We start from the raw sequence: 227,980 nt of genomic DNA, 5'->3' as shown, positions 1-227,980 counted from the left end.
TGGCTGATATAGAGGATCGCAGTGCCCTCGGCGGAGAGCTTGCGCAGGGTGTGGAACAGGATCTCCACCTCCTGCGGCGTCAGCACCGAGGTCGGCTCGTCCATGATCAGAAGCTTCGGGTCCTGCAGCAGGCAGCGCACGATCTCGACGCGTTGACGCTCGCCCGCGGAGAGGTCGCCCACAAGTCGCGCGGGGTCCAGCGGCAGGCCATAGGCGGTGGAAATCTCGCGGATACGCTTGGCAAGCTGGCGCATCGGCGGCGGGTTTTCCATGCCAAGCGCCACGTTCTCGGCGACGTTGAGCGCCTCGAATAGCGAGAAATGCTGGAACACCATCGCGACACCCGCGGCGCGTGCGGCGCGCGGATCGGCAGGCGCGAAGGATTGGCCCGCGAAGTGCATCGTGCCGGAATCGGGCTTCACCAGCCCGTAGATCATCTTCACCAGCGTCGATTTGCCGGCGCCGTTTTCGCCCAGCAGGGCGTGGACCTCGCCCGGACGCACCGAGAAGCCGACGCCGTCATTGGCCACGACCCCAGGATAGGCTTTCGTCAGCCCGTCGATCTTGAGCAGCTCCGTCACCCGGCGCGTTTCCCTTTCCCCGTTGCCGCCCCCGCGGCATTCAGCTCTTTCACTAGCCCGGTCGCTACCCCAAGGGCAATGGCTTGAGGATGCTTCCCCAAGGTCGGATCGCCTATCGGGCAGGCAATGCGCGAAATTTGTGCATCCGAATGACCGAGCGCGGCGAGACGCTTGCGGAAGCGAACCCATTTGCTGTCCGACCCGATCAGGCCGAGCCCGCCGAAACCATGGGCGAGCAGCCGGTGGCAAAGCTCCAGATCGAGAGAATGTGAATAGGTCAGCACGAAGTGGCGGGCATCGGTGGGCGCGAGGGAGACCAGATCGGCCGGGTTCTCGGCGATCAGCGGTGTGACGCCTTCGGGGATTGCGTCGGGAAACCGCTCCGCCCCGCTATCGGCCCAGGACAGGGCAAGGCCGGGCAGGGGGCTCAGCGCCCCGATCAGCGCGCGCCCGACATGGCCTGCGCCCCAGACCCAGATCGGGGCGGGCGGTGGCGCGACGCGTTCGATCAGCCAGGTGTCGACCAGAAGCGGCGGTGTCTCGCCGCGATCGCGGGCGCGGGCCAGCGCGCGGGTGACGGCCAGCGGCTCGGGCGTGCCCGGCGTCAGTGGGCGTGCGTGCCAGTCGCCTATGATCTGGGCAACGGTGGTCCGGTCCATCCGCTCGTAGCCCAGCACCACGGCCCCGCCGCAGCACTGGTTCATCGCCGGGCCCAGCGGGATTTTCTCGATCCCCGTCAGCCCGCCCCGCGCCTTCGCTATGGCGGAGAATTCCAGCGCGCCGCCGCCGATCGTGCCTTCGACATGATCCGCCCAGACCAGCATCTCCGCCCCGTCTTCGCGCGGGGTGGAGCCTTGGGCGCGCGCGACCACGACACGGGTGAAGGGGCCGCGGTCTGCCGCGCGGGCAAGGGCTGCGGGATCGAGGCTCATGCGTCCCCCCTTGCCCGGTGCACGGCAGCCAGAACCGCCTCGGGCGTGGCGGGCGCTTGCAGATCGGGCCAGTTCGGGCCGCAGGATTTGCAGGCGTCCTGCAGCGCGAGGAAGGCCGAGATCGCCAACATGAAGGGCGGCTCGCCCACCGCCTTGGAACGATAGATCGTGTCCTCCCGGTTCGGCTCGTCCCAGAGCGCCACGTTGAACACACGCGGGCGGTCCGAGCAGGCGGGGATCTTGTAGGTCGAAGGGGCATGGGTGCGCAGACGCCCCTTGTCGTCCCAGACCAGTTCCTCGGTCGTCAGCCAACCAGCACCCTGCACGTAGCCGCCCTCGATCTGGCCTATGTCGATCGCCGGGTTCAGCGAGGCGCCGGCATCATGCAGGATGTCGGTGCGCAAGATGCGGTTTTCGCCGGTCAGCGTGTCGATCACCACCTCGGTCACCGCCGCGCCATAGGCGAAGTAGAAGAACGGGCGGCCCTGACCCTTGATCCGGTCCCAGCTGATCTTCGGCGTGGCGTAGAAGCCCGTCGACGACAGCGACACCCGCGCCTCATAGGCCAGCTTCACCAGCTTCGCGAAGGGCAGGGCGTGATCGCCCGCGCGCACCTCGCCATTGGCAAACGTCACGTCTTCCACCGCAGCGCCCGCGCTTTCGGCCATGAAATCCGCCAGCCGCGCCTTGATCGTCTCGCAGGCGGCCTTCACCGCCATGCCGTTCAGATCGGCCCCGGATGAGGCCGCCGTGGCAGAGGTGTTGGGCACCTTGTCGGTGGCCGTCGCGGTGATACGCACATCCTCATCCGTCACGCCGAAGACCGAGGCCGCGACCTGACAGACCTTGCGATGCAGGCCCTGACCCATCTCGGTCCCGCCGTGGTTCAGCTGGATCGAGCCGTCGGCATAGACATGCACCAGCGCGCCCGCTTGGTTCAACTGGGTCAGCGTGAAGGAGATGCCGAACTTCACCGGCGTCAGCGAGATGCCGCGCTTCAGGGTCGTATTGGCGGCGTTCCACTCGGCCACGCGGGCCTTGCGGGCCGCGAACTCGGCGGATTGCTCCAATCGCTCGGTGATCTCGGGCAGGATGAAATCCTCGACCGGCTGGCCGTAATGCGTGCTCTGCCCGCCCGCGGGGTCGTAATAATTGCGCTTGCGCAGATCGAGCGGGTCGAGCCCCATCACATGGGCGAGGTGATCGAGCGCCGCTTCCGTGCCGATCATGCCCTGCGGCCCGCCGAAGCCCCGGAAGGCCGTCGCGCTTTGGGTGTTGGTGCGCAGCCGGTGGCTCTCGATCTTCACATTCGGCAGGTAATAGGAACTGTCGGTATGCAGCATCGCGCGGTCGCAGACCGGCAGGCTCAGGTCCGGCGACCAGCCGCAGCGGGCGAGATGGGTGAACTCGGCCGCGACGATCTTGCCCTCGGCATCCGCGCCGAGGCGGTATTTGATCCGGAAATCATGGCGCTTGCCGGTGATGACCATGTCGTCGTCGCGGTCATAGCGCATCTTGCAGGGCCGCCCGGTGGCACGCGCAACGACGGCGCAGGCGATGGCGAGCGCGTTGCCTTGGCTCTCCTTGCCGCCGAAGCCGCCGCCCATCCGGCGCATCTCGACGCGGACGTCATGCATCGCGCAGCCAAGCGCGTCGGCCACCTTGTGCTGGACCTCGGACGGGTGCTGCGAGGAGCAGCGGATCACCATCCCCTGATCGTCGGGCAGCGCCAGCGCCGCCTGACCTTCGAGGTAGAAATGCTCCTGCCCGCCCATCTCGAAACTGCCTTCGACGATATGCTCGGCCTGCGCGAAGCCTTCGCCGGTATCGCCGCGCGCCCAGGTGACCGGGCCGCCTTCGAAATGGCTGTTCGCGCTGAGCGCCTCATCGACTGTCAGGATCGCGGGGCGGGGCGTGTAGTCGACCTTCGCCAGCCGTGCGGCCTTGCGCGCGGCAAGATGGCTGGTTGCCGCGACGACGAAGATCGGCTGGCCGACGAAATGCACGATGCCCTCGGCCAGAACCGGTTCGGGCTCGGGCGCGGGAGAGGCATTGTTGGCGAACGGCATGTCTTCGGCGGTGAGCACCGCGACGACACCGGGCGCGGCGCGCACCGCGCTCAGATCGAGCGAGGCGATCTCGGCATGAGCCTCGGTCGAGAGGCCGAAGGCGAGGTGCAACGTGTTGCCGGGGCAGGGGCTGTCATCGACGTAGCGCGCCGCGCCGGTGACGTGCAATTGCGCGGAATCGTGGGGCTTCTTGGTACCGACGCTCATGGTTGCACCTCCAGAATGGAGAGGGCGCCTTGGGCATTGCGGACGTATCGGATCAGCATCGCCTTGGCCGCCTCCATCCGGTAGGCATCCGAGGCGCGCATGTCGGTGAGCGGCGTGAAGTCCTGCTCCAGCGCGGGCAGGGCGGCCGTGATCGCCTCTTCGGTGAACGGCTGACCTTCCAGCGCGGCCTCCAGCGCCGGGGCGCGTTTCGGGATTCCCGCCATGCCGCCGAAAGCGATGCGCGGCGCGCCGATCTTGTCGCCATCGCGCGGGATATTCAGCGCGCCGCAGACGGCGGAAATGTCCTGATCGAAGCGTTTCGACAGTTTGTAGCAGGCCAGATCGGGTGCGGATTTCGGGAAGCTGACGCTTTCGACGAATTCGCCGGGTGCACGGTCCTGTTTGCCATAATCGAGGAAGAACTCCTCCAGCGGGATAGTGCGGCGCGCCTCGCCCTTGCGCAGCGTCAGCTGCGCGCCCATCGCGATCAGCACGGGCGGGCTGTCGCCGATGGGCGAGCCGTTGGCGATATTGCCGCCGATGGTCGCCGCCTGTCTCACCTGTTCGGAGGCGAAACGGCGCAGCAATTCGGCAAAGCTCGGGAGCGTGTCGCGGATCGCTTCACGCAACGCGGCCAAGGTGACGCCCGCGCCGACGATGTAGCGGTCGTCGGTTTCCTCGATGCTCTGCAGGTCCGTGCAGTTGTTGAGGAAGGCGACCTCTTTCAGCTCGCGCAGCTGTTTCGTGACCCAGAGACCCACATCGGTCGCGCCCGCGATCAGCGTGGCCTCGGGATGGGCGAGATACCACTCCGCCAGCGTATCCGCACTGTCGGGCAGGAAGACGTTATCGGCCTTCGGCGCGATCTCCGCGAGATCAGGAACCGTGTCGTTCATCCACGCGGGCACGGGCGCATCCTGCGCGGCCTCGGCGGCGCGGATGATCGGCGCGTAGCCGGTGCAGCGGCACAGGTTGCCTGCGAGCAGATCGTCGTGATCGCGGCGCCCGTTCAGATGCCCCGCCGCCATCGTGGCGATGAAACCGGGCGTACAGAAGCCGCATTGCGAGCCGTGATGATCGACCATCGCCTGCTGGACCGGGTGCAACTCGCCCTTCGGCCCGGCGACGCCCTCGACGGTGCGCAGCGCGCGCCGGTGAAGATGGGGCATCATCATCAGGCAGGCATTGAGCGGTTTGGCGCCCTCCGCATCGGTCACGATGACCGAGCAGGCTCCGCAATCGCCCTCATTGCAGCCCTCCTTGGTGCCGGTCAGCCCCTCGGCGCGCAGCCAATCGAGCACAGATTGCGTCGGATCGGTAAGTGCCACCGTCCGGGTTTCTCCATTGAGAAGAAACGTGATCTCCATACGAAAAATCCGCCGCCTTACCAGTCGTCCCTGCGGTCCCCCTCGATGCGGCGTAGAACGGGACCGGCCCAGCAAAGCCGATGCAGACAGGCTTTGGCAAGGGATTCGCGGCGGTGCGTTGCCTGAAACTTGATCCGGTGATCAAGAATTGGGCGCCAAGCTGCGCCGTGTGGTCGAGCGCGAAGCGTCGGGAGGACGCGGCGAGAGGCTGGCGCGGGGCGCTGCTACCCGCTAAATCTGGTGGCATGACCAGCCCCCGATTCATTCATCTGCGCGTCCATACCGAGTATTCGCTGCTCGAAGGCGCCGTGCCCGCCAAGAAACTCGTGAAGATGTGCGAGTCGGCGAAGATGCCCGCCGTCGCCGTGACCGACACGAACAACATGTTCGCGGCGCTCGAGTTTTCCGTGACCGCGACGGGGGCGGGGTTGCAGCCGATCGTCGGCTGTCAGGTCTCGCTGGAATTCGATCCGGCCAAGCCGGGCGAGCGTCCGCGGCTGCCCGCACCGATCGTTCTGCTGGCCCAGACCGAGCGCGGTTACGAGAACCTGATGAAGCTGAACTCGTGCCTCTATCTCGACAAGCACGGGGCGCTGATTCAGGTCACGCTGGAAGAGCTGGAGCGGTATTCCGAGGGGCTGATCTGTCTTTCGGGCGGCCCCGACGGTCCGGTCGGGCGGCTGATCCGGAACGGCGCGAAGGACCGCGCCAAGGCGCTGCTGCAACAGCTGGCCGGGATCTACCCGAACCGCCTCTATGTCGAGTTGCAGCGCCACCCGGGCGAGGGCGGCACGCTGACCGAGGCCGAGATCGCGACCGAGCGGCCCTTCGTCGAATGGGCCTATGAGCTGGGCCTGCCGCTGGTCGCCACGAACGACGTCTATTTCCCTAAGCCCGCGATTTACGAGGCCCATGACGCGATGATCTGTATCGCTGAAGGCGCCTATGTCGATCAGATCGAACCGCGCCGGCGTCTGACCCCGCAGCACTATTTCAAATCCGAAGGCGAAATGGTCGCGCTTTTCGCCGATCTGCCCGAAGCGGTGGAGAACACCGTCGAGATCGCGAAACGCTGCGCTTTCTCGACCTACAAGCGCGCGCCGATCCTGCCGAAATTCGCCGATGACGAGGTGGTGGAACTGCGGCGTCAGGCTTGGGACGGGTTGCGCAACCGCCTTGACGTGATCCCGCATGCAGCACCGGTCGAGGATTACGAGAAACGCCTGCAATTCGAGCTCGACATCATCGAGCAGATGGGGTTCCCGGGCTACTTCCTGATCGTTGCGGACTTCATCAAATGGGCCAAGGATCACGACATTCCGGTCGGGCCGGGGCGGGGCTCGGGCGCGGGCTCGCTCGTGGCTTACGCGCTGACCATCACCGACCTTGATCCGCTGCGCTATTCGCTGCTGTTCGAACGCTTCCTCAATCCCGAACGTGTCTCGATGCCGGACTTCGACATCGACTTCTGCATGGATCGCCGCGAGGAGGTGATCCAATACGTTCAGAACAAATACGGGCGCGAGAAGGTGGGCCAGATCATCACCTTCGGCGCGCTTCTGTCCAAGGCCGCCGTGCGCGACGTTGGCCGGGTCTTGCAGATGTCCTACGGGCAGGTCGACAAGCTCTCGAAGCTGATCCCGGTCGAAGGCGTGAAGCCCGTCAGCATCGAGAAGGCGCTGGCCGACGAGCCGCGTCTGCGCGAAGCGGCCCGCAACGAGGAGGTGGTCGCCCGGCTTCTCGATTATGCGAAAGCGATCGAAGGTCTGCTGCGCAACGCCTCGACCCACGCGGCGGGCGTCGTGATCGGCGACCGTCCGATCGACGAGCTGGTGCCGCTCTATCAGGATCCGCGCTCGGACATGCCTGCGACCCAGTTCAACATGAAATGGGTCGAGCAGGCGGGGCTGGTGAAGTTCGACTTCCTCGGCCTGAAGACGCTGACGGTGATCCGCTCTGCGATGGAGCTGATCTTCAAATCGGGCCGTCCACTGCATGTCGATGCCGCCGGCAACCAGCTCTACGAGCCTGCCGAGGGCGCGGAGAACCATATCAACGCGATCCCGCTGGATGACGAGAAGACCTACAAGCTCTACGCCGATGCGAAGACGGTCGCCGTGTTCCAGGTGGAATCGGAGGGCATGAAATCGGCCCTGCGCCAGATGAAGCCCACCTGTATCGAGGATATCGTCGCGCTCGTGGCACTCTATCGTCCCGGCCCGATGGAGAACATCCCGACCTATTGCGAGGTGAAGAACGGGCTCAAGAAGATCACCTCGGTCCACCCGACCATCGACCATATCCTCGAAGAGACTCAGGGCATCATCGTCTATCAGGAGCAGGTGATGCAGATCGCGCAGGTCATGGGGGGCTACTCGCTTGGCGGCGCAGACCTTCTTCGCCGCGCGATGGGTAAGAAGATCAAGGAGGCGATGGACGCCGAGCGCCCGAAATTCGAGGCGGGCGCCGCCAAGAACGGGGTCGACAAGAAGAAGGCCTCCGAGGTGTTCGACCTTCTGGAGAAATTCGCCAATTACGGCTTCAACAAATCCCACGCGGCGGCCTACGCGGTGGTGTCCTATTATACCGGCTGGCTGAAGGCGAACCACGCGGTCGAGTTCATGGGCGGTGTGATGAATTGCGATATTCATCTGACCGACAAGCTCGCGATCTATGCCGACGAGGTGCAGAAGAAGCTCGGGATCGAGATCATTCCGCCCTGCGTGAACCGCTCGCTTTCGACCTTCGACGTGGTCGATCAGAAGCTGGTCTATGCGCTGGGCGCGCTGAAGAATGTGGGCGTGGATGCGATGCAGATGATCGTGACCGCGCGCGGCGACGAGCCGTTCAAGGACCTCTTTGATTTCGCGCGGCGCGTGGACATGAAGCGCGTGGGCAAGCGCCCGCTGGAGATGCTGGCGCGAGCCGGGGCCTTCGATCTTCTGGACCCGAACCGCAAGCGCGTCTTCGAGTCGCTGGAATCGCTGATGGCGTGGTCGGGCGCGGTGATCGAGGCGCGCGAGTCGGCGCAGGTGTCGCTGTTCGGCGAGGCGGGCGACGATCTGCCGCCGCCGCGTCTGGCCGATACCGACGACTGGCTGCCGGGCGAGCGTCTGGCCGAGGAACACAAGGCCATCGGCTTCTACCTCTCGGGCCACCCGATCGAGGATTACCTGCCCGCGCTCAAGCGCAAGAAGGTGCTGAGCTGGGAAGAGGTGCAGCAAAAGGCCGTGGGCGGTCCTTTCGTGACCAAGATCGCAGGCGAGGTCGCCTCGGTGCGCGAGAAGAAATCCGCCAAGGGCAATCGCTTCGCCTTCGTGGCGCTTTCGGATGCGTCCGGGCCCTATGAGGTCGCCTTCTGGTCGGAGGCGCTGGAAGCCTGTCGCGACGTGCTCGAGACCGGCAACCTTCTGGTGCTGACCGTGAAGGTCGAGGTCGATGGCGAGTCGGTGCGCATGGTCGCCAACGCCGCGCAGACCGTCGACAAGGCGACGGCCGATGCGGGGTCGTCCGGGCTTCTGGTGCATATCGACAACAATGACGCGGTCGCCTCGGTCGCGAGCCTCGTCGAGCGTGTCGCCCGCGAAGGGAAGGTCCATTCGCGCGGTCCGATCAGCTTCATGGTCTATGACACCGAGCGCGGCTGCCGCTACCAGATCACAGCGATGCGCGAGGCGCCGGTCAATGCTCAGGTGAAAGGCGCGCTGCGCTCCTTGCGCGGGGTGAGCGAGGTCGAAGAGGTCTGAGCCTCACAGGCTGCGCGCCACCCATGCCAGCCGCAGCGCGATCGCGGCGGCAAGGGCGGTGGCGAACTCGCCCCAGCGCAGCAGTGCCAAGCCGCGCAACAGGTCGCGCTCGTTCACCGCATCGCGCACCGCGCCCGAGATCATGCCCATCTCCAGCCACGCCGCCGCGCCCAGCACGGCGGTCGCCAGAAAACTCAACGAGATCAGAATCATGGTCTGCCGATGCACGTGCGTGCGCCAGATCAGCGCGCTCATAAGCGGCACGGCGAAGAACACCTGCATCGCGAGGATGCCGCTGCCCTGCCACAGCTCGAACCGGTCGATCGTCGAACGAAGGTCGATGCCCGGGGGCCAGATCAGCAAAGCGGAGTAGATGAGCAGCTGAGCGCTCACGAAAACCCCGTTCAGCCCCCAGAGCGCCGCATCCATTACCAGTGCGGCGGTTTCTGGTCGGCCAGAGGGATCGTGCTGCCGCTGTCATATTCGCGCTCGGCCTCGCGCTCCATCAGCAGGCCCAGATGGCGCTCCAGCCGCTCGATCTGACGGGCCTGCGCGGCCGCGACATCGGACAGTTCGTCCACCGTTTGCGTCAGATAGGCGATCTGTTCCTCCGCCCGTTCCAGCCGTTCCTGCATCTGCCGTTCCTATTGCTTGCCGGGGCCAGCCCCTTGGGCTACACCCTCGCGCGAGATAAGATCAGGTGCAAGCCGATGGCGAAACAGAAAAAGCAGCCCCGTCCCAAGGCAGAGGCCCCGAAGGGCTTCCGCGATTATTTCGGGACGGAGGTGACCGAGCGGGCCGATATGCTGGCGAAGATCGCAGAGGTCTATCGCACGCATGGCTTCGAGGCGCTGGAAACTTCGGCCATCGAGACGGTCGAGGCACTGGGCAAATACCTCCCCGATGTGGACCGCCCGAATGCGGGCGTCTTCGCGTGGCAGGAGGAAGATGACGGCAAGTGGCTGGCGCTGCGCTACGACATGACGGCGCCGCTGGCCCGGGTCGCTGCGCAATATCGCAACGACCTGCCGACGCCCTATCGCCGCTTCACGATGGGCCCCGTCTGGCGCAACGAAAAGCCCGGTCCGGGCCGGTTCCGCCAGTTCTATCAATGCGATGCCGATACCGTGGGCGCGCCGTCCGTGGCCGCCGACGCCGAGATCTGCGGCATGCTGTCGGACGCGCTGGAGGCGGTCGGCATTCCGCGCGGCGATTACGTCGTGCGGGTGAACAACCGCAAGGTGCTGAACGGCGTGATGGAAGTCGCGGGCGTTCTCGACCCGGCCGATCCGGCCAAGTTCGAGGAAGAGCGCGGCATCGTCCTGCGCGCCATCGACAAGTTCGACAAGTTCGGTGAGGAAGGCGTGCGCCTTCTGATGGGCGAGGGGCGTCTGGACGACTCCGGCGACTTCACCAAGGGCGCGGGGCTGTCCGAGGCACAGGCCGATACGGTCATGGGCTTCATGGAGGCCAAGCGCGAAGACAACGCCGCCACCGTCGCACGACTGCGCGAGCTGGTCGAAGGCTCGGCGCTGGGTGCGGAAGGCGTGGATGAACTGGAGCAGATCGCCTCGCTTCTCGACGCGCAGGGCTACGGTCCCGACCGCATCGTGATCGACCCCTCGGTCGTGCGGGGCTTGGGCTATTACACCGGCCCGGTTTTCGAGGCCGAGCTGACCTTCGAGATCACCGACGAGAAGGGCCGGCCGCGCCAATTCGGCTCGGTCGCAGGTGGCGGGCGCTATGACGATCTGGTCAAGCGCTTCACCGGTCAGGTCGTCCCGGCCACCGGCGTCTCCATCGGTGTCGACCGCCTGCTGGCCGCGTTGCGCGCCAAGGGCCGCATCGGTGGCTCCGCACAGGGCCCGGTCGTCGTGACCGTGATGGATCGCGACCGGATGGCGGAATACATGGCGCTGGCCTCCACGCTGCGCGGGGCAGGGCTGCGCGCCGAGGTCTATCTGGGCAACCCGAAGAACTTCGGCAACCAGTTGAAATACGCCGACAAACGCGAAAGCCCCGTGGCGATCATCCAGGGCTCGGACGAGGCCGAACGCGGCGTTGTCCAGATCAAGGATCTGATCCTCGGCGCGAAGATCGCGCAGGACGCGACGGTTGAAGAATGGAAATCCCAACCGGCGCAATTCGAGGTTCCGACCGGGGAAATGGTCGCAAAAGTGCAAGAAATCCTTGCACGCTACGAGGCCGAGTAATGGCGGACAAGGCGCAAGCGCGGGCGCAGGCAAGCCGCCTGCTGGAGCAATTCCTCAAAGCGGGTGCGGTCGAGGTCACGCCCGACATCCTGCAACCCGCCGAAGCGCTTCTCGACCTTTACGGCGAGGATATCCGCGCCCGCGCCTATGTCACCGCCGACCCGCTGCGCGGCGAGATGATGCTGCGCCCGGATTTCACCGTGCCGGTCGTGCAGGAGCATATGGCCAACGGCGCCGAACCTGCGCGCTACGCCTATGCGGGCGAGGTCTTCCGCCGTCAGGATCATCGCGGCGCCGCGCGCGCCAATGAATATTTTCAGGCCGGGTTCGAAATCTTCGACCGCGCCGACCCGGAAGCCGCCGACGCCGAGGTCTTCGCGCTGTTCGCGGGGCTTCTCGCCAAGCTGACCCTGTCCGCCACGATCGGCGACATGGGCCTGCTGCGCGCCGCCGTCGACGGGCTCGACACGCTGCCCGAACGCAAGGCCGCGCTTGCCCGTCACATCTGGCGCCCCAAGCGCTTCCAGCATCTGCTCGCGCGCTATTCGGGGCAGGTCGAGGTGCCGAAAGCCCGCGCCGATCTGTTGACCGGCCAGCGCTCCGGCGCGCCGTGGATCGGGCTGCGCTCGCGCGAGGAGATGGAGGCGCGGATCGCCACGCTCGCCGCCGATGCCGCCGCTGCGCCGATCCCGACCGATGCGGTCGCCGCGATGGGTAAACTGGCGGAACTGCGCTGTGCTGCGGATCAGGCGCCTGCCGCCCTGCGCGCGCTGAACATTGCTGCCATCGAACCGGCCATCGCGCGGCTCGAAAAGCGCCTCGACGCGCTCGCGACGCGCGGCATCGACCTCGCCGCGATCACCTTCGACGCGAGCCACGGGCGCTCGACGATGGAATATTACGACGGCTTCGTCTTCACCTTCACCGCCACCGATCCGGCGCTGCCGCCGGTCGCCTCCGGCGGGCGCTACGACGCGCTGACCCGGCAACTGGGGCAGGGGCGCGAAATCCCCGCCGTGGGCGGTGTGATCCGTGCTGGGCTGATGGCCGATCTGGAGGCGCAAGCATGAGTGAGGCCATGATCAAACTCGGCGTGCCCTCCAAAGGGCGTCTGATGGAGAAGACCTTCGACTGGTTTGCGCAAGCGGGCATCACGCTCAAGCGCACCGGGTCGGAGCGCGAATATGCAGGCGCGGTCGAAGGGGCCGAGGGCGTGCAGCTCGTGCTGCTGTCGGCCGGAGAAATCCCGCGCGAACTGGCGGCTGGACGTATCCATCTGGGCGTCACCGGCTCCGATCTCGTGCGCGAAAAGCTCGCCGACTGGGAAAGCCAGGTCGCCGATCTCGCGCCGATGGGCTTCGGCCATGCCGATCTGATCATCGCGGTGCCGGCCTGCTGGTCGGATGTGGACAGCCTCGAAGACCTCGACGCCGCCGCGCACCGCTTCCGCGCAACGCATGGCTTCCGCTTGCGGATCGCCACGAAATACCACCGGCTGGTGCGCGAATTCCTGACCCGCGAGGGCGTGGCCGATTGGCAGCTTGTCGATAGCCAAGGCGCGACCGAGGGCACGATCGCGAACCTCACCGCGGAGGCCGTGGCCGACATCACCTCGAGCGGCGAGACGCTGCGCGCGAACCACCTGAAGATCCTCTCCGACGGGCTGATCCACCAGTCTCAGGCGACGCTGTTCGCGTCGCGCGCCGCCGACTGGTCGGGGCAGGAAAGCCGCCTTGCGGGTCTCGCGCGGCAGCTCGGACTGCCCGCGCCGACGCTCTGATCTTCCTCTTGGTCGAAATATCCCACGGGGGTCCGGGGGTGTGAAACCCCCGGCCTGCGCCGCTCAATAGCCCCGCGAGCGATCCACGAGATAGAGGAACGGCTCGCCGGCCTCACCGCGCCGGATATTCTCCGCAATCACCTCCGAGGCGGTCTCTGCCCGGCTCTCGGCGGCGATATGGGGCGTCACCGTCACGTGGGGATGCGCCCAATAGGGGTGCTCGGGGGGCAGAGGCTCGACGCGGAAGACGTCGAGCGTCGCATGGCCGATCTGGCCGCGATCGAGCGCCGTCAGCAGCGCGTCATCGTCGATCAGCGTGCCACGGCCCGGATTGATGATCCGCGCGCCTTTCGGCATCTGCGCCAGTGTGTTCGCGTTCAGAAGATTGGTGGTCTCGGGGGTGTCGGGCAGGATCGAGACGAGGATCTCCGCCTTCGACAGCGCTTCCGCAAGACCGTCCTCGCCGCTCAGGCAGGTGATCCCGGCGATGTCCTTAGGGCTGCGGCTCCAGCCGGTGACTTTGAAGCCCAGACCTGCGAGTGCCTCGGCACAGGCCTTGCCCAACGCACCCAATCCCAGCATCACCACCGAGCGGTCGCGCGCCAGGGGCGGGACGCCCCCGTCATGGCGCCAGACACCGTCTTGCTGCGCCAAGGTCGCGTCGATCCCGAGGTGATAGCGCAGCACATGGCCGGTCACGTAATCGACCATGCCGCGCTCCAGCCCCGCATCCACCATCCGGCACAGCGGCTGGGTGAGGGTCGCGTTGCCCACGACGCGCTCCACCCCGGCCCAGAGGTTCAGCACGGCCTTCGCGCCGGTATAGGCGGTGAAATCCTGCACCGGGCCCTGCGGTGAATAGACGACATAGTCGATCTGCGCGGGGTCGATCTCGCCCGGTTGAACGATCCGGGCCTCGACACCGGTTGCGGCGATCGCCTCGGTGAGCGGGCGTTCGTAACGAGCCCAGTTCTCGGGCTTGTCGGCGAAAAGGACGCGGATCATCTTTGCCTCGGTCTATGGATATGAGCGCTTTGCACCAGCCCGAAGGCCGCGAGCAGGATCATCATGGCGGTGCCCCCGTAACTCACTAGCGGCAGGGGAACGCCCACGACAGGCATCAGCCCCATCACCATCGCCATGTTGATCGCGAAGAAGAAGAAGAACGTCCCCGCGACCCCGAAACTGAGGAGTGAGGCGAAGCGGTCCTTCGTCGCCATCGCGGTATAAAGCGCGAAGCCGATGATGCCGGTGTAAAGCATCAGCAAGCCGAAGGCGCCGACGAAGCCGAACTCTTCGGCGAGCGTCGTGAAGATGAAGTCCGTGTGCTTCTCGGGCAGGAAGTTCAGCCGACTTTGCGTGCCCTGCATGAAGCCGCGCCCCGACCAGCCGCCCGAGCCGAGCGCGATCTGCGCCTGCATGATGTTGTAGCCCGCACCAAGCGGGTCCGAGCCCGGATCGAGGAACGTGTCGATCCGCTTGTACTGGTAGTCGTGCAGCAACTGATAGTCCGTCCCGCGGCTTTCCATCACGCCGAAGACGAGCCCGACGACCAGCGCGATGACGGTGCCGAAATACCAAAACGACACCCCGGCCGCGAACATCACGAAGGCCCCGCCCAGCACCAGCATCACGGCGGTGCCGAGGTCGGGCTGGGCCAGCACGAGGAAGGTCGGCGCGAGAATGATCACCGCAGGGATGAACACCCAAAGCGGGCGCGAAACCTTCTCGACGGGCAGCCAGTCGTAATAGGCGGCCAGCAGCATCACGAGGGTGATCTTCATCAGCTCGGAGGGCTGGATACGCAGCGGGCCGATCTCGAGCCAGCGCTGTGCGCCCATGCCGATCGCGCCGAAGAACTCCACCGCCACAAGCAGCAAAAGCGCCACGAAATAGGCCAGCGCCGAGACATTGCGCCAGAACCAGACCGGGATGAAAGCCACGGTGAACATCGCGATCATCCCGAGCGCGAAACGCTTCATCTGCGGTTCGGCCCAGGTGTGGATATTGCCGCCCGCGACCGAGTAGAGCATCAGGAAGCCCGCGCAGGCCACCGCCGTCAGCAAGATCACCAGCGGCCAGTTCAGATAGAAAATCTTGCGCCATCCCGTCGGGACGGTCTTGAGATTGCTCTCGAGATAGCTCATGCGCGCGACCTCGATTGCGGCTTCTGCACGGTGTCGGGGTCAACCAGATCGAGCGTTTCGTTCAGTTCCTTGGCCTTCGCGCGGGCGAAGGACGGGTAGGCATCGTCCGGGGGCAGGCCGCCCGCCAGCGCGAACAGCAACACGTCGCGCGCGATCGGGGCGGCGGCCGTCGAGCCGCCCGAGCCGTGTTCGACCACGACCGAGACCGCGTAGCGCGGATTGTCGATGGGGGCGAAGGCCACGAAGAGCGCGTGGTCGCGGCGGTTCCAGGGAAGCTGCTCGTTGCGGATCACGCCGCGGGCACGTTCGGCCTTGGTGATGTTGCGGACCTGGGAGGTGCCGGTCTTGCCCGCCATCTTCCATTCCTTCATCGCGATGCGCGAGCCGCGCGCGGTGCCGCGCGAGGAGTTCACCACCGCGGTCATCCCCTTGCGGACGCTATCGAGATAGGTCTTCTCGACGCCCAGATCGTCGGTGACGCGGATCGGTTGTTCGACCCCGTCACGGGCGCGGATCAGACGCGGCTCGACCTTCTTGCCGCTGGCGATGCGCGCTGCCATGATCGCGAGATGCATCGGCGAGGCCAGCACATAGCCCTGACCGATGGCCGCGTTCGCGGTGTCGCCGATCAGCCAGTCCTTGCCGTAGCGCTCCCGCTTCCACTCCTTGGTGGGGGCCACGCCCTCCTTCACCGCCGACATCGGCAGGTCGGGCCGGACGCCCACGCCCAGACGCTTGGCCATGTCGCTCATCTTGTCGATGCCAACGCGCTGCGACAGCTCGTAGTAATAGACGTCGCAGGACTGCTCCATGCTCTTGGTCATGTTCACATGGCCATGGCCCGCGCCCTTCCAGCAGTGGAAGCGGCGGCCCGCGATCTCGACATAGCCGGGGCACCAGATGGTTTCCTCGGGCGTGACCAGCCCCGCCTCCAGCGCGGCGAGCGCGGTGACCATCTTGTAGGTCGAGCCCGGCGGGTAGAGACCCTGCACGGTCTTGTCGGCCAGCGGGCGGTGATCGTCCTGCGTGAGGCGCTGATAATCGGCGACCGAGATCCCGCGCACGAACAGGTTGGGATCGAAGCTCGGTGCGGAGGCGCAGGCGAGCACGTCGCCATTGGTCACATCCATCACCACGGTCGCTGCGGATTCCTCCTCCAGCCGCTGCAGCGCATAGTTCTGGAGACGATAATCGAGCGTCAGCTGTAGGTTCTCGCCGGGCTGGCCGGGTTCGCGCGACAGCTCGCGCATCTCGCGCCCGGCGGAGTTCACCTCGACGCGCCGCTGACCGGCCGAACCGCGCAGCACGCTTTCCTCCTTGGCCTCGATCCCGGTTTTGCCCAGCTGGAATTTCGGGATCAGCAGCAGCGGATCGGGATCTTCCATCTTGCTCAGATCGTAATCCGAGACCGGGCCGACATAGCCGATCACATGGCCGAAATCCTCGCGGCGGGGATAGAGGCGCGACAGGCCGACATCGGGGCTGACACCGGGTAGCGAGGGGCCGTTCACCGCGACGCGCGAGAACTCGTCCCATGTCAGGCGGTCGGCCACCGTGACCGGCGTCGTCGGCGGGCGGCGGCGGATGTCGTGCAGGATGTCTTTCGTATCGCCATCGGTAATCGGGATCAGACGGCGCAACGCGGCCAGCGTCGCATCGACGTCGTCGGTATCCTCGCGGGTGATCGTGACACGGTAATTCTGCTCGTTGCCCGCAAGCATGACCCCGTTGCGATCGAAGATCAGACCGCGCGCTGGCGGGATCAGCCGGATCTTCACCGAGTTGCCCTCGGCCAGCAGCCGGTATTGCTTGGCGTCTTCGAGCTGCATCTTGCGCATCCGCGCCGCCAGCACGGCCACGACCGCCGCCTGCGCGCCGCCCAAGAGCAAGCCGCGTCGCGTGATGCGGCGGGTGCTGACTTCGGTCTCTTTCGGGGATCGTCTCATTCTGGGCCCCCTCACATTCGATGTCCGTAGGCGTCGACCTCGCCCGGTGCCGCGCGGCGCAGGCCGAAGGCCACCCGCGACACCAGCACTACCACCGGATAGGCGGCCAGCGTCACCAGCATCTGGAACAGCTCCAGCCCGAGGCTCGGCTGATCGACCATCGTGACCAGCAGGACGATGCGCTTCACCGCCACCATAGCGATCAGCAGGCCTGCGACCAATGCCCATTCCAGCGCGAAGGGCAGATCGCGCAGGCTTTGCTCGCGGCGGCGCAGGAATTCGGTCGCGCCGAGGACGATCAGTGCCCAAAGCCCGATGGGCCGCCAGAACATGATGTCTTCAAGCAGGAAGACCAGAACGATCAGCAGGGCCGGGGCGTATTCGGGGCGCCGCAGCACCCAGGCGAGCGTCAGGGCCAAGGTCAGGTCGGGGCCGGGCAGGCCGCCCGGCGAATGGTTGACCGGCATCAGGCGCACGAAGATCAGCACGAGGCCGATCACGACGAAGAGCGTACGGTAGCTGAGGCGGCGGCGGGTGATGGGGTCGATCATTGGTTGCCCCCGTTGCCGTCCTCCGACCCGTCATCGGGTTCGAGCGCGCCCTCGGCGGCCTCCGAGCGCGCCTTCTCGGCGGCTTCCTGTTCGATGACCTTCGGGTCGGGCGCGATCAGCCCGCCGGCATTCTCGATCCGCTCGGCCGGGTGCGAGCGCAGCACGCGCAGGAAGTCGAGCCGCTCGTAATCGGCCGCGAGGCGCACGCGCAGCCGCTTGTCGCGGCCCTGGAAGACCTGACCGACCAGCAGCCCCGCCGGGAAGACCCCGCCATCGCCCGAGGAGATCACGCGGTCGCCCGGGCGCACGCGGTCGGGATGTTCGAGGAAATCCACGAACGGGTAGGGGGAGTTGTCGCCCGCGAGGATCGCGTTCTGTCCCGAGGCCGGGATCGAGACCGGGATGCGGCTCGAGGCGTCGGTCAGCAGCAGCACCCGCGAAGTCGAGGAGCCCACGCCCGAGATCCGGCCCACAAGGCCCAGCCCGTCCATCGTGGCCCAGCCATCGACGATGCCGTCGCGCTTGCCGACATTCAGCAGCACCGATTTGCGGAAGGGCGAGCCGCTATCGGCCAGCACGCGCCCCGACACGGAGGTCAGCTTCGGATCGAGCCGCACCTTGTTCTGCGCCAGAAGCTTCGCGTTTTGCTGCTCCAGCTGAACGGCGGCTTCCTTCCACGCCTTCATCTGCTGCAGCTCGCGGCGCAACTCCTGGTTCTGCTCGTAGATGCGCGAATAGGATTGGAAGCCCTCGACCATGTCGGTCAGCTTCGTGACCGGGGCCATCGCCCAATCGAAGCTGGGCACGAAGCGATCCACGAGGGCAGAGCGGAACCGCTCCATCCGCGGGCTGTCGATGCGCCAGATGAGGAAGAGGGCGAGCAATATGACGACAAGAACCGCAACGCCCAGTCGGCGCAGCGGTCCGATATAGTCTTGGTCGTCGCGATTTCTGGCCAATTCCGTCTCCGGTCAGATCACTGGCCGGGCGTGGTGCGATCCCGGTCCCGGCTCAGCTGTCGTAATCAATGACGTGGCGAAGCTGTTTCTCATATTCAAGCGCCTTGCCGGTGCCGAGCGCAACACAGTTGAGCGACTGATCGGCGATCGAGATCGACAGGCCCGTCTGCTCGCGCAGAGCCAGATCCAGCTCGCCCAGCAGCGCACCGCCACCCGTGAGCATCACGCCACGGTCAACGATGTCGGCGGCGAGGTCCGGCGGGGTGGTCTCCAGCGCCTGCATCACCGCGTCGCAGATCGACTGGACCGGCTCGGACAGCGCCTCGGCGACTTGCGCCTGGGTGATTTCGGTTTCTTTCGGCACGCCGTTGAGCAGGTCGCGGCCACGCACGTGGAGCGACATGCCGCGCCCGTCATCGGGCATCCGCGCGGTGCCGATCGTGGTCTTGATCCGCTCTGCGGTGGATTCGCCCACGAGAAGGTTCTGGTTGCGGCGCAGGTAGGAGATGATCGCCTCGTCCATGCGGTCGCCGCCCACGCGCACCGAGCGCGCATAGACGATGTCGCCCAGCGAGAGGACGGCCACCTCGGTCGTGCCGCCGCCGATATCGACCACCATCGAACCCGTGGGGTCGGTGATCGGCATGCCGGCACCGATGGCTGCTGCGATCGGCTCTGCGATCAGGCCGGCGCGGCGCGCACCTGCCGAGAGAACCGACTGACGGATCGCGCGCTTTTCCACCGGGGTCGCGCCATGCGGGACGCAGACGATGATCTTCGGTTTCGAGAAGGTCGAGCGCTTATGCACCTTGCGGATGAAATGCTTGATCATTTCCTCGGCGCTGTCGAAATCCGCGATGACGCCGTCGCGCATCGGGCGGATCGCTTCGATCGAGCCGGGGGTCCGGCCGAGCATCAGCTTGGCGTCTTCACCGACTGCCAGCACCTGCTTCTTGCCGTCCTTGACGTGATAGGCGACCACCGAGGGTTCGTTCAGCACGATCCCCTTGCCTTTGACATAGACCAGCGTGTTCGCCGTCCCGAGGTCGATCGCCATGTCCGAGGAGAAGATCCCACCAACCATATTACGCCTGTCCCATCCCAAATTTCTTAGAAACACCGCGACTCGCGCCAAGCCACGGCCCGCGCCTCGTATAGTCAAAGCGGCCCTTACGGGGAAGCGGATTTGCGCCACAGGCAAGGCCCCCCTGCGGTTATCCGCTGAGGCTAGGCCAAGGGATTGACCTTTTTCAACATTTTGGGCGGATCTTGCTCGGAAAAAGCGCTTGAAATTACAGATATGCGATACGTCACGAAATCGTGCTGAAATCGGCGATTTCGCGCGGTGTCGAAATGAAAATGGGCAGCCCTTCGCGGGCTGCCCGAAACCTGTGCAACTTGTGGTCGGCTCAGAGCTTGTAGCTCACCGTTTTCACATCCGCGTCGGGCGCGGTTTTCTGGCTGCGGAAGCGCAGACGGTTGAGCGCGCCGACATAGGCTTTCACGCTCGCGAGGATCGTGTCGGTATCCGACGCGGCCCCGGTGCCGATCCGCCCGTCTTCCTCGAGGCGCACCGAAACGGTCGCCTGTGCGTCAGTGCCCTCGGTCACGGCATGCACCTGATAGAGCTTCAGCTTCGCTTGCGTCGGGTAGATTTCCTTGACGCAGTTGAAGACCGCGTCGACCGGACCGTCGCCTTGGCACTTGCTGGATTTCTCCTCGCCATCGACGAGCATCTTCAGCTCGGCTTCCTGCCCGTCCGAGCCGCAGACGACGCGCAGCCATTTCACCTGCAGGTAGTCATCGGCGGTGTTCGCGGCGCTGTCGGTCATCAGCGCGATCAGGTCCTCGTCGTAGATTTCCTTCTTGCGGTCGGCCAGCGCCTTGAAGCGGACGAAGACGTCCTTGAGCTGGTTGTCGCCCAGCTCGTAGCCCAGATCCTTGAGCTTCGCGCGCAGGGCGGCGCGGCCCGAGTGCTTGCCCATTGCGATATTCGCCTCGTTGAGGCCGATATCGGCGGGCTTCATGATCTCGAAGGTCTCGACGTTCTTCAGCACGCCATCCTGGTGGATGCCGCTTTCGTGCAGGAAGGCGTTCTTGCCGACGATCGCCTTGTTGAACTGCACCGGGAAGCCCGAAACCTGCGCCACGCGGCGCGAGATGTTCATGATCTTCGTCGTGTCGATATGGGTCTGGTAGGGCATGATGTCCTGACGGACCTTCATCGCCATCACCACCTCTTCGAGCGCGGTGTTGCCCGCGCGCTCGCCCAGACCGTTTATCGTGCATTCGATCTGGCGCGCGCCCGCATCGACCGCGGCCAGCGCGTTCGCCGTCGCCATGCCCAGATCGTTGTGGCAGTGGGTCGCGAAGATGATCTCGTCGGCGCCCGGCACCCGCTCGAGCAGCATCCGGATCAGATCGGCGGATTCGACCGGCGCGGTATAGCCCACCGTGTCGGGGATGTTGATCGTGGTGGCGCCCGCCTTGATCGCGATCTCGACGACGCGGCAGAGATAGTCATGCTCGGTCCGGGTCGCATCCATCGGCGACCACTGCACGTTGTCGCACAGGTTGCGCGCGTGGCTGACGGTTTCGTGGATGACGTCGGCCATCTCGTCCATCGTCAGGTTCGGGATCGCGCGGTGCAGCGGCGAGGTGCCGATGAAGGTGTGGATGCGCGGCGATTTCGCGTGCTGCACGGCCTCCCAGCAGCGGTCGATATCGGGCAGCTTCGCGCGGGCCAGCCCGCAAATCGTCGAGAACTTGGCGCGTTTCGCTATATCGCTGACGGCTTCGAAATCGCCCTCGGAAGCGATGGGGAAGCCGGCCTCGATGATGTCGACGCCCATTTCGTCGAGCAGATCGGCGATCTCGAGCTTCTCGTCATGGGTCATCGTCGCACCCGGCGATTGCTCGCCATCGCGCAGGGTCGTGTCGAAAATCAGAACGCGGTTTTTGTCGATCATGGTCTGGGCCATCTGCTAGTCTCTTTCGTCTTGGCTCTTAGCGTTACTTGGTCCCGAAGGCCAGCATTGCGCGGTGGCTTTCGGAAGTTGTCCGGGCGCTGGTTACCCCTGAGCGTTCGCGCCCGAAGGCACGCTCAGAGGCTGCTAAGAAGAAGGAGACCACGGGGCATCGCGCCTTGGGCGAGAGCCCCGGCTGCGGTGAGTTGAATATGCTTAACCCGTGTCATGAGGGGCACTATAGGCGCCAAGTGATAAATGAAAAGCAAAAAAGGAACCGCTCGCGGCGGGGGCGCGTAGCCTTTGGGCGCATATGACGGAGGACAAGGTGGCGGGTCAGGCAATCGTGATCGGAGATACGGGCGGGATCGGTTCGGCGGTCCGCGCCGAATTGGAAGCGCGCGGCTTCGCGGTGATGGGGATGTCGCGGTCGCGCGATGGATTCGATGCGACGGATGAGCGTTCGGTCGCGGCGGGTCTGCGCGGGATCGACGGGCCGGTCGATCTGATCTTCGTGGCCTCCGGCGCGCTTGGCACGCCCGAAAAGGCGCTGTCGCAGCTGACGCCCGAGGAAATGCAGAACCAGTTCGCGGTGAATGCGATGGGCCCGGCGCTGGTGCTGAAACATGCCGCCCGCCTGTTGCCCCGCGACCGGCCCGCGCGGTTTGCGGCGCTCTCGGCGCGGGTTGGCTCGATCGGGGATAACGGCTTGGGCGGCTGGTATAGCTATCGAACCTCGAAAGCGGCGCTGAACCAGCTGCTGCACGGCGCGGCGATCGAGCTGGGGCGCTCTCACAAGCAGCTCGTTATCGCGGCGCTGCATCCCGGCACGGTCGACACCCCCTTTACCGCCGATTACCCGCGCGACAAGCTCGCCCCGGAACACGCCGCGCGCCGGTTGTTGGATGTGCTAGGCGCGCTGACGCCCGCGCAATCGGGCGGTTTCTACGACTACGCAGGCAAGGAGATCCCATGGTAACCCGAAACGCCATCGTCACCGGCGCCGCGCGCGGGATCGGCCGCGCCATCACCGAAGCGCTGCTGGATCGCGGCTGGCAGGTCGCGGCGCTCGATCTGGATATCGGCCCGCTGGAGCCGCGCGAAGCCTTACAGGCGATCCGCTGCGATCTGGGGCGCGAAGACGATATTCGGTCTGCGGTCGCGGAGGCCGGGTTTGAGACGCTCGATCTCTTGGTGAACAATGGCGGTCCGGCTAATCCCGAATGCGGACCGCTGGAGGATCTGACGCTGGAGGCGTGGCACAGGTGGATCGATCCGCATCTGACGGGCACGTTCCTGATGACCCGAGAGGCTCTGCCCGCCTTGCGCAAGGGGCAGGGGGCGGTGGTCAACATGGCCTCGACCCGCGCGCTGCAATCCGAGCCCGATACCTTCGCCTATGCGGCAGCGAAGGGCGGCGTCACGTCGCTGACCCATGCGATGGCGGTGAGCCTCGGGCCGGAAGTGCGGGTGAACGCGATCGCGCCCGGCTGGATCAATTCGAGCGGTGAGGCCTTGAGCGAAGACGATCACGCGCAGCCTCCCGTGGGCCGCGTGGGCGCGCCGAAGGACATTGCCGAGGCCGTCCTCTACCTCGCGGGCGCGGGCTTCGTGACTGGACAGGTGCTGGTCGTCGACGGCGGTATGACCCGGAAGATGATCTATGACTAAGCTGATCGCGGTGCTGGGCGACCAGCTGAGCCATGATGGCGCGGCTTTGCGCTGCGGCGACAAGGACGCGGATGTGGTGGTCATGGCCGAGGTGCGCGAGGAAGCGACCTATACCGGCCATCACAAGCAGAAGCTGGCCCTGACCTTCGCCGCCATGCGCCGCTTCGCCGACGAGTTGGAGCGCGACGGCTGGCAGGTTCGCTACACGAAGCTGACCGACGACGACAATGCGGGCTCGCTGGTGGGCGAATTCGCGCGCCGCGCCGAGGAAGAGGGGGCCGAGGAGGTGGTGACGCTCGCGCCCGGCGAATGGCGCTTGCGTCAGGCCTTCGAGAGCGCGCCGCTCAAGATCCGGCAACTGCCCGACGACCGCTTCATCTGCTCCGAGAGACGCTTCGCCGACTGGGCCGAGGGGCGCAAGGAATTGCGCATGGAGTGGTTCTACCGCGAGATGCGCCGCGAGACGGGGCTCTTGATGGAAGGCGACGATCCGGCGGGTGGTGAGTGGAATTTCGACAAGGAAAACCGCAAGCCCGCCCAGCCCGACCTGTTCCGCGAGCCCGCGCCGACCTTCCGCAAGGATGCGCTGGTGCAGGAGGTGCTCGATTTGGTCGAGGCGGAATTCCCGGACAATTTCGGATCGCTCGAGGCGTTCAACTGGCCGGTCAGCCGTGCGCAGGCCGAACGCGCGCTGGAGCATTTCATCGCCCATAATCTGCACGACTTCGGGACTTATCAGGATGCGATGCTGGCCGAGGATCGGCTGCTGCATCACTCGATCCTGTCGTCGTGCATCAATCTCGGGCTGCTCTCGCCGCTGGAGGTCTGCAAGGCCGCGGAAGAGGCCTTCAAGGCGGGCGATGCGCCGATCAATTCGGTGGAAGGGTTCATCCGGCAGATCCTCGGCTGGCGCGAATATATGCGTGGGATCTATTTCCGCGAGGGGCCCGATTACACCTCGCGCAACGCCTTGAACCACAAGCGCGATCTGCCGTGGTTCTACTGGTCGGGCGAGACGGAAATGGCGTGTATGAAAGCCGCGATCGGGCAGACCCGCGATCTGGCCTATGCCCATCACATCCAGCGTCTGATGGTCACGGGCAATTTCGCGCTGCTCGCGGGGATCGACCCGCGCCAAGTGCAGGATTGGTATCTCGCGGTCTATATCGACGCCTATGAGTGGGTGGAGGCGCCGAACACGGCGGGGATGAGCCAGTTCGCCGATGGCGGGGTGGTGGCCTCGAAGCCCTACATTTCCTCGGGCGCCTATATCGACAAGATGTCGGATTACTGCGCGGGCTGCGCCTATGACGTGAAGGCGAAGGAGGGCGAGAAAGCGTGCCCGTTCAACAGTCTCTATTGGCATTTCCTAGACCGGCATCGCGACCGCTTCGAGGGCAATCCGCGTATGGGGCTCGTCTATCGTAACTGGGACAAGCAGAAGAAAGAGACGCGCGACGCCAAGCTGAAGACCGCGGAGGCGGTGCTCGCAAAGCTCGACAAGGGCGAGGCGTTGTAACGCGCTCGGCCCAGTAAAGCAGATCAGTTCGCGGAAGGCTCCGCCGTGGCCGGTTCGTTCGCCGGGGCTGGCGGGGTCTCGGCGCTGGCATCGGGCGTGGGCTGGGTCGCGGGGGCGCTGGTGTCCTGCAGCTTGTCGTTCGACCATTCGCCGCTCGCCACCGTGCCGGAGGCGTAGGTCATCGTGCCTTGCCCCTCGCGCTTGCCATTCGAGAAGCTACCCACATAGGTGTCGCCATTGGCATAGGTCGCGCGGCCTTGCCCGTCGATCGCGCCGTTGCGCCACTCGCCCTCATAGGTGAAGCCATCGGGCATGGTCAGCTTGCCGGTCCCGTCGCGCTGGCCGTTCTTGAAGGCGCCCTCATAGGTCGTGCCATCGGCATAGCGCGCGGTGCCTTGGCCCTCGCGCTGCCCGTTCACCCAGTCGCCCTCGTAGCTGTAGCCGTCCGGGTAGGTCATCTTGCCCTTCCCGTCATTGCGCGCGTTCTTGAACTCGCCCTCATAGACGAGCCCGTTCGCGTAGCGCGCGGTGCCGGTGCCCTGAATGACGCCATGCGCCCAGCCGCCCTCGTAGCTGGAGCCGTCGGGATAGGTGATCTTGCCCTGACCGTCGGGCAGGTCATTCTTGAAGCTGCCCTCGTAGACCGAGCCGTCGGGGTACTGCACCTTGCCTTGACCCTCTATCCGGCCCTCTTTCCACTGGCCTGTATAGACATAGCCGTCCTTGCCGCGGAACGTGCCGGTGCCGTGGCGCTTGTCGAGCAGGAACTCTCCCTCGTAGGTGTCGCCATTGGCATAGGTGACCTTGCCGTTCCCGTGGCGCTTGCCGTTGACCATCTGGCCTTCATAGACATCGCCATTAGGTTGGGTCAGCTTGCCGCGGCCGTTCATCTGGCCGGCCTTCCAGTCGCCGACATAGGTCAGCCCGTCCGCCATCGTCAGCGTGCCGGTGCCGTCGCGCTGGCCATGCGCCATCTGGCCCTCATAGGTGGAGCCGTCGGGATAGGTGATCTTGCCGTTGCCCTGCTTGACGCCGCCCAGCCAGTCGCCCTCGTAGCGATAGCCGTTCGCGCTCTCCAGCGTGCCCTTGCCATCATGCATCGCGTTGCGGAACTGGCCCTCGTAGACCGAGCCGTTGGCGTAATGCGCGGTGCCGGTGCCGGTGATCTGACCGTTGAGCCAGTCGCCCTCATAGGTGCCGCCGTCGGCGAAGGTGATCTTGCCCTTGCCGTTGGGTTTGCCGTGGTCAAACTCGCCCTCGTAGATCGAGCCGTTGGGGAAGCGCGCGCGGCCCTTGCCCTTGATCTCGCCCATCACCCATTGGCCTTCGTATTCATAGCCCGAGGGCAGCTTGTAGCTGCCATAGCCGTCCTGCTTGCCATCGGTGAAGGTGCCCTCATAGAGGCCGCCGTCATCGTATTGCTTGGTGATGACCTCTTGCGCCGGAGCGATCTGCGCGGTCCAGCCGATCAGAACTGCCAATGTCGCGATGCGAAGCTGCGCGCCTGCCATGCGTGCCCCCTGATGGTGCTGCCTGTGCTCCGGTCTCGCGAGCGCGTGGATTCGCGCTCTGCCGTGCTTGAGGAAAGGTTAATTGCGCGGGGGTAGCCTGACAAGCGGGCAGGGGAGCGTGTCGGGGCGGTCGCGTCGGAGAGGGGCGGCAAATGCAGGGCAGCCATCCCCTTTTCACCCCAGCGTTTTCTGCTAAATGAGAGGGCGATAACAGCCCCGAGGACGCTTATGGCCGATCGTTTCCGCCTCACCATGGCCCAGCTCAACCCCACCGTGGGCGCGCTGGAGGCCAATGCCGAGAAGGCCTTCGCCGCCTGGGAAGAGGGCAAGCGCGCGGGCGCCGACATGGTCGTGCTGCCCGAGATGTTCCTGACCGGCTACCAGACGCAGGACCTGATCGCGAAGCCCGCTTTCGTGCGCGACGCGGTCGCCGCGATGGAGGCGCTGGGTGCGCGGATCACCGATGGTCCGGCGCTGGGCATCGGCGGGCCCTACTGGACCGAGCAGGGGCAGTATAACGCCTATTGGGTCTGGAAAGACGGCGCGCTGGTCGCACGGATGCTCAAGCACGATCTGCCGCATCACGGGATTTTCGACGAGTATCGCATCTACGATACCGGTCAGATCTCCGGGCCCTATGCGATCAACGGCGTGCGGGTCGGCACCCCGATCTGCGAGGATGCGTGGCACCCCGACGTGGCCGAGACGCTGGCCGAGACCGGGGCAGAGATCCTGATCGTGCCGAACGGTTCGCCCTATCATCGGGGCAAGCTCGACGTGCGGATGACCCATATGGTTGCGCGCGTGGTCGAGACCGGGCTGCCGCTCGCCTATCTCAATTCGGTCGGTGGGCAGGACGATCAGGTCTTCGACGGGGCGAGCTTCGTGTTGAACCGTCACGGGCAACTGGCCGCGCAATTCGCACCCTTCGACGAGATCATCGACCATGTCGATTTCGAGCGTGACGACGAGGGCTGGGCCTGCGTTGCGGGCCGTGACGATCCGCAGTCCTCGGAATGGGAGCAGGATTACCGCGCCATGGTCGAAAGCTTGGGCGATTACCTGCGCAAGTCGGGCTTCTCCAAGGTCGTGCTCGGCCTGTCGGGCGGGATCGACTCCGCGCTGGTCGCGACGATCGCGGCGGATGCGCTGGGGCCGGAGGCGGTGCATTGCGTGATGCTGCCCTCAGAATATACCTCGCAGGGCTCGCTCGATCACGCGGCCGACCTGGCAAAGCGGCAGGGGATGCGGCTCGATACGGTGCGGATCGACGGGGCGCGCGATGCGGTCTCGGATGCGCTCGCGCATCTGATGGAGGGCACCGAGCCTGACGTGACCGAGGAAAACATCCAGTCGCGCCTGCGCGGCGTGATGCTTATGGCGCTGTCGAACAAGTTCGGCGAGATGCTTCTGACCACCGGCAACAAATCCGAGATGGCTGTGGGCTATGCCACGATCTATGGCGACATGGCGGGCGGCTACAATCCGATCAAGGATCTCTACAAGACCCGCGTCTTCGAGACCTGCCGCTGGCGCAATGCGAACTACCGCGACTGGATGAAGGGCCCGGAAGGCGAGGTGATCCCGCGCGAGATCATCGACAAACCGCCGTCTGCGGAGCTACGTCCCGACCAGAAGGACGAGGACAGTCTGCCGCCCTATCCGGTGCTCGATGGCATCCTCGAAGGTCTGGTGGAGCGCGACGCCTCGGTCGCCGATCTCGTGGCCGAGGGCTACGAGCGCGAGACGATCAAGAAGGTCGAGCATCTGCTCTATATCTCGGAATGGAAGCGCCACCAATCCGCGCCGGGCACGCGCCTGTCGAGCAAGGCGTTCTGGCTGGATCGCCGTTATCCGATCGTCAATCGCTGGCGCGACCACGGCTGAGAGCGGCGCTCTCGCCGCGTCTCAGTGATCGTCGAGCCATGTCAGCCGTCCGACGCGCGGGCGGGTGACGATGAAGTTGTCGAACGAGATCGCGTTGTGGAAACCCACGAAATGCTTCGTCGGATCTTTGCCGATTGATGTGAGATAGGCCTTGTAAGCCTCGGACAGCTTGAAGGGCAGGTCATAGGCGTAGGAGGTCTCCACGATCAGAGCCTGATCGCCCGCCGCGAGGATCGGAATGCGGTCCGCCTCCAGATCGAGCGCCTCCTGCGTATATTTTTCCGCCAGCCCCGTTGCGTAGGAGTCGGTCAGCTTCACTTTCTTCGCGTCGCTGCCTTCCGTGGGGTCGTTGCAGGCGTGGCCGAGATCTTGCGGATCGTCCCAGCAACTCACCAGCGTGACGCGCATCCAGCTGCGCGAGGGGTCATGATTGCCGGTCGTGAAATCGTACACCTGCTTGATGCCCGCGACGTATTTCGGGCCGATCGGGTCTTTCTCGCGCGAGATCAGGTCCGAGACCGTCACATTGGCGCGGGTCGCAGCGCCACGGATCTTGAACACGTCATAAATTTCGATCGACAGCATCAGCCAGCCCGACAGCATGATGAAGGCCAGAAGCCCTTCGATCGGGATGGAGCCGGTCTCGTCATCGCGGACGCGGCGGAGCAAGCTGCGCATCTTCTCCATGATCATGGCTCAGGTCCCTCCCGTCGCGGAGGCCACCGCCGGTTCGATCACGATCGCGGTCGTCGCGACCAGGGCGTAATCGCCATCCTGGCCCACCGGCGATTGTCTGAGGAACGCCTGTGCGATGAAATCTTCCAGCAGCATCGGTTTCTCGCGCAGGCAGACGCGCACGAGGATCAGCTGATCGGCTGCTGCGGTTTCCAGCGTGCCTGCGGGTGGTGGCTTGGTCACGTCCGAGAAATCCTCGCAGCGCACCGGGTGGTTCGCGATGGAGGAGGTCCAGTCGGTCTTGTCCACCTGGAACATCTCGACAGAGACCCGGTTCATGCAGGTGTTCCCGAAGAAGCCTGCCTGTTTGCAGATTTCGTGGCGCAGGATCTTTTCGTCGATGCTGGCATAGTTGCCGATGCGGACGATGCGACCCGTGGCTTCGGTCGCGCGGGTCAGCAGGGTCTGCTTGATGAAGATCACGCCCAGCTCGATCCCGGCGAACATGAAGAAGATCAGGAACACGATCCAGAGCAGGGCCGGGATCGTCACCGCCCCGTCTTCCGCCTTCACGAAGGCACGTTTATGTTTCAGCCTCAGCTTCATACGCCACGCCCTCTCATCAATTGGTCAGGCGCAGGGTCGAGATCTGCGTCGCGATCGAGGAGAACGCATCCGCGAGATTGGCGGAGTCGACGTCGTATTGGTAGCTCGGACCCGAACTGCAATCCGCGAGTGCCGTCTTGCCGCTCTGGGGCGCATCCACGGCCACGGTGAAGACCGTGATCTCCTTGTCCTTCGCGGCTTTGCAGACGTCGTGCAGGTTCTTGTCTTTCTCCGAGAACATCGAGGAGATCGCCATCTCGTCATAGATCGAAGCCACGGATTCCTGCGGGTCGAGGCGTTGGCGCGGCGGCAGGAGGAAGGTCTGGATCACGTATTGCAGCGACCAGCCCTTGCTCCAGACGGTGCTCCAGTCGATCGCATACAGGTCCCGCGGCACGAATTGGTATTCGTAATGCGAATCCTGGTAGCAGCGCTCGCGCCCCCGCCAGTCCGTGTAACACTTGGTTTCATAGACCTTCGTGGCGATCGTCTCGCCAATTTCCTCGGGCGCATACCAGTTGCGGTCGGCGAAGGAGTAATAGGGCTTCTGCCCCGCATCGTCGCGCTGTTGCGAGAACCAGTACATTTTCGACATGGTCGTGCTGTCGTCATTGAACGCCGCCGAATTTTCTATCGAATACAGGCCTGATTTTCCGGTCCGGTACTGCATCCGCGTCGAGAAGGTGCGCGTATTCTGACCGTCGGTCATCAGGATCATCACCTTCATCGAGCGTTCGTCGACGCTCAAACCGGTCGTAGGATAGGGCAAGGGGCGATCGGCCACATCAGAGGAGATCGTTCCCTTCTCGACCAGCGCAGTGGCGGCCGGTTTGGCCGAAGGGTCGAGCAGCGCGAAGCCCCAGCGCGCGCCGATGTCGATCGCGGTGTCGCCACCTGCACGCAGTGTCGAGATCTTGTTGAGGACATCAGTCTCGTTGTCCTCGAACGCCATGACCTGGGAATAGCTGTGCTCGTAGCAGTTCTCGGCGGATTCCGAGAGCGACTTATAGACCGAATAGCCCTGGCCGACGAAGTCGTAGCTCCAGCCGTACATGGTGCGCTGCAGGCCGGAGGTCGGCAGGCTCACGCTGTTGAACCCCTGAAGCTGCACGTCGGCGCAGGTGTTCCAGGTGTGATCGGTCGACAGGTTGTACGCCGCGGCCAGATCGGAGCCGAGCGAGACCTGCTGGTTATAGGGCACGATCGAGATCGAAAGGCGTCCGGGAGGCGCGTCCGGGGGCTGCACGTTCTCGAACATCTTTTTGGTGAAATTCGTCGCGGCATCGCGCAGCGAGGCGATCTTCGTTTCGCCGTAATAGGAGCCGGAATCCGTCTGTCCCATCGAGCCGGAGACGTCGAGCACCATCGAGATCTCGACATTGCCGATCGATTCCTCGGCCTTGGCGGCTGTGTTGGAGCGGAAGGATTTGACGCCGAAGCCGATGAGGTCGCCGAAGATCGTCGGCATGTCATCCGTCGCCGTCATCGCGACGCGGCGATATTCCTTCTGCGCGCCCTCTTCGACCTGGGGTTCGATGTTGAGATAATCGAGGCCGCTCGTGGAGAGGTAATCTTTCGCCACCGTCGCGGGGTCGAGCGACTGATCAAGATTGGCCGCAGCCAGCGCGGCTCGGTCGAGCGAGCTTTGGATGAGCGTACGGCGTTCGTCCTGGCGCGCGAAATCAATCGCGATGCCGCCAATCACCATCAGCACGATCAAAACCTGCAGGCTGAAGATGAAGACCGCCCCATCTTCCTCCTGCGCGAACCGCCCCGTTCGGGCGCGCGCGGCTTCGATACGGCGTGCCAAGCCGTTTTGTTCGGTTTTGTCCCTCATCCCCGACCTCCTTCTCCATTTCAGATGGCATCGCCGCCAGCGAAGAAAACTCGCAAAAATCACCGTGTGAAACTGCATAATTCCTGCGGCGAAATTAAGGCAAAAGAGTGGCTAACTTCATGGAATTGTTGTGCTTTAAATGTGGAATGCCGCGGTGGGTGCGCGATAGTTTCCCAAATGGTCGCCAATCTGAGGGGCTTCCGGGGCTGGGCGCCGTCTTAGAGGCTGAGTCGTTTAAACTAGGTTAACTCGCCTCAAGAGGTGGATTTCTCGCCTTCGGCTGACGCGAAGTTTTCGCCACCCGAGGGGCCGAAAGCTGTGGGTAGCTCGGCGGGTCCTCTCGACTCTGCCGCACATGGAGACAATATAGAGAGCATGAGCCTGCCACCCGGATTTCTCGACGAATTGCGCAGCCGTTCCTCGATCGCTCAGGTCGTGGGGCGCAAGGTCATTTGGGACATGCGCAAGTCGAACCAGGCCAAGGGCGACATGTGGGCGCCGTGCCCCTTCCATCAGGAAAAATCGGCCTCGTTCCATGTCGATGACCGCAAGGGCTACTACTACTGCTTCGGCTGTCACGCGAAGGGCGACGCGCTGAGCTTCGTGCGCGAGACCGAGAATGTGAGCTTCATGGAGGCGGTGGAAATCCTCGCCCGTGAGGCCGGGATGCAGATGCCTGCGCGCGATCCGATGGCGCAGGAGAAAGCTGATCTGCGCACTGAGCTGGCCAATGTGATGGAAGAGGCGGTGAAGTATTTCCGCCTCCATCTGAACACGCAGGCTGGAAGTGCCGCGCGCGACTATTTGGCCGGGCGCAGCCTGAACAAACCCGCCGTGGACCGCTTCGAGATCGGCTTTGCGCCGCCCGGCTGGCAGGGGCTGCGCGATGCGCTCAAGGCGAAGGGGATTTCCGACGAACTGATCAAGGGCGCGGGGCTTGCGAAAGAGAGCCAGAAGGGGCGCGAACCTTTCGACGTTTTCCGCAACCGTATCATCTTCCCGATCCGCGATCCGCGCGGGCGCTGCATCGCCTTCGGCGGGCGGGCGATGGATCCGAACGATCCGGCGAAATATCTCAACTCGCCCGAGACCGCGCTCTTCGATAAGGGACGCTCGCTCTACAATCATGGTCCCGCGCGCGAAGCCTGTGGCAAGGGCGCGCCGCTTGTGGTCTGCGAAGGCTATATGGATGTGATCGCCATGGTCGAGGGCGGCTTCGGCGGGGCGGTCGCGCCGCTCGGGACCGCGATCACCGAAGATCAGCTGCGCCTGATGTGGCGCATCCATGACGAGCCGATCATCGCACTCGATGGCGATACGGCGGGCCTGCGCGCGGCGCTGCGGGTGATCGATCTGGCGCTGCCGCTGCTGGAGGCGGGGAAGGGCGTGCGGTTCGCGATCATGCCGCCGGGGCTCGACCCGGATGACGTGATCCGCAAGCAGGGCCGCGAGGCGATGGAGACGATCCTCGCCGAGGCGAAGCCGATGGTCTCGCTGCTGTGGCAACGCGAGACCGAGGGGAAAGTCTTCGACAGTCCCGAGCGCCGGGCGGCCTTGGACAAGAGCCTGCGCGCCGCGATTGCGCGCATTCAGGATCCCTCGATTCGCGGCCATTACGGGGACGAGATCAAACGCCTGCGCTGGGAGCTGTTCGGCACCGGCCCGCAGGCTGGCCCACAGGGCGGTGCGCAGGCGTCGCGCGGGGGCTTCACGCCCGGTGGCTTCGGCCCCGGCGGCAAGCGCGGCAAGGGCCGCTTCGGTGCGCCGCCGCCGGCCTTGCCGGAGACGCGCTCCTCGCTTCTGGCGACCGCGCCGAGCGACGTGGCCGAGCATCTGCGCGAGGCGATGATCCTTGGCATCTGCGTCACGCACCCGGCGCTGATCGCGGAATTCGAGGCGGAACTGGAAGCCGTGCCGCTGCGCGACGCGACGCATGATCAGCTGCGGCACCGGATGCTCGCGCATGTCGCCGCGCCCGCCCCGGAAATCGCGAAAAACCTTTACGCGGAAATGGCGGCCGACCTTGAAAAACTGTTGAACCTGCCCCATTTGCGCTCTGCCCCTCCGGTTCGTAACGCTGAGAACCTCGATTTGGCGCGGATGTGCCTGACCGAGGAGCTGGCCAAGCTGGACGCCGCTCGCGCCGTGCGCGAAGAGGTCGCCGATGCGATGGAGGATCTGGCGGGGCTTGCCGACGAAGGCGTGACATGGCGTCTGGCGCAAGCAGCATCGCTTCGCCATCGCGCAGAGAGATCGAAACTGGAGGACTCCTCCGATATGGGCGAAGATCAAGCGGCGCTGTCCGCAACGCTTCAGGCCATGATCGACGGGGAAATCTGGCGTAAGAAACATTGAGCTGGATGGCAGCGGACCATCGGATTGCAGGAAAGCGAATTGTTGTGGACACATTCCGTATCAACTTTATGTCCACAGCCCTCGCGCCCCTGTGATTCGCCGCTGCGATTCGATACACAGACGAGATATGATTCGCTTTCGTCATAGCTTGAGCCCAACCAAGCCCTGACCGAGGAGCCCACATGGCCGCCAAAGACATCGACGACAATAAATCCGACACCCCGAGCGACGACGCGACGTCCTTCGACATGAGTCAGGCCGCCGTGAAGCGGATGATCGCCGAGGCGAAGGAACGCGGGTTCATCACCTATGACCAGCTCAACAAGGTGATGCCGCAAGATCAGGTCTCCGGGGACCAGATCGAGGATGTCATGTCGATGCTCTCCGAAATGGGCATCAACGTCATCGAAGCCGAAGAGGCCGATGAGGAAGAAAGCAGCAGTCAGGGCGGCGAAGTCGCGACGACGGCTTCGGGGTCGCGCGAAGTCGCGGTCTCGACCACCAGCTCGGAAACGCTCGATCGTACCGATGACCCGGTGCGGATGTATCTGCGCGAGATGGGCTCGGTCGAGCTGCTGTCGCGCGAGGGCGAAATCGCGATCGCCAAGCGCATCGAGGCTGGCCGCAACACGATGATCGCGGGCCTCTGCGAGAGCCCGCTGACCTTCCAGGCCATCACGATCTGGCGCGACGAACTTCTCAACGAAGAAATTCTGCTGCGCGACGTGATCGACCTCGAGACCACCTTCGGCAACTCGCTCGAAGGGGTCGAAGGCGAAGAAGAGGAAATCCAACCGCCCACCGTCGGAGCCGAGGCGACGACCGAGGGCAGCAAGAAGTCCGAAGAGAGCGGCAAATCGGAGCCCGAACTCGACGCGGACGGCAACCCGATCCAATCCGACGATGACGACGAGGACGAAGGCGCGAACCTTTCGCTTGCCGCGATGGAAGCCGCGCTGAAGCCGCGTGTTCTCGAAACGCTCGAACTGATCGCGCGCGACTATGCTCAGCTTGCCGAAATGCAGGACCTGCGGATGTCGGCGACGCTGAACGAGGATGGCTCTTTCTCGGTCACCGAGGAAGCCGCCTATCAGAAGCTGCGCTCCGAGATCGTCGAGCTGGTGAACTCGCTTCACCTGCACAACAACCGGATCGAAGCGCTGATCGACCAGCTCTACGGCATCAACCGCAAGATCATGTCGATCGACAGCGGCATGGTGAAGCTCGCAGATCAGGCGCGCATCAACCGTCGCGAGTTCATCGAAGAATATCGCGGCTACGAACTGGACCCCAGCTGGTCCGAGCGGATGCAGGCGAAGTCGGGCCGCGCCTGGCAGTCCCTGTTCGAGCGCTCCGCCGACAAGGTCGAGGACCTGCGCGCGGAGATGGCTCAGGTCGGTCAGTATGTCGGCGTCGACATTTCCGAATTCCGCCGCATCGTCCAGCAGGTGCAGAAGGGCGAGAAAGAAGCCCGTCAGGCCAAGAAAGAGATGGTCGAGGCGAACCTGCGTCTCGTGATCTCGATCGCGAAGAAATACACCAACCGCGGCCTGCAATTCCTCGATCTCATTCAGGAAGGCAATATAGGCCTCATGAAGGCCGTGGATAAGTTCGAATATCGCCGCGGCTACAAGTTCTCGACCTATGCGACGTGGTGGATCCGTCAGGCGATCACCCGCTCGATCGCGGATCAGGCGCGCACCATCCGTATACCGGTCCACATGATCGAGACGATCAACAAGCTGGTCCGCACCGGTCGCCAGATGCTCCACGAGATCGGCCGCGAGCCGACGCCCGAGGAACTGGCCGACAAGCTGCAGATGCCGCTCGAGAAGGTTCGCAAGGTGATGAAGATCGCCAAGGAGCCGATCTCGCTCGAGACGCCGATCGGCGACGAGGAGGACAGCCAGCTTGGCGATTTCATCGAGGACAAGAACGCCGTTCTGCCGCTCGACTCCGCCATTCAGGAGAACCTGAAGGAAACCACGACGCGGGTTCTGGCCTCGCTCACCCCGCGCGAGGAGCGGGTTCTGCGGATGCGCTTCGGCATCGGCATGAATACCGACCACACGCTCGAAGAGGTCGGCCAGCAGTTCTCGGTCACCCGCGAACGTATCCGTCAGATCGAGGCGAAGGCGCTGCGCAAGCTCAAGCACCCGAGCCGGTCGCGCAAGATGCGTTCGTTCCTCGACCAGTAATAGCTTTCGATCAGGACGCCCCCGGTTTCGGGGGCGTTTTCATGTCATCCGGGGGAGGGGAGCATGAAAGTCTTCACTACGTTTATGGCTGTAGCCCTTCTGGTCGCTGGGTCCGCCAGCGCCGCCGAGCGCGCGCAATTCTACATTCCCGACAAGCCCGCCAAGCTGGTCTATCTCTTCACCTGCGAAGGAGAGAGCCAGGAGGCGATCGCCGCGAATTGGGAGAAGGCCAAGGCCGTCTTCGCCAGCGATCATCAGGCCGAGGCCGCGCGTCTGGAGGCGAAAACGACGGCGCAGCGCGAGTCCGGCCATGCCCCGAGCCAAGAGGCGATCGACGCCCATAACGTCGAATTCAACGCGCATAAAGCCGCGGTCGAAGCCGATCTTGCGCCGCTGGGCTGCAAGATGAACGGTCTCGTGCATGTGCCCTGAGCCGGACTGGGCAGGGGATCGTCACTTTCGCCCTGCCCAAGCTCTTGCTAACCTTCGTAAAACTTCGACGGAGCCGCCCATGACCCGCCTTCTTCTGCTCGCCCCTCTCATTCTCGCCGCCTGTCAGGTCGGCACGATGCAATCGGGCACACCGCGCATGGATCAGGCGGGCACCTGTTTCCTTTATGTGCAGGAAGAGGCAGGCGGCACCTATTCGGTGATCTCCGGGGTCGGCGATGGCACGCCCGCGCCCAAGGCCATGGTCAAGCGCGGTCTCAGCGGCGCGCAGGCCGATGCGGTTTGGGCGAAAGAGCGCAAGATCATGGATATCAACCCCGAATGCCTCGCGATTGTCGCCACTGATCGGTCCGAGGCGCGTCCCGCGCCGAAAAGCTGATGCATCGCCGGTTCGAAGTCGCGACATCTGGCCCCGGTCTTTACGAATTCACCCGCGACGTGGCGGCTTGGGTCGCGGACGCCGATGCGGAAGAGGCGTTGCTCACGCTGTTCATCCGCCACACCTCGGCGAGCCTCGCGATCCAGGAAAATGCCGACCCGGAAGTGCGCAGCGATCTGACCGCGTTCTTCCATCGGCTCGTGCCGCCTACGACCGATCCCAGCATGTCCTACCTGACCCATACCTATGAGGGGCCGGACGATATGCCAGCCCATATCAAATCGGCGCTTCTGCCGGTCAGCTTGCAGATTCCTGTCATTTCGGGGCGTATGGCGCTCGGAACGTGGCAAGGAATTTACCTTTTCGAACATCGCAGCCGGGCGCATCGCCGCGAGGTCATGGCGCTCCTGCGCTGAGTCTCATTCGCCACAGGCAACCGCCACATCTGGGGTCGAAAGATTTTTCCTACCCAAACCATCGACGCTAGGCTAAGGTCTTGTGGATAAGAGGGGCATGCAGACCCTATCGTGAGGCGGGACAACGAACGGGGGAAAGCGAATGCGCTGCCCATTTTGCGGAAATGTCGATACTCAGGTGAAAGATAGCCGTCCGGCGGAAGATCACGTCGCGATCCGGCGACGTCGGTTCTGCCCGGCCTGCGGCGGCCGTTTCACCACTTACGAACGCGTCCAGCTGCGCGACCTCGTGGTGATCAAGACCTCCGGCAAGCGTGAGGATTTCGATCGCGACAAGCTCGAACGCTCGATCCGGATCGCGATGCAGAAACGCCCGGTCGAACCCGAGCGGATCGACCAGATGATCTCCGGCATCGTGCGGCGTCTGGAAAGCATGGGCGAGACCGACATCTCCTCGAAGGTGATCGGGGAGATCGTGATGGAGACGCTCGCGCGGATCGACACGGTCGGCTACGTCCGGTTCGCCAGCGTTTACAAGAACTTCCAGGAAGCGGACGACTTCGACAAGTTCGTCTCCGAATTGCGTCCGCCGGGGGCGGGCGATCCCGAGTGACCGAAGAAGACCGGCGGTTCATGTCGATGGCCCTGACGCTTGCGCGCCGGGGCCTTGGCAATGTCTGGCCGAACCCGGCCGTCGGCTGCGTGATCGTGAATGAGGGCCGCGTCGTCGGGCGCGGCTGGACCCAGCCGGGCGGGCGGCCCCATGCCGAGGTGCGTGCGCTCGCGCAGGCGGGGGAGGCGGCGCGTGGCGCGACGGCCTATGTGACGCTGGAGCCTTGCGCCCATTACGGCAAGACGCCGCCCTGCGCGATGGCGCTGCACGAGGCCGGGGTGGCGCGGGTCGTCTCGGCGATGGAAGACCCCGATCCGCGGGTCTCGGGCGGCGGTCATGCGATGCTGCGCGACGCGGGGATCGAGGTGGAGACCGGGCTTGTGGAGACGGAGGCGCGCGATCTGCAGGCCGGGTTCCTGAGCCGCGTGACCCGCGCGCGGCCGTGGCTCGCGCTGAAGCTTGCGAGCAGTTTCGACGGGCGCATCGCGACCTCCACGGGTGAAAGCCAATGGATCACCGGGCCGCAGGCGCGCGCGCTGGTCCATGCGATGCGCGCCGAGTTCGACGCGGTGATGGTGGGCGGCGGGACCGCACGGGCCGACGATCCGCTGCTGACCGTGCGCAGCTTCACGCCCTTGCGTCAGCCGCTGCGGATCGTGGCCTCGGCGCGGCTGGAGCTACCGCGCAATCGGCTTGGCGGGTCGCTGGATACCGCGCCGCTCTGGCTGATCCATGGGGCTGCCGCGCCCGAGGAAGCGAAGGACTACTGGCGCGATGCAGGCGCGGAGCTGATCGAGGTGGCCGAGACAGTTGGCGGCGGTCTCGATCCGCTGGCGCTGATGGAGGCTCTGGCCGGGTTCGGCCTGACCCGCGTGTTCTGCGAAGGCGGCGGCAAGTTCGCGGCCTCTCTGATCAATGCCGGGCTGGTGGACGAGCTGATCGGCTTCACGGCGGGCATGGTGCTGGGTGCGGATGGTCGCGCCGGGGTCGGCGATATGGGGCTGAGTGCGCTGGCCTCTGCGCCGCGCTACACGCTGGTCGAAAGCCGCCCCATCGGCGACGACCTGCTTCACCGCTGGCGGCGCCAGAGCCACGCGTAGGACGCGAACACGCCTTGGAGCTTCGCGCCGATCCGGTTGAGCGGGCCCCGGGGCAGGGTGCGGCCTTCGCTCAGACGATCCAGCGCGACCTCGACCGGGCAGGACAGCCCGCTGACCGGGTCGAGATAGCGCGGATAGGCGATCAGTGCGGCATGGGTGAGCTGCAGTAGATCGGGGCGCGCCGTTCTGCGCGCTGGCACAGGCCCGAGATCGCGGGTGAGCCCCCAGCCTGCATAGAAGGGCGCCCCGAGGGTGGTGACGGCTTTGCCACGTAGCAACGCCTCGAAACCGAGGCCGGAGGTCATCGTCCAGACCTCGTCCACCGCTTCGATCAGTGCGGCTGTGTTGGCCTCGGGCAAGATGAGATCGGCATATGTCTTCGCGACTTCATCGGGTACGACGCCGGGACGCAGACCCGCGACGACATCGGGGTGAGGTTTGAAAATGATAACTGCATCGGGGTTTTCGGCCCGGGTTCTCTCCAGAAGCATCGCATTTGTGCAAGTCTCGCCCGCGCCGAGCCGGATCGAGGCATCGTCTTCGACCTGTCCGGGCACGAGGATCTTATGGCCTTGGGGCAGTTCGGGAAGCGCGCCGCCGAGATTGTATTTCGTCAGGCCCTCAGCCGTGATCCGTTGGATGAGCTTGCGCGCCCGCACCTCGCCGCCCGGCGGTAGGGGCTGCGCGATCAATGCCTCCAGATCGCTGGGCCGGGTCGAGTCGTAGAAGATGCCTGTGCGATCCGCGATCAGCGAGAGCGGCGGGACGAGTTCGGCGCCGAGCCCCCGCGAGCGGAGAAACCCGTCTTCGACGCGGATTGGGTTGCGGTCGTCATCTGGGGCCGCGCGGGTGGCCCAGTAAAGGAAGGGACGTGCAGGGTCGGGTGTCTCGCTGAACCGCAGCGATCCGTGACGCCCGAAGAACTTGCGCAGATGCGGGCGTTTCCACAGGGACATGCCGCCCGCGACGTAGCCCTGCCGATCCTCGCGATAGGCGCGGGTTTCGGCTTCGAGCTGATCCACCGCCTCCTCGAAGCTGCACAGGCGCTTGCGGCAGGGATCGAACCAGATCGGCGCGAGGATATGCGATACCGCGAAAATCTGCGCGCGGGTCAGGCTGCGCGATCTGCGGGGTACGGGGCTTTCGTCCTGCGTGAGCCCCCAGCCCCCGTAGAACGGTTGGCCGAAGACGCGCGGCTTGTGGCCTGCGAGGATCGCCTCGTAGCCCATGAGCGACGACACGGTATAGACCGCGATCGCGCCTTCGAGCAGGGTCCACGGCGAGACCGGCGCGTCGTAAATCTCGGCATTCGCGTCGCAGTCTTCCGGCCCGTAATGGCCGCCCCGCAGCCCGGCGCGGGTTTCGGGATGGGTCTTGATCAGGATGCGCGCACCGGGGTTTTCGATCCGCGCATAGGCCAGCATTTCGCGGAACGTGGCCGCCGTCGCCCCGCCATGGGTGATCGAGGCATCGTCCCGCGTCTGGTCGATTACCAGAACATAGCCCGGATCGGGGACGGGCAGGTCCGGGTCGAAATCGTTGTATTTCGAGAGTTCCGAGGCTTTCAGCCGGGCGATCCCGTCGCGGGCCCGCTGCAAGACGGCGCTATCGTCGAGCGGCTCGGTCGCAAGCAGATGTTCGAGCCGCGAGGGCTGCGCGCTGTCGAAATGCACGCCCATCGGGTCGAGGATCAGGCCCAAAGGCGGCGCGCCCGTCCGGCCCGGATGGATCGAGCGCAGAAACGCGTCCTCGACCCGGATCAGCGGCACGCCGCGATCGGCGGCCACCGCCTCGCCACGCGCCGCATAGGGCGAGCGACCCCAGACCATCACGCCATCGTCGGGGCCGGGCAGGCCGAGGCGCGGCGCATGACCCGCTGCTCGCAAAATCTCGCGCAGGCGCTTCTGGCGCAGCACGCCGCCATTGTAGAAAAAAAGCCGCCGGGGGATCGCCCCGGCGGCCTTGTTGTCACTGTCGCGGGGCATCAGTTCCCGGCGAGCGTATTGAGCGTGTTCACCGTGCCCAGCGGCTGGGTCAGCGCCGAGAGCGTCTTCTGCCACTGCACGAAGGGCGCCTCAGTGACATAGACCGTGTCGCCGTCGCGGATCGCGAAATCGCGCGCCATAAACATGCCGTTGGGCTGGGTCAGGTCGAGCACGTAGATCATGCGCTGATCGCCGACCAGATCGGTGCGGCCAAGCACCTTCATCGCGATATCGGCCGGCTCGTTGCGCAGCACGAAGACGCCGGTCGGATCGGCGAGGTTCGACTGCAAGCCGCCCACCGTCGCGATGGCCTCCAGCGCCGAAAGCGTCTGGGTCTCGAAGGGCACGCGGGCCTGCTTGCCGGTCGCGCCGAGCGAGGTGAAGGCGCGCTGGTCCTTCTCGACGAGGATCACGTCGCCATTGCGCAGCGCGATGTCCATCTTGGGGTTCTCGTAGAGATCCTTGAGCCAGATCGAGCCCGACATGCCGCCGCGCGTCACGGTGATCTTGGCGACCTCGGGCGGGATCGACACGCCGCCCGCCTTGGCGATCATTGCCGAAAGCGTCCGGGTCGGTCGCTCGATCGGGTAGACGCCCTGACCGTTGATCGCGCCCATGACCGAAACCGTCGCGCCATCGCCTGCCACGCGGGTCACGAGAACCTGCGGGTCCGGCGTTTGCGCGTCGAGCTTGGTGGTGATGATGCGGCGCAGCCCGTCGGGCGTGTTGCCAGCGGCTTTGATGCGGCCCGCATAGGGAACGAAGATGAAGCCCGCGCCATCGACCTGCACCTCTTGCAGCTGGGTCGCGTTGGCGCCTTTGCTGGCGAGCAGCCCGTCATCGACGTTCTCCCAGATCGTCAGCGAAAGCGTGTCGCCCGGGCGGATCGTATCGGAGCCGATCTGGCCGGCATTGATGAAAGCGGAGGTGAAACCGAGCGCCGGTTGCACGGCGGTTGCGCGGGTGACGAAGTCGTTCACCTTGACGACGAACGCATCGCCCTGGCGCATCACGGAGCCCGCGAAGAGTTCGCGCTTGTTGGGGCCGGAGCGCGGAAGACCACAAGATGCGGTCAAAAGCGTAGCGGAAAGGCCCGTCAAAACGGCCCTGCGGGAAGGGGTCATGGTCACTGCTCGAGCTCCTCGTTCGGGATGCTGCTTATCGTTTTGCGATTAAGCTACCGAAGCCTCGGGAAAAAAACGAGAAAAATTATCGCACCACCTGCAACTGTTGCCGTGGGGCCGCGTTGCCTGTGACCAGTGCGTCATAGGGATCTTCGACGGCCAGCATCATGTCGACCACCTGTCGCAGCAGGGCGCGGCGTCCGCGCGCGGAGTAGAAACCGCCCGGAACCTGGCTCGTTTCCAGAAGGTAGTGACGGTAGTCGCGATAGGCGCGGCTGTCGGGGCGGGCCGGGCTTGCGAAGAAGGCCTCGAGCGGTTGTGCGGAGGTGAATTCCGGCTTGTCGAAGATCGCGCGACCCAGCGATTTCAGCGGCAGTCCGCGCCAGAGCGCCTGCTGCGCGGCGGTCGAATTGACCGTGACGGCGGAGCGCGCCTGCGCCAGAAGCCCGGCCAGCTTGCCGCCGCGCACGAAATGCACGCGCGACGCCAGCCCATGCGCGCGGGCCGCTTTGCGGATCGTCTCGCGGATCGGCGCGCGCCCGTCTTCGAGCGGATGGGCCTTGAAGACGAGGTGGTGATGGGGCGGGGCGCCTTTCGCGAAATTCTCCATCACCAGATCGATGAACTCGGTCTGGCTGGCGAAGGGTGAATGCATCCGGAAGCTGGAATCGTGTTCGAGCTGCAGCAGTACCAGATGATAGGGGAAGCCGCCATGCCGGATGCGCCGCGTCGCGCGTCTGCGCTCCAGCATATGCAGCGGCATCAGCAGCAGGCGGCGCAGCCAGAGGCGGAATTCCTGAAACACGGTGATGTCGCGATGCGGGCGGAAGCGGCGATAGGGGCCGGGGCGAAGCATCACGAAGAAATGGTAGAGCGCGCCGTAGAAAACGTGGTGGCGCATATCGCCCCAGCGGGGCGGGGCGTCGGGAAACTCGATCTCGGACTGGGCGAGCGCCGTGCGCATCTGCGCCACCGACATCTCCATCAGCCGGGAATGCCCGTTCGAGCCGCCGCGCTCGTAAGTGACCCAGTAGGGGCGGACGTAGCCTTCTTCGAAGACATGTACGCAGAGGCCCATCGCCTTCGCGACCTCGACAGCCTGCGCATGGATCGGGCGGGTGTCGCCATAGAGCACGAGATCGGTGATGCCTTTCTCGGCGATCAGGTCGCGCAGGTAATCGGCCCAATCCTCCGGCGGGGCGTCGAAACGCAGATAGGAGGCGCGGTCGAACCAGAACACCTCGTCTCCGCGATTGAACCCCACGCGCCAGACCGTCGCCCCCGCCTGTCGCAGCATCGCGCCAAGCTGATGAAAGAAGGGGCCGTGGGGCCCCTGCAGCATCAGGAAGTGGCGATTTTCGAAACGGTTCATCCAGTCGTGGGTCCTTGGCCTGCCTCCGTGATTGCGCAGGACGCGCGCGAAGTCACGGAGTTTGTGGGGTAATCCCTTAAATATTGGACAATTTTAGGGCAGGCACTGTGCGGGGCCGCGCAGCTCGTGACGGGACGGCGGGGCGCTCGTCTCTTGCGAAGGCGCGCCCTGCGGGCTAGCTAAGGTCCGAAATCTGAGGGGATATGCCATGTTCACCGGGATCGTGACCGATATCGGAGAAATTCTGGAGCTGGAGCAGCGCGGCGATCTGCGCGCGCGGATCGGCACAAGCTATGACGTGGGCAGCATCGAGCTGGGCGCGTCGATTGCCTGCGACGGCTGCTGCCTGACCGTGATCGCAACCGGCTCTGAGCCGAAAAACTGGTTCGATGTCGAGATCTCTGCCGAGAGCCAGACCAAGACCAATATCGGCGGCCGCGGCAACGATGCCAGCGGCGGCTGGCAGGTCGGCAAGAAGATCAACCTCGAACGCGCGCTGAAAGTGGGCGACGAGCTGGGCGGACACATCGTGTCAGGCCATGTCGATGGCGTGGCCGAGATCGTGGCGATGGTGGATGAGGGCGACAGCACGCGCTTCACCTTCCGCGCGCCCGAAGCGCTGGCGAAATACATCGCGCCGAAAGGCTCTGTCGCGCTGAACGGCACCTCGCTGACCGTGAACGAGGTCGAGGGCGCGACGTTCGGCGTCAACATCATCCCGCATACCAAGCAGGTCACCAACTGGGGCCATGCCAAGGCGGGCGACCGGATCAATCTCGAGATCGACACGCTCGCGCGCTACGTCGCGCGGCTGCAGGAGTGGAACACATGACCTCCGACGGAAAGACCCTGACCCCGGTCGACAAATCCGGCACGCATGACGTGCCCGGCGAGGTCGAGGAAAGCCTGCGTCACGTGATCTCGCCCGCCGAGGAGATCATCAAGGAGGCGCGCGAAGGCCGGATGGTGATCCTCGTCGATCACGAGGATCGCGAGAACGAGGGCGATCTGTATATTCCGGCCGAGAAATGCACCCCCGAGGCGGTGAACTTCATGGCGACTTACGGGCGCGGGCTGATCTGCCTGCCGCTCACCTCCGATCGCGTCGATCAGCTGGGGCTTGCGCCGATGGTGCGCGCCAATTCGATGCGCCACGAGACCGCCTTCACCGTCTCGATCGAGGCGCGCGAGAACATCACCACCGGGATTTCCGCCCATGACCGGGCGCAGACGATCAAGGTGGCGATCGACCCGAGCAAAGGCCCGCAGGATATCGCCTCGCCCGGCCACATCTTCCCGCTGCGGGCGCGTGATGGCGGGGTGCTCGTGCGCGCGGGCCATACCGAGGCCGCCGTAGACGTGGCGCGCCTTGCGGGGCTCAAGCCCGCCGGCGTGATCTGCGAGATCATGGGCGATGACGGCCACATGCTGCGCCTGCCGGGGCTGATCGAGTTCGGCAAGAAACACGGGCTGAAGATCGGCACGATCTCGGACCTGATCGCCTATCGCCGCCGCCACGACAATCTCGTGCGCGAGGGCCTGCGCCAGATGGTCACGTCCAGCCATGGCGGCGAGTGGGAGATGCGCGTCTTCACGGACATGGCCGAAGGTGTCGACCACATCGTTCTGGTGAAGGGCGACATTTCCACGCCCGAGCCGGTTCTGGTGCGCACCCATTCGCTCAACATTCTCGACGACGTACTGGGCATCGGCCCCGGTCCCGCCGACGAGGTGCGCCGCGCGATGGAGATCGTGGCTGCGGAAGGCCGTGGCCTCGTCTGCCTGTTCCGCGACCCGTCGAACCGCCTTCTGCGCGAAGAGGATCAGGGGCCGCGCACGATCAAGCAGATCGGTCTCGGCTCGCAGATCCTGTCCTCGATGGGGCTGCATGACATGATCCTTCTCACCGACAATCCGCAGACGAAATATGTGGGCCTCGACGCTTATGGCCTGCGCATCGTCGGCACACGCCCCATCACGGAGTAAGACATGGCTGGAATCTCGCATTACACGCTCGACCTGCCGAAATTCGACAGCGCGCCGCGGCTGCTGATCGTGGTCGCACCCTATTACAAGGATATCGCGGACAACCTGATCGCGGGCGCGAAAGCCACGGCTGAAGAGGCGGGCGCCTATGTCGACGTGATCGAGGTGCCCGGTGCATTGGAAATCCCGACCGCAATCGCGATGGCCGCGCGCATGGCCGATTACGACGGGTTCGTCGCCCTTGGCTGCGTGATCCGCGGCGAGACCACTCATTACGAGACCGTCTGCAACGACAGCTCGCGCGGGCTGACGCTGATGGGGCTCGAAGGGATTTGCATCGGCAACGGCATTCTGACGGTCGAAAATTACGAGCAGGCGGCCGTGCGCGCCGACCCTGCCGATCAAAACAAAGGTGGCGGCGCTGCGGCTGCGGCCTTGCATCTCATCTCATTGTCGCGCAAATGGGCGCGCCGGACGAAGGGTATCGGGTTCAAGCCCGCCGAATCCTTCCGTATCGCCGGCGACACTGACGGATCGAACAACGCATGACCGACGACGCCTCCTCCGACGCGCCCCAAGACGCCCCGAAACCGCGCAAGCTCACCCAAGAGGAGAAGCGCCAGATGAAATCCGCCTCGCGTCTTTACGCGGTTCAGGCGCTGTTTCAGATGGAAGCGGCCGGGCAGGGCGCCGACAAGGTGCGCCGCGAGTTCGAGAATTTCCGCTTTGGCGCCGTGGATGAGGACGGCACCGAAATGGCCGAGGGCAATCTCGACCTGTTCCGCCGTCTGATCGACGATGCGGTGACCTGGCAGGCGAAGATCGACCAGGCGACCGACCGTGCGCTGGTGGCGAAATGGCCGATCGACCGGATCGACCCGGTGCTGCGCGCGTTGTTCCGCGCGGCCGGGGCCGAGCTGATCACCCCCGCGACGCCGCCGCGCGTCGTCATCACCGAGTTCGTCGACGTGGCCCGGGCCTTCTTCCCCGAAGGCAAGGAGCCGAAATTCGTCAACGCGGTGCTCGATCACATGGCGCGCGCGCTGCAGCCCGAGGCGTTCTGAGCGCGCTCACTCGCGACACCATGCCACGGGCGAACACCCGCTTATCTCGCATTTGCCGCCCGTTTCCCTGTTTGAAACTTGGGAATATGCACTAGATTGTGAGGTAAGCAGGAGGATTTTTCATGCCCGAACTGGTCCGGCTCTACATCAAGAACGTCGTCATCGGCTTCTTCATCGCGCTCGCCTTCGTTGGCCTTCTTCTCGGCTTCAATGTCGGCAATCTCCGCCACCTGATTTTCACGTCCGATATCGGCTATATCGCGATGGCGCTTCTGGTCGTGTTCAACACGATCGTCTTCTCCGGCGTCCAATTCGCGATTGCGGTGATGCGCATGGCCGAAGATGACGACAGTTCCGGCGGCGGCAAACGCGACGGCATCCCCACCGATATGGCGGCCGAGCATCTGGCGATCCCGGTTCCGGTCGATACGCCCAAGTCGCGCCAGCAGATGCAGCTGCGCCGCTGAGCGCATCCACGTCCCAAGACGACAAAAGCCCCGACCGATCCGGCGGGGCTTTTTGCTGTCTTGCGATGGGTGGAGTGACGGAAACCGCAGCAGACGTGTAGACGAGAGTTCCCGGAGACCTGAAAAGTCAGGTGGGCGCCAGATACCGAGGCCAGGACCCCGGCAGAGCCAGCTCCCTCAGGAATGGTATAGGCCACTGGAAAAGGGTCTTTCACAGAAAGAGCAGTAACCGTCAGCCCCCCAGATAGGGGTGAAACCGCGCTCCGGCAAGAGGGGGAGAGGGAGGGTTTTCCGGGTGGCGAGGCTCTGCCACTGCGACACCTTGGCGCTTGGGTTTGCCCTGCAAGGCTCTACCCTTGGCGGCAGGAATTCGCGGACAGGAGTTTTCATGAGCGATTTGAACGGGCCCGCCGCAGGCGGCGGGAGTGGCAGCATCGGAATCGGAGCGGTGCTGGAGCGGCTCTGGGCGGACAACACCTTGCGCACCGAGGTCGGTGCCGGGGCGCTGTTGCTGCCGGTGATGGTGGCCGGTCATGCGCGGATGATCGACTACCTGCTCTATCTGCTGCTGGCGCTGGCGCTGTTTGCGGGCGAGGCGTTCCGGGTCAGCGCTGCGGGGCTTCTTGGCCAGATCAAACCCGAAGGGCTGGCCGAGGCCGCCACGCTGCTGCGGGTGGCCGAGTTCGGCGTCTGGGTGCTGCGCGCGGCGCTGATCGTTCTGGTGCTCTCGGTGCTGGTCTTCTGATCCGACCTTTTGATCCGGCGCTTCGCTTCGGTGCTGCGGGCTGAGTCTGGACTTTTGTTCACACTTCGTTCATGTTTTCCCGCATGACGCAGATTCCGCTTTCCGAACTTCAGCCGGGGCAGGTGCTCGCACGCGGCATGGCCCGCGCGCTGTCCGAGCTGGGGCTCGATAGTTTGCCGGAAATGGTGCTGCGCCCAAGGTTGCGCGCCGATCTGATGGCGATCGACCGGAAGGGCGAAATCTGGATCGTGGAGTGCAAGTCGAGCCGCGCCGATTTCACCTCGGATCGGAAATGGGACGGCTATCTGGACTGGTGCGACCGCTATTTCTGGGCGGTGGACCAGGATTTCCCCACGGATCTTCTGCCCGAGGGAACGGGGCTGTTCATCGCGGATGGCTACGGGGCCGAGATGATCCGCGAGGCACCGCTGTCCAAGCTTGCGCCTGCGCGGCGCAAAGCGCTGACGCTCGATTTCGCGCGCGCGGCGGCGCGGCGGTTGCAGCGGCTGTGCGATCCGGGCGCGATACCGCCCGGATTTTGAAGCTCAGCGCTTCTTGCCCTTGCCTCCCTTGCTCATTTCGCGCGCGGCTTCGGCGGCTGCCTGCAGTTCTTCGGCGATTTCCATCGCCTCGTCGGGATCGAAATCGAGCGGCAGCTCGACGCCTTCGCCCTCGACATAGATCCGCACCATCCCGAGCGAGGTCGGGCCGATTTGCAGATTCGCGGAGATGTCGCTTTCCTTGTCGATGCTCATCGAAAACTCCTGAGAGGTTGGATGGAAAATGCACCTAACCCCCGCGACGTGCGCAGGCAAGACTTGGTGCGAATTTCTCGTCATCGGACACTTGCATTCCGCGCGCGAGGGGTCTAAATCCCGCGCCAGTGCCGCCTTAGCTCAGTTGGTTAGAGCGCTGGATTGTGGATCCAGAGGTCCCCCGTTCAAGCCGGGGAGGCGGTACCATTCCCCCCCCTTCAGATTCGTTAATCGGTGGTATTTCGCCGCGCGCGCTGGACTTTTCCGTGCAATGATCAATCTTGTTTTCTTAAACGCAGCGGAGGCTTCATGCCTGTTTACACTGATTACGAACTGCCGGAGACACTGGTAAGCTATTGCGACAAGTCGAATGTCGCGCTGACCATTGCCGCGGCCGATCGTGAGGATGTGCCGCTTGTCTACGTGAATCAGGCGTTTCTCAATCTGACCGGCTATTCCGCTAAAGAGGTGCTGGGGCAGAACTGCCGTTTCCTGCAGGCGGGTGCCGCGACCGAGGAAGAACGCGGTGCGATGCGGGAATTCATCGATGACGAGGAAATTTCCGCCGGCCGTTTTCGCGTCACCAACAGCCGCGCGAATGGCGAGACCTTCCAGAATTTCGTGTTCATGACGCGTCTGCGCGAACCCAATGGAGAGACGCGCTTGTTTCTCGGGTCGCAGTTCGACCTGACCTCCGCGGCGGAACGTCAGAACGTGAAGGTCGATATCGCCGCGCATGACGAGAGCCTGCTGCGCAATGCCGACGATCTCGCCGCGATGTCGCGCGGATTCGGTCTCGCGATGATCGGCTCTGCCAAGGTGCTGTCGGAGAGCCTCTCCACAATGGCCACGATTATCTACCGCGAGGGCTAAGAATGGCTGCGGCCACGTTTATGTGTTCAGTACTATGTCAAATGTTATTGCGGGGCCCTGAGGCTAGTGACACCGATCTGCGGATGAAAAACGCAGAGATGCATAGAGAAGGGCGCGCTCGCCGCGCCCTTTTGGTCGCGCGCTGCGCGGATCGGCGGGCGACACGGTGAGCGCCCCTGAGGATCTATACGTTGTCGGCATCGGCGCCTCCGCTGGTGGGCTGGAAGCGCTTCGCGATCTGCTGGAGCCTGCGCGGGTGGACGACCCCAGCGCCTATGTCGTCGTTCAGCATCTCGATCCGAACCACGAGTCGCTTCTGGCGGAATTGCTCGGCCGGTCGACCTCGCTCGAAGTGCTGCAGGCCGAAGATGGCGCGAAGCTGGAGGCCGGGCATGTCTACACGATCCCGCCGGGCTACGGGCTGGAGGTCGAAAACGGGCGCCTGAAGCTTTCGGAATTCGCCCAGCCCCGCGGGCTGCGCCGTCCGATCGACGACTTCTTCGTATCGCTGGGGCAGGACCTCGGACGCCGCTCGGTCTGCGTGATCCTGTCGGGCACCGGCACGGATGGCTCTGTCGGGCTGCGCGCGGTGAAGGAACATGGTGGCTTCTGCATCGCACAGGATGCCACGGCGCGTTACGATTCCATGCCGAATTCGGCTGTCGCGACCGGGATGGTCGACGTGGTCAGCGCGCCTTCCGACGTGATCGCGCGGATCACCGAGTTCCGCAATGTCGATCCGGATCAGGTGAACACGGCGCCGCCGGTTTCCGGAACGCTGGATGAGATCTGCGCGGCGCTGAACCGTCTGACGGGGCATGACTTCTCGCAATACAAGCGCTCGACCCTAGAGCGTCGGATCCAGCGCCGGATGCAGGTCGTCGGCATTCTGCACCCGCGCGAATATCTCGAACGGCTCGAACGCGAGGAAGACGAGCCTCTGGCTCTGTTGGGCGATCTGCTGATCAACGTCACCCGCTTCTTCCGGGACAGCGCGCATTTCGAGGCGCTGAACGAGACGGCGATCAAGCCGATGGTCGAGAAAGCCGAAGATGGCGGCGCGCTGCGCATCTGGGTGCCGGGTTGTTCGAGCGGCGAGGAAGCCTACACGCTGGCGATGCTCATCGACCGGGCGATCCATGCGAGCGGCAAGGAGATCGATTTCCAGATCTTCGCCACCGATATCGACGAGCGGATGCTCGCGATCGCGCGCGAGGGGCGCTATCCGGTCTCGGTCCTGCTCGATCTGCCAGAGGTGTATCGCGATTTCTATACGATCGGGCGCGAGGGCAATTTCCAGATCACCGCCGCGCTGCGTGACCGGGTGCGCTTCTCGCCGCACTCGCTGATCAAGGACCCGCCGTTTTCGCGGCTCGACCTGGTGTCCTGCCGCAACCTGCTGATCTATTTCGGAGAGAAGTTGCAGGCACGGGCGCTGCCGATCTTCCACTATGCGCTCAATCCGGGCGGGGTGCTTTTCCTCGGCCCATCCGAGACGATCGGGCGGCATGAGGAACTTTTCGATCCCATAGACGGCGCGATGCGCATCTTCCGCAGCATAGGACCCCGGTCTCCTTATCCGACCGAACTGCCGATGCGCTCTGACCCTCATGCGCGACTTGCGCCAATCCGACCTAAGACGACCGATAGAAGAACCAAAGACTGGAACACGACCTTGGCCAGTAATCGAATCCTCGATCTTTATGCGCCCGCGACGCTGAACGTCGATCGCGATGGGGCGATCCTCGCCGCGACGGGGCGCTTGGGCAAGTATCTTGAGATCGACCCGTCCGAGACCGGGCAGGGCTATGCGCAATCGCTCGCGCGCGCGGGCCTGCGCGAGGCGCTCTCCGCGGTGATCCGCGAGTCGGCGGAGCTTGGTACGCGCAAAATCGTGCGCGATGTCGAGGTGATCTCGGAAACCGGGCGGCAGCATGTCGATGTGCTGGCCGATCCGCTCTCCGACGATACGCTGCTGATCATCTTCCGCGACCGGGGCCCGTTCGAAGCGCTGGACGAATATGATTTCGACGAGATCGCGCCGTCGGAAAGCCATGTGCAGGTTCTGGAAGCCGAGTTGCGCGCAACCCGCAACCGCCTGCGCACGACGGTCGAAGAGCTGGAGACCGCCAACGAAGAGCTGAAATCCTCGAATGAGGAAATGATGTCGATGAACGAGGAGTTGCAATCGACGAACGAAGAGCTCGCGACGGTCAATGACGAACTCAAGACCAAGGTCGAAGAGCTTTCGACTGCGAATGCCGATCTGCGCAACATCTTCGATTCCAAGCTGCATGCGCTGGTGACGGTCGATCGCAAACTGCGCCTGCGCAACTTCACCGATGGTGCGAGCGAGATGATCCGGCTGCGCGGCAGTGATCGTGGACGCCCGCTCGATGACATTCAGAACCTGCTCGACACGCCCGAGGTGATGATCGAATTGATCAATGTGGTCCTCGAGGGCGAGTTGCCGCGACCGCGCCGGGTCAAGTCCACCGAACTCGGCAAGGTCTGGTCGCTCTCCGCGACGCCGTATCTGAATTCGCGCGGCGACGTGGAAGGCGCGACGCTCGTCTTCACCGACATTACCGAGGCGCTGCGCCTCGAGACGGAACTGACGCTGAAGGGCGAGCGGTTGCAACTCGCACTGGAAATCGCGCAGATCGGAATCTGGTCGATCATCGAACCGAACGGAGAGGTCGAGGTCGACGAGGCCGTGGCGGCGTTCTTCGAACTCGAAGCGGCCGGCACCTATCCGATCGCGCGTTTCTTCGAACGTGTCGCAGAGCATGACCGTGCCCGCGTCGAACAGGCGGTGCGTGAGGCCCGCGAGGCTGGGTCCGAACTGGAAGTCGACTACGAGCTCAACCTCCCCTCCGGCACGAAGCGCCATCTGCGCGCGACCGGTCGGATGATGGGGGAAGGCAAGGGGCACCGCCTGCTGGGGCTCAGCGTCGACATCACCGCCGACGAAGAGGCGGCGCAGATGCGCGAGCTGATGCTGCGCGAGATGAACCACCGGGTGAAGAACCTGTTCTCCATCGTCTCGGGCATGCTGCGGATCGCAGGACGTACGGCGGCCAGCCCGCGCGAGCTGGTCGAGGATGTCGGTCAGCGGATCAACGCGCTTGCGCGCTCGCACGATCTGGCCCGCACCCGAACCTCTGGCGCGGCGATCCCGCTGCGCGAGGTGATCGAGACGACCTTGGCCCCTTATGACGACCCGTCGAAATTCCTGATCGACGGGCCGGAGGTCGATGTTCCGACGCATCACCTGACCGCGCTGGCGCTGATTTTCCACGAATGGAGCACGAATGCCGCGAAATATGGGGTTTTGGGGCAACGGGAGGGTGATCTTGAGATCACATGGTCGAAGGAAACTGACGACACCGTGATACTATCGTGGAACGAGCGGTACCGTGAAGCGTTACAGCTCGACACGAACAAACAGGGCTTCGGCTCGACGTTGGTCGATATTTCCGCCAGCCAGATCTCGGCGCGGGTCGACACGCGTCAGACACCGGAAAGCCGTTGCAACAGGATTATCTTCGCGCATGAAATCGATGGCGACGCTGACTAAGAAAGCACCGAGCGAGGTGCTCCTTGTGGAAGATGAAGCCGTCGTCGCGCTTGATCTACAGTTCATGCTTGAGGATCTCGGGATGGAGGTCTGGGGCCCCTGCGCCACCGTGCGCGCGGGTCTGGATCTGGTCCGCGAGCGTCTGCCGGGCGCTGCGATCCTCGACGTGATGCTGGCCGATGGCGAGGTCTACGAACTGGCCGATCGGCTCCATGAGGCGGGCGTGCCGCTCCTGTTCCATTCCGGCCATGCCGAGGCTTCGCAGCTGCGCGAGCGGTATCCCGGCGCGGCGGTCTGCCCGAAGCCCGCGCTTCCCTCGGAGATCGAGTCGAAGCTCGCGAATTGGTTCATTCCGTCTGAGTGAGGTCGTCCAGCTGGGACTGATCGATCCGTGCCAGCAGGTCGCGCGTGGCGTGGCTGACATGGTGGTCGCGGTGACGCAGCGCATAGAAGGGCCGCGGCGCGAGGTGCAAATCCCAGTCCTGAACCGTTCCAAGGCTCAGTGACCGCGCGACGACATGGGCCGAGAGAATGGTGATCCCGGCCCCTGCCTCGACCGCGCTCAGCACCGCCTCGTTCGAGGGCAGGACCAGCGCCTTTGAGAGCGCGTGCGGCGCAACGCCAAGATCGGCAAGGGCCGCTTCCGCGGTAGAGCGCGTGCCAGAGCCCGGCTCGCGCAGCACCCAGCTCGCCGCGCTCAGTGCGCGCGCATCCAGCTTGCCGGGGGGCGGCGCGGCGCTGACCAGCATGAGCCGATCCGCCCCGATCTGGACCCGCTCCAGTTTCGCATCCTCGACATCGCCCTCGACCAGCGCAAGATCGTGCAGGCCGGCGCGCAGACGCTCTGCCGCCTCCTGCGTGTTGCCGATTTCCAGCGTCACCTCGATCCCCGGGCGGGTTTGCCGGAAAGCGGCGAGGTAGGGCGGCAGCCAGTAGCCCGCGATGGTCTGGCTGGCGATCAGGCGGATATGCCCGCGTTCGAGTCCGCGGGTCTCGGCAAGCATCGCCTCCGCCTCGGCAAACCGTGCCAGCACCGCGCGCGCCTCTGGCAGAAAGGCGCGGCCTTCCTCGGTCAGCGAAATCCCCCGCCCGATCCGGTCGAACAGCGCGATCTCATGCCGCGCCTCGAGCGCCGCGATGGCGGCGGAGGCCGTCGATTGCGTCATGTTCAGCCGGGCCGCGGCGCGGGTCATGTGCTGCTCTTCCGCCACCGCGATGAAAACGCGGAGTTGTTCGGGGGTCATGCGTGTCTCCGGCTCAATTGATCGACAAAAACGATCATATCGACAAAAACATTTCGTTTGAAGAATGAATTGGCGCGGGCAATTACAGGACAAGACCAGACCGAGAGGAGGCCACCGTGCCGCACCATTCGACCCTTGCCTGCAGCCTTTCCCGCCCGCGGCTTGCGCTTCGCGCCTTCGCGCCGGGGCTTGCGCTAAGCGCCGCTGTCGCCGCGCTCGCGGCCTTGGGGGGCGCGGCGGAGCGCGCGCTGTTCGGGGCGGAATGGCTGGAGCCGCTGGTGCTGGCGATCCTCATCGGTGCGGTGGTGCGCTCCCTCTGGACACCGCCTGCGCGCTTCGATGCCGGTATCCGATTTTCCGCCAAGACGGTGCTGGAGATCGCGATCGTCTTGCTTGGCGCCTCGGTGAGCGCCCAGACGCTTCTGTCGGTCGGGCCGGGCCTTCTGGGCGGCATCGTCGCGGTGGTCGCGCTGATGGTGCCCGCGGCCTACCTGCTGGGGCGGGCCCTGCGCCTGCCAGCCCGCATGGCGCTTCTGATCGCTTGCGGCAACGGCATCTGCGGCAATTCCGCCATCGCCGCCGTCGCGCCGGTGATCGACGCCGATAGCGACGATGTCAGCGCCGCAATCGCCTTTACCGCCGTGTTGGGCGTCGCGGTGGTTCTGCTGCTGCCGGTGGTCGGCCACGTGGCGGGGATGAGCGTGCATGGCTATGGCATCCTGTCGGGGATCACGGTCTACGCGGTGCCGCAGGTTCTGGCCGCCGCAGCGCCGATGGGGGGCGCGGCGATCCAGCTTGGCACGCTTGTGAAGCTGGTGCGCGTCTTGATGCTGGGGCCGATCACGGTGGTTCTGTCGCTTCTCGCGCCGCATCTGCCGACCGATGGGCGCTCTGCCGGGCCGGAAGGGCGGTTGCGGCGCGGGCTGATGCCGCCGCTCTTCATTCTCGGGTTCCTCGGGATGATCGTGCTGCGCTCTGCCGGGGCGCTGCCGGAGGCTGCGCTTGCGCCGATGGGGCAGGGGGCGTCCATCCTGACGGTGATCGCGATGGCGGCGCTGGGGCTTGGCGTCGATGCGCGGGCGGTGGCGGCCGCCGGGCCGCGTGTGATCGCGACGGTGACGCTGTCGCTGGTCATGCTGGTGGGCGCAGGTCTCGGTCTTGTGACCTTGCTCGCCGCCTGAGCGTCAACGCTGAATGCGCGGCGCGATCCGGGGCCTTTCGCAATTTCGCACGGCCCCCTGTGCGGGCTGCCTGTGTTGATCCTCGCGACCCAGAGGATATGTGGGATGGGACGAAAACGTTAGCAGGCTAACTTTATTCCCGAGGCCCCCATGTCCGACCGTGCCGCCGTTAAATCCGCTCCCACCGAAGCCGCCCGCCGCGACCGTGCCGAGTTGACCCGCACGATGATGCTGACGGCGCGGTCTGTGCGCGCGATGTTCGACGCGCAGGCACGCGATATGGGCCTGACCTTTGCGCGTGCGCAGGCGATACTGGCGATCTCGCGCGACGAGGGACTGAAGCAGACTCAACTGGCCGAGACATTGGCGATCGAGACGCCGACGCTGAACCGGACTCTCGACGGGCTGGAGAAGCTCGGTTTCGTGGAGCGTCGCGCCGATCCCGACGACAAACGCGTCCGCCAGATTTTCCTCACCGAACATGCCCGCGCAAATGCCTCCGAGATCGAGACCTTCGTCGAGGCGCTGCGCGCGAAACTCTACGACGGTATCGACGCTGACGAGGTCGCCCGCGCCCGCAAGGCGATGGAGCGGATGCAGGCCAATCTCGAGAGGATGCGCGGCCAATGAATTTCCAGATTCGCGACATCAACGGCCCGGATGCGCGTCCGACGGCCGCCGAACCGGTATCGCCGCGCGAGCGCGTGCGGCCCGAGGCGGCTCCGGTCAAAGTGGCCGAGGTCACGCAAAACGAGGTCACAGAGGCAGAGCCTCCCGAGACAGAGGTCACGCCCCAGCCCGCCGCGCCTGCGGAGCCTGACCATTCCACGCCCAAGCGGCTCGTCTATGCCAGCGCCGCCGTCTTCGTGGCACTGTCGCAATCGCTGGCCACCGGCTTTGTCTCGGCCAACCTGCCGCAGCTTGCGGGGGATCTTCACGCCACCACGAACCACACCTATTGGGTGATGGCGGCTTTCATGGCGCCGCGCGCGTCGATGCCACTGATGCTGATCCGCATCCGCGACCAGTTCGGCCTGCGCCGCTTCGCCGAGGTCGGGATCGTCTGCTTCGTGCTGGCGATGGTGCTGAACCTCTGGGTCGACGATCTGCATTCCGCGGTCATCGTGGCCTTCCTGAGCGGGTGCGCCGCGGCTCCGCTGTCGAGCTTGGGCTTTCTCTACATGCTGGAGGCGGTGCCGGTCGCGCAGCGCATGAAGATCGCGATTCCCGGTGTTTTGACGATGATCATGGTGGGTCGTCCCTTGGCGCGAGTGCTGCTGCCCGACCTCACCGCGAATGCCAGCTGGCACGCGGTGAGCCTGTTCCAGATGGGCATGGCGCTGGTGGCCCTTGCGCTCATTTTTGCGCTGCCGCTGACGCCGCGCCCTCTGCAAAAGGTGCTCAAGCCGCTCGATTCTGTCTCTTTCACGCTGCTCGCGGTTGGTTTTGGCGCGTTCACCAGCGTCTTCATGTTCGGCGCGCTCGATTACTGGACGCAGGCCGAGTGGCTTGGCGTGGCGCTTGCGGCGGCGATCGTGATGGTCGCGGGCGCGGTGCTGATCGAGATGCAGCGGCCCAATCCGCTGATCGATTTTCACTGGCTGCTGAGCCCGCAGATCCTGCATCTGGCCGGCACGCTGCTGGTCTTCCGCATCTTGCTGGCCGAGCAGAACGCGGGCGCGGTCGGTTTCCTGCGCACGATGGGGCTGCAGCCCGGGCAAGAGCAGCTGCTGTTCGGGATCATCGCGCTGTCGATGCTGGCCGCGACGGGCGTGCTGATGCTGACCAATAGCGGGGCGCGTGCGCCGCTGTTCCACGGCATCGCGCTGGTTCTGATCGCGGCCGGGGCGTGGATGGATTCGCAATCGACCGCGCTCACCCGGCCCGAGCAGATGTATCTCAGCCAGGCGATGATCGGCTTCGCGGGGATCCTGTTCCTGCCGCCTGCGATGGCGAAAGGGTTGGGAGCCGCCTTCGCGAAGGGCCCGCATTACCTGCTGAGCTTCGTCGTGCTGTTTCTGGCCACGCAATCCATTGGTGGGGTCATCGGGTCGGGGCTGTTCCGCTCGTTGGTGGTCGACCGCACCGCCTATCATATGGCGCAGCTTTCGCCGCAGATCTCGCCCGACAACCCCATTTTGAGCCAGACCCTCGCGCGAAGCGCCGCATCGCTTGGCAGCCAGACCGCAGATGCGGGCGCAAGGGCCGGGGCCGCGCTGTCCTCGGTTGCCGCCACGGTGCGGCAGCAGGCGGCCATCCTCGCCTATGACGACGCGTTCCGCGCGGTGTTCTGGCTCGCGCTGGCGGCGCTCGCCGGGCTGATCGCCCATGTCGCCCTGCGCCAAAGCTGGCCCCTCCCGCACCTGCGCCTCACGCCCTCCACCCCTGTTTCCACGAGTTGATCCGATGTCCCAGACCCGTCGCTATATCGCTTCTGCCCTGATCCTTCTCATCGCGCTCGCCGGTGTCGCGACCGTGCTCTACGCATGGCGCCTGCCGCCGTTCCGCTCTGACGTGGCCTGGACCGACAATGCCTATCTGCAGGGCAAGGTCACGCCGATCTCCGCGCAGGTCGCGGCCGAGGTCACGGCGGTCCCGGTCAGCGATTTTGAGGAGGTCAAGAAAGGCGATGTGCTTGTGCGTCTCGACGATCGCGCGCTGAAAGCGGCGGTGGAGCAGGCGCAGGCCGCGCTGGAGACGGCGAAGGCAGCGCAGTCGAACGGGGCGCAGGCGGTGAATTCGGCGAAGGCCACGTTGGAGGCGAAACAGGCGGCGCTGGCCTCGGCGAAAGCGGCGCAGGCCACGGCGCAGACCGCGCGCGACCGGGCGTCGAAGCTGACGAAGAAAAGCTATGTCTCGCAATCGGATGCCGATCAGGCGCAGCTTGCGCTCGATCAGGCGAAGGCGGGCGTGCAGGAGGCGCAAAGCGCGATCGACGTGGCCGAGCAAGCGGTGCAGACGGCGGAATTGAACAAACGCTCGCTCGCCGCGAAAACCGATGCAGCCCAAGCCGCGCTGGATGCGGCACAGGTGGCGCTCGACCATGCGGTGATCCGTGCGCCCGAGGATGGGCGGCTGGGCCAAGTCTCGGCGCGAGTCGGAAAATTCGTCAGCGCCGGGAGCACGCTCGTCTCGCTCGTGCCCTCCGATCTCTGGCTGATCGCGAATTACAAGGAGACCCAGCTTGCGGGTCTGCGGATGGGCGAGCCGGTGACCTTCACCGTCGACGCGCTGGGCAAGACGCAATTCAAAGGCCATATCGAGCGATTCTCGCCCGCGACGGCAGGGCAGTTCAGCCTGCTGTCGGGGTCGAATGCGACGGGCAATTTCACCAAGATCGCACAGCGCGTGCCGGTACGGATCGCGATCGACCCCGATCAGCCGCAGGCCAAACGGCTTGCTCCGGGCCTGTCTGCCGAGGTCAGCGCCCCGCAGCAGGGATCGTGACCCACCGGCAGCTATGCGGAAGGCGCAGCGCGGCTATGTCGAATAAGCTGTTTCTGCGGCGCAGCATTTGTGCGAAAAATATTTCAACGCAGCGAACACATCGTTGCAACAGTTCCTGAGGCTCTCTCCTCCTCCCTGAGCCTTGGAAATTGGCGGTGGCCTCTCTCCTCCTCCCTGAGGTCACCGCCTCCTCCTCCCCTTAGATGACCGACATGTGCCGCCAAACGGCGCCGTTTTCATGCGCGAAGACGCGTTGAGGTGATCCGATCGCTGCGCGGGCCGCGTTGCGATGGAGATAGACGGCGGTCATGTGCTCGCCCGAGATCGACAGCGTATCGGCCAGGCCGTTGATCGGATCGGTGAAACCGCCCGTGATGATCGCTTAATCGCAAGGCCCTTGCCGGGGCGGTGGGGCTGCTCCTGATCGTCAAAGCAATCGCAAAGAATGAAGTCCGACTTTGCTTCATGGAACAACGGCGGCTTGCCCGGGCTTGTCGTGATAGCCCATATTATCGGAGTGGCATCAAAGCCTGCGCCCATCGCCGCGCCATCGCTTTTCCCGTCACCGTTGGAGTTGGCCCATGACAGCACGCCATATCGTTTATCATATTCCCGTCTGTCCGTTTTCGCAGCGGCTCGAGATTCTGCTGGCCCTTCGCGGCCGCCGAGATGAGGTCGAGTTCCGGGTCGTCGACATCACCAAACCGCGCGACCCGGAGCTGCTCGCCAAGACCCGAGGCACCACCGCGCTTCCCGTGCTCGAGACGCCGGATGGTCAGATCATCAAGGAGAGCCTCGTCATTCTGCGCTACCTCGACGAGGTGGTCGACGGCCCTTCGCTTCGCAGGAAGGACCCGATTGAGCATGCGATCGAATCGATGCTGGTTGCGCGTGAGGGGCCGTTCACGATGACCGGGTATCAGTTCGTCCTGAATCAGGATCGGGACCGGCGCGGCGAATGGGCCGAGAAGCTTCTGTCCCTTTATCGCGACATCAACGGGTTCCTGCTCGAACATAGCCCCGAGGGCCCCTACCTGTTCGATGAGTTCGGGCTCGCCGAGGCGGTATTCACGCCGATGTTCAAACGATTCTGGTTCCTCGACTATTACGAGGATTTCCAGCTGCCCGAGGGCCCCGACTATGACCGGGTCAGTGCCTGGCGGGAAGCCTGCATGTCCCACGAGGCGACGGAGCAGGTGAGCCGGGAAGAGATCGTCAAACTTTACTATGACTACGCGCTTGGCGCAGGGAACGGTGCGCTCGTCGAGGGGCGGTCGGTTTCCAGCTTCGTCTTTACGCCGCATTGGAAAGACAGGCCGTGGCCGCCCCGCGACAAGTATGCGGGCACCGCGAGCGACGAGGCGCTTGGCCTCGTTGCGTGACCGCACCCGTCTGGTTTGAATTATACAGCCCGACCATTGCTGGCCGGGCTGAGTCGTCGCTTCCGGGAGGTGCGTGGGCTCAGTCGAGCCCGTTCGCGCGTGCTACGAAATCCGCGAGATGGGGCACGTAATCTTCAGAGCCGTCGCCGCCGGTCGCCATCGCCATCGCGAAGGCGTTCTTGGCGGTGCTGGCGAGCGGGGTCGCGACGGTGGCGGCATTGGCCATCGTCTCGACGTAGCGCAGGTCCTTGTAGGCATTGGCGAGCGTGAACTTGTGCGCCTCGCGGTTGCCTTCGAGCGCGTAGCCCATGAAGGTCTGGTAGAAGCCGCAATCCATCCGGCCGCCCCGGATCACCTTGTCGAACTGCTCGATCGGAATGCCCACCTTGCGCGAAAGCGCGAGGGCTTCGGAATAAAGCGCGGCATAGCCCAGCGAGATGAAGTTGTTGAGAAGCTTCATGCGGTGGCCGTCGCCCAGGCTGCCCACGCGCACGATCTTGCCCGCCCAGGTGTCGATGACCGGTTCGATGCGCGCGAACAGCTCTTCATCGGCACCGACCATGCAATCGAGCGTGCCTTCCCAGGCCTCTTTCGGGGTGCGGCTGAGGGGCGCATCGGCATAGGCGACGCCGATCGCCTCCATGTCCTGTGCGAGCTTCATCGTCACGGTCGGCTCGCCGGTGGAGCAATCCACGATCACGCTGCCCTCTTTCAGGCCCGGCGTCAGTTTCGCGACTGCCTCGGCGGCCTCGGGCGCGCCGGTGAGGCACAGGAAGATGATCGACGAACGGGCGGCGAGGTCTTCATAGGACGATGCCTCGGTCGCCCCGCGCGAGACCAGGTCCTCGATCGGCTTGCGGTTGCGGTGGGCGATCACGGTCAGCGGATAGCCTTTCTCGACGATGTTCTTGGCCATGCCGTGGCCCATCAGGCCGGTGCCGATGAAGCCGATGGTTTCCTGGGTCTTAGTCATTGGGTACTCCGCTTGGGTCGGTAGGTCGTGAAATTCGGGTCAGAGATTGAAACGCTTGCGCAGGTCCGCGACCTGCGACTGGGTGAGCGGGCGGATCGCGTGGCCTTGCAGCGCGAGGAACAGCTTGGAGGTCTCCTCCAGCTCTTCGGCGGCGTATTGCGCGTTCGACAGGCTGGTGCCAGCGACGACGGGGCCGTGATTGGCGAGCAGCACCGAGTGATGCGCGCTGGCCAGCGAGCGCACGGCCTCGGCCAGTTCGGGATCGCCCGGCGCGTAGTAGGGGACCAGCGGCAGCTTGCCCACGCGCATCACGTGATAGGCGGTCAGCGGCGGCAGCACGTCCTCGGGGTCGATGTCGCGCAGGATCGAGACGGCCGTCGAATGCGTCGAGTGCAGGTGGATCACCGCGCCTGCCTCCTGACGCTCGTCATACATCGCGAAATGCAGGAAGGATTCCTTGGTCGGCTTGTCGCCCGAGACGAAATTTCCATCCCGGTCGAAGAGCGAGATCCGGGCCGGGTCGAGCGTGCCGAGCGAGGCATTGGTGGGCGTCATCAACCAGCCGCCATCGGGCAGCCGCGCCGAGATATTGCCCGAAGACCCGGCGGTCAGGCCGCGATCGAAGAGCGAGCGCCCGATGGTGCAGATCTGGTCGCGCAGACGCGTTTCGTCAGACATGTTCGGCCTCCGGCTCCAGCAGGTCCCACGCTTTGAGGAAGAAATCCTCGGCGCCGAAATTGCCCGATTTGAGCGCGAGCGCGAGGCGAGGGCCGGACAGGCTCATCGTCCACGGCACGCCGGGGTCGATCTCGGGACCGATGTCGAGCAGGCGCACACCGAGCGCCGTCGTCACCGCACCCGACGTCTCGCCGCCCGCGATCAGCATCCGGGTGAACCCGGCGTCGCGCAGGCGTTCGGCGACCGCAGCCAGCGTGTCTTCGACCAGCGCGCCGGAGGCGTCACGGCCCAGACGGGACTGGATTTTGCTGAGCTGCGCGGGATCGGCGCTGGAATAGATCAGGGGCGTGCTGTCGGCGGGTTGTGCGATGGCCCAGTCGGCGATCTCATCCGCGCTCTGTCTGCCTTCGGTCAGCGCGTCCACGTCGAGCGCGCGGCTCGGCAGGCCCGCCGCTTGCGCCGCCGCGATCTGGCCACGGGTCGCGACCGAGCAGGAGCCCGCGAGGATCGCGCAGCGGCCCTCCGGGGCTGGCATCCGATCCGGGGCGCTGTGCGCGTCGCTCTGGTCGCGAAGTGCTGCGGCCAGACCCAGACCGATACCCGAGCCGCCCGTGATCAGCGGCATTTCCGCGCAGGCTGCGCCAAGCGTCATCAGGTCCGATTCGTCGATCGTGTCGGTGACGACGATGCGGGTGCCAGCGGCACGTGCGGCCTCAAGCGCCTTGCGCAGCGCGGCCTCTCCCTGCCGGATCGTGTTGATGTCGATGGAGCCCACTTTCAGCGCCGTCTGCCGCCCCAGAACCCGCACCAGATCGGGGTCGCGCATCGGGGTGAGCGGGTGGTCCTTGAGCGGGCTTTCCGACAGCAGGCGATCGCCCACGAAAAGGTGGCCCTTGTAGACCGTACGCCCGGTCGCCGGGAAGGCGGGGCAGGCGATGGTCAGCGACGCGCCGGTGAACTCCATCAGGGCCTCGGTGACGGGCCCGATATTGCCTTCGTCGGTGGAGTCGAAGGTCGAGCAATACTTGAACATCAGGCGCTGCGCCCCGGCTGCGCGCAGGGCCTTCGCGGCCTGCAGCGACATCTCGACCGCGTCGGCTGCCGGAATGGTGCGCGACTTCAGCGCGACCACCACCGCATCTGCCCCCGACAGGTCCATTTGCGGCCCCGGCAGGCCGATGACCTGCCGCGTCTTCAACCCGCTGCGTGACAGCATCAGGCACAGGTCAGTGGCGCCGGTAATATCGTCGGCGACCGCTCCGATCAGCATGGAAATTCCTCCCTCGGTCCACAGATCGCCGATCGCCCCGACGGCTCGGGGCGGCGATTTCACATAGCCCTTGCCAAGCCGTTGCGGCTCGGGCTAACGATGTAATGACAACGCTATCATTCCAGCAATGCAAGCGCAAGATGGACGCTGGGAGGGGGCGGAGTGAGACTAGAAATCGGCGATTGAGAGGTATTCCGCATGAAGTCACCCCAAGAGACGAAGGTCTGTGTCATCGGTCTGGGATCGATGGGCTTCGGCATGGCCGAGAGCTTGCTGCGAGACGGGTTCGCGGTGACGGGCGTCGATGTGAATGCCGATGCGATGGAGCGCTTCGCGGCGCTTGGCGGCGCGGTTGCGGCCGAGCCTGCGACGGGTGCGCAAGATGCGGATCTGGTGATCGCCGTGGTCGTCAATGCCGACCAGACAGAGCAGGTGCTTTTCGGACCGGGCGGCGCCGTCGCGACCATGTCCAAAGGCGGCGTCGTGATGTCCTGCGCCACGATGGCGCCCGATCTGGCGCGCGTCTTCGCCAAGCGCTGCGCCGAGGTGGGCGTGGAGTATCTCGACACGCCGATCAGCGGCGGTGCGGTGCGTGCCGCCAGCGGTGAATTGACGATCATGGGCTCCGGCCCGTCTGCGACTTTTGCGCGCATCCGCCCGGCGCTCGATAGCGTCGCGGCCAAGGTCTACGAGCTGGGCGAGGAGGCGGGCACGGGCGCGGCTTTCAAGGTGGTCAATCAGCTTCTGGCCGGGGTGCATATCGCGGCGGCCTGCGAGGCGATCACCTTCGCAAAGGCGATGGATCTGGATCTGGAGAAGGTCTACGAGGTGATCACTGCCTCGGCGGGCAATTCCTGGATGTTCGAGAACCGGGTGCCGCATGTGCTCGAGGGTGATTACAGCCCGCGCAGTGCGGTGGATATCTTCACCAAGGACCTCGGGATCGTGGCGGATATCGGGCGGGACATGAAATTTCCGACCCCGATTGCAAGCACAGCGATGCAGATGTTCGTCATGACGGCGGCGGCAGGCATGGGGCGCGATGACGATGCCTCGGTGGCGCGGATGCTGGCAGATATCGCAGGGCTCGAACTGCCCACCGCCACCCCTGCAAGTGAGGGCTGAACGATGCCCAGATTTGCCGCCAACCTGACGATGATGTTCACCGAGCACGATTTTCTCGACCGCTTCGCCGCGGCGAAAAAGGCGGGCTTCGATGCGGTCGAATATCTCTTTCCCTATGACCACCCGCCCGAGGCGATCGCGGAGCGGCTGCATGAGAACGGGCTGACTCAGGCGCTCTTCAATCTGCCGCCCGGCAATTGGGCGGCGGGTGATCGCGGGCTGGCGGCTCTGCCGGAACGCGGAGAGGAATTTCGGGCCTCGATCGACACCGCTCTGCGCTACGCAGAGGCGACCGGGGTCGGGCGGGTCCATGTGATGAGCGGGCTGGCCTCACGCCAAGATACGGCAGCGCGGCAAGCCTATCGCGACTCGCTGCGGCGGGTCTGTGATGCGGCCGGGGCCCAGGGGCGCGACGTGGTGATCGAGCCGATCAACACGCGCGACATGCCGGGGTATTTTCTGGATGATTTCAGCTTCGCCGCCGATCTGATCGCGGCGTTGGGGCTGCCCAATCTCAAGCTGCAATTCGACATCTATCACCGCCAGATCCTGCACGGTGACGTGCTGATGGGGCTGCGGGAGATGGCGCCGATCATCGGGCATGTGCAGATCGCTGCGGTGCCGGATCGGCATGAGCCCGGCACCGGTGAGCTCGACGATACGCGCATCCTGAATGAGCTGGACGCGCTGGGCTATGACGGGTTCGTGGGCTGCGAATATCGCCCGGCGGGCCGGACAGAGGACGGCCTCGGGTGGATGCGCGCCTTCGCCTGAGACGAAGGCGCGCCCCTGATCAGCTTTCGATGTAATCGCGATGCAGCGCCCAGTCGCCCGGGCTGAACCGGTCCGAGGCGAATTGCTGCTGGTGCCAGTAGGGGTAGATCACGGGCAGCTTGCTGACCTCGTGCAGGCGCTTCAGCTCGTCCTCGCTCAACTCCAGATCCACGGCGCGGAAATTGTCGCGGAACTGCTGCTCGTTACGTCCGCCGATGACGAGCGAGCTGACTGCAGGACGCGTCAGCAGCCATGCCAGCGCGACCTGCGCGGCCGAGACCCCATGCGCGTCGCCGATCTCGACCAACGTGTCGACGATGTTCCACAGCTTCTCCTCGTCGCGGATCGGCGGCTCGGTCCAGCCTGCGAACTGACGCGAGCCTTCCGGCGTGTCCTTGCCGCGGCGATGCTTGCCCGACAGGAGGCCAGCGGCGAGCGGGCTCCAGACCAGCACGCCCAGCCCCTGATCGACCGAGATCGGGAGCAATTCGTATTCCGCCTCGCGGGCCTCGAGCGTGTAGTGGATCTGCTGCGCCACGAAGCGCTCGCGGAGGCTCCGGTCGCTGACGCCGAGCGCTTTCATGATGTGCCAGCCCGAGAAGTTCGAGCAGGCGATGTAGCGGACCTTGCCCTGTTGCACGAGCGTGTCGAGCGCCGAGACCATCTCCTCCATCGGGGTCACGCCGTCCCATTCATGCATGTGGTAGATGTCGATATGGTCGGTGCGCAGCCGCTTGAGTGAGCGTTCGCATTCGCGGATCAGGTGATAGCGCGAGAACCCCTCGTCGTTGGGGCCGTCGGCGATCCGCATCCGCGCCTTGGAGGAGATCAGCACGTCATCGCGCCGGCCGTCGAGCACTTCGCCAAGGATCTCTTCCGACAGGCCGGTCGAGTACATGTTCGCGGTGTCATAGAGGTTGATGCCGGCGTCGATGCAGGTGTCGACCAGCTTGCGCGCTTCGCTGACGCCTTGCGCGCCGACGGCCTTGAAGGCGCCTGCGCCGCCGAAGGTGAACGTGCCCATCGTGAGCACCGAGACCTTGAGCCCTGATCGTCCTAGGGTTCTGTATTTCATGGATATCTCCTCCTCTTGAGTATCGTTTCCTCAGGCGCGATCAGCGCGCCAGATGTCTTGCTGCATGGGCGATGCCCAGCGTCGGGCTGGTCAGAACCGGCGGGTCATCCGCGCTCGGTTCGAGCTGTTCGAGCGCGCGCGCCATCGAGGCCTGCGCCAGAACCACCACGTCGTTTTCGCGGGAGAGCCGGGCGATGCCTTCGGCCACCCGAGCGTCATGTCCCTCCCGGTCGCCCGATTGCAGTGTCTCGAAGGCGCCTTCGACGACCTCGCTTGTGATGGTGCTGTCCGCCCCAGCCTCGCGGCTGACGCGTTCGACCAGTTCGACGGTGGGTGTCAGGGTCGATTGCAGGGTCGCGAGCACGCCGATGCGGCGGCCTTTCGCGACCGCCTCCTGTGCCATCCCCTCGTCGATACGGATCAGCGGGAAGGGGCAGAGCGGTGCGATACGTTCGACCGCGCCGCCGAGGCTGGAGCAGGTCACGAGCACGGCTTCGGCCCCCGCATCGACCGCCGACCAGATCATGCCCGTCAGGCGTCGCGCCGTCATCGGGCTGACCGACCCCTCGCGGATCGTCAGGCGCAAAAGGCTCTCGTCGAGCATGTTGAAAACTTTCCAGTCGGGCAGGTGCTCCTGCGCCAGACCTTCGAGTTCCGGGATCAGCCCGGCGACGGTGTGGATCATCGCCAGAGGGCGGGGTGATTCGTGTCTTCCATCGGTCATCGGCGGGCTCCTTTGTTGCGGTCGGGGCGCTGTCGCCCCGTTGTCTATGACAGCGCTGTCATATTTTGCGAGTATCACCACGGACCCGGCTCGATGACAAGCCGGAATGTCTCAAGGCCCTTGTTTGAAACGCTTTGGCGGGGCTCGGAACTACGTTCCGCAGGTGAGGGGGCGTCGTTCCGACGCGTGGCCAAGGACAAGTTTTTGTTATTTGCTGATTGACAAGTCGTCTTTGCCGTTCGCAATATGACAGCGCTGTCACAGGAGGAATGGCAGCGCTAGCATTTCGGGCGTATCCCCGTCCGACCCGCCAGCCCCTCACCGACGAGATCGGTTCCGGGATGAGCGTGTGGAACGTCGGGGATGCGGAGAAGGGAGGGGCGTTTTGGCACTGTCAGAAAATTCGGTCACGCCATCGGAAAGGAAATCCATGCGAGTCCTGCATCAATTGCTTCAACTGCGTCACATGCGTGAATTCAACGTTCTGATCGCGTTGATCCTGATGGGGCTGCTGATCAGCCTGTTCACACCGTATTTCCTGACCGTGTCGAACCTGATGGGCGTGTCGCGGGCATTCTCGCTGACGGCCATCATGAGCATCGGCATGGTGATGGTCATCATCACCGGCGGGATCGACCTGTCGGTTGGCTCCGCGATGGGGCTTGCCGGTCTGATCACGGCGCTCTGTTTCGACGCGGGCTATTCGCAATATGCGGCGGTGGCTGCGGGGCTCGGTGTCGGGCTTGCCTTCGGGCTGACCAACGGGCTGCTGATCACCGCGATCGGTCTGCCGCCGTTCATCGCCACGCTCGGCACGCTGAGCATCGGGCGCGGCCTTATGTACATGATCACCCACGGCGTGCCGCTGACCCCGGAGACGCCCGAGAGCTTCAGCTTTCTGGGGCAGGGCTATGTCGGCCCGGTGCCGGTGCCGGTGGTCATTCTGCTCGTGCTGACGCTCATCTTCACGGTCATCATGACCCGGACCCGCTTCGGTCGGCACGTCTATGCCACGGGCGGCAACGAGAACGCGGCGCGTCTGAGCGGGGTGAAGGTCCAGCGCGTCAAGCTCGCGGTCTATGTTCTGTCCTCGACGATTTCCGCGCTGGCCGGCGTCATCGCCTTCTCGCGCTATCTCTCGGCAGAGCCGGCTTCCGGCTTCGGTTCGGAACTTGAAGTGATCGCCGCGGCTGCAATCGGCGGGGCGAGCCTCGCGGGCGGTATCGGCTCGGTACTCGGCGCGGTCATCGGGGCTGCCCTGATTGGCGAGATCGCCAACGGCGTCGTCCTGCTCAACATCAACACCTATGCCCAGCAGGCCATTACCGGCGGCGTGATCCTGATCGCGGTTAGCCTGGACGTGCTGCGCAATCGGATGGGCGGGCGCGGCTGAGCCGCGCCGTCCGGGAAGGAACAAGATCAAGAAGCCGGACCGCGTCTCGAAGAGGAGAGAGCGGCGCGAGATCCGGACGAAGAATGCCCCGGTGCGGGGCGTGAAACCGAAACTGCATCAACAACAGGGGCCCGCCGCGGTTGGTTGGGTCCGGAGGAGGAGACAAGATGCGTATTGCAATGAAAGCCGCCGCTGCGGTTCTGGCCCTGGCAACCGGTATGGGGACGGCAGCGTCCTATGCTCAGGACATCACCGTGGCGCTCGTGCCGAAAGTGGCCGTTCCGTTCTTCGACGACTGCAACACCGGTGGCGCGGAAGCGGCCAATGAACTGGGCGTGAAGTATCAGTGGGTTGTGCCCGCGAACACGCAAGGTTCGACGCAGGTCAAGATCATCGAGGACCTGATGGCACGCCATGTCGACGGGATCGGGATCTCGGTCAACGAGCCGAAATCGGTCGAAGGCATCATCAAGCAGGCCACCGATGCGGGCATCAAGGTCGTCACCTTCGACAGTGACAGCGCCAACAGCTCGCGCAGCATGTATATCGGCACGATCAACAAGCAGGCTGGCGTGACCATGGGCAAATCCATGGCGGAAGCGCTCGGCGGCAAGGGTGAAGTGGCGATCGTCACCGGTCAGCTCGGCGCGTCGAACCTGAACGAGCGGATCGACGGCGTGAAGGAAGCGCTGGCCGAATATCCCGACATCAAGTTGGTTGCGACCGAAGGCACCGAGGATGACCTCGCGCGCGCCGTGTCGGTGACCGAGGCGCTCCTGCGCGCCAACCCGAACCTCTCGGGTATCTTCGGCATCAGCCAGGTCGGTGGCCCGGCCGTGGCGAAGGTTCTCGCGCAGCAGGAATTCGCGGATAAGAAAGGCCAGCTGAAGGTCTTTGCCTTCGACGATCTGCCCGACACGATCAAAGGCGTGAAGGAAGGCTTCATCGACGGCATCATGGTGCAGCGCCCGATCACGATGGGCAAGCTGGCGGTCGAGCATCTCGTGGCCCAGATCAAGGGTGAAGAGACCGACCCGCAGAACATCGACACCGGTGTGACCGTTGTGACTGCCGACAACCTCGACAGCTACACCAAGTAATCTCCGACAAGACCTGGGCGGGGCCAAACGCGGCCCCGCCCGACATTCTTCAGCCTGAGGCCGTGATGAAACCGTTTCTCGAAATGATCAGCATTTCCAAGACCTTTCCCGGGGTGAAGGCGCTAGACCACGTCGACCTGCATCTCAATTCCGGAGAGGTGCATGTGCTGGCGGGTGAGAATGGCGCCGGCAAGAGCACCCTGATGAAGATCATGACCGGCGTGCTGCGCGCCGATCCGGGCGGCGAGATCCGGGTCGAGGGCGAACCCGTCGTCATCAAGAACCCGGTCCATGCCCGGTCGCTCGGCATCTCGATCATCTACCAGGAACTCGCGGTGGTGAATAACCTCACCGTCGCCGAGAACGTCTTTCTCGCGCGCGAGCCGCTGTTGCCCACGGGCCTGATCGACCGCACCAAGATGAATGCGGACACCCGCGCGGTGCTGCACGAGCTTGGCGTGGAAATCGACCCAGAAGCGATGGTTGGCACGCTTTCGATCGGCCAGAGACAGCTGATCGAGATCGCCCGCGCCATCTCCTACAATTCCAAACTCATCATCATGGACGAGCCGACCGCGTCGCTCAGCCACCACGAAGCATCGACGCTGTTGCGCATGTCGCGCAAGCTGGCCGCGCAGGGTGTCGGCATCGTCTTCATCTCGCACAAGCTCGAAGAGATCTTCGAGATCGCCGACCGCGTCACCGTGCTGCGCGACGGGCGCACCGTGGATACTCGTCCGGTGTCCGAAATGACGAGCGACCTTCTGGTGCGCCTGATGGTGGATCGCGAACTCGACCAGCTGTTCGGCCATCACATCTCCCACGCGACCGACGAGGTTCTGATGTCGGTGCGCAATCTCACCGAGAAACGCGTGAAGGACGAAGGCGTCTTCGTGCGCGACGTCGATTTCGACCTGCGTCGCGGCGAGGTGCTGGGCTTCTTCGGTCTGGTCGGCGCCGGGCGGACCGAAGTGATGGAGATGATCTTCGGCAGCCGCCCCCATAGCGGCGAGATTTCGATCAATGGCAAACCGGCGCGGATTTCCTCGCCCTCAGACGCGATCGAACATGGGCTCGGATTTGTGACCGAGGATCGACAGTCGCGCGGGCTTGTCCTCGGCATGTCGGTGCGCGAGAATTTCTCGCTGACGCATCTGAGTGACTATTGCAGCCTCGACTTCGTGAACCGTCGCAAGGAAACCGCGGCCTGTGCGGATTACATCCGCGCGCTGGGCATCAAGACGCCGTCGCCCGAGCAGAAGGTGCTCAACCTGTCGGGCGGCAACCAGCAGAAGGTCGTGTTGGCGAAATGGGCCGCGCGCCGCCCGCAGATCTTGATCGTCGACGAACCGACGCGCGGGATCGATATCGGCGCCAAGGCAGAGGTCCACACGTTGCTGGGCAAGATGGCCGAGGAGGGAATGTCGATCATTGTCGTCTCTTCGGATCTGCCGGAGATCCTCGCGATCAGCGACCGTGTGATCGTGCTGAAGGAGGGGAAGATCAGCGGCGAACTGACCCGAGAGAACGCCACGCAGGAAAGCGTGATGCTGGCGGCGACCGGCTGAGGCCGTCCCGTCGAACCAAATGTGAATGAACGAAACGGAGACTGAAATGACCAAGCGCGTAGTATTTACAGGCGGAACCGGCAAGGCTGGGCGTCATGCGGTGCCGCATCTGCTGAGCAAGGGCTACGATGTGCTCAACGTCGACCTCAAGCCGCTCGACGTGCCGGGCGTCAACACGCTGATCACCGACGTGACCGACAGCGGCGCCGTGTTCAACGCGCTCACCACCCACCACGATTTCGGCGGGTTCGAGAAAGGCGCGCCGCCGTCGCCGCCCGATGCGATCGTGCATTTCGCCGCGATCCCGCGCGTGCTGATCGAGCCCGACAACGTGACCTACCAAGCCAACGTCATGAGCACCTACAACGTGATCGAGGCGGCGATGAAGCTCGGCGTGCGCAAGGTGATCATCGCTTCGTCCGAGACGACCTATGGCGTCTGTTTCGCCGAGGGTGACAAGGACTTCCATTCCTTCCCGCTCGAGGAAGATTACGACAGCGATCCGATGGACAGCTACGGGCTCTCCAAGGTCTGCAACGAAAAGACCGCCCGCGCCTTCGCCGCCCGTTACGGCGCGGATATCTACGCGCTGCGCATCGGCAACGTGATCGAGCCGGATGAATACGGCATGTTCAAGGGCTTCCTCGAGGACCCGATGAGCCGCAAGCGCAACGCCTGGAGCTATATCGACGCCCGCGATCTGGGTGAGATCGTGCATCTGTGCATCGAGAAGGACGGGCTGGGCTATCAGGTGTTCAACGCGGTCAACGACACGATCACCGCCGATATGCCGACCACCGAGTTCTTGAAGAAATACTGCCCGAACACGCCGATCACCCGCGAGATGGGCCCCGACGAGGCGCCGATCTCGAACCGCAAGGCGCGCGAGGTTCTGGGCTTCAAGGAAGCGCATCCGTGGCGCAAATACGTGGAGGTATGATCGCCACGGTCCCCGCGATGTTTTCGCACTCATGCATCGATGGCCTATGAAAACGCTGCCGCACGGTGCATTGCTGGGTCATTGACTCGGGCTCGCCCGAAAGGAATTGGAGGAAAGCGTCATGGGGACCAAGCAGCGATTGCCTGACCGCAAAAGCAAGATCACGGTGCGCGAGGTCGCGCGCCGTGCCAATGTCAGCGAGTCGACGGTATCGCGGATCATGCGCAACAAGGGGCTCGTTGCCGAGTCCACCCGCGAGAAGGTCATGGAGACGGTCCGCGCGATGGGCTACGTCCCCAACCGCATCGCGGGCTCTCTGGCCTCGCTTGACTCCTTCCTCGTGGGCGTCGTCATCCCGTCGCTCTCCAACATCGTGTTTCCGGAGGTCCTGCAGGGCGTCCATGCCGGGCTCGACGGAAGCGATCTGCAGCCGGTGATCTCGACCACGGACTACAATGTCGACCGCGAAGAGGCCGTCGTGCGCGGCATTCTCAGCTGGAAACCCGCCGCGATCCTGCTGGCCGGGTTCGACCACACCGACGCCACCCGCAAGATGCTCGAGCAAAGCGACATCCGCGTCGTCGAGATGATGGATATCGACAGCACGCCGATCGACATCGCGGTGGGCACCTCGCATCGCCGCGCGGGCCACGCGATCGGTCGCCACCTGATCTCGCGCGGTTACCGCCATTTCGGCTATGTCGGCCATGACTGGAACGCCGACCGCCGGGCGCGGCTGCGCTATGACGGGCTGTGCGAGGCGCTCGCGGAATCCGGTCTGTCGGTCGAGGCGCATGCGATCGACGACGGACCCAGCTCGGTCGGGACGGGCCGGGAGCAGACCGCGCGCCTGCGTGCGTCGACCCCGCAGATCGACGTCGCGGTCTATTCCAACGACGACATGGCCGTGGGCGGCGTCTTCCACTGCCTTGCCGAAGGCATCAGCCTGCCCGACCAATTCGCCATATTCGGCTTCAACGGTCTTGATATCGGCAAGGAGCTGCCCCAGCCGCTCTCGACCGTCCGCTCGAACCGCTATCTCATCGGCAAGAAGGCGATCGAGGAGGTTCTGGCCTCGCCCGAGCGCCCCTCTACACCCACCATCATCGATACTGATTTCGAGGTCTTCGCCGGCGCAACCGCCTGAGGCGTGCGGATCTCGGACACCGAACGAAAAAAGGAGAAATCCCATGCATCCCGCTCTCGCCAAAGGCAATGTCGCAGTCGTCACCGGAGGGGCCTCGGGTATCGGCCTCGCCGCCGCCCGCCACCTCGCCGGGTTGGGGATGCGTGTCTGCATCGCCGATCTGCCGGGGGCGGCCCTCGAAGCCGCCTACGACGCCCTGATCGCTGCGGGCGCGGCGGCGGCTGACGTAATGACGCAGGCCACCGATGTCTCGGACCGCGCGCAGCTCACGGCGCTCGCCGATGAGGTCTGGGCGCATTTCGGGCCGGTCAACCTGCTGATGAACAATGCGGGCATGCAGCCCGGCAGCTCGATTTTCGATGCGGAAGGCAACTGGGACCGCATCCTCGACGTGAATATGGGTGGCATCATCCGCGGCAGCCAGATTTTCGCGCCGCGCATGATCGCCTCGGGCGCGCCGGGGCTGATCGTCAATACCGGCTCCAAGCAGGGGATTACGACGCCCCCGGGCGATCCGGCCTATAACGTGTCGAAAGCCGGCGTGAAGGCCTTTACCGAAGCGCTGCAGCACGAGCTGCGCAACCGCGAGGACTGCAAGGTCGAGGCGCGGCTGTTCATCCCGGGCTTCGTCTACACGCCGCTCACCGCAGGCGGGCGCACCGAGAAACCCGCCGATGCATGGACGCCCGAGCAGGTCGTGGAGTTCCTCTTCGACTCGATCGAGCGCGGCGATTTCTACATTCTGTGCCCCGACAACGACGTGGATCGCGCAACCGACGTGAAGCGCATCCTCTGGGCGGCGGGCGACATCACCGAGAACCGCCCGCCCTTGTCGCGCTGGCATCCCGATTACGGTGACGCCTTCAAAGCGTGGCTGAAGAAGTGATGCGGCTATGACGACCCGTGTGCATCGTATCGCGGCCATCCCCGGCGACGGGATCGGGCCGGAGGTGGTCGACGCCGCACTGACGGCGCTTGACCACCTGAGCCGCCAGACCAACGCGTTCCGGCTGGAGGTCGACCGCTTCGACTGGGGCTCGAAACGCTTTCAGCGCGAGGGCACTTTCATGCCCGCAGACGGGGTCGATGCGCTGCGAGCCTATGACTCGATCCTTTTCGGCGCGGTCGGCGCCCCGGACGTGCCCGATCACCTGACGCTCTGGGGCCTGCGCCTCGCGATCTGTCAGGGGCTTGATCAATATGCGAACCTGCGGCCCACCCGGATCCTGCCGGGCCTGTCGAGCCCGCTTGCGGGTGTCGGTCCGGACGATCTGGACTGGCTGATCGTGCGCGAGAATTCCGAGGGCGAATATGCGGGGCAGGGCGGCCGCAGCCATCGCGGCCAGCCGCACGAGGTCGCCACCGAGACCGCCATCTTCACCCGCACGGGTGTGGAGCGCATCATGCGCGTGGCCTTCTCGCAGGCTCAGGCGCGCCCGCGTAAGCGTCTGACGGTGGTGACCAAATCCAACGCGCAACGCTATGGGCTGGTGCTGTGGGATGAGATCGCCGCCGAGGTCGCGCGCGAGTTTCCCGACGTGACATGGGATCGGATGCTGGTCGACGCGATGACCGTGCGCATGACGCTCGATCCGCGTTCGCTCGACACGATCGTCGCCACGAACCTTCACGCCGACATCCTCTCGGATCTGGCGGCGGCGCTCGCTGGGTCGATCGGCATCGCCCCCACGGCCAACCTCAACCCCGAGCGCGCCGCCCCGTCGATGTTCGAGCCGATCCATGGCTCGGCCTTCGATATCACCGGCAAGGGCGTCGCCAATCCCATTGGCACCTTCTGGAGCGCTGCAATGATGCTGGGGCATCTGGGAGAGACCGAGGCCGAGGCCCGCTTGATGCGCGCGATCGAAGTCGTGACCGCCGATCCCGAGAGCCGGCCGCGCGACCTTGGTGGCGCAGCCAGCACCGAGCAGGTGACGGAAAGGCTCTGCCGCGCGCTCGACACGGAGGCCCCGCGCTGAAGAACGCGGCGAGCCTCTAGGCGTTATCTCGCGGCGACCTTTGCCTGATAGCTCTCGAGTTCCGAGATGAGCGACAGCCCATCGGGCACGTCGTGACGCGCGCAGAACTCCTGCCAGACCGCGCCGACAGGAAGGTCCTTCACCTCTTCGGTGACCATCAGTCGCGCGCTGAAGTCCAGCGCCTCTTCCGCCGCTTTCAGCCGCTTTTGGGGCAGCAGCAGCGCGCGCAGGAGTGCCTTTTGCATGTTGCGCGTGCCGATCACCCAAGCGGCGGTCCGCGAGATCGTGGCGTCGAAGAAATCGAGCCCGATATGGGTGCGCTTCAGCAGATCGGCGAAGACCAGTTCCTGCGCCATTTGAAGAATGGAATCGTCGAGCAGGATCACGTGGTCGCTGTCCCAGCGCACGGGGCGCGACACATGCAGCAGGAGTTCCGGCACCGACAGCGAGACCGAGCTGAGCTTGTCGGCGACGTTCTCGGTCGGGTGGAAATGGCCCATGTCGAGGCACAGCGCAATCTCGCGACGGATCGCATAGCCGAGGTAGAATTCATGGCTGCCGACGGTCATCGACTCGACGCCGATCCCGAAGAGCTTGGATTCCACCGCATCGAGCAATTGCGCCCGGTCGAAACCAGTCGCCATCATCGCATCGAGCGAGGCCTCCAGCCGCTGCCGCGCCGCCATCCGGTCGACCGGCGTGTCCTTCGAGCCGTCGGGCACCCAGATATTGTTGACCGAGGCCGACCCGAGCGCCTTGCCGATCCCTGCCGCGATCTCGCGCGAGCGCTTGCCGTGCTCGATCCAGAAGTCGCGGATACCTTTATCCGGGTGGCTGAGCGTCAGATTGTCGTCGGCCTTGGAGTGGGCGAAGAAGGTCGGGTTGAAATCGATCCCGTGGTTTTTCTCCTTGGCCCAATCGATCCAGCTCTGGAAATGCTTCAGCTCGATCGCGTCACGATCCGGGCTTTCATCCGTGTCGAGGTAGAAGGCGTGCAGGTTCAGCCGGTGCGTGCCGGGGATCTGCCCGTAGGCGAAGTCCAGATCGGCGCGCAGCTCCGCGGGGGTGCGGGCGCGGCCGGGGTGGTTGCCGGTCGCCTGAATGCCGCCGCCCGAGGCACCTGTTCGGTTCTCGAACCCCACGACATCGTCGCCCTGCCAGCAATGCAGCGAGATCGGAATCTCGGCCAGCGTGTTCAGCGCAGCCTCGGTGTCGATCTCCCAGTCGGCGAATTGGGCGCGCGCGTCCTCATATCTGCTCATAGTCAGTCCTCCCGTCTTCTTATCGTGGCTGGGGCCTTCACGCTCAGCGCGTGAAGGCCTGCACGTTGCCGGCGTCGACATTGATGATGTTGCCGGTCGATTTTGCCGATTGCTCGGAGGCGAAGAAATAGGCGGCCTCGGCGATATCCTCGGGCAGCACGTTGCGCTTGAGCATCGAGCGCTGGCGATACATCTCCTCCAGCCCCTCCTTGTCGGTGCCGTAGGTCGAAGCGCGCTGATCGAGCCATTCGCCCGACCAGATCTTCGAGCCACGCAGCACTGCATCCGGGTTCACCACGTTGACGCGGATACCCGCTTCCGCCCCTTCGAGCGCGAGGCAGCGGGCGAGATGAATCTCGGAGGCTTTCGCGGTGCAATAGGCCGACGCGTTGGGCGAGGCGGCGAGGCCGTTCTTCGAGGCCACGAAGATGATCGAGCCGCCGATATCCTGCGCGCGCATCACCTTGAAGGCTTCGCGCGAGACGAGGAAATAGCCCGTCGACAGGATCGACATGTTCTTGTTCCACAGATCGAGAGTGGTGTCCTCGACCGGGGCGGAGGAGGCGATCCCGGCGTTCGAGACCAGAATGTCCACGCCGCCGAATTCTACCGCGATATCCGCATAGGCGGCGGTAACGGCGTCCTCGGAGGTCACGTTCATCTCGACCGTGCGCACCATGTCGGCGCCGAACGCGCCAGCGAGCTGGTCGCGGGTCTTCGCCAGCGCATCGGTATCGATATCGGCGAGCATCACGCAGGCGCCCTCGGTCAGGTAGCGCTGCGCCGTGGCCGCGCCAATCCCGCCCGCGCCGCCGGTGACCAGCGCCACGCGGCCAGCCAGCGATTTCGGTTTCGGCATCCGCTGCAGCTTCGCCTCTTCGAGAAGCCAGTATTCGATGTCGAAGGCTTCCTGTTCAGGCAGGCCGACATATTCGCTGACCGTCGAGGCACCGCGCATCACGTTGATCGCGTTGACATAGAACTCGCCCGAGATCCGGGCCGTGGCCTTGTTCTTGGCAAAGGTGAGCATACCCACGCCCGGGATCAGATAGACGACCGCGTTCGGGTCACGCAGAGCCGGGCTGTCGTCATGTTTGCAGCGCTCGTAATAGGCGGCGTAGTCGTCGCGATACTCGGCCACCTGTTGCGGCAGCCCTTCGAGCACCGCGTCGAGATTGCCTTTGGCCGGGTCGAACGCCACGACGAGCGGGCGAATTTTCGTGCGTAGGAAGTGGTCGGGGCAGGAGGTGCCAAGCGCCGCCAGCTCTTCCATCCGGTTCGAATTGACGAATTCCAGCACCGCGTCGTTATCGGTGAAATGCCCGACCATGTGCTGTTTGCCCGAGACCATGCCGCGGATCGCGGGCATCAGGCGGGCGGCGACGGCGCGGCGTGCGTCGGGGGCGAGGCTTTCGTGCTTGGCACCGCCGAAGATAGCCTTGCCGGCGGTCTGTTCTTCGAACCAGCCCATCGCCTTGTTGATGATCTCGAGCGTGAGCTCGTAGCACTCTTTCGCGTCATCGGCCCAGGTGAACAGCCCGTGGCTTTCGAGCACGACACCCTTCGCGTCGGGGTTCTTCTTGCAGAAATCTTCCAGCCACAGGCCCAACTCGTAGCCGGGCTTCTTCCACGGCAGCCAGCCGATCTCGTCGCCGAAGATCTCCTGCGTCAGCTCCTTGGAGTTCTTCGATGCCGCGATCGCGATGATTGCATCGGGGTGCATGTGATCGACGTGCTTCTTGGGCACATAGGCATGCAGCGGTGTGTCGATCGAAGCTGCGCGCGGGTTCAGGTTGAAGGTGCAATGGGGCAGGTAGCCGACCATTTCGTCCTCGAACTCCACACCGCGATAGAGGCCTTTGAGCGCCTCGAGCTTCGGCATGTAAAGCGTCGCGAACCCGTCCATCTTGATCGAGCCGACATCGCCGCCCGAACCTTTCACCCAAAGCACCTCGACCATATCGCCCGAGAGCGGATCGCGCTCCATCACCTTCGCGGAAGTGTTGCCGCCGCCGTAATTGGTGATCCGCTTGTCGGACCCCAGCAGGTTCGAGCGATAGAGCAGTTTCTCGGCTTCGGACATGTCCTTGGCCTTGGCTTCGTCCCACTTGGACTGAAGCCGCGCGGACGCGGTGTTCATGGTGGTCTCCTCCCGATCGCCCTATGAAAAAGGACGTGATCAATCTGGCTGGAGGCTGGCAGGGCTGCGACGGATTGTCAATCATAAACGATCACAAATGATCATGCTTCGGCTGCATTATGATTTTAATGATCGAAAATGATTGACAATGCCCGTAACCCTGCGCAGTCTTCCGAAACGAGGGAGGACTCGATGCACGAGAAAGAACGCCACAGGATCATTCTGTCTGCGGTTCAGGACAGGCCCGTCGTGACGGTGCCTGACATGTGTGCGCTCACCGGCGCGTCGGAGGCAACGATCCGGCGCGATATCGCGTCTTTGCACGTGGCGAAGAAGCTGCGTCGTGTGCGCGGTGGGGCCGAGGCCCTTAACCCCACGAAGTTCCCGGGGCTTGCCGGGCGTCCCTTCACGCTGAACGAAACGCTCAGGATCGCTCAGAAGCAAGCAATTGCCCGCGCGGCGGTCGAGCTGTGCGACGATGGCGATCCGATCATCATCAATGGCGGCACCACCACCTTCCAGATGGTGCACCCGCTGGCCACGCGCCAGATGCAAATCTTCACCAACAGCTTCCCGATCGCGGAGCACCTGCTGAAGAATTCGAAGAACGCGATCCTGCTGTCGGGCGGTGTCATCTACCGCGAACAGAATATCGTCCTCAGCCCGTTCGAGAATGACGTGACGCGTAACTTCTACGCGAAGCGGATGTTCATGGGCGCGCAGGGCGTCGGGCCGCTGGGGCTGATGGAGGCGGACCCGCTGCTGATCCAGGCCGAGCACAAGCTGATCGGACAAGCCGATGAGCTGGTCGTGCTCGTCGATTCGACGAAATTCCAGAAACGCTCGTCTCTGGTTCTGTGCCCGCTCGACCGGGCGCATACCATCATCACCGATGACGAGATCACCGATCGTGCGGCAGCCATGCTTGAGGCTGCCGGCGTCAACCTGATCGTGGCGCATCCGACCGCCGCGAAGCAGCAAGAAGCCGGAGCCTGAAGCCCCGGCCGCGTCGGAAAACAGGGAGGAGACCTGAAATGAAACTGACCAAACTTGTCACCACTGCTGCTGTGGCGCTGGCCATGATGGCGGGCACGGCGTCGGCGAAGGAGATGCGGATCGCGCTCGTCGTCAAGGCGCTCGGCATCGGCTTCTTCGAGGCGGCCCACAAGGGCGCGGAAGAGGCTGCGAAGGATCTGGGCGACGTGAAGGTGATCTACACCGGTCCGACCGACACCACCGCCGAAGGCCAGATCGAAGTGCTCAACTCACTGATCGCGCAGAACGTCGACGCGATCGCAGTGACCGCGAACGACACCGACGCGCTCGTGCCGACGCTGAAGAAAGCGATGCAGCGCGGGATCACCGTGATCTCGTGGGATTCCGGTGTCGCAGCCGGTGGCCGCGAGATGCAGCTTAACCCGTCCTCGACCGAGCTGATCGGCAAGATGCTGATCAAGATGGCTGCCGACAACATGCCCGATGGCGGCGATGTTGCGGTGCTTTCGGCCAGCTCGACCGCGACGAACCAGAATAACTGGATCGCGGCGATGAAGTCGGACATGGGCAACTATCCCAACATCAACCTCGTCGCGACCGTCTATGGTGACGACCTCGCCGATAAATCCTATCGCGAGGCGAAAGGCCTGATCGAGAAATACCCGAACCTCAAGGCGATCATCGCACCGACCTCGGTGGGCATCGTGGCGGCGGCCAAAGCCGTGACCGATGCGGGCAAGATCGGTGAGATCAACGTGACCGGTCTGGGGCTGCCCTCGGAGATGGCGGCCTATGTCGAGAACGGCGCGTCGAAGAGCTTCGCGATCTGGAACCCGATCGATCTGGGCTATGCCGCGACCGAGATCGCCTACAACCTCGCCAAGGGGAATGCGAAGGCGGAACCCGGCGCGAAGATCCCGATGGGTCGTCTGGGTGAAGTGACGCTCGACGACAATACCGAGGGCGCGATGGCCGATCCCTTCGTCTACGACAAATCGAACATCGAGCAGTTCAAAGACATCTTCTGATCTTTGAACCGCACGAGCGGCAGGCGCGGGGCCTCGCGCCTGCCCGACACACCCGGCCCCGCGTGGGCCCTATGAATTCAGGCTGATCATGACACAGACAGATCAGAGCCCGGGCGGAGCCCGCGTGCTCGACCTTGAAGGCATCGTGAAAACCTTTCCCGGCGTGAAGGCGCTCGATGGGGTGAACCTGTCGCTCCGGGCCGGTGAGGTTACGGCGCTGGTGGGCGAGAACGGGGCTGGCAAATCGACGATCGTGAAGATCCTGACCGGGATCTACCAGCCCGACGGGGGCGAGATCCTGCTCGATGGTGCGCCGACCCGTTTCCCCGACGCCGATGCCGCCGCGCGCGCCGGTGTCACCGCGATCCACCAGGAAACCGTGCTGTTCGAAGAGTTGACGGTCGCCGAGAACATCTTCATCGGTCACGCGCCGCGCGGACGTTTCGGGATGATCGACTGGGCCGAGATGCGCAAACGCGCCACCGAGATCCTGCGCTCGATCGGGGCCGATATCGACGCCGAGGTGAAACTCGCCGATCTCGGCATCGCCTCGCGTCATCTCGTCGCCATCGCCCGTGCGCTGTCGGTCGATGCGCGCGTCGTGATCATGGACGAGCCGACCGCCGCGCTCTCGCATAAGGAGATCGAGGAGCTGTTCGAGCTGGTCGATATGCTGAAAGGCCAGGGCAAGGCGATCCTCTTCATCTCGCACAAATTCGACGAAATCTTCCGCCTCGCCGACCGCTACACGGTGTTCCGCGATGGCCAATTCGTGGGCGAGGGCAAGATCGCCGATGTGACCCACGACGATCTGGTGAAGATGATGGTCGGTCGCTCGGTCGATCAGGTCTTCCCCAAGCGCACGCCGTCCATCGGCGCGCCGGTCCTGACGGTTGCGGGCTATTCGCATCCGACCGAGTTCGAGGACATCAATTTCACCCTTCGCAGCGGCGAAATCCTCGGCTTCTACGGGCTGGTCGGCGCGGGCCGGTCGGAGTTCATGCAGTCGCTGATCGGGATCACCAAGCCGTCGAAAGGCGCGGTGCGTATCGACGACCACGTGCGGGTGATCCGCTCGCCCGCTGCCGCGATCGACGAGGGCATCGTCTATGTGCCCGAAGACCGCGGCAAGCAGGGCGCGATCACCGATTTGCCGATTTTCCAGAACGTCACGCTGCCGTCGCTGGGCAAGACCTCGCGGCACGGCTTCACCCGGATGGCCGAGGAATTCGCCCTGGCGCGGACCTATTGCGAGCGGCTCGATCTGCGTGCGGCCTCACTGGATACGACCGTTGGTTCGCTCTCGGGCGGCAACCAGCAGAAGGTCGTCATCGCGAAATGGCTGGCGACGCAGCCGCGCGTGATCATCCTCGACGAGCCGACCAAGGGGATCGATATCGGCTCCAAGGCGGCGGTGCATGATTTCATGGCGGAACTCGCCGCCGAAGGGCTCGCCGTGATCATGGTCAGCTCGGAAATCCCCGAAATCCTCGGGATGTCCGACCGTGTCATCGTGATGCGCGAGGGCAGGATCGTGGCCGAGCTGGAAGGGGACGAGTTGTCGCCGGAAGTGCTGGTGCGCCACGCCGCCGGGATCGAAGAGCAGATGGAGGCGGCGCAATGAGCATTCGTAATATCCCGCGCGAGGCAATTCTCGGTCTCGTCATCGTCGCGCTGTGCGGTGTGATCGCTGCGCGCTTCCCCAACTTCGTTCGCCCTTCTAACCTGCTCAGCGTCGCGACCGACACCGCGCCGCTGATCATGCTGGCGCTCGGCCAGTTCGCGGTGATCCTGACTCGCTGCATCGATCTGTCGGTGGCGGCGAACCTCGCCCTGACGGGGATGATCTGCGCGCTTCTCAACATGGCAATGCCGGGCTTTCCGATGGTGCTGATGCTGGCGCTCGCGCTGGTCATCGGCGCCTTCCTCGGGGCGGTCAACGGCGTGCTGGTCTGGAAGGTGGGCATCCCGCCGATCGTGGTCACGCTGGGCACGATGACGGTGTTTCGCGGGATTATCTTCCTGCTGTCGGGCGGGTCCTGGGTCAACGCCCACGAGATGAGCGACAGCTTCACCCAGTTCCCGCGCATCCCCTTCCTCGGGGTCGAGTTGCTGGCCTGGATTGCCGTTATCGCTGTGACGGGCGTCTACCTGCTGGTGACGCGCACGCCGCTGGGCCGCGCCTTCTACGCGGTGGGCGGTAACCCGCACGCGGCGGTCTATACCGGCATCGATGTGGGCCGGACGCAGTTCCTTGCCTTCGTTCTGTCGGGGGCGCTTGCGGGCATGACCGGCTATCTCTGGGTCGCGCGCTACGCCGTCGCCTATGTCGAGATCGCCAACGGGTTCGAGCTCGACGTGGTCGCGGCCTGCGTCATCGGGGGCGTGGCGATTGCGGGCGGTGCGGGCTCCGTCGGGGGCGTCGTCCTCGGCGCGCTGTTCCTCGGCGTGATCAAGAACGCGCTGCCGGTCGTGAACATCTCGCCCTTCTGGCAGCTCGCGATCTCGGGCGCTGCGATTATCATCGCGGTGGCGCTGAACGCGCGGTCGAACCGACCCAAGGGGCGCATCATCCTCAAGAAAGCGGAGCATAGCCATGAGCCTGTCTGAGACCCATGCGGACATGACCGAGGCGAGCGGAACGCGGTCGATCCCTGACCGGTTGACCTCGCCGCTGCGCCGCAACCTGCTGGGCTGGGAGAGCCTGCTGCTGATCGTGGGCATCGCGATCTTCATCCTCAACTCTTTCGCCTCGCCCTATTTCCTGAGTGCATGGAGCCTGTCGGACGCGACCTTCAACTTCACCGAGAAGGCGATGATCGCCTTCGCAATGGCGCTCTTGATCGTCGCGGGGGAGATCGACCTCTCGGTCGCCTCGATCATCGCGCTGGCCTCGACCGCGATGGGCGCTGCGGCCACTGCGGGGGCAGGGACGCCGGTTCTGGTGTTGATCGGTCTGGGGACGGGCCTGCTGTGCGGCGCGTTCAACGGCGCACTGGTCACGCGGCTCGGGTTGCCCTCGATCGTGGTGACCATCGGGACGATGAGCCTGTTTCGTGGCATCTCTTATATCGTGCTGGGTGACGGCGCATATCGCGGCTACCCCGAGACCTTCCAGTGGTTCGGGCAGGGCTACGTGTTCTGGGTGATCTCCTTCGAGTTCGCGCTCTTCGCCGTGCTGGCGGTGATCTTCGGTATCCTGCTTCACAAGACGAATTTCGGCCGCGCCGTCTATGCCGTGGGCAACAATCCGACGGCGGCCCTGTTCTCGGGTATCCGGGTGCAACGGGTGAAGATGACGCTGTTCCTGCTGACCGGGCTGATGTCTGGGGTGGCCGCGATCTGCCTCACCGCGCGGCTGGGCTCGACCCGCCCGTCCATTGCCTTGGGCATGGAGCTCGAGGTGGTCACTATGGTCGTGCTGGGTGGCGTGTCGATCCTAGGCGGTGCAGGCTCGATCCCGGGCGTCGTGATCGCGGCCTTCGTGCTGGGGCTGGTGACCTTCGGGCTGGGCCTTCTGAACGTGCCGGGCATCGTGATGTCGATCTTCACCGGTGCGCTTCTGGTCGGGGTCATCGCGCTGCCGCGCCTGATCGCGAAGTGGAGGAAATGATGGAGAAATTCGCCTTCCGGATGCAGCTCAATCCCGGCTGCCGCGAAGAATATATCCGCCGCCATGACGAGATCTGGCCCGAGCTGGTGCAGTTGCTGAAGGAGGCGGGCGTCGAGGATTACTCGATCCATCTCGATCCCGAGACGGATGCGCTGTTCGGTGTGCTCTGGCGGCGCGAGGATCACGGTATGGACGATTTGCCCGATCACCCGGTGATGCAGAAATGGTGGGCCCATATGGCCGATATCATGGCGAAGAACCCGGATAATTCCCCGGTTTCCGTCCCGCTCGAGACCGTGTTTCATCTGAAATGACCGCGCCGCGCCATATCGCCGTGATCGATGTCGGCAAGACCAATGCGAAACTCGCGCTGGTCGATGCCGAGAGCCTCGAAGAAATCGCCGTCGTCACGCGCCCGAACCGGGTGCTGCCGGGCCCGCCCTGGCCGCATTTCGATCTCGAGGGGCATTGGGCGTTCTTTCTCGAACACCTCAGCGCCTTCCATGCCGAACACGGTGTCGACGCGATTTCGGTGACGACCCATGGCGCCTCGGCGGTGCTGCTGGATGACGAGCGCCAGCTTGCCGTGCCGATGCTGGATTACGAACACGATGGCCCGGAGGATAGCGCCGCGGACTATGACCGCCTGCGCCCGGATTTCGCGCGGACCGGATCGCCGCGGCTTCCCGTCGGCCTCAATCTCGGCGCGCAGCTGCACTGGCAATTCACGACATGGCCCGATCTGCACGACCGGGTGGCTCATATCGTCACCTATCCGCAATATTGGGGCCTTCTGCTGACCGGGAACCTCGCGACGGACGTGACCTCGCTGGGCTGCCACACGGACCTGTGGAGCCCTTGGGAGGGACGCTTTTCCGAACTGCCGGAGCGCCTCGGGATTGCCGAAAAGATCGCGCCGCCACAGCAGCCGGGCAGGGTGCTCGGCGCGCTGCGCGACGAACTCGCAGAGCGGACTGGTATCGCCCCGAAGACGCCCGTCATGGTCGGCATCCATGATTCCAACGCCTCGCTTCTGCCCTATCTCGGATCGGAGGAGCCTTTCTCTGTCGTGTCCACCGGAACGTGGGTGATCGCGATGGCGATAGGTGCCGACCGCAAGACACTGGATCCCGCGCGCGACACGCTGATCAACGTCAATGCGTTGGATGCGCCGGTGCCTTCCGCACGCTTCATGGGCGGCCGCGAGTACGAGTTGCTGCGGGAAGGCAGTGACGCGAAGCCCACTCCGCAGGCCTGTGCCGCGACCCTCGCGCAAGGGACGATGATCCTGCCCTCTGCGGTGCCCGGGACAGGCCCTTTCCCCGAGCAGGCGCTCAAATGGATCGGCGAGGCCACGACGCCAAGCGACCGAATGGCGGCGATCGGCTTCTATCTCGCGATGATGACGGAAAGCTGTCTTGAGTTGGTCGGAGCCCGCGGTCCGGCGATCGTCGAGGGACCGTTCGCATCGAACCTGGCCTATCTCGACATGCTCACCGCGTTGCGTGCCGACGGCGTTCGCGTCGCACAATCGGCGACGGGAACCTCGGTGGGGGCCGCATTGCTCGCGCTTCCGTCGAAGGCGCCTCCGAAAGCCCGATCTCATCCGCAGCCCGCGGAGGCGGATGCTTTGCGGGCGTATTTCGAGAGGTGGCGGGACGCGATCTCGGATGAGGCCTGACACCCCGCTGCGCAGCCCGCTCTGAGACCGCCATTTTCGCTGTGTCTGCCAATATGTTGGGATACGCCGCGCTGAGTGAGGCGCAGCCGTGGGGCGTTCGCTCTGAACATTCTCGGGCGTGACGATCTCGAACGGTTCGGGTTCGGAACGATGCCAATCAGATTCGCCGCCGCGTCGATGCGCCTGTGTGTCGCGCTGTGTATTACAGGGTTGGAAGGCTGTGATGCACGCAACTCGATCCGAGGGTAAACAACCCTCGTTCCATTGGCGTTACTGAGAAAAGTGGCTGGGGCGGTAGGATTTTTGGCTTTTATTTCAAGATGTTAATAACATATGGAGGTGGTGTCAATCGAGTGATGGCAAAGCTCGGTTTGAATTGGCCCTGTGTGCCACACGCGAGAAGCTTGTTAGGGGTAGGAAGGTCCTAATCCCGGTGGAGCTTTTTTGAAGCGCCGCTACCGTGGCCGACTACTGCTCCGCCGTTGACAAGGCCCGGATGCGCGCGATGATCGCCGCCCAGGACAATAATGCCGACACGCTGACCGAGCTGATCCAAACCCCGCGCAGCCTGCGGCAGGAGGAAATCGCCGAGGAGATCGTCAAGCTTGCCACCGCAAGCCTGCCGGTTCGGTAATCGAGGAGGAGCCGATGTCGGAGACAATCGAAGAGGAAAGCGCCAAGCCCCAGCCCGCCGATGACGTGGCGCGCGAGGTCGATCTGCCGTGGTGCCAGCCCAAGCCCGGCCACGAGGATGTCCGCGCCCCCGATCTGATCCGCGAAATCATGGCGCATCCGAACTACCTGCAGGCCGATGAGGATGTCGATTTCCTTAACCGCGACGACATGCGCGGCCCGCGCCTGCAGCTCGATTACCAGAAGGCCGAGACGCTGCTGCGCGAACAGGGTATCGCCCATTCCATCGTGGTCTTCGGCGGCACCCGTATCCCCGAACCGCAGGCCGCGCGCGAAAAGCTGGCCGAGCTGGAAGCGCGCAGCGCCGCTGATCCGGGCAATGACGATCTGACCCGCCGCATCGAGATCGCCAAACGTGTCGTCGCGAAAAGCGCCTATTACGACGTCGCCCGCGCCTTCGGCCGGATCGTCGGCGCACGCGAGGGCACGCATGGCAACCGGCTGGTGATCGTCACAGGGGGCGGGCCGGGGATGATGGAGGCCGCCAATCGCGGCGCCCATGATGCGGGTGCGCGCACGGTGGGGCTCAATATCACGCTCCCGCACGAGCAATTCCCGAACCCCTATATCACGCCGGGCCTGTGCTTCCGCTTCCGCTATTTCGCGCTGCGCAAGCTGCATTTCCTGATACGCGCGCGGGCGCTCGTGGTGTTTCCGGGCGGCTATGGCACGCTCGACGAGCTGTTCGAGACGCTCACTCTGATCCAGACCCGCAAGATCCGCCCGCTGCCGGTGATCTTGGTCGGGCGGGACTATTGGAGCCGGGTCTTCGATCCGGAATTCCTTGTGGAGGAAGGGGTGATCGACCCCGAGGACCGCGACCTGTTCTGGTATGCCGAAACTGCCGAAGAGATCTGGGAGGATATCGGGCGCTGGTATGCGCAGTTCGGTCGCAATATCGACGAACCAATGGGAGGAGAGGATGAAGATTTCATTTCACGGTGCCGCGCATGAGGTGACGGGATCCTGCCATCTCGTCGAATGTGCGGGGCGCAAGATCCTGATCGATTGCGGCATGTTCCAGGGGCGCTCGGAACTGACCGAGGACAATGCCGCGAAATTCGGCTTCGAGCCCTCCGAGATCGACATGGTGCTGCTGACCCATGCCCATCTCGATCACTGCGGACGGCTGCCGCTTCTGGTCAAACGCGGCTTCAAGGGCGAGATCATCACGACCTCGGCCACGCGCGATCTGGCGCGGCTGGTGATGCTCGACGCGGCCCATCTGCAAGAGGAAGAGGCGCGCCATCATCACCGCCATGGGCGGCGCGGCGGGTCGCGTGAGGCGCTTTACGACACGATGGATGCGCTCGACGCGGTCGATCGGTTCGGGCGCAACGCCACCTATCGCAAGACGCTTTCGCTGTTCGACGGGATCGAGGCGACCTTTTTCGACGCGGGCCATATCCTCGGCTCGGCCTCGATCCGGCTTGACCTGACCGAGCATGGACGCACCCGCAAGGTTCTGTTCTCGGGCGATCTGGGCCCCGACAATCGCCCGCTTCTCAACGATGCCGATCCGCCCGAGGATGCCGATATCGTGGTGATGGAAACCACCTATGGCGAGCGCGATCATCGCGGGCTCGAGGCCTCAATCGCGGAATTCCTCGCCGCGATCCGCGCGACCACGGGGCGGGGCGGCAATGTCATCATCCCGACCTTCGCGCTGGAGCGCGCGCAGGAGCTGCTGTGGTTCCTGCGCGAGGGGATGGCCTCGGGCGAGATCGAGAAATCGCTGCGGGTGTTCCTCGATTCCCCGATGGCGATCTCCGCGACCCGGATCTTCGCGCGCCATGACGAGGCGCTGCGCCCGGAACTGGCCAAGATCATTCGCAAGGGGCACGATCCGTTCCAGCTGCCCGAGCTGCATTTCACCCGCGAGACACAGGATTCAATCGCGCTCAACGAGATCCGCTCGGGCGCGGTGATCATGGCGGGCTCGGGGATGTGCACGGGCGGACGGGTGCGCCATCACCTGCGCCACAACCTCGCGCGGCAAGAAAGTGCTGTGATTTTCGTGGGCTATGCCGCCGAAGGGACGCTGGCGCGGATCATCGTGGACGGGGCGAAACATGTGAAGCTCTTCGGCGAGGAGATCCCGGTGCGCGCGCAGATCCACACGATCAACGGCTTCTCCGCCCATGCCGACCAGAGCGATCTGAAACGCTGGCTGGCCCGCACCCGCCACCCGGAAAAGATCTTCCTCGTGCATGGCGAGAAAAAGTCGATGGAGGCTTTCGCGAAAGGGCTCGATCCGGCGAAAGTCGTGATGCCCGAGCTGCACCAGAGCTTCGAGCTCTAGCCACGCCTCACAGCCCCGGCAGGTCGATCGCGACGGCCGCGTGATCGCTCGCATGGGGGCGGTGGCGGCCGATGCCGGGCAGGTGCTCGCCTTGATAGCGGGCGGCCTCGGTGCCCAGCCCTTTGCGCAGGATACGCGGCACGGCATCAGGGTAGCGCGCGGCGAGCGCGGGCGAGGCGAGCAGCACATCGGGGCAATGGTAGCGCCCCGAATGCGGATCGTAATAGGTCCAGCGCTCGGGGCGCGGCATCCGCGCCATCAGATCCACGGTGAACCCGTGTTCAAGCGGCGCGGTTGCGCGGGACAGGGGGAGCTCGGGGTCGTCGGGTTCGTTCAGATCGCCAAGGATCAGCCAGAGCGCTTCGGCCGGATCGTCGAAGTGCCGCTCGATCAGCGCCCGCGTCGCCAGCGCCTCAAGATGCCGGGTGCGCCAGGCGGCGGCCTCGTCGGGGTAGGGCGATTTGAAATGCGTCACGAACAGCGTCAGCGCGCCCACTTCGACCATCAGGCAATCGCGCCGGAAGACCGGCATCTCGGGGTCGACGCCGTCGGGCAACTCCAGCCCCAGATCGCCCGGCCTCAGCTCGGCATGGCTGCGCACCGCTCCCAGCGCGCGGCGCGACAGCACCGCCAAATCGAGCCCGCGCCCGTCATTGCCCGGCAGGCAGACCCGCTCGGGATAGGGCCGCGTGCCGGTGGGCCGCAGGTAGCGCGCGTGGAAGTGCTCCAGCGTCGCGAGGTCGAACACCTCCTGCAGCGCGACCAGATCGGCGTCGATCCCGGCGAGCAGTTCCGCCGTCAGCCGCCGGTCGATCGGATCGAGGCGCGGGTCCTCGGGATCGTCGCTGTCCCAAGCCCCATGCAGCCGCCCCAGCTCCCGGTTCGGCAGCAGGCGCATGTTTTGGGCGTTGAGGCTCGCGATCCGCATCTTGGCGTCAGCATCGCATGGGCAGGGCGGTTTGGAACAGCGTGAATGCGCGTCCTTTGATCCTCCACCAATGAAGGGAGCCGCCGTTATGTTAGGAAAACGGAGGATCAGAATGGCTACGAAGCGACACAAGCCGGAAGAGATTGTCACGAAGCTGCGGAAAGCCGTATCGAATCTGACGCTGGACAAGTTGATCCTGGCGGAGGCCGCAAAGGGAACCGAAGGTCCGCGTCAGCGAAACTACTGAGCCCCGCTCGTCGTCGTGCCTGTATCGACCATGTTCGCAACGAGTTGGGCATCTCGGAACGTCGGGCTTGCCGAGTGCGGCACCAGCATCGCTCGATGCAGCGCAAACCACCGAGGGGTCGGGCTGATGAAGAGCGCCTGGTCGCTGACATGATCGAGCTGGCGCGCCAGTTTGGTCGCTACGGCTATCGTCGGATCGCGGCTCTGCTGAGAGATGCGGGCTGGGAGGTCAACGACAAGCGTATCCGACGGCTGTGGCAGCGAGAAGGGCTGAAGGTTCCAATGAATCAACCGAAGAAAGGTCGGCTCTGGCTGAATGACCGGTCCTGCGTCCGCTTGCGGTCGGAGTATCATAACCATGTCTGGAGCTATGACGTCGTGCATTGCCGGACGGAGGATGGAAAGGTCTTCCGGACTCTCAACATTCTGGACGAGCACCGTCGGGAGTGCCTGGCGATCAGGGGGAAGCGAAAACTGAACTCAGGTGACGTGATCGACGCCCTGAGCGACCTGTTCATCCTGCGAGGGGTGCCAGCCTACATCCGGTCAGACAACGGCCCGGAGTTCGTGGCGCAGGCAGTTCAGGACTGGATTGCCGTCGTCGGCGCGGAGGCTGCTTACATCGAGTTTGGGTCACCCTGGGAGAACGGATGCTGCAAGAGCTTCAATGCCAGGTTCCGCGATGAGTTCCTCAATGGGGAGGTCTTCTACAGCCTGCGAGAAGCACAAATCCTGATCCAACAATGAAGGAAACACTACAACACGAGGCGTCCACACAGTGCCTTGGGCTGCCGCCCTCCAGCCCCGGAAACCATTGTCCCGATGGACACGAGGCCGGTCATGCACCAACGCTCAAACCGGACCACTTAGGTGGGGCTGATCACTGAACTTAGGTGGGGCTGATCACTGAACGAGCTGTTTTGCTCGTAGACCGCGAGCAGCGCAGCGGCGCGCTTCACGGCATCGGCTGGGAGATCGGTGCGCAAGGAGATGCACAAAAAATGGTTTGAATCCCGATTTTCATCGGCGAGGGGCAGACGCTTTCGGAAATAGAAGATCCGGCCGCGCCGCATCGTGGAGGGGCCAGCCGAGAACGGGTGCTTTCGGGAAATGGACAGGCGAGGTCCGCCGCGCCTGTGTGTCACACCGTGTGTTACGGTTTTTCCAGCGTGTAGCACACGAGGAGTGATACGTGGGCCACCGGCCCTTGTTTCATTGGCGCTATCGGAAAAGATGGCTGGGGCGGTAGGATTTTTAGCTTTCATTTCAATATGTTAATAACATATGGAGGTGGTGTCAATCGAGTGATGGCAAAACTCGGTTTGAATCGAGGTTGTGTGTCTCGCTTGGGGGTGGTCGGGATCGGCAGTATGCCGGTCCCATTCGAGTTTCTGGGTATCGGCGAATGCCGCGGATCAGCGCCTTACTGAAACGCGATACCGATAGGGGGCGACCTCTTCGACGAGCACCTCATCGCCGGGCTTTGCATCATTCTTCGCGAAGAATTCCCGGACCTAGCTGCGCGCGCGGAAGAACTTCTTCTGCCCGTCCAGATCGGTTGAGATCGGCGCATGGCTTCCCCAGTCCACCAAGATATTGCGCTTTGCCGCAAGGGCCTTGCTCGACCCGCCGATGGCGTCCTGCGGGAACGCGTCGAAGAACGAACTGAGATAGATGTGGTTGTGGGTGGCGTTCTCGTCTTCGAGTGTCTTCAGCCGCTTTGCCTCCGGCACCGTCATGCCGCCGAACTTCGCCTTCCAGTTATAGAAGGTCCCTTCCGACATGCCGTGCTTGCGGCACAGGTCCGCGCACTTCGCGCCTGCCTCGTGTTCGGCCAGGATGCCGATGATCTGCTCGTCCGTGAACCTCGTCCGCTTCATTGTCCGTCCTCAAGTTGGGTCGGACTCTAATCGACGGTGGAGGAGAAATCCCGTGGCAGGTCAGAAGGCTAAGACTGCGGAGCGGATGATGTCTCGTCGGCATTTCGGAGAAGTTCCAGTTGGCAAGCGGCAAGAAAACTCCCAGAGTGATTTGAAAACTTGATTAACCCCGAAGGGCTGGCTTGCTGTCCTTTTGCGCCTTGCCGTGGAGATTTTTATGAAAGGTCTTGTTGGAGAGCTGGATACGTTGGGTGTTTTCGTCCGCCTCTTTCCAAATCGCATCGTTCTAAAACCTCATGGCATTCTTGGGGCTGGTCGAGCGGAAAGAGTTATCCGGTTTCAAGATATTGCCGAGATCATCGTGAGGCAGCCGACGTTTTCGGCAAACCAAGGGGCTCTGTTGCACAAATCGGTTGATGGCCGAGGTTCCCCTTTCCCCGGACGGACTTATCCCACAGCTTCCGTGACGGGTATGCCGAGCGCGGTGTAGCCGTTCATGATGGCGATGCGGACCTGAAGTTCCGCGATCTGGCGATCGAAGTCCCGCGCCATGAGGCGCTGACCCAGAAGTTTCACGCAGTGCATCTTGGTTTCGACGCGGCTCCGGCGGTGGTATCCGCTCCATCGTCGCCACAGGGTGCGGCCCAGATACTTAGATACCCGCAGAGCTTCGTTGCGTGCGATAGCGCCAGCGGTGGCGGTCTTCCAAGGCTTCGCATTCCGGCGAGGCGGGATGACGGCATGAGCGCCACGCTCGGCGATGGCGTCATGGCATTTGCGGGTGTCGTAGGCACCGTCTGCCGTGACGCTGCCGATCTCTTCATCCTCGGGGATCTGGTCGAGCAGGTCGGGCAGAACCGGAGCATCTCCGATGTTGCTTCCCGTGATCTCCACGGCACGAACCTCCAATGTTTGCTCGTCGATCCCGAGATGGAGCTTACGCCAGACACGCCGCTTTGGGCCGCCTTGTTTGCGCGCGTGCCATTCGCCTTCACCCTCGACCTTGATCCCTGTGCTGTCGACAAGAAGGTGCAACGGCCCCTTGGAGCTGCGATACGGAATGTTCACGGCAAGGGTCTTCTGGCGACGAGACAGCGTGCTGAAGTCGGGCACCGCCCATTCAAGGCCGACCAAGCGCAACAGGCTCTCGACGAACCCGGTCGTCTGTCGCAGAGCCATACCGAACAACACCTTCATCGAAAGGCAGGTCTGAATCGCGGCGTCGCTATAGCTCTGCTGGCGACCGCGCCTGCCGGTCGGCGCGGCCTCCCAGCTCATCTCGGGGTCAAACCAGATCGTCAGTGAGCCACGGCGCTTGAGCGCTTCATTGTAGGATGGCCAGTTCCTGGTCTTGTAGGTCGGGGGCGTCGGTCTGCTCATGACAGCCAGCTACCACGCTGGATTCACAACATGAATCCTGAGCTACCCCCTGAAATTCGGACACTGACATAAGCTACGATTTGCAGTCTGCTGATCTTCGACGAGAAGGAGATCAGAGATGTCGAAACGCAAGCAGCACGCGCCCGAGTTCAAGGCAAAGGTCGCGCTGGAAGCCCTGAAGGGTGAAGAGACAGCGGCCGAACTGGCGAGCCGGTTCGGGGTGCATCCGACGATGATCCATCAATGGAAGCGGGCCTTGCTCGAAGGCGCGTCGGGCGTGTTCGAGCGCGGGGGCCGAAGGAAGCCCGAGATCGACGAGGAGCAGGTGAAGGAGCTCCACGCCAAGATCGGGGAGCTGGCGGTGGCCAACTCTTTTTTGGAACGAAAGCTGAAGCCTTGGGGCGGGAAGTGAGGCGTGGCATGATCGAGCCGAACCATTCGGATCTGTCGATTGGGCAGCAGTGCAAGCTGCTGTCGATCGCACGCTCATCCTATTACTACGAGCCGAAGGGCGAAACCGAACAGAACCTCGGCCTGATGCGGCAGATCGACGAGCAGTTCCTGGAGACCCCGTTCTTCGGTGTCCGCCAGATGACCTGGCACCTGCGTAACGACGGCCACCTGGTGAACGAGAAGCGGATACGGCGACTGATGCGCCTGATGGGGCTCATGCCGATTTACCAGAAACCCAACACAAGCAGGCCGGCGAAGGGGCACAAGACCTATCCCTACCTGCTGCGAGGTCTGCGGGTGGATCGCCCGAACCAGGTCTGGTGCTCGGATATCACCTACCTGCCCATGCGGCGCGGGTTCCTCTACCTCGTGGCGATCATGGACTGGCACACCCGCAAGGTTCTGTCTTGGCGGATCTCGAACACCCTGGAGGCCGACTTCTGTGTCGAGGCGCTGAACGAAGCCATCCACAAGTTCGGCCCGCCCGAGATAATGAATACGGATCAGGGTTCTCAGTTCACGTCCTTCGCTTGGACGGATCGGCTCCGCCGGTCGGGCGTGCGCATCTCGATGGATGGGAAAGGCCGATTCCTCGACAACATCTTCATCGAGCGGCTGTGGCGAACCCTGAAATACGAATGCGTCTACCTGCATGCCTGGGAGACAGGATCGGAGACAAAGGCGGCGATCCGGAAATGGATGACCTTCTACAACCACCAGCGCCCTCACTCAGCCCTCGGCGGCAAGCCACCGGCGCTGGTCTATTGGCAGAGACATGATATCAACCAACCCGATCAGCAGGTGCAAAGAGTAGCTTAAATTACGCCAGATCCTGTCCAAGGTAAGGCTCCGGGGAGGACCGTCTTTCGGACTTGAGGCTGGCGGCGTAGGTCCGGAGCTATGTCCGACCATAGATACAGACCCGAAATTGAGATCCTTTCTGTCACCGATACCGGGCGCCGTCGGCGTTGGACGGATGAAGAGAAGGTGCGCATCGTTGAAGAAAGCTTTGGCGGTAGAGGGCGTGTCGCCGAGACAGCCCGGCGTCATGATATTGGCCGCACCCTGCTGGTGCGCTGGCGTCGCCAATACCGCGAAGGCAGGCTGACGAGCGGCGATGCACGACCGCAGTTCACACCGTTGGCCATCGCCGCTCCTGAAGAAGCGGAGGATCAAGGCGGACCGTTTGCACCGGTTCCGACGCCAGAGACAGCCGAGGTCCTGATGGCAGATATTACCCTCGCGAATGGCCGTCGCCTGTCTGTGGCGGCCACGATTGACCCGATGGTGCTGGCGCGCCTCGTGCAAGCCCTGGATCCGTCATGATCGCGTTCCCGGCGGGGGTGCGCGTCTGGATCGCGGGCGGAGTGACTGACATGCGGCGCGGTATGAACACCTTGGCGTTGACGGTGCAGCAGGGTCTGGGGCGCGATCCCCATGCCGGCGAGATCTTCTGCTTTCGCGGGCGCAAGGGCGAGCTGGTCAAGCTTCTCTGGCACGACGGGGTGGGCATGTCGCTCTATACGAAGCGGCTGGAGGCGGGGAAGTTCATCTGGCCGACCAGTGGAAGCGGCGAGGCGGTGCAGATCTCCGCGGCCCAGCTCGGTTATCTTCTGGAGGGGATCGACTGGCGCAATCCACGCTGGACCCAACGCCCTGCAAAGGCGGGATAAATTGGCCTCATCGACCTTATTTGCATGGGCTTTCCGATGCCGGCATGGTAGGTCTTGGCCATGTCGAACAACGCTTCCGAGATTGCCAGATTGCGCGCCGCGCTCGCGGCCTCCGAGGCCCGTGCCGAGGCCGCCGAGAGCGAGCTGGCGCAGACCCGGGCGGTGGTCTCGACCTCCGAGGCGATGATCAAGCATCTCCGGCTCGAGATCGCCAAGCTCCGACGCGAGCAATACGGCCACAGCTCGGAACGCCGCGCCCGACTGATCGACCAGATGGAATTGCAGCTCGAGGAACTCGAAGCCGCGGCCACCGAAGACGAGATTGCCGCCGAGAAGCTGGCGAAGACCACGATCGTCGCGGGGCTCAAACGTCGCCGCCCGGCGCGCAAGCCTTTCCCGGAGCATCTGCCGCGCGAGCGCGTGGTGATCGCGGCGCCCACGGCCTGTTCCTGCTGCGGCTCGGATCGCATCGTGAAGATGGGGGAAGACGTCACCGAGACGTTGGAGGTGATCCCGCGGCAGTGGAAGGTGATCCAGACCGTCCGCGAGAAGTTCACCTGCCGGACCTGCGAGAAGATCAGCCAACCGCCGGCGCCCTTCCACGCCACGCCGCGCGGATGGGCTGGCCCGAACCTGCTGGCGACGATCCTCTTTGAGAAGTTTGGACAGCATCAGCCGCTCAATCGCCAGGCCGAACGCTATGCCCGGGAAGGCGTCGATCTCAGCCTGTCGACCCTCGCCGACCAGGTTGGCGCCTGCGCCGCCGCGCTGGAGCCGATCCATGCGTTGATCGGTGCCCATGTTCTGGATGGCGACCGCTTGCATGGCGACGATACGACAGTGCCGCTGTTGGCGAAGGGCGGGACAAAAACCGCCCGGCTCTGGACCTATGTCAGGGATGACCGACCCTTCGGCGGCGGGGCTCCACCTGCCGCGCTGTTCCAGTTCTCCCGCGACCGAGGAATGACCAACCCGAACCGGCATCTCGCCGGATGGCAGGGTATCCTGCAAGCCGATGCCTATGGGGGCTACAACGACCTCTACCGCGCCGACCGTGACCCGGGGCCGGTCGAGTCTGCGCTATGCTGGAGCCACGCCCGGCGCAAGTTCTTCGAGCTCGCCGACATCAAGGGGAACGCCCGGAAGGGCAAGCCGGCCCATGATATCTCCCCCGTCGCGCTGGAGGCCGTGGCCCGTATCGACGCGATCTTCGACATCGAGCGCGGAATCAACGGGCTGACGGCTGCAAAACGGCAGGCGGCCAGGCACCAGCTGTCCCGGCCTCTGGTCGAGGAGCTTCATGACTGGCTGCGTGCCGAGCGCGACCGGCTGTCGAAGCACAACCCGGTCGCCAAGGCGATCGACTACATGTTCAAGGCGGAGCGCTGGCCAGCCTTTACCGGGTTCCTCGAGGACGGCAGGATCTGCCTGACGAACAATGCCGCGGAGCGGGCGCTGCGCGGCATCGCCCTTGGCCGCAAGTCCTGGCTCTTCGCTGGCTCCGAGCGCGGCGGGGACCGCGCCGCCTTCATGTATTCCCTGATCGTTACCGCCAAGATGAACGATGTCGACCCTCAGGCCTGGCTCGCCGATGTCCTCGTCCGGTTGCCTGGCACGACCGCCTCCCGGGTGCCGGATCTGTTGCCCTGGAACTGGGCCCGGGCTGAGCAAAGGATAGCCGCATGACCCTGATCGCCCGCCTCCGGATCATCCTGAACGACGTCGACCCGCAGCCGATGCGCCATATCGAGGTGCCGCTGAAGATCAGGCTCGACCGGCTGCATGCGGTCATACAGGCTGCCATGGGCTGGACAGATACCCACCTCTACGAGTTCCGCGCCGGTGATGCCGGTTGGGGCGTGCCCGACCCGGACGGGTTCTACGACGGCCCCATGGACGCGAAGAAGACGACGTTGGAAAAGGTGCTCGAGGACACCGGCGCCAGGACGATCCAGTATATCTATGACTTCGGCGATGACTGGGACCACAGCATCCGTATCGAGCGGGTCTACGAGGCCATCCCCGGCATGATCTACCCACGGCTTCTCAAGGCGACCGGTGCCTGTCCACCCGAGGACGTCGGCGGTGCCTGGGGCTACGAGGAGTTCCTCGAAGCCCTCGCCGATCCCGATCACGAGCAACACGAGGACATGCTCCACTGGTCCGGTGGGGACTTCGACGCCGAAGATGCCGGGATCGACAGCATCCTTGAACGCTTCAACCGGCTTGCCAAGAAATGGGCCCCGCGGGCTCGCAAACCCAAAGCCCCCAAGGGCACGACCTGAGAATTGCTCCCATGTGCGGTCCACGCCGGATGGTTACTGTCCAAGAGACGGGGAGTAGCTCATCCCTTCACGGGATTTGTGCAACAGAGCCGCATGTGTGAAAAAAAACCGTTAAACAGAAAGGTGGCGCGAAGAAGGCCTCTCACCCGAGGCCCTACTCGTTCCGCGTTCTGGTTTATTCAGTTGTGGCTGGAGCAAGGTCCTCAAAATGATACCGGGCAAGTAGATCTGCGTCAGGGATGCGCGTGTGCTTCGCGATGAGCCCAGAGATCGTGAAGTTCTCCTGCACATCGGTTTCAGGCACCAGAAGATAGCTCCAAGGTTTCTCGCCTTGTGCCGTGCAGGCTTTGGTCGCAATATGACACCATAGGCTGGCCGCGTCTGCCTTACGTAGAACCTCAGGCGCCGTCATTTCGGATAGGCGCTTGACTTCAATGATCAATTTCTCGGTGTTTGTTTCGACGACGAAGTCAGGTTGATAAGGTGCGCCGTTAGCATCGAAGATTTTGAATTGATTGGGGCCTGGTTTCATCCAGAGCCGGACACCTGGCTCTTTTTCGAGAACCACCGCGAGCTTGCGTTCCGGATCGGAGTCGAACTTGGCATACTGGTAGCAGCCGCGCGCGAAACCCGTGAACACGTATTTGCGAATGTCCTGCTTCTGATCAGGCGGCGTGCGAAAATCCCGGATGAAACCGGCCCCCGCAGTGTCGAAGGTCTGCGGGCGCAACTCGCCGAAGGCTGACGAAAGGGAGACGCGATAGTTCGTCTGTTCCCGCCACATGTTCTGTTTCATCTGCGAGAAAATACTCTCGGACATGGTCTTCGCGTGGCCACGCACGACGCTGAGGGACTGATCTTCGTCGCCTGGGAAGCGCGCACGGGTTTGGGCAACCGCTTGACCGGCAAGGTCATAGAGAATCTCAGCATGGGCATCATAGTCGATTTCAGGATAGTCAATCAGACGCGCGACGATGTAGTCCTCAAGCCGGCTGGCGGTTTCGCCTTCTTCCTCGCCCGAAATGATCGAGGTCTTCTCGGTCCGCAGCACCTGCACGAAGAGTTCGCGTGACAAGGGCTGAAAGTTCCAGGCTTTCATGTCGAGATCGAAGCGGCGGAAGCCGAAGGACACCTGTTGCTGCGGGGTGATCGTGAGCGCGGGGATGGCGAGTGTGCGCTCGACAAAGTTTTTGCAGAGCTCGGTGGTGACCGCCACGGCTTGTTCCTTGGTGACGCTGGAAAACAGGTCGGGATCCTGAGCGGCAACCTTCATCGCAGTGTCCGCGATCTGTTCGACGATCTTGGGGTCGTTCAGATCCTTTATGGAACGCACTTGCTTGCTGACCTGCGGGAGCACTTGGTCGAGAACTGTGCGCGCAACCTTCACTTCTTCAGGGGTGTTGAAGGTGAAGGGCTTGGGAGCCTCTGCCAAGCCGCCCGCTTGAGGGGCAGGCTGCACCCAGCTCTCGTCACTTTCGCCCTCGGTGACCGTCACGGTTGGCTTTGTCTTTGCCTCGGCCTGCGATAGCATCTGATCGACGAGAGACGGTGCGGCGACCGAAACTGGCTTCGTCGGCGCCACGTCGCCGCCTTCGCCGATAGTGACCTGCTTCAGCTTTCGGGTAACACCGTTTTCTTCCTTCGCTTTTTCAATCAACTCATTGAAACGCTCATGAGCGATGACGGTAAGGGTGTCGACGACCTCGACACCCGTCCGCTTTCCGTAGGGTAGACGCAGGCCGCGCCCCAATGTCTGCTCGGTCAGGATGTCCGAGGCCGAGGCGCGCAGCGGGACGATGGTGAAAAGGTTCGAGACGTCCCAGCCTTCTTTGAGCTTGTTGACATGGATGACGATATCCGTGTCGCCGGACTTCTCGATGTTCAGCAGGCGCTGCGCGTTCTCGTCGCTTTCTTCACCTTTCAGCTTGGAATGGATCTCGGCGACCCGACCCTTGTATCGGCCGCCAAAGAAGTCGTTGGATTCGACATAGTCCTTCACCTGACCGGCATGCGTCGTGTCCTGAGTGACCACCAGCATAAATGGGCGCACAACCTTCACGTCGTTCTGGCGGGCATAAGTTTCCAGGGCTACCTTGACGTGTTCATGATAATGGACGCCATCCTCCAGCTTGATCTTCTCGAGAGTGTCGGGACTGACCGATTTCGGATCGAAATTCGCGCGGGTGCCGACGGCGGGTTCCTTGACGTAGCCGTCTTCCATCGCGTCGGGCAGATCGTAGCGATAGACGACGTTCTGGAACTCCTGCGATTTCGCGCCCACGGATTTCGGCGTCGCGGTGACTTCCAGCCCCAGGATCGGTTTCAGCTCCTCGATCGCCCGCGCGCCGGCGGTGCCGCGATAGCGGTGTGCCTCGTCCATCAGCAGGACCAGGTCATCCAGTTCGGAGAGGTAGGAGAAGTAGCTTTCCCCGATATACTCCTGAAGCCGTTTAATTCGCGGTGACTTGCCGCCGCGCGCTTCGGAGTTGATCTTCGAGACGTTGAAGACGTTGATGATCGCGCCTTCCTTGCCGAACAGGTCGGTCCCGCGCACACCGCGGCCTTCCTCGTAGTTCTCGGCGTTGACGATCAAGGGCGCGTTGTGGGCAAAGGCCTCGATGCCGCGGAACACGTATTTCGGGCTCGACGGCTGGAAATCGGCCAGAAGCTTCTCGTAGATCGTCAGGTTCGGCGCCAGGACAAAGAAGTTCCGGCTTTTCCCGATCATGTAGAGGTAGCTGATGAATGCGCCCATCAGGCGGGTCTTGCCGACGCCGGTCGCCAGGGCAAAGCAGACACTGGGGAAGCCGCGCTCGAAATCCCCGAAATCCGCATCGGCCAAATTGCCATAGGTCGCGCGCACCGCGTCGCGGGCGAGCTCGACATCAGTGTCTTTCTTCGGGTCGATGTCGGTCACGATGGTGTCGAGGCGGCGCAGGGCCTCTGCCTGCGGTTTGCGCAGGGATAGGCGCTGGTTGATCTGGTGAACGGCGCGTTTGGGGTCGACGGTATCCATGGAACTCACTCCTCTTCCCGGAACAGGTCAGGCGTCGCAGCCGTTTTGGCCTTGGTCTTCGCCGGGGCGGGCGCGCTGGCGTCCTCCTCCATGATCTCCTCCACCTCTTCGGCCATCGGCAGCGCGTCGATACGAAGTGAGTAGTCGTCCTTGCCCCACTCGCAGCGGTCGAGCACGACACGGGGGATCTTCTTGAGCGTCAGGTTGTCCAGGCTTTCGCCTTGTGCCTCGTAGGCCATGCAACAGATCAGCAGGCTGCGACCCTCGCCTACCTCGTCCGAGATGGCGCGGAGCTGGTCGAAGGTCAGGCTGGCCGTGGTGACATAGATGAAGGCGTTCTCCGAGGCCTGGCCGTGCATCCAATATGCCTCGTCCGATGGGGCGTAAACATAGTTGAAATGCTTGCACATGGCCTCGGCCAGCATCTCGGCATTGTAGTCCTTGGAGATGATCCAGTTGCCCCAGACATCCTTTTGCAAAAGCGAGGGGGCGAGGCGGAAGAAGCGGTAGCCACCGCCACCCTTCCAGTTGGTTGCCTCGGACACGCCGCCCTTGTCGGTGCCTTCGATGACCTTTTTCATCCGTGGCACGACGTGTGTCTTGGCGTGTTCCCCCAGCTCCACCATGATCCAGCGGCGGCCCATCTTGTGCGCTACGGCGCCTGTTGTGCCGGAACCTGCGAACGAGTCGAGCACGAGATCCCCAGGACCCGTTGCCAGTTTCAAAACCTTCTCTATCAGGCGCTCGGGTTTCGGGGTGCCAAACAACGAAGTTACTGGGACGTCCGGAAATAGCGTTTTCAGCTCGTATTTGGCCTGCCGGTTGTGACCGGTTTCGTCTAAGTTTACCCATAGAGTTGACGGTGGAAGGCCTTTGTCCATGTCGTTGAGGTAGGTTCTACGAATTAGGCGCTTACCATCCTCTGAAAATCGGATTTCCCCCGTTTTCATCTTCTCTTTGATGGTATCCAATGACCAACGCCATCCATTGGGTGGGTGCTTAATCACGTGACCATTAGGAGCGGTTATGTCGAATTGAAGATTTGGGCGTAATGCAGGGTTATTTACAGGGTTTCCGTCGAACCAAGGTCCTCTCGGATCGTTGTCTGGGTTTTTGAAGTGTTTTCTTTTGCTTGGATCGTTCAGGAAGTTCGGACGCCATTCGGCATTCTTCCCATAGACCAATACATTATTGTGATCTTGAGAGAATTTGGTGGCGTTGTTGTTGCTGTTATCTGAAGTTCTCCAGATTGCATCGGCGACAAAGCACTTTCTCCCAAATACCTCGTCGCAAAGCACCTTTAAGTAGTGGGCCTCATTGTCGTCGATAGTAATCCAAATAGATCCGTCTTCTGAAAGCAGGTTTTTCAGAAGTTCCAAGCGATCTCGGATCATAGATAGCCAGAGCGAATGCTCCAACCCATCGTCATAATGCTCAAACGCCGATCCGGTGTTGTAGGGCGGGTCGATGAAGACGCACTTTACCTTTCCACGCACAGCCGGGTCGGTTTCCAGCGCCTTCAGCGCCAGCAGGTTGTCGCCATGGATCAGCATGTTGTCGAAGATGTCGCCTTCGCGACGCGTGCTGGCGTGATGCGAGAATTCCAGCTCTTCGATCAGGATGCGCGGCTCCAGCCGCGGGCGGTTGTCCTTGCCGATCCAGGTGAGTTCCAGCTTGTTTTTCTTGGGCGCCATTACGCGAGGCTCCATCGTATCGTGAATAGGGGTGTCATCTCGGGGGTCAGGTTCAATTGCTCGGCAATCTCGTCGAGCATCCGTTCCCGTTCCTCATCGATCTCTCGCAACCGGGTGTATAGCTGGTGCTGGAGGTCATCAACCTGCCGCTGGATCGCCTTGGCTTCACGTTGCAGTTCCAGCTTCTCCTCCAGACCCAGGGTGGCCCGCGCCAGCTTCTTCTTCTCGTTGGCCTCCTTGGTCAGCGCCTTGATCTGCTGGTCGAAGGACACCTTGGCATCCTCTCGCCATGCGTCCAGCCGATCCTCCTCCTCGTTGAGAAAAGTCGCCAGCATCGTTTGGGCCTGCCCTACAATCTCGGTTTGCCTCGCATCCTGCACCCGTTGCAGTTCTTCCTCCGGTAGATCGGAGACGTGCGCATCGGTCACCTGCGCCGGCACATGCAAAAGCCGCTCGGCAGTGTCTGGATGGAGCGGTGTGCCGTCCTCGGTAAAGGCCGCATAGACCAGTTCGTCATAGACCCGTGCGGGCGTGTTCAGCACCAGCCGCGCGACGCGCATCCAGCCCGACTGCCCGCGCAGCCGTTCCACATCGCCCATGTTGCCGTCATAGGCGCCATAGTCGAAACGTAGCGCCGCCGGGGGCAGCTCGCGATTGCGAGCCTGCGCAACAAGTCGATCCGCGAGCCCCTCATCCCCCAGCCGGAAGAAGCGCCAACCGCGCTCGTCCGCCTCGGGCCATTCGGTTGACCAGGTCATCCCGTCATAGTCGAAGCGCTGCGCGTGATCGTCATGGAAGCGCGCCTCGGGCAGTTCGGCGCGGGCAAGGCCAAGGAGCGCGCGCTTGAAGTCGCCGATGGCCGAATTCACCGCCTCCTTGCGGCCCAGCAGGCGCTCGATGACCTTGTCGTCCATCTCGGCCAGAAGTTTATCACGGGCGTTGCGCTTGGCCTCGTCGATCTCGGCGCTGAATTCTTCCTGGAGCCGGTCGAAGGCTTGGTCGATCTCGTCGGTAGACCGGCAGGATTGCACGATGTCGAGGATGCGGCGTTCGATGTCGACGCCGGATTCGATCACGCCCAGGACCTCGTCAGAGGAGCCGAAGACGCCTTCGAACAGCTTGAACTTCTGTTCGAGCAGCTGGTGAATGCGTGCCTCGGCATGGTTCTTGCGGTTCAGGAAGTTGATGACGGTGACGTCGATTTTCTGCCCGTAGCGGTGGCAGCGGCCTATGCGCTGCTCGACCCGCTGTGGATTCCAGGGCAGGTCGTAGTTGATTAGGAGCGAGCAGAACTGAAGGTTGATGCCTTCAGCGCCGGACTCGGTGGCGATCAGAATCTTGCGGTCATTGCGAAAGGCCTCGACGATCGCGGCCTTCATATCGGCAGTCTTTGAGCCCGAGACTACATCGGTCCCGCGGTGTTTCTCGAGCCAAGCTTTGTAGAGCGCCTTGCTGTCCTTGTCGGAGTTGGAGCCGTTCAGGACGACGGTCTGTCCTTCGAAGCCGTTCTGCTCGAGGATCTCGCGCAGGTAAGTCTGTGTGCGCACCGACTCGGTGAATATCACCGCCTTGCGCTGGCCGCCTTTGTTGGTGATCTCATCCAACACTGTCGGAAGGCAGTCGAGGAGCGCCTTGCCCTTGGCGTTGTCCGAAATGGAACGGGCGAGATCCCGATACTCGGTAAGTTTTTTGATCTCGCGTTCCAACTTCACGGGATCGACGCGCTCGGCATCCTCATCGCTATCATCTTCGACGGCGTCTGCCTCGGCCCCTGCACCGGCCTCGCGCCACTCGTCGGCATGTTCGCTAAATCCGTCGAGGTCATCGAGGGTGTCGTCTCCCACAACGCGTTTGGCCTCCAGGCGACGGATCATTTTGTCGAGGGTCTGAGTCACGGCAAAGGACGACGACCCCAGAATTTTGCGCAGCATCAGCGTGACGAGGTGCCGACCATTCTGCCCCAGTGCGATGGTGTTTGGGTCCTGGAGGTAGGCCGAGACCTTGTCGTAGAGGTCGGATTCAAGTTGATCCGGCGTGAAGTCGAAGGTCTTGGGCAAGCGGTTTGTGTAGTTGATCAGGCCGGCCCGCTGAACCTGGCGGCGCAAGGTGCGCTTACAGATCGGTTCCAGCCGCTTCGCTAGGAGGGCCTGAGACGCGCCACCCTCGCGCCCACCGAACTCGGAGCGAAAGGCTTGTTCGGAGCCGAAATAGGTCTCGTCGATGAGGCTGATGAGGCCGAAAAGCTCCATCAGATTGTTCTGCAATGGGGTCGCGGTCAGGAGGAGTTTCTGGCGCCCCGCCAAGGCCCTTCGCAGCACTGACGCCCGGGAATTTTCCGCGGCCTTGTAGACGTTGCGCAGCTTATGAGCTTCGTCGAATACCACCAGGTTCCACGCGATGTGGCGCAAAGTATCCGACACCCGCGCCGCGAACTCGTAGGACATGATGATAATGCCTTCATCGCGCCCAAGAGGATTGGGGTTGCCTGCCTTTTCGAGATCCCTGATCCGCTTGGTGTCGAGTATCACCGAAGGCAGGGAGAACTTCTCATGCAGTTCCGCAGCCCATTGCTTGCGTAGTGCGGCAGGAACAACCAACAGGATCTTCCGCTCCCTTTCCCACCAGCGCTGGCTGATCACCAACGCGGCCTCGATGGTCTTGCCGAGGCCAACCTCATCGGCAAGAAGCACGCCCTTAGAAAGCGGCGATCGGAGCGCGAACGATGCCGCATCAACTTGATGAGGGTTCAAGTCAACCTTTGCGGCCGAAAGAGACTGCGCCAAGGTGTCATTTTCGAAAATGCCTTCGGATGTTAGATAGTTAGCGAAAAATTTAGCTTGGTATTCAGAAAGCTCGGTCGTCAAATCTCGATGCTCCTTGGTAACTTGTCTGAGATAGGGGCACACAAGAATGCCGCAGGTCAACGCACTATGTGTAAGGGGCACGCTTCAAGGAAGCCGCCACGTTCCTCAATTCGCGAGCATGCCGTGCGCGATCATTGGATTTGTTTAATTGAGCGTTTGAACGTCCACGAATGGATGCCGGGAACGCTCAAAATAGCCAACGCGCCAGAACTGCCCGAGCGTGACAGCACTGTCGATGAGAATACCGCCGCCGAAAAGAAGCCCAACGGCTTGCAGATCTGGTTCGAAAATGCCGCGAAGGTAGGCAAGAAAGGCTGCGCCGTAATACACCACGCTGACGAAGAGCGACTGATAGAGCATCAGATCGGTGCGGCCCATCCCGTAGAAATAGCTGTCCAGAACGTGATTGATTGCAAAGATGATGTAGAAACCGAGCATCAGGCAGGTTAGGGAAACGATCCGCGACGCATCGCTTGATCCCATTGCATGCGCGATGAACCATTGCCAGCCGGGGATGGTCGCGAACCAGACTACTGTTATGATTCCAATCAGGAGAAAATATGCCCTGAGGCGGCCGTCGAGATGGCCGCGATGATTGCCGACATCCTGGCGGATGAGTGTTCCAAGCGACAGCACTGGCAAAAGCAGCCAGCCCCAGATGAAGCTGTTCGTCATCCAGAATAGGCCTGCCTCGTTCACCTTGTTCATGAGCCTCAGGATCATGAGCGCAAACGCCAGATTTCTCACGCTCGATTCCAAGCCTGATCGCAGCGCCACGCGGAGCCAATCTTTCTTCCAGCCGTCGAAGCGAGCCAGACGCGGTATTCCGAGCGCGCCAGCGCGCGACAGTATCACGAGAGACGGTATCAGGAGCAGCATGCCCACAGCGATGTTCGTCAGTGCGACGCCCTGCACCCCGAGGTTCAACGAAAAACTGAACTGCCCGACAAATGTGCTGTCGAAGAAGACCGTAAGGATCGCGCGTAATGCCACCAATGCGAGAAGAACGCGCCTCCAGGAGAGCGCCACGACGACAATGACGCTGATATCATTTAATGTTCCGATCAATCGCCCCAGGGCTTCAAGCCTCAGATAGGCAGTAGTTCTCGCTTGCAGCTCTGGCTGCTGCGCCATCGCCCGGGTCAACCAATCCGCTCCGAACGCGACCCCAAGCGTCAGGATTCCGTAGGCAATAAAGGTGACTAGAAAAGCATCGCCGACCCTCTCGCGCAGGGCCGTTCGGTTCAAAATTACTTGGCCGAAGATGTAGTAGAGCGGGAGAAGAAGGGCCTCCTGCAAGACCTCATAAGCAAGATTGAGCCACGCAGCTTGCGCGGCAATGCTGACGTTCGACGCGTCGGGGAGCGTATTTAGGAAATAGACACGTAGCGTCGAGTAGAGAGCTGGCACAAGGGCCGCAAGTGTGATGGCAAACCAAAGCCGATAGTCGATGCGCCTAAGGGAATACATTTTTTCAGAAATCTCCGGTCAATACGGTAGTCTTCTGGCGGAGCAGGCGATCAGTGGCAATCTGACGTCTGCTAATATCTTGCAATCCGGCATTGCAGTGACCTTCGAGAAATCGCTGTTCGAGCTATTCCCCGGTCCTTAGAAAGCTTTCGGGATAATTTATGCGACTCTCTGCCCCTGCTGGTCAGTTTCGGCCAGATAGAAGTGGTTATGCCGGGTGGCCGTCCGCCCTGCGCGGCGTAGGCCGCTGGTGACTTTAGAAGGCCAACGCCTGCTTTCCCTGCGAGCCGGTCTCCCTGGCGCGCATATGGACGCATTGGTATCTCGGTGCCCCGCCATAACTTCTCGATGAAGATGTTGCGACGGCCTGCTTCTTCCCTAACTCCTCACGGCGAAGACTTGGGAGGATCCAGTATGCTTACCGTCGAGAATGTTGCCCGGCACTTCAGACTCGCACCCGCGACCGTGCGTCGTAAGATCCGCGTCGGCGAATTACGCGCGAATCGAATCAATCGTGATTATCGCATAAACTGGGAGGATGTGTGGTCCTGCGAGCGAGGGCCCATGCCCGGTCGGGGCACGCTTGAACGCTACCAACTTCCCCTGATCGATAAGGTTCAGTTGGCGGGTGGTCTCGAAGTTAGCATTCGGACAGTCGAACGATGGCTTGCTGAGGGGCTTCCTACCCGAAATGTATTTGGCTCGGTGCGAATGAATCCGGTTGACGTTCGAGACTGGCTTGCGCTCCGCCTTGGTCTCGATCTGCCGTTGAAGGTTATCATTGGAAACTGAAAGTGATTGCACAGTTTCGACGTGCCATTTCCCGCCAGCATGCGGCATCTTCCGCCATTCGCAGGAGCGCCCCCGAACATGTATCGGCGTCATGTTCGAGAGCGCATCTGCGAAAGTCCGTCGAATGACGACAGGAGGTGCGAAAACCCGACAGCCACAGACATCATGATGCAGCTATCGTATGACCGTTGAGGGCCCTCAACAGCCGTTCGTGGCAGGCAAGGTGGAGGTCCGCCGGCAACCGAAAGCCTCCCTTCGTCAAGGACTAGTCAGTATGCGTCGAGCTGGCATGACGGCCAGACGGTAATATATCCTGTCGATCGGCGCGGGTTGTAGGAAGCCCGCGCGCAGGCGGGCTGGAGGCGCCGCCAAATCAATCGCACGTCGCGCAACCGTCGGAGACGTGCTTCAGAGAGTTACAGAGAGCCGAATCACATACAACAATGCCGCCATGCTCTGCAGCATGACGGCATCTATATGTGGCGTCGACCAGCGACCGCAGCACTAAATGTAGCGTCTCAGTCTGGGTTGCTCATGGGATTTACTCCTAAAGTCATGTGGCTTACACCACTTCGCTGTTCAACATAGCCTCCCCTGCAATGATTTCAATAAGGTTTAGCCAAGGCCTGATGAGGCGCCGATTGTGCGCCGTCGGCCGAATCACGCTACGTGTCTGTTGATCCTGACCGTGTGACAAGGCATTCCGAATGCCGCGCAATCTATCTAAAGTATTCCGGACCCCATTATTTGAAAATGTATCACAGGTATCTTTATCAGTGATTAGATTTTTCACGGCGTAGCCACCATCAAAATTAGTGGGCTTGCAGAAGTAATCTTTGTGTCGTTGAATTTCCGCCCAGAGGAGCTCCATATCAATCGTTTCCGAGACGAGGTTTTGAGCCTTAGGAATGTCTTCCGTGGCGTTCTTAGCGGACAATGCCTCCACTACAGATCGCATCGTGGTGTCAATTTTAGAGAGCGCGTGTGGGGAAGATAAAACTTTCTTAATACGAGATCGTGTTTGAGCTTCAATAAAATGAAATGCGAGATACTCAATGATCCTATAGCAAGTCAAGAAGGTTACGATTTCATTGCTTGAGAGCGTCGCCTCTCTCCAGTAGGTCAGTGCGTTGATGTCGATCTCGCGGCCAGAAATTTTACTGGGGAAATCCCCATGAAGATACCGATCCCTTGCTGCAAAGTCTTTTATAATCGGTTCGTGAATAAGAACTTGAGGGGTCTTTGTGTCATAATAGGACATGTAGGCATTTAGATGACTAACCAAACTGTCGATTTCTTCCCAGTCTAACTCCCCTAGCTCGATGTAGAAAGACCGTGGGGTGCTCAACGCGCGTCCCCCATGATGATTGTCTTCATCGTCCCCAAGGCGCTGAAGGATTATGAAGGACATTAAGTTCCTGTAGTTGGTTGCAGTTGAATTTGAAACCGGCTCAGCGCAAGAAGCGATATTCATCAGTCGTTGCGATGCTCCTCCAAACCAACATTTATGCGTATTTCCGTCAAATAGGAACTCAAATTCTCGTTCGGCAGTTTCCGCGCTTGCCGAGTTCAAGCGATATGCAGTCCATATGACTTCTAGCTGCTTTGTGTCCCTATGATAGATTGCTGAGTATTTTTCAGGCAGGGTGCAGACGTTGAGGCTGTCGAAAAGGCTATCTTGCTTCTCGGTTTCTTTAGGAACAACCAGGCCGATTGTTTTGTCGCCCCAGGGAGACGCAATGAAAATCGTTCCATCTTCCCCCGTAAGTATTTCGGAGTAACTGTTTTTTTCTAGGAAGGTAGCCAGCTTCTCTTTTATTTCATCTTCACTAACGCTCATCTCTAACCTTTTTCTTGCCTTCGGAGGCGTCGCTGCGCCGAGGAAGCCTTTGCCGGTGCACCGTCTCACCGATACACGCAAGCTTCAGTGGCTTCCCGACGCGCCTCCATCTACATTTTCTTTACCCGCTGCATCAATAAGCACCTTCACAAAGAGCCGAATATTTTCATTCGGCTTCTCTCGTGGCGCCACGCTACTTCGCACTCTAAGCCTCATCAAGTTACGTGTGCCCCACGGGCATTACTGCGCCATCAGCCGAGAAAAATATTAAACTCTCCTTTGAACGGTGGTCCCAACCAGTTGAGACAGAGCTTCCGGTATCTATTTTTTCGCCTCCCTGCGCGTTGCTGTCGTTGGTGATCACTGCAGCGAACGACAGCTTTCCACCCAGTTCGCCTCAATTCGTGTCCGCTGACCGAAAGCTGAAACGCCTCCGAAACGCACCATCGCATCCAAACAGAACAAATTTCGCGCCTTTCCGCACCGCCTCGGAATCCGGGCCCCATCTCGCGAGGGCCCTGATCCGGGGCGCAACAGAAAGGCAAAGCGATGAGCGAACATTCCCATGACGATTTCCCCGAAACTCAACATGCGTCCCTCGCCGATGTGCTCGTCTGGGCGAAGGAAAGCGCGCAGCCCTACGATGCGATCCGCGAGCTGGAAAAAATTCCTGCGCGCCTGGCGATGATTGATGACGACATCGGTCTGATCCCCGCCGATCTCGGGTATTTCGACCGGCACATCGCACCGAGTTCCTATGGACCTGTCGCGCGCCGGGCAAAAGACCTCGCAAAAAGTCGGGCAACTGGAAATTCACGGGTGCGCGCCCTGTTGCGTCGCTTTCAGGAGGCTCAGGCAGGCTCCGGTCCCGAGCGGGCGGGTCGGTCGGACTGGGACCGGCTGATCGAGTTTGTCGAAGCGCGTGAAGGATTTGTCGAGAAGGGCGCGCGGTTCGCCCATCGGAAGCACCGGTCGCTCTTCGTGCTACGCGCGCGGGCGAACTGCGCGCCGCAAGCTCTCGACCAGGCGGAGATCGAGCGCATCAGCCGCGGGATTTCGGCGAGCACACGAAAATCCCTTCGCAAGGCTTTGAGGCTGCTTGCGGAGCTTCGCGTCGAGATGTTGGACGACCCTGACCTTCGCGATCTTCTGCCTGCGAATGCGCTTGCGAACCCGAAGCCTTCCGGACGTGCAAAGAGGATTGTCTGGAACAGCCTTCCGTTGGCGTTTCGGAACTCTGTCGCCAGCGCGATCCGCGTCTGCCTGGCGCAGCCCGAAGATCTTGTTGCTGACGCGAGGGACCGCATGGCCGCAGGCGAAGACGCGGTGAAAGTCCTCGCGGAACTCGAGGAGGCGACCGGCCAGTCTGGCCGCAGGCTTCCGACCAACCTGTCGGCAGCCGAGAGCGGATACCAGAGCGCGATCGCTTGGCTGGTCCGCGCGGCGGAAGAAGAGGGGGGCTCCCGAGACGACCTGACTGATCTTGCTTCGCTGATGACGTATCCGGTTCTCGATGCGGCGTGTCGCCAGCAGATCGCACGATCTGAAGCGAGCGATGCGCTGCGTGATCCGAAGGCTTCACAGACACTCAAGGCTCGCTTGACGGCGCTGCGGACGCTGGCGGCGCATGGGCTACGTAATCCTTCGATCCTGGCGACGGTCGACATTGTGCGGAGGCTGCACGCGGAACACGTCGTCGAGCCGGGCAAACAGAAGGATCCGGAGGCCGAACGTGTCTGCAAAATTTTGCAGCGGTCACCCGAGGCTGCGGCGCGGTTTGTTAACGCGCCGAGCCTGATCGCCGAGCATGCCGAAACGGAAATTTCGGTGGCACGCGCGAGCGGGTCCAAGGCACGCGAAATCACCGCGCTCCGCCGCTATGAAGCGGCCGTGCTCGCGGCCATTCAGCTTTCGCGACCGGTGCGGCCAGAAAACCTCATTCGACTGCGCTATCGCGGCAGTGAAGGCGCGTCGGGTCACCTGACTTGGCTCAAGGAGAAGTCCCATGCTGAAATCTCTTATCCCGTCGGCGAGGTCAAAAATGATCGCACCGTTACCCTGCATGTCATGGGGGCGGATGCCGCAATCCTGTGGCGCTGGATGACAGAGTATCGCGCCCGTTTCCTGAGGCTGCGGGGCATCACCGATACGCCGTATGTCATCCCGGGAACCGCCAAACCGCGGCTCGTCCGCAAGGGACTGACCCTTCCGGACGGGTGTCTTTCTCCGAGTTCGTTTGCGGATCTCTGGCGGATGGGCACCGCGGTCGTCGGCCTCGATCTCAACCCGCACCAGGCGCGACACGCCGTTGCGACGCTGGTGCTGGCCATTCACCCAGGCAATTTCGCCCTCGTGGCCGCGATCCTCGGCGACACCGAGGAAACCGTGCGCCGGCACTACGGTCGCGACAGCGGCGAACAGGCTGCAGTCAAAATGCGCGAAGTGCTGCTCGCGAAACACCCGGGGGTTTTCCGGCAACTGAAGAAGAGGATTTCTCAATGACCCGACTAACGCTCGAAGAGCATCTCGCGACCGCGCCGCCCTCGGTGCGGCGCGCAATGCTCGAGGATCGGCAAAACCTGTTGCGCGGCGCAGCCGCTGTGACAGGGCGGTTCTTCGCGGAGATGAAAGCGCGCAAGGAGCCGGAGGATTATCCGTCTGCGGAGACCTTCCGGCGAGCGGCGCGTTCCGAGGCGAGTTTGCGGACACTTCTGGTGACGCTCGAACGCTATGCGCCTCGGGTCTCCACAGCGGCCGGGCGACAGGTGCGTGCTGAACGCTATGCCGAACGGTCCGGCAAGGGCAGGGGGGACGTGTCGCAATCTGCGGCTCCCCTGCTTCCCGACATCGGTTACTGGCCGCTGCTCTGGCAATCCATGATGCCGGGGCTTTTGACGGCCAAACTCAGCGAGAGCTCAAAGCGGCGCTATTGCGCGTCACTGAGCCGTCTCGCGCGGATCCAGCAGGCGCGCGAGCTCCCGCCCGATCCAGGTTTCTACCTCGCGTTCAGCTTGGCGGAGGCGCTCGAGGCGGATGGCGTGCGGCAGCGATCCATCGCCGGGTATCTCGACGCTCTGATCGCGCTCGCGAAGCACGGTGGGGCTCCGGCGAAAGGGCTAAACGGGCTACGTTGCATGCGCGACCTCTGTAAGCAGCGGGCGAAGCTGCAGGGAAAGCTCAAAGCGGACCGCGTGCGGGCCCTCATGGAACGAGGCGGGTTCGAAGCGATCATCCGCAAGATCGCGGACCTCACGGGTCAGGCCGCCAAGTCGCCGCGACATTCGTCACGTCATGAGGCTTCTCTGCGTGCTGCTGTCCTGATCGGGATACACGTCAACAAGCCGGGTCGCACCGGGGACGTCGCCTCCTGGCAGATCGGCTGCGAGCTGACGCGCGCGCCGGACGGGGTCTGGGAGTTGAGCTGGGAGCAGCAGAAAACGGATATCGGAACCGGAGCTGGCGCGCTCTGGCCCGAAATCTGCGACCTTCTGGATGCGTGGATTCTCGGCGGACGGCCTGATCGGTTTGTGCATCTGCGCTATCGCGAGTTGCTGGGCCGCAATTGGCTGACCCTCTCGACGGTGCCGCCGCCGAGCACATATCCCAGCGAGATCATCAAGCGCCATCTCGGCGTGCCCTCGCATGATCTTCGCACGCTCGCGGCGGATTATCTGCGTCACCATGACCCCGCGAGCGCGGGCAATGTCATCGCGGCGCATCTCGGTCACCGGTCTCGCCAGGCCGGCGAGGAATACCGGGCACTTGCAGAGAGTGATGCCGCGGCACGCGCCTGGCTCGACATTCGAGAGCAGATTCGGTCTGGCGCGCCCTGATGGTCAGCGAGCCTTCCTTATGAAGCTCGCCGACCACCAGGTCACACCCTCAACTCATCCTGCAGCGGGAGAAAGGAGAAAGATCACGCTGATCTTGAAGCCCGGCGAACATCGCCGAGGCATGACAGGGAGTTCTGTCATGAAACATTTTACCCCCCTTCAACCCCAACTGATCGCGATGTCGTCGTTCCTGACCGAGCACGCCGAGCCGCTTCTCAATGCGGCTGGTCTGCTTGGTGGGGGCCAAGCCATCAAGCAGGTTGCGGAGATCCTCAGGGATCTTCCCGAGCAGCCAAAGCTGACTCGGCGCCTGGCCCGCAAGCTCCAGGGGCTGCGCGACTTGCTTACCCTCGAGCATGTCGATGACTTCGAGACCGCCGAAGCGGAACATTTTGCCTTGATCGATCCCGACGATCCGGTCGTTCCGGAGATCTGCTGGCTCACTGACCAGTTCAGCGACTATCTCGACGCTCTTCGCGACGCGGACCCTTGCGCGTTTCAAGCACTGCCGCCCTTGGCTGCTTGACTGCTAACCCCGTGCCGCTGCCTGCCGCTAGCAGATGGCGGCGCGGTCTTGAGGAGCAGACGTTCCGTCTGCTCATACGCAAGGAGGTCTCAATGCGTATGTTCGAAAAGACTATGGATACCCAAGAGGTCGCGGTGGCCGCGATCGGCGCCGCGCGGGAACTGGCCGACGCCATGAAGAAGGCGCCGTTCGAGAAACTCTCGCGGCATGAACTGCGTCCGTCGTTCGAGGCAGGTGAAATCCTCCTCGATCAGAGCTCCGAGGATCTCGATGCGCTCGTGGAACTGGTGCTCGAGATGCTCGAAGAACTGGCGCCGGGATACCGGGAGATTGCGCTCGCCTACGACACGGACGGCTATCAGTTTTCCGACAGTTTGGCGGAAGCGACGCGCAGGGTCTGGGCACGGCTCGATGTGTTCCGCGCGCTGCGTCAGCGCCTGCTCGACTACATGGACGCCGAACGGCTGCTGTTTCGCTTGAATCTCATGGCAATCGAGCGCCAGCGGCTTTGAGCACTCACGGGCGGGCCGGGGTTTCCCGGCTCGCCCATCACGGCGTCTGCGAGCGTCCCGGCGCCTCTCCGAGGCCCAGGGCCGCTGATACCTCCGACCAACGAAAAACGGGCACGGGGCCAATCCGATGAACAGGAATTTTCCCCAATCGAACGTAGCGTTGGACCGTGCGGGAACTGACGCCGAGGCTGGCGGCAAGTTGGGTTTGTGACAGTAGAGCTTCGGGGTTCTGATACATGGTTTTCTCCTTTGAACGGGAGATGGGTCCAGGCGCTCGAGAACAAAAATTTTCCGCCAGACGGGCCGACAGACGACAAGGGGGCCCGTAGGGCCTTCTCGTCGTCAGTCGGCCCGTCCGCCAGTCGTCGCAAAAAAAATCGCGAAATGAGCTCAAATAATTTTTGGGTTCCGAACTTCCTGACCAGCTTCCGACAGGTAGCCAGGGAGCAATCCCGCCCCCGGCACAAAACCAAGGGAACTGAAATGCAGAACCAATCCAACTACGCCATGAAAATCCACTCGCTCGCGGATTTCGACGTCAACGACATGCCGGAATACGTCGTCGAGGATCTTCTTCTCGCCGGCGAGGTGTCTCTCCTCGTGGGCCCCAGCAACAGCGGCAAATCCGCGTTTGCGATCCGCCTGTCGCATCACATTGTGACGAGCACCCAGATTCTCGGCCGGGACGTCCGGCGCGGCATGGTGCTCTACGTCGCCGCCGAGGGTCCTCGTTCGGTCAATAGCCGTGCCACGGCGGTTTTCCGCGATGACGAGGGCAAGGAGCACTTTCACGTCGTGGAAATGATGCCGAAACTCGGCGATGTCATCTGCGTCGAAAAAATCATCTCCGCCGCGAAAAGTCTCGTGAAACGGCACGGGCTCGGCTTCTCGCTGGTCGTGTTCGACACCCTGATCCTCTCGATCGGGGATGCCGACGAGAACTCGAATGTGGAGATGTCCAATGCGATCCGGTCGGCGCGTCAGATCGCGGAGGCGCTGAACGCTCATGTCATGTTGATCCATCACACGGGCAAAGACGCGGATCGGGGGGCGAGGGGGGCGTCTTCGTTGAGGGCCAATGTCGACACGGAGCTCCACTGCAAGCCGTGCGGTCATGGGGCAGGGCGGATCACCCAGGAGAAGCAGCGCAATCTCGAGCGGGGACATGGGTTCCAGTATCGGCTCGCGGCGCGCGAGATCGGGCACGACCGGAAGGGGCGCCCGATCACCGCGGTCGTCGCAAGTTTCGAACATCTGGAGGAGTGTCCTGCCCCTGCCGCGAACGTGAACAGCAAGCCGTCCAACAGTGACAGGCTCACGACGGCGATCAAGGCTGTTCTGAACGAGCGCGGTGACGACATGGTCGGCTTCACCACCTCCGATCTCGCGAGCCTTCTTCCACAAGACCTCTTCGCCGAAGGCGCGAAGCTGGAAAGCAACAAGCGCGCCGTTGCGCGTGCCCTCGAAGAACTCGAGCGCGAGAACCTGGTGCGGGGCGAAAAAGACGGGCGGATCAACCGTTGGAAGCTCGTGGAACAGACATCTTCCCGCGTCGCCTGATCGGCGCGGATTAACAAACCCATGAAAGACAAACCCATGAAAGACAAACTCATGAATGACAAACTGGAGGCAGATATGGCCAAAAACCCCGGCGGGCGCCCCCCCAACTACCTCGATGAGCAACTTCGCGATGCCATCGAAGCGCTTCTCGACGCAGGCATTTCGGAGGAAGATCTCAGCGCACCGCTCGTCACCAAGGAACTCAAGGAAAACCATGGCGTCGAGGGCTCTATCAACGGTGGAAGCCTGCGTGGCAAAATGGCCTTGATGCTGCCGCAGATCAAAAGGGAGCGCGAGGATGCCTATCTCTTGCATGTCGAGGAAACTGACGAAAAGCTCATCGAACAGGCGGTCGTCGAATTCCGGCGGGATCTGAGGATCCACGCCGGTCGATCGCGCGAGCGGCACAAAAAGCGCACGCAGGAAGAAATCCAGGAAAATCGCGCACGGGTCGAGGGCCTGGAAGCAAGTATCAATGCCCTCGAGGATGAGGTTGCGGCGAAGGATGAAAGGATCGCTGCCCTCGAGGAGAAGGAACGCGAGTGGGACGCCCGTCGCACGGCTATGGAAGAAGGCCTGCGCAAACTCGAGATGGAGTGCCATTCCCTCCGCGAGCAGCGTGATTTGCTTGAGCGGATGGGGTTGGGTGCGAAGGCGGCAAATGGGGCAGTGGAAGTGTCGCCGCCGTGATGCTTAGGCTCTCCTGGGGTTTGCAGGCAGAATCAAGCCAAACTCACCCATCCCCAAGAAAACGCCGTGAGGCTGCCGACGCATAGCGCGTTGGCAGCTTTTGTTTTTGAAGCGCGCGATTGGAGCGTGCATTTGGTTGTGCACATCCATGTTGCGTGCGCTGTCTCACGACGTCAAAGAGCAGCAAACACGAATTCTTGCGTCGGTTTGTTTTCGGAAACCAAAGTCGTATCGCTTCACTCCCTTCAAAAGTGGAGCAACCGGACTCAGTTGGGTGATTTGGTGCGACCGATTTTGGCACACCTGTCAGGTATTCGTTCTCCCAGCATGGAGACGAACCAATGACACCTTTTGAAAAACGAATGCTCTTCGAAGCGATCCATCGGGTTCACGATACGATATCGCCAAGCAGACAAGCCGCCGTTCTGTTTTCGGACTGGATGGAGGATGTGGATCCGGACTTTGACTGGGAGCCCGGACGAGACCATAGAGCACGCCGCGTGACAAAACAGGAATGGTCTCTGCTCCGCAAACAGATCACAGAGCACCACACCACCCTCTCAAAGGCTGCCCCAGACCAGCGTGAGCGCGCGATTGTTAGCCTCGGAAACATGGTCGGCCTCGACGAAACCGAGGTCTCGATCCTTCGGCTGGCGCTCCATTCTGAAGGCCAGACCGGGATCGGACAATTATGCGACCTACTCCTCGATGACATGCGAATGGATCGGCACTCCGCCGTGGCGCTCTCGGCGGGGAGGCCTGCGAGCGAAGTGCGCAGTGCGCTGGCTCGCAATGGTCGCCTGTTCTCTGCTGGCTTGATTGAGCGGCCCGACTGGTCGCGAGGTCGAAGCCTCAATCTCGAGGTGCCGCGCCATCTCTCGCGCCTTATCGACGGAGGGTGCAGCACGCCTGCGGAGTTTCGCGAAGGCCTGTTTCCTGCGGCCAGGCAGCCAGCAACTGAATGGGAGGACTTCACCCACCTGAGCGAACTTCGCGATCTGTCCGCGCGCATTCTTGAGGGCGCCACTCGCGGCGGGAATCCCGGTATCAATCTCCTGTTCTACGGCCCGCCCGGGACTGGCAAAACAGAGTTCTGCAAGGTTCTGGCACGGCAGATCGGTCTCCCGTTGCGTGCTGTCGGTGAGACCGACGATGAGGGCGAGGCTCCGACGTCGAAGGAGCGCTCGAGCGCCCTCCGGCTCGCGCAGCGCATTCTGCCTGGAGAACAAGGCGTTTTGCTTTTCGACGAGTTGGAAGACATCCTTGAGCGCGATTTCTTCTCCGCATTCTTCGGCCGCAGGACAGGTAGCTCGCGGATCCACCTGCACCGGATGTTGGAAACCAACCCGATACCGGTCCTGTGGACGACAAACGACATCGAGAACTGTGACCCGGCATTGCTTCGGCGTATGACGCTCACGGTCGAAATCCGCATGCCCGGGGCGTCCGTGCGGGAGCAGGTGTGGAAACGCCTCGCAGAGCGCAACAATCTTCCGCTCAGCGATGACAAGATACGCCAGCTTGCGCGACACGTAGAGGTGCCGCCAGCCCTCGTGGCCGGGGCGCTTGAGGTTGCACAGCTGACGGACGGTGGCGAGAGCGACTTGGATGTCGCGATTGGCGCGGCAGATAAAGCCCTTCGCGGAGGACATTCCAAGCCTCCCGGGACTGAGCAGGCGCACGCATTCGATCAGGCCCTGATTGACACAGATCTGGATGTGAACCGCCTGATCGAACAGTTGAGCCGAGCCGACGCTACTCGGAACATCTCGTTTTGCTTTTCCGGACCGTCGGGGACCGGCAAGAGCGCTCTGGCTCGGCACCTTGCCGAGGTGATGGGGTTGCCCGTTATCCAGAAACGCGCATCCGACCTGTTGTCCATGTTCGTCGGCGGCTCGGAGAGGGCTATTGCGTCGGCTTTCTCTCAGGCGAGGGATGAAGGCGCTTTTCTGATCTTCGATGAAGCGGACTCGCTGCTTGCCAACCGCGCTTTCGCGGCACGGTCGTGGGAGGTCAGCCAGGTCAATGAAATGCTCACCTGGATGGAAAGCCATCCCCTTCCGTTTGCCTGCACCACCAATCTCGCAGACCATCTCGATCGTGCAACCCGGCGACGCTTTACCATCAACGCAGAACTGCGCCCGATGAGCGCCCCACAACTTGGCATCGCGTTCCGGAAGTTCTTTGAGGTCGAGCCTCCGGCCGCCTTGTTCGATCTCGAAGGGCTCACCCCGGGCGATCTGGCGGCGATCGCGCGGCGTTGCCGATTGCTCGGCGAGCAGGATACCAGCGCGATCCTCGAGGCTCTGGTTGACGAGGCTCAGACGAAAGAAAACGGTGGCATTCGCCCAGGGTTTAGGCCAGCTTTCGAAAAAAGTAATTGGGATACAAAGAGATGATGGAAGCGGTCGCGAGACGAAAGGCGCATTGGCTTTTCGGCGCCGGGAGTGAAAATACCTTTTCCGGCAAACGACGCCCCCAGGAAGACATGGTGACATCCGCCGTATTCGGCTCGATCCGGTTGATGTATCCGAATGATCGCTTCAAGGCGATCGAGCTGGTTCTGGGACGCGACGCCGTTGCGGCCTCCGAGTTCACACCCGACAACGATATCGAGGTCACCCTGTGGGAGCAGTTAGATGGTTTAGAGGGACGTCGACACGTTGAGCCCGATATTCTCCTAAGCAGTGCAGGCAAAACCGCGATTGTCGAGGTCAAGTGGCACGCGCCTTTGTCGGATCGACAACTCGAACAGCAGGTTCAGGCCGTCGGATCGGAAATCGTCACTGCCGTGATCGTGCTCGGTGACGCCGGGGTCGAGGAGAATGTGCTCGATAAACCCGCGTTTCTTCGCACGTGGAGAAGCGTCTCCGGCGATCTGAAAAGCTGGCCTAAGGACACGGACACGCCGTTGGGCCGATGGGCCGAGACCATGTTCTATTTCCTGCAGGAAACCGACATGGGTCGAATTTTCAATGGCATCGCAGTGCCCGAAGATGAGGGCAGTGTTACCTATCAGTTCCACATGTCTGACTAGCAAAGTCGCACGAACTCGCCGTCACAGATGTTCAAAATCCCAATTTTTCGAGGAGACTTCATGATACCCGAGGTAGCAATAGAGCATGGCCGAAAGTTGTTCCAGTCGGCGACCAACCTCCGTAAATCCGCCCCCCAGCTGGATTCCCTCTTGGACAGCCTTTGGGAAAAAGCTCAAGACGAGAAATACTTCGGGGACGTTGTGGATTTAGGTGAAGGGAGCGGCGGCGGTGCAAAGGCGTGGATCGCTCCCGCCTATTCCTATAACGCAGGGATTGCGCCCTCCCCTCATAAGAAAAACAAAGGGAAGAAACAGGCTAATAAGGCGCCGTTCGGCACGATTTCGTTCATTGTGCGGCTCTGTAACGCGATCGATGCCAATGAAGATTTACCCGACTGGCCATGGTTGACCCAAGCATGTCTCATCATCGGCTGGCATCCTAACAAAGAGCATGACGACAAGTGGAATATCGAAAACTTCGAGGCGGTCGATGAGAACCAAGTGGCAATCCGCTTTGCGGGGGAAGGCCTGTGGGCTTGGCGCGACGAAGGCGGAGACGAAGACTATGCGTATTTCTACGTTTTGCCCCTCTTCGCACTGACGGATGACGAAAAAGCGGAAGAATGTGCCTTGCAGCCCCTCAAGGCGCTGTTCGAGGCCGCTGATCCTGTATCTGTCGCCAAAGAGGCGTTCGGGAACGCCCCGGTTCTCCTCCCCACATCACAATGACTGACGACGCCCGCAAGCTCGGCCTCGTCCGTCACCTCCAGCTCGCCTTACGTCTCGGTGCGACAGCCGATGGACTAACCATCGACGAGATTGCGGATGAGATGGAGGTGAGCCGTCGCACAGCGCAGCGCATGCGGGCGGCGCTCGATCTGGTGTTCCCGATCGAGGCTATCCGTGACGGGCAGGCGCTCCGGTATCGGCTGCAATTGCATCTCCCTTCTTCGGTGCTCGCTCCAACGACCGACGAACTGGCCGACCTCGATCTCGCTATCGCCGCTTTGCGAAAGCGCGGTGAAACAGAACAAGCCGATCGCCTCGACATCCTTCGCCATCGAATGCTGTCTGCGCTGCGCAATAAAGACCGAATGCGGCTGGCGCCAGATCTGGAGCTTCTCTCGAAAGCGCGCCTTCCCATCGCGGTCCCTGGTCCGCGCACCCCGGCCTCCCCCGAGATCCAGAGAGCTTGTCACCTGGCTTTGCTTGCCGGAGTTTTGCTGCGCTTTGACTACACCTCCGCCAATGGTTCTCGACGTCATGAAGTCGCTCCGCGTGGTCTCCTTGTTGGGCCACGCTCCTATCTCGTCGCGGCAGGCAACGACTGGGGTGATCCGATGCTTTTTCGGCTTGATAGAATGGCCAATCCCGAGGTGCTGAGCGTGCCCGCATGGGCGGATGAAGACTTCGATCTGGAAGAGTTCGCAGCCCAGTCTTTCGGCGTGTTTCAAGAGGAACCGGAAGATGTGGTGTTGCGCTTCGACAGCGCGGTGCTCGACGAGGCTTCAGCTTTCGAGTTTCATCCAGAGCAGGAAACAAGGACTCTTGCAGACGGCCGCTTGGAAGTCAGCTTTTGTTCGGGTGGCTTCGTTGAGCTTGCGTGGCACCTTTTCAGGTGGAGCGGCGCAGTTGAGATCGTCTCTCCTGAGGTTCTCAAGGAAACAATGCGAGAGCAGTTACAAAGAACGGCGGCGCGCTTGTAGCATTGAGACTCTTTAAGGCGTCAAGCTTCCAGGATCGATTGTATTTCAAGTAGTGAGCTACCCCCTGAAATTCGGACACTGACATAAGCTACGATTTGCAGTCTGCTGATCTTCGACGAGAAGGAGATCAGAGATGTCGAAACGCAAGCAGCACGCGCCCGAGTTCAAGGCAAAGGTCGCGCTGGAAGCCCTGAAGGGTGAAGAGACAGCGGCCGAGCTGGCGAGCCGGTTCGGGGTGCATCCAACGATGATCCATCAATGGAAGCGGGCCTTGCTCGAAGGCGCGTCGGGCGTGTTCGAGCGCGGGGGCCGAAGGAAGCCCGAGATCGACGAGGAGCAGGTGAAGGAGCTCCACGCCAAGATCGGGGAGCTGGCGGTGGCCAACTCTTTTTTGGAACGAAAGCTGAAGCCTTGGGGCGGGAAGTGAGGCGTGGCATGATCGAGCCGAACCATTCGGATCTGTCGATTGGGCAGCAGTGCAAGCTGCTGTCGATCGCACGCTCATCCTATTACTACGAGCCGAAGGGCGAAACCGAACAGAACCTCGGCCTGATGCGGCAGATCGACGAGCAGTTCCTGGAGACCCCGTTCTTCGGTGTCCGCCAGATGACCTGGCACCTGCGTAACGACGGCCACCTGGTGAACGAGAAGCGGATACGGCGACTGATGCGCCTGATGGGGCTCATGCCGATTTACCAGAAACCCAACACAAGCAGGCCGGCGAAGGGGCACAAGACCTATCCCTACCTGCTGCGAGGTCTGCGGGTGGATCGCCCGAACCAGGTCTGGTGCTCGGATATCACCTACCTGCCCATGCGGCGCGGGTTCCTCTACCTCGTGGCGATCATGGACTGGCACACCCGCAAGGTTCTGTCTTGGCGGATCTCGAACACCCTGGAGGCCGACTTCTGTGTCGAGGCGCTGAACGAAGCCATCCACAAGTTCGGCCCGCCCGAGATAATGAATACGGATCAGGGTTCTCAGTTCACGTCCTTCGCTTGGACGGATCGGCTCCGCCGGTCGGGCGTGCGCATCTCGATGGATGGGAAAGGCCGATTCCTCGACAACATCTTCATCGAGCGGCTGTGGCGAACCCTGAAATACGAATGCGTCTACCTGCATGCCTGGGAGACAGGATCGGAGACAAAGGCGGCGATCCGGAAATGGATGACCTTCTACAACCACCAGCGCCCTCACTCAGCCCTCGGCGGCAAGCCACCGGCGCTGGTCTATTGGCAGAGACATGATATCAACCAACCCGATCAGCAGGTGCAAAGAGTAGCTTAAATTACGCCAGATCCTGTCCAAGAGACGGGGAGTAGCTCATAGCGAGCGCTTGCTCGGAGCAAAGAGCGGGGCAAAGCGCATGGCGGTCATTTGCACTTGGGCCAATCCATCACGATTTGGGCTTCGAACTGGCCAACTTGCTTCCTTATTGGAGCAGAGTATGCGCGAAGCTTCCGAGGTTGCCTCGGCGAGGCGATTTCAGCTGTGTGAGTGTAACTCCGGAAGCTATCAGTCATGACCCCCGGTAGATATAGAAGCAGCGGGCCGGAAAACTCGGCCCGCTGCTTCGTTGATATCTCCGCAGAACACTTGCCTCACGGGTTTCTTTGCCCGGTTGAACCAAGCGCCATGAAATGCTCGATGGCGGCCACGCGAGAGGTGTCCTGCGGCATCTGAAGCGGAGCATTCCCGACCTTGCGCAGAAGCTCGCTCGCCCATTCCCGGCGATCGCGAGCATTAAGGACATTACCTTTGTGATACTCGAAAAGCGGTTGCCTGCTCTTCGTATCGAAGATCTGGAGCGTCTCGGCTTCGGAATTTTCGTCCAGTGTGACTTCGACCCTGAGCGCCTCCTGCTTTTTCAGGCTACAACCGTGGATGATCGGAAAGCCATGCTTCGGACTATACCGAATTTCGAGCTGGAAATCGGCCTTGTCCATGGCCAGCTTGAGGTCCCCGACATTGTGGGCGGTGTAGTGGCAGTTCAAAACCGTGCCGTGGCTGTGCCCGGCGATTGCTTGTCTCTGCGCTTCAGACACACCGGCCGCGTTGAGCATGCTCGTGAACGTCATTCGCGCCGCATAGATATCCTCGTGGAAATCATCGATTTCGAGATTCGACAGAATGCGACGCAAGTGCTTGCTGAAAGGGCTGGTCACGTCCCTTGTCGAGGCCCGCTTCACGGCGTCGGGGAACAGAAAGATCCCGTGGTTCTCAGGCAGCGACTGAAACCACTCGACAAAACCCAATTCGAGCAGAAGCTGCGGGATCGCAAGTGTTCGCTGGCTGCTCTCGGTCTTCCCAAGCTGATCTGCGCTGCTGTTGTAGTTGAAGCAGTGAAGCCCGTTACGCAGCACAACATCCTTGCGTTTGAGAAGCAGGGTTTCCTCGATGCGAGTGCCAAGGGTCAGCAAGATGAGAGGCACCCAATAGGTTGCATCCCGAACGATGATCTGACCACGGCGCGCGCGCCTGCTTGCGGAAAATGCCCCCGTGTAGATCGGGGACAGGAAGAACGAAGCCAATCGTTCTGCGGACCAGGGCCTCCGGGTTTTGGGCTTCGTGACACGCACGTAGAGGTCGTCTTTAGGCATCTTCTCCTCGAGGTGCTTCCAGATGTCCTTACGCGAAAGCACTTCTGGCGCCTCGGCGCCGAGGTCGCGCGCCGAAGAAAAAATGCGATTCAGGCCGCCTTGGTTGCGTTCGATCGTCGCTCGCGCCAGTCGCGGTGTAAGCTGCTCTGCGAGGACGGCACGCTTCTCGGCGAGCGACATATCGTTGCGGTTTCGGACTCCGTCAGTGATCTTGGCGTCCTTCGCATCCGCTTGGGAAATCTCGAACGACTTGCTCAAAGTTCTCCCATTGGAGTTGAACCGGTTTTTGCCGTGACTTTTTCCATTGATTTTGGGCACGCGCGCCATCCATTCAAAGAATGCTTTCTGCCTCTCGCGCGTGATCGTCGACACCGGCACGTCGCCGAAGAACTCCATCGCGAGGTTTGCGATGGCTTGCGTATTTCCCTTCATGTCTTCGGAGGGCCAAAGCTCGAATGTCCTTGCGATCGCAACCGAAAGGAGCACGGGTGTTTGGACGAACGCGTCGAGATCCTCGATCCCGGTTTCGTTCAGGAGCGGCTTGGCGCATTGGCGCAGATCGTCGCCTTCGAGGACCTCGACTTCGATCTCGGTCAAGCGCCGCTTCAGGCTGATAGCCTGGCGGCCAAGATCAGGATCAAGCGGCTCAGGGGCGGAAATGCCGATCAGCTTCGTCGCCGCGTCGAGCAGGTTGCGGACACCATCCCAATTCCCTTGGCGCGCAGCCCTCTTGAGCGCTTTATTTTCGGCCTCGAGTTCTTCAACGCGCGCGTCGAGTTCCGCATCGTTCGCTTTCGTCATCTCGCATTGTGTCTGGAGAAGTCGCGCGAGTTCGGCGCGCAGAACCTCCGTCAGCAGAGCCTTTGCATCTTCTTTCGTCAGGGTGTCGTTCAGAATTGCGTCCACGATCTGGTCTTCCTTTTGCTCGTAGACCGCGAGCAGCGCAGCGGCGCGCTTCACGGCATCGGCTGGGAGATCGGTGCGCAAGGAGAGGCACAAAAAAGAGTTTGATTCCCTATTTTCTCCGGCGAGCGGGAGGCGCTTTCGGAAATAGAAGATCCGACCGCGCCGCATCATGTAGGGGCCGGCCGAGAAGGGGTGCTTTCGGGAGATGGCAAGGCGAGGTCGGCCCCGCCTGTGTGTCACACTGTGTGTTGCAGTTTTGGAGGGGTGTAACACACCGGGTGTGCCACAAGGGATGTTATCCCTTGTTTTACTGGTGCTGTCGGAAAATATGGCTGGGGCGGTAGGATTCGAACCTACGGTGCGCGGTACCAAAAACCGGTGCCTTACCACTTGGCTACGCCCCAACGTGGGGGCTATCTAGCCAAGCTCGCGCGGGGCTTCAAGAGGAAAATCCGACAAATTTCGATTGCGCGTCCCGCGTCGCTACGGCAAGCGAGGCGGCATGGAAAAATGCGATGTTGTGATATTCGGCGCGGGGGCGGCTGGGCTGATGGCCGGGATCGAGGCGGCGCGGCGCGGGCGCTCGGTGCGGGTGCTCGACCATGCGCGGCGTCCGGGCGAGAAGATTCGAATCTCCGGCGGCGGGCGGTGCAACTTCACCAACCGCCTGCTGACCCGCCAAAACGCGACCGAGCGATTTTTGTCGCGCAATCCCCGCTTCGCGCTCTCGGCGCTGTCGCGTTACACGCCCGCGGATTTCATCGCGCGGCTCGATGCGGCAGGGATCGCCTGGCACGAGAAGCATCTGGGGCAGCTCTTCTGCGACGGGAAGGCGACGCAGATCATCGACCTGCTGCTGCGCGACCTGCGCGCGGCAGGCGGCGTGCTGTCGCTCGAGACGGAGATCGAGCGGGTGGCGCGCGAGGGCGAGGCTTTCCTCGTCACAACCTCGCAAGGCCCGATCCGCGCGGCTTCTGTGATTGTCGCGACGGGTGGCAAGTCGATCCCGAAGATGGGCGCGTCCAGCTTGGGCTACGAAATCGCGCAGACGTTTGGCCTCGAGATCGTGGAGACGCGGCCCGCTCTGGTGCCGCTGACCTTCGCCGAGCAGGATCTGGCGCGCACCGCGCCGCTGTCGGGGCTCGCGCGGCCCGTCGATCTGCGTCTCGGCAAGACGCATTTCGCCGAGGATCTGCTGTTCACCCATCGCGGGCTGTCTGGGCCCGCCATCCTGCAAATCTCCAGCTATTGGCGCGAGGGCGATACGCTCAAGGTCGATCTCGCGCCGGGCAATCACATCGCGGCGGCCCTGTCGGAGCAGCGCGACGCGGCAGGCCGGCAGGCGCTGCACAATGCGCTCGCGCGGCATCTGCCCGAGAAGCTGGCGCATTTCGTGGTGGCGGAGGCGAAGCTATCGGGGCGGCTGGCCGAGCAATCGAACAAGGACCTCGCCAAGCTCGACGATCAGATCCATCGCTGGCAGGTGCGGCCTGTGGGCTCGGAAGGCTATCGCACGGCGGAGGTCACACTGGGCGGCGTATCGACCGATGCGCTCGATGCAAAGACAATGGAGGCGAAGCAGGTGCCGGGGCTCTATTTCATTGGTGAAGTCGTCGATGTGACCGGCTGGCTCGGCGGCTACAACTTCCAATGGGCCTGGGCTTCGGGCTGGGCCGCGGGGCAGGTGGCCTGACCGCGCGCTTCTTCCTCTTGGGAGAAATATCCCGGGGGGCCCGAAGGGCGGGGGCAGAGCCCCCTCCCGGATCGGTTCCTATGCCGTCGGGCCTTACCGTCCGACTGCGACGTAATCCGCGAAGCCCGCCTTTCTGACCTCCTTCTCGGCGTAGATGTTGCGCAGGTCGGCCATGCGCGCGGTCTCCATCGTCGTCGCGATCTTCTGCAGGTCGAGCGCGCGGAACTCGTTCCACTCGGTCAGGATCACCACGCAATCGGCTTTCTCCGCGGCTGCATAGGCATCGTCCATCCAGGACACGCCCGGCAGCAGCGCTTCGCCCTCGCGCTTGCCCTGCGGGTCGACCACGCGGACCTTCGCGCCGCCGCCCACGAGCGCGGGCACGATGGTGAGGGCAGGGGCCTCGCGCATGTCGTCGGTGTTCGGCTTGAAGGTCACGCCATAGACCGCGATCGTCTTGCCATTGACCGAGCCGCCGCAGAGATCGACGACCTTCTCGATCATCCGCCGCTTGATGTCGTCATTCACCTTGATGACGGTTTCGACGATCTCTATCGGGCAGGAGTAGTCCTGACCGATCCGCGCGAGCGCCGCGGTGTCCTTCGGGAAGCACGAGCCGCCATAGCCGGGGCCGGCGTGCAGGAACTTGTTGCCGATCCGGCCGTCGAGCCCCATGCCGCGCGAGACCTGCTTGATATCGGCGCCGGTCTTCTCGCAGAGCCGCGCGATCTCGTTGATGAAGGTGATCTTCGTCGCGAGAAACGCGTTGGCCGCGTATTTGATCATCTCGGCGGTTTCAAGATCGGTATAGAGGACCGGGAATTCGCGCAGGAAGAGCGGGCGGTAGATCTCACCCATCACCGCCTCGGCCTTCTCGGAGGTGGTGCCCACGACGACCCGGTCGGGCCGCATGAAATCGTCGATCGCCGCGCCCTCGCGCAGGAATTCGGGGTTGGAGGCGACGTCGAACTCGATGTCGGGACGGGTCTTGCGGATCACCTCCGCGACCTGACGGTTGGTGCCCACCGGCACGGTCGATTTCGTCACGATCACCGCATAGCCGGTCATCGCGTTGGCGATCTCCTCGGCGGCGGCCATCACATAGGTCAGGTCCGCATGGCCATCGCCGCGCCGCGTCGGCGTGCCCACCGCGATGAAGACCGCATCGGCGCCTGCAACGGCTTTCTTCAGGTCGGTGGTGAAGGAAAGACGCCCGCCTTCGACGTTCTTCACCATCAAATCGTCGAGCCCCGGCTCGTAGATCGGCACGCGGCCGCCCTCGAGCATTTCGATCTTCGCGGGGTTCTTGTCGACGCAAACGACCTCATGGCCGAAATCCGAGAAACACACCCCCGAGACAAGGCCAACATAGCCTGTGCCGATCATCGCGATTTTCATATTCTCGTCCTTGCCTGTGCTGTATCGGTGCCTTGATTCCCGGGCGGCGAAATTGCAAGCCAGTTCCCGGCAAGTTCTCGTAATTCTTTCCAGAATCCGCGCTACTCCAGAAGCGCAGAATGGTGTCATATGCTGCGTTAAACACGAATTGTGGGCATTTCATGCAAGAAAAGTGCCAAAGTGCAACAGTCTTCGCCTCTGCGTGAATGGGCCGTGTATTTCACTCTTTGCAATCCCAGGAAGCTGTGTAAGTCTCGCCGGGAAGCTGCCAGAAAAGTCCGGCGGCTCCCTACGGTAATGACGGAGATTACTATGAAAAAGATCGCTACCATCGCCCTGGCCCTCGGCCTCACCGGTTCGACCGCTTTTGCTGGCGGCTACACCGCTCCGGTCGTCGAGCCCGAGCCCGTTGTGGTTGAGCAGTCGTCGTCCTCGAACGCCGGCATCATCATCCCGGTTCTGCTGCTGCTCGGCGTTGCTGTCGCAGCCTCGAATAACTAATTTCGGTTAACACCGAATTGGAAGGGGCCGGACGATTACGTTCCGGCCTTTTTCATTTCCGGAGATACGGGGTAGGGCCTGACGCTCCGGGGACACCGAAAAGCCCGCGCTTGGCGCGGGTTTTTCTTTTGCGGGAAGGAACGGATTTGCCGTGCGTCGAGCGCCGCTGCTGTGGCCGGACGACAGGCCCCGTCATCTCGCGAAAAGCAAAACTGGACGTTGGGGGCATCCGCCGGGTAAATCCGCTTTGGACTGCGTGAGAGGGAGACCCGCATGAGCCAGAGATTTACCCGCCGTGAGAGTTTCGCCCTTGCCGCTGGTGCCGCCGCCTTGGCCGCGCCGCCTGTGCTGGCCGCAGAGCCCGAGGTCACGCTGCGCCTGCATCAATTCCTGCCGCTGACCAGCTTCGTGCCCGCCCATATCCTCACCCCTTGGATCGCAGCGGTCGAAGAGGCGTCCCAGGGCCGGGTGCGCATCCAGCATTACCCCTCAATGCAGCTGGGCGGGAAGCCGGCCGACCTCATCGATCAGGTCACTGACGGGGTCGTCGACATCGTCTGGACGCTGCCGGGTTGCACGCCGGGACGCTTCCCGCGCACCGAGGTGATGGAGCTTCCCTTCTTGGTCGCGGAGGCCGAGGCTGCGTCTGCCGCGCTGTGGGAGCTCGCGCAGGCGGAGATGGTCGATACGGATTTCCGCGACATTCACCTGCTGGGGACCTGGGTGCACGGGCCGGGCGTGATCCACGCGAACAAACCCGTGCGCGCGATCCCCGATTTCGAAGGGCTGAAACTGCGTGGGCCCTCGCGGGTCACGACGAAGCTGCTCGAGCATTTCGGCGCGACGGCTGTCGAGATGCCGGTCCCGGCTGTGCCTGAGGCCCTCTCGCGCGGCACGATCGACGGGGCGCTCCTGCCCTGGGAGGTCTCGGCCTCGCTGCGGATCGGCGAGCTGGTCCATCATCACACGCAATTCGCTGGCCCCTCAATCTACACGGCGAGCTTCATTCTCGCGATGAACAAGGACCGCTACGCCGCGCTCGACCCCGATCTGCAGGCCGCGATCGACAGCGTCTCGGGCGTTGAGTTCTCGGCGCAGGCGGGACACCTGCAGCAGGCCGAGGATATCCCCTCGCGTCAGGCGGCGATGGATCTGGGCAATGAGATCATCACGATCCCGGCCGAAGATACGTCGATCTGGAAAGACGCCGCGCAGCCGGTGATCGACGCATGGGTTGCCGAGATGGAAGAGAAGGGTGTGCCGGGGGAAGAGTTACTGACCTCCGCCCGTGCCCTGATCGAGAAACACTCGTTCTAAGGATGAGGCGCGGTGAGCAGGTTCGTGGTCGCCGATCTGATCCGCATCGCGCTGATCGTGGCGGTCCCGGCGCGGGCGCTTCTGCCGCTCTGACGCAGGTCCGCAAAAGAGCGGTGATTTCTGCGCGCTTCTGTGCGAGCATGATGCCGAGGAGGACCGCCCATGACCGAGATTACCAGCGATTTCAAAGGGCAGACCGTGATCTGCACCTTCGAGATGACGCCCGCCACAGCCGATGAGTTGATGGAGAAGCTGCAAGCCGCCTATTCCGAGGTGATCTCGAAAGCGCCCGGTTTCATCGGCGCGGGCCTGCATATGAACGACGCGCGCACGCGGATCGCGACCTATTCGAAATGGAACGAGCGGGGCGACTATCAGGCGATGCTGCGCAGCCCCGAGATGATCGAGCGCAACCGCGTGATCTACACGCTATGCCGCAATTTCGAGCCGGTGATGTACGAGGTTTCCGCCGATTTCTGACGGGCGGGCACGGATATTTCTGCGCTGCCGAAATGGTTGCGCGGAGAGGGAACTTCATGACCCGCATCGCGTTGATGTGAAAAGACATATCGGAGTGACATCATGGAAAGCGTTCTGCAAGCAATCGGCACGGTCGGCCTGATCTTTCTCGTGCTCGCAGGTCTTCTGGCGGGCTGGATCGCGAGCGTCGTCTCGGGTGGACGGCACAAGGCTGCCTATCTGGCGATCGGCGTGGTCGGCGCCCTCGTGACCCCCTTCATCGTGGCCCTTCTGGGCGGGGCGGTGCTGGCGGCGGGTGGGCTGCTTGCGATCGTTGCCATCGCGCTTGTCGGTGCGGTCATCGTGCTGATCATCGGCAAGATGATCCTCGACTGACGCAGGCGGCGCGCGCCTCAGGGCAAAGGTCCGCCGCGCGCCAGCCACCATCCCAGCTTAAGGTAGGCGAAGCCTTCGCGGGCGCGGGCCTTCGCGCTCGCCCGGTGCGGCGGACAGTCCGTGCGCGCCCGCAGCCCCATCCGCCGCGCGATCATCACCGCGCGCGGCGCGTGATAGGGATCGGTGACGATGGTCACCTCGTCGCTCTCCAGATGCGCCCGTGCGAAGCCGATATTCTCGTAAGTGCTGGTCGAGCGATCTTCGAGAAAGATCGCCTCAGCCGCCACGCCTTCCGCCCGCAAGATCCGGGCCATCACCTCCGCCTCGCTCGGCGGATTCCGCCCGACACCCCCGCAACAGATCACCCGCTCCGCCACTCCTGCGTGCCAGAGCGCCGCCGCGTGACGGGTGCGCCGCAGCAATGTGGGCGAGGGAGCTTCTTGCGCCCAAACCGCTGCACCAAGGATCAAAATCGCTCTCATTTCGTTGAGCTAAAGGTCCACACTGCCGGCGACAAGGCTGGCAGCTGTGTTATGATCACGAAAAAGGGAGGTTATCATGCGTTTCATTTTTCTTGCCGCGCTGCTGGCTGCTGCGCCTGTTTTGGTCGAGCCTGCATTCGCCGAGCCGGTAAATATTCGCCCCGACGTCATGTCCGTCACGGTCGACACTGCCAATGGACCGGTCGAGATCAAGCGGATTCAGGATAACGAGAACAAGCTGGAGGGCGACTGGGCCAAGACCTCGCGCCCCTGTCCGAGCTTCTGCATCCAGCCGATGATCCCGGCCCCCGGCGTGACCCCGGTGGGTGAGCTGGAGATGCTGGAGTTTCTCAAGGATCCCAACGTGGTGGTCGTCGACGGGCGGGTGACCCGCGATTTCGAGGGCGGCGCGATCCCTGGTGCGGTCAGCATCCCCTATACCCAAGCCGCCGACCGTCTGGGCGAGTTGGGCTGCGAGCCCGATTTCGAGGGCTTCATCTGCGACGGAGAGGACGTGAAATCGGTCGCGCTTTACTGCAACGGCCCGTGGTGCGGCCAGTCGCCCGCCGCCGCCCGCCGCATGATCGAAGCCGGTTTCCCGGCGGAGAAGATCTATTACTACCGCGGCGGGATGCAGCAATGGCGGCTGCTGGGGCTGACGGTCAGCGGAGGCTGAACCTCAGTCTCCGGGCTCTGTGCACGGGTAGGCTTCGCCATCTGGCAGTCGGCAAAGAGCGTCGAAGAAGCCGCCGGAAAGCCGATCATAGCTGAGCATTCTGTGCTCCCTGTCCCGGGATTCCAGATAATCGCTGCACGACGCGAGGTAGTATAGCTCGCGTCGTGCATCTTTCGCGTACCATTGGGTGAAAGCGGCGCTGGCCGCGCTGATGAGGTCGCCCGAGCGGCCCATTTCTGTCTCGAAGGCTGCGGCGATATCGTCCTGCATCGGCCATCCTGCAAGCGCGTCCCAGGCGTCGGGCATCCCGGCTTCGCGCAGATCCCAAGCCACAGCGAGGCTGAAGGTCGTCGCGTCCGCCTCCATCGCGAAGATCGCGCGGGCATTTTCCTTCATCGACAGGTTCGGATCGGGACAGGAGCCGTGGAATTTCTGCTCCAGATGGCGCAATTCATGAATCAGAACTGCCTTTTGCAGGGCGGGTGCCATGTCGGTGGCGATCACGAGCCGGGAGGAGCGCGGTTCGAAATATCCCCGCGCATCGTGCAGCGTGTCGGCGAGACACAGCTCGCCAGCGTCTTGAAAGAGCGCGACATGCAGGCTCGGCCAGCGGTCGAGGGCAGGACGCAACTGTGTGACGAGCGCTGCGATTTCAGTCGGTTCGTCGAAAGGTGGGGCGGCGCAGGTTAAGATCTGGGCGTGCGCCGGTCCGGTCATCACACCGAGCCAAGCGCTCAGGGCAATGTGCCGAATGAGCCTCACCGCCCCTTCTTCCGCTTCACGCCCCCGCGCTGCCCCGGCCGTCCCGCAGTCGATCGGCCCTGCGCCTTGACCGCGGCCTCGCTCGCCGCCTCCACCGCCGATTGCCGCGCGAGCGGGTCGTCGTGGACGGCGAGGTCGACCGCCTCCAGACGTTTCACCTCGTCGCGCAGGCGGGCGGCTTCCTCGAATTCCAGATCCTCGGCGGCCTTGCGCATCTTGGCGCGCATGTCGTCGAGATGCGCCTGCAGGTTCGCGCCGGGTTTGACCGCGTCGACCTTGGCGGTGACGCGCGACATGTCGGTGTCGCCCTGATAGAGCCCGGCCAGAACGTCATCGACATTCTTCTTGATCGTCTCGGGCGTGATGCCGTGTTCCTCGTTATAGGCGATCTGCTTGGCGCGGCGGCGGTCGGTTTCGTCCATCGCGCGCTGCATCGATCCGGTGATCCTGTCGGCATACATGATCACGCGGCCCTCGGAGTTCCGCGCTGCGCGGCCGATGGTCTGGATCAGCGAGGTCTCCGAGCGCAGGAAGCCCTCCTTGTCGGCATCGAGGATCGCGACCAGCCCACATTCGGGAATGTCCAAACCTTCGCGCAGCAGGTTGATCCCGATCAGCACGTCGAAGGCGCCCAGACGCAGGTCGCGCAGGATCTCGATCCGCTCGATCGTGTCGATGTCGGAGTGCATGTAGCGCACGCGAATGCCCTGTTCGTGCAGGTATTCGGTGAGGTCCTCGGCCATGCGTTTGGTGAGCGTGGTGACCAATGTGCGATAGCCGCGCGCCGCGACGGTGCGGATCTCATCGAGCACATCGTCCACCTGCGTCTCGACCGGGCGGATCTCCACGACCGGGTCCAAGAGGCCCGTGGGACGAATGACCTGTTCGGTGAAGACGCCGCCGGTCTGTTCCAGCTCCCACGCGGCGGGGGTGGCCGAGACGAAGACCGATTGCGGGCGCATCGCGTCCCATTCCTCGAATTTGAGCGGGCGGTTATCCATGCAGGACGGCAGGCGGAAGCCGTGTTCGGCCAGCGTGAACTTGCGCCGATAGTCCCCGCGATACATGCCGCCGATCTGCGGCACGGTGACGTGGCTCTCATCGGCGAAGACGATCGCGTTGTCGGGGATGAACTCGAAGAGGGTGGGCGGCGGCTCGCCCGGCGCGCGGCCGGTGAGGTAGCGCGAATAGTTCTCGATCCCGTTGCAGACGCCGGTCGCCTCCAGCATCTCCAGATCGAAATTCGTGCGCTGTTCGAGGCGCTGCGCCTCCAGCAGCTTGCCTTCCTCTTCCAGCTGCTTCAGCCGGAGCGCCAGCTCCTTGCGGATGCCCTTCGCGGCTTGCTGCAGGGTCGGGCGCGGCGTGACGTAGTGGCTGTTCGCGTAGATGCGGATCTGGTCGAAACTGTCGGTCTTCGCCCCGGTCAGCGGGTCGAATTCGGTGATCGCCTCCAGCTCCTCGCCGAAGAAGGAGAAGCGCCAGGCGCGGTCCTCCAAGTGGGCCGGCCACAGATCGACCGTGTCGCCTTTCACGCGGAAAGCGCCACGCTGGAAGGCTGCATCGAGGCGCTTGTATTGCTGGGCCACCAGCTCGTTGATGAACTTGCGCTGTTCGATCAGATCGCCAGCCTTGAGGTCCTGCGTCATCGCCGAATAGGTCTCGACCGAGCCGATACCGTAGATGCACGAGACCGAGGCCACGATGATCACGTCGTCGCGCTCCAACAGCGCCCGGGTCGCCGAGTGGCGCATCCGGTCGATCTGCTCGTTGATCTGCGATTCCTTCTCGATATAGGTGTCCGAGCGCGGCACATAGGCTTCGGGCTGGTAGTAGTCGTAGTAGGAGACGAAATATTCCACCGAGTTGTCGGGGAAGAAGCTCTTGAACTCACCGTAGAGCTGCGCGGCCAGCGTCTTGTTCGGCGCGAGGATGATCGCGGGGCGTTGGGTTTCCTCGATCACCTTGGCCATGGTGAAGGTCTTGCCCGTGCCGGTCGCCCCCAGCAGCACCTGATCGCGTTCCTGCCCCTCGACACCGGAAGACAGTTCCGTAATCGCGGTCGGCTGGTCGCCGGCCGGGTCGAACTGGGTGTGCATCACGAACCGCTTGCCGCCTTCCAGCTTGGGGCGGGTGAGCACGTCGGGGCGTTCGGAGGGCAGATTGGTATTGTTGTGAGGCATCGCGCAGACCTTTTGCTTGCCCCCCAAAGTTGTCCTCTTTTCGTTCGCATTCAAGTGCTTGCGAGGGAGGTTGCGAAAAGCTTAACGCATCCTGTCTAATTGTTCATATTTAACAGTGTCTTGCGGTGCGCTTCGCCTTGAATTCGTGGCGGGCTGGGCGCATATTTTCCACGCAAGCAGCATCAGACTGCCGGCCGGCGCACCACCCCCACCCCTTGCTCCCCAGCCGGTCGGCAGTTCCTCATCCTACCGGTGCTTTCGGTATCCTTCGGACAGGGCGGGCGGGGCGTGCTCTCCGGGGCCGGCATGCCATGCACAATCGCCGCGGATCTTTCGCCTCTGCGCTCCGGGGCTTGCGATTTGGCTCAGATGCACTAAGAAAAGCCAGAGGTATCGCAGAGGAGTTTGCCCATGCGCGCGCGCATCTACCAACCCGCCCGCAACGCCATGCAATCGGGCACCGCGAAGACGCGGTTCTGGTATCTCGACTATGTCCCCTCCGACGCGCGCGAGATCGACCCGCTGATGGGCTGGACCAGCTCCAACGACACGCAGGCCCAGGTGCGGCTGCGCTTCGAGACCCGCGAGGCGGCCGAAGCCTATGCCAAGGAAAAGGGCATCGATTACGTCGTGACCGAGCCGCATAAGCGCGCCCCGAACGTCCGCGCCCGCGGCTATGGCGAGAACTTCGCGACCGACCGCCGCGCGAACTGGACGCACTGAGGGCCACGCTCTCACCAGTGAATTACTTGAACGGCGTTGCATCGGCAGCGCCGTTTTGCGTTTTGCGGGCCTCGACGTCGCTCTGGCGCGATTCCGGGAATCCCGGTAATTTTCGGCCATGCGAGCCCTCCTATCCGCTTTGATCTTCTGTGCCCTCGCAGGGGCGCTGAACGCGCAGCCCGTTAGGGTGGTGATCGGGCCTCCGGCGCCGGATTTGCGCTGCACTGAAGATGGGCGGCGCTGCATCGGGCTGACAGATTACTTCGCCGATACCTGCGGGCTTAGCGAAAGCGCGGCGCGGGAGGCGGGGATCGACCCGGGCTATTTCGCGCGGCTTCTCTGGCGCGAAAGCCGGTTTGATCCGGCCGCGATCAGCCCGGCGGGGGCGCAGGGGATCGCGCAGTTCATGCCCGGCACGGCGCGGCTGCGCGCGCTTGGAGACCCGTTCAATCCGGCCGAAGCGATCGAAGCCTCGGCGCGCTATCTGGCCGAGATGGCGACGCGCTTCGGCAATCCCGGCCTCGCGGCGATCGGGTATAACGGCGGCGAGGACCGCGCGGCGGGGTTCATCGCGAAGACCGGCGGGCTTGCGGGCGAGACCCGCGCCTATGTCCGTGCGATCACCGGCCATTCGGCGGAGGATTGGCGCGACGCCCCGCCCGAGACGGTGGATTTCCGGCTCGACGGGGAGACGCCTTTCCTTGCGGCCTGCACCACATTGGCGAAGGGCAGGGCGATCCGGGAGTTCCGCGATCCGGTCCCGCCCTGGGGCGTGATCGTGGCCGCCGGGCGCACCCAGCGGTCGGCTGAGACCTTCGGTAAACGGGTCGCTGCGCGTCATTCCGGTGCGATTGGGGACGCCGAGCTGCGCTTCGTGCGCGCGGTGATGCCGGGCTTCGGCCGTCGCGCACAATACACGGCGCAAGTCCCGGCAGGTTCGCGCAAGAAGGCGCTGGCGATCTGCGAGAAAATTCGCGGGAAGGGCGGGTTCTGCAAAGTCATCCGCAACTGAGGCGTTTTCGCGCTGGAGGCGGGCGCGCGCCGCACCTAATCTGCCGCCGACACGGATGAGGACGACGCATGGACGACACGATTGAAATCGCGCGCGAGACCCCGCTGGGCGCGGATCTCGCAGAGCTTCACGCCCGCCACGCGGCGGCGATGCATGAGGACACGCCGCCCGAGTCGATCCATATGCTGCCGCCCGATGCGCTGGCTGCGCCCGGCATCTCGTTTTTCGTGATGCGTCAGGCGGGGCGCCCGGTAGGCATGGGCGCGCTGAAGCGCATCGCCTCCGATGAGGGCGAGATCAAATCGATGCATATCCTGTCCGAGATGCGCGGGCAGGGGCTGGCACGGCGGATGCTCGAGCAGCTGATCGCGGCGGCGCGCGACGAAGGGATGGCGCGGCTCTATCTCGAGACCGGATCGCAGGACTCCTTCGCCCCGGCGCGCCAGCTTTACCTGCGCGCGGGCTTTGCGGAATGCGGGCCCTATGTCGGCTACCAGCCCGATCCGAATTCCGTCTTCCTGATGCGCGCGATCTGAACTTGCACCACGCGCGCCGATCGCGCATTTAGGGGCCAAGCGGTCCCTTAGCTCAACTGGATAGAGCAGCTGACTTCTAATCAGCAGGTTGAGGGTTCGAGTCCTTCAGGGATCGCCAAAATCCTCGCTTTTTGCGACGCGGCCTCCGCCTGCGACTTATTTTCTTTTATTGTCCGAAAACAAAGAAACGCGCTCTGAATCGCGGCAAGCTCTTCTTACGCCCGGATGTCTCAGACATGCGGCGGAGCTACCATGGAGGTTCAAAATGCGTATCTTTCTTCTTGTTCTGCCGGCGGCGCTGAGCGTTGCCGCCTGCAACCCGACGCCCGGTCCCTATGCCAACGGCCCCTATGCCGGTCCGGCCCCCGGCACGCGCACCACCTACAGTTATGACAGCATCGAATATGGCCGCATCGTTTCGGTGCAGCCAGTCACGATGCGCCGCACCGCCGACGGCGACCAGATCGTCGGCGCGGTCACGGGCGGCCTCGTCGGCGCGGTGATCGGCCATCAGTTCGGCTCCGGCACCGGCAAGGACGTGATGACCGGCGCGGGCGCGATCGCGGGTACAATTATCGGCAGCAACATCGCCAGCCAGGGCGGCACCTACACGTCCTATGCGTGGACCGTGCGGCTCGACAATGGTGGCTCGATCACCGTCATCCAGATGTCGAACTCGTTCCGCGTCGGCGACAGGGTGAGCGTCGTGCGCAGCGGCAATCAGGTCTATCTGCGATAGGACTGGTGAGCACAGGTTCGGGTGAGGGCGCGAAGTCGTTTGCCGCCCTCACTTGGGCCTGATCCGAAGGGCGCGCAAGGCGTTCAGGATCACGGCGACGTCGATCGCCTCCTGCAAAATGGCGCCCTCCACCGGCGTGAGGTAGCCATAGGCGGCCGCGATCATGCCCAGCACCGAGAGGCCGATCCCGGCGGCGACGCTCTCGAAGGCGATCCGCCGCGAGGATGCGGCGATTTCGATGCCCGCGCGCAGTTGATCGATCCGGTCGACGAGAAGCACCACATCCGCCGCTTCGGCCGAGGCGGCGGCCCCGCGCGCGCCCATGGCGACACCCACGTCGGCTGCGGCAAGCGCGGGTGCGTCGTTCACGCCGTCGCCCACCATCATGACCGGCCCGTGCTTGCGCTCGGACAGCACGAGGAGGACCTTCTGGTCCGGTGTGAGCCCTGCGCGCAGCCCGTCGAGGCCGAGCCCCTCGGTCACGCGTTCGGCCACATCGGTCCGGTCGCCGGTGGCGAGCAGAATCCGTTCGATCCCCTCGTGACGCAGCCCGGCGAGCATGGCGCCCGCATCTTCGCGCAGCGGATCGGCCATCACCAGATGCCCGGCCATGCGCCCATCGACGGCGACGGCGACGAGAACCGCCCCGGCGGCCATCGTCGGGTGATCGCCCGGTTTGCGCCCGACGCGCGCTGCCACGAAATCGTCGCCACCGACGATGACCTTGCGCCCGTCGACATGGCCCACGACGCCTTCGCCCGCGATTTCCGCCACATCCGACGGGACGGGCAGGGTGAAGCCGCGCTCTTTCGCGGCGGTGACGATCGCCTGTGCCACCGGGTGTTTCGAGGCCTGATCGAGGGCTGCGGCGAAGCGCAGGATCTCATCCTCCTCCATCCCGTCGTGACTATCGATGGAAACGATCTGCGGGCGGCCTTCGGTCAGGGTGCCGGTCTTGTCGAGGACCAGCGTGCCGATGCGCGCCATCGTCTCGAGCGGTCCCGCGCCCTTGATCAGCACGCCGTAATGCGCCGCGCGCGAAAGGCCCGCCACCAGAGCGACCGGCACGGCGAGGATCAGCGGGCAGGGCGTGGCGACCACGAGCACGGCGACGGCCCGGATCGGGTCTCCGGTGAACCACCAGGCCGCGAAAGCGATGGCGAGCGTGACCACGAGAAAGCCCAGAGACCAGCGATCCGCCAGCCGGGACATCGGCGCCTTGGAGGCCTGCGCTTCCTCGACCAGCCGGACGATCCCGGCATAGGTACTGTCCTTCGCAGGCCGCACCGCCAACAGATCGAACGCCTCGCCTGCATTGGTCGAGCCGCTCATGATGTCGGCCGCATGCGCCAGACGTACCGGCAGAGACTCCCCGGTCAGCGCCGAGGTGTCCAGAAAGGCCGTCTCGGAGGCCAATGTCCCATCCACCGGCACCACGTCGCCTTGATGGATCAGCAGCCGATCTCCGGGGGCGATCTCGTCGAGCGGAATATCCTCCAGCCCGCCATCGCGATGCCGCGTCGCGGTCCTTGGGACACGCGAGAGCAGGTCGTGCATCTCGCGCCGGGCGCGGCCCTCGGCGAAGCTCTCAAGAAAGGTGCCGCCGGAATACATCACCGCCACGACCGCCGCGGCGAGGGTCTCGTCGAAGACGAGCGCGGCGGTCATCGAGAGTGCGGCCACGATATCCAGACCGACTTCGCCGCGTCGGAGGCTGCGGGAGATCTCAAAGACAAGCGCGGCGAGGGTGGGCACGACGCCAACGATCCAGCTGACTTTCGCCAAGGCGTCCGCGCCAGCCGCCCAGAAGGCGAGGCCCACCACCAGCGCCGCTACGGCGAGCGCGAGGAGGGCGAGTTTCAGACGGTCGGTTCCGCGCTGTTCCATCCGGTCTGCGTTCCTTCTGCTCGTCTCACGCTCAATGGCGCGTCACACCTTCCGAGAGGGATCGCGCCGTCACCGTGATAGCGCATCCCGGTGATCGGTCCAGCCTCCAATCCGGTTTCTCGGGTTTGCTTCGCTCAGCGCAGAGGCGCGCGGCTGCGATCCGGGGTGAGCACAAGCGCGATCACCGCGACGAGGCCCGCCGCGAGCATATAGAGCGCAGGCGCGGTGACCATGCCGGTCGCGGCGATGAGGCTCGTGGCGATCATCGGCGTGAGGCCCCCGAAGATGCCGAGGCCGATATTGAAGGCCACGGAATAGCCCGAGAGCCGGTCCCGCTCGGGGAACATCTCCGCGAACAGGGCGGGGCCGGAGCCCAACGGCACGGCCAACAGCAGGAAGGTCACGGCATGTGCTACGACCACGGGCAGCAATGCGCCGCCCGACACGAGCATCCACTCGTGCAGCGGCCATGCGACCAGCGCCAGCAGCCCGATCGCCAGAGCGATCCAGACCCGGCGCGGCACCCACCGGTCGCCCACGATTGCCGCCAGCGGCATCGCGGGTATCACGAGCACCGTCATCGCGGTGTTGATCAGCAGCGCGGTGTCCCGTGCCATCAAGCCCTGACCCGACAGCCATTCCGGAAGATAGACGAAGGCGATGTAGTAGCAGGTGCCGTAACTGGCCGCGAAGGCCACCGCCAGAAGCGTCTCTCTGCGGTTCGTCGTGAAGGCTTCGAGCAGGGGCGATGTCTCGTCGCGCCCCTCCTGGTGCTGTTGGAAATGCTCTGATGTGTGCAGGTTGCGGCGGATCAGGATCGCCACCGTGCCAAGGACCGCGCCGCCGAGGAAGGGCAGGCGCCACGCCCACTCCGCAAGCGTCTGCGCATCGAAGAGGTTCGTCACCAGCGCCGCCGCCCCGACCCCCAGAAGCGAGCCCGACATGGAGCCGATATTGGCCCAGCTCCCCGTCAGGCCGCGTTTCTTCAGGGGCGCGGTTTCGACAAGATATGTGGCCGAGGACGAGAACTCCCCGCCGACCGACAAGCCCTGCAGCAGCCGCACCAGAACCAGAAGCGCCGGCGCCAGAACACCGACCTGCGCATAGGTCGGCAATATGCCCAGAAACAGCGTCGGCATTGCCATCATCACGACCGAGATCTGCATCGTGCGTGCGCGCCCGTAGCGGTCGCCGAACCACCCGAACACCGCCGCGCCAAGCGGACGCATCAGGAAACCGGCCGCGAAAATCCCGTAAGTCGCGATCAGGCCCGCGGTCGGGTCGTTGGACGGAAAGAAGACCGGGGCGATGACGCCTGCAAGATAGCCGTAGAGCGCGAAGTCATACCATTCGACCACGTTACCGATGAAGCCGGCCATGATCCGGTGCCGAAGCTCTGCCGGTTTTGCTGTGCTTCCATCCGGTGCCATGGTCGAGCCTCGCGATTTTCTTTTTATCTTCGCGACATACGTAGCCTTTTCTTCGGGCCGGACGCAAATCGCGACGCCTGAAACCCAAATCGCAGGGCAGCTCCGCGCCCGGCGGTCTCACGGCATCTGCGCTACCATGGCCAGATCGAGATCCAACGCCGCGACCAATCCTTCCGGCGTGAATTCGCGCGAGAAGCTGCCGCCAAGCGAGGTCGACACGGTGAGCCGGCAAAGCGACGTGCCGAACCCTTTGCTTTCACTCTTGCCGGATCCCGCTTCGGTCACGCCGGGCTCTTTCCATGCAAGTCGGAAGCGCCCGTCCTCGATCACGGCGTCTATTTCGACGCCATGACCGTCCCGCGACAGGCCCCCATATTTCACCGAATTCGTCGCAAGCTCGAAGAGAACGAGCGTCAGGGGCGTGATCGCAGCAGGGCGCACCTGAATATCCAGAAGCGAGGTCTGGACGCTCGCCCCTTCGCTGAAGGGTTTCAGGATCGTGCTCACGAGATAGGAGAGCGGCATGCCATCGGGTTGTTCGCCCGAGGGGTCGTTCACGGTCATCGAGTTGAGAAACGCGATCGCGTGAAGGCGGCTGCGCATCTCTCTACTGAGTTGCTCTGCGCTGTCCGCCTGCCGCGCGGCGACGGCAATCAGCGACGCGGCCACCGCGAAGGCATTGCCGACCCGGTGGCGCATCTCGGACAGCAGCAGCCTTTGCTGCTCTGCCAGTTGGTGCTGCAAGGTGATGTCGCGGGCGATCTTCGACGCGCCGACGACTTGGCCATCGGCATCGCGCACCGGCGAGACGGTCAGCGACACCGGGATCGGGCTGCCATCCTTGCGCTGGCGGACCGTTTCGTAATGGGCGATCCGCTCGCCGCGCCGCAGACGGGCGATGAAATCGACCTCCTCATCCATCCGGTCGTGGGGAAAGATGATCGTGATCGGCTGACCGATGGCTTCTTGTGCCGTGTAGCCGAACAGGTTTTCCGCGCCGCGATTCCAGCTCAGGATGATGCTGTCGAGGTCCTTGGTGATAATCGCATCGTCCGAGCCTTCCACGATCGCAGCCAAATGCTGTTGGATGCTTTCTGGTGAGTCCATGACAGGTCTGGCCTCCGTGCGCTTCGGGCGACACACACATACTAAACTGTGCATATCAAGTATAGCCCATCGCGGCCGGGTCGGGTGCGCGCGCGATGGCTTTGAAAAATCACATCATTTCGCCGGGGGCAGCGGCGGCGCGCTCACGGTCGTTCCAGAACGAAATCCGGAACGATGCCGCAGGAGGCAATGGCCGCCTGCGCGTCCTCGCCATCGAAGAAGCCGTATCCCGCGATCAGGGCAGAGCGGATTCCGGTCGCCTGTGCGCCGAGAATGTCGGTGTGCAGACTGTCGCCCACCATGAGCACGCGCGCGGGATCGACCGGACCGAGACGCGCGAAGGCGATGTCGTAGATATTGGTGAAAGGCTTGCCGTAGAACTCCGGCGCCACGCCTGTCGCATCGGCGAGCCTATGCGCGAAGTGGCCCGGCTCCTGCGAGAACCCGATCTCACGGGGGGCGACAATATCGGGATTGCCGACCCAGACCGGGCGCGGGTTATCGCGGATGGACGCTTCGAGCAGGTCTTGTCGCTCTTCGGTCCAGTCCGCCGCGCCGATCAGCAGGAACCCTTCGGCTGCGTCGTAGGTGGCGCGATCCTCGGCGAGCCATGTGACGTCGAACTGATCCAGCTCGTCATCGCCTGCCGTGTCGCTCGCCATCAGCCCCCACGCGCGGGAAGGGGCGGAGCGCAGCGCCGCGACAATGGCGGTGCGGCTGGTGACGACGTCCTCGGGTGCGAAGGCATAGCCGAGCCGCGTGTATTTCCGCATCAGGCCGTCATGCGGAACACCGGCTGCGTTCGACACGACCATTACCCGCTTGCCCTGAGCTTGCAGCGCCGCGACGCGCTCGGGTGTGCCCTCGATCGCGGTTTCTCCGATATTGAGCACGCCGAACGCATCGAGCAGGAACACGTCGAACAGATCGGCAAGCTCCGAGAGGTCGCGCGCCATCTGGCTGGTCGAGATCAGGCCGGGGGAGGGCAGTCGATGGCGCGCGCGCTCATAAGCTACGAGCGCTTCCTGCGCGGTCATTGTCATCAGAGGATCGTCCCTTGCACCTTCGCCGATATCCGTTCGCTTACCACTACTGCGGCTAGGATCACCAGCAGGTTCAGGCTGGTCGGCCACTCCCGCCGTTGTCAGAGGTGTCACTTCGCGAGCAGTACCTCCACGGCGTTCTCGCGCAGCGCCTCTTTCAGATCGGCGGACGGGGCGCGGTCCGCTACCACCAAGGCGAGTGCGTCGAGCGTGGCGGCGCGGGTGAAGCCGTGAATGCCGAATTTCGACCCAAGGATTAGCAGCATGCCCGCCTTCGCCTGCGCGAGCATCACGCGCTTGATCGCGGCGAAGCCCGGAATGGTTTCGGACACGCCTTCGCACGAGAGCGCGGTCGCGCCGATCACCGCCCGGTCGACGTGATGGCGCGACAGGAATTCGAGCGTCTCTTCGCCCACGACCGCCGATTCCGTCGGCAGGTAATTCCCCGGGGCAAGGATCACCTCCGCCCCCTCGCTTCCGCCTAGAAGCATGGCGATTGGCAGCGAATTGGTGATGACGCGGCAGGGTGTGCCTGCCATGGCGAGAAACCGGGCCATCTGCTGCGTGGTGGAGCCGGAATCGATCATCAGCGTCTCGCCGGGCGCGACCTGCGCGGCGGCCATGCGCCCGATCCGCTCGCGCTCCTGAAACTGGTCGCGTTCGCGCTCGTCCAGCGTCGGATAGTGACCCGGATGGGGGCGCGAGGCCCCGCCATGCGCGCGGTCGATCAGTCCCTTCTCTTCGAGCGCATCGAAGTCGCGCCGGATCGTCTCTGTCGAGACCCCGAACCGCGCCGCGAGTTCCGAGATGCGCAGGTGGGGGCGCAGCTTCAACTCGAACAGGATCTGCTCGCGCCGGTCGCGTTTGCGCAGTCGCTGTCCCTCTTGTTTCACGCTCGCATCCATCGCTTTTCCCGAAGGTGAGAAAACTCACCAAACCTTAAAATTGATGTGGCCTATGTCGCATAAATTCAAGAAAAATGTTGCGAACCCCACATTTTGATGCAGTTTAACGAGGTAGAGCCGCGTGGCCTTGGAGGGCATCCGAAGCCGAACGCGGGATTTTGGAGAGCTTATGATCTATTTCCTGATCAATCTCGCGGGCGCGGTGGCGCTGCTGCTCTGGGCGGTTCGGCTGATCCGCACCGGGGTCGAGCGCGCCTTCATGGCCTCGCTGCGTCAGTCCCTGCGCCGCACGGCAGGCACGCGGATCAGCGCGATGGCCGCGGGGACGGGGGCGGCGATGCTGCTGCAAAGCTCGACCGCCGTCGCGATCCTGACCGCCGGTTTCGCCGCCAGCGGGACATTGGCCGCCGTGTCGGGCGTGGCGCTGGTGTTGGGCGCCGATCTGGGCTCGTCCATCGTGGCGCAAATCTTGCTCTCGCCGATCCATGTTCTGGTGCCCGCGCTACTCGTGATCGGGGTGACGCTGTTTCTCAAATCAAAAGCCCGCCGTCCGCGCCAAGCGGGGCGCATCTTCGTGGGGCTGGCGCTGGTGCTGCTCTCGCTCGGCCTGATCGGCGAGGCGACGGCGCCCCTGCGCGACAGCGAACTGGTAGACGCGGTCCTGACCCGGCTGGGCAGCGATCTCGTCTCGGCCTTCGTCCTCGGGGCCTTGCTGACATGGGCGATGCATTCCTCGATCGCGGCGGTCTTGATGTTCGTGACCTTCGCGGGCCAGGGCCTGCTGCCGGGGACGGGCGCTGCGGCGATGGTGCTGGGTGCGAACCTCGGCGGGGCGATCATCCCGGTGATGCTGACGCTGTCGGCTGATCCGATCCCGTGCCGGATCATGGTTTCGAATTTCGTCCTGCGCGGGGGCGGCGCTGCGCTGGTGCTGATCGGTCTGATGGCCTTCCCGCGTGCGCTCGACTTTCTGGGCGCGACGACGGCGCGGCAGGTGATCAACCTGCATCTGGTCTTCAACCTCGGCGTCGCGATCCTGTCGCTTCCGTTGATCCCTGCGGTGCTGCGCCTTGCCGGGGCGGTCGTGGTCGAACGCAAGGACCTGTCGCCCACACGGATCACCGCGCTCGACCAAAAGGGCTTGGGCGATCCGGGCCATGCGCTCGGCAATGCCGCGCGCGAGTTGCTGCGCATGGGCGAGCAGGTCTTGGAGATGCTGCAGCCGGCGCTCGGTCTTTTCGTTCGCTGGGATCCGGAGGTCGCCGCCCGCATCAAGCGCAACGAGAGCGAAGTCGACCGGATGCATTACGAGATCAAGCTTTATGTCGCGCGGCTCAATGAGACGCGGCTGAGCACCGAGCAATCGCGTCGCGCGATGGAGATCGCGATGGTGGCGAACCATCTCGAGGATGCAGGCGATCAGATTTCGACCAATCTCGTCGATCTCGCCCAGCGCATCCACGAACGCGGCCTGACTTTCTCGGAAGAGGGGCTGCGGGAGCTGACCGACTTCCATGACCGCGTCACCTCGAACACGCGTCTGGCCCTGAACGTTTTGATGTCGGGGGAGATCGACGATGCGCGCCAGCTGGTCGAGGAGAAAGACCGCACCCGAGCCGCCGAGGCCGATTTGCAGGCGGCTCACCTTGCCCGGCTGCGCGCGAATAACAGCGCTTCTATCGAGACCACGAATATCCATCAGGAAACCGTGCGCGCGCTGAAGCAGATCAACACGGACGTGACCTATGTCGCCTATCCTATCCTCGAACAGGCAGGCGATCTGCGGGCGACGCGCCTGACCGGGTGAGCGAAGCGGATAGGGGTGTCGGGACGTGGCTGAGGTTTGAGATCAGCTTGCCTGCCCCGATAGCTGCAGCAGTTCCTCTCGAAGCCTGAGCGCGAGCGGCGAGAGCGGGCGGCGGCGCAGGCCCAGCAGGTAATAGGACGACACCCGAAATTCTTGCTGGATGCGCAGAACCGCGAAGCCCGCGTTGACGGGCTCGCGGATCAGAAGCTGCGCGACCTCTTCCGAGACGGCGGCCACGGCGTCGCTTTGCGCGAGATAGGCGATGGTGAACAGCAGTGACGGGCTGTTCACGCAGTCGCGCGGCTCTGACAGGCCCAGCGCGGCGAAGGCTTCGAAGGTCGCCTCCCGGATCGGCGCGCCGCGCTGCTGCAGGATCCATTCGTAATCCCCCAGTTCGGTCATCGTGACGAAGGGTGAGCGGGCCAGCGGGTGATTGGCGCGCACGAGAAAGACGATTTTCTCGTCGCGCATCGGGGTGATGTCGAAAAGCTCGCTGTCGAACTCGGGCAGAACCCGGGCGAGGATGAAGTCCATCTCTCCGGCCGCGAGGTAGCCCAACAGATCGCGTGACGGCAGAACCTCCACGGAAATGTCGCTCTCGGGCGAGGCGCGTTTGACGGCGCGGATCGCGGGCACGAGATAGCCGACCGCAGGGCCGGTCACCGCGCCGATCCGCACGCGCCCGGCATGGCCGCTGCGCAGCGCCTCGATGTCGGAGCCCATGCTCTCGAGCTCGCGCAGAACGGCGCGGGCGCGGCGCAACACGGCCAGCCCGATCTCTGTCGGCTCCATCCCCTTGGGCTGCCGGGTGAACAGCGGCGCGTCGACCCGGCGCTCTACCTCGGCCAGCATCCGGGACGCGGCCGGCTGGGTCATGGCGCAGCTTTCAGCGGCGAGCTGAAGTTGCCCGGACTCCGCGACCGCCCGGATCAGGCGCAGCTGCGCCGGTTTCAGCATCAGGTGAGAAAGGGGCATATCACTTTCGGTATGCAGATTGCGTTGAATGTAATTTTATCATCATGCTCCCACATTGCTAGTGTTTCTCCCACGCCCGGTATCGGGCTGCGCGAGGAGGATCGACGGGTCGCGCACCGTCATAGGGAGGACACCATGAAAATCAAAACCGCCGCCGCAGTGCTGGCGATCGGCACCGCTTTGCTCGGTTCCGGGGCTTGGGCCGAAACCGTTGGAATCTCGATGCCGACCAAATCGTCGGCCCGCTGGATCTCTGACGGCAACTCGATGGTCGAACAGTTCCAGGCCGCAGGCTACGACACCGACCTGCAATATGCGGAAGACGATATTCCGAACCAGCTCGCTCAGGTCGAGAACATGATCACCAAGGGCGTGGACGTTCTGGTGATCGCCGCGATCGACGGCACGACGCTGTCGAACGCTCTGGCCAACGCGAAGGCCGCCGATATCAAGGTGATCGCCTATGACCGCCTGATCCGCGACACGCCGGATGTCGACTATTACGCGACCTTCGACAACTTCAAGGTCGGCGTGGAGCAGGCCAATTCGCTGGTCCAAGGGCTCAAGGAGCGTTTCCCTGACACCAAGCCGTGGAATGTCGAGCTGTTCGGCGGCTCGCCGGACGATAACAACGCCTATTTCTTCTATAACGGCGCGATGTCGGTGCTGCAGCCGCTCATCGAGTCGGGCGATGTCGTGATCCCGTCGGGGCAGATGGGCATGGATACGGTCGGCACGCTGCGCTGGGATGGTGCCGTGGCACAGTCGCGCATGGATAACCTTCTGTCGGCCAATTACACCGACAAGCAGGTGCAGGGCGTTCTGTCTCCCTACGATGGGCTGTCCATCGGCATCCTCTCCTCGCTCAAGGGCGTGGGCTACGGTTCGGGCGATATGAAGATGCCGATCGTCACCGGTCAGGACGCTGAAGTGCCGTCGGTGAAATCGATCCTCGCGGGCGAGCAATATTCGACCATCTTCAAGGATACCCGTGAACTGGCGAAAGTCACCGTGGGCATGGTCAACGCGATGCTCAAGGGCGGCGAGCCCGAGATCAACGACACCGAGACCTATGACAACGGCGTCAAGGTGATCCCGTCCTACCTGCTCCAGCCGGTGCCGGTGGACAAGTCGAACTGGGAAAAGGTTCTGATCGGCTCCGGTTACTACACCAAGGATCAGATCGAGTAAGCCGGGCCTCCCCGCCTTGCAACTCGCTGGTCGCCCTTCGGGGCGGCCAGTCCCCCCACTCGATTTGACGCCGGAGAGGTCGGATGACCACCCTTCTTGAAATGCGCAACATCACCAAGACCTTTCCCGGTGTGAAAGCGCTCGACGACGTCTCGATCGCGGTCCGTGACGGTGAAATCCACGCGATCTGCGGCGAGAACGGCGCGGGAAAATCGACCCTGATGAAAGTGCTCTCAGGCGTCTATCCCGCAGGCAGCTATGAGGGCGAGATCGTCTATGATGGCGCCGCTGCCGAGTTCCGCGACATCCGCGACAGCGAAGATCGCGGCATCATCATCATTCACCAGGAACTGGCGCTCGTGCCGCTCCTGTCGATTGCCGAGAACATCTATCTGGGCAATGAGCGCGCGCAGAGCGGCGTGATCAACTGGCAGGAAACCTTCCAGCAGACCGAGGGCCTGCTGAAGAAGGTCGGGCTGCGCGAGGCACCCGGCACGCTGGTCGACAGCCTCGGCGTGGGCAAGCAGCAGCTTGTCGAGATCGCGAAGGCGCTGTCGAAGAACGTGCGCCTCTTGATCCTCGACGAGCCGACTGCGGCGCTGTCGGAATCCGACAGTCAGGCGCTGCTGGATCTGCTGCTGGAGCTGAAGGCTCAGGGCGTCACCTCGATCATCATCAGCCACAAGCTGAACGAGGTGAAGCGCGTGGCCGACAGCGTGACCGTGATCCGCGACGGGGCCACGATCTCCACCATCGACGCGCGCGGCGGCGATCTGACCGAGGACCGCATCGTGCGCGACATGGTGGGCCGCGACATGGCGCATCGCTTCCCCGACCGGACCCGTCGCGCGGGCGAGGTGCTGTTCGAGCTGAAGAACTGGAACGTGCGCCACCCCGAACATCGCGACCGCCAGATGATCCGCGACCTGTCGATGCATGTCCGCGCCGGCGAGGTGGTCGGCATCGCGGGGCTGATGGGCTCGGGCCGCACCGAGCTTGCCATGAGCGTCTTCGGGCGCAGCTACGGGCGCGACATTTCAGGCGAGGTGCTGATCCACGGCAAGCCCGCCGATGTCTCGACCGTCGACCGCGCCATCGCGGCGGGGCTCGCCTATGTGACCGAGGACCGCAAGAGCCTCGGGCTGATCCTCGAGGAAACCATTCAGCGCAACACCACGCTGGCCAATCTCGGGGCGGTGGCGAAGAACGGCGTGGTCGAGGATTTCCGCGAAACCGAAGTGGCCGAGAAATACCGCCGCGACCTGAATATCCGCACGCCCTCGGTGTTCCAGAAGGTGATGAACCTCTCGGGCGGCAACCAGCAGAAGGTCGTGCTCGCGAAATGGCTCTTCACCGGGCCGGAGGTGCTGATCCTAGACGAGCCGACGCGCGGCATCGATGTCGGCGCGAAATACGAAATCTACGGGATCATCAATGAGCTGAGCGCGGCCGGGAAGGCCGTCATCATGATCTCTTCGGAAATGCCGGAACTTCTGGGCATGTCCGACCGGATCTACGTGATGAACGAGGGCAGTTTCGTGGGCGAGTTGAACGCCGACGAGGCCAGCCAGGAGCGCATCATGTCCTTGATCGTTAGGGAATAGGGAAAGTCATGGACCAGATCGAACAAGCGAATTCCGAGCCTTCGGGAGGCCTTGGGATCGGCGCCTATATCGCGCGCCACATCCGCGAATACGGACTGCTGTTTGCGTTGATCGCGATCATGCTGTTCTTCCAGATCGTGACGGGCGGCACGCTGCTCAAACCGGTCAACATCACCAACCTGTTCCTGCAGAACAGCTACATCATCATCATGGCGCTGGGCATGTTGCTGGTGATCGTGGGGGGCAATATCGACCTCTCGGTCGGCTCGGTCATGGGCTTCATCGGGGCCTTCGCCGCAGTGCTGATCGTGTCGATGGACCTGCCGGTCGCGGTGGCGATCCCGGCTTGCCTCGTGATGGGCATGGCGATCGGCGCGGTGCAGGGTTATTTCGTAGCCTATTGGAAAATTCCGTCCTTCATCGTGACGCTGGCGGGGATGCTGGTGTTCCGCGGGCTGTCGCTCTGGCTGCTCGAAGGCCAGTCCATCGGCCCGTTCCCGAAATCGTTCCAGGCGCTGTCGACCGGGTTCATCGCGGATCCGTTCGGTGTGGGCCGCCCGAATACGCTGGCTTTGGCGGTGGGTGTCGCCGCCGTGGTACTGCTGGTCTGGATCGGCCTGCGGGCCCGGGCGCGGGATGCGCGCTACGGGATCGAAGGCGAACCGCTTGGCCTCTTCGTGCTGCGCAACGCCATCGTCGCCGCGGCGCTGCTCTTCGTGACGTGGAAACTCGCATGGTTCCGCGGCCTGCCGAACGTGCTGCTGTCGATGGTGATCCTGACGATCATCTATGTCTTCGTGACCGAACGCACCACGCTGGGCCGCAGGGTCTACGCGGTGGGCGGCAACTCCAAAGCGGCCAAGCTGTCGGGCATCCGCACCGAGCGGCTGACCTTCCTCACCTTCGTCAATATGGGCCTGCTGGCCGCGCTCGCCGGTCTCGTCTTCGCCGCACGCCTGAACACCGCGACCCCGAAAGCAGGCTTTGCGGTGGAGCTCGACGTGATCGCGGCTGTCTTCATCGGGGGCGCCTCGATGTCGGGCGGTTCCGGCAAGATCATCGGCGCGGTTGTCGGCGCCTTCATCATGGGCGTGATGAATAACGGCATGTCGATCCTCGGGATCGGCATCGATTACCAACAGGTCATCAAGGGGCTCGTGCTGCTCGCCGCCGTCTTCTTTGATGTCTACAACAAGAACAAGGAAGCCTGAGATGTTGCTCTCGCAATTGACCCTTCCCGACGGATCGCGCGCCGTGGCCGTGCGTGAAGACGGCCCCGCACATCTGGTTCCGGGCGTCACCTCGACCCGCGATCTGGCGCTGGCCGCCATTGCCGCCGGGCACGATCTGGCGACCGAGATCGCCGCGTGCGGGCAGGGGGACGAGGTGGACCTGGAGGCCGCCTATGCCGAGGGGCGCATGCTGGTGCCGCTCGATCACCCCGATGCCGCGCATCTGCATCTGACCGGGACGGGGCTGACCCATCTGGGCTCCGCCTCCACCCGCGATGCGATGCACACCAAGGTCACCGAGGAGATGACCGACAGCATGAAGATGTTCCGCATGGGGCTGGAGGGCGGCAAGCCCGCCGCTGGCTCCGTGGGGGTGCAGCCCGAGTGGTTCTACAAAGGCAACGGTCTGGCGGCGGTCGCCCCGGGCGCTGCGCTGACCTCGCCGGGCTTCGCGCTCGACGGTGGCGAGGAACCGGAGGTCGCGGGGCTCTACGTGATCGCACCCGACGGGCAGCCGGTCCGCGTGGGCTTCGCCCTGGGCAACGAGTTCTCCGATCATGTGACCGAGCGCGGCAACTACCTGTGGCTCGCCCATTCCAAGCTGCGCCCGGCGAGCTTCGGACCCGAGATGCTGGTGGGCGATCTGCCCGAAAGCGTGGAGGGCACCAGCCGCATCCTGCGCGACGGCGAAACTGTCTGGGAAAAGCCCTTCCTCTCGGGCGAGGCGAACATGTCCCACTCCATCGCCAATCTCGAACATCACCACTTCAAATACGCGCCGTTCCGCGATCCGGGCGATGTGCATGTGCATTTCTTCGGGACCGCGACGCTCAGCTTCGCCGACGGGATCAGCGCCGCGCCGGGCGACGTCTTCGAGATCGAATGCCCACAGTTCGGTTTCGCGCTCCGCAATCCGCTCGCCCGCAATTCCGACGCGTCGGCCCCCGTGGCCGTCGCCAGCCTCTGAGGTCCGATATGGCTTTCACACCCGCCCCTTGGCCCCGCAAACTGCGCTCGCAGGAATGGTATGGCGGCAATTCGCGCGACACGATCTATCACCGCGGCTGGATGAAGAACCAAGGCTATCCGCATGACCTGTTCGACGGGCGCCCGATCATCGGCATCCTCAACACATGGTCGGATCTTACGCCCTGCAACGGCCACCTGCGCGAGTTGGCCGAGAAGGTGAAGGCGGGCATCTGGGAGGCCGGTGGCTTCCCGGTCGAAGTGCCGGTTTTCTCGGCCTCGGAGAACACCTTCCGCCCGACTGCGATGATGTTTCGCAACCTCGCAGCTCTCGCGATCGAAGAGACGATCCGCGGCCAGCCGATGGACGGCGCGGTGCTTCTGGTGGGCTGCGACAAGACCACGCCGTCGCTGATGATGGCGGCGGCGAGCTGCGATATTCCGTCCATCGTCGTGACCGGCGGGCCGATGCTGAACGGCTATTTCCGCGGCGAGCGCGTGGGCTCGGGCACGCATCTGTGGAAATTCTCCGAGGCCGTGAAGGCGGGCGAGATGACGCAGGACGAATTCCTCGAAGCCGAGGCTTCGATGTCCCGCTCCTCGGGCACCTGCAACACGATGGGCACGGCTTCGACGATGGCGAGCATGGCCGAGGCGCTTGGCATGGCGCTGTCCGGCAACGCCGCGATCCCGGCGGTGGACAGCCGCCGCCGCGTCATGGCGCAGCTTTCGGGTCGGCGCATCGTGCAGATGGTGAAGGACGACCTGAAACCCTCCGACATCATGACCAAGCAGGCCTTCGAGAACGCGATCCGCACCAATGGCGCGATCGGTGGCTCGACCAATGCGGTGGTGCACCTGCTGGCGCTGGCGGGGCGCGTCGGTGTGGATGTCACGCTCGATGATTGGGACCGTTGCGGGCGCGACGTGAAGACCATCGTGAACCTGATGCCCTCGGGCAAGTACCTGATGGAGGAGTTCTTCTACGCGGGCGGTCTGCCGGTCGTGCTGAAACGTCTGGGAGAGGCGGGGCAGCTGCACAAGGATGCGCTTACGGTCTCCGGCGGGGCGATCTGGGACGAGGTCAAGGACGTCGTGAACTGGAACGAGGACGTGATCCTGCCCGCCGACAAGCCGCTGACCGATCAGGGCGGCATCGCGGTGCTGCGCGGCAATCTCGCGCCGAAAGGGGCGGTGCTCAAACCCTCCGCGGCAAGCCCGCATCTGCTGACCCATCGTGGGCGCGCCGTCGTCTTCGAGGATATCGACGACTACAAGGCCAAGATCAACGACGACGCGCTCGATATCGACGAGACCTGCGTGATGGTGCTGAAGAATTGCGGCCCCAAAGGCTACCCGGGCATGTCCGAGGTAGGCAATATGGGCTTGCCGCCGAAAGTGCTGAAGAAGGGCATCACCGACATGGTCCGCATCTCGGATGCGCGGATGTCGGGCACGGCCTATGGCACGGTGGTGCTGCACACTTCGCCCGAGGCGGCGGCCGGTGGGCCGCTGGCGGTCGTGCAGAACGGCGACATGATCGCGCTCGACGTGCCGAACCGGAGCCTGACGCTCGAAATCTCGGACGCGGAACTGGCCGAGCGCCTAGCCAAGTGGCAGCCGAGCCATGAGCGGCCCGACGGTGGCTATGCGTGGCTGCATCAGACGCATGTGATGGGCGCGGATACCGGGGCGGACCTCGATTTCCTCGTCGGCTGCCGGGGCAACCCGGTCGGAAAGGACAGTCACTGATGAAACTCGCGCTCGTCGGCATCGGCAAGATCGCTCTGGATCAGCATGTGCCCGCACTCGCGGCCAGCCCGGATTGGGAACTGGCCGCGACGGTCTCACGGCATGGAACGGTCGAGGGGGTGCCCGCCTATACGCAGATGGAGGAGATGCTCTCCGCGCATCCCGAGATCGAAGTCGTCAGCCTCTGCCTGCCGCCCGTGCCGCGCTTTCTGGCCGCGCGCGCAGCGCTCGAGGCCGGTCGGCATGTCATGCTCGAAAAGCCGCCCGGGGCGACCTTGGCCGAGGTGCATACGCTCGAGGCGATGGCTTCTGCGCGGGGCCTCACGCTGTTCGCGACATGGCATTCGCGCATGGCCCATGCGGTGGCGGCGGCAAAGGCGTGGCTCGCGGATCGCAAGGTTCACTCGGGCCGGATCACATGGCGCGAGGATGTGCGCAAATGGCATCCCGGGCAGGACTGGGTGTTCGAACCCGGTGGCATGGGCGTTTTCGATCCGGGTATCAACGCGCTCTCGATCCTGACCGAAATTCTTCCCGCGCCGGTCCACCTGACCTTGGCGGAGCTGGAGTTTCCCGCCAACCGACAGGCCCCCATCGCCGCGCGTCTGAGTTTCACCGGCGCGATCGAGGCGGATTTCGACTGGCGGCAGGAAGGGCCGCAGACTTGGGATATCGAGCTGGACACCGATGCCGGGCCGATGGCGTTGCGCCTTGGTGGCAACGTCCTTGAGATCGGCGGCGCGAAAGCCGAGGGTGCCGAGAGCATCATGGAAGAATATCCCGCACTCTATGCCCGCATGGCGGAGCTGGTGCGGCAAGGCGCATCCGATGTGGATCTCGCGCCGATGGTGCATGTGGCCGACGCGTTCATGCTGGGCCGCCGCACCGCTGTTGAAGACTTCGAATTCTGAAGGATACCAAATGACCTATACCCCGCATGGCAAGCATCTGATCGCAGGCGATTGGGCCGAGACCGAGACGCGCTTCACCTCTGACCCGGCGCATGGGCCCTCGCATGAGTTCTGCATGGGCACGGTCGAGATGGTGAATGCCGCCTGCGAGGCGGCTGAGGAGGCGTTCTGGGACTATGGCTACTCGAGCCGCGAGACCCGCGCCAAGTTCCTCGAAACGATTGCTGACGAGATCGAGGCGCGCGGCGAGGCGATCACCGAGATCGGCACGCAGGAAAGCGGCCTGCCCGAAGCGCGCCTGAATGGCGAGCGCGGGCGTACGACCGGGCAGCTGCGCCTGTTTGCGGAGCATATCCGCAAGGGCGACTATCTGGATCGCCGCCACGACAAGGCGCTGCCCGATCGCCAGCCGCTGCCGCGCCCCGATCTGCGGATGATCCAGCGTCCCATCGGCCCGGTCGCGGTCTTCGGCGCGTCGAACTTCCCGCTCGCGTTTTCGACGGCGGGCGGCGACACGGCCTCGGCGCTGGCGGCGGGTTGCCCGGTCGTGGTGAAGGGCCATCCGGCGCATCCCGGCACCGGAGAGATCGTGGCCGAAGCGATCAAGGCCGCGGTGGAGAAATGCGGAATGCCCAAAGGGGTGTTCAGCCTCGTCCAAGGCGGCTCGCACGACGTGGGGCAGGGGCTGGTGCAGCACCCGCTGATCAAGGCGGTGGGCTTCACCGGCAGCTTGGGCGGCGGCAAGGCGCTTTATGATCTTTGCGCGCAGCGCCCCGAGCCGATCCCCTTCTTCGGCGAACTGGGCTCGGTCAACCCGATGTTCCTGCTGCCGGAAGCGATCAAAGCGCGCGGTGAGGACATCGGCGTGGGCTGGGCGGCCTCGCTGATGATGGGGGCGGGCCAGTTCTGCACCAATCCCGGCATTGTGGTCGTTCGGGAAGGCACCGAGGGCGAGAGCTTCGTGACCGCGGCCCTCGCAGCGCTCGAGGCTGGCGGATCGCAGGTCATGCTGACCGACGGTATCGCCGAAGCCTATACCAAGGGCGCCGCGCGGTTCGAGGAAGCGGGGGGCGTTCAGCAACTGCTGACGCAGGTTTGCGACCGGCGCGAGGCGAAACCCTACCTGTTCCGCGTCTCTGCGGCCGATTGGCTGGAGAACGAGGTTCTCTCTGAGGAAGTTTTCGGCCCGCTCGGGCTGATCGTGACCGTCAAGGATGACGACGAGATGGTGAAGGTCGCGCGCAGCTTCTCGGGGCAGCTGACCGCGACCCTGCATATGGATGACGGCGATGCGGCGCTGGCTGGGCGCCTTCTGCCGGTGCTGGAGCGCAAGGCGGGCCGGGTGCTCGCGAATGGGTTCCCGACCGGCGTGGAGGTCTGCGACGCGATGGTCCATGGCGGGCCGTATCCGGCGTCCACGAATTTCGGCGCGACCAGCGTCGGCACGCTCGCGATCCGGCGCTTCCTGCGGCCTGTTTGTTACCAGAACATGCCCGAGGCCCTCTTGCCCGAAGACCTGCAGGGGTGAGAGGCTTCCGCAAATTGCGGGAGGATTCATATGAGCGTGTTTGACGACAGGGTTTGCGAGCTGGGCGAGGGGCCGTTTTGGCACCCCGAGCGCAGCCAGTTCTTCTGGTTCGATATCCTGAACCGCAAGCTGCTGACGCGTGATGCCAACGGGCCGCTCGAATGGCAGTTCGAGGGCATGGCCTCAGCGGCAGGCTGGGTGGATCGCGAGCGGATGATCCTCGCGACCGAGGCCGGTCTGTCGCTGTTCGACATCGCCGAGGGCACGCTCGAGCCGCTCGTCGAGGTGGAGGCCGACGATCCGGGCACCCGCTCGAATGACGGGCGGGCGGATCGGCAGGGCGGCTTCTGGTTCGGAACGATGGGCAAAGAGGCCGAGCGCGGGCGCGGCACGATCTACCGCTATTATCGGGGCGAGCTGCGCCGTCTCGTCTCGGAGATTTCGATTCCCAACGCGATCTGCTTCACGCTCGACGGTCGCACCGCCTATTTCGCGGATACGCCCAGCCGGAAGGTCTGGTGCCAGTCGCTCGATGCGGAGGGCTGGCCCGAGGGTGAGCGTCGGCTGTTTCTCGATCTGTCATCCGAGGGCCTCTACCCCGATGGCGCGGTGGTCGATGCAGAGGGTGGCTTCTGGTGCGCGCTTTGGAGTTCGGGGCGGGTGGCGCGCTTCGATGCGGAAGGCCGCATGACCCATCATCTCGATCTGCCGGGGAAGAACAGCACCTGTCCGGCCTTCGGCGGCGCGGATATGCGCGACGTGCTGGTCACGAGCGCGCTGGAGGGCATGACCAATCCCGATGCGGATCAGGGTCTGTCCTATCTGCTGCGCGCGCCGTTCGTCGGTGTGCCCGAGCCGCGCGTAATCTTGTGAGCCCCGCCGCCCGGTGAGCCGGGCGGTGTTTGCGCGTCGGCACTGCCGGGTGAGCGCGACGGCTTATCCCGTTCCTTTTCAGTGCAAAGCAATGGCGACTCGGTATCGCTGGGACGGGCGATCGGAGGGGCGATCCGGCCTCTGCGACGGGATCGCGATGGAAAAACAGTCACAAAAAACGCCTGCTATCTGTCATTTTCTCGCGGCGATCTACACAAGGGCCGGCCGGAAAACGGCGCACCTCGCGCCGTCGCGATGTTTACGTGATCGCAAATCATCGGTGAAAGGCCCTATGGAACTTCTGTTTTCGGGGTTCCTTGCCCAAGGCGCGTCGTGAGCCAGAAGCCCCTAAAAACGCCCGATTATCACGCCCTGTCACGCAATCGCGACTGTTACATAGCTGTCAAAAAGCCCCGTCATGAGTGCACCCAGCGGACGGGACGAGTTTCGTTACCGCGTTCACAGCATCCGAATTCTGACAGCGAGGACTGTTCAATGTTCATCACCCGCCTCACCCTCACCGCCGCGATCGCCGGTGCGACGCTGGCTTCGGCCGCCGCGGTGCAGGCCGCCGACATCTCCGGCGCCGGCGCGACCTTCCCTTATCCGATCTACTCGGCATGGGCGAAAACCTACAAAGAGAAGACGGGCACGGGCCTCAACTACCAAGCCATCGGCTCGGGCGGCGGCATCAAGCAGATCGAATCCCGCACCGTGACCTTCGGCGCCTCGGACAAGCCGCTGGGCGGCGACGAGCTGAAAGAGAACACGCTGGTTCAGTTCCCGACCGTCATGGGCGGCATCGTCCCGGTCGTGAATGTTGACGGCATCAAGCCGGGCGAGCTGGTTCTCGACGGCGAGACGCTGGCGAAGATCTACGAAGGCAAGATCACCAAGTGGAACGATCCGGCCATCGCCAAGCTCAACGAAGGCGTGAAGCTCCCCGACGCGGCGATCGCCGTTGTTCACCGTTCGGACGGTTCGGGCACCACCTTCAACTACACCTATTACCTCGCCTCGGTCGACGAGACCTGGAAGAACGACATCGGCGTCTCGACCGCTGTCGAATGGCCGGTGGGTCTTGGCGCCAAGGGCAACCAGGGCGTGGCTGCGAACGTCGATCAGACCAAGAACTCGATCGGCTATGTCGAATATGCCTACGCGCTGCAGAACAACATGACCTACACGGACATGATCAACAAAGCAGGCAAGAAAGTCGCGCCGAAGGCCGAAGCCTTCGCCGCAGCCGCCGCCAATGCCGACTGGTCGAGCCAGCCGGGCTTCGGCGTCATCCTCGCCAACCAGCCGGGCGACAAGACCTGGCCGATGACCGCGGCGACCTTCATCCTGATGCACAAGGATGCCAAGGACGGTGCGGCTTCGACCGAAGCGCTGAAGTTCTTCGACTGGGCCTATGCGAACGGTGGCGACGCTGCCGCCAAGCTGGACTACATCCCGATGCCCGAAAACGTCGTGGCTCAGATCAAGAAAGAATGGGGTCAGATCAAAGGCAAGGACGGCAAAGCTGTCTGGTCGATGAACCACTGATCCTTCTTTCCATAAACACCTACGGGGGAGGGCTGCATCTGCGGCCCTCCCTTTCTGCGATTTTCAGTGGAGTGCGCGATGACGGCGACAAGCGATTACGACAGCGGCGTGAAGAGCACGCGCCCGGTGGCCCAGTCCGACCGGATATTCGGCTCTTTGACGCTGGCCGCTGCGGTGGTGGTGCTGCTGGTTCTCCTGGGCGTGTTCGCCTCGCTCGTCATGGGGGCGTGGCCGGCGTTTAAGGAATACGGGCTGCCGTTCCTGTGGACCGCGAAATGGAACCCGGTGACCGACAAGTTCGGCGCGCTGGCGCCGCTTTACGGCACGGTCGTCACCTCGATCATCGCGATGGTCATCGCGGTGCCGGTGGGGCTTGGCATCGCGATCTTCCTGACCGAGACCTGCCCGCGCGTGTTGCGCCGCCCGCTGGGGATCGCGATCGAGCTGCTCGCGGGCATTCCCTCGATCATCTACGGCATCTGGGGTCTCTTCGTCTTCGCGCCCTTCATGCAGAGCTATATCCAGCCCTTCCTGATCGACACGCTGGGCCATGTCCCGGTGATCGGCACTCTCTTCGCGGGCCCGCCCTACGGGATCGGGATGCTGACCGCGGGGCTGATCCTCGCGATGATGATCCTGCCCTTCATCGCCTCGCTCGCGCGCGACATCTTCCAGACGGTGCCGCCGATGCTGCGTGAAAGCGCCTATGGCATGGGCATGACCCGCTGGGAGGTGAACCGCCATATCGTGATCCCGCATGTGCGCACCGCGCTGGTGGGCGGCATCATGCTGTCGCTTGGCCGCGCGCTGGGCGAGACGATGGCCGTGACCTTCGTGATCGGCAACGCGCATCGCATCTCGGGCTCGATCCTCGCGCCGGGCACCACGATCTCGGCCGCGATCGCCAACGAATTCACCGAGGCCACGACGCCGATCTACACCTCGTCGCTGATCGCGCTGGGCCTCGTTCTGTTCATCCTCACCTTCATCGTTCTTGCCGCAGCCCAGTGGATGCTCAAGCGCATGAAGCAAAAGTCGGGAGCGTAAGACATGGCTTCGATGACCCGTAGAAAGACCGTCAACGCGGTGATGATGACGCTGTCCACGGGGGCGGCGGCGCTCGGCCTCTTCGTGCTGGCCGTGATCCTGCTCTACCTGCTCTACAAGGGGGCGAGCGCGCTGAACCTTTCCGTCTTCACGCAAGACACGCCCTCGCCGATGGAGCCGGGGGGCTTGCGCAATGCGATCCTAGGCTCGGTGATCATGTCCGTCATCGCGGTGGCGATCGGGACGCCGATCGGCATCCTCGCCGGCACCTACATGGCCGAATACGGGCGCTATGCGAAGCTGTCGAAGGTGATCCGCTTCGTGAACGACATCCTGCTGTCGGCGCCTTCGATCATCGTGGGTCTCTTCGTCTATCAGGTGCTTGTCGTCAGCCTCGGGCATTTCTCGGCGCTTGCGGGCTCGGTCGCGCTGGCGATCCTCGTGATCCCGATCGTCGTGCGCACCACCGAGGACATGCTGCGCCTCGTGCCCGACCAGCTGCGCGAGGCGGGGCTTGCGATGGGCTGGCCGCGCTGGATCGTGATCCGCACGGTCGCCTACAAGGCGGCGATGGCGGGGATCGTGACCGGCGTGCTGCTGGCCATCGCCCGGATTTCGGGCGAGACCGCGCCGCTTCTCTTCACGGCGCTCAGCAATAACTTCTTCAGTCTCGATCTGACGCAGCCGATGGCCTCGCTACCGATCACCATCTTCCAATTCGCGCTCTCGCCCTATGACAACTGGCAAGCCCTTGCCTGGGCAGGCGCGCTTCTCATCACCGTCGCGGTGCTGGCGCTGTCGATTGTCGCCCGCCTCGTCACCTCCAAGAAGGAGAAACACTGATGGATACCCTCATTCGCGACCGCTCGCCGATGACCTTCGACGGGGTCGATCCCGCGCCGAAACCGCGCATCTCGATCAAGAACCTCGATTTCTTCTACGGTGATTTCAAAGCCCTGAAATCGATCAATCTCGACCTGCCCGAGAACCGCGTGACCGCCTTCATCGGTCCGTCGGGTTGCGGCAAGTCCACGCTCTTGCGCGTGCTCAACCGGATGTATGACCTCTATCCGAAGCAGACCGCGACGGGGGAGGTGCTGCTCGACGGCGAGAATATCCTTGGCAAGAAGGTCGATCTGAACCGGCTGCGTGCGAAAGTGGGCATGGTGTTCCAGAAACCCACGCCCTTCCCGATGACGATCCACGAGAATATCGCTTTCGGCCTGCGCCTCGCGAATTACGCGAAATCCGAGATCGACGACCGGGTGCAGGCGGCGCTGAAGGGGGCGGCGCTCTGGGACGAGGTGAAGGACAAGCTGCAAAGCTCGGGCCAGTCGCTCTCGGGCGGCCAGCAACAGCGTCTGTGTGTGGCGCGCACCATCGCGGTGGAGCCGGAGGTGATCCTGCTCGACGAGCCTGCTTCGGCGCTCGACCCGATCTCGACCGGCAAGCTGGAAGAGACGATCCACCAGCTCAAGGAGCAGTTCACCATCGCCATCGTCACCCACAATATGCAGCAGGCGAGCCGCGTCTCCGACCGCACCGCCTTCATGTATCTGGGCGAGCTGATCGAAGAGGGCGAAACCGCGCAGATCTTCACCCGCCCGCGGGTCGAGCGCACCTCGGATTACATCACCGGGCGGTTCGGCTGAGCCAACTGCCGCCTTGTTCTTGCGTGGTCGCGGGCTTAGAACGCGGCCAGTATTCAGCGGAGTGGTGACATGGCTTTGAACAGACGGCGTCTTCTGCAACTCGGCGCGGCTTCGATGGCGCTGGCGGCCAGCCCGCGCGGTGCGATGGCGGCGTTCGATCCCAAGCCCACGGGCTGGCGCAGTTTCGAGCTGGTCACCAAAGTCAGCCTGCCCGGCGGTGGCGAGACCGCGCAGCTTTGGCTGCCGGTGCCCTCCGTGCATGGCGACGGCTGGATGAAGCCCGGCGCGGTGAATTGGAAGAGCGGTGCGGACGAGGTGCAGATCGTGAACGCGTCCGACACCGGCACGCCGATGGTGCATGCGGTCTGGGGCGCCTCCGACGGCCCGCGCGAGCTGACCCTGACCGCGCAGGCCCAAACGCAGGATTTCGTCGTCGATCTGAGCAAACCGGGCGACGTGGCGCCGCTGGACGAAGTCGAGCGTGCCCGCTTCACCGCCGCGACGAAGCTGCTGCCGACCGACGGGATCGTGAAGCAGACCGCCGACTCGATCATCCGCGGGAAGACCGGCGATCTGGCGAAAGCCCGTGCGATCTACGAATGGATCGTCGAGAACACCGTGCGCAATCCGAAGACGCCGGGCTGCGGGTTGGGCGATATCGCCTTCATGCTGACCTCGGGCGATCTGTCGGGCAAATGCGCCGATCTCAACGCGCTCTTCGTCGGGCTGGCGCGCGCCGCCGGTCTGCCTGCGCGGGATGTCTATGGCATCCGCGTCGCGCCCTCGCGCTTCGGCTACAAGAGCCTCGGTCTGAAATCCGACGATGCCACTGGCGCGCAGCATTGCCGCTCGGAAGTCTGGCTGAGCGGCTTCGGCTGGGTGCCTGCCGACGCGGCCGATGTTCGCAAGGTGATGTTGCAGGAAGGCGAGGGGCATCTGGGCCTCAAAGACCCCAAGGTGGTCGATGTGCGTGCGAAGCTCTTCGGGGCATGGGAAGGCAACTGGATCGGCTATAACTACGCGCATGACGTGGATCTGCCGGGCTCGGACGGGCCGGAGCTGCCCTATCTGATGTATCCGCAGGCCGAGATCGACGGCAAACGCCGCGACTATCTCGACGCCAAGGACTTCACCTATCAGATCACCGCGCGCGAATTGTCCGCCTGAGGCGGTCTTTGCCCGTATCGGTGACAATCGCGCGCTTCCCCTTGGCGCCCTGCGGCGCTAAGGGCGTTTGCAGGAGGTGCGCCAGATGCGTGTTTTCATAAACGGGTTCGGACGGATCGGTCGCTCGGTGCTGCGCGCCTGGGCGGAGGCGCCTGCACGCTGGCCGGGGCTCGAGATCGTCGGCGTCAACGATATCGAAGCGCCCGAGATGCTGGCCTACCTGTTCGAATATGACAGCGTGTTTGGCCCGTGGCGGGGCACGGTCGCGCTGGAAGAGGGCGCGCTGGTGATCAACGGCACCCGGATCGCGCTGCACCGGGCGGATGATATCTCCACGCTCGATCTGTCGGATGTCGATCTGGTGATGGAATGCACCGGCCGCGCCGACAGCCCGCAGATCGCGGTGCAGGGGATCGCGGGCGGCGCGAGTCGCGTGCTGATCTCGGGGCCTGCGAAAGCGGCCGAGATCACGGTGGTTCTGGGCGCGAATGACGCGGCGCTGAACGGGCAGAAGATCGTCTCCAACGCGAGCTGCACGACGAATGCGCTGGCGCCGCTTGCGCGGCTGATCGATGCGGAATTCGGGATCGTCACCGGCTCGATGACGACGGTGCATTGCTATACCGGCTCGCAGCCCACGGTCGACAAGCCGCGCGGCCCGATGGAGCGCTCGCGCGCGGCCGCGCTGTCGATGGTGCCGACGACGACCTCGGCGGGCAAGCTGATGGAAGAGGTGCTGCCCGATCTCGCCGGTCGCCTGATCGCGCAGGCGGTGCGGGTGCCCACGGCCTCTGTCTCGGCGGTCGATCTGGCGGTGACGGTCGAGCGCCCCGCCACGGTCGAACAGGTCAACGCGGTGCTGCAAGGCGCGGGTGGCGTGATCGGCACGACCGGGAAGCCGCTCGTCTCCACCGATCTGCGCGCGCGCCCCGAGAGCATCGTCATGGCGTTGCCCGAGACGCGGGCGACCCAGCATGGGCTGATCCGGGTCTTCGGCTGGTATGACAATGAGTGGGGCTTCTCCAACCGGATGCTTGATATGGCGCTGCGGATGGGCTGACATGAAAAAGCCCCGCCGGATGGGCGGGGCTTCGTGTCGTGTTCGCTTGGGCGCGGATCAGTTCCGGTTGCCCATGAATTGCAGCAGGAACATGAACAGGTTCAGGAAGTCCAGGTAGAGCTGCAGCGCGCCGATGATGGCGGCTTTGCCCATGAACTCCGAGTCGCTGGCCGCGAGCTGCAGGTAGGTGTTCTTGATGTTCTGCGTGTCGTAAGCCGTGAGGCCCGCGAAGATCAGAACGCCGATCACCGAGATCGCGAAGGCCATCGCCGAGGAGGCGAGGAAGATGTTCACGATCGAGGCGACGATCAGGCCGATCAGACCCATCATCAGGAACGAGCCCATCGCGCTCAGGTTACGCTTCGTGGTGTAGCCGTAAAGCGAAAGACCCGCGAAGGAGATCGCCGTCACGAGGAAGGTCTGCGCGATCGAGATGCCGGTATAGGCGGCGAAGATGAAGCTGATCGACAGCCCCATAAGCGCGGCATAGACGAAGAACACGATCTGCGCCGTGCTGGTCGACATCTTGTTGATCATCGCACCGAAGGCGAAGACGATCGCCAGCGGAGCCAGCATCACAACCCATTTGAGGCCCGAGCCGAAGATCGCGGCAACGAGCGCCGGGTTCGTACCCACACCAAACGCCACGGCCCCGGTCACCAGCATCGCCAGCGACATAAGCCCGTAGACCTTGTTCATATGTGCGCGAAGACCCTCGTCAATCGCAGCCTGACGCGTGCCCGCCTGGGGGGTCCGCATCGTTTCGAAATCAGCCATCAGCACCTCCAACTATATCTTCCGGTCGTCCCTCGGACCGGTTTCGGTACCGATATTGGCAGAGCAGCCCCGAAATTCAAGATTTGGGGCCGCTCGAAAATGCCTCGTTTCGCACTGTTTTCACGTCTTTTGTCTCAGCGGCCCGCGCGCCAGTGATCGGGGGCGTCCCAAATCCGGCGGCGCGCCTCGAATGCGGCCTCGGTCTTGCTCAGCCCGAGATCGTCGAGAAGCCTTGGATCGAGGCGCTCGAGCGCCCGGCGCGAACGGTAGTAGTCGGCCATACGGGCGAGGGTCGAAAAGAAGCCGCGCCGGGCGGGACGGGCAGGGGCGCAGCAGGCGGCGTTGCGCCGGGTCAGGAAGGTCATCGTCTCATCCTCCGTGGCAGATTTTGTGCAAAGAAGGATGGCGCAAGTTTATTGATGATGAAAACGAATGATTGTGCTAATAAGCATCACGAAACGTGATGGATGGGCGGGCATGGCGCAAAACCTCGATATCGCAGCGCTGCGGGCGCTTCTCACGGTCGCCGAGACCGGGTCAGTGACGCAGGCGGCGCGGCTTCTGAACCTGACGCAATCGGCGGTCTCGATGCAGATCCGTCGCTTGGAGGAGGCGCTCGACAAGGGGCTCTTCGACCGGGCGAACCGCAAGATGGCGCTGACCCGTGCGGGGCGCTCGCTGCTGGACCACGCCCGCCGGATTTGTGCCGAGAACGATGCGGCGCTGGCGCGACTGCGCGCGACAGATGCCGAGGTGACCGTGCGCTTCGGTCTGCCCTATGATCTGGTCAGCCCGCAAATGCCGGGCCTGCTGCGCGCGATGGCCGAGCAATGGCCGATGATGCGCCTGCAGCTTGTCTCGCGCCGTTCGTCTGTGCTGCGCCGGATGTTCGATGCGGGGGAGCTGGATATTATCCTGACCACCGAAGACAAGCCCGGACACGAGGCCGAGGTGCTGGCATCCGATGATCTGGTCTGGATCGGCGCGCAGCTCGGGCGGGCCTTTTGCGAGCGCCCGCTGATGCTGTCGATCGAGGAAAGGTGTGCCTTCTATGACGCGGCACTGGAGGCGCTTGAATCGGTCGGGATCGAGGCGAAATCCGCTTTCGAGGGACAATCGGACGAAATGGCAAGCGCAACGGTGGCTGCCGATATGGGCGTCGCGGTGCGTCTGTCGCGATATATCCCGCTGGGCTGTGTGGCCTTGGGGCCCGAGAGCGGCCTGCCAGCGATCGGCCGCTCGCGCATCTGTTTTTATGACACGGGCCGATTGACCGGCGACCCGGTCGACGCGTTTCGCGGCATGCTCCGCGAGGCCTATGCCTGAGCGCCGATCTCGATGACCAGCTTGCCGGTGGAGCGGCGCGCGCGCAGATCCTCCAGTGCGTCCGGGATCTGCTCCATCGGATAGGTCGCGCCGATATGCGGGGTCAGCCCGCCTTGCGCGAACCAGTCGAAGAGCCGCGCCATCGAGCCGGTCAGCACCTGCGGGTCGAGCTTGAGATAGCCGCCCCAGTAAAGCCCATGGATCGCGATGTTCTTCACCAGCGCGTGGTTGAGCGGCAGTTTCGGCTGGCTGCCGCTGGCGAACCCGATCACCAGATAGCGCCCGCCGGGCTTCAGCGCGCGGAACGCCGCTTCGCCCGCCGGGCCGCCGATCGCGTCATAGACCACGTCACAGCCGCCAAGCGCCTTGATGGCCCCCTTGAGGTCGTCGCTCTCGCTGTCGAGCGTCTCATCGGCTCCGGCGTCCCGCGCGATTTGCTGCTTCGCCTCGCCGCGCGCGCAGGCGATTACCCGCGCGCCCATTTTCTTGCCGATCTCGACTGCGGTGAGGCCGACACCGCCAGCCGCGCCCAGCACCACCAGCGTCTCGCCCTCGGCAAGCGCTGCGCGCGTCTCCAGCGCCACATGGCTGGTGCCATAGGCGATCTGGAAGGCCGCAGCCTGCGCGTAGCTCATCGCGTCCGGCATCGGGGTGCAGCGGCTCTCCGGGAAATTGCCCGCCTCTGCCAGCCCGCCTTGGCCCGCAAAGACCGCAACGCGCGTGCCCGGAGCGAGGGTGCAGCCTTCGCCCGCCGCGATGACTTCTCCCGCGAGCTCCATCCCGAGCGTGAAGGGCGGGGTGGGGGTGTCTTGGTATTTCCCCTCGATCATCAGCAGGTCGGCGAAGTTCAGGCCGCAGGCCCGGATGGCCACCTGAACCTCGCCCGGCCCCGGCGCGGGCAGGGGGATTTCGGTCAGCTCGGGGCGTTGCCCGGGGGCGGTCTGAACATAGGCGCGCATCGAATGCTCCGGCAGGTTGTGTCTCAAAGCAGGGTGGCCATCGAAACGGACCCTACGTCGCCCGTGATAGACCGGGCGGCCGATCGGGGCCAGCCCGCATGTCTGAGAGCCCGGCGCGACGTTGCGGCCGCCCCGGCGATCGAGATGACTTGCGAATCAATCCTCTGTGAGAGGGCAGTTAGCGCCACCGGTTTCCCTAGCGGCACCCTAGTCGCCGATTTGCAAATCGCCAAACACGCGGAAGGCGAATAGCGAGTGACCTATCCTTTAGGTTAGGTGTGCTGTGGAAAGCCGCAAAATCCCTGTCTTTTTGGACAGGTTTGCGATTTTACCCGCGCAGGCCACACTCAGCGCACGGTAGTTTACGGGTGAAATTGGCTTAAAGGGGAAAGAGTATGAAGCATCCGGTTGATGTCCACGTGGGCAAGCGGATCCGGCACCGGCGCTGGATGATTGGGATGACCCAACAACAGCTCGCGGATAAGGTTGGGATCAAATTCCAGCAGATTCAGAAATACGAAACCGGGATGAACCGCGTTTCGGCATCTCGGCTCTGGGATATCGCGGATGCGCTCGACGTTCCGATCTCGTTCTTCTTCGAGGGGCTCGCGGAAGACAGCGGGATGCAACCGGAAGTGGCGGGGGATATTCTGTCCGACAAGGAAGCGCTCGCGCTCGTGCGTTCCTACTACGCGATCCCGGAGGCGCAGCGCCGCCGGCTGTTCGAATTGGCCAAGGTTCTGTCCGACGCGGCCTGAGCGCCACGCAGACGAGTTTAGGCGCAACTGGCGACCGAATGTGGGGCGGTCGGCAGCTTGACCCGGAGAAGGGGGGCGGTTACCGCTCCCCTTATCTCATTTCTGGGGGTCGGTTGCGGTGACGGCGCGGCCCGGGGAGGACACCGATGCTTGATCTCGATACCGATACCCGCGCGGCGCTCGCCGCGCTGGCCAATGACCTTGCCGATTGCGCCCGTCGCGAGACCCTGGCGCAGTTCCGGCCCGCGGGCGGGATCAGTGCGGATAACAAGCTCAAAGGTGGTTTCGATCCGGTGACCGAGGCCGACCGCTCCGCCGAGGCCGCGATGCGTGCCCTGATCGCGGAGCGCCGCCCGCAAGACGGCATCTATGGCGAAGAACATGGCGTGACCCGTGGCGAGAGTGGCCTGACCTGGGTGCTCGACCCGATCGACGGCACGCGCGGCTACCTTTCGGGCACGCCGACCTGGGGCGTGTTGATTGCCCTTTGTGCCGAGGAAGCGGATGGTCCCGGCGCGCCGATGATGGGCGTGATCGACCAGCCCTATATCGGAGAGCGTTTCACCGGCGGTTTCGGGCGCGCGACGCTCGAGGGGCCGCATGGCGGGCGCGATCTCGGCGTGCGCTCCGGGCGCGGCCTCGACAGCGCGACGCTTTTCACCACATTCCCCGAAGTCGGCACGCCCGATGAAGGCGCGGCCTTCGCGCGGCTTTCGCAGCAGGTGCGGCTGACGCGCTACGGGATGGATTGCTACGCCTATGCGCTGCTCGCCGCCGGTCAGATCGACCTGGTCGTCGAGGCGGGTCTGCAGCCCTATGACGTCGCGGCTCCCATCGCCGTGATCGAGGCGGCGGGCGGCCTTGTGACCAACTGGCAGGGCGGTCCGGCCCATCGCGGCGGACAGGTGCTTGCTGCCGCGTCGCCCGAGATTCACGCAGCCGCACTCGAAGTGCTGAACGGCTAACGTCTTCTTCTTGATGAAAATATCCCGGGGGGTGAGGCGGGATCAGCGGCCTTCCAGTGGAAGGACGCCCCGCAGAACGCCCGAAGCGGAAGCGCAGGGCAGAAAAGAGCGGGGGCAGCGCCCCCTCCGCGCTCAGTCCTTGCGCTTGCGGAACAGCTTCTCGCGCCCGATCCGGTCCAGCAACTCGCGCGTGGCTTCCGTGCCGAAATGCTGACGATGGGCGAGGTCGGGCAGGCGGTTCGAGATCTCGCGGCCCAGTTCCTCGGGCAGGAGCGAGAGCGTCGCCTCCGAGACCATCAGGCTCTCCACCGGGATACCCTCGGCATAGATGATCTCGTGCCGGTCGAAGACCAGCGCGTAGTAATCCACGAAACCGCCTTCGCGCTGCCAGACATTCTCGCCATCGACGAGGTGCTTGGCCTGCACGAGGATTTCCGACGTGTCGCCCAGCTTGTGCACGCCGCGGCGATAAAGGAACACGCGGTGATGGGGCGAGATCACCAGATCGCCCTCATTGCCCAGAACGCCCGCCGAAATCACGACCGGCGCGAAGGACCCCAGCGCGCGCATCGTCGCCTTTGCCACCAGCTTCACCGGTTGCGGGCCATTGTCGCGGGTCAGCACGCGCGCGCCCGGCGTCAGTTGCTCGATCGGCATCTGCGCGCCGCCCGCCAGTGTGATCATCGTGCCGGTCGTGAAGGCCACGCAGACGAGGTCCGACAGAAGCGCCTCGCCGGGATCTTCGCTGGCTTCCAGCAGCGTGTAATCGAAGCGCGCCGCCATTGGCGAAAGCGGCAGCGCATAAAGCGCGTCCGTTGCGTCGTGCTGGATCATCAGGATGTCGACCGTGTCGCCCTCGGGCGTGATCAGCAGGTGCCGCGCGATCAGCGCGAGCGCATCGCCCGGCGCGCCGATCTCGGAGCCCTGCGCCACGATCGGCGCGGCCCCGTGCTGGGCCAGCACGAGCCGACGCGGCTTGGCGGCGCGATGAAGCTGATAGATGTCGCCGGGTTCGCAGTCTTCGGCAAGACTGAGCGCGTCGCCCTGATTGGCTCCGGAAGTGACCCAGATATCCTCGGCCTCGAAGACGTGAACGATCTGGCTCGGGTTTGACACGCGCTCTCCCTCGCCCTGCCGGGCCGTCTGAAACTGATGGATCGCATCGGCTTACCGCGGGCCGCTCCCGATGGTCAAGCGGCGACAGCGCGCTTGTCCTCCCCCACGCGCAAGCTACTGTCCGAGGCGAAGCTGGTAGGGTGGCGCGCGGCGTTTCGCGCGCGGGGCCCTGCCGGAGCACGCCGGAGAATGACAGCAAAGGAGAGGGCGCGATGGATCTTGGGATCAAGGGCCGCAAGGCGATCGTATGTGCGGGGTCGAAAGGGCTTGGACGGGGCTGCGCGATGGCGCTTGCGCAGGCGGGCGTCGAGATCGTGCTGAACGCGCGCGGCGCTGATGCGCTGGCCGCGACCGCGAATGAGATCATGGCTGCGACTGGCGTGACCGTGACGCCCGTGGCCGCCGACATCACCACGCCCGAGGGGCGCGCGGCGGTGCTGAGCGAAGCGGGCGAGGTCGATATTCTGGTGACCAATGCGGGCGGGCCACCTCCGGGCAACTGGCGCGACTGGTCGCGTGACGATTTCATCGCGGCGCTCGATGCGAACATGCTCGCCCCGATCGCGATGATGCAGGCGGTTCTGCCCGGCATGATCGAGCAGCGCTGGGGGCGGGTGGTCAACATCACCTCGCAATCCGTGCGCGCGCCGATCGCGCAGCTTGGCCTGTCGAACTCTGCGCGCTCGGGCCTGACGGGCTTCGTTGCGGGCACCTCGCGGCAGGTCGCCGAATATGGCGTGAACATCAACAACCTGCTGCCGGGACTGCACGCGACCGACCGCGCGGTATCGCTCGATACCGGGGCGGCGAAGGCGAAGGGCATCTCGGTCGAAGAGGCGAAGGCGCAGCGCGAGGCGACGATCCCGGCAGGCCGCTACGGCACGCCCGAGGAATTCGGGGCGACCTGCGCTTTCATGTGTTCGGTTCATGCTGGGTTCATGGTCGGGCAGAACGTGATGCTAGATGGCGGGCTGAACAACATCTCGATCTAAGCCGGGTCTGCCGGACTTGCCGGGCCCACCGGGCTTGCTTGGGGGGCGGGGGGCTGTTATCTCCCGCCCTGCATTGCCTGACACTTTCGGTCGAGATTTCGCTGTATGAGCGCACAATTACCCCCTCCGCGCCTCGAAGTTCGCGCGCTTGGCCGCGTGTTCGACGGGCGGGCCGTCGTCGATGACGTGTCCTTCGCGATCCCTGCGGGGCAGGTGACCTGTCTGCTGGGGCCATCGGGCTGCGGCAAGTCGACGACGCTGCGGCTGATCGCGGGCGTCGACATGCAGGATACGGGCGAGATCTACGTCGATGGCAAGCTGATCTGCGACACGGTGTTCCGCATCCCGCCCGAGCAACGCGCGATCGGGCTGATGTTTCAGGACTTTGCGCTGTTTCCGCATCTGACGGTGGCCGAGAATATCGCCTTCGGCCTCAAGGGCGATGCGGCTGCGAAGCGCGCCCGCGTGACGGAATTGCTCGAGAAGGTGCGGCTCACGCGGCATCGCGACAGCTATCCGCATGGGCTTTCGGGCGGCGAGCAGCAGCGCGTAGCGCTGGCGCGCGCGTTGGCGCCACGACCGCGTATCCTCTTGATGGACGAGCCTTTCTCGGGACTGGACGAGCGCCTGCGCGACGATATCCGCGACGAGACGCTGGCGCTTCTGAAAGAGGAAAACACGGCCGTTCTGCTGGTCACGCATGAGCCGCATGAGGCGATGCGGATGGCCGATGAGATTCTGCTGATGCGCGGCGGGAAGATCGTGCAGCGCGGCGCCCCTTATAACCTTTACAACGCGCCGGTGGACCGCGCGGCGGCGGCGTTCTTCTCGGATGTGAACGTGCTCAAGGGGCAGGTGCAGGACGCGCTGACCGTGACGCCCTTCGGCGATTTCCTGACGCCGGGCCATGCGGACGGGACCGAGATCGACATCGTGATCCGCCCGCAGCATCTGAAGATCGATTTCGACCGGGCAGGGCGCGGCCCGGCCCCGACGCCGCAGGACGGAACGCCCGCGCGTGGCGTCGTCGAACGCGCGCGCTTCTTGGGCCGCGAGAGCCTCGTCGAGTTTCGGATGGATTTCGACGGCACGATCCTGCGCGCCAGCGTCCCCAATGTCTTCCTGCCGAAGCCCGGCACGCCGATGTGGTTGATGATCCGCCGCGACCGCTGCTTCGTTTTCCCGGCGAAAGAGGCCGGCGCTTAAGCGCTCAGCGGTCCTGCCGCCCCGCGCGTCCGCCCCGGCGTTTGCGCAACTGCGGCGCGCGCTCTGGCAGCTCCGCCATCACTTCGCGGCGCGCTTCGGGCGTCATCCGCGACCATGCGCCGATTTCTTCCATCGTGCGGTAGCAGCCGATGCAGATCCGCGCCTCGGGGTGGATCTGGCAGAGCTTGACGCAGGGGCTCTCGATCTCGGCGCGTTTCCAGATGCCGTCGCTGTCGGAAGGATTGTTCATGCCGCCCCCAGATAGCGCAGCCGATCCAGCGCGCCTTGCAGGATGAAGCTGGCCGCGACGTGGTCGATCGCCTCGGCGCGTTTGGCGCGCGACATGTCGGCCTCCAGCATCGCGCGTTCGGCGGCGACCGTGCTCAGCCGCTCGTCCCAATAGCCGATCGGCAGATCGGTGAGGCGGGTGAGGTTGCGGGCGAAGGCACGGGTCGATTGGCAGCGCGCGCCCTCGGTCCCGTCCATGTTCTTCGGCAGGCCGAGGATCAGGCCCTTCAGCTCGCGCTCCGCCACGATCTTCAGAAGCGCCTCGGCATCGACGCCGAATTTCTTGCGTTTGATCGTCGAGAGCGGCGTCGCGACCGAGCGCAGCCCGTCGGACACCGCGACGCCGATGGTCTTGGTGCCCAGATCGAGCCCCGCGACCCCGCCCATGCGGGGGATCGCTTCGGCGAACTCTTCGATCGTCTCGCAGATCATTCCGCCACACCTGCCGATTTCGCCGCCGCCTCGACCTGAGCCAGCGCGTCCGGGTTGTCGGCCAGCGCCTGCTGCGCCTCGCCCCAGGCTTCCTTGGCGCGGTCCGTTTGACCCAGTGTCGCGAGCGACGAGATCACGCGGGCCCATTCCTGCGGCGTGCCGCCGTCGGTGGTCAGCCGGTCAAAGAGACCGTCGACCATGCCCTGGATCATCTGCTGGCGCTCCTCGGGCGTCATGGACTGCGCGTCCTTCATCTGCTGGGCGCTCGGGCCCGGCAGGGCGGGTGCCGCTTGCGGTGCGCTTTGCCCCGCCGGGGCGCCGCCCATGTCCTTGAGCGCCTGACCTGCCGGGGCCTGATGGGCCGCGTCGATCTTCGCCATGTCTTCCGGGCGCGAGCCGAATTTGCCCTTCGCTTCGCCATAGATCGCATCGGCGCGGTCGACCTCGCCGATCATGCGCAGCGACGAAATCAGACGTGCCCAATCATCCGCGCTGCCGCCTTCCTGCGCGAGCCGGTCGTTCAGCCGCTCCACCATCGAACGGATCATGTCCTGACGGGCCTCGGGCGACATATCCGCCGCCGCCGCGACATCGGCCTGCGACGGGCCGGGGGCGCCGCGCGGTCTGGGCGGGGTGTAGTCTTTCTCGCCCGCGAGCCAGGCCAGCTCGTTGATGCCCTGCCGCATCATCGGCACCCAAGGGTCGCTATTCTCCGAGTTGCGCAACGCGCTATCCCAGAAACGGAACGCCCGGTCGGCACGCCCGTTCTGCAGCATCATCAGGCCGACATAATAGAGCGACAGCCCGTTCTTCGGATCCATCTTCAGCGCGGTCGCGAAGACTTTCTCCGCCTCGGGCGTGATCATCCCGCCTGCGGCAACGGCCATCATGTCTCCCAGCTCGGCGTAATCCTGCGCCGTCGCGGAATCGCCCTTGATCGCGACGAGACGCTGTTGCGCCTTCCACGCGGCATCGAAGTTGCCCAGAGTTGCCTCGTTGCGCGCCAGCAGTTCGAGACCTTTCGGATCGTTGGGCTTTTTCGCCACCGCTTCGCGCAGCTTCTTCATCAGCGCGAGGAATTGCGGATCGGGATTGGACGAGGGGGTCGCACGCGTTTTCGCGACCTTCTCGGCCTCGGCCTGCGAGGGGCGGCTGTCATAGAGCTTGTCGGCATCTGCAAGGCGCACGCCGATTGGCTGGTCCTCATACCCGCCCTGACCGATGTAATCGTAAAGCGCGAATGCCCCGCCGAAAATCACCACACCGCCAAGCACGACTGCGATGGTCGCCCCTTTCGGCGCACGGCCCAGATCGGAGCCCGCCTGCGCCTTGCGGTCGGCCTCGAGCATCCGGCGCGAAATTTCCAGCTTCGCGCGGTCGGCTTCCTCGCGAGAGGTGACGCCGCGTTCGACGTCGCGCTCCAGATCGCGCAGCTGGTCACGATAGACCTGCACATCGTAAGCGGCGGCGGGGGCCATCTCGTCCTCGCCGCGCCCGCGCAACAGCGCGAGGGCGAACAAAAGCGCGATGACCGCGACGAGCGCGGCGGCGATAATCCAGAACAGCATGGCGTCTCCTCATCCTTCGTTCCCCATTTAGGCGAGATGAGGCCGCGCCGAAAGGGTCTAGCGCGTGAATGGAACCCGATGTCGCAGGCCCATGTCGCTTTTTTCCCTGCGATGCCGCAACAGGGGGGCTTTCGTCCGCCGCCCCGGTCCATCACAAAGGCGATAGAGTCGAGACTGCTCGGAGGCGCGCTCATGAAACGCTATTCGATGTTTGCCGTTGCGCGTGAGGCGATGCGCTTCCATCGCGGTTGGGAGCGAGCCTGGCGCTCGCCCGAGCCGAAGAAACGCTACAAGGTCATCGTCGTAGGGGCGGGCGGGCATGGCCTCGCCACCGCCTATTACCTCGGCAAGGTGCATGGCATCACCGATGTCGCGGTGATCGAGAAAGGCTGGCTGGGCGGCGGCAATACGGGCCGCAACACCACGATCATCCGCTCGAACTACCTGCAGGATCCCTCGGCCGCGATCTACGAGAAGGCGCGCGCGCTTTACGAGGATCTTAGCCAGGACCTGAACTACAACGTGATGTTCTCGCCGCGCGGCCTGCTGATGCTGGGCCAGACCGAGCACGAGGTGCGCGGCTACAAGCGCACTGTTCACGCCAACCGCCTGCAAGGGATCGACACCGAATGGATTGGGCCTCAGCAGGTCAAGGAACTGGTGCCGATCATCAATATCGACGGGCCGCGCTACCCGGTGCTGGGCGCGCTGCTGCAAAAACGCGGCGGCACGGCGCGGCACGATGCGGTGGCCTGGGGCTATGCGCGGGCCTGTTCCGATATGGGCATGGACATCATCCAGAAATGCGAAGTGACCGGCGTGCGCACCGAGGGCGGCAAGGTGCAGGGTATCTCGACCAGCAAGGGCGAGATCGACTGCGAACAGCTCGCCATCGTCGTCGCGGGGCACTCCTCGGTCATGGCCGAAATGGCGGGCTTCCGTCTGCCGATCGAGAGCGTGGCGCTGCAGGCCTGGGTCTCCGAGCCGATCAAACCCTGCATGGACGTGGTCGTGATGGCCAACACCGTGCACGGCTACATGTCGCAATCCGACAAGGGCGAGATGGTGATCGGCGGCGGCACGGACGGGTTCAACAACTACACCCAACGCGGCTCGTGGCACCATGTCGAGGAAACCACCCGGGCGCTGGTCGAGACCTTCCCGATCATCTCGCGCCTCAAGATGCTGCGCCAATGGGGCGGCATCGTGGACATGACCGGCGACCGCTCGCCCATCCTGTCGAAAACGCCGGTCGAGGGCATCTTCGTCAATTGCGGCTGGGGCACGGGCGGGTTCAAGGCGATCCCGGGCTCGGGCTATGGCATGGCCGAGCTGATCGCACGCGGCCACTCGCCGCTGACCGACCAATTCGGGCTCGACCGTTTCAAGGAAGGCCGCTTCATCGACGAAAGCGTTGCCGCAGGGGTGGCGCACTGATGAAGACGACCTCCCTTTCGACCTGCTGCAAATCCCTCCCGGCGCTCTCCAACTGCGAGGTGCATCCCAAATGCTGACCCTCACCTGTCCCTGCTGCGGCGTCACCGCCGAGGAAACCGAATTCGCCCCGGGCGGCGAGGCGCATCTCAAGCGCTTCGGCCCGGGCTCGTCGGATGACGAGTTCGAGGGCTACCTGTTCGCCCGCAAGAACCCGAAAGGCGTCCATTTCGAACGCTGGCGGCATGCCTATGGCTGCGGCAAGTGGTTCCTGGCTGCGCGCGACACCAACACGCTCGAGGTTTTCACCACCTACAAGGCGCAGACCACCGAGCCCCCCGCCGATGTGATCGCGAAGATCAAAGCGAAACGCCCCGACTGGGAGGGCTATAAATGAGCACGCGTCTTTCCAAGGGTGGTCGTCTGATCGACCGCGCGAAACCGCTCGCCTTCACCTTCAACGGCAAGCCGATGCGCGGCTTTGCGGGCGATACGCTGGCCTCGGCGCTCTTGGGCGGCGGTCAGGTCATGGTGGGCCGGTCGTTCAAGTATCACCGCCCGCGCGGCATCGTGGCGTCTGGCGCGGAAGAGCCGAACGCGCTCGTCGGTCTGGGCCGTAACGCGCGGTTCGAGCCCGATCAACGCACCACCACGACCGAGCTGTTCGAGGGGGCCGAGACCACCAGCCAGAACCACTGGCCGTCGCTCGACTTCGATATCGGCGAGATCAACAACACTTTCTACAAATTCCTGCCCGCGGGTTTCTACTACAAGACCTTCATGGCGCCGCGGGCTGCGTGGAAGCATCTGTTCGAGCCGATCATCCGCAAGTCCGCAGGTCTTGGCGGCGTGCCGAAAGAGGCCGACCCCGATCGCTACGAACAGGTCTACGCCCATTGCGACGTGCTCGTCGTGGGCGGCGGTGTGGCGGGCCTTGCCGCAGCGCTGAAAGAGGGCCGCGCGGGCAAGCGAGTCTGGCTGATCGAGCAGACCCCGAACTGGGGCGGGCGTACGCCGGTCGATGGCGGTCAGATCGACGGTCACGACGCGCAGAACTGGATCGACAGCGCGCTGGTCGAGCTGTCCTCGATGGAGAATGTCACGATGCGCACCCGCCTGATGGCGGCGGGTCTGCACGATCATGGCTATGTCATCGGCTACGAGAACCTCGCCGACACCACCCCCGGCGATGGCCGTCCGCGCCACCGTCTCTGGCGCATCCGTGCGGGCCACACGATCACCGCGACCGGCGCGATCGAACGTCCCCTTGCCTTCGCTGGCAACGACGTGCCCGGCGTGATGCTGGCCTCGGCGGTGCGCGATTACATCGTGAACTGGGCGGTTTCGCCCGGCGATCGCACGGTGCTCGTGACCAACAATGACGACGCCTATCGCACGGCGCTCGCGATCCTCGATGCGGGGCTGACGGTCTCGGCCGTGGTCGATGCGCGCGAGGAAACCCATGGCGCGCTGCCCGAAGCCGTGAAGGCGCGCGGCGTGCGCGTGCTCGAAGGGCGCGGCATCGCGAAAGTGCTGGGCCGCAAGGGCGTCTCCGGCGTCGAGATCTGCGCACAGGCGGGCGAGGGCGGTGCGGTCGAGATGATCGACTGCGATTGCGTCGCGATGTCGGGCGGCTGGTCGCCGGTCGTGCACCTGTGGTCCCATTGCGGCGGCAAGCTGACCTGGGACGATGCGCGCGCGATGTTCCGTCCCGATCCCAACCGTCCGCCGACCGGCGCGGATGGGACCGGCATGGCGACGGTCGTGGGGGCCGCCAATGGCGATCTGACGCTCTCCGAAGCGATGGGCGGTCTGGGCATCGGCGCAGCTTCCGAGGAAGAAGCGCCGCTCGCCCCCGTCTGGATGATGCCCGCGGGCGCGCCCGACGCGCTGCGCTTCAAGAGCTTCCTCGACTACCAGAACGACGTGAAGGTCTCCGACGTGCAACTCGCCGCCCGCGAGGGCTACGAGTCGGTGGAACACACCAAACGCTACACCACGCTCGGCATGGCGACCGATCAGGGGAAACTGAGCAATATCAACGGGCTCGCGATCCTCTCGGACGCGCTTGGTCAACCGATCCCGGCCACGGGTACGACCACCTTCCGCCCGCCCTACACGCCGATCTCGCTCGGCGCTGTGACGGCGGAGGCCAAAGGCGAGCTGTTCCAGCCGCTGCGCCGCACCCCGATCCAGTCCTGGCACGAGGCCAAGGGCGCGCATTGGGAGCCGGTCGGCCATTGGCGTCGCCCCTATTGCTACCCGAAATCGGGCGAGAGCCATCGCGACGCGGTCAATCGCGAGATCACCAATACCCGCAAGAATGTGGGCATGCTCGACGCCTCGACGCTGGGCAAGATCGTGGTGAAAGGGCCCGATGCGGGGAAATTCCTCGACATGCTCTACACCAACATGATGTCGACCCTGCCGGTGGGCAAATGCCGCTACGGGCTGATGTGCAACGAGAACGGCTTCCTGATGGATGACGGCGTCGTGGCGCGGCTCGACGAGGATACATGGCTGTGCCACACGACCTCGGGCGGGGCCGATCACATCCACGGCTGGATGGAAGACTGGCTGCAATGCGAGTGGTGGGACTGGAAGGTCTATACCGCGAACCTGACCGAGCAATACGCCCAGATCGCCGTCGTCGGTCCGAAATCGCGCGAGCTGCTGGAGCGTTTGGGCGGCATGGACCTCTCGAAAGACGCGCTGCCCTTCATGAAATGGACCGAGGGCAAGCTGGGTGCTTTCGACGCGCGCATCTTCCGCATCTCCTTCTCGGGCGAGCTGAGCTACGAGATCGCGGTGCCCGCGAGCCAGGGCCTCGCGCTGTGGAAGGCGCTCATGGCCGAGGGCGAGGCGCTTGGCGTGATGCCCTACGGCACCGAGGCGCTGCATGTGATGCGCGCCGAGAAGGGCTTCATCATGATCGGCGACGAGACCGACGGCACGGTGATCCCGCAGGATCTGGGGCTGAACTGGGCGCTCTCGAAGAAGAAGACCGACTATCTGGGCAAGCGCGCGCAAGAGCGCAGCCACATGACCGACCCGAACCGCTGGAAGCTGGTCGGCCTCGAGACGCTCGACGGATCGGTGATCCCCGATGGCAGCCACGCGCCCGCCGATGGGTTCAACGCCAACGGCCAGCGCAACACGCAAGGCCGCGTCACCTCGACCTATTACTCGCCGACGATCGGCAAGGGGATCGCGATGGGGCTGGTGCTGAACGGGCCCGACCGGATGGGCGAGGTGATCGAGTTCACCGGCGAAGGCGAGGAAATGGTCAAGGCGCGGATCGTCGATCCGGTCTTCTACGACAAGGACGGGGAGAAGCAGAATGTCTGAGGCCGTCAGCGCCCTTTCGGGCCAGACCCACGAAGGTTTCGTCACCGTGTCCGAGGCCGGGCTGGTGGGCATGATCTCGATCCGCTCCGATCTATCGGCCAAGGGGCTCGCCAAGGCGCTCAAAGCCGAGGGGCTGCCCGTCCCCGGCCCGCGCCGGATCGAGACCGCAAACGGGCGCTCCATCGCGTGGATGAGCCCCGATGAGCTGTTGCTGATCTGCGCTCATGACGAGGCGTCCGCGCTGACCGACCGGCTGGCCAAGGCGCTTGCCGGGGATCACGCGCTGGTCGTCAACGTCTCCGACGCCCGCGCGATGTTCACCATCCGCGGCCCTAAGGCGGATCAGGTGGTGATGAAGCTCTCGCCCGCCGATATCGCGACCCTGCCCGCAGGCGAGATCCGCCGCTCCCGCACGGCGCAGGTCGCGGCCGCGTTCTGGCGGTCGGACGAGGATGCTCTCTCGCTTGTGTCTTTCCGCTCAGTTGCCGGCTATGTTATGGGATTGCTTGAAGTTTCCGCCCGCGAGGGCAGCGATCTATTTTAATCTCAGGCCAGTGGTTTCGTATGATGCGGGCGGTGCTGCGCCCGTGTCATTTTTCGAGGCCACATGCTCCGTTTCTTCTCTCTTTCTCTTTGCGCAATCTGTCTTAGCGGCCCGGTTCTGGCCCAGAATACGCAGCTAAAACTGCCGGGCGGCACGGAGCTGGTCGACTGCCTGTTCAACACAGGCCACTTGTCGACTTCGACGCCGCACCACCTCGACCTGTTTCGTGAGCCCGGGCAGGATTGGCAGGTCTTCGATCAGTTCCTCAACTATTACCACCTGAAGCCGCAGTCGGTTCAGGTCATGGTCGACAATCCGAAGCGCACGACCTTCGGTTGGACGGTCAAGAGGCTCGAGTCGAAGGTGAACCATTACGCACCGCGGATCGAATTTCGCGTGACCCTCCTCAAGTCCAATCGCCAGGCGTCGATTTCGATGCGCCCGCAGGGGTATCGGGTCGAAACGGCCTGGGGCTCCTGCAAGCCGGTTCAGACGATCCAGGCCGGGGCAGGGGGCGCCGCCTCTTCGCAGCCGAATTGCGACAAGAGATCGTAAAAAGAGGGGGGCACCTCCTTCGCCATCTGCAAGACGTGCAGCCGGTTGTCGGTGGCGCATCACGCAAATGACGACGTCTCAAGACCGGACACGCGCGGAGACCTGTTGCGCCGCCGCGAGTGAGAGGTCAAGCCGTCGACAGTGACCTTTGTCCCTCGAGCTTCATGCGCAAGCTTGTCGCTCAGGGCACAAGGACGTCCTCGGACGCCGCCAAATCTGGGTGCCGCGTCCTGAGTGCGACGCGCGTTTCGCTGGCTTTTCGGCGCGCGGCTGTCAGCTCCGCCATCGCCTGTTGGTCGTCGATGCGCCCGAGATCGGCACCGCCGAATTCATAATCGAAGGGCACGTCGTGAAGTTCAGGATCGACTTGGAAGATAATATCGTTAACCGCAAAGCTGTTTTTGCGATAGCCTTCTTCGATTGAAAGAGACAGAGATATCAGATGTCGACTGTTGAAGGGCGACATGAAGAAATTTCGCGTAAGCGCGGGGAAAATGAGCCCGATTGTCGAGCTGTAGTATATTTCGAGGAACATAAGATCGACTTGGCGTTTCGCAGCGTTTTCCGGAAGCGTTTCGACCCAGTTCTGATATTCGGGTAGAAACGTCCTGTATGTCTTGCGGTCGAACGCTTTGCCCGGAACGATCAGCAGTCGTTTGACTTGCCAGCGCAGGTTATTTCGTCCGTCCTCGCCCAATTTGTCGATGAACACGGCACGCAACAAGTCGGTTTGGTGGCCACGCAGGATTACCATTCTATCCTCGAGGCATTCATGCAGCCCATGAGCGACTTCTCGGGTCAGCTTTTTCTTGAACCCGAGCGCGGCATGGAATTCGGCTTCGAACCGCGAAACATCCTCCTCAGAGACCTTGATATTCCGCTTGTCGTGGATTTCATGGTCGACCTGCAGGACCTTCGCGAGTGTTCCAGCGATCGTTGCGTCGATCCTGCTCGCGTAGTTATGGATATGCGTGAAAAATTGATCGAAGCCCGCGAGGTTCGTGCGCGATATCGAAGCGAGTAAGCGGCTATCCTGCCCTCCCGATAACGGGAGCGCAGTTTTGAAATTGGCGTTAATCTCTCCGATAACCTTCGAGGTTCGTTGAATTATTTCTTCGTAAATTTCGTCATGCGATCGATCTGTCGTGAAATCCTCGTCGCGCGGCCAAAAGCGAGTTTCGGAAAAGTCATTCAGATCGAGATAGAAATTCGGATTACCGCGGCGGACATCCTTATCGTAAGTGTGGAACAGGCTGTAATTGCCTTCGCCGCGCGCGATGAGAGAATGGTCGTATAGCGGATGGGGTGCCGCATCGCGCTCGATGCAAAGGGCAAGGCTTGAAGCGACCTGTCGCTCTTCACGGTCATAGACCATGCCATTCATACCGACTGCGTCACTGTAAAATCGTTTTGAATCGCCTTTGGCAATAAACACATTATACCGACCGGAAACGTAAAAGAGCCAGTCTTCGAAATCCTCGAAGAAGCTTTTGCGATCCAAATCCAGTGACGCGATTTTGTGGGTGCCCTTCACCAAGGTCGCGTTATCGACGCCGATACCGATGAAAAGGCCGAGCGCACGGCCATTGGCATCTTCCAGCTGCGAAACGCACACACCGTCGCCGACATGAAGGTGCCAGCCGCCGAAACTGAAACGCTTCAGGATCGTGTCCGTAATCTCACGTTTTGTCAGGAGATATTGCCAGCGCGAGATTCTTTCGAAATTGACTCCTGCTTTCGCGCAGTCGGACTCCGCTCTAATCGTCGTCATTCACAAATCTTTCTGAAAATAATGAATAGATTAAGATGCCGGTAAAATTCGTTACGATCCTATAATCCCGGACGGTCTTGTCAACGCTGCCGGTAGGGCGTCGACAAGAAACAGGGGCCTCCGTGTCGCCAACGACGTTCAGGGTCTGATCTGGCCAATAAACGAAACGCGCGCCGGGGCAGGGCCTCGGCGCGCGTTTTTGTTTTGGGGATTGCGGATTACTCCAGTTCGATCAGCAGATCCTTCGCGTCGATCTGGGCACCCGGCGAGACATGGATCGCCTTCACCGTGGCTTCGCGGTCGGAATGGATGCCCGTCTCCATCTTCATCGCTTCGATGGTCAGGAGCATATCACCCGGCTTCACCTTCTGGCCGACATTGACCGCGATCGAGGCGATCGAGCCCGGCATCGGCGCGCCGATATGGTTCGGGTTGCCCGCTTCGGCCTTCGGCTTCGCCGCCGTCGTCGCCTTCACCGCGCGGTTCGGGACGCGCACGGCGCGGGGCTGGCCGTTGAGTTCGAAATAGACCTTCACCTCGCCCAGCTCGTCGGTCTCGCCGGTGGTGAGATAGCGGATCTCCAGCGTCTTGCCGGGGTCGATCTCGGCGGAGATCTCGTCCTGCGGCTCCATCCCGTAGAAGAAGACCGGGGTGGGCAGGGTGCGCACCGGCCCATAGGCTTCGTGGCGGCTCGCGTAATCGGTGAAGACCTTGGGATACATCAGGTATCCCGCGAGATCCTCATTGTCGATTTCACGCCCGTCGAGCTGCTCGGAGACCTCCTTGCGGGCGGCTTCCAGATCGACCGGGGGCAGGTTCTTGCCGGGGCGCTCGGTCGAGGGATGCTCGCCCTTGAGCACCTTCTTCACAACCCCCTCGGGCCAGCCGCCGGGCGGTTGGCCGAGATTGCCGCGCATCATGTCGATGACCGAATCCGGGAAGGAGACATCCTTGGCCGGGTCGAGCACGTCTTCCTTCGACAGCCCCTGCGCGACCATCATCAGCGCCATGTCGCCCACGACTTTCGAGGACGGCGTGACCTTCACGATATCGCCGAAGATCTGGTTGGCGTCGGCATAGGCCTGGGCCACCTCGTGCCAGCGCTCTTCCAGCCCCAGCGAGCGCGCCTGCGCCTTGAGGTTGGTGAACTGGCCGCCGGGCATCTCGTGGAGATAGACCTCGGAGGCCGGGGCTTCGAGGCCGCTCTCGAAGGCTGCATATTGGTGGCGCACGGCCTCCCAATAGTTCGACATCATCCGGATCGCGTGGATATCGAGGCCGGTATCGCGCTCGGTATGGGCCAGCGCCTCCACGATCGAGCCGAGACAGGGCTGCGAGGTGCCGCCCGAGAAGGCGTCCATCGCCGCATCCACCGCGTCGACGCCTGCATCGGCGGCTGCGAGAATGGTCGCGCCCGCGATTCCGCTCGTGTCATGGGTGTGGAAGTGGATCGGGATATCGACCTCTTCCTTCAGCGCCGCGATCAGCTTGCGGGCGGCGGCGGGTTTCAGCAGGCCCGCCATATCCTTGAGACCCAGCACATGCGCGCCCGCGGCCTCCAGCTCCTTCGCCATGCCGATATAGTATTTCAGGTCATACTTGGCGCGGTCGGGATCGAGGATATCGCCGGTGTAGCAGATCGTGCCTTCGCAGATCTTGCCGCTCTCGATCACCGCATCCATCGCGACGCGCATGTTCTCGACCCAGTTCAGCGAGTCGAAGACGCGGAACACGTCGACGCCGCTCTCCGCCGCCTGCTTAACGAAGAACTGCACCACGTTGTCGGGGTAGTTCGTATAGCCCACGCCGTTCGAGGCACGCAGCAGCATCTGCGTCAGGATGTTGGGCATTTCCTCGCGGATGTCGCGCAGGCGCTGCCACGGGCATTCCTGCAAGAAGCGGTAAGCCACGTCGAAGGTCGCGCCGCCCCAGCATTCGACCGAGAACAGGTCACTGAGGTTCGAGGCATAGGCGGGGGCTGCCTTGATCATGTCGATCGAGCGCATCCGGGTCGCCAGCAGCGACTGGTGGCCGTCGCGCATCGTGGTGTCGGTCAGCAGAAGCTTCTTCTGCGCCTTCATCCAATCGGCGACCGCCTTCGCGCCTTCCTTCTCCAGCAGGTTCCGGCTGCCCGATTTTGCCTCATCCCTGAAGGCGGGCAGGCGCGGCGGTTTCGCCTCGGCATGGGGTTTGTTGCGGCCCGCGGTCTCGGGGTGACCGTTCACGGTGATATCCGCGATATAGGTCAGGATCTTGGTGCCCCGGTCGCGGCGCTGCTTGAAGTCGAACAGCTCCGGCGTCGTGTCGATGAACTTCGTCGTGTAGCTCATGTCGAGGAAGGTCGGGTGCTTGAGCAGGTTGATGACGAAGTCGATATTCGTGCTCACCCCGCGGATACGGAATTCGCGCAGGGCGCGGTCCATCCGGCGGATCGCCTGATCGGGGTCCTGCGCCCAGGCTGTGACTTTCACCAGAAGCGAGTCGTAGTAGCGGGTGATGACGCCGCCTGCATAGGCGGTGCCGCCGTCGAGGCGGATGCCGTTGCCGGTCGCCGAGCGATAGGCGGTCAGGCGGCCGTAATCGGGGATGAAGTTGTTCTGCGGATCCTCGGTGGTCACACGGCATTGCAGCGCGTGGCCCGACAGTTCGATCTCGTCCTGAGATTTGGCGCGGGTGGCCTCGGCCAGCGTCGCGCCCTCGGCGATCTTGATCTGGGCCTGCACGATGTCGATGCCGGTGACCTCTTCGGTCACGGTATGCTCGACCTGAACGCGCGGGTTGACCTCGATGAAGTAGAACTTGTCCGAGTCCATATCCATCAGGAATTCGACCGTGCCGGCGCATTCATAGCCGACCGCCTGACCGATCTTCAGCGCGAGCTGGCAGACCTCTTCGCGCTGTTCGTCCGAGAGATACGGGGCAGGGGCGCGTTCGACGACCTTCTGGTTGCGGCGCTGCACGGTGCAGTCGCGCTCGTAGAGGTGATAGAGATTGCCATGCGTGTCGCCCAGCAGCTGCACCTCGACGTGGCGCGCGCGGATGATCATCTTCTCGAGATAGCCCTCGCCATTGCCGAAAGCGGCCTCGGCTTCGCGACGGCCCTCGCGGACCTTCTCGACCAGTTCGTCCTCGCCGAGGATCGGGCGCATGCCGCGCCCGCCGCCGCCCCAGCTGGCTTTCAGCATCAGCGGGTAGCCGATCTCTGCGGCCTCTTTCTTGATCGCGTCGAAATCTTCGCCCAGCACCTCGGTCGCGGGGATGACCGGCACGTCGGCCTTTATCGCAACCCGGCGCGCCGAGGCCTTGTCGCCGAGCGCGCGCATCGTTTCGGCCTTCGGGCCGATGAAAGTGATGCCGGCGGCGTCGCAGGCTTCGACGAAATCGGGGTTTTCCGACAGCAGGCCATAGCCCGGATGGATCGCATCGGCGCCGCTTTCCTTGGCGACGCGGATGATTTCCTCGATCGAGAGATAGGCGCCGACGGGGGAGAGCCCTTCGCCAATGCGATACGCTTCATCGGCCTTGAAACGGTGCAGGCCCAACTTGTCCTCTTCGGCATAGACGGCGACCGTCTTTTTGCCGAGCTCGTTGGCGGCGCGCATCACTCGGATGGCGATCTCGCCACGGTTGGCCACGAGGATCTTGTTGAACATAGCGTTCTCCCTGTTGTCGAAAGTGGCGCTACGGTAGCGTTGCCGCGCCGCAGCGCAAGGGCCTACCTGCAAAGTTGGGCAAATTTACTGACCAAACCGCTCGGGTTTGCAAAGTCACGCTGCGCCACTGCAAGTCCGTCCCGGCCCGTCTGGGATTGACTAGACCGGCGCTCTGGGCAAGGTGGGGCGCATGATCGATCTGCGCCCGGTTGGATATATCATCGGAATGCTGACATCCGTGCTGGGGCTGACGATGCTTATCCCCGCAGCGGTGGATTTGGGATATGGCGCAGCGCATTGGCTGGTTTTCGTCGAAAGCGCGGTGCTGACGACCACGGCGGGGGCGCTGCTGGCGCTGGCCTCGCGTGACGGGCTGGCCCGGACGCTGTCGATCCATCAAAGCTTTCTGCTGACCTCGCTCGTCTGGCTGACGCTGCCCTTCTTCGGGGCGCTGCCTTTCATGCTGGGTGCGCCGCATCTGTCGCTGGTCGATGCCTATTTCGAGGCGATGTCGGGGCTGACCACGACCGGCACTACCGCGATTCCGCATCTCGACGGGTTGCCGCCGGGGGTGAACCTCTGGCGCGGGCTGCTGCAATGGCTGGGCGGTCTGGGGATCATCATCGTCGCGATGATCTTCCTGCCGGTGATGAAGGTCGGCGGGATGCAGTTCTTCCGTTCGGAAGGGTTTGATACGCTTGGGAAAATCCTGCCGCGCGCGATGGATATCTCGACCGCGCTGATCCGCATCTATGTCGGGCTGACCATCGCCTGCGCGCTGACCTATCTCGGGCTCGGGATGAAGGGGTTCGACGCGATCATGCATGCGCTCACCACGATGAGCACCGGCGGGTTTTCCAATTACGACGCCAGCTTCGCCACCTATAAGGGCGCGCCGGAATACGCGGCCTCGGTCTTCATGGCGCTGGCCGCGATGCCGTTCATCCGCTTCGTGCAGGTGATGCGCGGCGACACGATGCCGCTCTGGCGCGACCCGCAGGTGCGCGCCTTCCTGCGCTGGATGGGCTATGCGATCGCGATCATCGTGCTTTACCGGATGATCCGCCACGAGGCGTCCTTCTGGCCGACGCTGCGCGAGGTGACGTTCAACGTGGTCTCGACCTTCACCGGCACGGGCTATGCCTCGGAGGACGTGACCCAATGGGGGCATCTGGCCTTCACGATCCTGCTGATTTCCGGGCTGATCGGGGGCTGCACGGCCTCCACCGCCTGTTCGGTCAAGGTGTTCCGCTACCTGATCCTTCTCGAAGCGATCAAGGCGCAGATCCAGCGGCTCTACTCGCCGCACCGTCTGCTGAAGGTGCAATATGACGGCCGCCCGGTCGAGGATAGCGTGGTCAACTCGGTGATGGCGTTCTTCTCGTTGTTCATCCTGATTTTCGGGATGCTGATCATCGCGCTGACCTTCACCGGCCTCGGGACCGAGACCGCGATGACCGCCGCCTGGACCTCGATTGCGAATATCGGCCCTGCATGGGGGCCGGAGATCACCGCGAACGGCTCGGTCGCGGATTTCCCGGACAGCGCGAAATGGCTGATGAGTGCGGCAATGTGTATCGGGCGGCTCGAACTGATGAGCGTGCTCGTGCTGCTGCTGCCGCGCTTCTGGCGGGGCTGATCACTTCCAGCAGGAAATCTGCACCACCATCCCATCCGCGATCTGCTGCAGGTCTTCGGGGTCGCGATTGACCGAGATACCTGCCGCTTTCGGGGTAAAGCCATTGTCCGACAGGCCCGGCGCCATTGCCTTCGCCTGCAGCGCAACGGTCAGGTTGTCGGGCAGCACGCGATTGGCGTTGTCATTCGAAGGCAGCAACATCCCCACGACCGCGCCGGAGCCGTCGAGAACCGGTCCGCCCACATCGCCCGCGCGGGTCTGCGCCTCGATCCGGGCCTGATTGTCTTGCCCTTCCAGCCCCTTGAGAGCGGAGAGCGTGCCGAAATTCAGCACCGGCGCGGAGAGCGCTTCGGGATAGGAGAAGCCCGCCACCGCCACCTTGCTCCCGGCCATCGGGGCATCGGGGTTGAACTTCGCTACCTCCTTGGGCGCCAGCGTGTCATTCGGGGTCAGAACCGCATAGCCCTTGGCGCCGCCGTCGAAGCTGAGCGAGGCGGGGTGATCCTCGATGGTGATCCGCCCGCATTGGTCGAGCCCCTCGGCGGCAGTCAGCACATGGCCATCGGCATCGATGAAGAAGCCCGAGCGCGAGAAGATCGGCGCGCGCTTCTCGATGCCCGCCATCAGGGCGGCCCGCGTCACCGACATCGGCTGGCCGAGCGTCGCGTCGAGCGACGAGGTGCCGATGGGCGTGAAGCTCTTTTTCATCGCGTCGAGCACGCGAGCTCTGCGCTTGTCGTCCCCGGCGGGCCAGACCAGCGTGAAACCCTTGATCTGCCCGCGCGAGAGTTCCGCATGGGTGTAGGACTGCACCGCGCTGTTCTGGCCTTCGATGGTGAAGCTGTTGCCGCGGATGTTGCGCTCGCCCCCCGTCGGTACGATTTCGAGCGTCTGCATCGCGTCATAGAGGCCGCGCAGCCGGGCCGCATCGCCGGGCTGCGAGATCAGCAGAACCTGCACGCCGCTGCCATCCTTGGGCGTGTAATTCACGAAGGGCGCGTTGTAGCGGTCGAATTTCACCAGCCCCATCGGCAGGTCGATCCGGATGCCGGCCTGATCTTCGGTCACGGTCTGCAGCCCCAGCGCCGCGCGCTCGGAGGCGACCTCGTCCAGAAGCGCCGCCTGCTGGGTCGAGGACAGCACGCCGGTCGGCTCGTAATCGTTCTTCATCTGCCAGTCGGCGATCGAACTGCGGGTGCCGCGGCCGAAAATCCCGTCGATCGCGCCCTGATAGCTGCCTTCCCATTCCAGCGCGGTCTGGATGTCGCGCTTGGTCTGCGGATCGAGCGCAGCCTCCAGTCGGCGCGAGTCCCGCAGCGTCTCGACCGGTTCCGGCGCGGGGGTGACCTCCTGCGGGGCGGCGGCGGCTGTGGTGCCGGGGCTCACCGGCTCAGGCGCGGTGGCGGTGTCTTGGGCGGACGTATCCGGGGGCGTGGTCTGGCCATCCGATTGCGCGGTCGCATCCGGCCCGTCCAACGGCTCCACGTCGATCGGGGCAGGCATCGGCGCGCCGCGCACGTCGCTTTGAGTGTCGGCTTGCGGGACGGGCTGTTCGGGCGCCTGCGCGGGGGCGTTCAAGGTTGCGCCGACCGGCCAGAACTGCTGGCGGAAATTGTTGCCATCGGCCACGAAACTGTCGCGCGGGATCAGCCCCTCGCGGCGCAGAACCCGGCGGCGCGCATTCGCCTCCGCATCATCGGCAAAGGGGCCAAGAGCGATCGCGTACCAGCCGGAATCGAGCCGGAAACCGGTCGTGTCGGGGAACATGCCCGCCCAGTCGCGGGCGCGCGCTTCGGCTTGGGCGAGCGAGCTTTTCGCCTCGATCTGCACCCAGGCTTCGGCCCAGGCCGTGCCGGTCCAGAGCATACCGGTGAGGCTGGCGCCGACGACGATCGAAACTGTCCGTGAAATTGCCCGCATTGCTGCCCCCGTAATACCTGCTTTTCCCTCGACCTTAGCGCAACGAGGGGCGAGGTCACCCCCCAAACGCCCCCGACCGGGTCATGAAATCCGCCGTTGTGGGGCGGGGGCCTCAGCTTTGCCCGTCGAGTGGCGCAGATCGTCCGCCCTAATCCTTGCAGGGCGTTGACGCCCCCGTGCCCCTTGCCTAGAGAGAAGGCGCTTCAACGGAAGGTGCGAAATATGGCAAACCCGGACGCCCCGAAATCCTTTCAGGAAATCATCCTGCGCCTGATGAGCTATTGGGCCTCGAAAGGCTGCGCGGTGATGCAGCCTTATGACATGGAAGTGGGGGCAGGCACCTTCCACCCGGCGACGACGCTGCGCGCGCTCGGCTCCAAGCCCTGGGCGGCCGCCTATGTCCAGCCCTCGCGCCGTCCGACCGATGGCCGCTATGGCGAGAACCCGAACCGCCTGCAGCACTACTATCAGTATCAGGTGCTCATCAAACCGAGCCCGCCGGACCTGCAGGAGCTCTATCTCGGCTCGCTCCGCGCGATCGGGATCGACACCGAACTGCACGATATCCGCTTCGTGGAAGACGACTGGGAAAGCCCGACGCTCGGTGCGTGGGGGCTTGGCTGGGAGGTCTGGTGCGACGGTATGGAAGTCAGCCAGTTCACCTATTTCCAGCAGGTCGGCGGCCATGATTGCAAGCCGGTCTCGGGCGAACTGACCTACGGGCTCGAGCGTCTGGCGATGTATGTGCTGGGCATCGATCACGTGATGGATATGCCCTATAACGACCCGTCCGCGCCGATCGCGCTGAAATACGGCGACGTGTTCCGCCAGACCGAGCAGGAATATTCGCGCTGGAATTTCGACGTGGCCGACACCGAGACGCTGCTGCGCCATTTCGAGGATGCCGAGGCCGAATGCGAACGTATCCTCGCCTCGCCCGAAGCCGACGATGCGGGCCGCAAGATCATCATGGCGCATCCGGCCTACGACCAGTGCATCAAGGCGTCGCACCTCTTCAACCTGCTCGACGCACGCGGCGTGATCTCGGTCACCGAGCGTCAGGCCTATATCGGCCGGGTCCGCGCGCTGGCCAAGGCCTGCGCCGACGCTTTCGTGCAGACCGAAGCGGGCGGGGCCTCGCAGACTGAAGCCAACGAGGCTGTCGCGTGAATGGTAAGCTCATCGGAGGCGGCATCGTGGTAATCGCGCTCGTCTTCGGCGCGGTGGTCTATTATTCGCAGGAATACGGCTATTACGACGAGATCGCGCCGGGCTCCGACGCGGCGAAAGTCTCGTTGATGGAGCTGGACGGCACGACGCAGGACCCGTTGCAGGCCGAGGGCTACAAGGGGATCGACGCGGACAGCTCGCCCCTGCGCTACCGGGCCTGCTTCGACACCGACCTGTCGATTGCAACGGCGACCGAGACCTATGAGGTCTATGACCGACCGACCCCGCTGATCGGCCCGAAATGGTTCGACTGCTATGATGCGAAAACCATCGGCGCGGACCTCGAGGCAGGCCGCGCGGTGGCCTTCCTGTCGCAACACAACATCCACCCCGGCGTTGACCGCGTCGTGGCTCTTTATCCCGATGGCCGGGCCTATGTCTGGCACCAACTGAACGACGAAGCGGAGAAATGACATGCCCGATCTTCTGATTGAACTGTTCTCCGAAGAAATCCCCGCGCGGATGCAGCCGAAGGCCCGTGAGGATCTGAAGAAACTGATCACCGATGGCGTTGTCGAGGCAGGTCTGACCTATGCCTCCGCCGGCGCTTTCTCGACCCCGCGCCGCCTGACGCTGACCGTCGAAGGGCTGACCGCCAACTCGCCGACGCTTCGCGAAGAGCGCAAGGGCCCGCGCACCGACGCGCCCGAGAAGGCGATCGAGGGCTTCCTGCGCTCGACCGGGCTGAGCATGGATCAGCTCGAGGCGCGCGACGACAAGAAGGGGCAGGTCTATTTCGCCGTGATCGAAAAGCCGGGCCGCCCCGCGACCGAGATCGTGGCCGAGGTGCTGGAGAAAACGATCCGCAACTTCCCCTGGCCGAAATCGATGCGCTGGGGCGAGGGCAGCTTGCGCTGGGTCCGCCCGCTGCATTCGATCCTCGCGATCCTGACCGACGAGGCCGGCGCGACCGTCGTGCCGCTCGACGTGGACGGGATCGAGGCGGGCGACACCACGCGCGGCCACCGCTTCATGGCGCCCGATGTGCTTCAGGTCTCGGGCTACGAGAGCTACGCCAAACAGTTGAAAGCCGCCAAGGTCATGCTCGACCCCAATGAGCGTGCCGAGGCGATCGACCACGACGCCGCGCAGATGGCCTTCGCCAAGGGCTGGGAAGTGGTGCCGGACAAGGGCCTTCTGGCCGAGGTCTCGGGCCTCGTTGAATGGCCCGTCACGCTGATGGGCGAGATCGACGGCGAATTCCTCGACCTGCCGCCCGAGGTGCTGCAGACCTCGATGAAAGAGCATCAGAAATTCTTCTCGGTGAAGAACCCCAAGACCGGCCGGATCGAGGGTTTCGTGACCGTGGCCAACCGCGAGACCGCCGATCACGGCGCGACCATCCTCGCGGGCAACCAGAAGGTGCTCTCGGCGCGTCTGTCGGACGCCAAGTTCTTCTGGGAAAACGACCTGCGCACCGTTCAGGCCCATGGGCTGGAAGGGATGGGCGCGGGGCTCGACGCCGTGACCTTCCACAACAAGCTGGGCAGCCAAGGCGACCGTATCCGCCGCATCGAAAACCTCGCGCGCGACATCGCGCAGATGGTCGACGCGAAGCCGGACCTCGCCGCCGAGGCCGCCCGCGTCGCCAAGTCCGACCTGCGCTCGGAAATGGTCTATGAATTCCCGGAACTGCAGGGCGTGATGGGCCGCTACTACGCACAAAAGGCCGGGCTGTCCGACGCCGTCGCGGATGCCTGCCGCGACCACTACGCGCCGCTGGGTCCGTCCGATGCTGTGCCGTCCGAGCCCGTCTCGGTCGCAGTCGCGCTCGCCGACAAGATCGACACGCTGACCGGCTTCTGGGCGATCGACGAGAAGCCCACGGGGAGCAAAGACCCCTTCGCGCTGCGTCGCGCGGCATTGGGGGTGATCCGGTTGGTGCTGGCGAATGAGCTGCGTCTGAGTTTAAAGTTGTGGTTGCCTGTTCAACTTGCTGAGCATCTTGGCGTGAGCGCCGAAGATTTGGATCAAGAAACATCCACTCAGCAATTTAGGTCGAAAAAGGCCGAGGGTCTGTTTTCCGCATTCGAGGCTGGCTTTCTTCCAGAAGAGTATGCGCATCAACTATTGGCGAGCCTAGAGGCGGAGCAATCGGCCGAGACGAGCGCGCAGCGTGAACGGTTGGAGCGCTTGTTGAACCTGTTTGAGTTGGCCAAGAACCTCCTCTCCTTCTTCCACGACCGCCTCAAGGTCCACCTGCGCGATGCGGGTATTCGTCACGACGTGATCGATGCCGTGCTGGCCATGCCGGGCAGCGACGATCTCACCCTCGTGGTGAAGCGGGCCGAGGCGCTGTCGGACTTCTTCAAGACCGACGATGGCGAGAACCTGATCCAGGGCTTCAAGCGCGCGAACAACATTCTCACGCAGGCCGAGGAAAAGGACGGGGTGGAATACAGCTTCGGCGCCGATCCGAAATTCGCGGAAACGGACGAGGAAAAAGCCCTATTCGCCGCGCTCGACGCCGCCGAAGCCAAGATCTCCCCGGCGATGGCAGACGAAGATTTCGCCGCCGCGATGTCCGCGATGGCCGACCTGCGCGCGCCGATCGACGCCTTCTTTGAGGCGGTGCAGATCAACGCCGACAACCCGATCCTGCGGCGCAACCGTCTGAACCTGCTTTCGCGCATCCGGCAGATCTGTCTCGATGTGGCCGACCTCACCAAGATCGAAGGCTGATCCTTCCTCTTGGTGAAAATATCCCCGCCGGAGGCGCCCGCACGGCGCCTCCTGTCGCGGGGGTGGGACAGGGCGGGCGTGTGACGCGGCGTATCCTGTCCGAATGTCACACTTGCGAGGGCGGGGAATCAGCCTATCCTGCGTCGAGAGAGAAGGCGCGCTGCAATGCAGAAACCCGTTGAAAACGCTGATTTTGTGACACTTACGCCTTCGGCCTCGGTCGATAAGGCGCGTCACGGCTGGCGCGCGAAATGCCTTCAGCGGCTGATCCGGCTCGAACTTCCCGTCCCGAAAACCGTCGCTCTGCCCGCCGAAACCGTGCGCGCGATCGCCTCGGGACAGGTTTTCGACATGGCCGCGATCGCGGATTGCTTCGGGCCGGAGATGCTGGTCTCGGTCCGACCGAGCCCGGAAAATCCCGAATGGGGCGGGCCGGGCACGGTGCTCAATGTCGGCATGAATGACGACATGCATGCGGTGCTGTCGAACACGCATGGCAGCGAGGCCGCCGACGCGCTCTATCTGCGCTTCGTGCAGCTCTACTCGCTCCATGTGGCGCGGCTCGATCCGGATATGTTCCAGCAGGAGCCCGGGCCGGGCGCGCTGGAAGCCGCGCTCGATGCCTATGAAGAGGAAACCGACGAGCGGTTCCCGCAATCGGGCGCCCAACAGCTGGCCGAGGTGCTGCGCTCCATGGCGCGGGCCTGGGAGGGCACGACGGCGCGGCTCCTGCGGCAGGCCAAGGGCGCGCCGCCCGATGCGGTGCTGGGGCTTCTGGTGCAGGAGATGGCGCTGGGGATCGGGCCGGGCCTGTCGGGCTCGGGCACGATGCAATTCGTCGATAGCGTCACTGGCGCGCCGCAGATCACCGGGCGGTTCCGCGGCCAGAGCCAAGGTCGCACCAGCGCGGTCGAGACGCTCTATCTAACGTGCGACCCGCGCGGGGCCTCGCTCGAAGAGGCGGATGGCCGCGTCTTCGACACGCTGAAGGATTACGGCGCGCGCTGCCGGGTGAAGCTGCGCGAAGAGATGCAGATCGAGTTCACCATCGAGAGCGGCAAGGTCCATGTGATCGATGCGGTGCGGGTGCCGCGCTCGTCGCGGGCTGCCGTGCGTATCGCGGTGGCGCTGGCCAATGACGATGTGATCTCACGCGAGGATGCGCTGCTGCGGGTCGAGCCGCGCGCCATCACCGAGCTTCTGCACTATCAGGTCGATCCGCGTGCGCCGCGCGACGTGCTGGCGCGCGGGATCGCGGCCTCTCCGGGGGCGGCGACCGGCAAGATCGTGTTCTCTGCGGCCGCCGCGCAGGCCTCTGCGGCGCGCGACGAGCCCTGTATCCTCGTGCGCCGCGAAACCTCGCCCGAGGATATCCGCGGGATGCATGCCGCCGTCGCCGTGCTGACCGAGCGTGGCGGGATGACCTCCCACGCGGCGGTAATCGCGCGCGGTCTGGGCCTGCCCTGCATCGTCGGCGCCGAGATCGAGATCAACAGCCGCGAGCGCCAGTTCCGCGGCCCCAAGGGGCGGCTGTTCCGCGAGGGCGATACGGTCACGCTCGACGGGACCAATGGCGAGGTGCTGGTGGGGACGGCGGAGATGCTCGCGCCCGCGCTGGATGACGGGTTCCGCACGCTTCTGAGCTGGGCCGATCTGGTGCGCGATATCGGCATCCGCGCCAATGCCGACACGCCCGAGGATGCGCGCACCGCGCTGATGTTCGAGGCCGACGGGATCGGGCTGTGCCGGACCGAGCATATGTTCTTCGATGAAGACCGCCTGACGGTGATGCGCGAGATGATCTTCGCCGACGGGCCGGAAGATCGCCGTGCGGCCCTCGACCGGCTGCTGCCGATGCAGCGGGACGATTTCGGGGCGCTGTTCGAGCTGATGAAGGGGGAGCCGGTCTGCATCCGTCTCTTCGACCCGCCGCTGCACGAATTCCTGCCGCATGACCGCGAGGGGATGCGCGAACTGGCCGAGGCGCTGGACCGCCCGCTGTCCGAGGTCACGCGCCGGGTGGAGGCCCTGTCCGAGTTCAATCCGATGCTGGGGATGCGCGGCGTGCGCTTGGGCGTGACCGTGCCCGAGATCTACGACATGCAGGCCCGCGCGATCTTCGAGGCCACCGTGGAGGCGCTCCGCCGGGGCGCCGAGGTGGTGCCGGAGATCATGATCCCGCTCGTTTCTGCCTCGCGCGAGGTGGAGATCGTGAAAACCCGGGTCGATGCGGTCGCCGCCGCCGTGCGCACCGAGACCAAGGAAGATTTCACCTACCGCCTCGGCGTGATGGTGGAGACGCCCCGTGCGGCCCTGCGCGCCGGTGAGATCGCCGAACACGCGGCCTTCCTGTCCTTCGGGACCAATGACCTCACGCAGATGACCTATGGGCTCTCACGCGACGATGCGGGCCGCTTCATGTCGACCTATGTGAACCAGCAGGTCTATAGCGAAGACCCGTTCCATATCCTCGACGTCGAAGGGGTAGGGGAGTTGCTGCTGATCGGGGCTGCGCGCGGACGCTCCGCCCGGCCCGATGTCACGATCTCGGTCTGTGGCGAGCATGGTGGAAACCCCGAATCAATCGCCTTCTGCCGGGCTGCGGGATTCGATTATGTCTCCTGTTCGCCTTTCCGGGTGCCGGTCGCCCGTCTCGCCGCTGCCCATTTCGCACTCCTTGCGCCGCGTGGACGATCCTTTCCCTAGAGGTAAGGTCACAGAGGCGGAATTTTGGCCGTTTTTCTCAAATACCATTGGCAAATCGGCGCGCGTCGCGCTATGCGATTCGACAGGGACATCGCACGCAAATCACCGTGCATTTTGGCAAGATTCCGCCGTGACTCCGTAGGGAGTCGCGCATTTTTTCGTGAAAACCTAGACATGGATAGCTTCGTCCGGTAAGCGGTGCGCCGTCGCGGCTCAATGGGGGGTGCGCGGCGATTGACCTTATCGGAAGAAAACCATGTCACTGCTGAAAAGCTGGACGGGGGGTGCTGCCATCCTCCTCGCCCTCGCCGGAGGCTTGCGTGCCGAAGTCACGGTAAGCCAGTCGAACGACCCCACCGAGGTCGCCGAACAAGGACTGATGTCGGTCCTGTGGACGGAGCGCTCCGCGATGAGCGCGATCGACAAGCGACGCGTCACCGCGCTCACCATGGCGCCGGAACGGTCCAGGAAACAAGCGACCATGCCGGAAGTCCTGTCTGCCAAGTGGCTGTCCGCGCAACCCGCTGCCAAGGGTGGCGAGCAGTTCCAATGCCTCTCGCAGGCGCTTTACTTTGAAGCGCGTGGCGAAGGCGTGAAGGGCCAGCAGGCCGTCGCCGAGGTCATCCTGAACCGTGTCGACGATCCGCGCTTCCCCGGTTCGATCTGCGGCGTTGTCCATCAGGGCAACTCGCGCGCCTGCCAGTTCAGCTGGTATTGCGACGGTCGCTCCGACACCGTCCGCAACAAGAGCGCCTACGCCGAAGTCGCGAAAGTCGCCCGGGCGATGATCGACGGCGCGCCGCGCTCGCTGACCGACGGGGCGACCTACTTCCACACGCACGCCGTGCGCCCGAGCTGGTCGCGCCGCTTCGCGAAAACCGCGTCGATCGGCCATCACATCTTCTACGCCAACCCGATGCGCACCGCCTCGAACTGAGGCCGCGCTTTCAGGGGCCCGCGTCGCGGGCAGGCGATGAAATGACGGTTGAGGGTGGGCTTCGGTCCGCCCTTTTTCTATGCTCGACATGACTGAAAAATTCTCGAGGCGCGCATGAGTTCCGATATTTCCCTCGCCTTTTCGCATCCCGAAGCGCGGGCGGCGGCCTCTGCGCCCACCGACCCCCGGGATCGCATCTCGCTGCGCGACCATGTGGTGGAGGCCGATATCGGCGCCTTCCAGCAGGAGCGCGGCCATACGCAGCGCCTGCAATTCAATGTCGTGGTGGAGGTCCGGCCCACGCCGGAGCCGCTCGAGGACGATGTGGATCGCATCCTCTCCTATGACCGGATCACCGAGGCGATCGCGGCGGAGCTGGCCGAGGAGCGGGTGAACCTGCTGGAGACACTCGCAGCCGGCGTGGCCGAGCGTATCCTCGCCAGCCCGCAGGCGATGCGCGTCTTCGTGCGGATCGAAAAGCTCGACCGCGGCCCCGGTGCGCTCGGCGTCGAGATCGTGCGCTCCCGTGCCTCCGTCCCGGTGAAAAGCGTCGATGAGAGCGGGGTGGAGGAAAGCCTGCACCCGGTCGTCGCCTATCTGTCGAACGCGGCCATCGACGCGCCCGACCTCGCGGCGCGGCTCGACGTGCTGCAGGAGACGGGCCATCCGGTGATCCTTGCCGTGGGGCTGCCCGATAGCGCCGTGCCCGAAAGCGGGCAGGGGCCCACGCAGCGTCGCATCGACCTTCTCGCGATCGAGCAGAACGCATGGCGGCTCGCGGCCCGCGATCCGCGCTGCGTTGTGGTGGCGACCCGCACCGAGATCGACTGGGCGATGCGCCACGGCCAGATGGTCGTCTGGGCCCCTTCCAAGATCGTGCTGGACGCGACCGACGGCCCGAAAAGCCCCGCGCGCGACGCGATGGCGTTGGCGCTGTGGCTGGCCGAGCAGATGGCCGCGACCCGGCTGGAAGTTCACGGGACTGTTTCAGCCCCGGCAGGAAGCCGCGTGCCGGTCGAGGTGCGCCCGCTCTGAACGGCTTGAACTCTCGGGCGCAATCGGGTGAATGGTGCGCATGGAGAAGCTCTATTATCGACCCGTCGCCCGAACCGACTCCGCCCGTCCCGATACGGCCCTGACCCTCGCCGGGGGCTGGTGCTGGTTCGATGAGGTGGAGATTCTGCGCCGCGATGGCGAGCCCGAGATCATCCCCGCGGCCCATCTGCCCGAAGAGGTGATGGAGCGGCTTTGCAATCCGCGCACCCCGGTCGCCGGGATCACGCTCGACGCGCCCCGGATCATGGGCATCCTGAACGTTACCCCCGACAGCTTCTCCGATGGCGGGCGCTTCGACGTTGAGGACGCCGCGATCGAGCGCGCCGTCGCGCTGCGCAAGATGGGCGCCGACATTCTCGACATCGGTGGCGAGTCGACGCGTCCCGGCGCTACGGAAGTTGAGGAAGACGAAGAGATCGCCCGCACCGCGCCGGTGATCGCGGCGCTGCGCGATGCCGATTTCGACGCGCCGATCTCCATCGACACCCGCAAGTCGCTGGTCGCCGATCAGGCGCTGGAGGCGGGGGCCGCGATGCTCAACGACGTCTCCGCGATGGAATTCGATCCGGCGATGGTCGAGGTGGCGCAGGTCTCCGGCGCGCCGATCTGCCTGATGCATGCGCAGGGCCTGCCCGAGACGATGCAGGACGATCCGCGCTACACGGATGTTCTGCTCGACGTCTACGACTATCTCGAAGACCGCATCGCGCTGGCCGAGGATTACGGCATCGCGCGCGAGGCGATCATCGCCGACCCCGGGATCGGCTTCGGCAAGACCGCGCAGCACAATCTCGCCCTGATCCGCGGTCTCAGCCTGTTTCACGGGCTGGGCTGCCCGGTCCTGCTCGGCGTGTCGCGCAAGCGCTTCATCGGGGCAGTGGGCGGTGCCGAGGAGGCCGATAGCCGCGCCCCCGGCACTTTGGCCGTGACGCTCGCCGGGCTCGATCAGGGCATTCAAATTCACCGCGTCCACGATGTGGCCGAGATCGCCCAAGGCATCCGGCTCTGGGACGCGATCAAAAGAGGTTTTGAGGAATGAGCAGGAAGCTTTTCGGCACCGATGGTGTCCGCGGCGAGGCCAATTCCGGCAACATGACCGCCGAGATGGCGCTGAAACTGGGCGCTGCGGCGGGCCGCTATTTCCGGCAGGACGACTCGCGCGGCCACCGCGTGGTGATCGGCAAGGACACGCGCCTCTCGGGCTACATGTTCGAGAACGCGCTGACGGCGGGTCTGACTTCGACGGGTATGAACGTGCTGCTGCTCGGCCCGGTGCCGACGCCCGCCGTGGGCTACCTGACCCGCTCGATGCGCGCCGATATGGGCATCATGATCTCCGCCAGCCACAACCCGGCCAAAGATAACGGGATCAAGTTCTTCGGTCCCGACGGGTTCAAGCTCAGCGACGAGGCCGAGACCGAGATCGAGGCGATGCTGGACACCGATATCCGTCTCGCGCGCCCCGAGAATATCGGCCGCGCCAAGCGGATCGACGACGGTCTGGGGCGCTATGTCGAATATGCCAAGACCACCTTCCCGAAACTGCGCAAGCCCGACCTGAAAGTGGTCGTCGATTGCGCCAATGGGGCGGCCTATCGCGCGGCCCCCGATGTTCTGTGGGAGCTGGGCTGCGAAGTGATCCCGGTCGGCGTCTCGCCCGACGGGCGCAACATCAATGACGGTTGCGGCTCGACCCATGTCAGCACCTGCGCCGAGGCCGTGGTGGCGCATGGCGCAGATCTTGGCATCTCGCTCGACGGCGACGCGGACCGGGTGATGATCATCGACGAGACCGGCCATGTCGCCGATGGCGATCAGATCATGGCGCTGTTCGCGAAACGCTGGGCCGAGTCCGGTCAGCTGTCCGGCGGCGCGCTGGTGGCGACCGTGATGTCCAACCTTGGTCTGGAGCGTTTCCTTGAGGCCGAGGGGCTGCGGCTCGAGCGCACCAAGGTCGGCGACCGCTACGTGGTCGAGCGGATGCGCGAAGGCGGCTTCAATCTGGGCGGCGAGCAATCGGGCCATATCGTCATGACCGATTACGCCACGACCGGCGACGGTCTGATGGCGGGGCTGCAATTCCTCGCCGCGATGGTCGAGACCGATCAACGAGCCTCGGACCTCGTGCGGCAATTCGAGACCGTGCCGCAAATGTTGAAAAACGTAAGGTATCAGGCGGGGCAGGAGCCTCTGAGCGCCGATAATGTTGCAAAAGCGATATTGGACGCGGAGAACCGTTTGAACGGTCAGGGCCGTCTTCTGATCCGCAAATCCGGCACCGAGCCGCTGATCCGCGTGATGGCGGAATGCGAGGACGAGGGCCTGCTGGAAGCGACCGTCGACAGCATCGTCGCCGCCGTCGAGGCCGAAACCGCGTAAGGGGGGCTCTGCCCCCTCTGGCTTCGCCATTCACTCCCGGGATATTTTGAAAGAGCGAAGCAGGGGGCGCGCGCCCCCTTTTTGCTTACCCGCCGTAGAGCCGCAGCCCCAGCCAGATCAGGGCGACCGCTTCGAACACGGTCCAGAGCACGCCGACCCAGCGCCAGAAAGTCGGGCCGGCCTCTGCGCGCCAGACCGAGCCGGTCAGACCGATCAGCACCGCGATCCGGTAGACCCCGGCGGCCACGGCGAAGCTTCCGAAGAACGCACCAAGATGGCCCGGCGAGATCAGCGCGGTGAACAGCGCAAAGATCACGATCAACGGCACCACCACCAGCGCGGGCCCGTAATTGCCCGCCCAGAACGTATCTCCCGGCGCGAGTCGCCCGGCGAAGAGATCGCCGAACCATTTCGGGGTGAAGAATTTTGCGCGCTCCTCGAAGATCGCTTCGAGTTCCTCGTGGTCGGGTTCGGCCATCTGCTTCCCTTTCAATTCGCGGAACTGTGACAAGAAACCCGTAGCCCCGCAAGGCGACGCGCTGCCGCGGTCAGCGTCTGGAGTGACCAAAACGTGACTGAACTTCAAGGCCTTCCGCCGCTTTGGAGCAATGGAGGGGCGATATTTACCGGAGGTGCGTCATGGACCAATCATCCATTTTTCCCACATCAGATTTCTGGCCGCTCGCGATCGGCTTCCTATCGCTCTCGATCAACTATTTCGTCCAGGGCGGCGCGGCCGTCGCGAAGGGCCCGAGCTGGTCCGGCGACCCGCTGGCGCAGGAGCGCACCTTGGGGCTCTGGGGCGTCTTCCTCGGCGGGTTCGGCCAGCTTCTGACCGGCATCTACCTGATGGTCGGCCTGACTTGGTTTCCGGTCTTCGCCAATGCCGCGCCGCTCTACATGGCGGCTGTCGCCTTCTCGCTCTACGGCATCCACTGGTTCGTCATCGGCCTGCGTCGCTACACCCATTCCGATCCCGGGCCCGAGGCATGGATGGCGATCCCGCTGTTCGGGTTGAGCGCGATGGGTACGATCTCGTTCTGGGGCAATGGCGACATCCCCGCCGCGATCCTCTTCATCGGCCTCATGCTGATCTATCTCGCCGAATTCGGCGCGCGCTGGACCAATAGCGAGACGGCGGAAAAAGCGGGCGGCGTGTTCCAGCTGCTGACCGGCGTGTGGCTGTTCTACCTCGCCTGGGGCGTGACGATGAACATGGCCAACGGCGCGAGCTACTGGGTGTAACCACGCCAAAAAAGAACCCCCGGCGCATAGGCCGGGGGTCCAATCTCGTCGCTGTCGTGCAGATCAGTTGCGCGACTTGTCGACCATCTTGCCCTTGGAGATCCAGGGCATCATGGCGCGCAGCTTCTCGCCGACTTGCTCGATTTCGTGCTCGTCGTTGATGCGACGGGTCGCCTTGAAGAAGGGCTGGCCGACCGCGTTTTCCTGCATGAAGTCACGCACGAACTTGCCGGTCTGGATGTCGGTCAGGACGTCCTTCATGCGCTTCTTGGTTTCCTCGTAGGGGAGGATGCGCGGACCCGAGACATACTCGCCATATTCGGCGGTGTTCGAGATCGAGTAGTTCATGTTCGCGATGCCGCCTTCATAGATCAGGTCGACGATCAGCTTCACTTCGTGGAGGCACTCGAAATAGGCCATTTCCGGCTCGTAACCGGCTTCCACGAGGGTCTCGAAGCCCATACGGATCAGTTCGACGAGGCCGCCGCAGAGAACCGCTTGCTCGCCGAAGAGGTCGGTTTCGCATTCCTGACGGAAGTTGGTCTCGATGATGCCCGAGCGGCCGCCACCGATGGCCGAGCAGTAGCTCAGCGCGATGTCCTGCGCCTTGCCGGTCGCGTCGTTTTCGACCGCGAAGAGGCACGGCACGCCGCCGCCCTTGGTGTATTCGCCGCGCACGGTGTGACCCGGGCCTTTCGGCGCCATCATGATCACGTCGATGCCGGGCTTCGGCTCGATCAGGCCGAAATGCACGTTCAGGCCGTGGGCGAACGCGATCGCCGAGCCGTCTTTCAGGTTGTCATGGACGTACTTCTTGTAGGTCTCGGCCTGAAGTTCGTCGGGCATGGTGAACATGATCACGTCGCACCAGGCAGCCGCTTCGGCGATACCCATCACCTGCAGGCCTTCGCCTTCGGCTTTCGCTTTCGAGGGCGAGCCGTCGCGCAGCGCCACGGCCACGTTCTTCGCACCCGAGTCGCGCAGGTTCAGCGCGTGGGCGTGGCCCTGCGAGCCATAGCCGAGAATGGCGACTTTCTTGTCCTTGATCAGGTTCACATCGCAATCGCGATCATAATAGACGCGCATGGCGTTCCTCCTTTTTGTCTGAGGGTGAGAATAGGAGGTTCTGCGGAAATATGCGTTCAGAAGTTGAGCGTATCCGCCAAAGAGGCTAAAAGCTATTCGCGCTTTTGGATAAAATCGGAAAATTCATGCAGATCGACGATACGGACCGACGGATATTGCGTCAGATGATGGCGGAGCCGGGTCTTCCCTCGGCCGAACTGGCCGAGCGCGCGGGCGTCACGCCCGCGACCTGTTGGCGCCGGATTGAGAAACTGCGCGAAGGCGGGGTGATCCGTGGCGAAGAGGCTTTGATCGACTGGCACGCGCTCGGCTGGGCGGTCGAGGTGTCCCTGCGCTTCACCTTGGATAAGACCAATCCGCGCGCCTTCGACGAATTCATCGCCGCCGCGCGCGAGGTTCCGGAAGTCATTGAAATCCAAAGCTTCCTCGGCTCCACCGATATGCGCCTGCAGGTCATCGCCCGCGACATGGCGCATTATCAGGAGATCTACCGCAACCGCATCCTGACCTTGCCGCATATCGCCGAACTCGACGCCCTGATGCTGATCTCGACGATCAAATCCAGTGCGGAGCTGCCGATATGAGCCTCGATCTCGACGATTTCGACCGCCTGCTGCTGCGGGCGCTGAGCCGCGATTCCACACAGAGCGCGGGCGCGTTGGGGCGCAAGCTCGGGCTCTCTCAGCCCGCGACATGGCGCCGAATCCGCCGGATGCAGGAGGCGGGCGTGATCGCGGGGCGCCGCGTGATCGTCGATCCCGAGGCGCTGGGGTTCGGCGTGACGGTCTTTCTGGGCGTGAAGCTCGCCGCGAAAGGTCGCGTCAGCCTTGAGGATTTCGAACGCGCAGTGACCGCGATCCCCGAGGTGCAGCTCGTGCAGCACGTCCTCGGGCTCTTCGATTACCGGCTGCGCGTCACTGCGCGCGATTTGCCCGATTTCGAACGGGTTTTGCGGCGTCGGATCATGACCTTGCCCGGTGTCGGGCAGGTCGAGGCGAATGTGCTGCTCAACGAAGAACGTCGTCCCGGCCCCTTGGGTTGATTCATTACAGTTGAAAAATTGGGCAAACTGCGCGTGAAATGGGCGCAGCTGCCGTTGTGCTTTGGTCAAAGCCAAATCTGCGCGAGCAAGGCATGGACCGCTTCGTTGGTGCGGTTTTGGATTGGGAGGGAGGGACCCATGTTCGACGCGAAAATACAGACTACGGCTGCAGTCGAGATGCAGCGTTCGCGCGGCGTGGCGCGGGCCGCCTTTTCCGGTGCACGGCTGACCGGCCTCCATCAAAGCGGGTCCGCGAAAGCCATTCTGCCGCGCGTTCCGGGCGCGGCAGAAGTGGTTTTCCTGAATACTTCCGGTGGTTTGGCCTCTGGGGACCGGCTTTCCTACAAGACCGATCTGGAAGATGGCGCGAAGCTCGTGGCGACGACCCAGGCCGCCGAGCGCGCCTATCGCGCCGATGGTGATCAGGCGCAGGTCGAGGTACATCACAATGTCGGCGCCGGGTGCCATCTCGATTGGCTGCCGCAAGAGACGATCCTCTTCGATCGCTCGAAACTTGCGCGCGACACGACGATTTCGCTGGCCGCCGATGCGTCCTGCCTGATGCTCGAGGCGGTGGTTCTGGGCCGGATCGCAATGGGCGAGCGGGTTCAGGACTTGCAGTTTTTCGACATGCGCCGGATCGATCGCGCCGGAAAACCTGTGTTTTTCGAGCCCTTCTTGCTGAATTCCAACATTTTGGCCAAGGGCGCGCGCAATGCGGTTCTGGGCGAGGCGCGCGCTTTCGCGACGCTCGTTCTGTGCCAGCAAGGTGCGGAAGACGCGGTGGAGCCCCTGCGAGCGGTGCTCGATGAGCCGGGCGTCGAAGGGGCGGCTTCGGGGTTCGACGGGAAATGCGTCATTCGCCTGCTCGCGCGGGACGGTTGGCCGATGCGGCGACAAATTCTACGACTTTTCAATACGTTGCGACGCGGTGAAGCGGCGCCGCGCGTGTGGCAGATCTGAGGGAATACGATGAACCTGACACCGAGGGAAAAGGACAAGCTGCTGATCAGCGTTGCTGCGATGGTCGCGCGCAACCGGCTGGAACGCGGCGTGAAGCTCAATCACCCCGAAGCCATTGCAATCATTTCGGATTTCGTCGTCGAAGGGGCCCGCGAGGGGCGCTCCGTCGCCGATCTGATGGAGGCGGGGGCAGGGGTGATCTCGGCCGATCAATGCATGGAGGGCATCCCCGAGATGATCCATTCCATTCAGGTCGAAGCGACCTTCCCGGACGGCACGAAGCTCGTCACCGTCCATCATCCGATCCGCTGAGATAAGTTCAGCTTATACAGACTGACCCGAAATAAGTTTTTCTAATGAAAGGCCGTCCGATGAAATTTGTAGCTGCTCTCGCCTTCCTCGCACCCACTGCCGCGCTGGCCCATCCCGGCCACAGCGCGGGGAGCACATGGTTCTTCCACGACGGTCCGCTGATCGGGCTGCTCGCGCTCGCAGCGGTCGCCTATGTCGGGCCCGAACTGGCGCGCGCGCTGCGCCGCAACAAGGAGTGAGCCGATGATCCCCGGAGAAATCCTGCCCGCAGCGGGCGAGATCACGCTGAATGAGGGCTGCGAGGCGATCACGCTGATGGTCGCCAATACCGGCGACCGCCCGGTGCAGGTCGGCTCGCATTACCATTTCGCGGAGACCAATCCGGGGTTGGAGTTCGACCGGGACGCCGCGCGCGGCTACCGTCTGGACATCGCAGCCGGAACGGCGGTGCGGTTCGAGCCGGGCCAGAGCCGCGAAGTGCGGCTGGTGCCCTATCGCGGCTCGCGTGAAGTCTATGGATTCAATCAGAAAGTTATGGGGGCGCTCTGATGTCGGCCACGATCTCGCGTAGCACCTATGCCGATATGTTCGGCCCCACCACCGGCGACCGGGTGCGGCTCGCCGATACCGATCTGATCATCGAGGTCGAGCGCGACCTGACCACCTATGGCGAGGAGGTCAAGTTCGGCGGCGGCAAGGTGATCCGCGACGGCATGGGCCAGAGCCAGATCTCCCGTGCGGGCGGCGCGGTCGATACGGTCCTCACCAGTGCGCTGATCGTGGACCATTCGGGCATCTACAAGGCGGATGTCGGCCTTAGGGCTGGGCAGATCGTGGCGATCGGCAAGGCGGGCAACCCGGATACCCAGCCCAATGTAGACATCATCATCGGGCCGGGGACGGAAGTCATTGCCGCCGAAGGGAAAATCCTGACCGCTGGCGGGTTTGATGCGCATATCCATTTCATCTGCCCGCAGCAGATCGAGGATGCGCTGGCGTCGGGGATGACGACGATGCTGGGCGGCGGCACGGGCCCCGCGCATGGCACGCTCGCCACGACCTGCACGCCGGGGCCGTGGCATATCGCGCGGATGCTGCAGAGCTTCGACGCGCTGCCGGTCAACCTCGCGCTGTCGGGCAAGGGCAATGCCTCGCGTCCCGAGGCGCTGGTCGAGATGGTCGAAGGCGGCGCCTGTGCGCTGAAACTGCACGAAGATTGGGGCACGACGCCGGGCGCGATCGACTGCTGCCTCTCGGTGGCCGACGACATGGACGTGCAGGTGATGATCCACACCGACACGCTCAACGAGAGCGGCTTCGTCGAGAATACGCTGGCCGCGATCAAGGGCCGCACGATCCACGCCTTCCATACCGAAGGGGCAGGGGGCGGCCATGCGCCGGATATCCTGAAGGTGGTGAGCGCGCCGAACGTGATCCCGTCGTCGACCAACCCGACGCGGCCCTATACCGGCAATACGATCGAAGAGCATCTCGATATGCTGATGGTTTGTCACCACCTCGACAACAAGGTGCCCGAGGATGTGGCTTTCGCGGAAAGCCGTATCCGGAAAGAGACGATCGCGGCCGAGGATATCCTGCATGACATGGGCGCGATGTCGATCATCAGCTCGGACAGTCAGGCGATGGGGCGTGTCGGCGAGGTGATCATTCGCTGCTGGCAGACGGCGGACAAGATGCGCAAACAGCGCGGGCGTCTGCCGGAAGAGCAGGGCGACAATGACAACGTGCGGGTGAAGCGTTTCATCGCGAAATACACGATCAACCCGGCGATCACGCACGGGATCAGCCAGCATATCGGCTCGATCGAAGTGGGTAAGCGTGCCGATCTGGTGCTGTGGAACCCGGCCTTCTTCGGCGCGAAGCCCGAGATGGTGTTGATCGGCGGGTCGATCGTGTCTGCGCAGATGGGCGATCCGAACGGGTCGATCCCGGCGCAGCCGTTCTACACGCGCGACATGTTCGGGGCGCTGGGTGGCGCGCGGCATGCGAGTTCCGTCACCTTCATCAGTCAGGCGGCGCAGGCCAACGGGCTGGCGGCGAGCCTTGGTCTGCAAAAGCAGACGCTTGCCGTCGAGGGCACACGCGGCATCGGCAAGGCGCAGATGATCCACAACGCGGCGACGCCCGAGATCGACGTGCATCCCGAGACCTACGAGGTGCGCGCGGATGGCGAATTGCTGACCTGCGCGCCCGCGGAGGTTCTGCCGCTGGCGCAGCGTTACTTCCTTTTCTGAGGATGGCGTCAGCCGCCGGATACGAGGCGCAGCCCGACGTTGACGGGTCTGTCCCGGACGAGTTCGGGCAGGCTATGTCTGGTCGGATCATGCGGTCGCGTCTGCAGCGTGCGGGTCACTTTCTCGCGCTGAAAGGCCGGGTCGGAGCGGATCTCGGGCGGCAGCAGGCGCGGCTCCAGCACCTGGCGGCGGCTGGTGACGATCTCCACTTTCGTCCAGCGGCCGAGACAGGGCATGTCGGGCTGGGTAAGATAGGCTTCGCGCAGCTCTGCCTCGCGGCGTTTGAGCTGTGCGATCTGCGCGCGGATCTGGGCCAGCTCGTCCGCGGGAGTGCGCGGTTCGAAGCAATGGTGGAACATTGAAAGACTCCTTTGCTGCAGAGCAGTCTGCGGTCGGAGGTTTGAGAAAGCGTTAAGGGGAGCCGAGAGAATGAGCGATTATCCCAAGGCCGAAAAAGTAGCGCCGAAGGGCGCCTGGCAGGCGGCGGTCGACTATGTGGCGCTGGATTACGAGGGGCGTTTCCTGCGCCGCAAGCGGCTGGTTGCGGGCTCGGGCGCGGGATTTCTCGTGGATCTGCCGGAGGTGACGAACCTCACGGGCGGCGAGGCCTTCGTGCTGGAGGACGGTCGCTTCATCGAGGTGCGCCCGGCGCTGGAGCCGGTGCTGGTTGTGACGGGCGATCTGACGCGGCTGGCCTGGCATATCGGCAACCGTCACACGCCGTGCCAGATCGAGGCGGAGCGGCTGGTTATCCGGGCCGATCATGTGCTGGAAGCGATGCTGAAGCAGTTGGGCGCGGAGGTGTCGCCCGCAGTCGAGACCTTCCAACCCGAGGGCGGCGCCTATGGGATGGGGCGCACGATGGGGCATGAGCACGGGCATTCGCATGGCCATGGGCATTCCCATTCGCATGACCACGACCATTCGCACAGCCACGACCATCATCACGACCATGCCTGATCCGACCGCCTCCCTCTCGCTGATGCAATGGCTCTCCCCGGCCTTTCCGACCGGGGCGTTCGCCTATTCGCATGGGCTGGAGCAGGCAGTGGCGGCGGGCGAGATCGGCGATGCGGCGGGGTTCGCGATTTGGCTGGGGGATGTGCTGGAGCATGGCGCGGGCTGGTCCGATGCGGTGCTGCTGGCCTGCGGGCTGCGCGGTGGCGATCTCGACGAGCTGGACGCGCTGGGCCGTGCGATGGCGGGTTCGGCCGAGCGGCTGCGCGAGACGGCGGAACAGGGCGCGGCCTTCACGCTGGCGCAGGCGGGGTTGCGGGGCGTCGAGCTGCCGCCGCGGATCTTGCCGGTCGCGCTAGCCGAGGCGGCGCGCGATCTGGACATGCCGGCCGCGCAGGTGATTTCCCTCTTCCAGCATTCCTTTGCGTCGAACCTCGTCTCTGCGGCGATCCGGCTTGTCCCTTTGGGGCAAATCGCGGGACAAACGGTTCTGAGCGACCTGCACGGAAAAATCGCCGAGATCGCGGCACGCGCGGCGCAGGCGGAACTGACGGAGCTGAGCTTCAGCGCCTTTCGCGCCGAGGTCTCGGCCATGAAACACGAGACGCTCGATGTGCGTCTCTTCAAGACTTGAGGTGAGGATATGGGCAACGGACCTTTGCGCGTGGGAATTGGCGGACCGGTGGGCGTGGGCAAGACCACGCTGACCGAGCAGCTGGCGCGGGCTTTGGCGTCGCGCGTGTCGATGGCGGTGGTGACAAACGACATCTATACGCGCGAGGATGCCGAGGCGCTGATGCGCGCCCAGGTGCTGCCGGGCGAGCGAATTCGCGGGGTCGAGACGGGCGGCTGCCCGCATACGGCGATCCGCGAGGATGCGTCGATCAACCTCGCGGCCATCGCCGATCTGACCGCGAAGCTCCCCGATCTGGAACTGGTGCTGATCGAGAGCGGCGGCGACAATCTGGCCGCGACCTTCTCGCCCGAGCTGGCCGATCTGACGATCTACGTGATCGACACGGCGGCGGGGCAGGACATTCCGCGCAAGCGCGGTCCGGGGCTGACGAAGTCCGACCTTCTGGTGGTGAACAAGGTGGATCTCGCGCCGCATGTCGGCGTCGATCTGGCGCAGCTGGAGGCCGATACGCAAAGCGCGCGCGGGTCGAAGCCCTATGTCATGGCGCGGCTGCGCCAAGGTGCGGGCATCGAGGAGATCGTCGCATTTCTCGAGCGTGAGGGTGGTTTGGCGCTGAAACCGATTCCAGCGTGATCACGAAATAGTTGCCCGTTTATTGGGCGAAAACTCACAATTTGTGCGAAAACTTCGGCAGACCCGCCCATTCGGCGGGTTTTTTGCTGCGTGGTGCCGGAATTTTTTGCCGCGTCGCAGCATGAGGGCTTGGATATCGGAGGCGCCCGGCTGTGCGCCCTGGTCGGAGGAATGGCCTCGACCGTTGCCAATAGTGGAGGTTCGGCACCTGCAGAATGAGCCCATCAAGGGCCGCGCAGGGTCGACGCTAACGAGGGAAATGAAATGATCAATCGGCGTAAACTTATGATGTCTGCGGCTCTGGCCGGGGCCATGTCGATGAGCGGGGGCCTCGCCTTCGCGCAGGAGGACGACAAGATCAAAGTTGGCGTTCTGCACTCGCTGTCGGGCACGATGGCGATCTCGGAAACCACGCTGAAGGACACGGTCCTGATGCTGGTCGAAGAGCAGAACAAGAAAGGCGGCATCAACGGCAAGATGCTCGAGGCGGTCGTGGTCGACCCGGCCTCCGACTGGCCGCTGTTTGCCGAAAAGGCGCGCGAGCTGATCACCGTGGACAATGTCGACGTGATCTTCGGGTGCTGGACCTCGGTGTCGCGTAAATCGGTGCTGCCGGTGCTGGAAGAACTCAACGGTCTGCTGTTCTACCCGGTGCAATACGAGGGCGAGGAAAGCTCGCGCAACGTGTTCTACACCGGTGCGGCCCCGAACCAGCAGGCGATCCCGGCGGTGGATTACTTCCTCGAAGAGCTTGGCGTCGAGAAATTCGCGCTGCTGGGCACCGACTATGTCTATCCGCGCACCACGAACAACATTCTCGAAGCCTATCTGCAGGACAAGGGCATCGCGAAGGAAGATATCTTCGTGAACTACACGCCCTTCGGTCAGTCGGACTGGTCGAAAATCGTCTCCGACGTGAAGGCGCTGGGCGCGGACGGCAAGAAGGTCGGCGTGATCTCGACGATCAACGGCGACGCGAATATCGGCTTCTACAAGGAACTCGCAGCCTCGGGCATCACCGCCGAGGACATCCCCGTCGTGGCCTTCTCGGTCGGCGAAGAGGAACTGTCGGGTCTGGGTGAGGCGGATCTCAAGAACCTCGTCGGTCAGCTGGCCGCGTGGAACTACTTCGAGAGCGCCGATACGCCGGAAAACGCGGCCTTCATCGAGCAGTGGCACGCCTTCACCGGCGACGACAGCCGCGTGACCAACGACCCGATGGAAGCCACCTATATCGGCTTCAACATGTGGGTGCAGGCGGTCGAGCAGGTCGGCTCCACCGATGTCGACGAAGTCATCGCCGCGATGCCGGGGCAGGAATTCCCGAACCTCACCGGCTCCACCGCGAAGATGCTGCCGAACCACCACCTGACCAAGCCGGTTCTGATCGGCGAGATCATGGAAGACGGTCAGTTCGACATCATCTCGCAGACCGACCCCGTGCCGGGCGACGCCTGGACCGACTTCCTGCCGGAATCGGCGGTGCTCAAGTCGGATTGGCCGGGTCTCGATTGCGGCATGTACAACACCGAGACCGAAACCTGCGTTCAGAAGAAATCGAACTACTGATCGTGTCTGGGCCGGGAGGGGTGCGCCTCTCCCGGCCGTTTCATCCTAAGGGGACGGGATGCGCAAGTTTTTGATCGCGCTCGGGATTGTGCTGGCATTGGCCGTGCCGGGGCTGGCGCAGGACGCGGGCAGCGCGCCGCAGGCGGAGGTCACGCAAAGCGAAGCCACGGGGCTGCGCGCCGTTCTTCAGGACTATGCCAAGCAGGTCGCCAAGCCGTCGCGCCGCACCATCGGCCCGGTGATCGAGGCGATCGCGGCGTCGGGTGAGGGGGCCTCGCGCTTCCTGCAGGCCTGGTCCGACAAGCGCGTTGGGCTGCGCGAAAGCGACGGCGCCTTCTTCATCGTGAAGAAATCCGGCAGCGAATACGAGCTGAGCGATCCGGTCACCGGGGAGCCCGCCGGCACCGCGCCGAAATCCGACATCAAGGAAGTGAAGCCGAATTCCGGCGTTCGGGCAGAGATCGGCGTGGCGCTGGTGCGGTTTCTGCTGAGCGATCCCGATCCGAAGAAACGCCGCGAGGCGCTGACCGCGATCGACCGCAACGGCGAGGCCTCGCATCTGGAGCCGCTGCGCGCCTCGATCCCCGACGAGCCCGATCCCGCGATCAAGGCGGAAAAACAGCGGCTGGAACGCCTGCTGACGATCCGCTTCGGCAAGGATGCCGAAGAGCGCGTCGCGGCGATCGACAGTTTCGGGGCCGATCTGGGGCTGGATTTCCGCGCGACGCTGAACCCGCTGGTGGCGACGACCCGCAAGGTGTTCGAAGGCGCGCCCGAGGGCAATGTCGCGGAAACGCTCAAGCCGGGCCGCGATATCTCCGAGGATGAGGCCTATGCGAAGCTGGTAAGCGCCGATTTGGCGCCCGCGCGGATATCGGCCTCTCAGATGCAGCAGGCTTTGGCCGCGCATGTCGAGAACGGTCAGGTGGGCGGGCTGCCGCTGGCCACGATGTCCGATCCGGCCAAGCGCGAAGAGGCCTATGCGACGCTGGCTGCTGCCGGCGAGGTGCCGCAGCGGCTGACCGACGCAGAGGCCGCGGCGCTCGTCGCCGATCACCAATTCGCCGATATCTATGCCGAGCGCGACCCGGAGGTGACCGCCGCCGCCGAAGCCGCGCTGACCCGCGTGAGCCGCACGGTGGCGGGGATGCAGACGGTCGATCTCGGCCTCGATGCGCTCTCGCTGGCCTCGATCTATTTCCTCGCCGCCATCGGGCTGGCGATCACCTTCGGGGTGATGGGCGTGATCAACATGGCGCATGGCGAGTTCATCACGATGGGCGCCTATACGGGCTATGTCGTGCAGCTTTTCGTGCCCGATTATACGCTGTCGATCCTGATCGCGCTGCCTCTGGCATTTGCGATCACCTTCGGGGCTGGCGTCGCAATGGAGCGGCTGGTGATCCGGTACCTCTACAAACGTCCGCTGGAGACGCTGCTGGCCACGTTCGGCATCTCCATCGCGCTGCAGCAGCTGTTCAAGAATATCTTCGGCACGCAAGCCCGTCCGCTGACCTCGCCGCCGTGGCTGGAAGGTGCGTGGACGCTCAACGACGTGGTGTCGATCAGCAATATTCGCATCGCGATCTTCGTCTTGGCGCTCGTATTCCTCGCCCTCTACCTTTGGGTGATGCGCAAGACGCGCCTCGGGCTGGAGGTCCGCGCGGTCACGCAGAACCCGTCGATGGCGGCTTCGATGGGCATCAACCCGGATCGCATCAACATGCTCGCCTTCGGGTTTGGGTCGGGCATCGCCGGGATCGCGGGCGTGGCCATCGGGCTTTTCGCGAAAGTCACCTCCGAGATGGGGCAGGACTATATCGTGCAGAGCTTCATGACGGTCGTGGTCGGCGGCGTCGGCTCGATCTTCGGCACGCTCGCGGGTGCGACCCTGATCGGCGTGCTGCAGAAGGGCATCGAATGGCTGAACCCGTCGAATACGCTCGCGGCGCAGACCTACATGATCCTCTTCATCATCATCTTCATCCAGTTCCGCCCGCGCGGCATCATCGCGCTCAAGGGCCGGGCCGCGGGGGATTGAGCATGAGACAGACCCTTATTCCTTCCAATTGCCTGAAATATCCCGGGGGGTCTGGGGGGCTGGCCCCCCAGCTTGGACGCGAGGTGCAGATATGAAATCCGGTTTCCTCGCCAAGAACCCGTCGGTCTTGTGGTTCCTGCTGATCCTCGCGGTCTTCACGCTGGGCGTCACCTTCCTCTCCCATGCCTACGGGCCGGGGGCGATCTCGACCTCGATGGTCAAGACGCTGGGCAAGACGCTGTGCCTGTGCCTGATCGCCATCGCGATGGATCTGGTCTGGGGTTATACGGGCATCTTGTCGCTCGGCCATTTCGCCTTCTTCGGGCTGGGCGGCTACATGATCGGCATGTGGCTCATGTATGAGCGCACACGCGACATCGTGCTGAAATCCGCAGGCGAGTTCCCGATGACGCCGCAGGAGGTCAATGACGCCATCGGCACGCAGATTTTCGGCGTGGTCGGCGGGTCCGATCTGCCCGCGATCTGGACCTTCGCGGGCAACCTGCCGATGCAGCTTCTGTTCGTGGTGCTGGTGCCGGGGCTCTTGGCGCTGATCTTCGGCTGGCTCGCGTTTCGGTCTCGCGTCACGGGCGTGTATCTGTCGATCCTGACGCAGGCGATGACGCTGGCGCTGTCGCTCTACCTGTTCCAGAACGAGAGCGGGCTGCGCGGCAATAACGGGCTTTCGGGGCTGCAGAACATTCCGGGCGTAAGCGCGGGGCAGGATCATCTGTCGATCTGGTTCCTCTGGGCCTCGGCTTTGGCGCTGGGGCTGGGCTATATCGCGGCGTCGCTGATCGTCTCGGGCAAGTTCGGCTCGGTCATTCGCGGTATCCGCGATGACGAGGCGCGGGTGCGCTTTCTTGGGTATTCGGTCGAGGGCTACAAGCTGTTCGTCTTCACCCTGACGGCGGTGATCGCGGCCATTGCGGGGGCGCTCTATTACCCGCAGGCGGGGATCATCAACCCGGGCGAGATGGCGCCCATCGCGTCGATCTACCTCGCGGTCTGGGTCGCGATCGGCGGGCGCGGGCGGCTCTATGGCGCGGTGATGGGGGCGGCCTTCGTCTCGATCGTGTCGAGCTGGTTCACCGGGGGGCGCGTGCCCGATCTGCCGCTGGGCTTCTACACGATCGACTGGGTCGATTGGTGGCAGGTGCTGCTGGGGCTCGCCTTCGTGCTGGTGACCTTGTTCGCACCGAAGGGGCTGTCGGGGCTTGTCGATCTCTTCGAGGGCATTCGCCGTCCGAACCGCCACGGCGCACCGCTCGGACCCGATAAGGGCTCCTTCCGGGAAGAGGAGGCGCAGGAATGACGACGGCGGTCAAACCGGGAGCGGGGGTGCAGACCCTGCTGGAGGTCTCCGGCATCTCCGTCAGCTTCGACGGGTTCAAGGCGATCAACAATCTCAGCTTCAATATCGGCCCGACCGAGCTGCGCGCGGTGATCGGGCCGAACGGGGCGGGCAAGACGACCTTCATGGATATCGTGACCGGCAAGACCCGGCCCGATGAGGGCTCGGTGCTGTGGGGGGAAAGCTCGACCAACCTGCTGCGGCTCAACGAGGCGAAGATCGCGCGGATCGGGATCGGGCGAAAATTCCAGAAGCCCACCGTCTTCGAGGATCAGACCGTGACCGAGAACCTGATGATGGCGCTCAAGGCCAATCGCAGCCCCTTTGCGGTGCTGGGCTGGAAGGCGGGGGCTGCCGATCGGGCGCGCGTCGAAGAGATCGCGGCGCAGGTGGGGCTTGCCGATCAACTGCCGCGCAAATCGGGCGAGCTGAGCCACGGGCAGAAGCAATGGCTCGAGATCGGGATGCTCTTGGCGCAGGAGCCAAAGCTGCTCTTGGTCGACGAACCCGCCGCCGGGATGACCTTGGCCGAGCGCGAGCAGACCACCGCGCTGCTGGTCGATCTGGCGCGCGATCATGCCGTGGTCGTGGTCGAGCACGATATGGAATTCGTGCGCCGTCTGAACTGCAAGGTGACGGTGCTGCATGAGGGGTCGGTTCTGGCGGAAGGCTCGCTTGACCATGTGACCGCCGACAAACGCGTGATCGAGGTGTATCTTGGCCGCTGATCTGACAAAACCCGCGATGCTGAAGACCGAGGGGCTGACGCTCCATTACGGGGGCAGCCAGATCCTGCACGGGATCGACATGGTGGCGCGTGCGGGCGAGGTGACCTGCATCATGGGCACCAACGGGGTGGGCAAGACCTCGTTGCTGAAGGCGATCTCGGGGACGCATCTGCGCTCGGGTGGGTCTGTCACGCTCGATGGCGCCGAGATGGGCCGGGTGCCGCCGCAGGCGATGGCGAAGGCGGGCTTGGGCTATGTGCCGCAGGGCCGGATGATCTTCCCGCTGCTGACCGTGCGCGAGAATATGGAGACGGCTTTTGCCTGCCTTCCGAAATCCGAGCATGTCATCCCGGACGAGATCTACGAGCTTTTCCCGATCCTGAAGGACTTTCTCAATCGCCGGGGCGGGGACCTCTCGGGCGGGCAGCAGCAGCAATTGGCGATTGCCCGCGCGATGCTGATGAAGCCGAAGCTGCTGCTCTTGGACGAGCCCACCGAGGGCATTCAGCCCAACATCATCCAGCAGATCGGGCGGGTGATCTCCTACCTGCGCGAGAAGGGCGATATGGCGATCGTGCTGGTCGAGCAGTATTTCGACTTCGCGCATGATCTGGGCGATAGCTTCTACGTGCTCAAACGCGGCGCGGTCGCGATGGAGGGCACGAAAGAGACCCTGACGCGCGAGGCATTGCGCGAGGTGGTCAGCGTCTGAGGTGCAGGGCGCGGCCCGCTCCGCGATTGCTTTCCGTCGCCTGAACATGGCTGCGAGGGTCCATCTTTTTTCTAATTGCCCGACTCGCCCCTGTGGGCGCATCCTTTCCGCAAGGTCAGGTCTGTTTGGACGTAAGGCCGGACCTCAGGGAGAGACGGGCCGGGAGGGGCGCGTCTGTTAGGGAGGGAGAAACCCATGAAACGCGTTCTTATTCTGGCCGCGCTTGGCGCGCTGGCCAGCTCTTCGGCTGTTGTGGCTCAGGAAGTCTCGGTGGAGCGGGGCAAACTGGTCTCGATCACCTCGGGGTGCCACGACTGCCATACGGCCGGTTACAACGAGTCCGGCGGCAAGATCGACCCGGAGGCGGCGCTCAAAGGCGTGCCGCTTGGCTGGCAGGGGCCGTGGGGCACGACCTATGCGGTCAATCTGCGCGATGAGATCAAGGACATGGACGAGGACGGTTTCGTGAAATACGCGCAGACCTTCGACGCCAAGCCGCCGATGCCGTTCTACAACGTGCATGCGATGCCCGAGAGCGATCTGCGCTCGCTCTGCCAGTATATCAAATCGCTCGGAGACCCGGGGGAGCCGATGCCCGAGGCCTTGCCGCCCGGGGAGGCCCCCACGACGCCCTATATCGTGATGGCGCCGCCAATGATGCCGAACTAGGGCGGCGCGGCTTGCGCCATCGGCCCTTATGACCGGCGTCATTTTCGTGATCCGCACGCACCTGCTATCCTGTCAGGGAAGGAGGCGTGATGATCCGAGCCATCGTCATAGGGCTTGCACTGTTATGTCCGGCAGCGGGCGGGGCCTGTCCCGCGCCGCTGCCGATGTCTGTGCCCGATGCGGTGACAGAAGCGCTCGCCGCGTGGATCGAGTCGCATAGCGACTATACGGTGCCTCAGGGCGCGCCTGCGATCTTCATGTGCCAGAGCGGGGAGGTCATCACCTATGAGGGGCATGACCTTCTGGTCGATCCCGATCTGCGCGCGGCCTATGATCTGATGGAGGATCGAATCTTCCTTGTCGGGCCGTGGTCCGAAGACGATCCGATGCGGCTTTCCTCGCTGCTGCATGAGTTGATCCACCGCGCGCAGTTCCACGCGCGCGACTGGCCCTGTCCGGCGGCGGCCGAGCCGGAGGCCTACCGGTTGCAGGAGGCGTGGCTGGCCGAGCGGGGGATTGATCCGGGCTTCGCCTGGGCCGAAATCTACCTGCATGCGCGCTGTCCCTCGGACCGTCACCCGTAGAACGCGCATCGTGAGATCCGACAGGGTTCCCTACATTACATTTCTGTAAGCGGATTGTTGCCAACCCGCTGACGCGCGGTGAAATTCTCCTTCGGCGAAGGGGGTATTCGCGGCTATGGAGGTGGTAACGAAGACGCAACAATTCGACATCGACAGTGATCGCCCATGCTCTCCATCTCTGATCTTGCGGGCCGTGCGGCCCCTCTCTCGCTTGTTTTGATCGCGGTGCTGACCGTCTCGGCCTGCACCCCGACGAGCGGCGACAGGATGGGCTTTGCCAGCGCGCGCGATCAGGCGGGTGCGGTCAATCTCGAGCGTCGCGCCTATGCGGTCGAAGTGGCCAAGCAGATGCGCGCCAAGCGCCAACGTGTCTGGTGCGTGCCGTTTGCGCGCAATGCCTCGGGCATCGACATTCGCGGCAATGCCAAGACGTGGTGGTCGCAGGCCAAGGGGCTCTATGCGCGCGGTCATCAGCCGAAGGTCGGCTCGGTGATGGCGTTCTCGGCGACCAGCCGCAATCCACTGGGGCATATCGCGGTGGTCTCGGGCGTCGACTCGCCGCGTCAGATTCGCGTCGATCATGCGAATTGGGAGCGCAACAAGGTGTCGCTCGACATGGTCGTCGTGGACGTCTCGGAAAAGAACGACTGGAGCCGCGTGCGCGTCATGAGCAATCCCGGCGCGCTGGGCCGCGTCTATCCGATCACCGGGTTCATCTCGAAAGGCTGAGGCCTAAGGGGCGCGGGCTCAGCCCTCGCTGGTCAGCCGCTCGGCCTTCTTGCGCACCAGAACGCTGCGCAGGTCGTGCATCGTCAGCAACAGCGTATCCGTGATCTCTTCGAGCTGCGCATCGGTCGCCTTCGACTGCGCCCATTGCGCGACGAGATTGAGGTGATCGACCGCGCGCAGGATGTCGTCCACATCGCGCTGGGCGAGCACCTCGCGGCGATGCGCCATCCACGCCTCGATCTCGGCGCGATCGTCCTCGGTCAGAACCCGGTCGCCCTGCGGTTTGATCTCGCCGTTGCGGATGTTGATATTGGCGATCGGGTCCATCTCGATCCGGCGCTGACGGTTCTCGGTATCGACGCGAAACACCGTCGCGCCGTTTTCCTTCACCCGGAAGTAATACTCGGGCAAGTCAGTCATTCGCCAGTCTCCCTCGGCCGTTCCGCCTTATGACAGCCCTTCGCAGAAGGCCTTGATCCGGGCGCAGGCCTCGGTCAGGGCCGCGTCCGATGTAGCGTAGCTGATGCGGAAATTCGGTGAAAGCCCGAAGGCCGCGCCGAAGACCACGGCGACGTTGTTTTCCTCCAAGAGCGCATTGGCGAAATCCTCGTCGCTCTCGATCTTGCGCCCGCCAGCGGAGGTCTTGCCGATGCAGTCCTTGATCGAGGGGTAGACGTAGAACGCGCCCTCGGGCGTCGGGCAGGAGATGCCGGGGCAGGCGTTGAGCCCGGCCACCACCAGATCGCGCCGCCGCTTGAAGGCGGTGCGGAAGGTGTCGATGAAATCCTGCGGGCCGTTGAGCGCCTCGACGGCGGCCCATTGCGAGATCGAGCAGGGGTTCGAGGTGGATTGGCTCTGCACCTTGCGCATCGCCGCGATCAGCTCTTTCGGGCCCGCCGCATAGCCGATCCGCCAGCCGGTCATCGCATAGGCCTTGGAGACGCCGTTGACCGTCAGCGTGCGCTCATACAGCCCCGGTTCGACCTGCGCGGGCGTTGTGAATTCGAACCCGTCGAAGGTGAGATGTTCATACATGTCGTCGGTCATCACCCAGACATGCGGGTGACGCATCAGCACCTCTGTCAGCGCCTTGAGCTCCTCGCGCGAATAGGCCGCGCCCGAGGGGTTCGAGGGCGAGTTGAAGAGGAACCATTTGGTGTTCGGCGTGATCGCGGCTTCCAGCGCCTCGGGGCTGATCTTGTAGCCCGTCGCGGGATCGCCCGGCACGAAGACAGGCGTGCCGCCGCCGATCAGCACCATATCCGGGTAGCTGACCCAGTAGGGGGTCGGGATCACCACCTCGTCGCCGGGATTGAGCGTCGCCATCAGCGCGTTGAACAGCACCTGCTTTCCGCCCGAGGAGACGGAGACCTGCTCGGGCGTGTAGGACAGGCCGTTTTCGCGGGCGAACTTGGCGCAGATCGCCTGTTTCAGCTCGGCGATACCGTCCACGGCGGTGTATTTCGTGCGGCCTGCGTCGATCGCGGCTTTGGCTGCGTCCTTAATCGACTCGGGCGTGTCGAAATCGGGCTCGCCCGCCGAAAGACCGATCACATCGCGGCCTTCGGCGCGCAATTCGGCCACCTTCCCGGTCATCGCGACCGTCGGCGAAGGTTTCACCCGTGCAAGCGTGTCGGAAAGGAATGCCATCGCGTCGCCCTTGATTTGTAACTCGTTCGGCAAACTTCTAGGCTCGGCACTAGAAGCGTTCAAGCGAAAGCGGGAGAGAGAGCATGGTCGACGATTGGTATGGCGAGGCGAGCGCAACGTTCGGCGACCGGCTTGCGGGCGCGCGCGAGGCGGCAGGGTTGAGCCAGGAGGATCTGGCAACGCAGCTGGGCGTCCGGCTCGAGACGCTGCAGGCCTGGGAAGAAGACGTGCTGGAGCCGCGCGCGAACCGGCTGCAGATGCTGTCGGGGATGCTCAACGTGACGCTGATGTGGCTGCTGACCGGATCGGGCGAGGGGCTTGACGGCCCGCCCGAACAGGGAGAAGAGGCAAAGGCGGAACGCGCCCTCGTGCGCGAAATCCGGGAAGTGCGGTCCGGGCTCGAAGATCTCGATGTGCGGCTGGCACGGCTGGAGAAGCGCTTGGTGGCAGGAGAGAGTTGATGACAGAGACGCGAGAGGCGCGGCTGAAACGGATGAAGATGCGCAGCTGGCGGCGCGGGATCAAGGAAATGGACCTGATCCTCGGGCCTTACGCCGATGCGTGCCTGCCCGATCTGGATGCCGCCACTCTCGATCTCTATGACGAGCTTCTCGAAGAGAACGATCAGGACCTGTATCCGTGGGTCTCGGGCGCGCAGCCTTGCCCGCCGAAATACCTCGATCTGCTCTCCGTAATCGGCCAATTCGCCCGCGAGCGCCACATTACAAAAACCTGAAAACGGCGCGGAAGCCCCGGAATTCATAGGGTTTTGCGCGAATTTTCGGAGAATTCGGGCCGCTTAACGGTATCTTTGCCATTTCCCGCCACTGTCTTGCGTCAGGGGCAGCGAAACTGGCGGAGAATGCTATGACCGTGCAGAAATCTGCAAGCGACATGACGCCCGTCCCGGCGACGCCGGGGCTGATGGCGGGATACTTGGACAGCCTCTCGCTGCTGGAGCGGCTGCATCGCTTGCTGCTCGACGTCATCAAGGACGAGTTCGAGCGGCTGGGCATCCTCGAGATCAACCCGGTGCAGGCGCTTTTGCTGTTCAACGTGGGCGAGAACGAGGTAACCGCGGGGGAGCTGAAGACCCGCGGCTATTATCAGGGCTCCAACGTCTCCTACAATCTCAAGAAGCTGGTGGAGGCGGGCTACATGCACCATCAGCGCTGCGAGATCGATCGCCGCTCGGTGCGGGTGCGCCTGACCGCGAAGGGGCGCGAGCTGCGCGAGAACGTGGCGACCCTGTTCGAGCGTCACGCCTGCGGGATGGAGACGCGCGGCGTCATCACCTTCGACGCGATGGAGGAGATGAACCACACGCTGCGCCGGATGGAGCGCTACTGGACCGACCAGATCCGCTATATCTACTGACCCTTGCGCAGGTCGCGTTTGCGCGATGACGCCCGGTTCTCCTTGCCGCAACGGCGTGGGGCGTGCTTCCTTGCCGTGACGATATGCGGGGAGGGGGCACGCGATGAAACAGCTTGGTCAAAAGGCGATGCGGGGGGCGATCCGGGTCGGCATGGCGGCGGCGCTGCCGATTGCGGGGCTCGCATGGTGGAAGCGCGACGAGATCGCGCGGCTGCGCGCGGTGAACCGGCTGTTCGAGCCCGACCGGATCGTCGGCAATTTCTCCAACATGCCCGCGCTGTTCCATTCGCGCGAGATCGCACGTGGCGACGGGCCGGTGTCGGACTTGGCCCGCGGCGCGGAGGAGGCGCTGCCCGAGGGCGTCGAGGATTGGATCGACCGGCGCTGGGTCACCGCGCTGGTGAAGCTGCGCCACGGCCAGATCACCCATGAACGCTATTTCCGCGGGACCGCGCCGGACGATCTGCGCATTTCCTGGTCGATGGCGAAGAGCTTCCTCTCGGCCACGCTGGGCATCCTGCACCATCAGGGCGTGATCCCTGATCTCGATGCGCCGCTCACCCGGTTCGCGCCGCAGCTTAAAGGCTCGGGCTATGAGGGCGTGACGATCCGCGATGCGCTGGTGATGTCCTCGGGCGTGGCCTTCAACGAGGACTATCTGGATTTCCATTCGGATATCAACAAGATGGGCCGAGTTCTCGCGATGGGACGGTCGATGGACGCCTTCGCCGCTTCGCTCAAGATCCGCGAGGCGGAGCCGGGCGCGCGGATGCTCTATGTCTCGATCGACACGCATGTTCTGGGGATGGTGATCGCGGGTGCGACCGGGGCTGATCCGGCGGAGGTGATGCGCGAATTGCTGATCGCGCCGATGGGGCTGGAGGCCGCGCCGGTAATGTTGACCGACGGGCTGGGCGTCAGCTTCGTCCTTGGCGGGCTGAACCTGCGGACGCGGGACTATGCGCGTTTCGGTCAGATGTTCCTGCAAAAGGGCTTCTGGAACGGGCGCCAGATCGTGCCCGAGGACTGGGTTGCGCAATCGACCGCGCTGCAGGCGCCGAAAGGCGAGGGCTACGGCTATCAGTGGTGGGTGCCCGTCGATACGGCGGATCACGGCGGCGATTATTTCGCGCGCGGCATCTATGGCCAGCATATCTATGTCAGCCCCGCGACCGACACGGTGATCGCGCTCAACGCCGCCGACTGGCGTTTCAAGGACGAGGGCGTCGAGGAGGAAAACCTTGCCATGTTGCGCCGCATCGCAGAGGTTTCCTGACAGGGAGGGCCGCGCGATGCAGATGTATGAGGCGATCAACGTGCTGGGCGGCGCCTTGCAGCCCTGTTCCCTCAAGCCCCGCACCGGGTTCTTCCGCGATGGCAGCTGCAATACCTGCTGGGAGGATAGCGGCTCCCATACGGTCTGCGCGGTGATGACGGCGGAGTTTCTCGCATTCTCGAAATATCTCGGCAACGATCTGAGCACGCCGCGCCCGGAATATGATTTTCCGGGGCTGAAACCGGGCGACCAATGGTGCCTGTGCGCCTCGCGCTTCTTGCAGGCGGTGCAGGAGGGCTGCGCGCCCGAGGTGATGCTGGCCTCGACCCATCGCGATGCCCTGCGGGTGGTGCCGTTCAAGATGCTGGCCGATCATGCCGCCGAGAAGAAGGGCGGGAAGGGCTGAGGCTCAGCCCGTCGCGCCGCCCACCGGCACCCAGAGCACATCCTCGATCTTCGGCGCGCTGGTCGCGAGCATCACCAGCCGGTCGAAGCCAAGCGCGATGCCCGACGCCTCGGGCATGATCTCGAGCGCGGCGAGGAAATCTTCGTCGATCGGGTAACGCTCGCCGTAAAGCTCTTCCTTCAGATCCATATCGCCCTCGAAACGGCGGCGCTGTTCGGCCGGATCGGTCAGCTCGCCAAAGCCGTTCGCGAGTTCGACCCCGCAGGCGTAAAGCTCGAACCGTTCGGCGACGCGGGCGTCATCCGGGGCCGGGCGGGCCAGCGCAGCCTCGGCCAGCGGATAGCGATCCAGAATCGTCGCGCGGCCATGGCCCAGATGCGGCTCGACCTTCGCTACCAGCAGTTTCGAGACGATGTCCGACCAGCTGTCCGCCTCGGCCACTGCAAAGCCGATCGCCTCGCATTGCGCGCGCAGGGCTTCCGCGTCGGTCTTGGCCCCGTCGCAGGTGGCGAGCAGGTCGATCCCGGCATGGCGCTGGAAGGCGTCGGCCACCCACAGGCGCTCGGGTTCGGCGAAGGGGTCGCATTCGGCGGTGCCATAGCGCAGCACCGACGATCCCGCGGCTTCGGCTGCCAGCCGCAGCATCGCCGCGCAATCGGCCATCAGCGCGGTATAGTCTTCGCCCGCGCGATACCATTCCAGCATGGTGAATTCGGGCGAATGGCGCTTGCCCGCCTCGCGGTTGCGCCAGACATGGGCGAAGGCGGCGATGCGCGGCTCGCCCGCGGCCAGCAGCTTCTTCATCGCGAATTCGGGCGAGGTGTGCAGATACATCCGCCGCGCCTCACCGTCATTGTCGATCATCTCGGTGGCGAAGGCGTGCAGATGCGCCTCGTTACCGGGCGAGACCTGAAGCGCACAGGGATCGACCTCGACGAAATCCTCTGCCGCCAGCCAGCCGCGGATCGCCGCCTGAATGCGGTTGCGCGCGAGAAGGGCGGGGCGGCGGTCGGCGTGGCGCTCGGGCGTCCAGAACGGGGGCATGACAGGCCTTTCAGGCTGGAAATCGGGGCGCAAATGGTTTAGGCGACCAGCAACCCGGGCGCCAGAGCCTGTTTCATCCGAATTCAAAGGGGTCCTTTCATGGCGAAAGTCATCGCTTCCTCTGTCCGCAAGGGCAACGTGCTTGAAATCGACGACAAGCTCTACGTCGTGATCACCGCGCAGAACATCCATCCCGGCAAGGGCACGCCTGTCACGCAGGTCGATATGCGCCGCATCTCGGACGGCACGAAGGTGTCGGAGCGCTGGCGCACGACCGAGCAGGTCGAGCGTGCCCATGTCGAAGAGCGCGAATACGATTTCCTGTACGAGGATGGCGAAGGCTATCACTTCATGGACCCCGAGACCTATGAGCAGCTCGCGGTGCAGGAAGACGTGATCGGCGATGCGAAGGTGTTCCTGCGCGACGGTATCCGCGTCCACCTCAAGACCTTCCAGGAGAACGCGATCGCGATCGACCTGCCGCAGAAAGTCACCGTCGAGGTCGAAGAGACCGAGCCGGTCGTGAAGGGTCAGACCGCCTCGTCGAGCTACAAGCCCTCGCTCTGCACCGGCGGGATTCGCGTGATGGTGCCGCCGCATATCGGCGTGGGCACCCGCATCGTGATCAACACCGAAGACACGACCTATGTGGAGCGCGCGAAGGACTGATCCTCGCCGCGATCTTATGGAGAAGGCGCCCTGCGGGGCGCCTTTTTTGTTTGCGGATGGGGTGGGTCAGGCGGGGCGCTGCGTGGGGCGCGCGGGCCAGACCTCCAGCAGCCCTGCACCCAACACCAGCGCGCCGCCTGCGATTTCCAGCGCGGCGAGCCGTTCGCCCGCGATCAGCGCGGCGGAGACCGCGCCGACCAGCACCTCGCTCATCAGCAAGATCCCGATCCGCGCCGGTTCGAGCCGCACGGTCGCCCACATCAGCGCCGCGGTCGCAGCGCCCCACCAGAACACCCCGGCGGAGAGGGTCAGGCCGAGTGCTGCGGGCCAATCGATCCCGCTCGAGGGGAGCGGCGCAAGGAACGGCGCGAGGCAAAGCGCGGTGAGGGCCGCGCCCGCCGCGAAGACGAAGGTGGCGGGGCCGGGGGAGAGCGTCGATCTGGTGCGCATCCCCGTGGTCGCGACCGACCAGATCACGCCGCCTACGAGCGTCATCCATTCGCCCAAGCTGCTGGGGAGGGGCAGGCCACCGCTCGCGCCCAGCATCAGGCCGAGCCCCGACAGGCCGATCACAATCGCGGCCAGTCGCAGGCGCGAGACCGGCCAGCCGAGCACGAACCGTCCGATCAGCACCGACCAGACCGGGGTGAGAAACCACAGCAGGATCACCAGCGCGACGCGGCCATAGAGAAAGCCGATCGAATAGAGCGCGAAGGCCGCCCCGCCAAGCGCGACCGAGATCAGCGCGGCCGGCGTGGCGGTAGCGAGTTCGTAGCGCTTGGCCCAGGCGATGGGTGCGAGGGCCACGCAGGCGACCAATGTGATCGCAACCGTGCCCCACGCGCCCGCCAGACCGTGCCCGTCCAGCGCGCGCACCGGGAGCCAATAAAGCCCCCAGAGCGCGCCAGTGATCAGCGTGATCGCGCTGGCGACAAGGGTGACACGGGCCTCGCTCACCCTTTGATCCGCTCGATCCACGCCTCGAGGGCGGCCAGCGCCTCGGGTTCGTCGAGGAAGGGGATATGGGCGCGGTCGGCGACGCGGGCATAGATCATGTCCGGGCGGCGGCGTTGCATCTCTTCTGCGGTGGCGTCGCTCAACAGATCGGAATTCACGCCGTGGATCAGCGCCAGCGGCAGCCCCTCGGTCGCCTCGAAGAGCGGCCAGGCCGGCTCCAGGCCCTTGAAGGCGCCGATAAACGCCTCGCGCAGGGCCGGGTCGTAATTGATCTTCAGCCCGTCCTCGGTCTCGACGTAATGGTGGCGCACCTCCATGGCCCAGCGGTTGGGCGGCACCTTGTCGAAGCCGATCATCGCCTCGGGCAGCTTCTCGGCCATTTCCGCATAGGTCTTCGCCGCCGGGTTGCGCCCGATATAGTCGAAGATCTTGTTCAGCCCCTCTTCTTCGAGGACGGGCCCGATATCATTCAGCGCGAGCCCGGTCAGCCGGTCTTTCGCGGTCAGTGCAATGAACATCCCGACGAGGCCGCCACGCGAGGTGCCGAGGATCGCGGCCTTCTCGAGCCCCAGATGATCGAGCAGTTGCAGCGCATCGGCCGCTTCGCGCGGCACGGTATAGGTGTCCCCGCCGGACCAGTCGCTCTCGCCGCGCCCGCGGTAATCCATGCAGATGAACCGCACGCCCTTGAGATGCGGCGCGACATAGTCGTAATCGTGGGTGTTCCGCGTCAGACCGGACAAAGCCAAGATCGGCATGCCGCTGCCACTGTCGCTATACGCGATCTTCGCGCCATCATCCGCGGTAAAGAACTCCATTACGCCGCTCCTCTCTAGATTGCTGACCTGTCAGCGATCATAGTGCCTTAGAGGGAGATCGCCATGGCTGACACGCTGGATAGATTACACGAAAAACTGAGTGCGCTCGAAGACGAGATCGAAGCGGAATGGGAGCGCAGACGGGACAAGATGGCGTTCCGGCTCGACCATAACCGGGTGGTCTTCGAGGCGGGCGTACGCGATGCGCATCGGCGCGCGCGGGTGGGGCTGTTTCGCTTCCTGTCCTATGCGCGCCCGATGGTCATTCTGACCGCCCCGGTGATCTATTCGCTGATCGTGCCCTTCGTGCTGCTCGACCTTTTCGTGAGCCTCTATCAGGCGATCTGTTTTCCGATCTACCGCATCGCCAAGGTGAAGCGCGCCGATCATATCGTGATCGACCGTCAGCATCTGGCCTATCTCAACGCGCTGCAGAAGCTGAACTGCGTCTATTGCGGCTATTGCAACGGGCTTCTGAGCTATGTCCGCGAGATCGCGGGCCGGACCGAGCAATTCTGGTGCCCGATCAAGCACGCGCACCGGGTGAAGGGGGCGCATCTGCGCTATCGCAATTTCGTGGAATACACGGATGCGGAAGGGTTTCAGGCGCAGACGATGCGGCTGCGGCGCGCGCTGCGCGAGATGAAGGAGTGAGCGCGGCTCAGAGGTGGTCGGGCACCGCGCGCAGGTCCGTCAGGATCGCCGCGGGTTTATAGGGCAGCCGCTCGACCGGGGCGCCCGCGCGGTTGACCCACAGCACCCGGAAGCCCGCCTTGGCCGCCCCCGCCGCATCCCAGCCGTTCGACGAGATGAAACAGGTTTTCTCCGGTTCGACGCCCATCTTCTGGGCGATCATCTCGTAGACGGCGGCGCGGGGCTTGTAATGGCCGATCTCGTGGATCGAGAGCACCTCGTCGAGCAGGTGTCCCACGCCTGCCGCATGGACCGCAGCGCCCAGCATCTCCGGCGCGCCGTTCGACAAGATCGCGCGCCCGACGCCGCGATGGTGCAGCGCGTCGAGCATCGCGGGCACTTCGGGGAAGGCGGGCAATTCGCGGTAAAGCGCCATCAGCCGCTCGGCCAGATCGGGATCGTCGAGATTCTGCGCGGCCATCGCCCAATCGAGCCCGTCGCGGGTCAGCTGCCAGAAATCGACGTAATCGCCCATCACCTCGCGCAGCCAGCTATATTCGAGCTGCTTGCGCCGCCAATCGGCAGCAAGGCGCGGCCAGATCTCGGTCAGGCGCGGCTCCTCGGCGGCCAGATTGCGCGCGGCAGCGTCGACGTCGAAAAGCGTGCCGTAGGCGTCGAAGACGCAAAGCTGAATGGACATGATATTTCCTCCCGGGCCACAGCCTAGCGTCGGCGGGGCCGGGTGCAAGGGTCAGTAGATCTCGCACGAGGCTTGCGTGGCGGCGCGAAGCCCTTCGGCCAGACGCTCGGCAAAGCCATTGTCGCGCAGCGTCGTCAGGCCCTTGGCCGTCGTGCCCGCATAGTCGATCATCTCCTGCACATGGGCCTGAGGGGTCGGGCCCTCGGCCATCATCTGCCCGGCCGAGAGGAACAGCTGCCGCACCGCGCGATCGGCGATCTCGGGCGGGACGCCTTGCTCTTCGGCGTGGCGCGCCATTGCGGCGGCGCAGGCGGCGACGAAGCCCGGCACCGGGCCGGTCATGGCGGTGAAGAGGTCGATCTGCGCCTCGTCGGTGAGTTCGTCTGTCTGCCCGCAGGCCTCAAACAGGGCCCGGGTGCGGGCGCGGTCGTCTTCGGTCACGGCATCGCTCGCGATCCATGGGCTATAGGCGAGGCCCTTTGCGGCCGCCGGGCTCGACATGGCGCGGATCACGCGGGGGCTGGCGCTGATGCGGGTGAGGTCGGCGAGCGGCACGCCCGCCATGACGGAGATCACCAGCTTGTCTTTCGCGTCGATCGTGAGGGTCCGGGCGGCCGCGGGCGGCACGCAGAGGATCACCACGTTGCAAGCCTCCGCCAGCGCCTGCGGATCGGTCAGCACGTTCTCCGGCGGGAAGCCGTCAATGTCAGGCCGCGCGCCGGAGCGGTTGGCCATCAGAAGCGATCTGGGTTCCGCGCGCCAGAGCGCCTCGGCGATCGCCGCGCCGAGCATCCCTGAACCGATAATGCCGATGGAGAAATCGAGTGCCATGCGCACCTCCCTGCGTGTTCGGGAAAGCCTAACGCGGGGCAGGGGATGGGGGAAGGGAGGGAGTAAGCAGGGCGCGCGGCGGCCCGTGGGGTGGCGCGCCATGACTTTGGGGCTGGACGCTTTATCCCAGCCACATACCTCTGTCGTTTGGGCTGTGTGCGCGGGTGTCAATGCGCCAGCCCGTCGGGACGGGCCGGCGCGCGCCCTGCGGCTTCGCCGCGTTCCGGGCGCGGATTGCGCTCGACGTTTCTTACAGGTTCTCCGCCGCGGGCATGCCCATGACGTGATAGCCGCTATCGACCGAGATGATCTCGCCGGAGGTGCACGCGCCGTAATCCGAGAGCAGATAGACGGCCGTGCCGCCGATCGCTTCCAGCGTCGCGTTGTGGCGCAGGGGCGAATTGTGCTCCGTGTGGCGGAAGGTCTTGCGCGCGCCGCCGATTGCAGCACCGGCCAGCGTCTTCATCGGGCCGGGCGAGATCGCGTTCACGCGGATGCCGTCGGGGCCCAGATCGGCTGCCAGATAGCGCACGGCCGATTCCAGCGCCGCCTTGGCCACGCCCATCACGTTGTAATAGGGCGTCACGCGCTGCGAGCCCATATAGGTCAGCGTGATCATCGAGCCGCCTTCGTTCATCAGTTCCGAGGCGCGCTTGGCCACGTCGATGAAGCTGTAGCAGGAGATCGTCAGCGAGTTCTTGAAGTTCTCGCGGGTGGTGTTGATGAACCGGCCCGCAAGCTCGGACTTGTCGGAATAGGCGATGGCGTGAACGACGAAATCGATCGAACCCCATTCCTCTTTCAGCTTGGCGAAGGCGGCGTCCATCGAGGCGTCGTCATTCACGTCCACATCCAGCAGGAAGCTGCAGCCCACGCTTTCGGCCAGCGGTTCGACCCGCTTGCCGAAGGCTTCGCCCTGATAGGAGAACGCCAGTTCCGCGCCTTGCTCGGCCAGTGCCTTCGCGATCCCCCAAGCGATTGAGCGCTCGTTGGCGACCCCCATCACGAGGCCGCGCTTACCCTTCATCAGTTCCGCCATTCCCGTCCCTGCCGCCGTTTTAAATT

The 227,980-nt window shown here is 63.9% G+C and carries 204 protein-coding genes, 3 tRNA genes and 2 pseudogenes (1 of these 209 cut by a window edge); 139 read left to right on the top strand and 70 right to left on the bottom strand.

The window, feature by feature from the left end:
* The 4 genes in view from AXZ77_RS15020 to xdhA are tightly spaced (each overlapping or abutting the next) and all read right to left on the bottom strand, a layout consistent with a single transcriptional unit that may run on beyond the window.
* Positions 1-581 carry the 5' portion of an ABC transporter ATP-binding protein gene (locus AXZ77_RS15020; RefSeq protein WP_078541953.1) on the bottom strand. It extends 934 nt beyond the left edge of the window, so the window shows 581 of its 1,515 coding nt (coding positions 1-581); the start codon lies at positions 579-581; the stop codon falls past the left edge of the window.
* Positions 578-1,513 (bottom strand): xanthine dehydrogenase accessory protein XdhC, encoded by a 936-nt coding sequence (gene xdhC, locus AXZ77_RS15015; RefSeq protein ID WP_098411776.1) that lies wholly within the window; start codon positions 1,511-1,513, stop codon positions 578-580. Before xdhC ends, AXZ77_RS15020 begins: the two co-directional genes overlap by 4 nt.
* The gene (gene xdhB / locus AXZ77_RS15010; RefSeq protein ID WP_098411775.1) at positions 1,510-3,789 is read right to left on the bottom strand and encodes a xanthine dehydrogenase molybdopterin binding subunit; all 2,280 of its coding nucleotides are present in this window, start codon (positions 3,787-3,789) and stop codon (positions 1,510-1,512) included. The genes xdhC and xdhB overlap by 4 nt, the downstream gene beginning before the upstream one ends.
* The gene (gene xdhA, locus AXZ77_RS15005) at positions 3,786-5,156 is read right to left on the bottom strand and encodes a xanthine dehydrogenase small subunit (RefSeq protein WP_098411774.1); all 1,371 of its coding nucleotides are present in this window, start codon (positions 5,154-5,156) and stop codon (positions 3,786-3,788) included. Before xdhA ends, xdhB begins: the two co-directional genes overlap by 4 nt.
* A 245-nt stretch (positions 5,157-5,401) precedes the next feature.
* On the opposite strand from xdhA, the gene dnaE reads away from it, so the two are divergent.
* Complete coding sequence (gene dnaE / locus AXZ77_RS15000) at positions 5,402-8,902, top strand: DNA polymerase III subunit alpha (RefSeq protein ID WP_098412573.1); 3,501 nt, start codon at positions 5,402-5,404, stop codon at positions 8,900-8,902.
* A 3-nt stretch (positions 8,903-8,905) separates the two neighbouring features.
* Here the strand turns inward: dnaE and AXZ77_RS14995 are convergent, their stop codons facing one another.
* Both AXZ77_RS14995 and AXZ77_RS14990 read right to left on the bottom strand, forming a co-directional pair.
* The gene (locus AXZ77_RS14995; protein ID WP_098411773.1) at positions 8,906-9,331 is read right to left on the bottom strand and encodes a hypothetical protein; all 426 of its coding nucleotides are present in this window, start codon (positions 9,329-9,331) and stop codon (positions 8,906-8,908) included.
* Complete coding sequence (locus AXZ77_RS14990; protein ID WP_098411772.1) at positions 9,331-9,537, bottom strand: SlyX family protein; 207 nt, start codon at positions 9,535-9,537, stop codon at positions 9,331-9,333. The genes AXZ77_RS14995 and AXZ77_RS14990 overlap by 1 nt, the downstream gene beginning before the upstream one ends.
* Positions 9,538-9,612: 75 nt before the next feature.
* Between AXZ77_RS14990 and hisS the strand changes: the two genes are divergently transcribed.
* The 3 genes from hisS to hisG are packed head-to-tail and all read left to right on the top strand — an operon-like array spanning position 9,613 to position 12,895.
* Positions 9,613-11,115, top strand: a complete 1,503-nt coding sequence (gene hisS / locus AXZ77_RS14985; RefSeq protein WP_078520369.1) for a histidine--tRNA ligase — start codon at positions 9,613-9,615, stop codon at positions 11,113-11,115.
* Complete coding sequence (locus AXZ77_RS14980) at positions 11,115-12,185, top strand: ATP phosphoribosyltransferase regulatory subunit (RefSeq protein ID WP_098411771.1); 1,071 nt, start codon at positions 11,115-11,117, stop codon at positions 12,183-12,185. The genes hisS and AXZ77_RS14980 overlap by 1 nt, the downstream gene beginning before the upstream one ends.
* Positions 12,186-12,193: 8 nt before the next feature.
* Positions 12,194-12,895, top strand: a complete 702-nt coding sequence (gene hisG / locus AXZ77_RS14975; protein ID WP_098412572.1) for an ATP phosphoribosyltransferase — start codon at positions 12,194-12,196, stop codon at positions 12,893-12,895.
* Positions 12,896-12,958: 63 nt separating this feature from the next.
* Here the strand turns inward: hisG and AXZ77_RS14970 are convergent, their stop codons facing one another.
* From AXZ77_RS14970 to AXZ77_RS14940, 7 genes are all read right to left on the bottom strand, one after another.
* Positions 12,959-13,900 (bottom strand): glyoxylate/hydroxypyruvate reductase A, encoded by a 942-nt coding sequence (locus AXZ77_RS14970; RefSeq protein ID WP_098411770.1) that lies wholly within the window; start codon positions 13,898-13,900, stop codon positions 12,959-12,961.
* Positions 13,897-15,042 carry a rod shape-determining protein RodA gene (gene rodA, locus AXZ77_RS14965; RefSeq protein ID WP_098411769.1) on the bottom strand — a complete coding sequence of 382 codons (1,146 nt, stop codon included), beginning with the start codon at positions 15,040-15,042 and terminating at the stop codon, positions 13,897-13,899. Before rodA ends, AXZ77_RS14970 begins: the two co-directional genes overlap by 4 nt.
* Positions 15,039-16,988, bottom strand: a complete 1,950-nt coding sequence (mrdA, locus tag AXZ77_RS14960) for a penicillin-binding protein 2 (protein ID WP_098411768.1) — start codon at positions 16,986-16,988, stop codon at positions 15,039-15,041. The genes rodA and mrdA overlap by 4 nt, the downstream gene beginning before the upstream one ends.
* A gap of 11 nt (positions 16,989-16,999) precedes the next feature.
* A complete protein-coding gene (locus AXZ77_RS14955) occupies positions 17,000-17,539 on the bottom strand; it encodes a rod shape-determining protein MreD (RefSeq protein ID WP_098411767.1) in 540 nt (179 codons plus the stop codon).
* Complete coding sequence (gene mreC / locus AXZ77_RS14950) at positions 17,536-18,498, bottom strand: rod shape-determining protein MreC (RefSeq protein ID WP_098411766.1); 963 nt, start codon at positions 18,496-18,498, stop codon at positions 17,536-17,538. The genes AXZ77_RS14955 and mreC overlap by 4 nt, the downstream gene beginning before the upstream one ends.
* Before the next feature lie 52 nt (positions 18,499-18,550).
* Positions 18,551-19,582, bottom strand: a complete 1,032-nt coding sequence (locus AXZ77_RS14945; RefSeq protein WP_038064670.1) for a rod shape-determining protein — start codon at positions 19,580-19,582, stop codon at positions 18,551-18,553.
* Between the two features lie 325 nt (positions 19,583-19,907).
* Entirely contained in the window at positions 19,908-21,467 is a 1,560-nt protein-coding gene (locus tag AXZ77_RS14940) for a 2-isopropylmalate synthase (RefSeq protein ID WP_088735101.1), read from the bottom strand.
* A gap of 325 nt (positions 21,468-21,792) precedes the next feature.
* Between AXZ77_RS14940 and AXZ77_RS14935 the strand changes: the two genes are divergently transcribed.
* The 3 genes from AXZ77_RS14935 to AXZ77_RS14925 are packed head-to-tail and all read left to right on the top strand — an operon-like array spanning position 21,793 to position 24,654.
* Positions 21,793-22,443, top strand: coding sequence for an SDR family NAD(P)-dependent oxidoreductase (locus AXZ77_RS14935; RefSeq protein WP_255266514.1), 651 nt, complete (start codon positions 21,793-21,795; stop codon positions 22,441-22,443).
* On the top strand, positions 22,437-23,135 hold the full coding sequence (locus AXZ77_RS14930; protein WP_098411764.1) for an SDR family oxidoreductase: 699 nt from the start codon (positions 22,437-22,439) through the stop codon (positions 23,133-23,135). The genes AXZ77_RS14935 and AXZ77_RS14930 overlap by 7 nt, the downstream gene beginning before the upstream one ends.
* Positions 23,128-24,654: a cryptochrome/photolyase family protein gene (locus tag AXZ77_RS14925; RefSeq protein ID WP_098411763.1), complete on the top strand. Its 1,527-nt coding sequence runs from the start codon at positions 23,128-23,130 to the stop codon at positions 24,652-24,654. Before AXZ77_RS14930 ends, AXZ77_RS14925 begins: the two co-directional genes overlap by 8 nt.
* A gap of 23 nt (positions 24,655-24,677) precedes the next feature.
* Here the strand turns inward: AXZ77_RS14925 and AXZ77_RS14920 are convergent, their stop codons facing one another.
* Positions 24,678-26,165 carry an MORN repeat-containing protein gene (locus AXZ77_RS14920; protein ID WP_098411762.1) on the bottom strand — a complete coding sequence of 496 codons (1,488 nt, stop codon included), beginning with the start codon at positions 26,163-26,165 and terminating at the stop codon, positions 24,678-24,680.
* A 228-nt stretch (positions 26,166-26,393) separates the two neighbouring features.
* On the opposite strand from AXZ77_RS14920, the gene AXZ77_RS14915 reads away from it, so the two are divergent.
* A complete protein-coding gene (locus tag AXZ77_RS14915; protein ID WP_098411761.1) occupies positions 26,394-28,052 on the top strand; it encodes an NAD+ synthase in 1,659 nt (552 codons plus the stop codon).
* Positions 28,053-28,073: 21 nt separating this feature from the next.
* Here AXZ77_RS14915 and AXZ77_RS14910 read toward each other — a convergent pair whose 3' ends face one another.
* Genes AXZ77_RS14910 through AXZ77_RS14900 form a run of 3 tightly spaced genes read right to left on the bottom strand, consistent with a single transcriptional unit; the run spans position 28,074 to position 31,170 of the window.
* Complete coding sequence (locus AXZ77_RS14910) at positions 28,074-28,745, bottom strand: TadE/TadG family type IV pilus assembly protein (RefSeq protein ID WP_098411760.1); 672 nt, start codon at positions 28,743-28,745, stop codon at positions 28,074-28,076.
* Positions 28,746-28,748: 3 nt separating this feature from the next.
* On the bottom strand, positions 28,749-29,333 hold the full coding sequence (locus tag AXZ77_RS14905) for a TadE/TadG family type IV pilus assembly protein (protein WP_098411759.1): 585 nt from the start codon (positions 29,331-29,333) through the stop codon (positions 28,749-28,751).
* A 16-nt stretch (positions 29,334-29,349) separates the two neighbouring features.
* Complete coding sequence (locus AXZ77_RS14900; protein ID WP_098411758.1) at positions 29,350-31,170, bottom strand: TadE/TadG family type IV pilus assembly protein; 1,821 nt, start codon at positions 31,168-31,170, stop codon at positions 29,350-29,352.
* A 375-nt stretch (positions 31,171-31,545) separates the two neighbouring features.
* On the opposite strand from AXZ77_RS14900, the gene dnaG reads away from it, so the two are divergent.
* From dnaG to ribD, 7 genes are all read left to right on the top strand, one after another.
* Complete coding sequence (dnaG, locus tag AXZ77_RS14895; RefSeq protein ID WP_098411757.1) at positions 31,546-33,525, top strand: DNA primase; 1,980 nt, start codon at positions 31,546-31,548, stop codon at positions 33,523-33,525.
* A gap of 182 nt (positions 33,526-33,707) precedes the next feature.
* Positions 33,708-35,723 (top strand): RNA polymerase sigma factor RpoD, encoded by a 2,016-nt coding sequence (rpoD, locus tag AXZ77_RS14890; RefSeq protein WP_098411756.1) that lies wholly within the window; start codon positions 33,708-33,710, stop codon positions 35,721-35,723.
* Between the two features lie 63 nt (positions 35,724-35,786).
* The gene (locus tag AXZ77_RS14885) at positions 35,787-36,155 is read left to right on the top strand and encodes a hypothetical protein (RefSeq protein ID WP_141536286.1); all 369 of its coding nucleotides are present in this window, start codon (positions 35,787-35,789) and stop codon (positions 36,153-36,155) included.
* A 79-nt stretch (positions 36,156-36,234) separates the two neighbouring features.
* The gene (locus AXZ77_RS14880) at positions 36,235-36,552 is read left to right on the top strand and encodes a hypothetical protein (RefSeq protein WP_098411754.1); all 318 of its coding nucleotides are present in this window, start codon (positions 36,235-36,237) and stop codon (positions 36,550-36,552) included.
* Complete coding sequence (locus tag AXZ77_RS14875; RefSeq protein WP_098411753.1) at positions 36,552-36,968, top strand: secondary thiamine-phosphate synthase enzyme YjbQ; 417 nt, start codon at positions 36,552-36,554, stop codon at positions 36,966-36,968. Before AXZ77_RS14880 ends, AXZ77_RS14875 begins: the two co-directional genes overlap by 1 nt.
* A 142-nt stretch (positions 36,969-37,110) precedes the next feature.
* Entirely contained in the window at positions 37,111-37,581 is a 471-nt protein-coding gene (gene nrdR / locus AXZ77_RS14870; RefSeq protein WP_075774214.1) for a transcriptional regulator NrdR, read from the top strand.
* Positions 37,578-38,681, top strand: a complete 1,104-nt coding sequence (gene ribD, locus AXZ77_RS14865; protein WP_098411752.1) for a bifunctional diaminohydroxyphosphoribosylaminopyrimidine deaminase/5-amino-6-(5-phosphoribosylamino)uracil reductase RibD — start codon at positions 37,578-37,580, stop codon at positions 38,679-38,681. The genes nrdR and ribD overlap by 4 nt, the downstream gene beginning before the upstream one ends.
* On the opposite strand, the gene AXZ77_RS14860 is transcribed toward ribD, so the two are convergent.
* The 3 genes from AXZ77_RS14860 to AXZ77_RS14850 form a co-directional block, all read right to left on the bottom strand.
* A complete protein-coding gene (locus AXZ77_RS14860; RefSeq protein WP_098411751.1) occupies positions 38,651-40,666 on the bottom strand; it encodes a capsular polysaccharide biosynthesis protein in 2,016 nt (671 codons plus the stop codon). The genes ribD and AXZ77_RS14860 overlap by 31 nt on opposite strands.
* Complete coding sequence (locus AXZ77_RS14855) at positions 40,666-41,790, bottom strand: polysaccharide biosynthesis/export family protein (RefSeq protein ID WP_098411750.1); 1,125 nt, start codon at positions 41,788-41,790, stop codon at positions 40,666-40,668. The genes AXZ77_RS14860 and AXZ77_RS14855 overlap by 1 nt, the downstream gene beginning before the upstream one ends.
* Before the next feature lie 85 nt (positions 41,791-41,875).
* Positions 41,876-43,162 carry a capsule biosynthesis protein gene (locus AXZ77_RS14850; protein WP_098411749.1) on the bottom strand — a complete coding sequence of 429 codons (1,287 nt, stop codon included), beginning with the start codon at positions 43,160-43,162 and terminating at the stop codon, positions 41,876-41,878.
* Positions 43,163-43,370: 208 nt separating this feature from the next.
* Here AXZ77_RS14850 and AXZ77_RS14845 point away from each other — a divergent pair, with 208 nt between their 5' ends.
* The 7 genes from AXZ77_RS14845 to AXZ77_RS14815 all read left to right on the top strand — a co-directional run bounded on the left by AXZ77_RS14845 (position 43,371) and on the right by AXZ77_RS14815 (position 47,966).
* Complete coding sequence (locus AXZ77_RS14845) at positions 43,371-43,994, top strand: riboflavin synthase (protein WP_098411748.1); 624 nt, start codon at positions 43,371-43,373, stop codon at positions 43,992-43,994.
* Positions 43,991-45,148, top strand: a complete 1,158-nt coding sequence (gene ribB / locus AXZ77_RS14840; RefSeq protein WP_098411747.1) for a 3,4-dihydroxy-2-butanone-4-phosphate synthase — start codon at positions 43,991-43,993, stop codon at positions 45,146-45,148. The genes AXZ77_RS14845 and ribB overlap by 4 nt, the downstream gene beginning before the upstream one ends.
* Before the next feature lie 3 nt (positions 45,149-45,151).
* Complete coding sequence (locus tag AXZ77_RS14835; RefSeq protein WP_098411746.1) at positions 45,152-45,697, top strand: 6,7-dimethyl-8-ribityllumazine synthase; 546 nt, start codon at positions 45,152-45,154, stop codon at positions 45,695-45,697.
* Positions 45,694-46,212 (top strand): transcription antitermination factor NusB, encoded by a 519-nt coding sequence (gene nusB, locus AXZ77_RS14830; protein ID WP_098411745.1) that lies wholly within the window; start codon positions 45,694-45,696, stop codon positions 46,210-46,212. The genes AXZ77_RS14835 and nusB overlap by 4 nt, the downstream gene beginning before the upstream one ends.
* Positions 46,213-46,334: 122 nt before the next feature.
* Positions 46,335-46,679 (top strand): hypothetical protein, encoded by a 345-nt coding sequence (locus AXZ77_RS14825; RefSeq protein WP_078541924.1) that lies wholly within the window; start codon positions 46,335-46,337, stop codon positions 46,677-46,679.
* Positions 46,680-47,067: 388 nt separating this feature from the next.
* A complete protein-coding gene (locus tag AXZ77_RS14820) occupies positions 47,068-47,424 on the top strand; it encodes a hypothetical protein (protein ID WP_098411744.1) in 357 nt (118 codons plus the stop codon).
* A gap of 83 nt (positions 47,425-47,507) precedes the next feature.
* Positions 47,508-47,966: an MmcB family DNA repair protein gene (locus tag AXZ77_RS14815; protein ID WP_098412571.1), complete on the top strand. Its 459-nt coding sequence runs from the start codon at positions 47,508-47,510 to the stop codon at positions 47,964-47,966.
* Between the two features lie 3 nt (positions 47,967-47,969).
* Here the strand turns inward: AXZ77_RS14815 and AXZ77_RS14810 are convergent, their stop codons facing one another.
* Positions 47,970-48,179, bottom strand: a complete 210-nt coding sequence (locus AXZ77_RS14810) for a DUF6324 family protein (RefSeq protein WP_078520339.1) — start codon at positions 48,177-48,179, stop codon at positions 47,970-47,972.
* Between the two features lie 130 nt (positions 48,180-48,309).
* Here AXZ77_RS14810 and AXZ77_RS14805 point away from each other — a divergent pair.
* The 4 genes from AXZ77_RS14805 (at position 48,310) to AXZ77_RS14790 (ending at position 52,996) form a co-directional block, all read left to right on the top strand.
* A tRNA-His gene (locus AXZ77_RS14805) sits at positions 48,310-48,386 on the top strand.
* Between the two features lie 102 nt (positions 48,387-48,488).
* Positions 48,489-49,052 (top strand): PAS domain-containing protein, encoded by a 564-nt coding sequence (locus AXZ77_RS14800; RefSeq protein ID WP_098411743.1) that lies wholly within the window; start codon positions 48,489-48,491, stop codon positions 49,050-49,052.
* A 166-nt stretch (positions 49,053-49,218) separates the two neighbouring features.
* A complete protein-coding gene (locus tag AXZ77_RS14795) occupies positions 49,219-52,632 on the top strand; it encodes a CheR family methyltransferase (RefSeq protein ID WP_255266513.1) in 3,414 nt (1,137 codons plus the stop codon).
* Positions 52,607-52,996 (top strand): response regulator, encoded by a 390-nt coding sequence (locus tag AXZ77_RS14790; RefSeq protein ID WP_218000492.1) that lies wholly within the window; start codon positions 52,607-52,609, stop codon positions 52,994-52,996. The genes AXZ77_RS14795 and AXZ77_RS14790 overlap by 26 nt, the downstream gene beginning before the upstream one ends.
* Here the strand turns inward: AXZ77_RS14790 and AXZ77_RS14785 are convergent.
* Positions 52,980-53,876: a LysR substrate-binding domain-containing protein gene (locus AXZ77_RS14785; protein ID WP_098411740.1), complete on the bottom strand. Its 897-nt coding sequence runs from the start codon at positions 53,874-53,876 to the stop codon at positions 52,980-52,982. The two genes, AXZ77_RS14790 and AXZ77_RS14785, sit on opposite strands and share 17 nt — an antisense overlap.
* 116 nt (positions 53,877-53,992) lie before the next feature.
* Here AXZ77_RS14785 and AXZ77_RS14780 point away from each other — a divergent pair, with 116 nt between their 5' ends.
* From AXZ77_RS14780 to AXZ77_RS14760, 5 genes are all read left to right on the top strand, one after another.
* Entirely contained in the window at positions 53,993-55,057 is a 1,065-nt protein-coding gene (locus AXZ77_RS14780) for a YeiH family protein (protein WP_098411739.1), read from the top strand.
* 150 nt (positions 55,058-55,207) lie between these two features.
* Positions 55,208-55,687 (top strand): MarR family winged helix-turn-helix transcriptional regulator, encoded by a 480-nt coding sequence (locus AXZ77_RS14775; RefSeq protein ID WP_098411738.1) that lies wholly within the window; start codon positions 55,208-55,210, stop codon positions 55,685-55,687.
* On the top strand, positions 55,684-57,459 hold the full coding sequence (locus AXZ77_RS14770; protein WP_098411737.1) for an MFS transporter: 1,776 nt from the start codon (positions 55,684-55,686) through the stop codon (positions 57,457-57,459). The genes AXZ77_RS14775 and AXZ77_RS14770 overlap by 4 nt, the downstream gene beginning before the upstream one ends.
* Before the next feature lie 4 nt (positions 57,460-57,463).
* Positions 57,464-58,504, top strand: a complete 1,041-nt coding sequence (locus AXZ77_RS14765; RefSeq protein ID WP_098411736.1) for an HlyD family secretion protein — start codon at positions 57,464-57,466, stop codon at positions 58,502-58,504.
* 581 nt (positions 58,505-59,085) lie between these two features.
* The gene (locus tag AXZ77_RS14760; RefSeq protein WP_098411735.1) at positions 59,086-59,886 is read left to right on the top strand and encodes a glutathione S-transferase family protein; all 801 of its coding nucleotides are present in this window, start codon (positions 59,086-59,088) and stop codon (positions 59,884-59,886) included.
* Positions 59,887-59,965: 79 nt separating this feature from the next.
* On the opposite strand, the gene AXZ77_RS14755 is transcribed toward AXZ77_RS14760, so the two are convergent.
* Genes AXZ77_RS14755 through otnK form a run of 3 tightly spaced genes read right to left on the bottom strand, consistent with a single transcriptional unit; the run spans position 59,966 to position 62,807 of the window.
* Complete coding sequence (locus AXZ77_RS14755; RefSeq protein WP_098411734.1) at positions 59,966-60,859, bottom strand: NAD(P)-dependent oxidoreductase; 894 nt, start codon at positions 60,857-60,859, stop codon at positions 59,966-59,968.
* Positions 60,860-60,898: 39 nt separating this feature from the next.
* Positions 60,899-61,537 (bottom strand): 3-oxo-tetronate 4-phosphate decarboxylase, encoded by a 639-nt coding sequence (gene otnC / locus AXZ77_RS14750; protein ID WP_078519932.1) that lies wholly within the window; start codon positions 61,535-61,537, stop codon positions 60,899-60,901.
* The gene (otnK, locus tag AXZ77_RS14745) at positions 61,530-62,807 is read right to left on the bottom strand and encodes a 3-oxo-tetronate kinase (protein WP_098411733.1); all 1,278 of its coding nucleotides are present in this window, start codon (positions 62,805-62,807) and stop codon (positions 61,530-61,532) included. Before otnK ends, otnC begins: the two co-directional genes overlap by 8 nt.
* 198 nt (positions 62,808-63,005) lie before the next feature.
* Between otnK and ltnD the strand changes: the two genes are divergently transcribed.
* Together ltnD and otnI are read left to right on the top strand one after the other, a co-directional pair.
* Entirely contained in the window at positions 63,006-63,932 is a 927-nt protein-coding gene (gene ltnD, locus AXZ77_RS14740) for an L-threonate dehydrogenase (protein WP_098411732.1), read from the top strand.
* Positions 63,933-63,935: 3 nt separating this feature from the next.
* Complete coding sequence (gene otnI, locus AXZ77_RS14735; RefSeq protein ID WP_098411731.1) at positions 63,936-64,706, top strand: 2-oxo-tetronate isomerase; 771 nt, start codon at positions 63,936-63,938, stop codon at positions 64,704-64,706.
* A 19-nt stretch (positions 64,707-64,725) separates the two neighbouring features.
* On the opposite strand, the gene AXZ77_RS14730 is transcribed toward otnI, so the two are convergent.
* Together AXZ77_RS14730 and AXZ77_RS14725 are read right to left on the bottom strand one after the other, a co-directional pair.
* Positions 64,726-65,781, bottom strand: coding sequence for an aldo/keto reductase (locus AXZ77_RS14730; RefSeq protein ID WP_078519928.1), 1,056 nt, complete (start codon positions 65,779-65,781; stop codon positions 64,726-64,728).
* Positions 65,782-65,821: 40 nt separating this feature from the next.
* A complete protein-coding gene (locus AXZ77_RS14725; protein ID WP_098411730.1) occupies positions 65,822-66,505 on the bottom strand; it encodes an aspartate/glutamate racemase family protein in 684 nt (227 codons plus the stop codon).
* Positions 66,506-66,971: 466 nt separating this feature from the next.
* On the opposite strand from AXZ77_RS14725, the gene AXZ77_RS14720 reads away from it, so the two are divergent.
* The 7 genes from AXZ77_RS14720 to AXZ77_RS14690 all read left to right on the top strand — a co-directional run bounded on the left by AXZ77_RS14720 (position 66,972) and on the right by AXZ77_RS14690 (position 74,632).
* Entirely contained in the window at positions 66,972-67,898 is a 927-nt protein-coding gene (locus AXZ77_RS14720) for an ABC transporter permease (protein WP_208607944.1), read from the top strand.
* Between the two features lie 167 nt (positions 67,899-68,065).
* Complete coding sequence (locus AXZ77_RS14715) at positions 68,066-68,998, top strand: sugar-binding protein (protein ID WP_098411729.1); 933 nt, start codon at positions 68,066-68,068, stop codon at positions 68,996-68,998.
* 65 nt (positions 68,999-69,063) lie between these two features.
* The gene (locus tag AXZ77_RS14710; RefSeq protein WP_098411728.1) at positions 69,064-70,566 is read left to right on the top strand and encodes a sugar ABC transporter ATP-binding protein; all 1,503 of its coding nucleotides are present in this window, start codon (positions 69,064-69,066) and stop codon (positions 70,564-70,566) included.
* Positions 70,567-70,612: 46 nt separating this feature from the next.
* Positions 70,613-71,506, top strand: coding sequence for an NAD(P)-dependent oxidoreductase (locus tag AXZ77_RS14705; RefSeq protein ID WP_098411727.1), 894 nt, complete (start codon positions 70,613-70,615; stop codon positions 71,504-71,506).
* Positions 71,507-71,627: 121 nt separating this feature from the next.
* The gene (locus AXZ77_RS14700) at positions 71,628-72,653 is read left to right on the top strand and encodes a LacI family DNA-binding transcriptional regulator (RefSeq protein ID WP_098411726.1); all 1,026 of its coding nucleotides are present in this window, start codon (positions 71,628-71,630) and stop codon (positions 72,651-72,653) included.
* 43 nt (positions 72,654-72,696) lie between these two features.
* Positions 72,697-73,539 (top strand): SDR family oxidoreductase, encoded by an 843-nt coding sequence (locus AXZ77_RS14695; RefSeq protein ID WP_078519922.1) that lies wholly within the window; start codon positions 72,697-72,699, stop codon positions 73,537-73,539.
* A 7-nt stretch (positions 73,540-73,546) separates the two neighbouring features.
* Complete coding sequence (locus AXZ77_RS14690; protein WP_098411725.1) at positions 73,547-74,632, top strand: tartrate dehydrogenase; 1,086 nt, start codon at positions 73,547-73,549, stop codon at positions 74,630-74,632.
* Between the two features lie 23 nt (positions 74,633-74,655).
* On the opposite strand, the gene AXZ77_RS14685 is transcribed toward AXZ77_RS14690, so the two are convergent.
* Together AXZ77_RS14685 and AXZ77_RS14680 are read right to left on the bottom strand one after the other, a co-directional pair.
* Positions 74,656-75,894, bottom strand: a complete 1,239-nt coding sequence (locus AXZ77_RS14685; protein WP_098411724.1) for an L-rhamnose isomerase — start codon at positions 75,892-75,894, stop codon at positions 74,656-74,658.
* Between the two features lie 43 nt (positions 75,895-75,937).
* Positions 75,938-78,034, bottom strand: coding sequence for a bifunctional rhamnulose-1-phosphate aldolase/short-chain dehydrogenase (locus AXZ77_RS14680; RefSeq protein ID WP_098411723.1), 2,097 nt, complete (start codon positions 78,032-78,034; stop codon positions 75,938-75,940).
* Positions 78,035-78,226: 192 nt separating this feature from the next.
* Here AXZ77_RS14680 and AXZ77_RS14675 point away from each other — a divergent pair, with 192 nt between their 5' ends.
* The 10 genes from AXZ77_RS14675 to AXZ77_RS14635 all read left to right on the top strand — a co-directional run bounded on the left by AXZ77_RS14675 (position 78,227) and on the right by AXZ77_RS14635 (position 88,347).
* Positions 78,227-79,030 carry a DeoR/GlpR family DNA-binding transcription regulator gene (locus tag AXZ77_RS14675; RefSeq protein ID WP_083077813.1) on the top strand — a complete coding sequence of 268 codons (804 nt, stop codon included), beginning with the start codon at positions 78,227-78,229 and terminating at the stop codon, positions 79,028-79,030.
* Between the two features lie 38 nt (positions 79,031-79,068).
* Complete coding sequence (gene rhaS / locus AXZ77_RS14670) at positions 79,069-80,058, top strand: rhamnose ABC transporter substrate-binding protein (protein ID WP_098411722.1); 990 nt, start codon at positions 79,069-79,071, stop codon at positions 80,056-80,058.
* A gap of 88 nt (positions 80,059-80,146) precedes the next feature.
* Entirely contained in the window at positions 80,147-81,682 is a 1,536-nt protein-coding gene (locus tag AXZ77_RS14665) for a sugar ABC transporter ATP-binding protein (RefSeq protein ID WP_098411721.1), read from the top strand.
* Positions 81,679-82,668 carry an ABC transporter permease gene (locus AXZ77_RS14660; protein WP_098411720.1) on the top strand — a complete coding sequence of 330 codons (990 nt, stop codon included), beginning with the start codon at positions 81,679-81,681 and terminating at the stop codon, positions 82,666-82,668. Before AXZ77_RS14665 ends, AXZ77_RS14660 begins: the two co-directional genes overlap by 4 nt.
* 13 nt (positions 82,669-82,681) lie before the next feature.
* Positions 82,682-83,671 (top strand): ABC transporter permease, encoded by a 990-nt coding sequence (locus AXZ77_RS14655; RefSeq protein ID WP_098412570.1) that lies wholly within the window; start codon positions 82,682-82,684, stop codon positions 83,669-83,671.
* Complete coding sequence (gene rhaM / locus AXZ77_RS14650) at positions 83,671-83,985, top strand: L-rhamnose mutarotase (protein ID WP_218000491.1); 315 nt, start codon at positions 83,671-83,673, stop codon at positions 83,983-83,985. Before AXZ77_RS14655 ends, rhaM begins: the two co-directional genes overlap by 1 nt.
* Complete coding sequence (locus AXZ77_RS14645; RefSeq protein WP_098411718.1) at positions 83,982-85,352, top strand: FGGY-family carbohydrate kinase; 1,371 nt, start codon at positions 83,982-83,984, stop codon at positions 85,350-85,352. The genes rhaM and AXZ77_RS14645 overlap by 4 nt, the downstream gene beginning before the upstream one ends.
* A gap of 496 nt (positions 85,353-85,848) precedes the next feature.
* Positions 85,849-85,986 carry a hypothetical protein gene (locus AXZ77_RS19415; protein ID WP_141536285.1) on the top strand — a complete coding sequence of 46 codons (138 nt, stop codon included), beginning with the start codon at positions 85,849-85,851 and terminating at the stop codon, positions 85,984-85,986.
* A 14-nt stretch (positions 85,987-86,000) separates the two neighbouring features.
* A complete protein-coding gene (locus AXZ77_RS14640) occupies positions 86,001-86,999 on the top strand; it encodes an LOG family protein (RefSeq protein WP_098411717.1) in 999 nt (332 codons plus the stop codon).
* Complete coding sequence (locus tag AXZ77_RS14635; RefSeq protein WP_098411716.1) at positions 86,968-88,347, top strand: MBL fold metallo-hydrolase RNA specificity domain-containing protein; 1,380 nt, start codon at positions 86,968-86,970, stop codon at positions 88,345-88,347. The genes AXZ77_RS14640 and AXZ77_RS14635 overlap by 32 nt, the downstream gene beginning before the upstream one ends.
* Before the next feature lie 7 nt (positions 88,348-88,354).
* On the opposite strand, the gene AXZ77_RS14630 is transcribed toward AXZ77_RS14635, so the two are convergent.
* Positions 88,355-89,275, bottom strand: coding sequence for an endonuclease/exonuclease/phosphatase family protein (locus tag AXZ77_RS14630; protein ID WP_098411715.1), 921 nt, complete (start codon positions 89,273-89,275; stop codon positions 88,355-88,357).
* 151 nt (positions 89,276-89,426) lie between these two features.
* Between AXZ77_RS14630 and AXZ77_RS14625 the strand changes: the two are divergent.
* Positions 89,427-90,391 (top strand): annotated as a pseudogene (locus AXZ77_RS14625) (IS3 family transposase); the annotation flags it as partial.
* An 818-nt stretch (positions 90,392-91,209) separates the two neighbouring features.
* Here AXZ77_RS14625 and AXZ77_RS14615 read toward each other — a convergent pair.
* Both AXZ77_RS14615 and AXZ77_RS14610 read right to left on the bottom strand, forming a co-directional pair.
* A pseudogene (locus AXZ77_RS14615) lies at positions 91,210-91,401 on the bottom strand (transposase); the annotation flags it as partial.
* Between the two features lie 447 nt (positions 91,402-91,848).
* Positions 91,849-92,781 (bottom strand): IS5 family transposase, encoded by a 933-nt coding sequence (locus AXZ77_RS14610; RefSeq protein WP_098411713.1) that lies wholly within the window; start codon positions 92,779-92,781, stop codon positions 91,849-91,851.
* Between the two features lie 118 nt (positions 92,782-92,899).
* Here AXZ77_RS14610 and AXZ77_RS14605 point away from each other — a divergent pair.
* The 5 genes from AXZ77_RS14605 to AXZ77_RS14585 all read left to right on the top strand — a co-directional run bounded on the left by AXZ77_RS14605 (position 92,900) and on the right by AXZ77_RS14585 (position 97,192).
* Positions 92,900-94,053 (top strand): IS3 family transposase gene (locus AXZ77_RS14605; protein ID WP_255266452.1). Its coding sequence is split into 2 segments (ribosomal slippage): positions 92,900-93,152 and positions 93,152-94,053, totalling 1,155 coding nucleotides; the frame shifts between segments, so codons are not numbered across the junction.
* A gap of 81 nt (positions 94,054-94,134) precedes the next feature.
* Positions 94,135-94,560: a transposase gene (locus AXZ77_RS14600; protein WP_098410087.1), complete on the top strand. Its 426-nt coding sequence runs from the start codon at positions 94,135-94,137 to the stop codon at positions 94,558-94,560.
* On the top strand, positions 94,557-94,907 hold the full coding sequence (tnpB, locus tag AXZ77_RS14595; RefSeq protein ID WP_098410086.1) for an IS66 family insertion sequence element accessory protein TnpB: 351 nt from the start codon (positions 94,557-94,559) through the stop codon (positions 94,905-94,907). Before AXZ77_RS14600 ends, tnpB begins: the two co-directional genes overlap by 4 nt.
* Before the next feature lie 60 nt (positions 94,908-94,967).
* Positions 94,968-96,593 carry an IS66 family transposase gene (locus AXZ77_RS14590; protein WP_098410085.1) on the top strand — a complete coding sequence of 542 codons (1,626 nt, stop codon included), beginning with the start codon at positions 94,968-94,970 and terminating at the stop codon, positions 96,591-96,593.
* The gene (locus tag AXZ77_RS14585) at positions 96,590-97,192 is read left to right on the top strand and encodes a plasmid pRiA4b ORF-3 family protein (protein ID WP_098410084.1); all 603 of its coding nucleotides are present in this window, start codon (positions 96,590-96,592) and stop codon (positions 97,190-97,192) included. The genes AXZ77_RS14590 and AXZ77_RS14585 overlap by 4 nt, the downstream gene beginning before the upstream one ends.
* Before the next feature lie 175 nt (positions 97,193-97,367).
* Here AXZ77_RS14585 and AXZ77_RS14580 read toward each other — a convergent pair whose 3' ends face one another.
* From AXZ77_RS14580 to AXZ77_RS14565, 4 genes are all read right to left on the bottom strand, one after another.
* Entirely contained in the window at positions 97,368-100,208 is a 2,841-nt protein-coding gene (locus AXZ77_RS14580) for a DEAD/DEAH box helicase family protein (protein WP_098411712.1), read from the bottom strand.
* Positions 100,209-100,213: 5 nt separating this feature from the next.
* Positions 100,214-101,902: a site-specific DNA-methyltransferase gene (locus tag AXZ77_RS14575; RefSeq protein WP_098411711.1), complete on the bottom strand. Its 1,689-nt coding sequence runs from the start codon at positions 101,900-101,902 to the stop codon at positions 100,214-100,216.
* The gene (locus tag AXZ77_RS14570) at positions 101,902-104,766 is read right to left on the bottom strand and encodes an SNF2-related protein (protein ID WP_098411710.1); all 2,865 of its coding nucleotides are present in this window, start codon (positions 104,764-104,766) and stop codon (positions 101,902-101,904) included. The genes AXZ77_RS14575 and AXZ77_RS14570 overlap by 1 nt, the downstream gene beginning before the upstream one ends.
* 144 nt (positions 104,767-104,910) lie before the next feature.
* Positions 104,911-106,236: an MATE family Na+-driven efflux transporter gene (locus tag AXZ77_RS14565; RefSeq protein ID WP_098411709.1), complete on the bottom strand. Its 1,326-nt coding sequence runs from the start codon at positions 106,234-106,236 to the stop codon at positions 104,911-104,913.
* A 414-nt stretch (positions 106,237-106,650) separates the two neighbouring features.
* Here AXZ77_RS14565 and AXZ77_RS14560 point away from each other — a divergent pair, with 414 nt between their 5' ends.
* Entirely contained in the window at positions 106,651-107,028 is a 378-nt protein-coding gene (locus AXZ77_RS14560; protein ID WP_098411708.1) for a helix-turn-helix domain-containing protein, read from the top strand.
* A 562-nt stretch (positions 107,029-107,590) separates the two neighbouring features.
* Here the strand turns inward: AXZ77_RS14560 and AXZ77_RS14555 are convergent.
* On the bottom strand, positions 107,591-108,868 hold the full coding sequence (locus AXZ77_RS14555) for a hypothetical protein (protein WP_098411707.1): 1,278 nt from the start codon (positions 108,866-108,868) through the stop codon (positions 107,591-107,593).
* 549 nt (positions 108,869-109,417) lie between these two features.
* On the opposite strand from AXZ77_RS14555, the gene AXZ77_RS14550 reads away from it, so the two are divergent.
* From AXZ77_RS14550 to AXZ77_RS14500, 11 genes are all read left to right on the top strand, one after another.
* Positions 109,418-111,370, top strand: a complete 1,953-nt coding sequence (locus AXZ77_RS14550) for a hypothetical protein (protein WP_098411706.1) — start codon at positions 109,418-109,420, stop codon at positions 111,368-111,370.
* Positions 111,371-111,426: 56 nt separating this feature from the next.
* Complete coding sequence (locus AXZ77_RS14545; protein WP_141536284.1) at positions 111,427-112,701, top strand: hypothetical protein; 1,275 nt, start codon at positions 111,427-111,429, stop codon at positions 112,699-112,701.
* A gap of 139 nt (positions 112,702-112,840) precedes the next feature.
* Positions 112,841-113,227, top strand: coding sequence for a hypothetical protein (locus tag AXZ77_RS14540; RefSeq protein WP_098411704.1), 387 nt, complete (start codon positions 112,841-112,843; stop codon positions 113,225-113,227).
* 92 nt (positions 113,228-113,319) lie between these two features.
* On the top strand, positions 113,320-113,739 hold the full coding sequence (locus AXZ77_RS14535) for a hypothetical protein (protein WP_098411703.1): 420 nt from the start codon (positions 113,320-113,322) through the stop codon (positions 113,737-113,739).
* A gap of 384 nt (positions 113,740-114,123) precedes the next feature.
* The gene (locus tag AXZ77_RS14530) at positions 114,124-115,299 is read left to right on the top strand and encodes an AAA family ATPase (RefSeq protein WP_098411702.1); all 1,176 of its coding nucleotides are present in this window, start codon (positions 114,124-114,126) and stop codon (positions 115,297-115,299) included.
* Positions 115,300-115,335: 36 nt separating this feature from the next.
* Positions 115,336-115,989 (top strand): hypothetical protein, encoded by a 654-nt coding sequence (locus tag AXZ77_RS14525; RefSeq protein WP_098411701.1) that lies wholly within the window; start codon positions 115,336-115,338, stop codon positions 115,987-115,989.
* A 341-nt stretch (positions 115,990-116,330) separates the two neighbouring features.
* The gene (locus tag AXZ77_RS14520; RefSeq protein ID WP_098411700.1) at positions 116,331-118,388 is read left to right on the top strand and encodes an AAA family ATPase; all 2,058 of its coding nucleotides are present in this window, start codon (positions 116,331-116,333) and stop codon (positions 118,386-118,388) included.
* Positions 118,385-119,026, top strand: a complete 642-nt coding sequence (locus tag AXZ77_RS14515; RefSeq protein ID WP_098411699.1) for a hypothetical protein — start codon at positions 118,385-118,387, stop codon at positions 119,024-119,026. Before AXZ77_RS14520 ends, AXZ77_RS14515 begins: the two co-directional genes overlap by 4 nt.
* Positions 119,027-119,086: 60 nt before the next feature.
* Positions 119,087-119,755, top strand: coding sequence for a hypothetical protein (locus AXZ77_RS14510; RefSeq protein WP_098411698.1), 669 nt, complete (start codon positions 119,087-119,089; stop codon positions 119,753-119,755).
* Entirely contained in the window at positions 119,752-120,732 is a 981-nt protein-coding gene (locus AXZ77_RS14505; protein WP_098411697.1) for a YafY family protein, read from the top strand. Before AXZ77_RS14510 ends, AXZ77_RS14505 begins: the two co-directional genes overlap by 4 nt.
* Before the next feature lie 133 nt (positions 120,733-120,865).
* A protein-coding gene (locus AXZ77_RS14500) for an IS3 family transposase (protein ID WP_255266452.1) occupies positions 120,866-122,019 on the top strand; the annotation gives its coding sequence in 2 pieces (ribosomal slippage) (positions 120,866-121,118 and positions 121,118-122,019; 1,155 coding nt in all).
* Positions 122,020-122,333: 314 nt separating this feature from the next.
* Here AXZ77_RS14500 and AXZ77_RS14495 read toward each other — a convergent pair.
* Both AXZ77_RS14495 and AXZ77_RS14490 read right to left on the bottom strand, forming a co-directional pair.
* Positions 122,334-124,319 carry a tyrosine-type recombinase/integrase gene (locus AXZ77_RS14495; protein ID WP_098411696.1) on the bottom strand — a complete coding sequence of 662 codons (1,986 nt, stop codon included), beginning with the start codon at positions 124,317-124,319 and terminating at the stop codon, positions 122,334-122,336.
* Between the two features lie 248 nt (positions 124,320-124,567).
* Positions 124,568-124,642: transfer RNA gene (locus tag AXZ77_RS14490), tRNA-Gln, on the bottom strand.
* Between the two features lie 98 nt (positions 124,643-124,740).
* Between AXZ77_RS14490 and AXZ77_RS14485 the strand changes: the two genes are divergently transcribed.
* Positions 124,741-125,931, top strand: a complete 1,191-nt coding sequence (locus AXZ77_RS14485; RefSeq protein WP_098411695.1) for an NAD(P)/FAD-dependent oxidoreductase — start codon at positions 124,741-124,743, stop codon at positions 125,929-125,931.
* A gap of 93 nt (positions 125,932-126,024) precedes the next feature.
* Here the strand turns inward: AXZ77_RS14485 and AXZ77_RS14480 are convergent, their stop codons facing one another.
* Positions 126,025-127,329: a UDP-glucose/GDP-mannose dehydrogenase family protein gene (locus tag AXZ77_RS14480; RefSeq protein ID WP_098411694.1), complete on the bottom strand. Its 1,305-nt coding sequence runs from the start codon at positions 127,327-127,329 to the stop codon at positions 126,025-126,027.
* Positions 127,330-127,641: 312 nt separating this feature from the next.
* On the opposite strand from AXZ77_RS14480, the gene AXZ77_RS14475 reads away from it, so the two are divergent.
* The 4 genes from AXZ77_RS14475 to AXZ77_RS14460 all read left to right on the top strand — a co-directional run bounded on the left by AXZ77_RS14475 (position 127,642) and on the right by AXZ77_RS14460 (position 130,002).
* Complete coding sequence (locus tag AXZ77_RS14475) at positions 127,642-127,830, top strand: hypothetical protein (RefSeq protein WP_172976163.1); 189 nt, start codon at positions 127,642-127,644, stop codon at positions 127,828-127,830.
* Positions 127,831-128,103: 273 nt separating this feature from the next.
* On the top strand, positions 128,104-129,147 hold the full coding sequence (locus AXZ77_RS14470; RefSeq protein ID WP_098411693.1) for a TRAP transporter substrate-binding protein: 1,044 nt from the start codon (positions 128,104-128,106) through the stop codon (positions 129,145-129,147).
* A 162-nt stretch (positions 129,148-129,309) separates the two neighbouring features.
* Positions 129,310-129,627, top strand: a complete 318-nt coding sequence (locus AXZ77_RS14465; RefSeq protein ID WP_098411692.1) for an antibiotic biosynthesis monooxygenase — start codon at positions 129,310-129,312, stop codon at positions 129,625-129,627.
* Positions 129,628-129,729: 102 nt separating this feature from the next.
* A complete protein-coding gene (locus AXZ77_RS14460; protein ID WP_098411691.1) occupies positions 129,730-130,002 on the top strand; it encodes a GlsB/YeaQ/YmgE family stress response membrane protein in 273 nt (90 codons plus the stop codon).
* Between the two features lie 17 nt (positions 130,003-130,019).
* Here the strand turns inward: AXZ77_RS14460 and AXZ77_RS14455 are convergent, their stop codons facing one another.
* A complete protein-coding gene (locus AXZ77_RS14455; RefSeq protein WP_098411690.1) occupies positions 130,020-130,484 on the bottom strand; it encodes a YdcF family protein in 465 nt (154 codons plus the stop codon).
* Between the two features lie 76 nt (positions 130,485-130,560).
* On the opposite strand from AXZ77_RS14455, the gene AXZ77_RS14450 reads away from it, so the two are divergent.
* Entirely contained in the window at positions 130,561-131,160 is a 600-nt protein-coding gene (locus tag AXZ77_RS14450; RefSeq protein WP_098411689.1) for a rhodanese-like domain-containing protein, read from the top strand.
* A 3-nt stretch (positions 131,161-131,163) separates the two neighbouring features.
* Here the strand turns inward: AXZ77_RS14450 and AXZ77_RS14445 are convergent, their stop codons facing one another.
* Together AXZ77_RS14445 and uvrB are read right to left on the bottom strand one after the other, a co-directional pair.
* Positions 131,164-131,877, bottom strand: coding sequence for a DUF6782 family putative metallopeptidase (locus AXZ77_RS14445; RefSeq protein ID WP_369679787.1), 714 nt, complete (start codon positions 131,875-131,877; stop codon positions 131,164-131,166).
* Between the two features lie 41 nt (positions 131,878-131,918).
* Positions 131,919-134,102, bottom strand: coding sequence for an excinuclease ABC subunit UvrB (gene uvrB / locus AXZ77_RS14440; RefSeq protein WP_098412569.1), 2,184 nt, complete (start codon positions 134,100-134,102; stop codon positions 131,919-131,921).
* A gap of 411 nt (positions 134,103-134,513) precedes the next feature.
* Here uvrB and AXZ77_RS14435 point away from each other — a divergent pair, with 411 nt between their 5' ends.
* From AXZ77_RS14435 to AXZ77_RS14415, 5 genes are all read left to right on the top strand, one after another.
* Positions 134,514-134,825 (top strand): ETC complex I subunit, encoded by a 312-nt coding sequence (locus AXZ77_RS14435; RefSeq protein WP_098411687.1) that lies wholly within the window; start codon positions 134,514-134,516, stop codon positions 134,823-134,825.
* Between the two features lie 214 nt (positions 134,826-135,039).
* On the top strand, positions 135,040-135,837 hold the full coding sequence (locus tag AXZ77_RS14430; protein WP_255266512.1) for a lytic transglycosylase domain-containing protein: 798 nt from the start codon (positions 135,040-135,042) through the stop codon (positions 135,835-135,837).
* Positions 135,838-135,905: 68 nt separating this feature from the next.
* Complete coding sequence (locus AXZ77_RS14425; RefSeq protein WP_098411685.1) at positions 135,906-136,373, top strand: GNAT family N-acetyltransferase; 468 nt, start codon at positions 135,906-135,908, stop codon at positions 136,371-136,373.
* A 41-nt stretch (positions 136,374-136,414) separates the two neighbouring features.
* A tRNA-Arg gene (locus tag AXZ77_RS14420) sits at positions 136,415-136,491 on the top strand.
* A gap of 147 nt (positions 136,492-136,638) precedes the next feature.
* Positions 136,639-137,112, top strand: a complete 474-nt coding sequence (locus AXZ77_RS14415) for a glycine zipper 2TM domain-containing protein (protein WP_098411684.1) — start codon at positions 136,639-136,641, stop codon at positions 137,110-137,112.
* A 48-nt stretch (positions 137,113-137,160) separates the two neighbouring features.
* Here the strand turns inward: AXZ77_RS14415 and AXZ77_RS14410 are convergent, their stop codons facing one another.
* From AXZ77_RS14410 to AXZ77_RS14390, 5 genes are all read right to left on the bottom strand, one after another.
* The gene (locus tag AXZ77_RS14410; RefSeq protein WP_098411683.1) at positions 137,161-138,999 is read right to left on the bottom strand and encodes a heavy metal translocating P-type ATPase; all 1,839 of its coding nucleotides are present in this window, start codon (positions 138,997-138,999) and stop codon (positions 137,161-137,163) included.
* 134 nt (positions 139,000-139,133) lie between these two features.
* Positions 139,134-140,429 (bottom strand): MFS transporter, encoded by a 1,296-nt coding sequence (locus AXZ77_RS14405; RefSeq protein WP_218000490.1) that lies wholly within the window; start codon positions 140,427-140,429, stop codon positions 139,134-139,136.
* Between the two features lie 117 nt (positions 140,430-140,546).
* Positions 140,547-141,536, bottom strand: coding sequence for a PAS domain S-box protein (locus AXZ77_RS14400; RefSeq protein WP_176536050.1), 990 nt, complete (start codon positions 141,534-141,536; stop codon positions 140,547-140,549).
* Positions 141,537-141,679: 143 nt separating this feature from the next.
* A complete protein-coding gene (locus tag AXZ77_RS14395; RefSeq protein WP_369679781.1) occupies positions 141,680-142,579 on the bottom strand; it encodes an HAD-IIA family hydrolase in 900 nt (299 codons plus the stop codon).
* A 110-nt stretch (positions 142,580-142,689) separates the two neighbouring features.
* Positions 142,690-143,472 carry a DeoR/GlpR family DNA-binding transcription regulator gene (locus AXZ77_RS14390; RefSeq protein WP_255266511.1) on the bottom strand — a complete coding sequence of 261 codons (783 nt, stop codon included), beginning with the start codon at positions 143,470-143,472 and terminating at the stop codon, positions 142,690-142,692.
* 181 nt (positions 143,473-143,653) lie between these two features.
* Between AXZ77_RS14390 and AXZ77_RS14385 the strand changes: the two genes are divergently transcribed.
* Complete coding sequence (locus tag AXZ77_RS14385; protein ID WP_098411678.1) at positions 143,654-145,291, top strand: Na/Pi cotransporter family protein; 1,638 nt, start codon at positions 143,654-143,656, stop codon at positions 145,289-145,291.
* 42 nt (positions 145,292-145,333) lie between these two features.
* Here AXZ77_RS14385 and AXZ77_RS14380 read toward each other — a convergent pair whose 3' ends face one another.
* Positions 145,334-146,266, bottom strand: a complete 933-nt coding sequence (locus AXZ77_RS14380; RefSeq protein WP_098411677.1) for a LysR family transcriptional regulator — start codon at positions 146,264-146,266, stop codon at positions 145,334-145,336.
* Positions 146,267-146,401: 135 nt separating this feature from the next.
* Between AXZ77_RS14380 and chvE the strand changes: the two genes are divergently transcribed.
* The 14 genes from chvE to AXZ77_RS14310 all read left to right on the top strand — a co-directional run bounded on the left by chvE (position 146,402) and on the right by AXZ77_RS14310 (position 162,797).
* The gene (gene chvE, locus AXZ77_RS14375; RefSeq protein ID WP_098411676.1) at positions 146,402-147,457 is read left to right on the top strand and encodes a multiple monosaccharide ABC transporter substrate-binding protein; all 1,056 of its coding nucleotides are present in this window, start codon (positions 146,402-146,404) and stop codon (positions 147,455-147,457) included.
* Between the two features lie 83 nt (positions 147,458-147,540).
* A complete protein-coding gene (mmsA, locus tag AXZ77_RS14370; protein WP_098411675.1) occupies positions 147,541-149,061 on the top strand; it encodes a multiple monosaccharide ABC transporter ATP-binding protein in 1,521 nt (506 codons plus the stop codon).
* An 8-nt stretch (positions 149,062-149,069) separates the two neighbouring features.
* On the top strand, positions 149,070-150,272 hold the full coding sequence (gene mmsB, locus AXZ77_RS14365; protein ID WP_098411674.1) for a multiple monosaccharide ABC transporter permease: 1,203 nt from the start codon (positions 149,070-149,072) through the stop codon (positions 150,270-150,272).
* Position 150,273: 1 nt separating this feature from the next.
* Positions 150,274-151,260 carry an AraD1 family protein gene (gene araD1, locus AXZ77_RS14360; RefSeq protein WP_098411673.1) on the top strand — a complete coding sequence of 329 codons (987 nt, stop codon included), beginning with the start codon at positions 150,274-150,276 and terminating at the stop codon, positions 151,258-151,260.
* A gap of 8 nt (positions 151,261-151,268) precedes the next feature.
* The gene (gene araD / locus AXZ77_RS14355) at positions 151,269-153,011 is read left to right on the top strand and encodes an L-arabinonate dehydratase (RefSeq protein ID WP_098411672.1); all 1,743 of its coding nucleotides are present in this window, start codon (positions 151,269-151,271) and stop codon (positions 153,009-153,011) included.
* A complete protein-coding gene (locus AXZ77_RS14350; protein ID WP_098411671.1) occupies positions 153,011-153,922 on the top strand; it encodes a Gfo/Idh/MocA family protein in 912 nt (303 codons plus the stop codon). The genes araD and AXZ77_RS14350 overlap by 1 nt, the downstream gene beginning before the upstream one ends.
* Positions 153,923-153,932: 10 nt before the next feature.
* Positions 153,933-155,450, top strand: a complete 1,518-nt coding sequence (locus tag AXZ77_RS14345) for an aldehyde dehydrogenase (NADP(+)) (protein WP_098411670.1) — start codon at positions 153,933-153,935, stop codon at positions 155,448-155,450.
* Between the two features lie 24 nt (positions 155,451-155,474).
* Positions 155,475-156,323, top strand: coding sequence for an SMP-30/gluconolactonase/LRE family protein (locus AXZ77_RS14340; RefSeq protein ID WP_098411669.1), 849 nt, complete (start codon positions 155,475-155,477; stop codon positions 156,321-156,323).
* A 495-nt stretch (positions 156,324-156,818) separates the two neighbouring features.
* The gene (gene pstS, locus AXZ77_RS14335; protein ID WP_098411668.1) at positions 156,819-157,871 is read left to right on the top strand and encodes a phosphate ABC transporter substrate-binding protein PstS; all 1,053 of its coding nucleotides are present in this window, start codon (positions 156,819-156,821) and stop codon (positions 157,869-157,871) included.
* Between the two features lie 78 nt (positions 157,872-157,949).
* Entirely contained in the window at positions 157,950-158,918 is a 969-nt protein-coding gene (gene pstC / locus AXZ77_RS14330; protein WP_078570087.1) for a phosphate ABC transporter permease subunit PstC, read from the top strand.
* A 3-nt stretch (positions 158,919-158,921) separates the two neighbouring features.
* Entirely contained in the window at positions 158,922-159,761 is an 840-nt protein-coding gene (pstA, locus tag AXZ77_RS14325) for a phosphate ABC transporter permease PstA (RefSeq protein WP_098411667.1), read from the top strand.
* 29 nt (positions 159,762-159,790) lie between these two features.
* Positions 159,791-160,570, top strand: coding sequence for a phosphate ABC transporter ATP-binding protein PstB (gene pstB, locus AXZ77_RS14320; protein ID WP_075776999.1), 780 nt, complete (start codon positions 159,791-159,793; stop codon positions 160,568-160,570).
* Positions 160,571-160,639: 69 nt separating this feature from the next.
* Entirely contained in the window at positions 160,640-161,737 is a 1,098-nt protein-coding gene (locus AXZ77_RS14315) for a transglutaminase-like domain-containing protein (protein ID WP_098411666.1), read from the top strand.
* Between the two features lie 85 nt (positions 161,738-161,822).
* Complete coding sequence (locus AXZ77_RS14310; RefSeq protein WP_098411665.1) at positions 161,823-162,797, top strand: type I glyceraldehyde-3-phosphate dehydrogenase; 975 nt, start codon at positions 161,823-161,825, stop codon at positions 162,795-162,797.
* 57 nt (positions 162,798-162,854) lie between these two features.
* On the opposite strand, the gene AXZ77_RS14305 is transcribed toward AXZ77_RS14310, so the two are convergent.
* Together AXZ77_RS14305 and AXZ77_RS14300 are read right to left on the bottom strand one after the other, a co-directional pair.
* Positions 162,855-163,574, bottom strand: a complete 720-nt coding sequence (locus AXZ77_RS14305) for a Bax inhibitor-1/YccA family protein (RefSeq protein WP_078541880.1) — start codon at positions 163,572-163,574, stop codon at positions 162,855-162,857.
* A gap of 134 nt (positions 163,575-163,708) precedes the next feature.
* Positions 163,709-163,939, bottom strand: a complete 231-nt coding sequence (locus AXZ77_RS14300) for a DUF1127 domain-containing protein (protein WP_098411664.1) — start codon at positions 163,937-163,939, stop codon at positions 163,709-163,711.
* Positions 163,940-164,051: 112 nt separating this feature from the next.
* Between AXZ77_RS14300 and AXZ77_RS14295 the strand changes: the two genes are divergently transcribed.
* Positions 164,052-164,900 carry a LysR family transcriptional regulator gene (locus AXZ77_RS14295; protein ID WP_176536048.1) on the top strand — a complete coding sequence of 283 codons (849 nt, stop codon included), beginning with the start codon at positions 164,052-164,054 and terminating at the stop codon, positions 164,898-164,900.
* On the opposite strand, the gene AXZ77_RS14290 is transcribed toward AXZ77_RS14295, so the two are convergent.
* Positions 164,891-165,859, bottom strand: a complete 969-nt coding sequence (locus tag AXZ77_RS14290) for an NADPH:quinone oxidoreductase family protein (RefSeq protein ID WP_078520295.1) — start codon at positions 165,857-165,859, stop codon at positions 164,891-164,893. The genes AXZ77_RS14295 and AXZ77_RS14290 overlap by 10 nt on opposite strands.
* Before the next feature lie 395 nt (positions 165,860-166,254).
* On the opposite strand from AXZ77_RS14290, the gene AXZ77_RS14280 reads away from it, so the two are divergent.
* Positions 166,255-166,617 (top strand): helix-turn-helix domain-containing protein, encoded by a 363-nt coding sequence (locus AXZ77_RS14280; RefSeq protein ID WP_098411661.1) that lies wholly within the window; start codon positions 166,255-166,257, stop codon positions 166,615-166,617.
* A gap of 146 nt (positions 166,618-166,763) precedes the next feature.
* Positions 166,764-167,582, top strand: a complete 819-nt coding sequence (locus AXZ77_RS14275; RefSeq protein ID WP_098411660.1) for an inositol monophosphatase family protein — start codon at positions 166,764-166,766, stop codon at positions 167,580-167,582.
* A gap of 132 nt (positions 167,583-167,714) precedes the next feature.
* On the opposite strand, the gene AXZ77_RS14270 is transcribed toward AXZ77_RS14275, so the two are convergent.
* Positions 167,715-168,698, bottom strand: a complete 984-nt coding sequence (locus AXZ77_RS14270) for a Hint domain-containing protein (protein ID WP_098411659.1) — start codon at positions 168,696-168,698, stop codon at positions 167,715-167,717.
* Between the two features lie 212 nt (positions 168,699-168,910).
* On the opposite strand from AXZ77_RS14270, the gene AXZ77_RS14265 reads away from it, so the two are divergent.
* Together AXZ77_RS14265 and AXZ77_RS14260 are read left to right on the top strand one after the other, a co-directional pair.
* Positions 168,911-169,690: an SDR family oxidoreductase gene (locus AXZ77_RS14265; protein ID WP_098411658.1), complete on the top strand. Its 780-nt coding sequence runs from the start codon at positions 168,911-168,913 to the stop codon at positions 169,688-169,690.
* Positions 169,691-169,795: 105 nt separating this feature from the next.
* The gene (locus AXZ77_RS14260) at positions 169,796-170,896 is read left to right on the top strand and encodes an ABC transporter ATP-binding protein (RefSeq protein ID WP_098411657.1); all 1,101 of its coding nucleotides are present in this window, start codon (positions 169,796-169,798) and stop codon (positions 170,894-170,896) included.
* A 4-nt stretch (positions 170,897-170,900) separates the two neighbouring features.
* Here the strand turns inward: AXZ77_RS14260 and AXZ77_RS14255 are convergent, their stop codons facing one another.
* Genes AXZ77_RS14255 through ccmI form a run of 3 tightly spaced genes read right to left on the bottom strand, consistent with a single transcriptional unit; the run spans position 170,901 to position 173,184 of the window.
* Complete coding sequence (locus AXZ77_RS14255) at positions 170,901-171,146, bottom strand: DUF1289 domain-containing protein (RefSeq protein WP_078520289.1); 246 nt, start codon at positions 171,144-171,146, stop codon at positions 170,901-170,903.
* Complete coding sequence (gene ruvX, locus AXZ77_RS14250) at positions 171,143-171,616, bottom strand: Holliday junction resolvase RuvX (protein WP_098411656.1); 474 nt, start codon at positions 171,614-171,616, stop codon at positions 171,143-171,145. Before ruvX ends, AXZ77_RS14255 begins: the two co-directional genes overlap by 4 nt.
* The gene (gene ccmI, locus AXZ77_RS14245; protein WP_098411655.1) at positions 171,613-173,184 is read right to left on the bottom strand and encodes a c-type cytochrome biogenesis protein CcmI; all 1,572 of its coding nucleotides are present in this window, start codon (positions 173,182-173,184) and stop codon (positions 171,613-171,615) included. Before ccmI ends, ruvX begins: the two co-directional genes overlap by 4 nt.
* A 192-nt stretch (positions 173,185-173,376) precedes the next feature.
* Between ccmI and AXZ77_RS14240 the strand changes: the two genes are divergently transcribed.
* The 5 genes from AXZ77_RS14240 (at position 173,377) to AXZ77_RS14220 (ending at position 179,065) form a co-directional block, all read left to right on the top strand.
* On the top strand, positions 173,377-174,621 hold the full coding sequence (locus AXZ77_RS14240) for a sarcosine oxidase subunit beta family protein (RefSeq protein WP_098411654.1): 1,245 nt from the start codon (positions 173,377-173,379) through the stop codon (positions 174,619-174,621).
* Between the two features lie 70 nt (positions 174,622-174,691).
* Positions 174,692-175,015: a sarcosine oxidase subunit delta gene (locus tag AXZ77_RS14235; RefSeq protein WP_098411653.1), complete on the top strand. Its 324-nt coding sequence runs from the start codon at positions 174,692-174,694 to the stop codon at positions 175,013-175,015.
* On the top strand, positions 175,012-177,966 hold the full coding sequence (locus AXZ77_RS14230; RefSeq protein ID WP_098411652.1) for a sarcosine oxidase subunit alpha family protein: 2,955 nt from the start codon (positions 175,012-175,014) through the stop codon (positions 177,964-177,966). The genes AXZ77_RS14235 and AXZ77_RS14230 overlap by 4 nt, the downstream gene beginning before the upstream one ends.
* A complete protein-coding gene (locus AXZ77_RS14225; protein WP_098411651.1) occupies positions 177,959-178,510 on the top strand; it encodes a sarcosine oxidase subunit gamma in 552 nt (183 codons plus the stop codon). Before AXZ77_RS14230 ends, AXZ77_RS14225 begins: the two co-directional genes overlap by 8 nt.
* 63 nt (positions 178,511-178,573) lie before the next feature.
* A complete protein-coding gene (locus AXZ77_RS14220) occupies positions 178,574-179,065 on the top strand; it encodes a hypothetical protein (protein ID WP_098411650.1) in 492 nt (163 codons plus the stop codon).
* 181 nt (positions 179,066-179,246) lie between these two features.
* Here the strand turns inward: AXZ77_RS14220 and AXZ77_RS14215 are convergent, their stop codons facing one another.
* Together AXZ77_RS14215 and AXZ77_RS14210 are read right to left on the bottom strand one after the other, a co-directional pair.
* Positions 179,247-180,836 carry a hypothetical protein gene (locus AXZ77_RS14215; RefSeq protein WP_098411649.1) on the bottom strand — a complete coding sequence of 530 codons (1,590 nt, stop codon included), beginning with the start codon at positions 180,834-180,836 and terminating at the stop codon, positions 179,247-179,249.
* Positions 180,837-181,054: 218 nt separating this feature from the next.
* Positions 181,055-184,489: a pyruvate carboxylase gene (locus AXZ77_RS14210; RefSeq protein WP_098411648.1), complete on the bottom strand. Its 3,435-nt coding sequence runs from the start codon at positions 184,487-184,489 to the stop codon at positions 181,055-181,057.
* A gap of 190 nt (positions 184,490-184,679) precedes the next feature.
* Between AXZ77_RS14210 and AXZ77_RS14205 the strand changes: the two genes are divergently transcribed.
* On the top strand, positions 184,680-186,128 hold the full coding sequence (locus AXZ77_RS14205; protein WP_098411647.1) for a TrkH family potassium uptake protein: 1,449 nt from the start codon (positions 184,680-184,682) through the stop codon (positions 186,126-186,128).
* Here the strand turns inward: AXZ77_RS14205 and AXZ77_RS14200 are convergent, their stop codons facing one another.
* The gene (locus AXZ77_RS14200) at positions 186,129-188,048 is read right to left on the bottom strand and encodes a trypsin-like peptidase domain-containing protein (RefSeq protein ID WP_098411646.1); all 1,920 of its coding nucleotides are present in this window, start codon (positions 188,046-188,048) and stop codon (positions 186,129-186,131) included. It lies immediately after the preceding gene.
* A 222-nt stretch (positions 188,049-188,270) separates the two neighbouring features.
* On the opposite strand from AXZ77_RS14200, the gene AXZ77_RS14195 reads away from it, so the two are divergent.
* The 8 genes from AXZ77_RS14195 (at position 188,271) to glmM (ending at position 199,038) form a co-directional block, all read left to right on the top strand.
* Positions 188,271-189,218, top strand: a complete 948-nt coding sequence (locus tag AXZ77_RS14195; protein ID WP_098411645.1) for a glycine--tRNA ligase subunit alpha — start codon at positions 188,271-188,273, stop codon at positions 189,216-189,218.
* A complete protein-coding gene (locus AXZ77_RS14190; protein ID WP_078541861.1) occupies positions 189,215-189,691 on the top strand; it encodes a DUF6446 family protein in 477 nt (158 codons plus the stop codon). Before AXZ77_RS14195 ends, AXZ77_RS14190 begins: the two co-directional genes overlap by 4 nt.
* 1 nt (position 189,692) lies before the next feature.
* Positions 189,693-191,960: a glycine--tRNA ligase subunit beta gene (gene glyS, locus AXZ77_RS14185; RefSeq protein ID WP_098411644.1), complete on the top strand. Its 2,268-nt coding sequence runs from the start codon at positions 189,693-189,695 to the stop codon at positions 191,958-191,960.
* Positions 191,961-192,125: 165 nt separating this feature from the next.
* Positions 192,126-194,666 (top strand): putative PEP-binding protein, encoded by a 2,541-nt coding sequence (locus AXZ77_RS14180; RefSeq protein WP_098411643.1) that lies wholly within the window; start codon positions 192,126-192,128, stop codon positions 194,664-194,666.
* A 256-nt stretch (positions 194,667-194,922) separates the two neighbouring features.
* Positions 194,923-195,603, top strand: a complete 681-nt coding sequence (locus tag AXZ77_RS14175; RefSeq protein ID WP_098411642.1) for a cell wall hydrolase — start codon at positions 194,923-194,925, stop codon at positions 195,601-195,603.
* Positions 195,604-195,717: 114 nt separating this feature from the next.
* Entirely contained in the window at positions 195,718-196,638 is a 921-nt protein-coding gene (locus tag AXZ77_RS14170) for a dihydroneopterin aldolase (RefSeq protein WP_098411641.1), read from the top strand.
* Positions 196,639-196,678: 40 nt separating this feature from the next.
* Entirely contained in the window at positions 196,679-197,698 is a 1,020-nt protein-coding gene (gene folP / locus AXZ77_RS14165) for a dihydropteroate synthase (RefSeq protein ID WP_083079030.1), read from the top strand.
* Positions 197,695-199,038 carry a phosphoglucosamine mutase gene (glmM, locus tag AXZ77_RS14160; protein ID WP_098411640.1) on the top strand — a complete coding sequence of 448 codons (1,344 nt, stop codon included), beginning with the start codon at positions 197,695-197,697 and terminating at the stop codon, positions 199,036-199,038. Before folP ends, glmM begins: the two co-directional genes overlap by 4 nt.
* Positions 199,039-199,123: 85 nt before the next feature.
* On the opposite strand, the gene AXZ77_RS14155 is transcribed toward glmM, so the two are convergent.
* Positions 199,124-199,516, bottom strand: coding sequence for a hypothetical protein (locus AXZ77_RS14155; protein WP_098411639.1), 393 nt, complete (start codon positions 199,514-199,516; stop codon positions 199,124-199,126).
* Between the two features lie 161 nt (positions 199,517-199,677).
* Between AXZ77_RS14155 and AXZ77_RS14150 the strand changes: the two genes are divergently transcribed.
* Entirely contained in the window at positions 199,678-200,283 is a 606-nt protein-coding gene (locus AXZ77_RS14150; protein WP_098411638.1) for a hypothetical protein, read from the top strand.
* A 63-nt stretch (positions 200,284-200,346) separates the two neighbouring features.
* On the opposite strand, the gene ilvC is transcribed toward AXZ77_RS14150, so the two are convergent.
* Entirely contained in the window at positions 200,347-201,429 is a 1,083-nt protein-coding gene (gene ilvC / locus AXZ77_RS14145; protein WP_098411637.1) for a ketol-acid reductoisomerase, read from the bottom strand.
* A 65-nt stretch (positions 201,430-201,494) separates the two neighbouring features.
* Between ilvC and AXZ77_RS14140 the strand changes: the two genes are divergently transcribed.
* From AXZ77_RS14140 to ureC, 7 genes are all read left to right on the top strand, one after another.
* Entirely contained in the window at positions 201,495-201,953 is a 459-nt protein-coding gene (locus AXZ77_RS14140) for an Lrp/AsnC family transcriptional regulator (RefSeq protein ID WP_098411636.1), read from the top strand.
* A complete protein-coding gene (locus tag AXZ77_RS14135; protein ID WP_098411635.1) occupies positions 201,950-202,411 on the top strand; it encodes an Lrp/AsnC family transcriptional regulator in 462 nt (153 codons plus the stop codon). Before AXZ77_RS14140 ends, AXZ77_RS14135 begins: the two co-directional genes overlap by 4 nt.
* A 177-nt stretch (positions 202,412-202,588) precedes the next feature.
* Entirely contained in the window at positions 202,589-203,374 is a 786-nt protein-coding gene (locus AXZ77_RS14130) for an urease accessory protein UreD (RefSeq protein WP_255266563.1), read from the top strand.
* 9 nt (positions 203,375-203,383) lie between these two features.
* On the top strand, positions 203,384-203,686 hold the full coding sequence (locus AXZ77_RS14125) for an urease subunit gamma (protein WP_075776945.1): 303 nt from the start codon (positions 203,384-203,386) through the stop codon (positions 203,684-203,686).
* Positions 203,687-203,745: 59 nt separating this feature from the next.
* A complete protein-coding gene (locus AXZ77_RS14120; RefSeq protein WP_141536281.1) occupies positions 203,746-203,925 on the top strand; it encodes a hypothetical protein in 180 nt (59 codons plus the stop codon).
* A gap of 4 nt (positions 203,926-203,929) precedes the next feature.
* Positions 203,930-204,235, top strand: coding sequence for an urease subunit beta (locus AXZ77_RS14115; protein ID WP_078520264.1), 306 nt, complete (start codon positions 203,930-203,932; stop codon positions 204,233-204,235).
* A complete protein-coding gene (gene ureC / locus AXZ77_RS14110; RefSeq protein ID WP_098411632.1) occupies positions 204,235-205,941 on the top strand; it encodes an urease subunit alpha in 1,707 nt (568 codons plus the stop codon). Before AXZ77_RS14115 ends, ureC begins: the two co-directional genes overlap by 1 nt.
* Positions 205,942-205,949: 8 nt before the next feature.
* Here ureC and AXZ77_RS14105 read toward each other — a convergent pair whose 3' ends face one another.
* Positions 205,950-206,300 carry a hypothetical protein gene (locus AXZ77_RS14105; protein ID WP_098411631.1) on the bottom strand — a complete coding sequence of 117 codons (351 nt, stop codon included), beginning with the start codon at positions 206,298-206,300 and terminating at the stop codon, positions 205,950-205,952.
* Between the two features lie 70 nt (positions 206,301-206,370).
* Here AXZ77_RS14105 and ureE point away from each other — a divergent pair, with 70 nt between their 5' ends.
* The 11 genes from ureE (at position 206,371) to AXZ77_RS14050 (ending at position 216,554) form a co-directional block, all read left to right on the top strand.
* On the top strand, positions 206,371-206,901 hold the full coding sequence (gene ureE / locus AXZ77_RS14100) for an urease accessory protein UreE (RefSeq protein ID WP_098411630.1): 531 nt from the start codon (positions 206,371-206,373) through the stop codon (positions 206,899-206,901).
* Positions 206,894-207,532, top strand: a complete 639-nt coding sequence (locus AXZ77_RS14095; RefSeq protein WP_098411629.1) for an urease accessory protein UreF — start codon at positions 206,894-206,896, stop codon at positions 207,530-207,532. Before ureE ends, AXZ77_RS14095 begins: the two co-directional genes overlap by 8 nt.
* A 9-nt stretch (positions 207,533-207,541) precedes the next feature.
* Positions 207,542-208,168, top strand: a complete 627-nt coding sequence (gene ureG, locus AXZ77_RS14090; RefSeq protein WP_098411628.1) for an urease accessory protein UreG — start codon at positions 207,542-207,544, stop codon at positions 208,166-208,168.
* A 288-nt stretch (positions 208,169-208,456) separates the two neighbouring features.
* Complete coding sequence (urtA, locus tag AXZ77_RS14085; protein WP_255266562.1) at positions 208,457-209,737, top strand: urea ABC transporter substrate-binding protein; 1,281 nt, start codon at positions 208,457-208,459, stop codon at positions 209,735-209,737.
* A gap of 58 nt (positions 209,738-209,795) precedes the next feature.
* On the top strand, positions 209,796-211,778 hold the full coding sequence (gene urtB, locus AXZ77_RS14080) for an urea ABC transporter permease subunit UrtB (protein ID WP_098411627.1): 1,983 nt from the start codon (positions 209,796-209,798) through the stop codon (positions 211,776-211,778).
* 91 nt (positions 211,779-211,869) lie between these two features.
* Complete coding sequence (urtC, locus tag AXZ77_RS14075) at positions 211,870-213,093, top strand: urea ABC transporter permease subunit UrtC (protein ID WP_098411626.1); 1,224 nt, start codon at positions 211,870-211,872, stop codon at positions 213,091-213,093.
* 26 nt (positions 213,094-213,119) lie between these two features.
* Positions 213,120-213,860 carry an urea ABC transporter ATP-binding protein UrtD gene (gene urtD / locus AXZ77_RS14070; RefSeq protein WP_098412567.1) on the top strand — a complete coding sequence of 247 codons (741 nt, stop codon included), beginning with the start codon at positions 213,120-213,122 and terminating at the stop codon, positions 213,858-213,860.
* A 16-nt stretch (positions 213,861-213,876) separates the two neighbouring features.
* Positions 213,877-214,572 carry an urea ABC transporter ATP-binding subunit UrtE gene (gene urtE / locus AXZ77_RS14065; RefSeq protein ID WP_075776995.1) on the top strand — a complete coding sequence of 232 codons (696 nt, stop codon included), beginning with the start codon at positions 213,877-213,879 and terminating at the stop codon, positions 214,570-214,572.
* Between the two features lie 195 nt (positions 214,573-214,767).
* Entirely contained in the window at positions 214,768-215,241 is a 474-nt protein-coding gene (locus tag AXZ77_RS14060) for a c-type cytochrome (protein ID WP_098411625.1), read from the top strand.
* Between the two features lie 89 nt (positions 215,242-215,330).
* The gene (locus AXZ77_RS14055) at positions 215,331-215,825 is read left to right on the top strand and encodes a DUF6647 family protein (RefSeq protein WP_141536280.1); all 495 of its coding nucleotides are present in this window, start codon (positions 215,331-215,333) and stop codon (positions 215,823-215,825) included.
* A gap of 165 nt (positions 215,826-215,990) precedes the next feature.
* Positions 215,991-216,554, top strand: coding sequence for a CHAP domain-containing protein (locus AXZ77_RS14050; protein WP_098411623.1), 564 nt, complete (start codon positions 215,991-215,993; stop codon positions 216,552-216,554).
* Between the two features lie 18 nt (positions 216,555-216,572).
* Here the strand turns inward: AXZ77_RS14050 and AXZ77_RS14045 are convergent, their stop codons facing one another.
* Positions 216,573-216,974, bottom strand: coding sequence for a hypothetical protein (locus tag AXZ77_RS14045; RefSeq protein ID WP_098411622.1), 402 nt, complete (start codon positions 216,972-216,974; stop codon positions 216,573-216,575).
* Between the two features lie 27 nt (positions 216,975-217,001).
* Positions 217,002-218,204 (bottom strand): pyridoxal phosphate-dependent aminotransferase, encoded by a 1,203-nt coding sequence (locus AXZ77_RS14040; protein ID WP_098411621.1) that lies wholly within the window; start codon positions 218,202-218,204, stop codon positions 217,002-217,004.
* 83 nt (positions 218,205-218,287) lie between these two features.
* On the opposite strand from AXZ77_RS14040, the gene AXZ77_RS14035 reads away from it, so the two are divergent.
* The 5 genes from AXZ77_RS14035 (at position 218,288) to AXZ77_RS14015 (ending at position 221,263) form a co-directional block, all read left to right on the top strand.
* A complete protein-coding gene (locus AXZ77_RS14035; protein WP_078520249.1) occupies positions 218,288-218,665 on the top strand; it encodes a helix-turn-helix transcriptional regulator in 378 nt (125 codons plus the stop codon).
* Positions 218,665-218,940 carry a succinate dehydrogenase assembly factor 2 gene (locus AXZ77_RS14030; RefSeq protein WP_098411620.1) on the top strand — a complete coding sequence of 92 codons (276 nt, stop codon included), beginning with the start codon at positions 218,665-218,667 and terminating at the stop codon, positions 218,938-218,940. The genes AXZ77_RS14035 and AXZ77_RS14030 overlap by 1 nt, the downstream gene beginning before the upstream one ends.
* Before the next feature lie 158 nt (positions 218,941-219,098).
* Entirely contained in the window at positions 219,099-219,581 is a 483-nt protein-coding gene (locus AXZ77_RS14025) for a MarR family winged helix-turn-helix transcriptional regulator (RefSeq protein ID WP_093477043.1), read from the top strand.
* A 103-nt stretch (positions 219,582-219,684) separates the two neighbouring features.
* Positions 219,685-220,857: a serine hydrolase gene (locus AXZ77_RS14020; protein ID WP_098411619.1), complete on the top strand. Its 1,173-nt coding sequence runs from the start codon at positions 219,685-219,687 to the stop codon at positions 220,855-220,857.
* Between the two features lie 16 nt (positions 220,858-220,873).
* Positions 220,874-221,263: a DUF2237 family protein gene (locus AXZ77_RS14015; RefSeq protein ID WP_078520246.1), complete on the top strand. Its 390-nt coding sequence runs from the start codon at positions 220,874-220,876 to the stop codon at positions 221,261-221,263.
* Positions 221,264-221,266: 3 nt separating this feature from the next.
* On the opposite strand, the gene epmA is transcribed toward AXZ77_RS14015, so the two are convergent.
* Positions 221,267-222,307, bottom strand: a complete 1,041-nt coding sequence (epmA, locus tag AXZ77_RS14010; protein ID WP_098411618.1) for an EF-P lysine aminoacylase EpmA — start codon at positions 222,305-222,307, stop codon at positions 221,267-221,269.
* Positions 222,308-222,406: 99 nt separating this feature from the next.
* Here epmA and efp point away from each other — a divergent pair, with 99 nt between their 5' ends.
* Positions 222,407-222,976, top strand: a complete 570-nt coding sequence (efp, locus tag AXZ77_RS14005) for an elongation factor P (protein WP_098411617.1) — start codon at positions 222,407-222,409, stop codon at positions 222,974-222,976.
* Positions 222,977-223,042: 66 nt separating this feature from the next.
* Here the strand turns inward: efp and AXZ77_RS14000 are convergent, their stop codons facing one another.
* Positions 223,043-223,933, bottom strand: a complete 891-nt coding sequence (locus AXZ77_RS14000) for a DMT family transporter (RefSeq protein ID WP_098411616.1) — start codon at positions 223,931-223,933, stop codon at positions 223,043-223,045.
* On the bottom strand, positions 223,930-224,751 hold the full coding sequence (locus AXZ77_RS13995; RefSeq protein ID WP_098411615.1) for an alpha/beta fold hydrolase: 822 nt from the start codon (positions 224,749-224,751) through the stop codon (positions 223,930-223,932). The genes AXZ77_RS14000 and AXZ77_RS13995 overlap by 4 nt, the downstream gene beginning before the upstream one ends.
* A 63-nt stretch (positions 224,752-224,814) precedes the next feature.
* Here AXZ77_RS13995 and AXZ77_RS13990 point away from each other — a divergent pair, with 63 nt between their 5' ends.
* Complete coding sequence (locus AXZ77_RS13990; protein ID WP_098411614.1) at positions 224,815-225,405, top strand: hypothetical protein; 591 nt, start codon at positions 224,815-224,817, stop codon at positions 225,403-225,405.
* A 7-nt stretch (positions 225,406-225,412) separates the two neighbouring features.
* On the opposite strand, the gene AXZ77_RS13985 is transcribed toward AXZ77_RS13990, so the two are convergent.
* From AXZ77_RS13985 to AXZ77_RS13975, 3 genes are all read right to left on the bottom strand, one after another.
* The gene (locus AXZ77_RS13985) at positions 225,413-226,084 is read right to left on the bottom strand and encodes a haloacid dehalogenase type II (protein WP_098411613.1); all 672 of its coding nucleotides are present in this window, start codon (positions 226,082-226,084) and stop codon (positions 225,413-225,415) included.
* Positions 226,085-226,135: 51 nt separating this feature from the next.
* Positions 226,136-226,915 (bottom strand): pyrroline-5-carboxylate reductase, encoded by a 780-nt coding sequence (locus tag AXZ77_RS13980; RefSeq protein ID WP_098411612.1) that lies wholly within the window; start codon positions 226,913-226,915, stop codon positions 226,136-226,138.
* 250 nt (positions 226,916-227,165) lie between these two features.
* Positions 227,166-227,954, bottom strand: a complete 789-nt coding sequence (locus AXZ77_RS13975) for an enoyl-ACP reductase (protein ID WP_098411611.1) — start codon at positions 227,952-227,954, stop codon at positions 227,166-227,168.
* Between the last annotated feature and the right edge of the window lie 26 nt (positions 227,955-227,980).

Source organism: Thioclava sp. ES.031 (assembly GCF_002563775.1).
Lineage (GTDB): Bacteria > Pseudomonadota > Alphaproteobacteria > Rhodobacterales > Rhodobacteraceae > Thioclava.
Note: the sequence above shows the minus strand (reverse complement) of the source record. Positions and strands in the feature narration are given on the sequence as shown.

Bases quoted from the DNA above. Each gene is read 5' to 3' on its own strand.
- xdhC (WP_098411776.1), bottom strand. From the start codon at position 1,513: ATGAGCCTCGATCCCGCAGCCCTTGCCCGCGCGGCAGACCGCGGCCCC.
- xdhB (WP_098411775.1), bottom strand. From the start codon at position 3,789: ATGAGCGTCGGTACCAAGAAGCCCCACGATTCCGCGCAATTGCACGTC.
- xdhA (WP_098411774.1), bottom strand. From the start codon at position 5,156: ATGGAGATCACGTTTCTTCTCAATGGAGAAACCCGGACGGTGGCACTT.
- dnaE (WP_098412573.1), top strand. From the start codon at position 5,402: ATGACCAGCCCCCGATTCATTCATCTGCGCGTCCATACCGAGTATTCG.
- AXZ77_RS14995 (WP_098411773.1), bottom strand. From the start codon at position 9,331: ATGGATGCGGCGCTCTGGGGGCTGAACGGGGTTTTCGTGAGCGCTCAG.
- AXZ77_RS14990 (WP_098411772.1), bottom strand. From the start codon at position 9,537: ATGCAGGAACGGCTGGAACGGGCGGAGGAACAGATCGCCTATCTGACG.
- hisS (WP_078520369.1), top strand. From the start codon at position 9,613: ATGGCGAAACAGAAAAAGCAGCCCCGTCCCAAGGCAGAGGCCCCGAAG.
- AXZ77_RS14980 (WP_098411771.1), top strand. From the start codon at position 11,115: ATGGCGGACAAGGCGCAAGCGCGGGCGCAGGCAAGCCGCCTGCTGGAG.
- hisG (WP_098412572.1), top strand. From the start codon at position 12,194: ATGATCAAACTCGGCGTGCCCTCCAAAGGGCGTCTGATGGAGAAGACC.
- AXZ77_RS14970 (WP_098411770.1), bottom strand. From the start codon at position 13,900: ATGATCCGCGTCCTTTTCGCCGACAAGCCCGAGAACTGGGCTCGTTAC.
- rodA (WP_098411769.1), bottom strand. From the start codon at position 15,042: ATGAGCTATCTCGAGAGCAATCTCAAGACCGTCCCGACGGGATGGCGC.
- mrdA (WP_098411768.1), bottom strand. From the start codon at position 16,988: ATGAGACGATCCCCGAAAGAGACCGAAGTCAGCACCCGCCGCATCACG.
- AXZ77_RS14955 (WP_098411767.1), bottom strand. From the start codon at position 17,539: ATGATCGACCCCATCACCCGCCGCCGCCTCAGCTACCGTACGCTCTTC.
- AXZ77_RS14945 (WP_038064670.1), bottom strand. From the start codon at position 19,582: ATGGTTGGTGGGATCTTCTCCTCGGACATGGCGATCGACCTCGGGACG.
- AXZ77_RS14940 (WP_088735101.1), bottom strand. From the start codon at position 21,467: ATGATCGACAAAAACCGCGTTCTGATTTTCGACACGACCCTGCGCGAT.
- AXZ77_RS14930 (WP_098411764.1), top strand. From the start codon at position 22,437: ATGGTAACCCGAAACGCCATCGTCACCGGCGCCGCGCGCGGGATCGGC.
- AXZ77_RS14925 (WP_098411763.1), top strand. From the start codon at position 23,128: ATGACTAAGCTGATCGCGGTGCTGGGCGACCAGCTGAGCCATGATGGC.
- AXZ77_RS14920 (WP_098411762.1), bottom strand. From the start codon at position 26,165: ATGGCAGGCGCGCAGCTTCGCATCGCGACATTGGCAGTTCTGATCGGC.
- AXZ77_RS14915 (WP_098411761.1), top strand. From the start codon at position 26,394: ATGGCCGATCGTTTCCGCCTCACCATGGCCCAGCTCAACCCCACCGTG.
- AXZ77_RS14910 (WP_098411760.1), bottom strand. From the start codon at position 28,745: ATGATCATGGAGAAGATGCGCAGCTTGCTCCGCCGCGTCCGCGATGAC.
- AXZ77_RS14905 (WP_098411759.1), bottom strand. From the start codon at position 29,333: ATGAAGCTGAGGCTGAAACATAAACGTGCCTTCGTGAAGGCGGAAGAC.
- AXZ77_RS14900 (WP_098411758.1), bottom strand. From the start codon at position 31,170: ATGAGGGACAAAACCGAACAAAACGGCTTGGCACGCCGTATCGAAGCC.
- dnaG (WP_098411757.1), top strand. From the start codon at position 31,546: ATGAGCCTGCCACCCGGATTTCTCGACGAATTGCGCAGCCGTTCCTCG.
- rpoD (WP_098411756.1), top strand. From the start codon at position 33,708: ATGGCCGCCAAAGACATCGACGACAATAAATCCGACACCCCGAGCGAC.
- AXZ77_RS14885 (WP_141536286.1), top strand. From the start codon at position 35,787: ATGAAAGTCTTCACTACGTTTATGGCTGTAGCCCTTCTGGTCGCTGGG.
- AXZ77_RS14880 (WP_098411754.1), top strand. From the start codon at position 36,235: ATGACCCGCCTTCTTCTGCTCGCCCCTCTCATTCTCGCCGCCTGTCAG.
- AXZ77_RS14875 (WP_098411753.1), top strand. From the start codon at position 36,552: ATGCATCGCCGGTTCGAAGTCGCGACATCTGGCCCCGGTCTTTACGAA.
- nrdR (WP_075774214.1), top strand. From the start codon at position 37,111: ATGCGCTGCCCATTTTGCGGAAATGTCGATACTCAGGTGAAAGATAGC.
- AXZ77_RS14860 (WP_098411751.1), bottom strand. From the start codon at position 40,666: ATGCCCCGCGACAGTGACAACAAGGCCGCCGGGGCGATCCCCCGGCGG.
- AXZ77_RS14855 (WP_098411750.1), bottom strand. From the start codon at position 41,790: ATGACCCCTTCCCGCAGGGCCGTTTTGACGGGCCTTTCCGCTACGCTT.
- AXZ77_RS14850 (WP_098411749.1), bottom strand. From the start codon at position 43,162: ATGAACCGTTTCGAAAATCGCCACTTCCTGATGCTGCAGGGGCCCCAC.
- AXZ77_RS14845 (WP_098411748.1), top strand. From the start codon at position 43,371: ATGTTCACCGGGATCGTGACCGATATCGGAGAAATTCTGGAGCTGGAG.
- ribB (WP_098411747.1), top strand. From the start codon at position 43,991: ATGACCTCCGACGGAAAGACCCTGACCCCGGTCGACAAATCCGGCACG.
- AXZ77_RS14835 (WP_098411746.1), top strand. From the start codon at position 45,152: ATGGCTGGAATCTCGCATTACACGCTCGACCTGCCGAAATTCGACAGC.
- nusB (WP_098411745.1), top strand. From the start codon at position 45,694: ATGACCGACGACGCCTCCTCCGACGCGCCCCAAGACGCCCCGAAACCG.
- AXZ77_RS14825 (WP_078541924.1), top strand. From the start codon at position 46,335: ATGCCCGAACTGGTCCGGCTCTACATCAAGAACGTCGTCATCGGCTTC.
- AXZ77_RS14820 (WP_098411744.1), top strand. From the start codon at position 47,068: ATGAGCGATTTGAACGGGCCCGCCGCAGGCGGCGGGAGTGGCAGCATC.
- AXZ77_RS14815 (WP_098412571.1), top strand. From the start codon at position 47,508: ATGACGCAGATTCCGCTTTCCGAACTTCAGCCGGGGCAGGTGCTCGCA.
- AXZ77_RS14810 (WP_078520339.1), bottom strand. From the start codon at position 48,179: ATGAGCATCGACAAGGAAAGCGACATCTCCGCGAATCTGCAAATCGGC.
- AXZ77_RS14800 (WP_098411743.1), top strand. From the start codon at position 48,489: ATGCCTGTTTACACTGATTACGAACTGCCGGAGACACTGGTAAGCTAT.
- AXZ77_RS14790 (WP_218000492.1), top strand. From the start codon at position 52,607: ATGAAATCGATGGCGACGCTGACTAAGAAAGCACCGAGCGAGGTGCTC.
- AXZ77_RS14785 (WP_098411740.1), bottom strand. From the start codon at position 53,876: ATGACCCCCGAACAACTCCGCGTTTTCATCGCGGTGGCGGAAGAGCAG.
- AXZ77_RS14775 (WP_098411738.1), top strand. From the start codon at position 55,208: ATGTCCGACCGTGCCGCCGTTAAATCCGCTCCCACCGAAGCCGCCCGC.
- AXZ77_RS14770 (WP_098411737.1), top strand. From the start codon at position 55,684: ATGAATTTCCAGATTCGCGACATCAACGGCCCGGATGCGCGTCCGACG.
- AXZ77_RS14765 (WP_098411736.1), top strand. From the start codon at position 57,464: ATGTCCCAGACCCGTCGCTATATCGCTTCTGCCCTGATCCTTCTCATC.
- AXZ77_RS14760 (WP_098411735.1), top strand. From the start codon at position 59,086: ATGACAGCACGCCATATCGTTTATCATATTCCCGTCTGTCCGTTTTCG.
- AXZ77_RS14755 (WP_098411734.1), bottom strand. From the start codon at position 60,859: ATGACTAAGACCCAGGAAACCATCGGCTTCATCGGCACCGGCCTGATG.
- otnC (WP_078519932.1), bottom strand. From the start codon at position 61,537: ATGTCTGACGAAACGCGTCTGCGCGACCAGATCTGCACCATCGGGCGC.
- otnK (WP_098411733.1), bottom strand. From the start codon at position 62,807: ATGCTGATCGGAGCGGTCGCCGACGATATTACCGGCGCCACTGACCTG.
- ltnD (WP_098411732.1), top strand. From the start codon at position 63,006: ATGAAGTCACCCCAAGAGACGAAGGTCTGTGTCATCGGTCTGGGATCG.
- otnI (WP_098411731.1), top strand. From the start codon at position 63,936: ATGCCCAGATTTGCCGCCAACCTGACGATGATGTTCACCGAGCACGAT.
- AXZ77_RS14730 (WP_078519928.1), bottom strand. From the start codon at position 65,781: ATGAAATACAGAACCCTAGGACGATCAGGGCTCAAGGTCTCGGTGCTC.
- AXZ77_RS14725 (WP_098411730.1), bottom strand. From the start codon at position 66,505: ATGACCGATGGAAGACACGAATCACCCCGCCCTCTGGCGATGATCCAC.
- AXZ77_RS14720 (WP_208607944.1), top strand. From the start codon at position 66,972: ATGCGTGAATTCAACGTTCTGATCGCGTTGATCCTGATGGGGCTGCTG.
- AXZ77_RS14715 (WP_098411729.1), top strand. From the start codon at position 68,066: ATGCGTATTGCAATGAAAGCCGCCGCTGCGGTTCTGGCCCTGGCAACC.
- AXZ77_RS14710 (WP_098411728.1), top strand. From the start codon at position 69,064: ATGAAACCGTTTCTCGAAATGATCAGCATTTCCAAGACCTTTCCCGGG.
- AXZ77_RS14705 (WP_098411727.1), top strand. From the start codon at position 70,613: ATGACCAAGCGCGTAGTATTTACAGGCGGAACCGGCAAGGCTGGGCGT.
- AXZ77_RS14700 (WP_098411726.1), top strand. From the start codon at position 71,628: ATGGGGACCAAGCAGCGATTGCCTGACCGCAAAAGCAAGATCACGGTG.
- AXZ77_RS14695 (WP_078519922.1), top strand. From the start codon at position 72,697: ATGCATCCCGCTCTCGCCAAAGGCAATGTCGCAGTCGTCACCGGAGGG.
- AXZ77_RS14690 (WP_098411725.1), top strand. From the start codon at position 73,547: ATGACGACCCGTGTGCATCGTATCGCGGCCATCCCCGGCGACGGGATC.
- AXZ77_RS14685 (WP_098411724.1), bottom strand. From the start codon at position 75,894: ATGAGCAGATATGAGGACGCGCGCGCCCAATTCGCCGACTGGGAGATC.
- AXZ77_RS14680 (WP_098411723.1), bottom strand. From the start codon at position 78,034: ATGAACACCGCGTCCGCGCGGCTTCAGTCCAAGTGGGACGAAGCCAAG.
- AXZ77_RS14675 (WP_083077813.1), top strand. From the start codon at position 78,227: ATGCACGAGAAAGAACGCCACAGGATCATTCTGTCTGCGGTTCAGGAC.
- rhaS (WP_098411722.1), top strand. From the start codon at position 79,069: ATGAAACTGACCAAACTTGTCACCACTGCTGCTGTGGCGCTGGCCATG.
- AXZ77_RS14665 (WP_098411721.1), top strand. From the start codon at position 80,147: ATGACACAGACAGATCAGAGCCCGGGCGGAGCCCGCGTGCTCGACCTT.
- AXZ77_RS14660 (WP_098411720.1), top strand. From the start codon at position 81,679: ATGAGCATTCGTAATATCCCGCGCGAGGCAATTCTCGGTCTCGTCATC.
- AXZ77_RS14655 (WP_098412570.1), top strand. From the start codon at position 82,682: ATGACCGAGGCGAGCGGAACGCGGTCGATCCCTGACCGGTTGACCTCG.
- rhaM (WP_218000491.1), top strand. From the start codon at position 83,671: ATGGAGAAATTCGCCTTCCGGATGCAGCTCAATCCCGGCTGCCGCGAA.
- AXZ77_RS14645 (WP_098411718.1), top strand. From the start codon at position 83,982: ATGACCGCGCCGCGCCATATCGCCGTGATCGATGTCGGCAAGACCAAT.
- AXZ77_RS19415 (WP_141536285.1), top strand. From the start codon at position 85,849: ATGCGCGCGATGATCGCCGCCCAGGACAATAATGCCGACACGCTGACC.
- AXZ77_RS14640 (WP_098411717.1), top strand. From the start codon at position 86,001: ATGTCGGAGACAATCGAAGAGGAAAGCGCCAAGCCCCAGCCCGCCGAT.
- AXZ77_RS14635 (WP_098411716.1), top strand. From the start codon at position 86,968: ATGAAGATTTCATTTCACGGTGCCGCGCATGAGGTGACGGGATCCTGC.
- AXZ77_RS14630 (WP_098411715.1), bottom strand. From the start codon at position 89,275: ATGCGGATCGCGAGCCTCAACGCCCAAAACATGCGCCTGCTGCCGAAC.
- AXZ77_RS14610 (WP_098411713.1), bottom strand. From the start codon at position 92,781: ATGAGCAGACCGACGCCCCCGACCTACAAGACCAGGAACTGGCCATCC.
- AXZ77_RS14600 (WP_098410087.1), top strand. From the start codon at position 94,135: ATGTCCGACCATAGATACAGACCCGAAATTGAGATCCTTTCTGTCACC.
- tnpB (WP_098410086.1), top strand. From the start codon at position 94,557: ATGATCGCGTTCCCGGCGGGGGTGCGCGTCTGGATCGCGGGCGGAGTG.
- AXZ77_RS14590 (WP_098410085.1), top strand. From the start codon at position 94,968: ATGTCGAACAACGCTTCCGAGATTGCCAGATTGCGCGCCGCGCTCGCG.
- AXZ77_RS14585 (WP_098410084.1), top strand. From the start codon at position 96,590: ATGACCCTGATCGCCCGCCTCCGGATCATCCTGAACGACGTCGACCCG.
- AXZ77_RS14580 (WP_098411712.1), bottom strand. From the start codon at position 100,208: ATGGATACCGTCGACCCCAAACGCGCCGTTCACCAGATCAACCAGCGC.
- AXZ77_RS14575 (WP_098411711.1), bottom strand. From the start codon at position 101,902: ATGGCGCCCAAGAAAAACAAGCTGGAACTCACCTGGATCGGCAAGGAC.
- AXZ77_RS14565 (WP_098411709.1), bottom strand. From the start codon at position 106,236: ATGTATTCCCTTAGGCGCATCGACTATCGGCTTTGGTTTGCCATCACA.
- AXZ77_RS14560 (WP_098411708.1), top strand. From the start codon at position 106,651: ATGCTTACCGTCGAGAATGTTGCCCGGCACTTCAGACTCGCACCCGCG.
- AXZ77_RS14555 (WP_098411707.1), bottom strand. From the start codon at position 108,868: ATGAGCGTTAGTGAAGATGAAATAAAAGAGAAGCTGGCTACCTTCCTA.
- AXZ77_RS14550 (WP_098411706.1), top strand. From the start codon at position 109,418: ATGAGCGAACATTCCCATGACGATTTCCCCGAAACTCAACATGCGTCC.
- AXZ77_RS14545 (WP_141536284.1), top strand. From the start codon at position 111,427: ATGCTCGAGGATCGGCAAAACCTGTTGCGCGGCGCAGCCGCTGTGACA.
- AXZ77_RS14540 (WP_098411704.1), top strand. From the start codon at position 112,841: ATGAAACATTTTACCCCCCTTCAACCCCAACTGATCGCGATGTCGTCG.
- AXZ77_RS14535 (WP_098411703.1), top strand. From the start codon at position 113,320: ATGCGTATGTTCGAAAAGACTATGGATACCCAAGAGGTCGCGGTGGCC.
- AXZ77_RS14530 (WP_098411702.1), top strand. From the start codon at position 114,124: ATGAGCTCAAATAATTTTTGGGTTCCGAACTTCCTGACCAGCTTCCGA.
- AXZ77_RS14525 (WP_098411701.1), top strand. From the start codon at position 115,336: ATGAAAGACAAACTCATGAATGACAAACTGGAGGCAGATATGGCCAAA.
- AXZ77_RS14520 (WP_098411700.1), top strand. From the start codon at position 116,331: ATGACACCTTTTGAAAAACGAATGCTCTTCGAAGCGATCCATCGGGTT.
- AXZ77_RS14515 (WP_098411699.1), top strand. From the start codon at position 118,385: ATGATGGAAGCGGTCGCGAGACGAAAGGCGCATTGGCTTTTCGGCGCC.
- AXZ77_RS14510 (WP_098411698.1), top strand. From the start codon at position 119,087: ATGATACCCGAGGTAGCAATAGAGCATGGCCGAAAGTTGTTCCAGTCG.
- AXZ77_RS14505 (WP_098411697.1), top strand. From the start codon at position 119,752: ATGACTGACGACGCCCGCAAGCTCGGCCTCGTCCGTCACCTCCAGCTC.
- AXZ77_RS14485 (WP_098411695.1), top strand. From the start codon at position 124,741: ATGGAAAAATGCGATGTTGTGATATTCGGCGCGGGGGCGGCTGGGCTG.
- AXZ77_RS14480 (WP_098411694.1), bottom strand. From the start codon at position 127,329: ATGAAAATCGCGATGATCGGCACAGGCTATGTTGGCCTTGTCTCGGGG.
- AXZ77_RS14475 (WP_172976163.1), top strand. From the start codon at position 127,642: ATGAAAAAGATCGCTACCATCGCCCTGGCCCTCGGCCTCACCGGTTCG.
- AXZ77_RS14470 (WP_098411693.1), top strand. From the start codon at position 128,104: ATGAGCCAGAGATTTACCCGCCGTGAGAGTTTCGCCCTTGCCGCTGGT.
- AXZ77_RS14465 (WP_098411692.1), top strand. From the start codon at position 129,310: ATGACCGAGATTACCAGCGATTTCAAAGGGCAGACCGTGATCTGCACC.
- AXZ77_RS14460 (WP_098411691.1), top strand. From the start codon at position 129,730: ATGGAAAGCGTTCTGCAAGCAATCGGCACGGTCGGCCTGATCTTTCTC.
- AXZ77_RS14455 (WP_098411690.1), bottom strand. From the start codon at position 130,484: ATGAGAGCGATTTTGATCCTTGGTGCAGCGGTTTGGGCGCAAGAAGCT.
- AXZ77_RS14450 (WP_098411689.1), top strand. From the start codon at position 130,561: ATGCGTTTCATTTTTCTTGCCGCGCTGCTGGCTGCTGCGCCTGTTTTG.
- AXZ77_RS14445 (WP_369679787.1), bottom strand. From the start codon at position 131,877: ATGACCGGACCGGCGCACGCCCAGATCTTAACCTGCGCCGCCCCACCT.
- uvrB (WP_098412569.1), bottom strand. From the start codon at position 134,102: ATGCCTCACAACAATACCAATCTGCCCTCCGAACGCCCCGACGTGCTC.
- AXZ77_RS14435 (WP_098411687.1), top strand. From the start codon at position 134,514: ATGCGCGCGCGCATCTACCAACCCGCCCGCAACGCCATGCAATCGGGC.
- AXZ77_RS14425 (WP_098411685.1), top strand. From the start codon at position 135,906: ATGGACGACACGATTGAAATCGCGCGCGAGACCCCGCTGGGCGCGGAT.
- AXZ77_RS14415 (WP_098411684.1), top strand. From the start codon at position 136,639: ATGCGTATCTTTCTTCTTGTTCTGCCGGCGGCGCTGAGCGTTGCCGCC.
- AXZ77_RS14410 (WP_098411683.1), bottom strand. From the start codon at position 138,999: ATGGAACAGCGCGGAACCGACCGTCTGAAACTCGCCCTCCTCGCGCTC.
- AXZ77_RS14405 (WP_218000490.1), bottom strand. From the start codon at position 140,429: ATGGCACCGGATGGAAGCACAGCAAAACCGGCAGAGCTTCGGCACCGG.
- AXZ77_RS14400 (WP_176536050.1), bottom strand. From the start codon at position 141,536: ATGGACTCACCAGAAAGCATCCAACAGCATTTGGCTGCGATCGTGGAA.
- AXZ77_RS14395 (WP_369679781.1), bottom strand. From the start codon at position 142,579: ATGACAATGACCGCGCAGGAAGCGCTCGTAGCTTATGAGCGCGCGCGC.
- AXZ77_RS14385 (WP_098411678.1), top strand. From the start codon at position 143,654: ATGATCTATTTCCTGATCAATCTCGCGGGCGCGGTGGCGCTGCTGCTC.
- AXZ77_RS14380 (WP_098411677.1), bottom strand. From the start codon at position 146,266: ATGCCCCTTTCTCACCTGATGCTGAAACCGGCGCAGCTGCGCCTGATC.
- chvE (WP_098411676.1), top strand. From the start codon at position 146,402: ATGAAAATCAAAACCGCCGCCGCAGTGCTGGCGATCGGCACCGCTTTG.
- mmsA (WP_098411675.1), top strand. From the start codon at position 147,541: ATGACCACCCTTCTTGAAATGCGCAACATCACCAAGACCTTTCCCGGT.
- mmsB (WP_098411674.1), top strand. From the start codon at position 149,070: ATGGACCAGATCGAACAAGCGAATTCCGAGCCTTCGGGAGGCCTTGGG.
- araD1 (WP_098411673.1), top strand. From the start codon at position 150,274: ATGTTGCTCTCGCAATTGACCCTTCCCGACGGATCGCGCGCCGTGGCC.
- araD (WP_098411672.1), top strand. From the start codon at position 151,269: ATGGCTTTCACACCCGCCCCTTGGCCCCGCAAACTGCGCTCGCAGGAA.
- AXZ77_RS14350 (WP_098411671.1), top strand. From the start codon at position 153,011: ATGAAACTCGCGCTCGTCGGCATCGGCAAGATCGCTCTGGATCAGCAT.
- AXZ77_RS14345 (WP_098411670.1), top strand. From the start codon at position 153,933: ATGACCTATACCCCGCATGGCAAGCATCTGATCGCAGGCGATTGGGCC.
- pstS (WP_098411668.1), top strand. From the start codon at position 156,819: ATGTTCATCACCCGCCTCACCCTCACCGCCGCGATCGCCGGTGCGACG.
- pstC (WP_078570087.1), top strand. From the start codon at position 157,950: ATGACGGCGACAAGCGATTACGACAGCGGCGTGAAGAGCACGCGCCCG.
- pstA (WP_098411667.1), top strand. From the start codon at position 158,922: ATGGCTTCGATGACCCGTAGAAAGACCGTCAACGCGGTGATGATGACG.
- pstB (WP_075776999.1), top strand. From the start codon at position 159,791: ATGACCTTCGACGGGGTCGATCCCGCGCCGAAACCGCGCATCTCGATC.
- AXZ77_RS14315 (WP_098411666.1), top strand. From the start codon at position 160,640: ATGGCTTTGAACAGACGGCGTCTTCTGCAACTCGGCGCGGCTTCGATG.
- AXZ77_RS14310 (WP_098411665.1), top strand. From the start codon at position 161,823: ATGCGTGTTTTCATAAACGGGTTCGGACGGATCGGTCGCTCGGTGCTG.
- AXZ77_RS14305 (WP_078541880.1), bottom strand. From the start codon at position 163,574: ATGGCTGATTTCGAAACGATGCGGACCCCCCAGGCGGGCACGCGTCAG.
- AXZ77_RS14300 (WP_098411664.1), bottom strand. From the start codon at position 163,939: ATGACCTTCCTGACCCGGCGCAACGCCGCCTGCTGCGCCCCTGCCCGT.
- AXZ77_RS14295 (WP_176536048.1), top strand. From the start codon at position 164,052: ATGGCGCAAAACCTCGATATCGCAGCGCTGCGGGCGCTTCTCACGGTC.
- AXZ77_RS14290 (WP_078520295.1), bottom strand. From the start codon at position 165,859: ATGCGCGCCTATGTTCAGACCGCCCCCGGGCAACGCCCCGAGCTGACC.
- AXZ77_RS14280 (WP_098411661.1), top strand. From the start codon at position 166,255: ATGAAGCATCCGGTTGATGTCCACGTGGGCAAGCGGATCCGGCACCGG.
- AXZ77_RS14275 (WP_098411660.1), top strand. From the start codon at position 166,764: ATGCTTGATCTCGATACCGATACCCGCGCGGCGCTCGCCGCGCTGGCC.
- AXZ77_RS14265 (WP_098411658.1), top strand. From the start codon at position 168,911: ATGGATCTTGGGATCAAGGGCCGCAAGGCGATCGTATGTGCGGGGTCG.
- AXZ77_RS14260 (WP_098411657.1), top strand. From the start codon at position 169,796: ATGAGCGCACAATTACCCCCTCCGCGCCTCGAAGTTCGCGCGCTTGGC.
- AXZ77_RS14255 (WP_078520289.1), bottom strand. From the start codon at position 171,146: ATGAACAATCCTTCCGACAGCGACGGCATCTGGAAACGCGCCGAGATC.
- ruvX (WP_098411656.1), bottom strand. From the start codon at position 171,616: ATGATCTGCGAGACGATCGAAGAGTTCGCCGAAGCGATCCCCCGCATG.
- ccmI (WP_098411655.1), bottom strand. From the start codon at position 173,184: ATGCTGTTCTGGATTATCGCCGCCGCGCTCGTCGCGGTCATCGCGCTT.
- AXZ77_RS14240 (WP_098411654.1), top strand. From the start codon at position 173,377: ATGAAACGCTATTCGATGTTTGCCGTTGCGCGTGAGGCGATGCGCTTC.
- AXZ77_RS14235 (WP_098411653.1), top strand. From the start codon at position 174,692: ATGCTGACCCTCACCTGTCCCTGCTGCGGCGTCACCGCCGAGGAAACC.
- AXZ77_RS14230 (WP_098411652.1), top strand. From the start codon at position 175,012: ATGAGCACGCGTCTTTCCAAGGGTGGTCGTCTGATCGACCGCGCGAAA.
- AXZ77_RS14225 (WP_098411651.1), top strand. From the start codon at position 177,959: ATGTCTGAGGCCGTCAGCGCCCTTTCGGGCCAGACCCACGAAGGTTTC.
- AXZ77_RS14220 (WP_098411650.1), top strand. From the start codon at position 178,574: ATGCTCCGTTTCTTCTCTCTTTCTCTTTGCGCAATCTGTCTTAGCGGC.
- AXZ77_RS14215 (WP_098411649.1), bottom strand. From the start codon at position 180,836: ATGACGACGATTAGAGCGGAGTCCGACTGCGCGAAAGCAGGAGTCAAT.
- AXZ77_RS14210 (WP_098411648.1), bottom strand. From the start codon at position 184,489: ATGTTCAACAAGATCCTCGTGGCCAACCGTGGCGAGATCGCCATCCGA.
- AXZ77_RS14205 (WP_098411647.1), top strand. From the start codon at position 184,680: ATGATCGATCTGCGCCCGGTTGGATATATCATCGGAATGCTGACATCC.
- AXZ77_RS14200 (WP_098411646.1), bottom strand. From the start codon at position 188,048: ATGCGGGCAATTTCACGGACAGTTTCGATCGTCGTCGGCGCCAGCCTC.
- AXZ77_RS14195 (WP_098411645.1), top strand. From the start codon at position 188,271: ATGGCAAACCCGGACGCCCCGAAATCCTTTCAGGAAATCATCCTGCGC.
- glyS (WP_098411644.1), top strand. From the start codon at position 189,693: ATGCCCGATCTTCTGATTGAACTGTTCTCCGAAGAAATCCCCGCGCGG.
- AXZ77_RS14180 (WP_098411643.1), top strand. From the start codon at position 192,126: ATGCAGAAACCCGTTGAAAACGCTGATTTTGTGACACTTACGCCTTCG.
- AXZ77_RS14175 (WP_098411642.1), top strand. From the start codon at position 194,923: ATGTCACTGCTGAAAAGCTGGACGGGGGGTGCTGCCATCCTCCTCGCC.
- AXZ77_RS14170 (WP_098411641.1), top strand. From the start codon at position 195,718: ATGAGTTCCGATATTTCCCTCGCCTTTTCGCATCCCGAAGCGCGGGCG.
- folP (WP_083079030.1), top strand. From the start codon at position 196,679: ATGGAGAAGCTCTATTATCGACCCGTCGCCCGAACCGACTCCGCCCGT.
- glmM (WP_098411640.1), top strand. From the start codon at position 197,695: ATGAGCAGGAAGCTTTTCGGCACCGATGGTGTCCGCGGCGAGGCCAAT.
- AXZ77_RS14155 (WP_098411639.1), bottom strand. From the start codon at position 199,516: ATGGCCGAACCCGACCACGAGGAACTCGAAGCGATCTTCGAGGAGCGC.
- AXZ77_RS14150 (WP_098411638.1), top strand. From the start codon at position 199,678: ATGGACCAATCATCCATTTTTCCCACATCAGATTTCTGGCCGCTCGCG.
- AXZ77_RS14140 (WP_098411636.1), top strand. From the start codon at position 201,495: ATGCAGATCGACGATACGGACCGACGGATATTGCGTCAGATGATGGCG.
- AXZ77_RS14135 (WP_098411635.1), top strand. From the start codon at position 201,950: ATGAGCCTCGATCTCGACGATTTCGACCGCCTGCTGCTGCGGGCGCTG.
- AXZ77_RS14130 (WP_255266563.1), top strand. From the start codon at position 202,589: ATGCAGCGTTCGCGCGGCGTGGCGCGGGCCGCCTTTTCCGGTGCACGG.
- AXZ77_RS14125 (WP_075776945.1), top strand. From the start codon at position 203,384: ATGAACCTGACACCGAGGGAAAAGGACAAGCTGCTGATCAGCGTTGCT.
- AXZ77_RS14120 (WP_141536281.1), top strand. From the start codon at position 203,746: ATGAAATTTGTAGCTGCTCTCGCCTTCCTCGCACCCACTGCCGCGCTG.
- AXZ77_RS14115 (WP_078520264.1), top strand. From the start codon at position 203,930: ATGATCCCCGGAGAAATCCTGCCCGCAGCGGGCGAGATCACGCTGAAT.
- ureC (WP_098411632.1), top strand. From the start codon at position 204,235: ATGTCGGCCACGATCTCGCGTAGCACCTATGCCGATATGTTCGGCCCC.
- AXZ77_RS14105 (WP_098411631.1), bottom strand. From the start codon at position 206,300: ATGTTCCACCATTGCTTCGAACCGCGCACTCCCGCGGACGAGCTGGCC.
- ureE (WP_098411630.1), top strand. From the start codon at position 206,371: ATGAGCGATTATCCCAAGGCCGAAAAAGTAGCGCCGAAGGGCGCCTGG.
- AXZ77_RS14095 (WP_098411629.1), top strand. From the start codon at position 206,894: ATGCCTGATCCGACCGCCTCCCTCTCGCTGATGCAATGGCTCTCCCCG.
- ureG (WP_098411628.1), top strand. From the start codon at position 207,542: ATGGGCAACGGACCTTTGCGCGTGGGAATTGGCGGACCGGTGGGCGTG.
- urtA (WP_255266562.1), top strand. From the start codon at position 208,457: ATGTCTGCGGCTCTGGCCGGGGCCATGTCGATGAGCGGGGGCCTCGCC.
- urtB (WP_098411627.1), top strand. From the start codon at position 209,796: ATGCGCAAGTTTTTGATCGCGCTCGGGATTGTGCTGGCATTGGCCGTG.
- urtC (WP_098411626.1), top strand. From the start codon at position 211,870: ATGAAATCCGGTTTCCTCGCCAAGAACCCGTCGGTCTTGTGGTTCCTG.
- urtE (WP_075776995.1), top strand. From the start codon at position 213,877: ATGCTGAAGACCGAGGGGCTGACGCTCCATTACGGGGGCAGCCAGATC.
- AXZ77_RS14060 (WP_098411625.1), top strand. From the start codon at position 214,768: ATGAAACGCGTTCTTATTCTGGCCGCGCTTGGCGCGCTGGCCAGCTCT.
- AXZ77_RS14055 (WP_141536280.1), top strand. From the start codon at position 215,331: ATGATCCGAGCCATCGTCATAGGGCTTGCACTGTTATGTCCGGCAGCG.
- AXZ77_RS14050 (WP_098411623.1), top strand. From the start codon at position 215,991: ATGCTCTCCATCTCTGATCTTGCGGGCCGTGCGGCCCCTCTCTCGCTT.
- AXZ77_RS14045 (WP_098411622.1), bottom strand. From the start codon at position 216,974: ATGACTGACTTGCCCGAGTATTACTTCCGGGTGAAGGAAAACGGCGCG.
- AXZ77_RS14040 (WP_098411621.1), bottom strand. From the start codon at position 218,204: ATGGCATTCCTTTCCGACACGCTTGCACGGGTGAAACCTTCGCCGACG.
- AXZ77_RS14035 (WP_078520249.1), top strand. From the start codon at position 218,288: ATGGTCGACGATTGGTATGGCGAGGCGAGCGCAACGTTCGGCGACCGG.
- AXZ77_RS14030 (WP_098411620.1), top strand. From the start codon at position 218,665: ATGACAGAGACGCGAGAGGCGCGGCTGAAACGGATGAAGATGCGCAGC.
- AXZ77_RS14025 (WP_093477043.1), top strand. From the start codon at position 219,099: ATGACGCCCGTCCCGGCGACGCCGGGGCTGATGGCGGGATACTTGGAC.
- AXZ77_RS14020 (WP_098411619.1), top strand. From the start codon at position 219,685: ATGAAACAGCTTGGTCAAAAGGCGATGCGGGGGGCGATCCGGGTCGGC.
- AXZ77_RS14015 (WP_078520246.1), top strand. From the start codon at position 220,874: ATGCAGATGTATGAGGCGATCAACGTGCTGGGCGGCGCCTTGCAGCCC.
- epmA (WP_098411618.1), bottom strand. From the start codon at position 222,307: ATGCCCCCGTTCTGGACGCCCGAGCGCCACGCCGACCGCCGCCCCGCC.
- efp (WP_098411617.1), top strand. From the start codon at position 222,407: ATGGCGAAAGTCATCGCTTCCTCTGTCCGCAAGGGCAACGTGCTTGAA.
- AXZ77_RS13995 (WP_098411615.1), bottom strand. From the start codon at position 224,751: ATGGAGTTCTTTACCGCGGATGATGGCGCGAAGATCGCGTATAGCGAC.
- AXZ77_RS13990 (WP_098411614.1), top strand. From the start codon at position 224,815: ATGGCTGACACGCTGGATAGATTACACGAAAAACTGAGTGCGCTCGAA.
- AXZ77_RS13985 (WP_098411613.1), bottom strand. From the start codon at position 226,084: ATGTCCATTCAGCTTTGCGTCTTCGACGCCTACGGCACGCTTTTCGAC.
- AXZ77_RS13980 (WP_098411612.1), bottom strand. From the start codon at position 226,915: ATGGCACTCGATTTCTCCATCGGCATTATCGGTTCAGGGATGCTCGGC.
- AXZ77_RS13975 (WP_098411611.1), bottom strand. From the start codon at position 227,954: ATGGCGGAACTGATGAAGGGTAAGCGCGGCCTCGTGATGGGGGTCGCC.